The organism is Cohnella abietis (genome assembly GCF_004295585.1).
Classification (GTDB): domain Bacteria; phylum Bacillota; class Bacilli; order Paenibacillales; family Paenibacillaceae; genus Cohnella; species Cohnella abietis.
Map to the genome: position 1 here is coordinate 5,291,477 of NZ_AP019400.1, position 230,686 is coordinate 5,522,162.

Annotated in this window: 190 protein-coding genes and 1 riboswitch (2 of these 191 cut by a window edge); of the genes, 36 read left to right on the forward strand and 154 right to left on the reverse strand. The window is 44.0% G+C overall.

Features of this window, described 5'->3' with window-relative positions:
- The 9 genes from KCTCHS21_RS23470 to KCTCHS21_RS23510 all read right to left on the reverse strand — a co-directional run.
- Positions 1-1,002, reverse strand: partial view of an ATP-binding protein gene (locus tag KCTCHS21_RS23470; protein WP_130613934.1) — the beginning only. 2,274 nt of this gene lie to the left of the window's left edge; 1,002 of the gene's 3,276 nt are visible here — the first part of the coding sequence; it begins with the start codon at positions 1,000-1,002; the stop codon falls past the left edge of the window.
- Positions 983-1,360 carry a response regulator transcription factor gene (locus tag KCTCHS21_RS23475; RefSeq protein ID WP_130613936.1) on the reverse strand — a complete coding sequence of 126 codons (378 nt, stop codon included), beginning with the start codon at positions 1,358-1,360 and terminating at the stop codon, positions 983-985. Before KCTCHS21_RS23475 ends, KCTCHS21_RS23470 begins: the two co-directional genes overlap by 20 nt.
- A 33-nt stretch (positions 1,361-1,393) precedes the next feature.
- Positions 1,394-3,034 carry a GGDEF domain-containing response regulator gene (locus KCTCHS21_RS23480; RefSeq protein ID WP_130613938.1) on the reverse strand — a complete coding sequence of 547 codons (1,641 nt, stop codon included), beginning with the start codon at positions 3,032-3,034 and terminating at the stop codon, positions 1,394-1,396.
- A gap of 179 nt (positions 3,035-3,213) precedes the next feature.
- The gene (locus KCTCHS21_RS23485; protein WP_130613940.1) at positions 3,214-5,283 is read right to left on the reverse strand and encodes an Ig-like domain-containing domain; all 2,070 of its coding nucleotides are present in this window, start codon (positions 5,281-5,283) and stop codon (positions 3,214-3,216) included.
- A 172-nt stretch (positions 5,284-5,455) separates the two neighbouring features.
- The gene (locus KCTCHS21_RS23490; protein WP_130613943.1) at positions 5,456-6,394 is read right to left on the reverse strand and encodes a metallophosphoesterase family protein; all 939 of its coding nucleotides are present in this window, start codon (positions 6,392-6,394) and stop codon (positions 5,456-5,458) included.
- Positions 6,395-6,424: 30 nt separating this feature from the next.
- Positions 6,425-6,910 carry a DUF1904 family protein gene (locus tag KCTCHS21_RS23495; RefSeq protein WP_130613945.1) on the reverse strand — a complete coding sequence of 162 codons (486 nt, stop codon included), beginning with the start codon at positions 6,908-6,910 and terminating at the stop codon, positions 6,425-6,427.
- 39 nt (positions 6,911-6,949) lie between these two features.
- Positions 6,950-8,257 carry a D-arabinono-1,4-lactone oxidase gene (locus KCTCHS21_RS23500; protein WP_179952635.1) on the reverse strand — a complete coding sequence of 436 codons (1,308 nt, stop codon included), beginning with the start codon at positions 8,255-8,257 and terminating at the stop codon, positions 6,950-6,952.
- Complete coding sequence (locus KCTCHS21_RS23505; protein WP_130613947.1) at positions 8,254-9,447, reverse strand: amino acid deaminase/aldolase; 1,194 nt, start codon at positions 9,445-9,447, stop codon at positions 8,254-8,256. Before KCTCHS21_RS23505 ends, KCTCHS21_RS23500 begins: the two co-directional genes overlap by 4 nt.
- A 30-nt stretch (positions 9,448-9,477) precedes the next feature.
- On the reverse strand, positions 9,478-10,872 hold the full coding sequence (locus KCTCHS21_RS23510; RefSeq protein WP_130613949.1) for an aldehyde dehydrogenase: 1,395 nt from the start codon (positions 10,870-10,872) through the stop codon (positions 9,478-9,480).
- Positions 10,873-11,019: 147 nt separating this feature from the next.
- Between KCTCHS21_RS23510 and KCTCHS21_RS23515 the strand changes: the two genes are divergently transcribed.
- Positions 11,020-11,232 (forward strand): hypothetical protein, encoded by a 213-nt coding sequence (locus KCTCHS21_RS23515; protein ID WP_232057937.1) that lies wholly within the window; start codon positions 11,020-11,022, stop codon positions 11,230-11,232.
- Here KCTCHS21_RS23515 and KCTCHS21_RS23520 read toward each other — a convergent pair.
- The 10 genes from KCTCHS21_RS23520 to KCTCHS21_RS23565 form a co-directional block, all read right to left on the reverse strand.
- On the reverse strand, positions 11,201-12,022 hold the full coding sequence (locus tag KCTCHS21_RS23520) for an ABC transporter permease (RefSeq protein WP_232057938.1): 822 nt from the start codon (positions 12,020-12,022) through the stop codon (positions 11,201-11,203). The two genes, KCTCHS21_RS23515 and KCTCHS21_RS23520, sit on opposite strands and share 32 nt — an antisense overlap.
- On the reverse strand, positions 11,985-12,743 hold the full coding sequence (locus KCTCHS21_RS23525; protein ID WP_130613953.1) for an ABC transporter ATP-binding protein: 759 nt from the start codon (positions 12,741-12,743) through the stop codon (positions 11,985-11,987). The genes KCTCHS21_RS23520 and KCTCHS21_RS23525 overlap by 38 nt, the downstream gene beginning before the upstream one ends.
- A gap of 7 nt (positions 12,744-12,750) precedes the next feature.
- Complete coding sequence (locus tag KCTCHS21_RS23530) at positions 12,751-13,764, reverse strand: ABC transporter substrate-binding protein (RefSeq protein ID WP_130613955.1); 1,014 nt, start codon at positions 13,762-13,764, stop codon at positions 12,751-12,753.
- A 139-nt stretch (positions 13,765-13,903) separates the two neighbouring features.
- On the reverse strand, positions 13,904-14,560 hold the full coding sequence (locus KCTCHS21_RS23535; RefSeq protein ID WP_157994110.1) for a pentapeptide repeat-containing protein: 657 nt from the start codon (positions 14,558-14,560) through the stop codon (positions 13,904-13,906).
- 15 nt (positions 14,561-14,575) lie between these two features.
- Positions 14,576-14,983, reverse strand: coding sequence for a hypothetical protein (locus tag KCTCHS21_RS23540; protein WP_130613959.1), 408 nt, complete (start codon positions 14,981-14,983; stop codon positions 14,576-14,578).
- 902 nt (positions 14,984-15,885) lie between these two features.
- Positions 15,886-16,524, reverse strand: coding sequence for a PAQR family membrane homeostasis protein TrhA (trhA, locus tag KCTCHS21_RS23545; RefSeq protein WP_130613961.1), 639 nt, complete (start codon positions 16,522-16,524; stop codon positions 15,886-15,888).
- Positions 16,525-16,645: 121 nt separating this feature from the next.
- Positions 16,646-18,043, reverse strand: coding sequence for a sialate O-acetylesterase (locus KCTCHS21_RS23550; RefSeq protein ID WP_130613964.1), 1,398 nt, complete (start codon positions 18,041-18,043; stop codon positions 16,646-16,648).
- 70 nt (positions 18,044-18,113) lie between these two features.
- Positions 18,114-18,632, reverse strand: a complete 519-nt coding sequence (locus tag KCTCHS21_RS31260; protein ID WP_130613966.1) for a hypothetical protein — start codon at positions 18,630-18,632, stop codon at positions 18,114-18,116.
- A gap of 152 nt (positions 18,633-18,784) precedes the next feature.
- A complete protein-coding gene (locus KCTCHS21_RS23560) occupies positions 18,785-19,780 on the reverse strand; it encodes a Gfo/Idh/MocA family protein (protein ID WP_130613968.1) in 996 nt (331 codons plus the stop codon).
- A 19-nt stretch (positions 19,781-19,799) separates the two neighbouring features.
- Positions 19,800-20,648 (reverse strand): DUF72 domain-containing protein, encoded by an 849-nt coding sequence (locus KCTCHS21_RS23565; RefSeq protein ID WP_130613970.1) that lies wholly within the window; start codon positions 20,646-20,648, stop codon positions 19,800-19,802.
- A gap of 260 nt (positions 20,649-20,908) precedes the next feature.
- On the opposite strand from KCTCHS21_RS23565, the gene KCTCHS21_RS23570 reads away from it, so the two are divergent.
- From KCTCHS21_RS23570 to KCTCHS21_RS23580, 3 genes are all read left to right on the forward strand, one after another.
- A complete protein-coding gene (locus KCTCHS21_RS23570) occupies positions 20,909-21,349 on the forward strand; it encodes a hypothetical protein (protein WP_130613973.1) in 441 nt (146 codons plus the stop codon).
- Entirely contained in the window at positions 21,346-22,422 is a 1,077-nt protein-coding gene (locus KCTCHS21_RS23575) for a phosphodiester glycosidase family protein (protein WP_130613975.1), read from the forward strand. Before KCTCHS21_RS23570 ends, KCTCHS21_RS23575 begins: the two co-directional genes overlap by 4 nt.
- Positions 22,423-22,603: 181 nt before the next feature.
- Positions 22,604-23,869 (forward strand): EAL domain-containing protein, encoded by a 1,266-nt coding sequence (locus tag KCTCHS21_RS23580; RefSeq protein ID WP_130613977.1) that lies wholly within the window; start codon positions 22,604-22,606, stop codon positions 23,867-23,869.
- A 209-nt stretch (positions 23,870-24,078) separates the two neighbouring features.
- Here the strand turns inward: KCTCHS21_RS23580 and KCTCHS21_RS23585 are convergent, their stop codons facing one another.
- From KCTCHS21_RS23585 to KCTCHS21_RS23620, 8 genes are all read right to left on the reverse strand, one after another.
- Positions 24,079-25,116 (reverse strand): TraB/GumN family protein, encoded by a 1,038-nt coding sequence (locus KCTCHS21_RS23585; protein WP_130613979.1) that lies wholly within the window; start codon positions 25,114-25,116, stop codon positions 24,079-24,081.
- A 57-nt stretch (positions 25,117-25,173) separates the two neighbouring features.
- On the reverse strand, positions 25,174-26,565 hold the full coding sequence (locus tag KCTCHS21_RS23590; protein WP_130613981.1) for an MDR family MFS transporter: 1,392 nt from the start codon (positions 26,563-26,565) through the stop codon (positions 25,174-25,176).
- Positions 26,566-26,665: 100 nt separating this feature from the next.
- Positions 26,666-26,950: a late competence development ComFB family protein gene (locus KCTCHS21_RS23595; RefSeq protein WP_130613983.1), complete on the reverse strand. Its 285-nt coding sequence runs from the start codon at positions 26,948-26,950 to the stop codon at positions 26,666-26,668.
- Between the two features lie 89 nt (positions 26,951-27,039).
- Complete coding sequence (locus KCTCHS21_RS23600) at positions 27,040-28,491, reverse strand: RtcB family protein (RefSeq protein WP_130616672.1); 1,452 nt, start codon at positions 28,489-28,491, stop codon at positions 27,040-27,042.
- Positions 28,492-28,812: 321 nt separating this feature from the next.
- Positions 28,813-29,064, reverse strand: coding sequence for a cysteine-rich CWC family protein (locus KCTCHS21_RS23605; protein WP_331871371.1), 252 nt, complete (start codon positions 29,062-29,064; stop codon positions 28,813-28,815).
- A gap of 61 nt (positions 29,065-29,125) precedes the next feature.
- Positions 29,126-30,013, reverse strand: a complete 888-nt coding sequence (locus tag KCTCHS21_RS23610; protein WP_130613987.1) for a sugar phosphate isomerase/epimerase family protein — start codon at positions 30,011-30,013, stop codon at positions 29,126-29,128.
- Positions 30,014-30,036: 23 nt separating this feature from the next.
- Positions 30,037-30,894 (reverse strand): sugar phosphate isomerase/epimerase family protein, encoded by an 858-nt coding sequence (locus KCTCHS21_RS23615; RefSeq protein ID WP_130613989.1) that lies wholly within the window; start codon positions 30,892-30,894, stop codon positions 30,037-30,039.
- On the reverse strand, positions 30,891-31,952 hold the full coding sequence (locus KCTCHS21_RS23620) for a Gfo/Idh/MocA family protein (protein WP_130613991.1): 1,062 nt from the start codon (positions 31,950-31,952) through the stop codon (positions 30,891-30,893). The genes KCTCHS21_RS23615 and KCTCHS21_RS23620 overlap by 4 nt, the downstream gene beginning before the upstream one ends.
- 123 nt (positions 31,953-32,075) lie before the next feature.
- Here KCTCHS21_RS23620 and KCTCHS21_RS23625 point away from each other — a divergent pair, with 123 nt between their 5' ends.
- On the forward strand, positions 32,076-32,984 hold the full coding sequence (locus KCTCHS21_RS23625) for an AraC family transcriptional regulator (protein ID WP_130613993.1): 909 nt from the start codon (positions 32,076-32,078) through the stop codon (positions 32,982-32,984).
- Between the two features lie 21 nt (positions 32,985-33,005).
- Here the strand turns inward: KCTCHS21_RS23625 and KCTCHS21_RS23630 are convergent, their stop codons facing one another.
- Entirely contained in the window at positions 33,006-33,593 is a 588-nt protein-coding gene (locus KCTCHS21_RS23630; RefSeq protein WP_232057939.1) for a ribonuclease H-like YkuK family protein, read from the reverse strand.
- A gap of 186 nt (positions 33,594-33,779) precedes the next feature.
- Here KCTCHS21_RS23630 and KCTCHS21_RS23635 point away from each other — a divergent pair, with 186 nt between their 5' ends.
- Positions 33,780-34,454: a futalosine hydrolase gene (locus KCTCHS21_RS23635; RefSeq protein WP_232057940.1), complete on the forward strand. Its 675-nt coding sequence runs from the start codon at positions 33,780-33,782 to the stop codon at positions 34,452-34,454.
- The gene (locus KCTCHS21_RS23640) at positions 34,454-35,362 is read left to right on the forward strand and encodes a 1,4-dihydroxy-6-naphtoate synthase (RefSeq protein WP_130613997.1); all 909 of its coding nucleotides are present in this window, start codon (positions 34,454-34,456) and stop codon (positions 35,360-35,362) included. Before KCTCHS21_RS23635 ends, KCTCHS21_RS23640 begins: the two co-directional genes overlap by 1 nt.
- Positions 35,363-36,418: 1,056 nt before the next feature.
- Here the strand turns inward: KCTCHS21_RS23640 and KCTCHS21_RS23645 are convergent.
- The 6 genes from KCTCHS21_RS23645 to KCTCHS21_RS23670 all read right to left on the reverse strand — a co-directional run bounded on the left by KCTCHS21_RS23645 (position 36,419) and on the right by KCTCHS21_RS23670 (position 44,620).
- Positions 36,419-37,423 carry an ABC transporter substrate-binding protein gene (locus tag KCTCHS21_RS23645; protein WP_130613999.1) on the reverse strand — a complete coding sequence of 335 codons (1,005 nt, stop codon included), beginning with the start codon at positions 37,421-37,423 and terminating at the stop codon, positions 36,419-36,421.
- Between the two features lie 70 nt (positions 37,424-37,493).
- The gene (locus KCTCHS21_RS23650; protein ID WP_130614001.1) at positions 37,494-38,489 is read right to left on the reverse strand and encodes an ABC transporter permease; all 996 of its coding nucleotides are present in this window, start codon (positions 38,487-38,489) and stop codon (positions 37,494-37,496) included.
- A gap of 24 nt (positions 38,490-38,513) precedes the next feature.
- Positions 38,514-40,022: a sugar ABC transporter ATP-binding protein gene (locus KCTCHS21_RS23655; protein ID WP_130614003.1), complete on the reverse strand. Its 1,509-nt coding sequence runs from the start codon at positions 40,020-40,022 to the stop codon at positions 38,514-38,516.
- Positions 40,023-40,228: 206 nt separating this feature from the next.
- On the reverse strand, positions 40,229-41,212 hold the full coding sequence (locus KCTCHS21_RS23660) for a substrate-binding domain-containing protein (protein ID WP_130614005.1): 984 nt from the start codon (positions 41,210-41,212) through the stop codon (positions 40,229-40,231).
- Positions 41,212-42,993 (reverse strand): cache domain-containing sensor histidine kinase, encoded by a 1,782-nt coding sequence (locus KCTCHS21_RS23665; RefSeq protein ID WP_130614007.1) that lies wholly within the window; start codon positions 42,991-42,993, stop codon positions 41,212-41,214. Before KCTCHS21_RS23665 ends, KCTCHS21_RS23660 begins: the two co-directional genes overlap by 1 nt.
- 7 nt (positions 42,994-43,000) lie before the next feature.
- The gene (locus KCTCHS21_RS23670; RefSeq protein WP_130614009.1) at positions 43,001-44,620 is read right to left on the reverse strand and encodes a response regulator; all 1,620 of its coding nucleotides are present in this window, start codon (positions 44,618-44,620) and stop codon (positions 43,001-43,003) included.
- A 366-nt stretch (positions 44,621-44,986) separates the two neighbouring features.
- On the opposite strand from KCTCHS21_RS23670, the gene KCTCHS21_RS23675 reads away from it, so the two are divergent.
- Both KCTCHS21_RS23675 and odhB read left to right on the forward strand, forming a co-directional pair.
- On the forward strand, positions 44,987-47,887 hold the full coding sequence (locus KCTCHS21_RS23675; RefSeq protein ID WP_130616674.1) for a 2-oxoglutarate dehydrogenase E1 component: 2,901 nt from the start codon (positions 44,987-44,989) through the stop codon (positions 47,885-47,887).
- Positions 47,888-47,892: 5 nt separating this feature from the next.
- Positions 47,893-49,140, forward strand: coding sequence for a 2-oxoglutarate dehydrogenase complex dihydrolipoyllysine-residue succinyltransferase (gene odhB, locus KCTCHS21_RS23680; protein WP_130614011.1), 1,248 nt, complete (start codon positions 47,893-47,895; stop codon positions 49,138-49,140).
- Positions 49,141-49,179: 39 nt separating this feature from the next.
- Here the strand turns inward: odhB and KCTCHS21_RS31265 are convergent, their stop codons facing one another.
- Together KCTCHS21_RS31265 and KCTCHS21_RS23685 are read right to left on the reverse strand one after the other, a co-directional pair.
- On the reverse strand, positions 49,180-49,353 hold the full coding sequence (locus tag KCTCHS21_RS31265) for a hypothetical protein (protein WP_162309363.1): 174 nt from the start codon (positions 49,351-49,353) through the stop codon (positions 49,180-49,182).
- Between the two features lie 267 nt (positions 49,354-49,620).
- Positions 49,621-52,800: an alpha-mannosidase gene (locus tag KCTCHS21_RS23685; RefSeq protein WP_130614014.1), complete on the reverse strand. Its 3,180-nt coding sequence runs from the start codon at positions 52,798-52,800 to the stop codon at positions 49,621-49,623.
- Positions 52,801-53,155: 355 nt separating this feature from the next.
- On the opposite strand from KCTCHS21_RS23685, the gene KCTCHS21_RS23690 reads away from it, so the two are divergent.
- Positions 53,156-54,349 carry an ROK family transcriptional regulator gene (locus KCTCHS21_RS23690; protein WP_157994111.1) on the forward strand — a complete coding sequence of 398 codons (1,194 nt, stop codon included), beginning with the start codon at positions 53,156-53,158 and terminating at the stop codon, positions 54,347-54,349.
- Here the strand turns inward: KCTCHS21_RS23690 and KCTCHS21_RS23695 are convergent.
- The 7 genes from KCTCHS21_RS23695 to KCTCHS21_RS23725 are packed head-to-tail and all read right to left on the reverse strand — an operon-like array spanning position 54,336 to position 61,384.
- The gene (locus KCTCHS21_RS23695; RefSeq protein WP_130614018.1) at positions 54,336-55,349 is read right to left on the reverse strand and encodes a HoxN/HupN/NixA family nickel/cobalt transporter; all 1,014 of its coding nucleotides are present in this window, start codon (positions 55,347-55,349) and stop codon (positions 54,336-54,338) included. The two genes, KCTCHS21_RS23690 and KCTCHS21_RS23695, sit on opposite strands and share 14 nt — an antisense overlap.
- The gene (larC2, locus tag KCTCHS21_RS23700) at positions 55,330-55,839 is read right to left on the reverse strand and encodes a nickel pincer cofactor biosynthesis protein LarC2 (protein ID WP_130614020.1); all 510 of its coding nucleotides are present in this window, start codon (positions 55,837-55,839) and stop codon (positions 55,330-55,332) included. The genes KCTCHS21_RS23695 and larC2 overlap by 20 nt, the downstream gene beginning before the upstream one ends.
- On the reverse strand, positions 55,832-56,578 hold the full coding sequence (locus tag KCTCHS21_RS23705) for a D-sedoheptulose-7-phosphate isomerase (RefSeq protein ID WP_232057941.1): 747 nt from the start codon (positions 56,576-56,578) through the stop codon (positions 55,832-55,834). The genes larC2 and KCTCHS21_RS23705 overlap by 8 nt, the downstream gene beginning before the upstream one ends.
- Positions 56,568-57,623, reverse strand: a complete 1,056-nt coding sequence (locus KCTCHS21_RS23710) for a bifunctional heptose 7-phosphate kinase/heptose 1-phosphate adenyltransferase (RefSeq protein ID WP_162309364.1) — start codon at positions 57,621-57,623, stop codon at positions 56,568-56,570. The genes KCTCHS21_RS23705 and KCTCHS21_RS23710 overlap by 11 nt, the downstream gene beginning before the upstream one ends.
- Positions 57,607-59,613 (reverse strand): GSU2086 family protein, encoded by a 2,007-nt coding sequence (locus KCTCHS21_RS31515; RefSeq protein WP_179952636.1) that lies wholly within the window; start codon positions 59,611-59,613, stop codon positions 57,607-57,609. The genes KCTCHS21_RS23710 and KCTCHS21_RS31515 overlap by 17 nt, the downstream gene beginning before the upstream one ends.
- Positions 59,610-60,599 (reverse strand): DUF4432 family protein, encoded by a 990-nt coding sequence (locus tag KCTCHS21_RS23720; RefSeq protein ID WP_130614024.1) that lies wholly within the window; start codon positions 60,597-60,599, stop codon positions 59,610-59,612. Before KCTCHS21_RS23720 ends, KCTCHS21_RS31515 begins: the two co-directional genes overlap by 4 nt.
- Before the next feature lie 2 nt (positions 60,600-60,601).
- The gene (locus KCTCHS21_RS23725) at positions 60,602-61,384 is read right to left on the reverse strand and encodes an HAD family hydrolase (protein ID WP_130614026.1); all 783 of its coding nucleotides are present in this window, start codon (positions 61,382-61,384) and stop codon (positions 60,602-60,604) included.
- A 258-nt stretch (positions 61,385-61,642) separates the two neighbouring features.
- Here KCTCHS21_RS23725 and larE point away from each other — a divergent pair, with 258 nt between their 5' ends.
- From larE to larC, 3 genes are read left to right on the forward strand one after another with little or no spacing between them, the layout of a single operon-like run.
- The gene (gene larE, locus KCTCHS21_RS23730) at positions 61,643-62,476 is read left to right on the forward strand and encodes an ATP-dependent sacrificial sulfur transferase LarE (protein WP_130614028.1); all 834 of its coding nucleotides are present in this window, start codon (positions 61,643-61,645) and stop codon (positions 62,474-62,476) included.
- Positions 62,473-63,171 carry a nickel pincer cofactor biosynthesis protein LarB gene (larB, locus tag KCTCHS21_RS23735; RefSeq protein ID WP_130614030.1) on the forward strand — a complete coding sequence of 233 codons (699 nt, stop codon included), beginning with the start codon at positions 62,473-62,475 and terminating at the stop codon, positions 63,169-63,171. The genes larE and larB overlap by 4 nt, the downstream gene beginning before the upstream one ends.
- A 4-nt stretch (positions 63,172-63,175) precedes the next feature.
- A complete protein-coding gene (gene larC, locus KCTCHS21_RS23740) occupies positions 63,176-64,069 on the forward strand; it encodes a nickel pincer cofactor biosynthesis protein LarC (protein ID WP_130614032.1) in 894 nt (297 codons plus the stop codon).
- A gap of 100 nt (positions 64,070-64,169) precedes the next feature.
- On the opposite strand, the gene KCTCHS21_RS23745 is transcribed toward larC, so the two are convergent.
- The 18 genes from KCTCHS21_RS23745 to KCTCHS21_RS23830 form a co-directional block, all read right to left on the reverse strand.
- Positions 64,170-65,015 (reverse strand): carbohydrate ABC transporter permease, encoded by an 846-nt coding sequence (locus KCTCHS21_RS23745; RefSeq protein ID WP_130614034.1) that lies wholly within the window; start codon positions 65,013-65,015, stop codon positions 64,170-64,172.
- A gap of 14 nt (positions 65,016-65,029) precedes the next feature.
- Positions 65,030-65,923: a carbohydrate ABC transporter permease gene (locus tag KCTCHS21_RS23750; RefSeq protein WP_130614036.1), complete on the reverse strand. Its 894-nt coding sequence runs from the start codon at positions 65,921-65,923 to the stop codon at positions 65,030-65,032.
- A 79-nt stretch (positions 65,924-66,002) separates the two neighbouring features.
- Entirely contained in the window at positions 66,003-67,361 is a 1,359-nt protein-coding gene (locus tag KCTCHS21_RS23755; protein WP_232057942.1) for an ABC transporter substrate-binding protein, read from the reverse strand.
- Between the two features lie 394 nt (positions 67,362-67,755).
- On the reverse strand, positions 67,756-72,234 hold the full coding sequence (locus tag KCTCHS21_RS23760; protein WP_130614040.1) for an S-layer homology domain-containing protein: 4,479 nt from the start codon (positions 72,232-72,234) through the stop codon (positions 67,756-67,758).
- A gap of 466 nt (positions 72,235-72,700) precedes the next feature.
- The gene (locus tag KCTCHS21_RS23765; protein WP_130614042.1) at positions 72,701-73,837 is read right to left on the reverse strand and encodes a phosphodiester glycosidase family protein; all 1,137 of its coding nucleotides are present in this window, start codon (positions 73,835-73,837) and stop codon (positions 72,701-72,703) included.
- Positions 73,838-73,905: 68 nt separating this feature from the next.
- Positions 73,906-75,543 carry a cellulase family glycosylhydrolase gene (locus KCTCHS21_RS23770; RefSeq protein ID WP_130614044.1) on the reverse strand — a complete coding sequence of 546 codons (1,638 nt, stop codon included), beginning with the start codon at positions 75,541-75,543 and terminating at the stop codon, positions 73,906-73,908.
- 39 nt (positions 75,544-75,582) lie between these two features.
- Positions 75,583-76,440: a carbohydrate ABC transporter permease gene (locus tag KCTCHS21_RS23775; RefSeq protein WP_130614046.1), complete on the reverse strand. Its 858-nt coding sequence runs from the start codon at positions 76,438-76,440 to the stop codon at positions 75,583-75,585.
- Positions 76,440-77,327, reverse strand: coding sequence for a carbohydrate ABC transporter permease (locus KCTCHS21_RS23780; RefSeq protein WP_130614048.1), 888 nt, complete (start codon positions 77,325-77,327; stop codon positions 76,440-76,442). The genes KCTCHS21_RS23775 and KCTCHS21_RS23780 overlap by 1 nt, the downstream gene beginning before the upstream one ends.
- A 38-nt stretch (positions 77,328-77,365) precedes the next feature.
- On the reverse strand, positions 77,366-78,679 hold the full coding sequence (locus KCTCHS21_RS23785; protein WP_130614050.1) for an ABC transporter substrate-binding protein: 1,314 nt from the start codon (positions 78,677-78,679) through the stop codon (positions 77,366-77,368).
- Positions 78,680-78,802: 123 nt separating this feature from the next.
- Entirely contained in the window at positions 78,803-79,897 is a 1,095-nt protein-coding gene (locus KCTCHS21_RS23790; RefSeq protein WP_130614052.1) for a response regulator, read from the reverse strand.
- Positions 79,890-81,668: a sensor histidine kinase gene (locus tag KCTCHS21_RS23795; protein WP_130614054.1), complete on the reverse strand. Its 1,779-nt coding sequence runs from the start codon at positions 81,666-81,668 to the stop codon at positions 79,890-79,892. Before KCTCHS21_RS23795 ends, KCTCHS21_RS23790 begins: the two co-directional genes overlap by 8 nt.
- Before the next feature lie 88 nt (positions 81,669-81,756).
- A complete protein-coding gene (locus KCTCHS21_RS23800; protein ID WP_130614056.1) occupies positions 81,757-82,914 on the reverse strand; it encodes an ROK family transcriptional regulator in 1,158 nt (385 codons plus the stop codon).
- Between the two features lie 45 nt (positions 82,915-82,959).
- Positions 82,960-84,510, reverse strand: coding sequence for a hypothetical protein (locus tag KCTCHS21_RS23805; RefSeq protein ID WP_130614059.1), 1,551 nt, complete (start codon positions 84,508-84,510; stop codon positions 82,960-82,962).
- Positions 84,507-85,244 (reverse strand): ABC transporter ATP-binding protein, encoded by a 738-nt coding sequence (locus KCTCHS21_RS23810; protein WP_130614061.1) that lies wholly within the window; start codon positions 85,242-85,244, stop codon positions 84,507-84,509. The genes KCTCHS21_RS23805 and KCTCHS21_RS23810 overlap by 4 nt, the downstream gene beginning before the upstream one ends.
- Positions 85,244-85,630: a GntR family transcriptional regulator gene (locus KCTCHS21_RS23815; RefSeq protein WP_130614064.1), complete on the reverse strand. Its 387-nt coding sequence runs from the start codon at positions 85,628-85,630 to the stop codon at positions 85,244-85,246. Before KCTCHS21_RS23815 ends, KCTCHS21_RS23810 begins: the two co-directional genes overlap by 1 nt.
- Positions 85,631-86,549: 919 nt before the next feature.
- Complete coding sequence (locus KCTCHS21_RS23820) at positions 86,550-87,503, reverse strand: ROK family protein (protein ID WP_130614066.1); 954 nt, start codon at positions 87,501-87,503, stop codon at positions 86,550-86,552.
- Positions 87,504-87,645: 142 nt separating this feature from the next.
- Entirely contained in the window at positions 87,646-89,232 is a 1,587-nt protein-coding gene (locus KCTCHS21_RS23825; RefSeq protein WP_162309365.1) for a putative bifunctional diguanylate cyclase/phosphodiesterase, read from the reverse strand.
- A gap of 134 nt (positions 89,233-89,366) precedes the next feature.
- Positions 89,367-90,257, reverse strand: a complete 891-nt coding sequence (locus tag KCTCHS21_RS23830) for a DMT family transporter (protein ID WP_179952707.1) — start codon at positions 90,255-90,257, stop codon at positions 89,367-89,369.
- Positions 90,258-90,377: 120 nt separating this feature from the next.
- Between KCTCHS21_RS23830 and KCTCHS21_RS23835 the strand changes: the two genes are divergently transcribed.
- Positions 90,378-91,256, forward strand: coding sequence for a LysR family transcriptional regulator (locus KCTCHS21_RS23835; RefSeq protein WP_130614070.1), 879 nt, complete (start codon positions 90,378-90,380; stop codon positions 91,254-91,256).
- A gap of 381 nt (positions 91,257-91,637) precedes the next feature.
- On the opposite strand, the gene KCTCHS21_RS23840 is transcribed toward KCTCHS21_RS23835, so the two are convergent.
- A complete protein-coding gene (locus tag KCTCHS21_RS23840; RefSeq protein WP_130614072.1) occupies positions 91,638-92,996 on the reverse strand; it encodes a M14 family metallopeptidase in 1,359 nt (452 codons plus the stop codon).
- Positions 92,997-93,296: 300 nt separating this feature from the next.
- Here KCTCHS21_RS23840 and KCTCHS21_RS23845 point away from each other — a divergent pair, with 300 nt between their 5' ends.
- Entirely contained in the window at positions 93,297-94,637 is a 1,341-nt protein-coding gene (locus tag KCTCHS21_RS23845; RefSeq protein ID WP_130614074.1) for an FAD-dependent oxidoreductase, read from the forward strand.
- A 68-nt stretch (positions 94,638-94,705) separates the two neighbouring features.
- On the opposite strand, the gene rnz is transcribed toward KCTCHS21_RS23845, so the two are convergent.
- Together rnz and KCTCHS21_RS23855 are read right to left on the reverse strand one after the other, a co-directional pair.
- Positions 94,706-95,647, reverse strand: coding sequence for a ribonuclease Z (gene rnz / locus KCTCHS21_RS23850; RefSeq protein WP_130614076.1), 942 nt, complete (start codon positions 95,645-95,647; stop codon positions 94,706-94,708).
- A 124-nt stretch (positions 95,648-95,771) separates the two neighbouring features.
- Complete coding sequence (locus KCTCHS21_RS23855; RefSeq protein WP_130614078.1) at positions 95,772-95,984, reverse strand: hypothetical protein; 213 nt, start codon at positions 95,982-95,984, stop codon at positions 95,772-95,774.
- Positions 95,985-96,301: 317 nt separating this feature from the next.
- On the opposite strand from KCTCHS21_RS23855, the gene KCTCHS21_RS23860 reads away from it, so the two are divergent.
- The 3 genes from KCTCHS21_RS23860 to KCTCHS21_RS23870 all read left to right on the forward strand — a co-directional run bounded on the left by KCTCHS21_RS23860 (position 96,302) and on the right by KCTCHS21_RS23870 (position 99,664).
- A complete protein-coding gene (locus KCTCHS21_RS23860; RefSeq protein WP_162309366.1) occupies positions 96,302-96,574 on the forward strand; it encodes a hypothetical protein in 273 nt (90 codons plus the stop codon).
- 89 nt (positions 96,575-96,663) lie between these two features.
- The gene (locus KCTCHS21_RS23865) at positions 96,664-98,100 is read left to right on the forward strand and encodes a HAMP domain-containing sensor histidine kinase (RefSeq protein WP_130614083.1); all 1,437 of its coding nucleotides are present in this window, start codon (positions 96,664-96,666) and stop codon (positions 98,098-98,100) included.
- Between the two features lie 4 nt (positions 98,101-98,104).
- Positions 98,105-99,664, forward strand: a complete 1,560-nt coding sequence (locus KCTCHS21_RS23870; RefSeq protein WP_130614085.1) for a DUF3369 domain-containing protein — start codon at positions 98,105-98,107, stop codon at positions 99,662-99,664.
- Between the two features lie 73 nt (positions 99,665-99,737).
- Here KCTCHS21_RS23870 and clpP read toward each other — a convergent pair whose 3' ends face one another.
- The 5 genes from clpP to KCTCHS21_RS23895 all read right to left on the reverse strand — a co-directional run bounded on the left by clpP (position 99,738) and on the right by KCTCHS21_RS23895 (position 103,332).
- The gene (clpP, locus tag KCTCHS21_RS23875; RefSeq protein WP_130614087.1) at positions 99,738-100,322 is read right to left on the reverse strand and encodes an ATP-dependent Clp endopeptidase proteolytic subunit ClpP; all 585 of its coding nucleotides are present in this window, start codon (positions 100,320-100,322) and stop codon (positions 99,738-99,740) included.
- Positions 100,323-100,335: 13 nt separating this feature from the next.
- The gene (locus tag KCTCHS21_RS23880) at positions 100,336-100,854 is read right to left on the reverse strand and encodes a hypothetical protein (RefSeq protein WP_130614090.1); all 519 of its coding nucleotides are present in this window, start codon (positions 100,852-100,854) and stop codon (positions 100,336-100,338) included.
- Complete coding sequence (locus KCTCHS21_RS23885; protein ID WP_179952637.1) at positions 100,851-101,270, reverse strand: MerR family transcriptional regulator; 420 nt, start codon at positions 101,268-101,270, stop codon at positions 100,851-100,853. Before KCTCHS21_RS23885 ends, KCTCHS21_RS23880 begins: the two co-directional genes overlap by 4 nt.
- Positions 101,271-101,440: 170 nt before the next feature.
- On the reverse strand, positions 101,441-103,069 hold the full coding sequence (locus tag KCTCHS21_RS23890) for a stalk domain-containing protein (RefSeq protein WP_130614092.1): 1,629 nt from the start codon (positions 103,067-103,069) through the stop codon (positions 101,441-101,443).
- A gap of 32 nt (positions 103,070-103,101) precedes the next feature.
- Positions 103,102-103,332 carry a hypothetical protein gene (locus tag KCTCHS21_RS23895; RefSeq protein ID WP_130614094.1) on the reverse strand — a complete coding sequence of 77 codons (231 nt, stop codon included), beginning with the start codon at positions 103,330-103,332 and terminating at the stop codon, positions 103,102-103,104.
- 234 nt (positions 103,333-103,566) lie between these two features.
- Here KCTCHS21_RS23895 and katA point away from each other — a divergent pair, with 234 nt between their 5' ends.
- A complete protein-coding gene (gene katA / locus KCTCHS21_RS23900) occupies positions 103,567-105,024 on the forward strand; it encodes a catalase KatA (RefSeq protein ID WP_130614096.1) in 1,458 nt (485 codons plus the stop codon).
- 573 nt (positions 105,025-105,597) lie between these two features.
- Here the strand turns inward: katA and KCTCHS21_RS23905 are convergent.
- The 12 genes from KCTCHS21_RS23905 to KCTCHS21_RS23960 form a co-directional block, all read right to left on the reverse strand.
- Positions 105,598-106,050: a signal peptidase II gene (locus tag KCTCHS21_RS23905; RefSeq protein WP_130614098.1), complete on the reverse strand. Its 453-nt coding sequence runs from the start codon at positions 106,048-106,050 to the stop codon at positions 105,598-105,600.
- A gap of 131 nt (positions 106,051-106,181) precedes the next feature.
- On the reverse strand, positions 106,182-107,057 hold the full coding sequence (locus KCTCHS21_RS23910) for a carbohydrate ABC transporter permease (protein WP_130614100.1): 876 nt from the start codon (positions 107,055-107,057) through the stop codon (positions 106,182-106,184).
- Positions 107,054-107,920: a carbohydrate ABC transporter permease gene (locus KCTCHS21_RS23915; protein ID WP_232057943.1), complete on the reverse strand. Its 867-nt coding sequence runs from the start codon at positions 107,918-107,920 to the stop codon at positions 107,054-107,056. Before KCTCHS21_RS23915 ends, KCTCHS21_RS23910 begins: the two co-directional genes overlap by 4 nt.
- A gap of 156 nt (positions 107,921-108,076) precedes the next feature.
- Complete coding sequence (locus KCTCHS21_RS23920; protein ID WP_130614104.1) at positions 108,077-109,522, reverse strand: ABC transporter substrate-binding protein; 1,446 nt, start codon at positions 109,520-109,522, stop codon at positions 108,077-108,079.
- Positions 109,523-109,654: 132 nt separating this feature from the next.
- The gene (locus KCTCHS21_RS23925; protein WP_130614106.1) at positions 109,655-110,983 is read right to left on the reverse strand and encodes a response regulator; all 1,329 of its coding nucleotides are present in this window, start codon (positions 110,981-110,983) and stop codon (positions 109,655-109,657) included.
- A 24-nt stretch (positions 110,984-111,007) separates the two neighbouring features.
- Complete coding sequence (locus KCTCHS21_RS23930) at positions 111,008-112,759, reverse strand: cache domain-containing sensor histidine kinase (protein WP_157994112.1); 1,752 nt, start codon at positions 112,757-112,759, stop codon at positions 111,008-111,010.
- 313 nt (positions 112,760-113,072) lie between these two features.
- Positions 113,073-113,630, reverse strand: a complete 558-nt coding sequence (locus KCTCHS21_RS23935; RefSeq protein WP_130614110.1) for an SLOG family protein — start codon at positions 113,628-113,630, stop codon at positions 113,073-113,075.
- A gap of 166 nt (positions 113,631-113,796) precedes the next feature.
- Positions 113,797-114,222, reverse strand: a complete 426-nt coding sequence (locus KCTCHS21_RS23940) for a hypothetical protein (protein ID WP_130614112.1) — start codon at positions 114,220-114,222, stop codon at positions 113,797-113,799.
- A 347-nt stretch (positions 114,223-114,569) separates the two neighbouring features.
- Positions 114,570-116,597, reverse strand: coding sequence for a DUF5107 domain-containing protein (locus KCTCHS21_RS23945; protein WP_130614114.1), 2,028 nt, complete (start codon positions 116,595-116,597; stop codon positions 114,570-114,572).
- A 23-nt stretch (positions 116,598-116,620) separates the two neighbouring features.
- A complete protein-coding gene (locus KCTCHS21_RS23950; protein WP_130614116.1) occupies positions 116,621-117,463 on the reverse strand; it encodes a carbohydrate ABC transporter permease in 843 nt (280 codons plus the stop codon).
- A 15-nt stretch (positions 117,464-117,478) separates the two neighbouring features.
- Positions 117,479-118,387 (reverse strand): carbohydrate ABC transporter permease, encoded by a 909-nt coding sequence (locus KCTCHS21_RS23955; RefSeq protein ID WP_130614118.1) that lies wholly within the window; start codon positions 118,385-118,387, stop codon positions 117,479-117,481.
- Between the two features lie 114 nt (positions 118,388-118,501).
- Positions 118,502-119,899: an ABC transporter substrate-binding protein gene (locus KCTCHS21_RS23960; protein WP_130614120.1), complete on the reverse strand. Its 1,398-nt coding sequence runs from the start codon at positions 119,897-119,899 to the stop codon at positions 118,502-118,504.
- Positions 119,900-120,166: 267 nt separating this feature from the next.
- Here KCTCHS21_RS23960 and KCTCHS21_RS23965 point away from each other — a divergent pair, with 267 nt between their 5' ends.
- The 4 genes from KCTCHS21_RS23965 (at position 120,167) to KCTCHS21_RS23980 (ending at position 126,266) form a co-directional block, all read left to right on the forward strand.
- Positions 120,167-122,050: a sensor histidine kinase gene (locus KCTCHS21_RS23965; RefSeq protein ID WP_130614122.1), complete on the forward strand. Its 1,884-nt coding sequence runs from the start codon at positions 120,167-120,169 to the stop codon at positions 122,048-122,050.
- Entirely contained in the window at positions 122,043-123,518 is a 1,476-nt protein-coding gene (locus KCTCHS21_RS23970) for a response regulator transcription factor (RefSeq protein WP_130614124.1), read from the forward strand. The genes KCTCHS21_RS23965 and KCTCHS21_RS23970 overlap by 8 nt, the downstream gene beginning before the upstream one ends.
- Positions 123,515-125,137 carry an extracellular solute-binding protein gene (locus KCTCHS21_RS23975; protein ID WP_130614127.1) on the forward strand — a complete coding sequence of 541 codons (1,623 nt, stop codon included), beginning with the start codon at positions 123,515-123,517 and terminating at the stop codon, positions 125,135-125,137. The genes KCTCHS21_RS23970 and KCTCHS21_RS23975 overlap by 4 nt, the downstream gene beginning before the upstream one ends.
- A 136-nt stretch (positions 125,138-125,273) precedes the next feature.
- A complete protein-coding gene (locus tag KCTCHS21_RS23980; protein ID WP_130614129.1) occupies positions 125,274-126,266 on the forward strand; it encodes a lipoate--protein ligase in 993 nt (330 codons plus the stop codon).
- Between the two features lie 1,443 nt (positions 126,267-127,709).
- Here KCTCHS21_RS23980 and KCTCHS21_RS23985 read toward each other — a convergent pair.
- The 25 genes from KCTCHS21_RS23985 to KCTCHS21_RS24105 form a co-directional block, all read right to left on the reverse strand.
- Complete coding sequence (locus KCTCHS21_RS23985; RefSeq protein ID WP_130614131.1) at positions 127,710-128,501, reverse strand: TatD family hydrolase; 792 nt, start codon at positions 128,499-128,501, stop codon at positions 127,710-127,712.
- A 339-nt stretch (positions 128,502-128,840) separates the two neighbouring features.
- Positions 128,841-129,248, reverse strand: a complete 408-nt coding sequence (locus KCTCHS21_RS23990; protein ID WP_130614133.1) for a DUF6855 family protein — start codon at positions 129,246-129,248, stop codon at positions 128,841-128,843.
- Between the two features lie 26 nt (positions 129,249-129,274).
- Entirely contained in the window at positions 129,275-130,222 is a 948-nt protein-coding gene (locus tag KCTCHS21_RS23995; RefSeq protein WP_130614135.1) for a hypothetical protein, read from the reverse strand.
- Between the two features lie 156 nt (positions 130,223-130,378).
- Positions 130,379-132,259 (reverse strand): molecular chaperone HtpG, encoded by a 1,881-nt coding sequence (gene htpG, locus KCTCHS21_RS24000; protein WP_130614137.1) that lies wholly within the window; start codon positions 132,257-132,259, stop codon positions 130,379-130,381.
- 230 nt (positions 132,260-132,489) lie between these two features.
- Entirely contained in the window at positions 132,490-132,759 is a 270-nt protein-coding gene (locus KCTCHS21_RS24005; protein WP_130614139.1) for a NifU N-terminal domain-containing protein, read from the reverse strand.
- A gap of 42 nt (positions 132,760-132,801) precedes the next feature.
- The gene (locus KCTCHS21_RS24010) at positions 132,802-133,242 is read right to left on the reverse strand and encodes a HEAT repeat domain-containing protein (protein ID WP_130614141.1); all 441 of its coding nucleotides are present in this window, start codon (positions 133,240-133,242) and stop codon (positions 132,802-132,804) included.
- Between the two features lie 95 nt (positions 133,243-133,337).
- The gene (locus tag KCTCHS21_RS24015; RefSeq protein WP_130614144.1) at positions 133,338-134,066 is read right to left on the reverse strand and encodes an ECF transporter S component; all 729 of its coding nucleotides are present in this window, start codon (positions 134,064-134,066) and stop codon (positions 133,338-133,340) included.
- On the reverse strand, positions 134,048-135,742 hold the full coding sequence (locus KCTCHS21_RS24020) for an ABC transporter ATP-binding protein (RefSeq protein ID WP_130614146.1): 1,695 nt from the start codon (positions 135,740-135,742) through the stop codon (positions 134,048-134,050). The genes KCTCHS21_RS24015 and KCTCHS21_RS24020 overlap by 19 nt, the downstream gene beginning before the upstream one ends.
- Positions 135,715-136,605 carry an energy-coupling factor transporter transmembrane component T gene (locus KCTCHS21_RS24025; protein WP_130614148.1) on the reverse strand — a complete coding sequence of 297 codons (891 nt, stop codon included), beginning with the start codon at positions 136,603-136,605 and terminating at the stop codon, positions 135,715-135,717. The genes KCTCHS21_RS24020 and KCTCHS21_RS24025 overlap by 28 nt, the downstream gene beginning before the upstream one ends.
- Positions 136,605-137,531: a DUF4430 domain-containing protein gene (locus KCTCHS21_RS24030; RefSeq protein WP_130614150.1), complete on the reverse strand. Its 927-nt coding sequence runs from the start codon at positions 137,529-137,531 to the stop codon at positions 136,605-136,607. Before KCTCHS21_RS24030 ends, KCTCHS21_RS24025 begins: the two co-directional genes overlap by 1 nt.
- A 70-nt stretch (positions 137,532-137,601) precedes the next feature.
- Positions 137,602-139,212 (reverse strand): S-layer homology domain-containing protein, encoded by a 1,611-nt coding sequence (locus KCTCHS21_RS24035; RefSeq protein ID WP_232057944.1) that lies wholly within the window; start codon positions 139,210-139,212, stop codon positions 137,602-137,604.
- A gap of 232 nt (positions 139,213-139,444) precedes the next feature.
- On the reverse strand, positions 139,445-140,380 hold the full coding sequence (locus tag KCTCHS21_RS24040; protein WP_130614154.1) for a hypothetical protein: 936 nt from the start codon (positions 140,378-140,380) through the stop codon (positions 139,445-139,447).
- Between the two features lie 6 nt (positions 140,381-140,386).
- On the reverse strand, positions 140,387-141,418 hold the full coding sequence (locus tag KCTCHS21_RS24045; RefSeq protein WP_232057945.1) for a zinc-dependent alcohol dehydrogenase: 1,032 nt from the start codon (positions 141,416-141,418) through the stop codon (positions 140,387-140,389).
- Positions 141,419-141,457: 39 nt separating this feature from the next.
- The gene (locus tag KCTCHS21_RS24050) at positions 141,458-142,231 is read right to left on the reverse strand and encodes an SDR family NAD(P)-dependent oxidoreductase (RefSeq protein WP_130614156.1); all 774 of its coding nucleotides are present in this window, start codon (positions 142,229-142,231) and stop codon (positions 141,458-141,460) included.
- Entirely contained in the window at positions 142,215-143,210 is a 996-nt protein-coding gene (locus tag KCTCHS21_RS24055; protein ID WP_130614158.1) for a C-terminal binding protein, read from the reverse strand. The genes KCTCHS21_RS24050 and KCTCHS21_RS24055 overlap by 17 nt, the downstream gene beginning before the upstream one ends.
- Positions 143,211-143,285: 75 nt before the next feature.
- Positions 143,286-143,945, reverse strand: a complete 660-nt coding sequence (locus KCTCHS21_RS24060; RefSeq protein WP_130614161.1) for a GntR family transcriptional regulator — start codon at positions 143,943-143,945, stop codon at positions 143,286-143,288.
- Positions 143,946-144,011: 66 nt separating this feature from the next.
- The gene (locus KCTCHS21_RS24065) at positions 144,012-144,413 is read right to left on the reverse strand and encodes a hypothetical protein (protein ID WP_130614163.1); all 402 of its coding nucleotides are present in this window, start codon (positions 144,411-144,413) and stop codon (positions 144,012-144,014) included.
- Between the two features lie 110 nt (positions 144,414-144,523).
- Positions 144,524-145,372, reverse strand: a complete 849-nt coding sequence (locus KCTCHS21_RS24070) for a class I SAM-dependent methyltransferase (protein ID WP_130614165.1) — start codon at positions 145,370-145,372, stop codon at positions 144,524-144,526.
- 76 nt (positions 145,373-145,448) lie between these two features.
- Positions 145,449-145,715: a hypothetical protein gene (locus KCTCHS21_RS24075; protein ID WP_130614167.1), complete on the reverse strand. Its 267-nt coding sequence runs from the start codon at positions 145,713-145,715 to the stop codon at positions 145,449-145,451.
- 146 nt (positions 145,716-145,861) lie between these two features.
- Positions 145,862-146,761: a metallophosphoesterase family protein gene (locus KCTCHS21_RS24080; protein WP_130614169.1), complete on the reverse strand. Its 900-nt coding sequence runs from the start codon at positions 146,759-146,761 to the stop codon at positions 145,862-145,864.
- Between the two features lie 44 nt (positions 146,762-146,805).
- Complete coding sequence (locus KCTCHS21_RS24085) at positions 146,806-147,150, reverse strand: DMT family transporter (RefSeq protein WP_130614171.1); 345 nt, start codon at positions 147,148-147,150, stop codon at positions 146,806-146,808.
- Entirely contained in the window at positions 147,147-147,932 is a 786-nt protein-coding gene (locus KCTCHS21_RS24090; protein WP_130614173.1) for an HAD family hydrolase, read from the reverse strand. The genes KCTCHS21_RS24085 and KCTCHS21_RS24090 overlap by 4 nt, the downstream gene beginning before the upstream one ends.
- A 16-nt stretch (positions 147,933-147,948) precedes the next feature.
- Complete coding sequence (locus KCTCHS21_RS24095; protein ID WP_130614175.1) at positions 147,949-149,295, reverse strand: ABC transporter substrate-binding protein; 1,347 nt, start codon at positions 149,293-149,295, stop codon at positions 147,949-147,951.
- Between the two features lie 42 nt (positions 149,296-149,337).
- Complete coding sequence (locus tag KCTCHS21_RS24100) at positions 149,338-150,180, reverse strand: carbohydrate ABC transporter permease (RefSeq protein WP_130614177.1); 843 nt, start codon at positions 150,178-150,180, stop codon at positions 149,338-149,340.
- A gap of 28 nt (positions 150,181-150,208) precedes the next feature.
- Positions 150,209-151,033, reverse strand: a complete 825-nt coding sequence (locus KCTCHS21_RS24105) for a carbohydrate ABC transporter permease (protein ID WP_130616679.1) — start codon at positions 151,031-151,033, stop codon at positions 150,209-150,211.
- 313 nt (positions 151,034-151,346) lie between these two features.
- Between KCTCHS21_RS24105 and KCTCHS21_RS24110 the strand changes: the two genes are divergently transcribed.
- Positions 151,347-151,886 (forward strand): GbsR/MarR family transcriptional regulator, encoded by a 540-nt coding sequence (locus KCTCHS21_RS24110; RefSeq protein WP_130614179.1) that lies wholly within the window; start codon positions 151,347-151,349, stop codon positions 151,884-151,886.
- A 1,410-nt stretch (positions 151,887-153,296) separates the two neighbouring features.
- Here the strand turns inward: KCTCHS21_RS24110 and KCTCHS21_RS24115 are convergent.
- From KCTCHS21_RS24115 to KCTCHS21_RS32130, 10 genes are all read right to left on the reverse strand, one after another.
- Positions 153,297-153,821, reverse strand: a complete 525-nt coding sequence (locus KCTCHS21_RS24115; protein WP_130614181.1) for a GNAT family N-acetyltransferase — start codon at positions 153,819-153,821, stop codon at positions 153,297-153,299.
- Entirely contained in the window at positions 153,818-155,020 is a 1,203-nt protein-coding gene (locus tag KCTCHS21_RS24120; RefSeq protein WP_130614183.1) for a Gfo/Idh/MocA family protein, read from the reverse strand. The genes KCTCHS21_RS24115 and KCTCHS21_RS24120 overlap by 4 nt, the downstream gene beginning before the upstream one ends.
- On the reverse strand, positions 155,017-155,877 hold the full coding sequence (locus tag KCTCHS21_RS24125) for a metallophosphoesterase family protein (protein ID WP_130614185.1): 861 nt from the start codon (positions 155,875-155,877) through the stop codon (positions 155,017-155,019). Before KCTCHS21_RS24125 ends, KCTCHS21_RS24120 begins: the two co-directional genes overlap by 4 nt.
- A gap of 10 nt (positions 155,878-155,887) precedes the next feature.
- Positions 155,888-156,793: a carbohydrate ABC transporter permease gene (locus tag KCTCHS21_RS24130; protein ID WP_130614187.1), complete on the reverse strand. Its 906-nt coding sequence runs from the start codon at positions 156,791-156,793 to the stop codon at positions 155,888-155,890.
- A gap of 10 nt (positions 156,794-156,803) precedes the next feature.
- On the reverse strand, positions 156,804-157,694 hold the full coding sequence (locus KCTCHS21_RS24135; protein WP_130616680.1) for a carbohydrate ABC transporter permease: 891 nt from the start codon (positions 157,692-157,694) through the stop codon (positions 156,804-156,806).
- 96 nt (positions 157,695-157,790) lie between these two features.
- Positions 157,791-159,149 carry an ABC transporter substrate-binding protein gene (locus KCTCHS21_RS24140; protein ID WP_130614189.1) on the reverse strand — a complete coding sequence of 453 codons (1,359 nt, stop codon included), beginning with the start codon at positions 159,147-159,149 and terminating at the stop codon, positions 157,791-157,793.
- 212 nt (positions 159,150-159,361) lie between these two features.
- A complete protein-coding gene (locus tag KCTCHS21_RS24145; protein WP_157994113.1) occupies positions 159,362-160,216 on the reverse strand; it encodes a helix-turn-helix domain-containing protein in 855 nt (284 codons plus the stop codon).
- Between the two features lie 233 nt (positions 160,217-160,449).
- Positions 160,450-162,864, reverse strand: a complete 2,415-nt coding sequence (locus KCTCHS21_RS24150; RefSeq protein ID WP_130614194.1) for an alpha-L-rhamnosidase-related protein — start codon at positions 162,862-162,864, stop codon at positions 160,450-160,452.
- 71 nt (positions 162,865-162,935) lie between these two features.
- The gene (locus tag KCTCHS21_RS24155; RefSeq protein WP_162309367.1) at positions 162,936-164,657 is read right to left on the reverse strand and encodes a sensor histidine kinase; all 1,722 of its coding nucleotides are present in this window, start codon (positions 164,655-164,657) and stop codon (positions 162,936-162,938) included.
- Positions 164,635-164,772 carry a helix-turn-helix domain-containing protein gene (locus KCTCHS21_RS32130; protein ID WP_130616681.1) on the reverse strand — a complete coding sequence of 46 codons (138 nt, stop codon included), beginning with the start codon at positions 164,770-164,772 and terminating at the stop codon, positions 164,635-164,637. The genes KCTCHS21_RS24155 and KCTCHS21_RS32130 overlap by 23 nt, the downstream gene beginning before the upstream one ends.
- Before the next feature lie 106 nt (positions 164,773-164,878).
- Between KCTCHS21_RS32130 and KCTCHS21_RS24165 the strand changes: the two genes are divergently transcribed.
- Positions 164,879-167,083 carry a glycoside hydrolase family 36 protein gene (locus KCTCHS21_RS24165; RefSeq protein WP_130614199.1) on the forward strand — a complete coding sequence of 735 codons (2,205 nt, stop codon included), beginning with the start codon at positions 164,879-164,881 and terminating at the stop codon, positions 167,081-167,083.
- A gap of 45 nt (positions 167,084-167,128) precedes the next feature.
- Here the strand turns inward: KCTCHS21_RS24165 and KCTCHS21_RS24170 are convergent, their stop codons facing one another.
- The 9 genes from KCTCHS21_RS24170 to KCTCHS21_RS24210 form a co-directional block, all read right to left on the reverse strand.
- Positions 167,129-171,142 (reverse strand): RICIN domain-containing protein, encoded by a 4,014-nt coding sequence (locus KCTCHS21_RS24170; RefSeq protein ID WP_130614201.1) that lies wholly within the window; start codon positions 171,140-171,142, stop codon positions 167,129-167,131.
- On the reverse strand, positions 171,054-172,703 hold the full coding sequence (locus KCTCHS21_RS24175; RefSeq protein ID WP_130614203.1) for an RICIN domain-containing protein: 1,650 nt from the start codon (positions 172,701-172,703) through the stop codon (positions 171,054-171,056). The genes KCTCHS21_RS24170 and KCTCHS21_RS24175 overlap by 89 nt, the downstream gene beginning before the upstream one ends.
- A 441-nt stretch (positions 172,704-173,144) precedes the next feature.
- Positions 173,145-173,537: an iron chaperone gene (locus KCTCHS21_RS24180; RefSeq protein WP_130614205.1), complete on the reverse strand. Its 393-nt coding sequence runs from the start codon at positions 173,535-173,537 to the stop codon at positions 173,145-173,147.
- Between the two features lie 13 nt (positions 173,538-173,550).
- The gene (locus tag KCTCHS21_RS24185; RefSeq protein WP_130614207.1) at positions 173,551-174,132 is read right to left on the reverse strand and encodes a GNAT family N-acetyltransferase; all 582 of its coding nucleotides are present in this window, start codon (positions 174,130-174,132) and stop codon (positions 173,551-173,553) included.
- 361 nt (positions 174,133-174,493) lie between these two features.
- Positions 174,494-176,317 carry a cyclic nucleotide-binding domain-containing protein gene (locus KCTCHS21_RS24190; RefSeq protein WP_130614210.1) on the reverse strand — a complete coding sequence of 608 codons (1,824 nt, stop codon included), beginning with the start codon at positions 176,315-176,317 and terminating at the stop codon, positions 174,494-174,496.
- A gap of 14 nt (positions 176,318-176,331) precedes the next feature.
- The gene (locus KCTCHS21_RS24195; RefSeq protein WP_130614212.1) at positions 176,332-176,943 is read right to left on the reverse strand and encodes a hypothetical protein; all 612 of its coding nucleotides are present in this window, start codon (positions 176,941-176,943) and stop codon (positions 176,332-176,334) included.
- Between the two features lie 127 nt (positions 176,944-177,070).
- On the reverse strand, positions 177,071-177,580 hold the full coding sequence (locus KCTCHS21_RS24200) for a DUF6141 family protein (protein WP_130614214.1): 510 nt from the start codon (positions 177,578-177,580) through the stop codon (positions 177,071-177,073).
- Positions 177,581-177,744: 164 nt separating this feature from the next.
- Positions 177,745-178,560, reverse strand: coding sequence for an ABC transporter permease (locus KCTCHS21_RS24205; protein ID WP_130614216.1), 816 nt, complete (start codon positions 178,558-178,560; stop codon positions 177,745-177,747).
- Positions 178,557-179,579, reverse strand: coding sequence for an ATP-binding cassette domain-containing protein (locus tag KCTCHS21_RS24210; RefSeq protein WP_130614218.1), 1,023 nt, complete (start codon positions 179,577-179,579; stop codon positions 178,557-178,559). Before KCTCHS21_RS24210 ends, KCTCHS21_RS24205 begins: the two co-directional genes overlap by 4 nt.
- 540 nt (positions 179,580-180,119) lie before the next feature.
- Here KCTCHS21_RS24210 and KCTCHS21_RS24215 point away from each other — a divergent pair.
- On the forward strand, positions 180,120-180,773 hold the full coding sequence (locus tag KCTCHS21_RS24215) for a hypothetical protein (protein ID WP_130614220.1): 654 nt from the start codon (positions 180,120-180,122) through the stop codon (positions 180,771-180,773).
- 323 nt (positions 180,774-181,096) lie between these two features.
- Here KCTCHS21_RS24215 and KCTCHS21_RS24220 read toward each other — a convergent pair whose 3' ends face one another.
- Together KCTCHS21_RS24220 and KCTCHS21_RS24225 are read right to left on the reverse strand one after the other, a co-directional pair.
- Entirely contained in the window at positions 181,097-183,304 is a 2,208-nt protein-coding gene (locus KCTCHS21_RS24220; protein WP_130614222.1) for an asparaginase domain-containing protein, read from the reverse strand.
- 18 nt (positions 183,305-183,322) lie between these two features.
- On the reverse strand, positions 183,323-184,741 hold the full coding sequence (locus KCTCHS21_RS24225; protein ID WP_130614224.1) for an asparaginase: 1,419 nt from the start codon (positions 184,739-184,741) through the stop codon (positions 183,323-183,325).
- A 424-nt stretch (positions 184,742-185,165) separates the two neighbouring features.
- Here KCTCHS21_RS24225 and KCTCHS21_RS24230 point away from each other — a divergent pair, with 424 nt between their 5' ends.
- From KCTCHS21_RS24230 to KCTCHS21_RS24245, 4 genes are all read left to right on the forward strand, one after another.
- Positions 185,166-185,543, forward strand: a complete 378-nt coding sequence (locus KCTCHS21_RS24230) for a GntR family transcriptional regulator (protein ID WP_170211442.1) — start codon at positions 185,166-185,168, stop codon at positions 185,541-185,543.
- A 68-nt stretch (positions 185,544-185,611) separates the two neighbouring features.
- Complete coding sequence (locus KCTCHS21_RS24235; RefSeq protein WP_130614228.1) at positions 185,612-186,385, forward strand: hypothetical protein; 774 nt, start codon at positions 185,612-185,614, stop codon at positions 186,383-186,385.
- A gap of 17 nt (positions 186,386-186,402) precedes the next feature.
- The gene (locus KCTCHS21_RS24240; RefSeq protein WP_130614230.1) at positions 186,403-187,698 is read left to right on the forward strand and encodes a hypothetical protein; all 1,296 of its coding nucleotides are present in this window, start codon (positions 186,403-186,405) and stop codon (positions 187,696-187,698) included.
- Positions 187,699-187,722: 24 nt separating this feature from the next.
- Positions 187,723-188,439: an ATP-binding cassette domain-containing protein gene (locus KCTCHS21_RS24245; RefSeq protein WP_130614232.1), complete on the forward strand. Its 717-nt coding sequence runs from the start codon at positions 187,723-187,725 to the stop codon at positions 188,437-188,439.
- Between the two features lie 483 nt (positions 188,440-188,922).
- On the opposite strand, the gene KCTCHS21_RS24250 is transcribed toward KCTCHS21_RS24245, so the two are convergent.
- Positions 188,923-189,576 (reverse strand): M48 family metallopeptidase, encoded by a 654-nt coding sequence (locus tag KCTCHS21_RS24250; protein ID WP_130614234.1) that lies wholly within the window; start codon positions 189,574-189,576, stop codon positions 188,923-188,925.
- 151 nt (positions 189,577-189,727) lie between these two features.
- On the opposite strand from KCTCHS21_RS24250, the gene KCTCHS21_RS31270 reads away from it, so the two are divergent.
- Positions 189,728-189,868, forward strand: coding sequence for a hypothetical protein (locus KCTCHS21_RS31270; protein WP_162309368.1), 141 nt, complete (start codon positions 189,728-189,730; stop codon positions 189,866-189,868).
- A gap of 480 nt (positions 189,869-190,348) precedes the next feature.
- On the opposite strand, the gene KCTCHS21_RS24255 is transcribed toward KCTCHS21_RS31270, so the two are convergent.
- Genes KCTCHS21_RS24255 through KCTCHS21_RS24265 form a run of 3 tightly spaced genes read right to left on the reverse strand, consistent with a single transcriptional unit; the run spans position 190,349 to position 192,981 of the window.
- Positions 190,349-190,774: a chemotaxis protein CheW gene (locus KCTCHS21_RS24255; RefSeq protein WP_130614236.1), complete on the reverse strand. Its 426-nt coding sequence runs from the start codon at positions 190,772-190,774 to the stop codon at positions 190,349-190,351.
- Between the two features lie 12 nt (positions 190,775-190,786).
- Entirely contained in the window at positions 190,787-192,379 is a 1,593-nt protein-coding gene (locus KCTCHS21_RS24260) for a methyl-accepting chemotaxis protein (protein WP_130614238.1), read from the reverse strand.
- Between the two features lie 11 nt (positions 192,380-192,390).
- Positions 192,391-192,981 (reverse strand): HD-GYP domain-containing protein, encoded by a 591-nt coding sequence (locus tag KCTCHS21_RS24265; protein ID WP_130614241.1) that lies wholly within the window; start codon positions 192,979-192,981, stop codon positions 192,391-192,393.
- 91 nt (positions 192,982-193,072) lie between these two features.
- Positions 193,073-193,168: riboswitch (cyclic di-GMP riboswitch) on the reverse strand.
- Between the two features lie 116 nt (positions 193,169-193,284).
- Between KCTCHS21_RS24265 and KCTCHS21_RS24270 the strand changes: the two genes are divergently transcribed.
- Positions 193,285-194,226, forward strand: a complete 942-nt coding sequence (locus KCTCHS21_RS24270) for a tyrosine-type recombinase/integrase (RefSeq protein ID WP_130614243.1) — start codon at positions 193,285-193,287, stop codon at positions 194,224-194,226.
- 365 nt (positions 194,227-194,591) lie between these two features.
- On the opposite strand, the gene KCTCHS21_RS24275 is transcribed toward KCTCHS21_RS24270, so the two are convergent.
- Genes KCTCHS21_RS24275 through KCTCHS21_RS24285 form a run of 3 tightly spaced genes read right to left on the reverse strand, consistent with a single transcriptional unit; the run spans position 194,592 to position 198,599 of the window.
- The gene (locus KCTCHS21_RS24275) at positions 194,592-195,944 is read right to left on the reverse strand and encodes a HAMP domain-containing sensor histidine kinase (protein ID WP_130614245.1); all 1,353 of its coding nucleotides are present in this window, start codon (positions 195,942-195,944) and stop codon (positions 194,592-194,594) included.
- The gene (locus tag KCTCHS21_RS24280) at positions 195,941-196,615 is read right to left on the reverse strand and encodes a response regulator transcription factor (RefSeq protein WP_130614247.1); all 675 of its coding nucleotides are present in this window, start codon (positions 196,613-196,615) and stop codon (positions 195,941-195,943) included. Before KCTCHS21_RS24280 ends, KCTCHS21_RS24275 begins: the two co-directional genes overlap by 4 nt.
- 55 nt (positions 196,616-196,670) lie before the next feature.
- The gene (locus KCTCHS21_RS24285; RefSeq protein ID WP_232057946.1) at positions 196,671-198,599 is read right to left on the reverse strand and encodes a serine hydrolase domain-containing protein; all 1,929 of its coding nucleotides are present in this window, start codon (positions 198,597-198,599) and stop codon (positions 196,671-196,673) included.
- A 109-nt stretch (positions 198,600-198,708) separates the two neighbouring features.
- On the opposite strand from KCTCHS21_RS24285, the gene KCTCHS21_RS24290 reads away from it, so the two are divergent.
- Positions 198,709-199,056: a hypothetical protein gene (locus KCTCHS21_RS24290; protein WP_130614251.1), complete on the forward strand. Its 348-nt coding sequence runs from the start codon at positions 198,709-198,711 to the stop codon at positions 199,054-199,056.
- A gap of 294 nt (positions 199,057-199,350) precedes the next feature.
- On the opposite strand, the gene KCTCHS21_RS24295 is transcribed toward KCTCHS21_RS24290, so the two are convergent.
- From KCTCHS21_RS24295 to KCTCHS21_RS24315, 5 genes are all read right to left on the reverse strand, one after another.
- The gene (locus KCTCHS21_RS24295) at positions 199,351-200,280 is read right to left on the reverse strand and encodes an IS3 family transposase (RefSeq protein ID WP_331872307.1); all 930 of its coding nucleotides are present in this window, start codon (positions 200,278-200,280) and stop codon (positions 199,351-199,353) included.
- 17 nt (positions 200,281-200,297) lie between these two features.
- Positions 200,298-200,618, reverse strand: coding sequence for a transposase (locus KCTCHS21_RS24300; RefSeq protein ID WP_130605895.1), 321 nt, complete (start codon positions 200,616-200,618; stop codon positions 200,298-200,300).
- Positions 200,619-201,031: 413 nt separating this feature from the next.
- Entirely contained in the window at positions 201,032-202,225 is a 1,194-nt protein-coding gene (locus tag KCTCHS21_RS24305) for an acyl-CoA dehydrogenase family protein (RefSeq protein ID WP_130614253.1), read from the reverse strand.
- A 15-nt stretch (positions 202,226-202,240) separates the two neighbouring features.
- Positions 202,241-203,422 carry an LLM class flavin-dependent oxidoreductase gene (locus tag KCTCHS21_RS24310; protein ID WP_130614256.1) on the reverse strand — a complete coding sequence of 394 codons (1,182 nt, stop codon included), beginning with the start codon at positions 203,420-203,422 and terminating at the stop codon, positions 202,241-202,243.
- Between the two features lie 156 nt (positions 203,423-203,578).
- A complete protein-coding gene (locus KCTCHS21_RS24315) occupies positions 203,579-204,544 on the reverse strand; it encodes a GntR family transcriptional regulator (RefSeq protein ID WP_130614258.1) in 966 nt (321 codons plus the stop codon).
- 161 nt (positions 204,545-204,705) lie between these two features.
- On the opposite strand from KCTCHS21_RS24315, the gene KCTCHS21_RS24320 reads away from it, so the two are divergent.
- Together KCTCHS21_RS24320 and KCTCHS21_RS24325 are read left to right on the forward strand one after the other, a co-directional pair.
- Entirely contained in the window at positions 204,706-205,356 is a 651-nt protein-coding gene (locus KCTCHS21_RS24320) for a GntR family transcriptional regulator (protein ID WP_130614260.1), read from the forward strand.
- An 11-nt stretch (positions 205,357-205,367) separates the two neighbouring features.
- On the forward strand, positions 205,368-206,129 hold the full coding sequence (locus KCTCHS21_RS24325) for an SDR family NAD(P)-dependent oxidoreductase (RefSeq protein ID WP_130614262.1): 762 nt from the start codon (positions 205,368-205,370) through the stop codon (positions 206,127-206,129).
- A 569-nt stretch (positions 206,130-206,698) separates the two neighbouring features.
- Here the strand turns inward: KCTCHS21_RS24325 and pyrE are convergent.
- Positions 206,699-207,232, reverse strand: a complete 534-nt coding sequence (gene pyrE, locus KCTCHS21_RS24330) for an orotate phosphoribosyltransferase (protein ID WP_130616682.1) — start codon at positions 207,230-207,232, stop codon at positions 206,699-206,701.
- Between the two features lie 180 nt (positions 207,233-207,412).
- Between pyrE and KCTCHS21_RS24335 the strand changes: the two genes are divergently transcribed.
- Positions 207,413-208,153, forward strand: coding sequence for a GNAT family N-acetyltransferase (locus KCTCHS21_RS24335; RefSeq protein WP_130614264.1), 741 nt, complete (start codon positions 207,413-207,415; stop codon positions 208,151-208,153).
- Positions 208,154-208,233: 80 nt separating this feature from the next.
- On the opposite strand, the gene KCTCHS21_RS24340 is transcribed toward KCTCHS21_RS24335, so the two are convergent.
- The 14 genes from KCTCHS21_RS24340 to KCTCHS21_RS24405 all read right to left on the reverse strand — a co-directional run.
- Positions 208,234-209,310 carry an ABC transporter substrate-binding protein gene (locus tag KCTCHS21_RS24340; protein ID WP_130614266.1) on the reverse strand — a complete coding sequence of 359 codons (1,077 nt, stop codon included), beginning with the start codon at positions 209,308-209,310 and terminating at the stop codon, positions 208,234-208,236.
- 1,027 nt (positions 209,311-210,337) lie between these two features.
- The gene (locus KCTCHS21_RS24345) at positions 210,338-211,654 is read right to left on the reverse strand and encodes an alpha-L-fucosidase (RefSeq protein WP_130614269.1); all 1,317 of its coding nucleotides are present in this window, start codon (positions 211,652-211,654) and stop codon (positions 210,338-210,340) included.
- Between the two features lie 71 nt (positions 211,655-211,725).
- The gene (locus KCTCHS21_RS24350; protein WP_130614271.1) at positions 211,726-212,547 is read right to left on the reverse strand and encodes a carbohydrate ABC transporter permease; all 822 of its coding nucleotides are present in this window, start codon (positions 212,545-212,547) and stop codon (positions 211,726-211,728) included.
- On the reverse strand, positions 212,547-213,422 hold the full coding sequence (locus tag KCTCHS21_RS24355) for a carbohydrate ABC transporter permease (RefSeq protein ID WP_130614273.1): 876 nt from the start codon (positions 213,420-213,422) through the stop codon (positions 212,547-212,549). The genes KCTCHS21_RS24350 and KCTCHS21_RS24355 overlap by 1 nt, the downstream gene beginning before the upstream one ends.
- Positions 213,423-213,491: 69 nt before the next feature.
- Positions 213,492-214,844: an ABC transporter substrate-binding protein gene (locus KCTCHS21_RS24360; protein ID WP_157994114.1), complete on the reverse strand. Its 1,353-nt coding sequence runs from the start codon at positions 214,842-214,844 to the stop codon at positions 213,492-213,494.
- Between the two features lie 121 nt (positions 214,845-214,965).
- Positions 214,966-216,477 carry a response regulator gene (locus tag KCTCHS21_RS24365; protein WP_130614277.1) on the reverse strand — a complete coding sequence of 504 codons (1,512 nt, stop codon included), beginning with the start codon at positions 216,475-216,477 and terminating at the stop codon, positions 214,966-214,968.
- The gene (locus KCTCHS21_RS24370) at positions 216,474-218,267 is read right to left on the reverse strand and encodes a sensor histidine kinase (RefSeq protein WP_130614279.1); all 1,794 of its coding nucleotides are present in this window, start codon (positions 218,265-218,267) and stop codon (positions 216,474-216,476) included. Before KCTCHS21_RS24370 ends, KCTCHS21_RS24365 begins: the two co-directional genes overlap by 4 nt.
- Before the next feature lie 493 nt (positions 218,268-218,760).
- Positions 218,761-221,991 (reverse strand): S-layer homology domain-containing protein, encoded by a 3,231-nt coding sequence (locus KCTCHS21_RS24375; RefSeq protein ID WP_130614281.1) that lies wholly within the window; start codon positions 221,989-221,991, stop codon positions 218,761-218,763.
- Between the two features lie 228 nt (positions 221,992-222,219).
- Positions 222,220-223,725 carry an ABC transporter substrate-binding protein gene (locus KCTCHS21_RS24380; RefSeq protein ID WP_130614283.1) on the reverse strand — a complete coding sequence of 502 codons (1,506 nt, stop codon included), beginning with the start codon at positions 223,723-223,725 and terminating at the stop codon, positions 222,220-222,222.
- A gap of 87 nt (positions 223,726-223,812) precedes the next feature.
- Complete coding sequence (locus tag KCTCHS21_RS24385; RefSeq protein WP_130614285.1) at positions 223,813-224,697, reverse strand: carbohydrate ABC transporter permease; 885 nt, start codon at positions 224,695-224,697, stop codon at positions 223,813-223,815.
- Between the two features lie 19 nt (positions 224,698-224,716).
- Complete coding sequence (locus KCTCHS21_RS24390; protein ID WP_232057947.1) at positions 224,717-225,655, reverse strand: ABC transporter permease; 939 nt, start codon at positions 225,653-225,655, stop codon at positions 224,717-224,719.
- Between the two features lie 238 nt (positions 225,656-225,893).
- Positions 225,894-228,224 carry a helix-turn-helix domain-containing protein gene (locus tag KCTCHS21_RS24395; protein WP_130614289.1) on the reverse strand — a complete coding sequence of 777 codons (2,331 nt, stop codon included), beginning with the start codon at positions 228,222-228,224 and terminating at the stop codon, positions 225,894-225,896.
- An 89-nt stretch (positions 228,225-228,313) separates the two neighbouring features.
- Positions 228,314-229,714: a glycoside hydrolase family 30 protein gene (locus KCTCHS21_RS24400; RefSeq protein ID WP_232057948.1), complete on the reverse strand. Its 1,401-nt coding sequence runs from the start codon at positions 229,712-229,714 to the stop codon at positions 228,314-228,316.
- 636 nt (positions 229,715-230,350) lie between these two features.
- Positions 230,351-230,686, reverse strand: partial view of a DNA alkylation repair protein gene (locus tag KCTCHS21_RS24405; RefSeq protein ID WP_130614294.1) — the final stretch only. Its footprint extends 372 nt past the window's final position; only the last 336 of its 708 coding nucleotides appear in the window; its start codon lies off the right edge, out of view; the stop codon is at positions 230,351-230,353.

Here is a 230,686-nt window from a genome sequence, read left to right on the forward strand (position 1 = left end):
AAGCTCTGAAGCTTGAAATTGAGTGAGATCCGTAAGCCGTTCATTCGTATAGGTAAATACGCCGTATTCATTCAGAATAGCAACAGCGGAAGATTGATCCAATGCCTTCATAATACTTTCTATCTCATTGAGAGAGTGCTGTAGCTGGGTTTGCTGAGCTTGAAGCTCCTCCTGCTGCGCTTGAAGCTCCTCGTTCTGAACCATAAGCTCTTCTTCATTATCCTGAATACTGCGAGTCATAGCGATAAAGGAGTCGTGTAATCTACCGAGCTCATCACGCCGGTTGGATTGCATTAACGGCAATTCCCGTCCTGCCGCCAAAGATTTAGTTGCCGCTTCCAGCGTAACGATAGGTGTAATAAGACTCCTTAGTAGGTTCCAGAATAATAGCCCCAAAACTAATAAAATTGTTAATCCAAATAAAATCGAAACGATTGTAAATTCATTAGCCTGCTTTATCGTTTTGCTAATAAGCTCATCGAAGTTTTTATCTGACTTCTTCTTGAGCTTCTGAGTGAAATCAAGGAAATCAAAAACAATTTGATTAGAATCGCTCTCCAATAACGCACGCAGGCCATCGAAATCTTTCGACTTTACAAGCCCAATGGCTTTAGGCAGAAGGTTAGTCGTATAGTCGTCATAGAAGGTTCTTAAATCTTCACTTGCTTTTTTCTCGTCGCTAGTAAGATTTAATGTAGAGAAATTTTTAAGTTGCTCATCGAACAGCTTTAATTCAATCTCCAATTGCTTAAGCTCTTTGGTGCTTTGAAAAGCATAATACCCTCTGGCCCTGAATAAAAAGCTATATAGAGTATCCGATAGGCTCTCTATTGTACGCGTCTTTAATGCCATCTCTTCCCGCTGCTCATCCAGAACACGCTGCTCATCACTCGCATAGAAATAGAAGGCAATTCCCACCAAAAGAACCAAGGAAATAACGCCAAGCAGCGTACGCATATATTTCGTTCTAATGCGGGTAGGTTTAATTTTCCTCGCCTCCACTATATAGGATCCCTTCTACAACTTGCAGAAGCTCTAGCGGACTAAACGGCTTCGGAATAAAATAGCTAGCCCCTGCTTCTAGCGCCTTCATTCGATCCGCATCCTGAGCTTTAGCTGTAAGCATAAGAATAGGAACTCTCTCTTTCTTTTCTTGAGGCAGTCTCTCAAGCACTTCCATACCCGTAAGCTCAGGCATCATATAATCTAGAATAATGAGATCGTAATCCGCTTGCTGAAGCTTATCCAAGGCTACCTTTCCATCGTTAGCTAAATCGATATGAACATCTAAATCCTCCAATGTATCTGAAATTAGCATACGAAGTATTTCTTCATCATCCACAATTAATATTTTCTTCATAAAAGCCTCCTGCTTAATCTTTCTTGATGACGGTTAATGAGTAATTCTCTGTGCTAAGCGTTCGATTCTAGAAATCAATTCCTGCATATGGAAAGGTTTAACGATATAATCGTCCGCACCGTTCTGAAGAGCTTGAACAATATCTGCTTGATTATTTCTTGCTGTAAGCATAGCAACGATAATATTGTGCTCGGGATAATTGGCTCGAATTCTATTCAGAACCTCTACCCCGTCAATAGTTGGCATGGAGCCATCTAGCAAAATGATATATTTTTCTTTGTCGGAGTACCAATCTGAATCCAAAAAAGAAATTCCATCTGCGTACTCCCTCACGTTAACAGGTATGCCTCTGTTCATCTGCCATTGCGATAATTGTGTAACAACGACATCTCTAATGAGAGGATCATCATCCACAATAAGAATATTTAGCTTCTGTTCCTTACTTCTGACTACCATATGAGGAGAATAAACAACCGTCTGGTTTCTACCAGATTGTTTGCCTAAATACAAAGCTTGGTCAGCTTCGTTCACTAGCATATCGGATTGTGCATTATCCTCCGACACATCCGTTACTCCAGCCGAGAAGGTCACATGAAAGGACAGGCTGTCCGAGAAAAAAACACGCAATGCAAAATTCTCGCGTATGCGATGCAGAAGCTCTGTTGCTTGGATTTTATCCGTATTGGGAAGCAGTAGCGCAAACTCCTCTCCTCCATAACGGCATAACACATCCTCATCCCGTTTCGTCTCATTGACGACTTGCACAAAGCTTTGCAGAACTTCGTCACCCATAAGGTGACCATAAGTATCGTTAACCTTCTTAAAGCAGTCCAAATCCAATAGAGCCACTGAGAAAATGTTACTAGAACGTTGATAGTGGGACAGTAGCTGCGTCATAGTCTTATTGAAATGCTTACGATTATACGCTCCCGTTAGCTCGTCCACAACAACAGAATGGTCCCAATGCCGCTTCATTCTAAATCGATTTTCTATTAAAGCCTCGAGCAGCTCCGGATCGATAGGCTTGGCGAAAAAGTCCATAGCACCTAATCGATAGGCATGAATTTTGTTCGCAATACTATCCTCAATGCTGATTACTATAATAGGAATGTTTGCCTGATTGAATTTTTCAACAATTTGCTTAAGAACCTGTAGCCCATTCGTATCCGGGAGAAACAGGTCGAGGATCAGCATATCAGGCTTCCATTCGTAATAAAGCTTCAGCCCTCGCTCAGCTGTCAAAGCAATATTCACGGAATATGATTTTTCCTCTAATATACCTTTCAAATAAGCAGCTAGCTCGACATCATCATCTATAATGAGTATTTTACTCTCTGTTATATGTGAATCTACATCGTCAGAATTATTGAATAAGGCAGTGCTCTCTACTGGTCCACCACATTCGGCTCCATCAGAAACAAAGCCTAATAGAGAGTTTAATTGCTCATGCCAATCCGAGAACACAAATTGTCGGTTGCCATCGTCGGAATAGAGATTCAATTTCCTCTCCGCATCCTTCTCAATATCAACCAATCCTATCGTTCCAGCCGTTCCCTTCAGATTGTGCAGAAATCGGTAGATGTCCTTTTCCTCTACCAAATCCATGCTTGACCAACCCGTTAAGGTTTCCTTAATTCTCTTCTCAAGTAGTTCCTTATATTTATGAACTGACATTTTACTCACCTATGTTTATGGGTATTTGGAACCACTGACCATCTAATATCTTACATGAAAATCTAGAAGAAACAAGTGTTTTCCCGTTATTGGAGCCATTATTGCATCAAATCCGAAAAAATACCCCTTGACCCGTCATTTAACGGTTCAAAGGGCATTTGAACGACGATTAAGTTAAATTAATTTCCGTTAAAATAAACGGTATATTGCCCTGAACCATCCGTTGTTTGGAGTCCATTCCATTTAGGCACATCGGTAATGTAGTTAGGCTGGAATGTCATTGCATAAACTTTATTAGCTTGCAGCTCATCCTTAAGTCTCAGCACAACCTCAGTTACTACTTTATTGGAATCATTAAGCTCATCGGAATCTATATTTATTGAGCCTGCGTCCTTCTCGCGAATGCGGAAGGCTGCTTTGTTAACGCCAGTTACGGGCTCGCTAAATACTACCTTAACAGATTTACTACCAAGAACAATAACTTTTGTCACAATTGGATTAGGGTTGCGATTTTCTGTTCCAGCAAATTGCAGCTTATCCGCATCATTAATTGTCACCAAAGCGGCTACTCCCGTAACTCCAGCAACATATACATGACCTGGCAGGAATAACTCCTGATTGTTGTTCCTAGCACGATATTGGAAAATAAAAGTCCTATCGCTTCCTTCTTTCTGTTGAACGTAAGGTGTCCAGTCATTCGTATTGATGTTAGCCCCGTTATCCTTTAACACCGTTAGCTTCAGATTTTTAAGATCATTACCTGTGATAGCTCGATCAAAAACAACTTCAAGCGTATTCTGATCCTTCGCTACTATAGACTGCAGCTTGACTTGCTTATCCGGGTTTGCAACCCCACCAAATAGATGCGTTGAGGGATCCATTACATTACCAGACAAATCAGAAATATAGGCAATCGTTAGCGTGTATACCGTAGCATCCAACTGCTGGGATGTTAGTAAGGTTACCGTTTGTCCATCATTCTCTAGCTTAGCTTGAAGAACGATAAGACCCTTATCAATCGTGTAGCGATTTGTTTGTATGGCTTGCTGTGCGTCTATTTTTTTATTGAACTTAACGCTGATAACTGCCGTATTAGGATTGATTTTTACTTCAGCTATCTTAGGTTTGTCAGTATCGTTGCTACCAGTAAAATATAAATCACTGCGTGTGTCCATAACGTTACCTGCGAGATCCTTCACATTACGAACGGTAAGCTGATATTTTCTATCGTTCACCTGCTCCGACGTAGTGAAGGTTACCTTCTTGCCGTCCGAAGAGAGCTGAATCGTATTTAATTTCAACCCATTATTGAATATATAGTTAGATGAATTAGTAGCCGAGCTTGATTCTACTGGCTCCGAGAACGTGAGCTCAATAATCTTGTTAGGCAATCTGACTGGCTGGGACACAATTTGGGGCTTTGTTGTATCATCCTGCTGAGAAATATAATTCCAAGTGTTCCCGTCAACGGATAACGTATGAACAACACCTGCAATCTGACGATCCGTCCACAGCTGGATGGACATTCCGTCTTGGCTTAGGACAGCCTGCTGAATATTTCTGTTGTTGCCATTCGTATCTTTTAGTGAGAATCGGATCTTATCTGTTTTGTCGGCACGCTGAAGTAGATTTACTCTCAATGATTGGTTCGAGAGAACATCGACTGACCGGATACGATAAGGCTCCAGATGAGATTCCTCATACACGGCATATGCGGCATCCACTAGTAATCCACGCGTCGCATCTACAGTGTAATCGCTCAGTTGGGGAATGAGCTTGCGATCCAATGCTAGACTGACAGCTCCTCTTGCCCACTTAGACACTTTTCCAGTAACTGGAGTTTGACCTCCCCCAGTTAAACCATAGCTTCTTACGAAAACTGCAGCGAGCTGCTCCACCGTCATATTCAGTGCGGGAGAAAATATTTTTCCGCCCGTTCCGCCCATGAGCTCAGCACGTTTAACGGATTCAATTTCCTTGAAGGACCAACGAGTTTTCAGAACATCGTCATAGCTCCGCGTTGTTCCTCCTGCTGGAAGCTCCAACAAGCGATATAAGACCACAGCAAGCTGTTCCCTAGACATAGATTCATTTAATCGAGAGCTGCCATCTGCCAAGCCTGTAAAAATATTTTTCTCTTTAAGCACATTGAACTTCTGCTCAGTTGTTAAATTCGATGCTCCTGCTGCAGTAAATGGCAAACTGATAAGCAGTAACAGGGATAACATGCTAATAATTGTTTTTCTCATCTAGCTACCTCCTTATGTCCGCCCTAAACTTAGTCAGCTCAGTTGCGTGGCGATCCATTAAGTTTGACGTAGGGTGGATACGTTTTGTTTCGATAATTAAAAAATTTTTAATAAAAGCCAACCCAACGTCTTTGTAGACAAGTGGATTGGCTTAAAATTAACAATCAATTAGTTACCCTCTGGATAACCAATTAGGATGATGCTTGTGGAAGTGTGTCACCTTATGTCCGTTAGCAAGGCGAATCCAGCTTGTATACGGTTGCCCGAGCCTGAGCTTAATGACTCGTGCCCCACGCTGATACAGCCATTTTCCATAAGTATTGTAGCCTGTAGCTCTTCCATAGCTTAATTGAATGCCACGCAGCATACCTGTGTAATCGTTAGTATGATCATGACCGCAGAAGGTGCCCATCACTCCACCAGCTTCCACCATCGCAGCGAAAAAGCCAGAGTTAACCTTCGGACAGTTTACCTTCTCGTGTCTATGTCCATAACAAACGTTGTAGTTCCAAATCTCTCGATATTCTGGAAGAGGAATATGGAAAAAAACCAAAGCGGGTACCGGCACACCCCCGTTGCTCGTCTGGAGCGTCAGGGCTTGCTTTTGAAACCATTCTATTTGACTCTGGCGAATCCAATCATACCCTGGGACAGAGGGGATGTCTGAATACCCGCCGCTATCGAGAAAATAAAGCGCAGCTCCCGTTTCGCCGTTCGAATCTGCGACCTTAGCAACAAAATTACCTACTCCATCTACTTCCAATGGACCTGCTTCGGTAATTGTGCCTACATGCTCCAGCTGTACATTAATGAGCTGCTCTCTGGTTGTTTTCCCCTCACAGTCGTGGTTCCCGAATACTGCGGCCCACGGAATACCACTCTGCTCTACAACGGACAGTGCTTCCCTGTAGGAACGAATAGGATCCTTACAGCTTAGGCTCTCGATTACATCTCCCGTTAGTACGATTAGATCCGGCTGTTCCTCAGCCAGAACTCGCTCCATAAGCGCTTTGGTACGCTTATCTTCGGAGTCGCCATTTTTCCAATGTAAGTCGGTAAATTGTACAATCGTAAATGTCCCATCTGAACGGAAGCGCAAATTATTGTTCATAGCCTATCCTCGCCGCCTACTATTCGATAATTATTCTCTTAACGCATCGTAGAGCTTGCTGGACATCTGTGAGCTTGTTTGATTGTTCAGCAATGCTTTTCTAGCTTTCTGAAGCTCATCCTTTAGTCGCTCATTTTCAGATAGAACAGCCTGGATTGCTCCACTTTCATCCTCATTAGGTAATGGCTCAGACAGCTTCCGACCATTCGAATAATAGTTGGACGATTCATAGATTCTGAAGGCAACCTCAGCTTCTGGAATGCCGAGTGACCTTATATGACGGTCAATACATTCGGCTGCTTGGTCTTGAACTAACGTTCCTCGGTCGAACCAATTCACTTCAATGAATGGATATGAGGGAACAAATTCTCCGTCAAAGCATGCAGTCGTATTTAAGCATTCCAGCATAATATAATCGCTCGGGCATTGGCACAAGCTTGCTAGCTCAGCCACAAGTGACTGACTGATCGTGCGAATTTGCTCTGGGGCAACCCCTCGAATAAGCAGGTGGGGCATAATTTAGACACTCCTCTATGGAATTAAACCATTTTTTACTTATGAAACAGCAAATACTCTTCTTAAATAATCATTAAGAAATATGCCATCTGGATCTAGCTTAGCCCTAAATTGTTGAAAGCTATCCCACATCGGATAAGATCTGCTTAGCTGCTCAGCATTAAGCGTATGTAGCTTTCCCCAGTGCGGCCGGCCGCCGTAGCTTAGAAAAATTTGTTCCATATCTGCGAAAAAAATCTCATGAGGCATGCCTTTGTACATATGGACGGCAATATAAGCGGAATCCCTCTCATACGCCGGACTGAGCCATATATGATCGCCTTTGGCGAAACGGCATTCGATAGGAAAATGGACGTTATATTTGTTCAGCGCCATTTTCTCTCGCATTTCCCTAATAACAGGCTCCATAGCCTCAACCGGAAGATTGTACTCCATTTCATTAAAGCGTACAAGTCGCTGAGTGGCAAAAAGCCGATGGCTGTACTCGACTTTGCCATTTGTTGGAACAGTCGCCGCACAGATTCGACTAACGGTAGCACTAAGCTTCGGAGCCCTCCTGCATATGCCGGACAGAGCGCCGAATGCCGCATTCTCTAGAATTACATCACTTATGTAGCTGCTGATTTTCCGAGATGTGACTGGTTGATCCGTTTCATTCATGAACTTAAGCTGGCAGGGCTCTGCGTAGGGAAACCAGTAAAGCTCAAAATGACGATGCATAGCGGACAAGGAATCTAGCCGCTGAAGGCATGCCGAGAGGGAATCTCTTGTGCTTTCATAGCTTAGCTTATAAGCTGGTCGCAGGCGAAGAGTAACCTGAACGATAACGGCTAGCGCTCCTAACGAAATCTGAAGCGATTTAAATAGCTCGGGATGAGACTGCTCCGTACAGGTTAGTACCTCAGCTGTCCCGGTAACAATAGTCATTCCGACTACTTGTGTCGCTATATTACCGAACTGCAAGCCGGTTCCATGTGTACCTGTACTAATCGCGCCAGCGATGGATTGAACGTCAATGTCACCTAAATTTTCTTGGGCGAGTCCTTCAGCATGCAGTAGCTCACCTAAAGCTTTCAGCTTCGTTCCCGCCCATACTATAGCCGTACAGCTCTCAGCATCGACACTTACAATCCCTTGCATCCGATCAAGAGACAGAAGTACGTCGTCCGAAGCGGCCACTGCTGTGAAAGAATGACCAGAACCAACTACCCTAAGTGTCCTAGACTCTCTGCGGCACAGACGAACAGCATCGACAATCTCTTCCGTGCTGCCAGGATATATTACCTGTTGCGGTGTCGCTTGCACGATACCCGACCAGTTTCTCCATCTCTGACCGCTTTTGATCATAAAAAGCTTTCCCCCATGCCCCTGTAGGTTGAGAACTCTCCAACAATAGCTCCATTAGAAACTGCATGAAGCTGGTCGAATCTTTCGCATAGCTCTCCCGCCTTCGCATGCCGGAAGAAAACAGGATCACCGAGCTTAAGCGCAGTCTGAGATGGGTTCCGATTTAAGAGCGGTGTCTGAACCTCTCCTGCGCCCTCTAGAGGCATCAGCTCTAATCCTTGGGGCAAATATGGCTTGGGCAGCTTGTTCTTATCCGCAGCACCTGATGCAGTGTACCCACCACCCATGCAGGTATATATATTTTCTCTTGGCTGTCGCACAACCTCCACTGCAAATCCTGCCGCAGGCTGGTATTGAAAGGAACGATAGTGATCGAATAAGGCGGGACTATAGAATCCTGATCCTGCCGTAAGCTCTGTAACGACCTTCTCTTCCCGAGAGCTGGATAGGCTTCCGGTACCGCCTGCATTAACGAATCGAACGTTAGCGCCGAGCTCTCTTATTCCATGAATGACTTCCTGCCTTCTGGTAGCCACTTCCCGAATCGATCTACTTTTCAAGAGCCTTACAATACTATTCTTAAATGAGGCTCCCGGAGCTTGATCTCCTAACCCAGCAATTTGCGCCTCATAACCCATAACACCATCCAAATACACCCAAGCTGATGACATTATTTTTTCTACAACAGGACGTGCTTTCTCCCAATCGCTCAACGGAGAACGCCACACGCCGAAACGTAAGCCTGGATAGCTTGTAGACATATCAATATCGAGACATAACGGAATTCGAATACCGCGTTCTTGTGCTAGCGCTTCCAAATGAACAATGTGCTCCAAGCAATCCACCATGAATGTAATGCTATGACCTTCGCCTATAAGATCAATTAATACCTGAATTCCCGTAGGCTCCCACGTTGGGTAACCGAGCAATAAATCCTCAAACCCTAACTTTGCTAAAAATGCTGCCTCCGATGCCGTAAAGCACATGACGCCTTCAAAAGTATCATCAGAGCGAAGAATATGGCGAAGCACTTCAACAGAGCGAATGGATTTGCTTGCCACACGAACCTTCTTATTTCCTGCTGCTCGGGCAATATCACGAATATTTTTATCAAGCAAATCTAAGTCCAAGTAAGCAAAAGGCATCGGAATTCCGGCAAATACATGCTTATACGTTTCATAGTCTGGAATCAGGATGATACCACCCTTTCAACGTCGGATTTATCGTAGCAGCTTGCGAATTAAGGACATTCCCCACTTAGAATTCGGATAGCGAAAGGGCATGTCAATTAAAGTCGTCTGTCTCAGCAGTCCTTTGTAATGAGTGAAAGCTCTAAATCCATGCTCTCCGTGATAGCTGCCTATCCCGCTTGATCCAACGCCCCCAAAGGGTAAATAAGGATTACCCAAATGAATGATTGTATCATTAATGCAGCCTCCGCCGAATGCAATACCCTCAGTAATTATTTTCTGGAATTCAGGACACTGTGCGAACAGATAAAGCGCTAGAGGCTTCGGATTTGCTTGGATCGTATAAAATATTTCTTCACTATTTTCATAATCCAATAAGGGGAGAATAGGACCGAAAATTTCTCCTTGCATGATTTTTGAATCTAAGGCGACTCCCTCAATTAGTGTCGGGGCTATTTTGTATGCGGCTTCATCTGTTTGTCCACCGAAGAGAATTCGACCTTCTGTTAAATATTCAGATAATCTGCTGAAATGACGTTCATTCACGATTCGTCCGTAAGTGGGATTATCAATTGGACTACTTCCATAGAATGTCTCAATGACCTTAACCATCTCACTTATTAGCTCCTGCTTCACATCCTTATGAACGAGCAAATAGTCGGGTGCGACGCAGGTCTGACCTACATTTGTATATTTCCCGAATACAATACGCTTGGCCGCCAGCTTAATATTCGCATCCTTGTGTACGATGCATGGGCTTTTCCCGCCTAATTCAAGGGTGACTGGAATGAGCTTCTTAGCAGCAGCTTCCATCACAATTTTGCCAACGGAGGAGCTTCCTGTAAAAAAAATATGGTCGAATGGCTGCTCAAGAAGCTGAGTATTCAAGCTTGCTCCACCCTCAACGACCGTTATGTATTCCGGTAGGAACGTCTCTCTTATAAGCGATTCCAGCACACTGGAGGTTGCAGGTGCAATCTCTGAAGGCTTCATAATGATTGTATTTCCTGCTGCAATAGCAGCAATGACCGGCGCCAGCATCAAATTCACAGGGTAATTCCAAGGCCCAATAATTAATGTGGTCCCTAGGGGCTCAGGAATAATTGTGCTGCTTGCACCTAAATGAGATAACGGCGTACACACACGCCGTGGCTTTGACCACCTCCGAACGAAGCGGATGGCGATACGAATTTCCCTAAGCACAATACCTATTTCCGTTGAATATGCTTCTAGCTCAGACTTGTTCAAATCCTGCTTGAGTGCTGCTAGTAGCTTTAATTCGAATTTATGTATGGCATCCCTTAGATGACTTAATTGTTCTCTGCGAAATGCAACAGTTCTCGTTGCACCGCTTCGGTAATAATCCTGCTGACGCTTAACAAGGATAGTCAGCTGCTCTGAATGCTGTAATGGAATGTCGCTCATATTTCTACTCCTTCATTGTCCTTCAGCGCTATAGTTGAATTATCCTAGTTTACGCCCCTTTGTGTAAAGAGTTTTCTGAAAATTGTGTCATTGCTAAAATAGGATCTTATAAGGTATGATCAAATGAAATACGGAGGTGTTCATTCAATGGGAATGTCCAAATCAAAGCAGCATAGACACAAAACAGAACGAGCGGGCCTTAACAATCCCGAAATGAGCCGAATTCAATGGCATCGCAAGCCCCACACTCAAGTCGTCCAGAACAAGAAAGCCGAGCAGCGCCGTACGCTATGCCGCCATAAAGGCAGCCGCGATGGCGCTGATTTTTTTATTTTCTGGCGTAACGCTCTAATAAATTAACGAATCCATACAGAATAACGGATAGAAGAGCAAGCATGCTAATGCTAACCATAACTAGATTCATCTGAAATACTTGCCCGCCATAAATAATCAAGTAACCAAGACCTGCCTTGGAGGATAAAAACTCCCCCATTACAACCCCCACGAGAGTCAGTCCTACATTTACCTTTAACGCAGCTATAAAATGAGGGATACTTGCAGGCAGCAGCACCATCCGAAGCATCTGAAATTTTGTAGCTCCGAAGGATTCCATGAGCTTCAGCTTTGTTTGGCTTATTTCCTTGAACCCACTCTCAATCATAATAATCGTTACGATAACGGAGATTGCAACTGCCATGCCATAGATGGAGTAGCGATCACCGAGCCAAATATAGAAAATAGGACCGAGAGCGACCTTAGGCAAAGCATTAAGCACAACAATATAAGGCTCAAGCACCTTCGATGCAAAGGTTGACCACCAGAAGAGAACTGCAATAGTCGTACCTAGCAGCATGGAGATGACGATTCCGACCAGAGTTTCCCATCCGGAAATCCAAGTATGTCTGAGCAGGCTTCCCTCTACAACAAGCTCGCGAAAGGAGGTTAGAAGCATTGACGGCTTACTCGTCAGCATCGGATCGATCCACTTCCATCTCGCTGCCAGCTCCCACAATGCAAGGAACACGATGAGCACAGACAAACGTGACAAACCGATCAGCCATAGCTTGCGCTTCTGGGCTTTGAGGTAGCTTTCATATAGAGGGGAAGTCATGCTACTCCAGCTCCTTCCAGATTGCGTTAAAGTATTCATTGTAACGGCCTGCCTCCCGCTTCTTCCACGGAGACAGATCATCACCCTCATCGAATTGAATCGAATATACGGTACTTATCGTGCTTGGTCGCTTGGACATGACCATCACTCGATCGGCCATACTTATCGCTTCTGAGAGATCATGTGTTACGAGAACGGCTGTTTTTCCTTGGTCCTTAATAATTTGGAGCACTTCCTCTGACAGAGTTAGACGGGTCTGATAATCCAAAGCTGAGAAAGGTTCATCCAGCAGTAATATATCGGGTTCTGCCACGAGAGTCCGAATCAGAGCAACTCGTTGCCGCATTCCGCCTGATAGCTGCGCGGGATTATGATGGGCAAATTCGCCTAATCCGTAACGTTGAAGAAGCTCCAATGCCTTGTGTTTTGCTTTACCCCGATCCATTCTACGAATTTCCGCTCCGACCATTAGATTACTAAGAACATCCCGCCATTCGAACAAATGGTCATGCTGCAGCATGTAACCAACCTTAGGAGAGGTGCTCGTCACTTCGTTGCCATCTATTTTAACCGTCCCGACTGTAGGTTTAAGCATCCCAGAAACGAGGGAAAGCAGCGTGCTTTTTCCGCAGCCGCTTGGCCCTACAATGCTAATAAACTCTCCTCGATCAATTGAAAGGTTAATATCGCGTAACGCCTCTGTTTCTTGCTTAAGCGTGAAATAGCTCAACCCGACACCTGTTAATTCAATTTGCCCCATAAGCTCATCAATCCGATTTTCCGATATTTTTCACGAAGCTCATGTCCACAACATCATCCATGCTTGCTATCTTCTCATCTGCCTTAAGCACACCATTCTCGACAAGTACATTTTGCAAAATATCGAATTGCTCCTTAGTCAGCTGTGGATCAGTCGACCAAGTCCCCTGGCTTTTGTAGCGTTCTACAGATTGAATGATAATATCTTCCGGTGTCCCCTCAAAAAAGGGCTTGAGAGCTTGCGTAATTTCATCCTTAGACGCAGTGCTGAGCCATCTAGCTCCTTCTGCTACAGCGGTCGTGAATTTCTGAATGGTTTGCGGATTTTTCCTAATGAAATCAGAAGTGGCGACGTAGGATGTTTCCGGGAAAGGTCCGAACGCTTCTCCTAATGAGGCTGCGAAATAAGCTTTGCCTTCCTTAACTAACGTGGAAGCGACTGGCTCAAACAGCTGGATGAAATCGCCCTGACCGCTAGCAAAGGCGCCTGCCATAGCTGGGGCTGCGATGTTCGTGACAACCTTGACGTCTTTGGCTTGCTCCTTAAGCAACGTTGAATTCAAAACCATTTGAGGAGCGCTGCCAGGCCTCCAACCAATGATCGTTTTACCTTGTAGGTCACTCCATTTGAAGTTATCTAGCTTCTCGCGGGAGAGCAGGAACGACCCATCCTTAGAAGTAAGCTGGTGGAAAACCTTAAGCGTCTTATCCCCTTTTTGATTGTAAATGTAAATACTCGTTTCCGGTCCGACCAAGGAGATATCCGCCGTCCCAGCGATTAAAGCAGCAGCCCCTTTATCTGAGCCTTGCGCGGTATTCATATCTACATCAAGCCCTTGTTCCTTGAAAAAGCCCTTCGACATCGCAATATAATGGGGGGCATAGAAGATGGAGCGGATGACCTCTGAAAATTTGACCTTTGTTAAAGGTACTGATTCTTTGTTGCTATTCTTACCGCAGGCAGCTACAACAATCACAAGCATGGTCGCGAGGAGCACTAGGGATATTTTTCTCACATTCATGTTAGTTCTCTCCCTCTCTTTCAGACGTTATTACTTGTATGTGAACGACTCGACAGGAGCCGGTATGGTGCTTTTAAATGCCAAAAAGACTTTGAATAGGTTAATATCCTATTCAAAGCCTAGGCTACGTGTTCATATGCTAATCGTTAACGACTACGCCTAACAAGTAGGCAAAGCCACGAACCTGATCGGAGCTCACGATGCAGCCCTGCAAGCCTTCCAACGTGACTCCAATAGATTGAAATTCACATGTACTTAAATTCATACCCGATAGTTTAGCACCCGAAAATTGTGCTTGATCGATGCCCGTTTCCGTGATTTCTACCTTGGAAAAAGCAGCCTCATAAAAATCAGCCTTGTCGAAATTGCTCCGCTTCACGCTTACATACTTCATATCTGTGAATCGATAAACCGAATACTGCCCATAACACTCATCGAATTTGACGTTTCTAATCGTGGAGCTCGATAGATCAAAGCCAAGCATTTTACAATGGTTGAATTCAACACGGTGTAAGATTGAATCCCGAAAGTTCACGTTCGATAGATCACAGCGATTAAACACGACGTCTGTAAGCTCAGCTCTCTCTAACGCTATTTCATCAAACACGACATTGTCGAAAACAATCCGATCAAAGATTACTTTATCTGCGGTTTGATTGGCTATCTTATCCTGGGTGAATCGGCCGTTCTCGAACACTTGCTTATCTTGCATTTCATAATCGGAAACGGTTAGCTGATCAAGTTCTTTAGGTATTCTCGGAGCATCCAGAATGCTCTTTTCTTTCTTCACTGCCATATTAGTATGCATCTCCTAGCTAAGTAGATTATTAAGTAATACGGTGGCGTGTTGTGGGGGCGGACTATTAGGCGCAATTTCGCTGCTTCTGTTAGCGATAGCGAACCGGGAGTTCACTATTGGGCGTAAATCTGCTGCTTCTTCCTCATTAACGTACTGTGCGTTCACTATGGGGCGTAAATCTGCTACTTCTTCCTCATTAACGAACTTTCCGTTCACTATGGTGAGGAAATCTGATACTTCTTCCTCATTAACGTACTGTCCGTTCACTATGGGGCGTAAATCTGCTGCTTCTTCCTCATTAACGTACTGTGCGTTCACTATGGGGCGTAAATCTGCTGCTTCTTCCTCATTAACGTACTGTGCGTTCACTATGGGGCGTAAATCTGCTGCTTCTTCCTCATTAACGTACTGTGCGTTCACTATGGGGCGTAAATCTACTGCTTCTTCCTCATTAACGTACTATGCGTTCACTATGGGACGTAATTCTGCTGGATTTTCCTCAATAATGAACTGTGCGTTCACTATGCGGCGTAAATCTGCTGCTTCTTCCTCATTAACGCACCGGGGGGCGCTAAAAGTCCGCTATTGCAGACAAGTCACGTTTATATCTAGCTAGCTAACATGTCCTTCTATTATGGACTTTCAGAGTAATAATGGGAAGCCGATTCTTGTCCGTTATTAATGGTAATGACTGAATTCCTATAACTGTAAATTTACGTAAGATATGAAGTTTATTATAGAGAGGAGTAGTTGATCGGCGTAGCTATTGGTTGGTTATATAAGGAGCTTTCTAGATACCGGGGGCGTATGAGAGGCTTCTTCAGAGTATTGGCTATGTGGGATAGCGAGAGCTATTTGTTATGTAGGGTTTCGAGAGTTATTTGGTTATGTGGGCAGCAAGGACTAATTGGTTGTATGTTTGGTTGTGTGGGGTAGCGAGGAGTTATTTAGGTATATAGGGTGGCGAGGAATTAGATACATCTGAGCTATTGAGAGCTTCGGGCAGTTTCTATGTTTCTATGAGAACATCAGACAGCTATGTGTCCATGTTATTGAGCTATTTTATTGCCTTATCCGCGCAAGCAGGAAGCATTAGCACCTCCTGCTCTGGTCGAGCGACTAATCCCTTCCGAGATCAACCTGCTCATACTCAATTGTGGGGGAGCTTCGAATGTGCTTATCCCCAAGAAAATTGCCCCTAACAGAAGGCTAAATCAAAATCTATCTCTCAAAATTTAAGGAAATCGGCGTCTCATCAAGGACACAAGCGCTGGCATCTGTTAGTAACTAGGAATTTCATGGTTGCTGGCGCGGCTTCAGCATTAAAGCACATATAACAGAATCGCGAAAAAGTGCATCACCGAGCCCGCTACGACAAACAGATGCCACACGGCATGATGATAAGGAAAGCCCCTCCAAATATAAAATATGGAGCCAACTGTATAGAGTAAACCACCAATAATGAGCAGTCGAATACCGCCGGGCATAAGCAAAGCTTGAAGCGGATGCCAAGCAAACACAATTAGCCAGCCCATCATGACGTAAAATAAAGTCGATAGCACTAGGAATTTTTTTGTGAAGAAAGCCTTAAATACGACACCACCGATCGCTAATCCCCAGACAATGCCGAACAATGTCCACCCGAGCGGACTGCGCAAGGTGACAAGCAGCAATGGCGTATAGGTGCCTGCAATAAATAAGTAAATGCACGAATGATCAAACGTTTCGAACAAATCCTTAACCTTACCCTCCGGAAAAGAATGAACTAGCGTTGACGCCGTATAAAGCATAAGCATCGTTACCCCGAATATTGTAAAGCTGACAACATGCCATGCCGTACCCTCTAAGCTAGCGAATACTATGAGTATCACAAGTCCCGCAATACTCAGCAAAGTCGCAAGACCATGCGTGATCGCATTCGCTACCTCTTCTCTTTTTGTATATACGTGTGTATCTGCCATTCTTATGTGCCGCCTTTCCTCTTGCTGTATTAAGACCAATCTATTACTTATATCTATAGTGGGGCTACCCCTTAGCTAACTTAATAGCTTCTGAGACAGCCCCAACTTATTCCGAACTATTTTACTCAATGGATACTTTATAAAAGGAAAGAAGGGGCAGGTAGGTCAATGAATCCAACGGATAATGCTTAGCTGGATCTCTTTCGTAACCACCGTGAACGTAAGCTTGTCCTTTAATCGCTCGACCAAGTGTTAGTTGTATCGTATTTCTTCCAGAAATGCGCCAATGTAGAGGCTCCACAAAACCATCCTCATCTTCAATCGTAAACACCTGCTCATTCGGACCTATGCTGACCAAGTACCCGCCTACATTGTTGAACTCCAATTCAACTGTTAGTTCGCCTTCAGCCTTAACGATGACTTGAGCACGGCTAATTTCCGGAGCCTGATAATGAACATTCCGTCCATATATTGTCGCAAGAGCAGCGCGGGCCATTCTTTCACCAATGAGCAGATTCCCCGCCGGACTATTATGTATTTCATCGGATAAAGGACAATCGATAGCTGGAACAACAGTAACATGAGGAATCTCCTTCGCTACCGCTCGTTGCGCTTCTCTTACGGTTCCCCAAGATTTATTTTCTTCAAGCGTTGGGTTGACACCAGTGTGACGGTTTAATTGGACGGTTATGAACGGTAGATCAGCTACTCCAAGATCTTGTCTCCAATGGCTAACCATAGTACCGAACCTCTTTGCATAGGTAACACTCTCGTCCGGATTCGCATCGCTGCACCCTTGATACCAAACGACACCTCTCACTGAACCACCGGCAGACTGAACGATACTTAGCATATTGCGATAAAGCGTGCCTTCTTCCTCTGGATTCCAAGCCTTCAGCGGAGAGCCACCTAAAGCCGTTTGGATGAGGCCGACCGGATAACCGGTTTCTCGTTTGAGTATTCGTGCAAAAGCTAGGAATGGGGAGTGACCAGGGTTGGCCGTCTCACGATTTTCGATATGAATTGTTTGCGTTGATTCGTTAAAAGGATGGGTAGCCAAGTCCCATTTTCCGCTATTTCGCAATAGGTGAATGCCCATTTCTGGTGCATCGTTAACTGGTCCTTTACCATAGCCGGCTGCATTGCTCTGCCCTGCAATTACCCAAAGATCACCGACTCCCACATGATGGATCATATCTCCACGCAAAGCCCATTCCAGCTCTTGATTTCCATTGATTTGCAAACATGTCTCGATACGATACAAGCCTCCGGCCGGCACGCGTTCTAACCGGACTTTCCAAGCTTGATTGTCTTCCATCACAGCTATCGTCCAACCAACAACCGTCTCAGAGGAATCTTCCCTAACTACCCGGGAATACACTTGAGCTCCAGTTAGCGTTTCCTCGTTTGTTGCCCAAGAGCCTGAAAGCTCAATCGAAGCTACTCCCTCGTGCTGCTGCAAGATGGACCAAGATTGTGGGCCATGCTCAATTACGACACCGATCTGCTTATTGCTCATCTGCTACACCTCATCTTAATAAGTTTTATGAAAAGATTGCTTGTTTAATTGAGCATATGGGTGGAGTTCCTCAGCCATTGTCGCGTTTTGCGACTATGAGGGGCGGCTCGCCTTGGTTTACTCCGCCATTGTCGCATTTTGCGACTATGAGGGGCGGCTCGCCTTGGTTTTCTCCTCCATTGTCGCGTTTTGCGACTATGGAGGGCGGCTCGCCCTGGTTTACTCCGTCATTGTCGCGTTTTGCGACTATGAGGGGCGGCTCGCCTTGGTTTTCTCCTCCATTGTCGCATTTTGCGACTATGGAGGGCGGCTCGCCCTGGTTTACTTCGCCATTGTCGCATTTTGAGACTATGAGGGGCGGCTCGCCTTGGTTTTCTCCTCCATTGTCGCATTTTGCGACTATGGAGGGCGGATCGCCCTGGTTTACTCCGCCATTGTCGCGTTTTGCGACTATGAGGGGCGGCTCGCCTTGGTTTTCTCCGCCATTGTCGCGTTTTGCGACTATGAGGGGCGGCTCGCCCAGGTTTACTACTCCATTGTTGCGTTTTGCGACTATGAGGGGGCGGCTCGCCTTGGTTTTCTCCGCCATTGTCGCATTTTGCGACTATGGAGGGCGGCTCGCCTCATTCTTCCCCATCATTGTCGCGTTTTGCGACTATGAGGGGCGGCTCGCCCTGGTTTTCTCCACCTTTGTCGCGGTTTGCGACTATGGAGGGCGGCTCGCCTCAATTATGTGCTATGTTATTGTTTATCCGCAGGATAGACGAGCCCGACCTGCTTACGAGCCTCGTCCATGACCTCTACAACTAAGAGGGAGTTGGCGTGAGAATTCAAATTAGATTGGCTAGCTCCACTTTGGATCAATTTAATAAACTCCTGAGCTTCGTAGAACATGGCATTGTCTACTTGCGGCCTTGTAATATCCTCGACAGTTCCATCTCGGTAACGAATTTTCACCTCGTCTGGCCTGCTTATTTTATCGAAGATGATCGTACCCTTCTCCCCTTGGATCTCGGCGCTTGCATAGGAATCTACGATTTTGGAATATTGAATGACCGCATCCATTCCCTTGCCTTCATAGGAGAGCAGGATGCTACCCGCGCCATCGACTCCGGAATCAAGCAGCATCGCACTTGCCTGGATTCGGTCTGGCTTGCCGAACAGCACCACTAACGGATAAATACAATAAACCCCCAAATCCATTAACGCCCCATTCGAAAATACAGGGTTAAAAGCATTAGGAATTTCCTCACCTTTTTTGTAAATATCATATCTGGACGAATACTGGCAATAGCTTGCAAAGTAACGCCGAATAGGTCCAATCTTATGTAAGTTTTCTTGAATGGCACCGAAATTCGGTGTAAATGTTGACTTCATCGCTTCCATAAGTACAACGCCTTTATTCGCAGCAACTTCTATCATACGCTGCACCTCGTGGGCATTAGAGGCAAGCGGCTTCTCACACAACACATGCTTTCCATGATTCATGCACAAAATCGCTTGATCAATATGATAGGAATTGGGACTAGCAATATAGACAGCATCCCATTCGGGGCTGGAAGCAAATTGCTCCAGATCTGTGTAAACGTGCGAAATACCGTGCTTGTCCGCAAATTTACGGCCTTGAGCTTCGGTCCTAGAATATACAGAGGTTAGTGTAAAATCCCCGAGCTGGCTAGCTGCATTAATGAATTCTTCTGTGATCCAGTTTGTTCCGATAATACCGAATTTGATCATGATGACAATTCCTTCTCTCTTAGAGGTTAAATAAATCGATTTGCTCTGGCTTTTCTACAACGGGAATGTCCAGCAAACGCATAAACTGCTTAGCATTGCCGGCTGCATGTCCTCCAGAGTTATTGTTAAAAATAACTCCAATCGTCGAAGATTGACCGCACAGCAGCCTAATACGATCCTTCCATTCTTTCAGCTCTTCCTCATTATAGTCGTACAAATATCGTACCTCTCTCCAATTTGGAGCTCCACTTTGGTTCCAGCCGCTAATGTTTCGTCCATGCATCCGAACGAGTGTAAATTCCGAATGACTAGCTTCGAGGACAGTGGGAATCGATCCAAGCCCAGCTTGCGGCTCGTCACAAATGCTATGTATCCAGCCTTCCTCTTTCATAAAGGCAAGCGTCTTCTCTCTATAATTCGGCGCAAACCAGCTCTGATGACGAAATTCAAGCGCGCACGGAAAACCCTCCATACGCTTCTTCGTCTCCCTTAATAAACGTACATTATCCTTCGTACAATCGAACCACGGAGGATATTGAAATAACCCCGCTGCTAATTTACCAGCTTCCATCACAGGCTCTAAGCTCTCACGGAATGCCGCATACATCTCGTTATCCGTTTCATAGTAAGGCTTCCCGCGGAGATGACCCGTCATTCCTTGATAAGCTTTTACTAGAAACTGAAATCCATCAGGCGTTTCCTCTGCATAGCGTGCCATCCGTTCCTTAGGCTGAACCGCATAGAACGAGCTGTCCAGTTCAACAATTGAGAAATACTTGCTATAGCTTTTGAGCTTATCCTTCGCTGTAGTGCCGAGAGGATACAAAGCATCGTGGTCTCCCCAACCCGTCAAGCCGACGAGAATCATTTGTGGCACCTCCACTTTTCTTAATCCATAGTCGATTAAGCATTACCCTGATACTAAAACTTTATCAGACAATCATCAAGTGCTCTCAGCAGATTAAATTCCACTATTAAAACCCATTATTACGAGAAGCAACCTCCGACAATGTATATTACAATCCCATGACAACCGCAACTTTTCGACATTAATTTCGTTCATTATACGTCAAGTCATTCTGAGTTACGTTAAGCAACGACAACAAGAGAGGTGTAAGAAACAGAGAAATGAGAGAATTAAATGTAGAAAATAAGCAAGCTACACTAACCGACACTTACCGAGAGACATCGCCTAGGAAGAAGCGCGGAGGCTCCTTTTTCTTTTATGCCATTGTATGGCTTATTTTAATTTCTTGCGGTGTTTTCGGGGCCAAGCTCTATTCCGACCACATTCAGCAGCAAGTCTCCTCAGATTTAGAGAAGCAAACAGCTAGTCAATTATCCGCTATGCAGCGAGATTACGACGTTCGCTTAACCAAGCTCGAAGATGGCTATAAGGAGCAGCTCTCTCAGATGGATGGCAAGATCCAAGCACTTAACGAGCTGCTTACGTTTACGAAAGACAATGCGGACTCCAAGACCGACAACAGTAACAAGCTCTATTCGCAATTAGCCGAAGTGAAGAAGCAGCTGAGTGAGCTCAAAAAGAGTCTGGATGTTCTCAAATGAGCGGATTATCGATACGGTATATTAATCGAACGATTCTTCTTGCCTGCACACCTTTCATTGGAATGATAATATGGATGCTAATAGCGAACATTGGAGTTGTAATGACAGAGGATTCATTTCCACAGCATGTGAGTGAAGCTACGGATCCAAGTCGCTCTTCCTCCAAAACAATAGAAGCGCTTGGACAAGCAGAGACTATTGCCAATGGAACAGGAAAGTCTATTAAAAAGCAATTGACCTTATACAACAAGACGAATGCAGACATGAAACAAATTGCTACCCTAGCGAAAAGCCAAGCCTCGAGGCCCTATCAAATTTATGATCGACGGATTACTGGCAAGCTAGGAAAACCTGCCTCTACTATTCAGTCAGACAAGCTTCAAGCTCAGCTATTTTACTTGGGAACGGACAACTTTCAAGCCTATGCTCTGAAAATAAAGCTTAAGCACAAGGATGCAATGAAGCTAGTGCTTGGAAATGACAAGCAGGGTGGAGCGGAAACAACATTGTCTGCGGTTAATCGGTATAAAGCCGCTGTCGGCGTTAATGCTGGGGGCTTTGCAGATAGTGGAGGTAAACGTTATCCGCTTAGCACCACGGTCGTTGACGGACAATATGTGGGTGACTTTCAAGCGTCCTTTAAAGACTTGTTCTTCGTTGGACTAGACGACAACAACAAGCTTGTTGGAGGGAAATTTTCTAGCAAGGAGCAGTTAGACGCTCTCGGCCCTAAATTCGGAGCATCCTTCGTGCCAGTCCTACTGCAAAATGGCCGTAAGACAGAGATTCCTTCTAAATGGCAAACGAGTCCGAAACGTGCGCCGCGCACAGTCATTGCAAGCTATAAAGATGACCAACTGCTTTTCCTTATCGCTGATGGCTATAACGAGAAGGGAAGCTCTGGCGCGACATTGGAAGAGATGCAAATTTTGTTGCAGCGTTTCGGAGCCTTAGACGGCTACAACCTTGATGGAGGCGGCTCGACCTCGCTTGTGTTTAACGGGAGAGTTATTAACACCCCATCCGACGGAAATCTGCGCAAGCTTCCTACTAACTTCTTGTTTTTTAAGTAAATGTACATATGCGAATGAATAAGCAAACTAACATGTCTTCTCACATCGAGGGGGCATGTTAGTTTTTTTAAACATATTTTTGTGCGCATTGCCAGTTTCCTTTCTCTCATTCTTCCATTACAATCAAATCAGATATTCATGTCATTTTTTATAACATCATTGTTATGCAGAGGGGATAGCTATGAGCATTGAAGCAGACAACAGCGCGATTTCCCCTTCCATTCCACAAGGGATGCTTCTCGCCTATTTTCAGCCGATTATCGCACTAGAGACCGGCAATATTGTTGGATACGAAGCACTTGGCAGACAGCTTAAAGATGGAATTATTAGTAGCTTGGGACCCTTCTTCTCCGATTCGAGCGTACCTGTCGAGCAGCATGTATGTGTCGACCGCTTACTTCGCGAGCAGGCAATCTCCAAGCTTAGCACGTTGATAGACCCTCCAACCATATACATCAATTTAAAGCCTTCGTGGATTTATCAGCACTACAAAAGCTCAGGAGAGCTGCACACGTTGCAATTACTCGACAAGTATGGGATTAATCCTAACAAGGTTTGCATTGAGATTACGGAGGAAGAATTTTGCGGCTCGATGGCAGAGCTTAATGAAATCATTAACCTTTACCGTGCTCACGGCTGTCAAATTGCCATTGATGACATTGGCACAGGCTTCAGTAATTTCGATCGAATCGCTCAAATACAGCCTAATCTATTAAAGGTCGATATTCATTTGATGAAAAAAAGTGCAAGCCATAGCGGTTATTTGGGAGTTCTGCGTTCGTTCTCCACTTTGGCAGAGCAAATTGGGGCCTCCCTTCTAGTAGAAGGTGTGGAGACGAGTCAGGATCTTAAACGCGCCATTCAAATCGGGGCTAGATATGTTCAAGGCTTTTTGTTCTCTCAGGCTGAGCCTGAATTTCGATCTAAAGAAACTTTCGCTACATTAATAGAGACCGCGCTAGATGAGCACCGACAGCAGCTTCAAGCGTCTAGGCAATTGTGGGAGCAGTTAGGAAAAGATCTCGTCAGCACCATACAAACGTCCGGAATCCACACTTTTCTAGAGCAAGCCCAGAAATTATCACCCGGAGGTTCGGATGCCTACATGGATTCAGAACTGGCCGATGAAGTCGTTGCACATCTATTGCCTCACTTGGATATATCCTGTATGCGCGTGTATCTTTGCCGCAGTAACGGCATTCAAATATCAGCAAACCATTATCGTAATCATACAGAAACCTGGCAAATAAACTTAGATTACCGTAAGGCGGATTGGAGCTGGAGACCTTATTTCATCCCTCATCTCTCGCATGATGATTCACGAATTGAAGCTAAAGTTTCAACCAAATATGCAGATCTGGATACACATGCGTGGATCAGAACCCTTTCCATTCCCATCAGCAAGGAGCTCGTGCTCCTCATCGATATTGCGGATAATACTGATTAGGCTTATTTAGGTCATGTTGGGGATTTGAGAGCATTAGACATACAAAGTATGGTTAATCGTCAGATGGACGAGGTTTGGGGAGCATTAGACATACTATGTATGGTTAATCGTCGGATAGACGAAAATGTAGCCGTCAGGGAAATTCGCCCTGACGGTCCTTTCGAGTTTGGTGGGTGTGTAAGGGAACACCCACCCGAATACCCCTCTGCCTACTTTACAAACTCTACCGTATAGCCCTTTTTCTCCAGTAAAGAAACTAGTCCCTGTTTACCGACCATGTGCAAGGAGCCGACTGCTACTAAGTATGTTCCGTCTTCCCCATCTGCTAGGTGATGATCAATTTTTTTAACCATCTCAATGTTCCGATTAACGAGGAAATTGTTGTTATACTCATCGAATAGCTTCCCCATCGACTTTTTACCTTCTTTTTCATATTGGACATGCATGTTTTTCAGCAAATCTAGATTGCCCAGTGTCCACATGTCCATTAGCTGCTTAAGTCCAATAGCCCCTAACTTAGAGTTAGCTACAGTTTGATGAAAATAAAGCTTTTGCAATTCATCCGAAAACCCATCAAACAGCCCAATTTGCGACTCCATGCTTTCCAGCTCTATGACTGTTTTGCCACTATTATGGGCTTTCTTAGCAATATACTTGTCGATTCCATCGGAGCTCATGTACTTCATTGCCGGTAAGCCTTCCAAAGTCATAGCTGCATACCACGGCTCATACGTATCGAATATCTTAACACCGACACCCAATGACTTCTTCATAACCTTTTCAAATTGCGTATAATCCTCTTCCGACACATGATCCTTTAAGCTAGTTCCATCCGTCAAAAGTGCCTTCTCATTAACAAGCTTCAACGTCTCCATCTGATCTACTTTGGTCAAATCCAGCTCAAGAGCAATGAAATCTGACTCGTCTATGGCCTGCTCCAATTCTGGAACAAGCGGATACATCGCTTCCCTTGTCACATGAATGGTACCGACCAAGTAGCCTTGATTTTTTCCTCCGGAAATTTTCCAAAGAAAGCCTTTGGAGCCTGAACCTTGATCGGATGAATCCTCTGTGGATGGCGTAGTTGACGGCTCAGTTGATGATACAGATACAGCTGCAGATTCCGAAGGTACGGGCGTTGTAACCACTGCTAACTCTTTGTTATTTCCCTTAGAGCCCGAGCTACAAGAAGCCAGTACCAGTGCAACCAATAATACTGCGAAAATTGTATAAATCCTCTTAATCATTTTATCTCTCCCCCCCCCCCTTCAGAGCTTTCGCGTTTTTATTATCCTCATATGTCTCTATACAGTCTGACTCTCCTGGCCCTTCCGCTCCGAAGGCAGCAAGTTGACAACAATAAGGTTTACTATAGCAATCGCCAGAATAAGGGTAAATATGAGATGCATTCCGTCTGCCATCTTCACAGGCGTTTCTACTGTCACCACGTGATTAAACAGCATCCCGAATACGGCAACCGCGACCGTCTGGCCTAATGCACCCATTAATGAGTTCGTTGACGTTGCTACCCCCCGGTTATTTCCCGCAGCTGCGTTCTGAATAGTTACGATAGCCGTAGTGCTAAGAAATCCCATACCGAACCCAATAACAATTACAATTCCGATAATTTGAAGATAGGAGGAGGTCATATCAAAAGTATAAAGCCAGATCGCTCCTCCCATTACAAAAATCGTCCCTAACGTCATGAACCTTTTCGCACCAAAACGGAACATATATCTTCCAGATAGATTAGCAGCGATAGGCCAAGCAATTGACATAGGCATGAGCATCAAGCCTGACTTAGTAGCGCTGTACCCCATAACATTCTGTATCCAGAGTGGAATATATATCGTAACCCCAGCAACAACGCAAAATCCAAAAAAACCTAGCACATAGGGAATTGCCATCCGTCTTTCGCGAAATAACAGCAATGGCAGCATGGGCTCCTTCGCCTTTGTCTCCACGCGTAGGAACAGTAGCAGAAAAACAGCAGCTAATAGGAAAAGAACCAATATGATCGAAGAGTCCCAAGCATAGGTCTCGCCACCAGTCAGCAATGCAAGAAGTAAGCTAGAGATACATATGGTAAAGGTTAATGCCCCGAGATAGTCAATGCTCTTGGATACCTTAGAGAAGCGTTCATGTAGGAACCCAAACACGAGGATAAAAGATATAATGCTAACCGGAATATTCATATAGAAAATCCAGCGCCAAGAGATCGTATCGACGAAGTAGCCGCCAACGAACGGTCCAATTAAGCCAGCGATCGACCATACGGAAGCAAGAATACCTTGAACCTTACCCCGCTGCTCACCTGTGTATAAATCTCCTATAATGGTAAACGTGACGGGTGTCAGTGCGCCAGCACCTATTCCTTGAATAGCCCGAAACCAAATCAGCTCAGGCATGGATTGGGCAGCACCACATAGTATTGAGCCAATCAAGAATAAGGCTAACCCTACTGTAAAAATAGACTTTCTTCCATAGAGATCCGCCAGCTTCCCGAATATGGGAGTTGTGACGCAAGTCGTCAGTGTATAGATTGAAAATATCCAGCTAAGCAGACTTAACCCATTTAAGTCCTTAGCAATGCTTGTCGTTGCCGTCGTAACAACGGTAGAATCGAGTGCACCGATGAATAGCGCGGCCAGGAGTCCTATGGTTACGACAGTACGATTTGTTCTCTTTTGAGACATTATTAAGTCCTACTTCCTTTGGTTTATCGCAATCCATTCCTATTAAAAAGAAAGAGGCCCTGCACGAATGAAAGGCCTCTTACTAGTTAAGCTTCTTATTCTAATGATTCGGATGTTCTTCAATCACTTTAACGGCATTTGTAATTTCTCTTAATACATCAGATTGCAGCTGCGGCTCCAAGTAATGCGCTTTAATGTAGGCTTCGCCGGCCTGGCTTGACGTATAGTGAGGAGTAAGATGATTGAGTGTCAGCAAAATAATATCTAGCTGGCATTTATCACAAGCACATTTCAATGCCCCGGTCTTTACGTAATTATCTTCGAATAAATGACTAACAATAGGCTCCATCACATTAAGAATGGACAAGTCCCGAGATGAAATCAATATTAACACTCCTTTTGGAAATCCAATTTCATTATACTAAAAAACAGAATCCTAAACATTAACAATTTTTTAGTTATGAGCTTATCTTTCTATACCCCTTTAATAACTGCGATGGGGTGGCATTTGGCAACAACAGAAGCCAGTTGGGCACCAACAACGCTATCAATAATTTGATCAATGCTTTTGTAGGCTTGGGGACTTTCATCTAGAATTGATTCCAACGACTTGTGATTCACAATAATTTCATCCTCTTGCCCAATACGCATAGATGAAGCGAATTCCTCTACTGTTACTAGCTGTTTCGAAGCATTCCTAGAGCGAATGCGCCCTGCACCATGACAAATGGAATAATGATTGCTTTCACCCTCCGGACGACCAACCATTAGATATGAAGCTGAACCCATTGAGCCTGGAATGAGCGCTGGATGACCCGTATTCAAAAAAGGCAATGGATTATCCGGATGACCCGGAGGCAATGCACGAGTCGCTCCTTTGCGATGTACGAAAAAGGATTTACCTCTCTGCTCTTCTTCCCAAGCATAATTGTGCATTAAATCATACAACGTGCTCATTTCGAATTTGGGGCCTAGCACTTCTCTACACGCTTCTCGAATGCTATTAGCAATGAGATGGCGATTAACGACTGCATAGTTAAGTGCCGAGTACATCAGATTCAAGTAAGCTTGACCTGCATCGCTGTGAAGCGGCGCAAAGGCAAGCTTGGGATCAGCCGTGCCTAAGCCGTTCATGCGCATGAACTTGGCAACCTCCGATCCACAGTGTTGATTAACAGAACCACCCCATGCACGCGAGCCAGAATGAATCATAATGACAATTTGACCATCCACCAATCCCCACTGCTCCGCAACTTCTCGATTATCCTCATGAATTTCGATCGTTTGGATTTCTGCAAAATGATTCCCCCGACCAAGCGTCCCTAACTGGCGATGCGCTCTATGCCATACCTGCTCTGGAATTCGCTCTAAATAGCTTTCATCGAATTGAAATCGGCTATGCTCGACATGGGTCAGTGAGGTTGCTTTACGAGGGGTATAGGCATCTGGTACATATTTTTTAGGAAGCCCATGCAGCCCCTTTACTACAATTTGCTCTAAGCGAAAGTCCGAATAATGACCGCGGGCTTGCTCTTCAACCGGAAGCATACGCTCGATTGCCTTTACAAGCCTTCGCCGCAGCTTCACATCCTTCAAATCATGAGCTGATAAATTCGTTAGGTGCACGCGCATCCCACAGCCAATATCGCTCCCTACAATGGAAGGCGATACGAATGCATTTTCTGTGTCCCATACTGCTGTTGTCCCGATGCATGTACCTATGCCAACATGAACGTCCGGGGTATAGCCCATATAGCGGATGTTCGGAATTTGTAGGTTGTTGTTGGCCATCTCGAACACCTTTCCGTCCAACGCATTGTATAATTCGTTGCTGGCATACACATGAACATCTCCTGCAGTGAGCTTCATTTGCCTATAATAAGTGTTTGTATTTCCGTTTGGTTGTTCTGTTAACATATTGTTCATCATTTCCTTTATCTTTTTTTTATTTGGTTGGAACGCTTGAAATAACACAAAAAGACCGCAAGCCATAGCTCGCGGTCTTCTTGTGCAAAGAAAATACTAAAGGAATACGATCGGTTACGGCATCCGCCGTCCGTCGCTAAACCTTCTTCTTCCTTGCCAATTCCCGTAGAGGCCAATGGACATGTCTCTTCATATTCAGTTTCTGTGCTGCTGCGATGGAACTCATTGCTGGTGTAGGGTTAAATAGGGTCATGTTCATTGGCCTCCTTTCATAATTTGATAACGCTAATCATAAGCGGGGTGGGAAGTTCTGTCAATCCTTTATTTATCCTTTTTTATTTCAAAATTCTCGAGACAAGACTTACATATACAGGTCTTGTTTATCAGCTCGGGAGGGACGCTTTTGAAAATATCAGGCGGAAATGTGGCTTTGCTGCACCAACAGGAGCCTTGCGGCAGTCCTGACAAATTACCACAATTGTTGCCCTTGCCACACAAGGGACAATGATTGGCGTTATTCGCTTGCATCAGGTTAATTCCCCCTTCCCTTGTGTGCAGCCGCTTTGAATACATGAGAAAGGCGAGAGCTTCATAACGAGCTCTCGCCTTTCTCACAGCTATTTCGACTGTTAGATTACCAGTTTCTAGCTTTCAAGAATTGAACTGCTGCAGCAATATCTGCCTCAGGATTTGTTCCGACTTCGCGTTCGATCGTAAGATATCCATTATAACCGATGTCTCTTAGGGCTTTCAAATAAAGCTCCCAATTCACACCACCCTGTCCTAGTGGAACCTCCCTGAACGCATCTCCCGATTCGGCATCCTCAGCTATTTTGTCATGATCAAGTCCCTCGTAGCCAAGGAAGCCATAAATTTGACGAGGATCAACCTCACGAAGCCTAATCCCATCCTTAGCATGCGTATGGACGATATAGTCCTTCAGATTATGGACTCCTTGAGCCGGATCATCACCAGTTACCATGACCATATTAGCAGGGTCAAAATTTACAGAGAGTCCATTCGAGCTTAGACCATCTAGAAAGCTCTTCAAATGCGCTGACGTCTCCGGTCCCGTCTCAATCGCAAAATACGCATTCATGCTCGTTGCATAACGACTCAATTCATCGCAAGCATTGTGCAACGATTCATAGATTTCGCTGTTACGGTCATCCGGAACAATTCCGATATGGGTAGTTACGACGTTCGTGCCCAATTCGACAGCCAAGTCCAATATACGTTTAGATTTTTCTATTTTCTCTGCATTAACCGTCTTATCTTGAAAGCCATGTCCGCCAAGATCACCAACTAATGCCGATATTTGCAGACCTAACGATTCAATATAGGACTTATATTCCTTGCGTGCTGAGGACGACAAATTTGCCGGATCCATTTCTCCCGATACCGCATAAATTTGAACGCCATCTGCCCCTACTTCGCGTGCTTTAATAAGTCCTTCACGAACACCTACTCTAAAGCTATCCACGATGACTCCAATTTTCCAAGGTTGCAAAATTTCTGTCATATTAATCATGCTCCTTTAGCCTATTAGACTTCTTCCCATAATCTTTTGACATTATTAAGCGCTACCTCAGTAGCCATTACGCATGGCTCCATGCCTTCGAATTCAATAGAAAGGTACCCGTCATAGCCGGAATTTTTTACGATCCGTAGCACGGAACGAATGTCGAGGTCCCCCTGTCCAACAATAGCACCACGCAAGAAATTACCCCCAGAAGAACGGAACCAGCCCGCTCCTGGATCTTGATATTCTGGTCTCAGATAGAAATCCTTCACGTGAACGATAGATGCATAAGGAATGTTATTGCGCACTGCAGTTACTGGATTCTCATCAACGCATACAAAATTACCAATATCTAATGTCGTGCGGAAGTTATCCCGATTTACTTCATTTATTAAAGCTTGAACTCTATCACTTGCCTGAATGTAATAGCCGTGATTTTCAACGCTTGTTGTAATTCCAAAGGCTGCGGCATAATCCGCAATGGCACGACAAGCATCAGCTAGCTTAGGCAAATCCTTCATAAATTGCTTGATAGATTTATCTTCGGAATTTGCAACGTCATGTCGCATAAGCTTTACGCCTAAGGCAGCCGCGACATCGACCTCTCTTTTTACCCGTTCAATCTCTGCTTCATAAGCTTGCTCATCTAGACCAGCAAAATTAGCACCAATGGCATAATTAGAAATATCAATACCAACCTCAGCCGCTTTACTCTTAATGGCTTGAATCAGCTCAGGGTTATCCACTAGATCCAATCCAAGCGAAACAACCTCAACATGCTCCCCACCCATATCTGCTATACGACCGATGACTTGAAGGATGTCCATTGATCCAGCCTGAACCTCTTGCCAGAAGCAGTAAGTACTTATACCGAATTTCATAAGTGAACTTCCTCTCCTTTAGCAGCAGATTCATAGATTGCACATAGAATCTTCATCATTTCTACTCCATCCTCAACAGGGCTCAGAGGCTGTTCGCCTTTGACGATACAATCAATGAAATGATTGATTTCGTTCTGGAATGCAGGCTCCCCTTGGAATCCCGCCTCGCTGTTCGTTTGCGGCTGGATATTAAGGATAGTGTTGTACTTCTCAGTCACGATGGCAATCTCAGGATCGATCTCGAAGCCACCCTTGTCCCCATATAGCTTCACAGAGCCTTCATCTTGCTTGGCATGAAGAGAGTAGCTCACATCAACTAGAATAGACGCGCCATTTTCGAAACGAATTAGAGCATTAGCCATATCCTCTACCGTATTTTTCGAGGCATCATAATCTGCCGCTTTGTAGAAGCTCAAATGCTCAATATGTGAACGATTGCCTAGCTTCTTGTACGTATTGGCGCTTACTGTTTTAACCTTTGGTCTGCCCATCAAGTACCAGCAAAGATCAATAACGTGAACGCCGATATCGATAAGCGGGCCTCCACCAGAGCGTTCAACATCAGCGAACCAGCCACCAGGATTGCCAAGACGGCGAATCGTCGAAGCTTTAGCATAATACAGGTCTCCGAATTCCCCTTGGTCAGCGAATTCGCGGAGCATAACTACGTTTGGATCAAATCTGCGAACATAACCAATTTGTAGCAGCTTGCCTGATTCACGAACTGCTTCCTGAACTTCAAGCGCTTCTGCAACCGTGCGGCATAGTGGTTTTTCAACAAGCACATGCTTGCCGGCTTTAAGCGCAGCTATACTGATCGAAGCGTGGGTATTGTTCCAAGTACAGATGCTTACTGCATCAATATCTGGATCAGCCAGTAAAGCATTATAATCTGTATACGTTTTGCTAGCTCCATATTTCGTTGCAACTTGACGCGCCCTGTCCTCGTTCAAATCACAAATTGCACTAATAGTTGCGTTGGGGTTCTGTGAATACGCATTCAAATGCGTTTCTGAAATAGATCCAGTTCCGATGACACCAATTCTAATTTGGCTCACTTTGCTCAACTCTCCCTATGAATAACATTTATTCTTAATTCGTATTATAATGGGATTAGGTTTAGTTGCCATGAATAAGCATGCTATTTGTTTGTACAATCGTGCTATGCAGGAGTGAGGAACATGGAGAGAGTAGCTTCATTACGCGAACCGATGGACATGCCTGACCCGACATTTCCTATTAAGATTAACCCTCGCCAGACCTATACTATGGTTGTAGGGGAAACTCTATTTGTTCATCATTGGCACGAGCATATGGAATTTTTATTTTTTGTAGCTGGAAAAGCAACAATTGAGTGCGGATCTGTTCCCATTTCGTTCGAAGCAGGCGAGCTATGCGTTGTTAATAGCAACGAGCTGCATTATGGAATTGCGGCTTCAGAGGATTTATCCTATTATGCGATGATTGTTGATGTCTCTTTACTTCACAGTCATTCCATTGATGCTATAGAAACTAAGTTTATTACACCGATTATCCAAAACCGAATTTTATTTCAAAATTACATTTCTAAAGACGAAGAAGTAACTCAATGTATGCATGCCATCATTAGAGAGTTAGACAATAAAGAGCTAGGCTATGAGCTATCTGTTAAATCCTACCTCTATCAACTACTGTCCATTCTCGTTCGTAAGTATCTTGCAACACTAACCGAGCTTGACCAATATCGTCTCAGACTTAAGGAGCTAGAACGGCTCTCTCCTGTCTTTGCCTATATTGACGAGAACTATCAGGACAAGCTTACCGTGCAGTTGCTTGCCGATCATATTGGTTTGAGTCGGTTTCATTTCAGCCGATTGTTCAAACAGGTGACCGATAAATCGTTAGTTGAATTCATTAATCTAGTCCGCATTAACAAATCCGAAAGCTTGCTTCGTAACACACGCATGAATATATCAGAAATCGCTCTCGCAACCGGATTTAGTGATATTTACTATTTTAGCCGGACGTTCAAAAGAATGAAGAAGGTGTCTCCCACGAACTGGAGAAACAATGACACTGAGGGCATAGAAGAAAGTGCACCGGCTGATTGATCGCCCGTGCACTTTGTTTGTTTACAGAATCATGCGATTTTTGGTATATCGATTTGCGTAAGAGGAGGCGCCGTAGGCATCGGGCTTTACTCGCGGGGCATACATTCCCATCGCTTCCACGCGATCGACCATTTCTTGAACATAGAGGGCTGTTTGATTTACAACTAGTTCGGTGCCTGCATCAATGTCAATGTAGGCTTCAAGCATAGCCCCTTGACAGATGTTCGGAAGGAGTAGTTCCTCCATCTTCATGACCGCAATTTCATCGAAGTAACTTGCTACCCTTTGCGAAAAAGAGGTTTCCAGCATTAGCTTCTCCCTAATCGAGGTGAGCTGTCTTGGAACCGCTAGCTCACGATAACACGCCCATGCTCCTTTCCCTCTTCGATGAATGACGATACCTGTCACAAACTTTGTTTGCCCACGGTGAACCTGACTATCGGTACCGATAACAAAATGATAAGAGCTTCGCGGATCTTGGGTAATAAAGCTCAAAATCCGTTCGAGCACATGATCAAGGCTTAACTCACTCTCCGAAACATTCTGAAAGCTCAAATCGTCCCAAGTTGAAATTGTACTCATCATCGTCAATACATTCACCTCTGCCATGCATGCTGTCTTATTATCTATTGTATGGCGTCAATGACCGGACTCGAACCAAAGCACCTCAGTAAACCTCCTTTTCTTATAGCTGGCTTGTTTATCGCATGAGTTTACTCGCAAGGGAAAGGACACTATAATTAATAAAGTAACTCCATTAACAAAATGAAAACCCAGACAAAGGGGATTTTTTATATGCTGAGCAAAGTACTTATAGTAACCGCCGTCGAAGCTGAAAAAGAGGCGGTTTTACGAGGTTTATCAGGAGACAGCCGCTTCGAGGTGCTAGTTGGGGGAGTCGGGCCTGTAGCTGCGGCGGTTAGCACTGCTACTAAATTAGCTTGGGCTTCGATTGCGGATTCGAGAGCTGTAACACCGCGTTACGATTTAGTTGTTAGTGCTGGTATCGGTGGAGGGTTCGAGGAACAAGCAGCTATCGGCTCTATCGTCATTGCAAATGAGGTTATATCCGCAGATCTTGGGGCGGAAACCCCCGAGGGCTTCGCAAGTGTGGACAAGCTGGGATTCGGGAGCAGTCGTTTGCAGGTAGATTTAGAATTGTCGTCCCGATTGGCGGAAGCCATACTCGCCGGGGGACATTCGGTATGTGTTGGTCCTATTCTTACGCTGTCTACGGTTACAGGTACAGCCTTGACTGCTTCGGAGCTAGCTGAGCGAATTCCGGGAGCAGCAGCCGAAGCGATGGAAGGGTATGGTGTTGCCGCTGCGGCTCATAATAGCGGGATTCCTTTCATAGAAATACGCACAATTTCCAACAAAGTCGGTCCCCGTGATAGAGCAGCATGGCGTATCGGAGATGCCCTCGCCGCACTTGAAATAGCAAGCACTCGCTTATCGGAGGTAATCTAATGAAAATCGCATTTTCACCTTGTCCGAATGACACCTTTGTTTTCCATGCTTTAGTACACGGACTTATTCCGGGCACACCGGAGTTCGATGTCACTTATGCAGATATTCATATTACTAACAATCTAGCTGCCAATTCTGATGAGCTGGATATTATGAAAATTTCCTTTGCCGCCATGCCATGGATTTCCCCCGAGTATAAGCTCATTCCTTGCGGTGGTGCTCTTGGCCGGGGATGTGGACCTTTGGTTTTGACGGCTGGGGGGAGTATTGATGGTGGGGCTGATGGTGGGGCTGCGGGAAGTAGTGATGGTGGCGTTGCTGGAAGTACTGATGAAATCGCGGCGAAGGGTGCTTCTCTTCTTTCTGGCAAAAGAGTCGCCGTACCAAGCGAGCGTTCTACTGCTTATTTGCTATTCCGACTTTGGGCAGCGCAGAACGTCCCCGGCGGTATCGGTGAAATTGTGGTAATGCCTTTTCACGAAATTATGCCAGCAATTCGAGATGGTCTCATCGACGCTGGTCTCGTTATCCACGAGGCTCGCTTTACTTACCAGAATTACGGCCTCTCCAAAGTCGTAGATTTGGGAAGCTGGTGGGAATCCGACACAGGGTTGCCTATTCCACTAGGGGCGATTATTGCTCGTCGTTCTCTAGATCTTGCCACGATCAGCACATGGATTCGCAAGTCAGTAGAATATGCTTGGCAGCATCCAGATGCTTCTAAGGAATATGTACTTCACCACGCTCAAGAAATGGACCCAAGTGTCGCTCAATCTCACATCGACCTGTATGTCAACGAATTTACAGCTGATTTAGGAGACGAAGGCTTTGCCGCAATAACCAATCTGCTACAACGTGCCATGGACGAGGGGCTAGTCCCCCAAATGGATTTAGCAGCTCTGAGATAGCAAAGACATTAGCTTCACAAAGCCATCACTTTAGTACAACTACACACCAACATTCCCGAAACATAAGACACAATTAGCAACAACGATCCAAAACATCTCTAATGACTCACTCAAGCTACCTTGTAAGATCAATAACGATTAAAAACATTCTACTTGAGCCAATATGACTCACCCAAACGCCAAAAAGTCAGCAACGACGATACAAAACATCTTTAATGGCAACTCAGGCTACCTCGGGAGAGCAATAACGATTAATAACATTCTACTTGAGCCAATATGACTCATCCAAACGCCAAAAAGTCAGCAACAACGATACAAAACATTGCTCTTCCACCGTTCCACCCAGGGTTCGAGACCAATAAGGATGAATTACATCCTACTTCTTTAAATGCAGAGTACTAGAACGCAAAAAAGTCCTAGTACTCTGCTCACTAGGTCCGGAAGAGGCTCGATTGGTGCGCGTTGTACGATTATTTCGAGCAACGTGTCTCGGAAGCGGCACGATTGGGGCGAGTTGTACGATTATTTCGAGTAACGAGGCTCGGAAGAGACAGGTTTGATGGGCGTTGTACGATTATTTCGAGCAACAAGGCCCGGGAGAGGCACGATTCGTGGGCGTTGTACGATGTTTTCGAGTAACGGGGCTTGAAAGAGGCACGTTTGGTGGGCGTTGTATGATTATTTCGAGCAACAAGGTCCGTAAGCGGCTCGATTGGTGCGCGTAGTACGATTATTTCGAGTAACGAGGTCCGGGAGAGGCACGATTGGTGCACGTTGTACGATTATTTCGAGCAACGGGGTCCGGAAGAGGCACGTTTGGTGCACGTTGTACGATTATTTCGAGCAACGAGACTCAAAAGAGTCATGTTTGTTAAGAGATGTGCGATTATTTCGAGCAACGATAATCGGAAGCGGCGAAAGTGGCCGGGAACGCCCCGTTCACTTAAGCTCAATGCAAAAGGCGTTGGTACAGATAGGTTAAACCTACTATACCAACGCCTTTTGGCTTTTCAGACTATCCCATGCTCTTGATTACGACAAAGCGTATTGTTCTACTTATTCGTAGAGAACAGCTTTAACATCATCGTTGTCGATATTAGTTTTGTCATACCATACGAAGCCGCTGTCGATGATTGGATCAACCTTTTCACCTTTTACTGCAGCTACTGCCGCTTTAACGGTTTCGTAACCAATACCAACTGGGTTTTGGGAAACTGCGCCCGCCATCAAACCATTTTTGATTGCATCGATTTGTGCTTTACCGGAATCGAAGCCGACAACTGTAATTTTACCAGTCATTTTCGTTTCGGATACTGCGTTAATAACACCGATAGCAGAGCCTTCATTAGTACCGAAGAAGCCTTTGATATTCGGATGTGCTTGCATAATAGCTTTTGCAAGGTCGGTAGATTTCAAGTGATCTCCACCGCCGTATTGAATGTCAACGATTTTGATATTCGGATATTTTTCCTTTATTCTGTTAGCAAATCCATCACGACGATCTATCCCTGTACGGCTCGTTTGGTCATGTGCAATGACTGCAACTTCGCCTTCGCCACCAATTAGCTCAGCCATCTTATCAGCTGCAATACCTGCAGCAACGGAGTTGTTCGTCGCTACTGTAGTAACTGGAATAGTGCTTTCAACACCGGAGTCAAATGCAACAATCGGGATACCGGCATCTTGTGCTTTCTTCAAATACGGAATGGAAGCCTGGCTATCAAGCGCTGCAAAACCAATCGCACTTGGTTTCTTGTCCAAAGCAACCTGAAGCATTTCAAGCTGCTTATCTACTTGGGATTCAGTCTCAGGACCTTCGAATGTAATTTCAACATTTAACTCTGCAGCTGCTTTCTCAGCACCGGCTTTAACTGCTTGCCAGAACTGATGCTGGAACCCTTTAGAAATAATCGGGATGTACATTTTTTGATCCGTTGATCCAGCTTTCTTAGAAGGTGCTGCGGCAGCTGGTGATGAATTGTTGTTCTTACTGTTATTGGAACCACAAGCACTGATCACCAATACTAGCGCCAAAACTGATAATAACCATACCTTCTTCATCGTCACGTCCCCTTTGTATTAAATAATTATTGCAAATCTATATCATCTCCAAATGGAGACCATACCGTAGTTAAGCCTTACGACGTCGTAAAATGTCAGCATATACGGCCAGAAGAATAACAAAGCCGACTACTACCGTCTGCCACTCCTGCGGCACCGACAAAATGCGAAGTCCATTCGTTAGCACGCTCATAATTAGCGCACCGATAACCGTACCAACAATCGTGCCTTTCCCACCGCTTAGCGAGGTGCCACCAATAACGACAGCAGCTATAGCTTCCAGCTCATATCCCATACCAAGTGAGGGCTGGGCTGAGTTAAGGCGAGATGCCATCAGAATTCCGGCAAGACCTGTGAACAAGCCAGCAATCATGTAAATGAGGATCTTCCATCTTCCAACGTTAACCCCCGAAAGGCGGGTTGCTTCTTCGTTGCTACCTATTGCAAAGTTGTAACGGCCGACAATTGTCCGAGACAATAAGACGCTGCCGATAATAGCTGCTATGAAGAAAATAACGACGGCGTTCGGAATATCAAAGCCGGGAATGAGATCATTTAATACTGAGCCTAATGAAATTTTCATAAACACTTCACTCTGGGTAAAATAAACCGGCTTCGTGCCAGAGATAATGAGGGCAAGACCTTTGGCAATCATCATCATCGCTAACGTGGCAATGAACGGCGGGATTCCTAATTTTGAAATAGTGAACCCTGATATGAGTCCGCATACCGCCCCTGTCATTAAACCGCCGATAACTCCAACCCAAACCGGAAGTCCCCACATTGTAATGAATACACCCGTCATTACAGCGCTTAATGTCATTACCGTTCCCACCGACAGATCAATACCTCCGGTAACGATAACGAACGTTGCACCTAGCGCCAGTACCCCAATAACTGCAGTCGAGAGCAATATCCCAACAATATTAGAAAAGTGAAAGAAATTACTTGAAGCTATTGAGAAAAAGATAACGAGAAAGATCAAGCTTCCAAAAGCTAAAAACTGCTGTAGCCCTGCATTAAACTTAAAACGCTGTGTCGGCAACTTCTCTGTTTCTACCTTCATTGGGTCCACTCCTTATAAACCGTCTTAGCTGATCCGGTTCGTTGCATAAGTCATAATCTGCTCCTGGGTAGCGCTTTCATCATTGATGAGCTCACCTGTAATTCTGCCTTCACACATTACGATAATCCGATGACTAAGCCGTAAAATCTCAGGTAGCTCCGAGCTGATCATAATAATTGATTTTCCTGATGCAGCCAGACTTTCAAGCAGCTTATATATTTCGCTCTTCGCTCCGACATCAATTCCACGAGTCGGCTCATCGAAAATGAGAATGTCACAATCCCGTGTCAACCATTTGCCGATAATGACCTTCTGTTGATTGCCACCGGACAGATTTTTTAGCTTCTGCTCAATACTTGGCGTCTTAACCTTTAGATCCTCGACTACCTTTTTGGACACATGCGACATACGATTGTCATGCATCCAGGCGCCACCTTTCGTGAATCGGCTTAACGTTGCCAAGGTAACATTTGTTCTGACGTCCATTTCGAGTAAACAACCAAAGTGCTTTCTATCCTCAGATAAATATCCAACGCCATGCTGGACGGCTTGATGAGGTCCCGTAATTCTAGTTTTCTTGCCGTGAATGTATATCTCTCCGGAATCAATTGGATCAGCTCCAAAGATGGCCCGAGCCGCTTCCGTTCTACCTGCACCAACTAAGCCTGCCACACCGAGAATTTCTCCTTTATGGAGCGTGAAGCTAACATCTCGGAGCACGTTGCCCCTACTAATATTACGTACCTCAAGCACCTGCTCACTATCATTCCCTTCCTGACGGGAAGGCTTAGCAGGCTGATAGATTTCCCTTCCGACCATCATTGCAATTATTCGATCGATGCTAACCTCAGGCGTTGCAACTGTATCAATATAGCTGCCATCACGCATAACCGTAATGCGATCAGAAATTCGCTTCAGTTCAGCCATTCGGTGGGAAATGTATACGATAGCAACTCCCTTCGCTCGTAGCTTATGAATCATCTTGAACAGCTCTTCGATCTCAGCATCACTCAGCGCTGCCGTCGGCTCATCCATGATCATGACCTGTGAGTCATAGGAAATAGCTTTTATAATTTCAACCATTTGCTGCTTGGCCACCGTTAGCTCCGAAACGAGAACCGTTGGTTCAATATCCAAATTCAATTGTTTTAATAGAATTGCGGTTTGCCGATTCATTTCTTTGTCATTGAGAAACAATCGAATGGCTCTGCGAGGTTCTTTGCCCATGAAAATGTTCTGAGCGACTGTAAGATCAGGAGCAAGATTCAGCTCTTGATGAATCATGCTAATCCCTAATTTCTGCGCCGTACGCGTATCGGGAATGTTAACTTCCTTCCCTTTATAGAGAATGCGTCCCTCATCCTTCTGATAGACGCCCGTAAGCACCTTCATCATGGTCGATTTGCCGGCACCGTTCTCCCCGACTAACGCATGCACCTCACCAGATCGCAATTCAAACTCACACTGCTTTAAGGCATGAACACCAGCAAAATGCTTTTCGATTCCATCCATTTTTACGACAATTTCACTCATTGCTTCACCCCTCCCCCAGCTCCTTGTTCTTGTTGTTGATGTTAACTTTACACGCTCTACTCCATCACTTAAATGTGATTTCTTCCTGTTAAAGTCGAATAATTTTGGGAGTTACATAAAATAGTCTTTTTTCCAACCTAGTCCAAAACAAAAAACCGAAGCAGGCAAAATGCCCGTTTCGGTTTTAAGAAAATACTATAGCTGCATCACTTTCCGACGAATGGAAATAGAAGCTTCTGATTTTCCTCTTCGTACATGTTTTCCTTAGTGATAACCAATGAACCCGTATCTATCTGCTTCTGAATCTTTTTTCCTCTGACAGCCTCCACAGCCGTCTTAACGCTTAAATATCCCATCTGAAATGGCCTCTGAATAACCGTTGCCTTCATAACGCCTTCATCCAGCAATTTAATTTCATTAACCGAGCTATCAAAGCCGATTAGCTTTACCTTGTCTTTCATTCCCAGCTCTCGAATGGCTCTACCCGCACCTACGGATGTCGGCTCGTTAAGGCCAATGATCCCAAGCACTTCCGTATTGGACTGCAAAATCTCCTTCGCTTTTAAGTAAGCCTTCTGCTCTGACCCCTCTACAAAGTAAGTATCCAGCATCTCAATATAGGGAAGACCGCTCAATACGTCTCGCGCGCCCTTTTCTCTATCAATATGAGAAGCAGCATTTTTAACATAACTGAGAATGCCTATTTTCGCTGGGCCCTTAATTTCCTGCAGCATAGCTTGACCCGCCTCCTGCCCAGCTTTGAAATTGTCGGTCGAGACTATGCTTTGAGCAATGTTGGAGTTAATTCCGGAATCTAAAATAATGAGCTTGATTCCTTTGGCTACCACTTTATTGCAAATGGGAATTAACCGATCAAAGTCAGTAGCTGCAAGCACAATTGCATCAGGCCGATTAACGATTGCTTTCTCAACTAGAGCAATCTGACCTTCAACATCCGTTTCATCCCTAGCTCCCCAAACCTCAACCTTCGTGTCAAACTCCTGAGCCGCCTCATGAACACCATCAACGAGTACCTGCCAAAATTCAATAGATGCATCATGGGATTTAATAATAACGGTAACGTTCAGCGGCTTTTTGTTTGAAAATCCTTCTGACCAATAAACTAATCCAGCAACAACGACAAGAAGAACGATAATCGCTCCAATAAACCACTTGTGTCTCCAAGGCATTATTTTTCACCCTCCGATGACTGCAGCGATTTCGGAAAACGAATATACACTGTCGTCCCTACACCCAATGTGCTTTTATAAGTTAATCCGTATTGGGGGCCAAAATATAGTTTGAGTCGCTCATGAACATTTTGTACGCCTACCCCTCGTCCCGCCTCTGATCTTGAAATTGGCAAAAGAAGTGTTCGTAGCTTTTCTTCGTCCATCCCGTTACCATTGTCTTCAATAAATAAATGAATATCCGTTTCCGTTTCTTCAGATGCAATTCTAATTAAGCCCGGACCGTGCTTCATCTTGATGCCATGGTAAATTGCATTCTCAACTATGGGCTGTAAAATAACTTTTATCGTCTTGTAATCCCATACTGAATCACTGATTTCAATTTGATAATCCAATTTGTTTTTGTAACGCATTTTTTGAATCATAAGATAATTCGTAATATGCTCGATTTCAGTTCTAATCGATACTAGCTCTTCCCCCTTACTGATGGAGGCTCGGAACAATTTAGCAAGCGCTGAAGTCATCAAAACAACCTCCTTAGACTTGTTGCTCTCCGCCATCCAAACGATCGAATCTAAAGTGTTATAAAGAAAATGCGGATTAATTTGCGCCTGTAGCGCGTTCATCTCACTCTTCCGCTTCTGCTCTTGGTCCGATACGACTTGATTCATCAATTCTTTAATTTTTCCTACCATAATATTAAAGGCACGAGCAAGTCTGCCGACTTCAGTCGTCTTCGGAACCGGCACATGAATATCAAAGTTACCCTTTTCCACTTCTTTCATATAGCTTTGCAATTGTTTAATGGGCTGGCTCACTCTCTGCGACAGGAAGAACGAGATGATAATTGCAATAACAATACAGATGAACCCTAACCCAACATAGGACAATCTCATTTCGTTCTGATTGCTAACAAGCTCATTCACATAGGAGACGCCAACAATTTTCCAACCGAAATCGGATTCCTGCACCGTATACATCCGACTGTTGCTGCCTTCATTGCTCGTGAATGTACCGTTCTTGATTTCCAGTACCCGGTCGATCATCTCGTACTTCAGCTTGCTATAAATCAATTGCTGCTGCGGATGATACACAATTTTGCCACTGGAATCGACTATAAATAAATAACCTCTCTGGCCGAGACGGACATCCTTGAACATATCATTCATCACGCTAAAATTAAGATCAACAAGAAATACGCCAAGCTTCTTACTTCCGTCTCGACTGCTCAGCTCGCGGCTTAACGACACTACCCAAGGGTAACGATCCTTGAAAACAGGCTGTATGTGAGATGGAGAAATTACACTTTGTCCATGCGCTTCCTGCGCATTGCGATACCAATTCAAGCTAGTTAGATCGATGTAAGGATTGAGCTCCAGCTCTTTCCGTCCGGAGACAAACTGTCCATTATAACCAAATACGTTAACCGAGGTGATGTCCGTTCGAGAAACGAGCATAGACTCCAGCAAGGTAGAAATCGATTCCTTCGACTCCTTCTCTTGCTTTAAGCTGGCGAATGTTTCTTTAGATAAATAATCCTGCACAAACGGGTTGCCTGCGACAAGATCAGACATGTAGTTCATTCCGTTTACATAAGATTTAATATTATTGTTGATCTGCTTCACGAGCTCTGTCGTATATTCCTGGGCTTTCGATTGCACCGCATCTTTCGTCAAATAGTAGGAAATGACACTCACAATCATGATTGTCATTAGAATCAGCAACACTGAGGATAGCACCATATTCGTCTGAATGCTGCGTAATCGCGAAAAGATACTCATCCCGTCATCACACTTTCTTTATATTCATTTTATTGCGGAATTCTGTCGGTGTATCCCCCGTATGCTTCTTGAACGCTCCACTGAAATAATGCGGGTCACTGTACCCAACTGCATAGGCGATCTCATAGCTCTTCATTGAAGTTAAATACAAAAACTCCCGAGCCTTCTCCATTCGTTCATCCGTTACAAATTCAACGAACGATCGTCCGTTATGCTGCTTAAAAATGCTGCTGAAATAGCTTGAACTCATCGCTACATGCTTACAAACAGACTTTAAGGATAATTCCGGATCCATATAATGCTGTCTCACATAATCCATGGCCATAGCTATTTGACGAACACTTTGATCCTCGCGCATGCCTTGAATAACGGATACAGCTTTTCCGCATAGCTCCTTCATCCAAGCTTCAGTTTCATCCAGATTGGAGAAGCGATTAATATCTGAAATAAGAGTTTTTGCCTCACCGAAAACATGAGAGCTATTACTGTTTATTTCGTAAAGAGTATGAATCATCGTTAATACAATTCTCTGGAGGTAAATGTAGCAAATATCAATGGGAAATATATGATCACGAAAGGCAGCAAACAGCCTCATGATCCATTCATCCATTTCTTGCTGCGTTCCGGTCTTCAGCTTTGTAATGAGCTCGCTTTCCCATGTAACAACGGATAAAATTTCAGGACGCTGGCGCTGCTCCATATCCGAGATCCGAATGATTTCATTCGTACCGATTACGAATCGATAATCCAACGCTGATAAAGCAGAGCGATGAACAAGTAAAATATTGTCCTCCCATTTGGATGTATGGCCGATGCCTATTGAAATTTTTATGGGTAAAAAAGAATTAACCGCACTATGAATTTCCTCTGCAACAAGCATAGCTAATTCCTGAATTTGATCGCTATCCTCACCTGATAGTAGGACGAGCACACGATTTTCCCGATCCCTGAATATAACCGTCCCTGAGTATTTAGCTGTAATTTCTTGCGCAATATTGTATACGGCAAATCGAATAAGGTCCTGGTCGAATAAAGTCGATGGCAAGCTTAGCTCAAATTCGTCCACATCTATAGCTAGCTCGATTAATGAAGGGCCGTTCCATTGAATTTGAAAATAACTGAGTCTCTCCTGCAGTTGCTTAAGGGGCATCGGTACAGATACAAGACGCTCCAAAAAGCGCTCTTTCAGCTGCGGCAGACTTTCCATCAGTTGACGCTTCAGCAGCTCAAGATCTTGGCTCTGCCTTCTTTCGGCATCTAGCTCTGACCCCACTCTACGAATGACCGTCTCAAGCTCAGCCGCTGTAATCGGTTTCAAAATATAGTCTGTGGCTTGCAATTTCAAAGCCTGCTGTGCAAACTCGAAATCATCGTACCCCGTTAGAATAATGACCTTCACAGTCGGATCATTTTCCGCCAACTCACGTGTTAGCTCGATACCATTCATGAACGGCATTCCAATATCAGTTAGGACGACATCAGGTCTCTCACGCTTAATAAATGCAAGAGCTTCCACACCATCCTCACAATCCCCTATACATATAAATCCTAGCTGCTCCCAATCCATCTGTTCCTTGATCGCTTCCCTAACTAATGCTTCATCATCCACGATCAGCAGCTTGTACATGGAATCCCCCTCTTGTCGTTCCTATGCTACCTATATGAAGATCATATATAATAATTGGATGTTAATCCATTATTTAATCGTAAAGAATAGAACATAATAATGAAATGAGAAAATGAACTGAAATAGTCGAAAATTTTATGCTATTGACTTGGAAAATCAATTTCATTCCTTAAGAGTCATTTGGGCTTTAATAGAGCAATCTAATCTTATATGGGGACTATCCACAATGATCTATTAAATAGATCATTCCGATGCTAAATCATCACTATTTTTGAACAAAGAAATACATTAGAATAAAGAAGGGTGCTTCTGGCTTCATAGGAATTGTGCCCGAGTATGACTAACATGAATGCAGAGGGATGCACAATGTCAGATAATAATGAATTGATGCAAGGACAGTGGCAACAATTTTTCGGGCCCAATCTAGGCTACATCCAAGAACAATACGACATTTACTTACAAAATGCGGAAGCTGTTAGTCCGCAATATCGAGAGCTATTTGCTCAGTATGGTGCTCCTCCCCGCGGCGATTCGCCGGTAACGAGACCTCAAACTGCTTCAACGGAGCCTTCGTCAGCTCGCAATGGGTCGACATCCGTGGATACAGTTCTACTTAAGAAAGCGATTGCAGCTGGTCAATTAGCTTGGAATATACGTTCATTCGGTCATCTTGCGGCCGATATTGATCCACTTGATCTCAGCATTAAAGCTAGCTCGAAGATGATTGAGCCAAGCACATACGGACTGACAGAAGACGATTTGTTGAAGCTTCCTCCTGAATGCGTATGGGAAGATGCACCTTATCCGATGAAAACTGCTTTGGAAGCCGTTCAGAAGCTCCGCGAAGTGTATACCGGATCGATTGCTTTCGAATTCGGACACGTTCACGACGAGCACGAACGCAAATGGCTGAATGACCGAGCAGAAGTCGTCATTCCTTCTACAAAGCTCCTTAACTCAGAAAAAGAAACATTACTTAGAAAATTACTCGAGGCTGAACAGTTCGAGGATTTTCTGCAGCGTACATTTGTAGGTCAGAAGCGTTTTTCCGCAGAAGGTGTAGAAGCGCTTATTCCACTTACAGATGAAATCGTGCATGAGCTCACAAATGACGGCGCTCGTCATATTGTCATGGGTATGGCTCACCGCGGACGCTTGAATGTGCTCGCCCACGTTCTGGGCAAGCCTTACGGCAACATTTTCTCGGAGTTCCAAAACTCCGCTAACAAAAAAATTCTACCGTCTGAAGGCTCTCTCAGCATTAACTACGGTTGGACTGGCGACGTTAAATACCATTTAGGTGCTAATCGTTCCATCCACTCTGGCGAAACGGCTGAAACTCGGATCACACTTGCTAATAACCCAAGCCATCTTGAATATGTAAACCCTGTCGTTGGCGGCTTTGCACGTGCAGCACAGGAAGATAGAAGCAAGCCAGGATATCCGGTTCAGAATTTGGATCTAGCTGCTTCCATCATCATACACGGAGATGCAGCCTTCTCAGGAGAAGGTATTGTTGCCGAAACGCTCAACTTCAACAATCTAAAGGGCTACACTAGCGGTGGAACCATTCATATTATCGCTAACAACCGAATCGGCTTTACAACGGAAAGCCATGATTCCCGTTCAACTCATTATGCCAGCGACTTAGCTAAAGGCTTCGAAATCCCGATTGTTCACGTTAATGCTGACGATCCAGAAGCCTGCTTGGCTGCTGCTCGGATGGCTAGTGAGTATCGTACGCTATTCAAGAAGGATTTCTTAGTCGACCTTATTGGGTATCGTCGATATGGTCATAATGAAACTGATGATCCAGAAACGACTCAGCCTCTTATTTATAAGAAGGTTAAGTCTCATAAGACTGTTAGTCAGCTTTATGCGGACAAATTGGTTCGTGAAGGCTTCCTGTCTGCCGAAGGTGCAGAACAGATTAAGCGCGACGTACAGAATAAGCTGAAGACGGCTTATGATGAGGTCAAAGGACAGGATCACAAAAATCCTATTCAACAAACGCAGCCTAAGCCTTACAATCTTGAAGCTTCTAAGTCGGTTACTGCTGTCTCAATCGATAAGCTTCGCGATATCAATAAAGGGCTGCTTAGCTGGCCAAAATCCTTCAGCGTTTATGGGAAGCTTCAACGCATTCTTGAGCGCCGGTCGGACGCATTGAATGAGGGTGAGAAGGTTGATTGGGGACATGCTGAAACGCTTGCGTTTGCTTCCATCCTTGCAGACGGAAGACCACTTAGATTAAGCGGTCAAGACGTCGAGCGTGCAACCTTCGCTCATCGGAACCTTGTACTCCATGATTCCGTAACTGGCGATACCTTCTGCCCGCTTCACAGCCTGCCAGAAGCAAAGGCTTCCTTCGCCATCCATAATAGCCCGCTATCAGAAGCTGGTGTTCTTGGCTTGGAATATGGCTACAATGTATATGCACCGGAAACAATGGTTATTTGGGAAGCTCAATACGGAGACTTCGTGAATGCCGCTCAGGTTCTAATTGATCAATTCATATCTGCAGGTCAATCAAAATGGACACAGCGCTCTGGTTTGGTTATGCTGCTTCCACACGGCTATGAAGGTCAAGGACCGGAGCATTCCAGTGCTAGAATGGAACGCTTCCTGCAATTATCAGGTGAAGGAAACTGGACTGTCGCTTACTTATCGAGTGCGGCGCAATATTTCCACTTACTCCGCCGTCAAGCAGCTGAGATCAATACAGACGCTGCTCGTCCGCTTATTGTTATGGCGCCTAAGAGTATGATTCGTAATCCTTATGTTGCGTCCTCCGCGTCTCTGCTTAGCGAAGGCACATTCCAGACGGTTGTGGAACAATCCGGACTTGGAGAGCACCCTGCTCGTATCGAACGACTCGTCCTATGTACGGGTAAAGTTTCTGTTGATCTGGCAGAAGAGCTCGATAAATCAGCCGATGTTAACCGGGATTGGTTGCATATCGTCCGTGTTGAACAGCTCTATCCGTTCCCACGTCAAGAAATTCAAGCAATTATTGACCGTTTCCCGAACCTTACCGAAGTGGTATGGGTTCAAGAGGAGCCTAAAAATATGGGCGCTTGGAGCTATATAGAGCCACGCATCCGCGATCTTATTGGATCAAAATCGGTTACAGTTAGCTACAACGGTCGTCCGAAGCGCTCAAGCCCGGCGAGCGGATACCAGCAGATCCATGTTTTCGAGCAACAATTTATTATTAATCAAGCATTAGTTCAGAAAAAGAAAACGGCTATTAAAACCGGGAGGTAACAGCAATGCATGACATAATAGTACCAGCAATGGGTGAATCCATTACGGAAGGAACGATTTCCAAGTGGATCGTCAAAGTAGGAGATTCCGTTCAACAAGGCGACCTCTTGCTAGAGCTGGAAACAGACAAAGTAAACTTGGAAATTAGCGCCGATCAGGATGGTGTTATTGCAGCTATTCTCATGAATGAAGGGGATACTGTTAAAATCGGAGAATCTGTTGGTAAAATTGGTGCGGCTGGTCAAGCAGTTGCAGCTCCTACGGCTCCAGCAGCAGTAGCTGCGGCTCCAGCTCCACAGGAAAGCACTCCAGCTCCTGTAAAAGCTGCTGCTCCTGCCGTCAGCGTGGATAACAGCTCTACTCTTGCTACTCCTGCTGCTAGAAAGCTTGCTCGTGAGAAGGGAATCGATCTCAGCACACTTACAACGCGCGACCCAATTGGACGTGTTCATTCTAGCGATGTTGCATCTGCAGGTGCTGCTGCAAGCGTGCCTGCGCAACAAGCTGCACCTAAAGCGGCTGCGGCGGACAAACCGACTACAAACTCGAACAAGCCGGAAGAGCGCAAGCGTATGTCTCGCCGTCGCTTAACGATTGCGAAACGCCTAGTTGAAGCGCAACAAACTGCTGCGATGCTCACGACTTTCAATGAAGTTGATATGTCAGCTATTCTCGAAATTCGTAAACGTCGTAAAGATTCCTTCAAAGAGAAGCATGAAGTTGGATTAGGCTTTATGTCCTTCTTCACGAAAGCTGTCGTTGGCGCATTGAAGGCATTCCCTCATCTGAATGCAGAAATTAACGGTGAGGACATCATCGTTAAGAAATATTACGATATCGGTATTGCCGTCTCCGCTAAAGAAGGATTAGTTGTTCCTGTCTTGCGCGAGGCAGACCGTCTCGGATTTGCTGAAATTGAGCGTACTATCGGTCAATTGGCTGGCAAAGCTCGTAATAACACGTTAGAATTGTCCGAGCTTCAAGGCGGAACATTCACGATTACTAATGGCGGTGTATTCGGCTCCTTGCTATCCACGCCTATCTTGAATGCACCTCAAGTCGGAATTCTAGGTATGCACAAGATCCAGCTTCGTCCGATCGCTATCGACGCGACACGCATGGAGAACCGCCCAATGATGTACATTGCATTGTCCTATGATCACAGAATTGTTGATGGTGCAGAGGCTGTACAATTCCTTGTCAAAATCAAGGATATGCTCGAAGATCCGGAAACATTGCTGCTCGAAGGCTAATAGAATAGTTGCTTTGACGTTCAAACGAAAGGTGTTGGTTCAGGAGGTTACTCCTGCGCCAACACCTTTTGTTTTTGATCCAACTGTTGCTTGCTTAAGCAGATTATGCTCAAGCGCAAGCCAACCATAATCCATTGGCAGATAAAGTTGGTCCAAGGTATATTGAATGTAAAAAGAAACCTCATCTCTTAAATGGTTGCTCGCCAATTCCATTTTGACTAAAGAGAGGTTTCTTTGTATTTGTACTTTCAGTAATCGATAAGAAAAGAGGGGAAGTATCTCCTGTAGGAGCGAAGCGTTTGTCTTTGAGATCGTGAAATCTCCTTGTTATCTTTTACCCATTCAGATTTCACGATCTCAACCAACAACCGGAAGGAGATACTTCCCCGCAAAAACTATAATCGATAGACATAGCGAGAGGCTGCCCTATAAGTTATCTTACGGGACAGCCACTCTTGTTTTGGATCAATTATAAGTTAATTATTCAAGCTCAATTCGATAAGTCTTTATTTCATAAGGCATGACCATGGCCCGAACGGTAGCACCGAGAGTGATTTCCCCAATAGGACGCTCTAACAGATCGCATTCCTGCCAGCTTGCAATTTTCAATCCACTCGTGAGCTCTATATGACCACGGGCACCTGCAAATTCATGATAACGGACAATGATAGCTTCGCTATCCTCCGCTTTCTTAACGGCATCAATGAGAAGGTTATCCGCAGATAATTGAAATAAAGACGCTTCAACCTGAATAGGACTGTCCTTCCGAACACTAATCGGATTATTGAGGCACCAAGCTTCTTGGACAGTAGCACCTTCATACCAAGAGTGCTCATGAGGATAGAGAGAATAGGTGAACTCATGTTTTCCTTTGTCCGCAGAGCTATCTGGATATAGCCCCGATTTCAGAAGCGACAGCCTCATGAGATTCCCCTTAATGTCGTAGCCGTATTTGCAATCATTAAGCAAGCTAACGCCATAGCCCTGCTCCGATAGATCCGCCCATTGATGTCCGACCGTTTCAAAGCGTGCATAATCCCAACTCGTATTCCAATGCGTCGGGCGTTTAACATTGCCGAACTGAATGTCATAAGTCGCTTCCGTCGACTTAATGTCGACCGCAAAGGCAGACTTGAGTAATTGCTGCGTCTCTTGCCAATCTACACGAGTAGCAAAATCAATCCGGCGAGAGTGCGCGTATATGATTAAATCTTGTTCAATCGTGGAATCCATATAGCCCCACTCAAACCTAACCACCGCTCTTAAAGCTCCGAGCTCAATGACACTCACTTTACGCAATTCGGATATTTCCCGCATTTTCTCCTTATAGAAAATATCAATGTCCCAAGCATCAGAATACAATGGCTTGTCCTCGAATACTTGAAAAACATTTCCCCGAGCTCCCTTGAGGAGAACCTCGCGCTCTGTAGAACGGTCAAATATTCGAATCAGTTGCCCCTGCTCGTTCCATTCCAACTCATAGAATGGCGTCACAATTCCGGATTCAGTGCTTGCAAATGGGACCAACCTTTCTGCCTCAGAAGGCGTGTCCTCCCATTGAATCTTCGAATATCCGAGTGAAGGAATAGCCTCGGCATAAATCAGCCAACCACTCTCCGTCCATTGCGCTTCAAGCAAGCGCCCTTGTCCATCCTTCCAAGTCCCTGTGGAATGCGAGTTCACACTTAATGGTACTGCAGCAAGATCACTCCGTGTCCATGATGCCCCATTATAAACAGCTAAAGCATTTCTTTCATTAGAAGAATGAAAATTGGCTTCCGCTTGATTTGTAGCTTGAAGAATAAGGTTCTCGGCTTCTGCGTATTCCACCCTGCAATCGTCATACACTTCTTGGATGGATGAGCCAGGTAGAATATCATGGAACTGATTTCGCAGAACAATTTTCCAAGCTTCATGGAGCGTACCTGCCGGATAGTTCGACCAATCTCTCTGCACCGCACATGAAAGGACGTTTTGCCACTCCGCTTCACGGAGCCCGAGCTCACAACGGCGATTCATTAGCTTCACGAAAGCTTGGCTTGTATAGGTGCCGCGATGGTTCTCGAAGTACAATTCGCCTTCCCATGTATGCACATATTGGTCGCTTGTTCGAACCGTTTCTTGAAGACGATCAAAATATTCATCTACTCTTCCCGTTTCTACATTAGGCATACCCGGCATTTTATCGAGTCTTCTGCGGAACTCTAACATTTCCCGATTGACGCCTCCGCCACCATCGCCATAACCGTAAGCGAATAGCAGGTTGCGATTTAGCTCCTTGTTTCTGTAACGATCCCATAGGTCATGAATCGAGCTGGCGTTGATAACGCCGTTGTAGTTATGTCCTGGAAAATGGGTCAATACCTCCGATCCATCTATACCACGCCATTGGAAAGTATGATGAGGCATCTCGTTGTATTGATTGGCCATGTTAATTTTACAAGTCATGAAGCTGTCGATGCCTGACTTTTTCAAAATCTGAGGCAACGCCCAGCTATAACCGAATACGTCTGGCAGCCACAAGTACTTGCATGTAACACCAAATTCATCCTGAATGAATCGAGTTCCTAATAGTAATTGACGAACAAGAGCTTCCCCGGAAGTGATGTTGCAATCCGCCTCCAGCCACATACCTCCGTCAACTTCCCAACGACCTTCTTTTACTCTCTCCTTAATAAGAGAATAGATCTCCGGGTAATCAGACTTAATATAATCGTAGAGCTGGGGCTGCGTCTGAAGAAAAGCAAACTCCGGAAACTGTTCCATCAAACGCATTACGGTAGAAAAAGAGCGAGCTGACTTCTCCCGCGTATGCTTTAATTGCCATAGCCAAGCAACATCGATGTGCGTATGGCCGATACAAGTGACTGTTACAGGGCTATTCTTAGGAATAGCATCGATCTCATCTTGCAGAATACCTTGAGCTATAGCAACTGACTCGTAGAAGCCCAGAGAGCCAGGACGCGACCAATCGATGCGCTCGAACGCTCGATTAAGCGAAGCAAGTAAGGATTGTCGCGTTGGATCATTCTGAGGGAGCAATTCAATCGTTTCAGTCGCCGCTCGACCTAGATAGTACAGATCATCTGTAGCCTCATCCAGACAACATAATTCCGCTCGACTCAACGTATGCTCTTGGATTCCATGATAAACGGGGCGTTCAGGCATCGTATGCAATTGCTTACGAATGGGCCCCAATACGGACCAATCCTGAAGTAGTATAGGTTCATGATTTTCTAAGCCAGACCATAACCGAAAGCATAAGGATATCGTTTGCCCCGCCGCTGTTTCCGGGAAAAATACTTCTTCATGATTCGTATCAACACCCTGATACGGGGAACCATTCAAATAGAGCAGAGATTCGAATCCACCTATATTAGCGACGAAAGAACGCCCAAAGTTAAATCTTCCAACGATGCGCCGCCCTGCCCAGGAAAGCGGAATTTCAACATCCGACTTTAACCACACATAGACGTCATATCCCGACCAACGACTTCCCACCGGAATTTTCTCCCACTCACCGGATTGTGGAGGGGCCTCGCCTACTTTACCTTCGGGATCAGGCTGCATAAGAAATGATGGGATATGGAAGGAATCGCGATAGCGATACTCCGCCAATTCTTGGATACGTGAAGTGATTTTCTCGAGTGTCTTAAACACAGAAATATCCCCTTTTATACTTCATTTATTTTTTCTTCCAATGAGTCAATCTGTCTCTGCAAATAAGTTTATATTTAATCATTAAGTTATGTCAATGATTTAATTGCCATGGGCCTCGTTTATTATATAATTATTATGTTTTATAGATCTCTTTAATTAATTTAATAAATAAGATATACACGATGCACCAACTTTATCTTTACTTCATAATTATTAATCCCCGACGTTCCTCAACCCCTTTGTTCTATCCTTTGTAGTTATACGGAATAACACATCATCCTAAATTCATTTTCTTTGCACAATAAGCAATATTATTTTATAATAAATTTAATAATAAAGTAAAAAGGATATGACTATGACAATTGAGAAGCCGATTTATCTGCAGAAAATCAAGCAAGATAATATGTCCGTGATTTTACAGCAAATTTGGGAGCATGAAGGCATCTCTAGAGTTGAGCTAGTCACCTTGACTAAGTTAACATCTGGAACCGTAACCAATCTCACTCAAGAGCTTATTCAGCTGGGTTTGATCCGAGAGTTCGCCACTTCTTCTAGTGCTATTGGACGCAAACGTGTCAAGCTGAAGTACAATACCGACCAATTCATGATCATCGGTATTGATATCAGTAGAACTTCATACGAGCTTATTCTCACTGACTTAGCTGGACAAGTCATTAATTCCGTGGAAGGTAACACGATTGGGATCCATCAACCGGAAAAAATTCTGGACTTGATTGCTCCGCTTATCCAAAATATGATCACTTACGCCTCTAGTAAGGGAATGCCGGTCATCGGATTAGGAGTCAGCATTCCGGGACCAATAGATCGTAAAAGCGGCCAATTGCTCACTCCACCTAATTTTCCCGGATGGGAGAATTTCCCGATCACCTCTACTTTAGAAAAAAGATTTGGTCTGCGTGTCTTCATCGAAGATGATGCTCGAGCATCCGCTTTGGCAGAAAGATGGTACGGTCTTGGCCGTAATGTGCAAAATTCTCTGTTTATTACAATGGGAATGGGAATCGGCGGCGGTGTCATTTCCAGAGGAGAGCTGGTGGAGGGGGCGAATGGACTCTACGGTCAGGTTGGGCATATTACGCTAATTCCTAATGGCTTGTTATGTGCTTGTGGCAACCGTGGCTGTTGGGAGACTGTCGGATCGATTCCAGGCATCTTGCGTCGTTGGTCCGTCGGAGACTCTATCGATGATTTCTTTCATGCTGTTCACCAGGAAGATCCTCATGCTGTGCAATGTCTTAAGGATACGCTCAGCGACCTAGAATCCGCATTGACAACTTTGTTCAATACCTATGATCCTGAGATCATCGTTCTTGGTGGAAGGCTATATCCTTATCTTGCAATGTACATGGATGACATAAGATCTCATGTTAAGGATCGCATTTACTCCTTCGTTAGAGATCGACTAAGAATTGAAAATGCAACATTCGGCTCATCCCAAAATGCAAAAGGTGCAGTCGCCCTTGTATTCGAACGCCTTCTAACTGCACCCCTGCAAATGTTAACAACGGATAATGCTAAAGAGAAGTAAGCTTGCTCTCTTTTTTCGAGAGCAAATAGTAAATTAACCAAACAGCCACAAAGAAAATGACAAGTCCGTAGCCTAACCAATCAAGGTTAATTCTCTCAATCCATCGTTGCACTGTTCCGTTGCCGTCCAGACTAGTGGAGAGTGTCTCTATTAACCCAAATGTTCCAATCGATAGAGCCGCGGCAACCGCGATGAAAGTAACGACAAGATTATAATGAAGCTTTTTGAGCGGATCTTCTAGCGCCCAGCGATAGGCTTTAACGACAATAAAGCCGTTAGCTGTATCCATAAGTGTCATACCGGATGCGAATAGAAGCGGCAAGGCGAGAATGCCCGATATCGGCAATACTTGGCTTGCTGCTGCACCGGAAATTGCAAGAAGGGCAACCTCGCTAGCCGTATCGAACCCAAGACCAAAGAGGAAGCCTAGTGGGTAGACATGCCAGCTTCTCCCAATCAACTTGATCAGCGGTTTAGTCAGCCTCGATAAAATCCCCCTTCCTGACAATGAATTCACCAGTTCAGCATCGTTGATTCGACCTGCCCGATAATTCCGACGTACCTTTATTAGATTGAGCAATACCGCACAATTTACGATACCAACAACGACTAAGAAAAGTCCCGATACCGATGCCCCTATAACACCTCCAACCTCTTGAAAGATCGGAAGCTGGCGTTGTGCCCAATGCACGGATAACGCTGTTGCTAATACCATCAAAAAGACAACGGAGGAATGTCCGGCGGAGAAATAGAAGCCTACTCCTAGCGGGTTCCGATTTTGTTGCATAAGCTTTCTAACCGTATTATCGATAGCCGCAATGTGATCAGCATCAAAGGCATGTCTTAACCCTAGCGTATAAGCTATGAGACCTAGTCCCCAAAATGTTGGGTGCAGACTAACAGACGAAGCAAGCATTGCAATCGCAACGATATGCAGGATCAGTACCGCTATTGCATACTTCCACATACTTTTTATTTCTCTATTTGATCTGATTTTCATTTCTATCCTTCCCTTCTACTGGCTGTAGATCATGATAACCTCTTCTAGCTGCCTCATACACCGTCTTCAAAGGAATGCCGTTTGCTTTTGCCACAGCTTCGCAATGTGCATATTCCGGTGCGAATTGCACCGTTTTTCCACCCATGACGCCAACCTTGACACCGATTGTTCCCCAAGCCGTCTCGACATCCACCCAATGTCGTTCAAGACGCTTGCATTCTGTCCACACATACCTCATGCCCAGCGTAGTTGTCTCTTCGAAGACAATCGTCTCCATAGCTTCAATAAGATTGGAATGGGTTAATACATTCAGTAAGAAGCCAGGTCGACCCTTTTTCATTAGAATAGGAATCCAGAAAACATCATGGGCACCCGCCAAAAGCAAACGTTCACTCACATAAGGACAGAATTCGGGGTTCATATCGTCAATATTTGTCTGAAGCATAACCATTCCGCCTTCTTTATGCTCCTGCTTATGCTCGTCAAACATAGCCTTCCCCCTCGTTTACTCTCGCTAGCAGCCCTTCATCCTCACCTTCGAAAAACTCCTGTTCAACCATCATGCACAAGGTGTGATAGATCGGAAGATGACGCTCTTGAATGTCAGGTGTTTTATCCCATGGTACCCGGATTGCAACCGTACATAGCTCTGCCAGCTTTCCTCCATCGCTTCCTGTCAACCCAATCGTCGATACTCCGAGTGCACGGGCTACTTGAACTGCTCGAACGACATTACCAGAATTCCCGGACGTGCTAATCGCCAGAAGGACATCCTCCGTCTTGGCAAGTCCATAAACCTGCTGAGCAAACACCATATCTGCTGCAACATCATTAGAATAAGCTGTCAGGAAAGCGGAGTGACTGACGAGTGAAATCGCTGGCAGCCCGCCCTGAAGATGATCTGCAAGATACAGACCCTCTTCCTTAAATACAGATTCTAGTAAGCTTCGCCGATTCGAAGGTAGTGGTCGTTTCGACATAAATCCCTTCATTAATTCTCCTACTATATGTTCGCTATCAGCGGCACTTCCACCGTTCCCACATACCAACAGCTTGCCACTGGCGCGAAAAGACTGCGAAAGGCACTGGTAAGCTGCCACGATATCATTTCTACACAAGGACAAATCTGGGTATTTAGAAACTAGCTCCTTCAACCAACGATTTATTGATTGATCGGTAAGCATATCGAATGCCCCTCTCTTTGAATGATTTGTTATATTAATCAGCATTGACCTCTATGATTTCTTCAGGAGAAGCCGTGCCGGTCGTTCCGATCTTACGAATAACGACTGAAGATGCATAATTCGCAAGAGCAGCCGCCTCGTGCCCCTCCCCGCCAACACCGAGCGCGCATAATGAAGCAGCTGCAAACGCATCTCCTGCCCCAACGATATCAAGTGGCGGCTCAACCGGTCGAGTGGGAACGAAGGTGTATTTTTCCCTATCCGCCCAGATCGCCCCCTTCGAGCCAAGAGTCATACAGCACACGCCCTGCACTTCATTGGACAAACGCCGAGCCATCTCCGCCCATTCTTCGGACGTTTTTTCAGTCGGCTCTTCATTAAACCAAAGACTCAACTCGACTTCATTCGGCTTCACGATAACTCCTCGATACTTCCCGATTCGATCACGGCTATCCACCATGATGATCTTGCCTTTCGCTGCCCAGCTTGTCAGCTTTAAGCGAATCTCATCCCCAATAACACCGAATGGCAATTGATCAGTAACAGCAATGATATCGCACTGTTCAGCCATTAAGTCCAGCTCCTTAGCGAGCTTCTCGGCCAGTGTTTCCGGCAACGGCTTGAAGTTCTGAAAGTCAAGTCTCGCGTCCTCTTGTTGCACACGTTGAATACCGGTTCGAATCGTTTTGCAATAAGCTGGTGTATTCCAGTTAAAATCCGATAGCAAATAAGACGTATCGATACCTTGAGCTGATAAAAGCTGCTCCAGTAATTCACCACGCCAGTCTTTACCCACTACCGAGCAAATCATCACCTTACTACAGCCCAAAGCAACGAGATTAGCTGCTACATTTCCTGCCGCACCTGGTGTGTATCGTTCTTCAACGATTGGCATCGTATAATGTGGAGTTTCTCTCGACAACGTGCTTCGAGTGAGGTCCGCAACCCAGTAAGCGTCGAGACAAACATCACCTATAACACCTGCACGCAGGGAACCAAATCCGCTTAACAGCTGCTCAAGCCGGGAGGCAGTCATATTTGCTGCATGATGCTTCACTAACTGTTCCGGATGATTATCTAGTAATTCCATTATTATGATCTCCTCCAGTCTCACCATTTGTTAATGCTTGCCGAATAGCCGGAATGGTCTGCTGATGCAAACCTTCAAAATGAAATCCATCTCCGCCCAGACTTGTTGGTCGATGAATGATATTTTTGCGTGGGCGATAATAATAATCCCAGTCCTCATAACCTACCTTGCGATGATAATCTCCAAGCTTGACTATATCGAAGTTAGCCGTTGTGATCCGGCTTACCGTGTGTCCCAAGTTACGAGCAATAGACAATGCTTTGAGCAGTACTTCCGGCCCCGTGACTGTTGAGCCGAAGTTCGCATATACGCCTCCATCTAGATGGGTAACTGTGTTAGCGTATATTTGGAAGTCGCGGCCGCTCGCGCCGCCCTGCACGGAGAAATTAACATCTGGATGCTGATGTATGCTGTCTGTCCCCAGCGTAATGTGAACAGTACATGGAATTCCTTTACGACCACAGGCACTTAGTAAACTGAATTGGGAGTATGGATATTGCCCGGGATTTCGTTTCATATGATCGATCAAGCTTTCCCCATAACCTAGTCCCTTGTCATACCCTTCTTTCAACGCTTGATGAAGCAGCTTGCCAGGCTCTTTCCACATTCCGAGCCTACCGCTTGCCAGTGCCCCAGTATCAATCTCTTCTGTATGAGCGAATGCAGCCAGCTCCAAATCCTGAAAAGCTCCAGCACCATTAAGCGCCAAATGAGTAATAAAGCCCTGCTCTATCAATTCAATAAGCTCAGTCGATACGCCGCTACCGATAACATTGCCACCAAGCGATACGATAACTTGGCCTCCATTGTCGCGTGCTGCATGTATACGATCGATGAACGTATGGAATGAATCATCCCTACTTCCAGCCCAATCCACCTGTTTGTATGGAGTTTTCCTCTCCAGCATCTCTGTAGTAAGGGCTCCACGTCTCTCCGCTATCGGATACAATACTCGGTTATCGTGCGATAATCGTTCTTTGCGCTCATATGGAGGAAATTGGACCCCCAGCTCCCGTTTGCGTTGAACAATACGGTGAAATAATTGCGGAATCGTAACCTGATGCAGCCCATGGAACAGATATCCCTCTCCACCGATCTGACCAAGACGATCGATGAAATTACGACGTGGCCGGTAATAATATTCAGAAGCTGTCGTCGGTGGTACATGATCCGCATAAACCGGAACAATATCAAAGTTCGCTGCTACGATCGATGTCATAGGCAGTCCTTCATTCCGGCATATACTAGTCGCCTTCAGGAAAATCTCTGGTCCCGATATCGCCGAACCAAAGTTCAAGAAGACACCTCCATCCACCATTTCCGCCACCGATTGGCACATTGTATTAAAGTCCTTACCACTGGTTTGACCTAGTGCTTCAAAGTCCACGATGGGATGCTGATGGATAATATCCGTACCGATAGAGATGTGGCATGTATAAGGAACACCGAAACGTTGGCATTGAGCAAATACGCAATCGTCATAGTGAGGAAATCGCTCTGGATAGCGATTCAAGTAATGGTACAAGCTCTCTCCGTAACCCAAATTATCGGAAGCCCCTTGTTGGATCGCTTCATTCATATACCGGCCGGTCTCTTCCCACATTCCGAAAGATCCGTCTTCTATAGCACTAGCTACATTCTCAGAAGTCTCCCCCAAGAAAGCCAATTCAAAGTCATGAATACTCGTCGCTCCATTGCCTGAAACATGAGTTACAATACCGTGACGCACCATTTCAATCACATAGCGGGACATACCATTTTTAATAACATGCGCGCCCATGGACCATATGACTGGCTTGCCCGCCACCCTTGCATCAATAATGCTATCGATTAACCGATCGAACGCTTCCCGTTCTGCTGGCATCCGTGGCCATTCCTCTGGAGAGTCTTCATAAGGCTGCGCCATATTGCGAATCGTGACCAAATTCTCCCGATCATGGACAGAACATGTCTTTATCGCATCAAAAGAAAGTAGCTCATGGCGTTTCATTGTACTCCACCTTTCATCACTTCAATCTCGAGCCAAGCAGACAATCTGCCGTATGGTTCAAGCTTCAAAGCTGCCCCTCGAGCAACCGCTTCAGCCAAAGTCCACTTTGGCGGTATATTAAAAGGCTCTAGCCCGATATTGTACTCGCAGCCAAAAAATGGAGCGTTGGGATCACTCGCGAAGTTTTGCCAATACCAAGTGTATGGCCATATCGCTGCATCCCAGCTTACAGCTAGCGACATTCCTTCCGGATTTCCATGTAAGCGGTAATTCCCCTTCGTGTTTTCAATAGCTAGCAAAGGTCTTATGGTGCCGGGATCTGCCAAGGAAGAGAGATCTACCTTGTCATGTGACCCAGGCATTCCAGGCCATGAACATCTCTCCCCCGTCTCCATATTGACAACGGTTGAGCCCTGTTCGAACTCCACCCTCGAATGCTCATTCAAGAAAGGTGCGCCAAAAGCCAAGTGATGTCCCCAATTAAATTCCATCTGTACCGGCGATTCATTGAACACAGTTTCTTCTAAACGCACGACCGTATCGCCACGCCCCAAAATGAAGGTTTTTTCAACCCTAAGCGGCAAAGACCGGAGACGATTGCTCAGACGGACGCGAATCTCATCCTCATCGTCCCTAATCAATTCGTAATCCCACGGTGTGATAGCCGATTCCCCTCGATGCACCATCGCACCCCGATAGACATGTGTCTCGCTCACTTCCGGCAGCATTTCCTGCCAACCACCCATATAAGTCATTTGATAGTCTTGGTAAAGAGAAGTCGGGGGAAGCAGTCCCATTCGTGTATGCCAAATGAAATCAGTATCCGTGGGCTTATGCAGCCAACGAACCGGTTCTCCGCCTCGATCCAGCAATAAAATGATCTGCAACAGGTCGTTTTCTAACAAAATGCTACGATATCCCTTGTATTGCATATCTTCCATAACACGGCAGCCATAATTGCGATATCGCTTGTAATAAGAGGACATTGTTATAGCCCCAATCGTGCTAGCCACTCGTCAATATTATTAAAGTCCCCAGAGATCCAATCCGCTCCAGCTACTTCGAGCCGCTTTTGTTTGACCACGTTCAGCCCTTCTCTTTTCTCCTCGTCACTCGCCAATCCAAGGGAAATACCTCCCGCTTCCTTTCCAAGACGAATCTCTACCTTCCCATCTCCGATAACCGCCAATTCACGTCCGGAAAGCCCTTTGTCCCGAATCAGATCCTGTATTACCTTCTCTTTAGAGCATTCCGCTTTTCCTACAGGAGCTCCGGCTATCTCGGTGATATACGGGGCGATGCCGAGCACCTCAACTTCGCGCACCACATCTGGATGATCCGTTCCGCTCGCGATGTACATTTCAACACCACGACTATGAAGCTCTCGAATTAAAGCCACTGCACCTTTGATCAGATAATCTTCAGCATTCAATTTCCCTTCTCTTAAATTTTTGATTCGCACCTCAACTTGTTCCAGTAATCGATCGTTGTAGATCGCCTTATATTCCCACTCACCCAAAATAGGAGTATTCCACCCTTTTTTCTCGACCGTATCTGCAAGCCAACGCATCTGATAGATCGTTTGAATACCTGTCGACTGATCAATATACTCATCAATCTCCTGAAACAAGGCATCCTCTTGCGCTTCACTGAGCTCTCTATCTCCAACAATCGACTCATACATGAAAGGTCGCATAATCTCTTCCCAGCCAGCACGCAGGGTGGATATCGTCCCGTCGAAATCGAACACTATTGCTTTAACTGCTGCCATATAATTACCACCTTTTACTTAATCAATAATTTTATTACAAAAGCATAGACTTTACATGATTATATTATCAGCACATAACTTAAAATAAAAGCATTTTCTTATTAAATAAATTATTTACTTAAAACACTGTGTAATCTATAATTTAAATAAGCCCAGTAGCGCCGCCTATATAAGGCACTCAAGACAAATCAACATTATCTTAATGAATGACATGATTCAAAAACGATTTATTAACACCTTATGAATGGGAGGATCGTTATGACCAATAACACCATTTCGTTAACCTTGGAAGAAAAGAACGCAGCACTAGGTTTATCACTTCGTTCACTAGGAAGCGCCTTGATTGCCTTCTCCGGCGGGGTTGACAGTACTTTTCTATTAAAACGGGCACAACAGGAGCTAGGCGTTCACGCAACCGCCGTCACAGCTGCATCTGAAACTTTCCCAAGTCGTGAATTCGACGCTGCCGTGAAATTGGCGTCTGATATGAATGTTCCTCATCTGTTGACTGAAATTTCCGAGCTCGATAACGAGCAGTTTGTCGCAAACGCACCCGACCGGTGCTACCATTGCAAAAAAGGCTTATATGCGCACCTAAAACGGCTAGCCTCCGAGCATGATCTCCCCTATATTCTCGATGGGACCAACTTGGACGATCTTGGTGACTACCGTCCGGGATTAGCCGCCAAATCAGAAGAAGGCGTACGTAGTCTCCTCGTGGAAGCCGGTATGACCAAAGACGACATTCGCGTTTTGTCCAAGGACTTGAATTTACCTACCTGGAACAAACCCTCTTTCGCCTGTCTATCTTCTCGCATTCCGTACGGAACACCCATCGATCTCGAGAAGATTGATCAATTGGACAAGTCGGAGCAATACTTGCTTGATCTTGGCTTTTACCAGGTACGGGTCAGGCATCACGGGGAAATTGCTCGCCTGGAACTGATGCCCCAAGACTTGATAAAAGCTATAGAATACAGAAATTCAATCACCGATGCTTTGCGCAGCTATGGGTTCAAGCATGTAACCTTGGATCTGCATGGCTATCGAACAGGGAGCATGAATGAAGCCCTCCCTCAGAAGGTTATATGATGGCCAACAAAGGATACACCGACGATTCAGTTGCCAAATATGCCAATCTCGATATAGACAGGGAGAGACGTCTAGGCTTCCCTGAAGTTATTTACGGAGAGAACAAAACCGCCGAACAATTGATCGGGATTGCTGAAAAGATGAGGGAACACGCTTCAAGGCTACTCATAACACGAGTAGACTCCGAGAAGGCGAAGCTGGTCTCCTCCCGCGTCCCGGGCCTTATTATCCATGAGGATGCTCATGCACTAACTGGATTTGGAGCTGTTCCGCCAGCAGATCGAGAGGGTTACATCGCTGTGGTTTGCGCAGGCACGTCCGATTTGCGCGTAGCTGAAGAAGCAGCTGTTACTCTCGAGATGATGGGCAGCCGCGTTGAGCGAATTACCGATGTTGGAGTCACTGGCATACACCGTCTCTTCGCCCGGCTTGATACCATTCGGGAAGCGGATGCCATCATCGCAATTGCTGGAATGGAAGGAGCGCTACCAAGCGTACTCGGCGGACTAGTAGCTAAACCGTTGATCGCCGTCCCTACTAGTGTAGGGTATGGCACCGGTCTGAATGGCTTGATCGCAATGGGCGCTATGTTGAACGGCTGCGCTCCTGGTGTCACTGTTGTAAATATCGATAATGGCTTTGGTGCAGCTTATGCAGCCGCATCGATTCACAAACAAATACGAAGGGGGAACTAACCTCATGAAAATCATATATTTAGACTGCATAGCTGGAATCAGTGGTGATATGATGCTAGGCGCACTCGTAGACGCTGGGGCTGATTCCAATTACATTGAAACTGAGCTTCTTAAGCTCCCTGTCTCACCCTACTCTTTGACATGGAATCGGGTTAATAAACTAGGCATCTCATCCATCAAGGCTGACGTTCTAGTTGATCCCGACTCACCTCCCGCTCATCATACACATTACAGCGATATCGTACGAATGATTCGAGACGCCAACCTTCCTGAGCGGGTCACAACCAGAAGCCTCGCTATATTCGAAAGAATCGGCATCGCAGAAGGAAAAATTCATGGTCTTCCATTAGAGAAAGTCCATTTTCATGAGGTAGGCGCAGTCGATTCCATAGTAGATACTGTCGGCGTCGCATTGGCACTGGAGTCACTGCAAATCGATTCCATTTGGTGCTCCCCAGTGCCTCTCGGCTACGGGACTATCCATTGTGCACACGGTATCTATCCAGTCCCAGCACCTGCTACATTGGAGATATTAAAAGGCATTCCACTAGCATCAGTACCTATTCCAAAAGAACTAACGACGCCTACTGGAGCTGGAATTGTCAGTGCACTAGTGGATCAATTCCACATCTCACTTCCCAGTATGACGATCACATCCATTGGTTATGGTGCTGGCACCAGAGACTTAAAGGAGCGCCCTAATGTGCTTCGTGTCGTTGTCGGGAATCCAGAACAAGCTTCAGAGACTATTCATGATCCTCATGCGCACTCTCATAGTCATGATCACAATCACGGCCATTCACATTCCCATTCTCATGATCACGATCACAGCCATTCACATTCGCATTCACATTCGCATTCCCATTCTCACGATCACGATCATCAAGAGGATTCCTAAATTTTCAACATTATCACTTCATATTAAAGCAAGTTTTTATACAACAAGGGGGCTATTAGACGAATCATTCCGTCTAATAGCCCCCTTCTTAAATGAAGCTTTATTTAACCGCTCCAGCCACAATTCCATCGTTGATTTGTTTCTGGAAAAGAACATAGATGATAAGAACAGGAACCGTCGAAATCAATAAACCTGCAAAGAGTGGACCAAACTCAATCCGATATTGCATCTCACCTTGCATCACGCCAAGGCCTATCGGGAGAGTATATTTGATTGCATCGCTCAGAAGTACAAGCGCATATTGATACTCATTCCAAAATTGCAGTACATTAACGATACTTATCGTAACTAAACCCGGAGTAGCTAATGGAAGCATGATTTTGAAAAACACTCCATACAACGAAGCACCATCTATGACTGCTGATTCTTCTAACTCATGTGGCAGCGACTTGAAGAATCCCATTAGAATGAACATCCCCATAGGCACTGCAGTGATGGAATACAACAGAATAATCCCCGTGAATGAATTACTAACATGCAAGGCGCTAAATAGAAAGAACATCGGAACGATGAGCATTAGCGACGGGATTGTCAACGATGAAATATATAAATAATAGAGAATACCGCTTCCTTTGAAAGTATACCTAGCCAAAACATAGGCGGTCGTTGCCGTCAAAAAAAGTGCAAGTAGCATGCTCCCACCAGTAACAACAATCGAATTCAGGAAATAGGTGCCAAAATGGTATTTATCCCATGTATATGAGAAGTTGGACCATAAGAGTGGTAAATTAGGAAGATCCCATGCTTTGCCTGAATACACTTGCTGATTGTCCTTCAAGGACTGAAATACCGAGAATAATAAGGGATAAACGGAGCAGACAGTCCAAAACAACAATAATATTGAAGCTCCCCACCGAACTAGCGGGTTTATTTTCTTATAGTCCAATCGTATCTCCCCCTTTATGAAACCTCGACCACTTCTCGTTTCATCAACCTCTGTAAAATAACGGTGGTCAAGAGAGAAACAATGAGGATTAATACTCCTATCGCAGATGCATAACCCATATGATACTGTTTAAACCCCATTTGATATAAGTAATAGCCAAGCACTTGGGTAGAGTTATCCGGTCCGCCCTCCGTCATAACATTGACGATCGCGAATGATCCATTCAAAGATGAAATAACAATTAACACAACAGATACTCTGACTTGTTCCCAGATCAATGGAAGCGTAATATGAACGAACTGTTTCCACTGTGTGGCCCCATCTATCTCAGCTGATTCATACAGAGGTAGGGGAATGCTCTTAATAGCGGCTATTAATAAAATCATGAAGAAGCCGATACCCGCCCAGATCGCTGGAGGCAATAGCGCCCAAATCGAATAATCAGAATCTCCCAGCCACGGGATCTCCACCTTACGTTGTAGAACAAAAGAGAGAATACCGTTCAATAATCCGAATGAGGGATTGTAAATAAACCGCCAAAGCACTGCGATTACAACAATTGAAAGGACATTCGGAAAAAAGAAAACGACTCTATAAAATTGAGCCCCCCGCATTTTGAACCGAGTAAGAGCAACGGCAAAAAATGTAGCCAGTAGCATAATCCCGATGACCTTCCAGAACACAAGGAAATAATCGTTTCCTATCGCTTTATAAATAATAGGATCCGCGAACATTTCACGAAAGTTACCTAATCCGACGTAGTCCATGTTTTCCGAGGAGCCGGACCAATCGAATAAACTAATATACAACGCCCTTAATATCGGATATAGCGTGAAGATGCAATAAAGAATGAGAGTTGGCAAAATAAAAGAGGCAATAAATAAGGTGCGCGTGCGTTTTGCTGTCATATGCTACCCCTTCTTATTCATTTAGGATGAGGATAAGGATAAGGGGAGCCCCACCCTTATCCTCATTACAGTCAATTCCTTATTTTTTGGAGCTCGCTTTCACTGAAGCTTTCTCCACCCGATCAACCCATTGTTCTGGCGTTATCTTGTTGTCTGTTAAAGCTAGGGTTGCGTTATCTATTTCCTTCTGCAAATCTGCATTAAAGGAAACAGCAGGAAGAACGACGAGATCAGGACTACTATAGTATTTACTTGCACTAACGGAAAGCGAGCTTGCTTTCGTTCCATCAAGATCAGCCTTCACGTTTAAGATGGCACCTGTTAGCTCAGCCCACTCAACTGCCGATTTTTTGGTATACATAAATTGAATGAATGCTTTAGCTGCCTCAGGGTTTTTCGCTTTTTGAGCAATTGCAACCGGGCTGGAATATGGATTGGCAACATACTTCCCACCAGGCTGCTGAGTGATTGAAGGAATCATCCCAAATTCAAATCCAGCTGGCGTATCATTCTTCATTTCATTCTCAACCCATAATCCGTTTGGAACAAAAGCAGCTTTGTGTTGAACAAACTGTATTTGTGAATCCGTGTGATTCAAGGCTATTGCCGCTTTATCAATGAAGCCTCTATCACGCATGATCACAACCTGCTGCAACGCCTTCATAACAGCTTCACTCTTGAATACGTCCGGCTTCATTGCCGCCATGTCCTGTAGGATAGATGGATCGTTTCCATTGTTCGACACGATTGCCGGGAATAGCAATCCACCTTCCAAATAACCTGGATATGCACCAGCATGGATATAAGGCGAGATTCCAGATGCCTTGATTTTCTCACTCACCGCTAGAAAACTTTCGAAATCAGTCGGTACCTCCCAATTATTTTGCTTAAAGAGTGCCTGATCGTAGAACGTTCCCCATGAGCCAAATACATAAGGAATGGAATAAATCTTCCCATCATAAACTTGTGGCTGTGCAATTAGACTAGCCTTGATGGATTCCCCATCCGCATTGGTGGCAGTTGAAAACCATTCAGTAAGATCCATCAGTTGATTATCTTTAATTGCCTGCAGCACATCGAGACCGCCAGCACAATCGATAAACACGAGATCAGGCGGATCACCTTGGATCCAACGGGGTTTCATTTGGTCATTAATTTTAGGTCCTGCCGACTCTTTAATATTAACGTCAGGATATTTCTCTTTGAATTGCGCTATTATTGACTTCTGCCACGCATCACCATAACCACCAACGCAATATTGAACTTCGAAATCACCTGCGATATTAGGTCCGGAATCCGAATCAGGACTGGCAGCAGTTTCTGATGGCTTTCCAGTTTCCGTTGCACCGTTGTTTTTGGAGCCTCCGCAGCCTGCCAAAGCAGTCGACATAATAAGTAATGAAGCAAAGCCTACTAGGAATGATTTTTTTATTTTCACTTGTGCAACTCCCCTCATATTCTACATTGCATAAATTTTAGAACCCCTCAAATAATCGTCCAAGCATTCCAACCTCAACCACAGACTTCCCGATCCACCTCCTTAAGACAACTTACTGATTTTTGCAATAAAACGCTTCCAACAAATCAAAGTAATATCATCTCAATCATGAATCGCGTATCCCGACCCCTTAAACAACTATGTTCACTACTAAAATTCATTATAAAACCACAATTTTACTTTGTCAATAAGTTAATTGAATACGTATTGATACCCACCCATTTACACCTTATAAATAAACATATAAATGGAAATAAGCAGTCCAACCAAAATTAAATGCCCTTTAAATATTTAGTTAACTTACTTATAAAATTATTATAAATAGAAGATTTGTCTATTTACTCTTTTGTTCCAACATTTTCAGCAGAACCATTACAGCCTCCGCTCTTGTTGTTTTGACTTCAGGAGCGAATTCATTTGATCCTCTACCTGCCATAATACCCAAACTCTTCAAAGCCGCCACCGCACCTTTCGCCCACCCCGCAATGCCTTTATCATCAGCAAAGTCTGTTACAGCATTTGACTCTGTCTTTAAGCGGAGTGCATTCGCAATCATTACCGCCATCTCTGTGCGTGTAATTGCTGCATCTGGTCTGAAGCTACCATCTTTATACCCTTTAATAATGCCCTCTCGTACTGCTTGCGAGACAGCCTTTAATGCCCAGTCTCCTATCTTCACGGTATCAACGAAAGACAGCTTAACTTCTTCTCCTTCAGGCTTCAATGCGTTCATCATCATGACCATAAATTGTGCACGCGTCACGAAAGCGTCCGGCTTAAATGTTCCATTGGGATATCCACTAACGATCTTACTACTAACAGCTTGCTTGATGCTTGCCTCCGCCCAGTGTCCAGAGATATCACTGAAATGAATATCTTTTACTGGGACAGTGCCATCTTTGTCTATAGCGAAGACGGCGTACTTCGTAAAGTGATCTACATTTACAGTTATACGGCTTCCATTTATGTTGCCGCCTTCAACTTCCACCCATACCTTCTTCACTTCATCATAATAGAAGACGGCAACAGTTTGATTATCCTTCAAGCTTGTCGGATCGAATGTTAAAGTCAACGTTACCGCTTTACGAAAATTCTCCGCGAAGTTTTTCAAGATCTCATAGATTGGGCTGACTAGAACCTCTTTATTCAGTAGTAGATTTTGAGTATTTGCCACTTTTTCTATCGTTAATTTCAATTCTTTGTCTGTAGCACCCATCGGTATGGTGATCACAATCGTATCACTTAAACTAACTTCCCCCACTTTACCTGCAGGAAGCGTTAATTTACCATCCGTTGCGATAACCTTGCTATCACTTGGAGATGATGGTGGGTTCGTTGGTGGCGAAACCTGCTCATTGACAACAAGAGCTGCTGCAATACTCTCCGCATGACCTGCCTCATTACTCACTACAACGGTGTAGTCGCCCGCATCGCTAACCTGCGAATTGGAGATATTCAAGGTAGCCGTCATTGCTCCACTAATACTTCCAACATCCGTTAACACATTACCGTCTTTCTTCCACTGATAACTGAGCGGTGTGTCGCCGCTGGCTGCAACACTAAACGTTACGTCCGCTCCCACCGTCACCGTCTGATTAGTCGGCTGCGTCGTGATCGAAGGAGTAACCGGTTGAACAGCCTTACGTTCAAACAAATACGTGTGACTTCGTTCAACAGGAATTACGTGCTCGGTGCTCGCAGCATAAACCTGGCCGCTAAACAAATCTGTTAGAGTCTCCGCGGTTGGAAATTTGAGTTTAATTGTTTCCGTCTTATTGGCATGAACACCCACATAAGTTTTGTTCATCATGAATAGCGCTGTTGAATCGGTATATTGAAACACATTCGATTTTTTTAATGCTAATTCAAACAATGGAAGCGTAAGGTTTCCAGATGCCGAATAAATAACCTGATAGTCAGGGCCTTCATTAAGTCCAGCTGTTATTTGTCCATTTTTTTGAGCCAGAGGAATCAAGTTACTAGTTTGATTAATCGTATAGGATGGCCCGAATTCATAGGATTGCATATTTTTAATCCCATTATCTATATCCATATTTTCTCTAGGTATCAATCCGACTTCTTGGTCTTTCTGCGCAGTTGTCAGATTTGCAAGCTCCTGGGTCGCACTCATCGCCCAAGTACGTTCGACATTAGACAATTGAATGTCCATGCCTGTCAAATCGCTTATCGTCTGAGCATCATAGGCTCCGTCTTCTGATAAAACACCGTCGGCCCAAAGAAAAATGGCAGTCTGTCCATTTTTCAAAACCTTATTGCGAATCATTTCACGTTGCTCCGCTGTATAGCTCCAGGTATTCGCGAAAACGTATACCTTATAAGGATCTAGCTCATTAATCTGATCAAGAAAGATCATATCGAATGGCACGCCAGCTCTCTGCCACAAATGCTTTGCAGTATCAAATAAGGCAAAGTACCTGGTGGGTGCCGTATATTTGTTATCATCGCCTAAATAGTAACGCATATCGGGATCGAAGACGAAAGCAACCTCAGCCACAGAAGAGCGATCCTTCTGGAGAGCTTCTCTCATTATCGCTTCTTGACGCTTAAATTCAGCAATTAGATCTGGATGATCATAACCGAAGCTCAGTTGAAAAAGAGTGTGATTCGTGCCATTCGTTAAAGCATTAGAGAATATTTGTCTTTGCTTCTGAATGGTTGTCGGCAGATCAGGCGTTCGTCCGAAGCCGTCGTCCTCAGCTGCCGTATATGTCCGAACATCATTCTCTATAAAAATAGCCTTCCCGTATAGGTTGACAGCTTTAACAGGAATAACAGGAACATTTGCACCATCCCCTAGCATCCTACCCACATAAGGCTCTTGGACATCGAAGTAATCAAAGTTCGGATCTTGGAGCAGAGGCATCAACCAACCAGAATCTTCGCCGACTCTGTTCGTAGTGTTATTCCATCCGAATTGTCCGTAAAAGTCACCTGTTCTAGCACCAACCAAGGCATGGTTCTGAGTCGCTTCTTTAATTACCCGGGCGAAATCCGAGAAAACCTCACGCCACTGGCCCAACAACAACGAACGGGTATCCAGAAAATGCTGGTTTACAGACGGTTGCAAGATAAGACCTGGTGGCACTGCATTAATTGTTGAGCTTGCTGATACCGGCATTGCTGTAGCTAAGGTTGCACTAGGATCCTTCCATGCCAGCTGTAAAGCAGCGTCGGTCTTATATTTCTCTGTCAGGTAAGTGCGGAAATCTGTAATCACCCGTGCATTATCATGAGGAATCAAGAAGTTAGCATCCATCGAGAAGCCGTTAAACAGCTCATAGCCAATAACTGCATGGCCCCAATCACTGGTTTGAATATGAGCGATCAGCTGGCGCAGCACCTCACGCGAAGTAGCCTTCCATTTGGGACTTAGATAATCAGGTATCCCCAACGGTCCTGGCATTTGAGAACCAACGAGAGCTCTTTCTCTATCATCTGGATCGGGATTAGCTGCATCCGGGTTTTTATCCGTCCACCACACAGCCCCATCGAAGGCAAGATCCAAAACTAATTTCGCGTCAGGACGCACATTCAAAATTCGTCTTGCCTGTTCATCAACGGATGACCAATCATATACATCGTCATCCAGCCATGTAGTTCGAAACATATTATTTAATGTGTTTTCTCCAACTGCAAAAGGTAGAGCAACAATCGGGTAGTCTATACCCCCTACTACATTTCGAAGGTAGTCATCACTCACATTAAACGGGAGAATTGACGTCCATAGCTGTCCACTGATCGGATTGCCATCCAAAAACATAGTCATAGCCCCATTGTTCATGCGCATCTGCACATCATGAGCCGGAGGCGTTAACAGAATTTGGTCGGCATCAAGCTTGTTGGTTGGCAGTGTAGCACTCACTAACGGCTGCCACACCCTCAGACTGTTTATCTTCATTGAAGCCGGATCAGCCCCATTTCCAACAAAACGAGTGCGCAGCGTAGAAATAACAAAATCTTCAGGCTGGTTAACGATCCAAGTCACTTTCACCGAATCTCCATTAACAGCAAGTGTCGGGTCAGGCAGCACAATAAAGCCCGGCTTAAACAGTGCAACATCCGCAAATTGACCATTTTTTAATGTGACATCCATCTCAATCCGGGTATTCGCCTGTCCGTGAACACTAATTTGTCCGGCATCCCAGAAGAGCGGGCCACTATCCGCCGCAGGGCCATCAACAGTAATCGTTTGATCCGCATAGGTCGTATTTGATCTAGGGACTACAGGATCAACCGGATATTGCGTTACATCCATTCCACCTACGAATCGTTCTGTCGTTTTCCAGATTTTCAAGCTGACAATTTTCAGAACAGTGGGAGCATTCATATCCGTTCTACTACCGTGCATACCCAATGCCGATAAAATGAAGTTGCCGCGTTCGTTGACATACCATACATAAGTAACACGGTTTCCGTTCTTAATTGTAAGATCAGGTGCAGACATTCCCTGTCCACCAAACTTTTGGAGTCCAGGCCCGTAGGTACCGTTTATTACTTCTGTCTCAAGAACAATTTTCGCCTTATTTGGAACATATAGCTGATTGACTCCCCACACAAAGGGACTAGGATTGGCAGCTCCGGTGATCGTGACCTCAGTGCCATTATACGTTACCCCATCACCGACAGGCGGATGGTAGGGAGTAATATGAGTATCCATTTCATTAATAAATTGATCTGAGGGAGACACTGGAACCACTGGTTCGTCAATACTAGCATAGGTTGGCGTAGCACTATTCAAAAACATCGCGCTAACTAGTGTAATTAGACATAAATAGATAATCGCTTTTTTCATTCGTTCCACTCCCTGATTTAGGATACACCCTCATAATTGAAGCGCTTACAATATACCGATTGAAGTTTGCCCGTCGCTTCTAAATGACAACAGCCCCCAAAACCTAAATCACAACAAAGACGCTTTGAATACAGTCTGAATCTTTTGCCTCCCCTCAAACGATATGCGCATCGTTCAGACTGATTATAGAATCCTCATTTTACTTTGTCAATAAATTAATTAAATGTAATCACTGTTTTAAAATGATGTCCGTTCAATTAAAAACCTTTAAAATGCTCATAATTTAGGAGTTATATTATATATTCATTATATTTTAATCATTAATTTATATCATTAAAACACTAATTTATCCCTTAAGAAAATTCATCACTTCCTGTTACAAAGGATAATCAAACTTTCTGATCGACCTAAAAAGGACCTTGCTCCGCAAGGTCCTTAGTTTAGGATTTGACACTGCTTTTCTCGCTTACTTCTCGTATTTCACAATAATTGCGTTGCTAATTTGGCGGCCTGGTGTCGTTAAATATTTGCCGTCTACATATAACCCGCTTGATGCGCCCCCGTCTAAATTCATGGCTTGGTAAGCTCCCACCTGTTTCATCATTTCCGCCAGCTGCGGGATCGTTGCTCCGCCTGTCGTGAGAAGTATGAGCTTATGGTCACGGGTTATACCGAGCGCACTTCGAGCGCCACCGCCCGTCAATATTTTCGGATCCTTGAAGCCTTCCGCAACAACGTTCAGTTCGACTTTCCCATTCTTAACTAAACGCGGACCTACCTGTACGCCACCTTCAATTGTAATGTTCTTAAACTGTTCCTTGTAATACGTACCTGATATAAGCTTAACAAGGTTATTCTTATCGAAGGTAAAGATCGTTCGGCGATCACTTAAGTCTTTTTTCCGCTGTTCACCACCGCTAACGATGTTCCCATACGGAATCTTAATATCCGATTTTGTGTAAGCATCGAAGAAAGATCCGTTGATCGCTACAGTGGCTCCATTCTTCTTAGCAATATTGTTCAAATCGTCTACTCGGCCAATCTCATTATGTGCCAGAGCAACACCTAATCTAATTTTGGGGTGCATAAGAGAGATCGTCACGACTTGAGTTTTAAAGCTTTTGCTTCCGACCTTAAGGGTCTTACTCTCACTTATAATCGGTTTACTATTGCTAGGATTAAGAGTTTGGTTAATAACGGGCAGCTCTGCGGTTTGTTGATCTAAAGTAATACTTACGGATGACGTGTCGTTTCTCCACTCCTGCTTGATGTTCAGAGCATTGGTAATAAAGCTAAGCGGCACGTATTTAATCCCTTGAGCAATGTAGGGAAGGTTTTTTAGTTCAATCTGCTCCTCATCGACGAATGCTTGTTTCTTTCCTATATACATGGAAATCTTGGTTTGCTCATAGGTCATATCAATCCGTTGTTCTTTCGAATCCCATTTCACATCGACTCCGACCTTACTTAAGAATTGAATGGGAACAAAGGTCGTTGATTTCGCAGAATCTAGGTAACCAAAGCTTTTAGGCTCTGTTGAAGCCCAACTGGTAGGTACGAAACATAAGCATAAGAGAAGTAGCAGCAAGATGATTTTTTTCATAGACGAAAGCTCCTTGTAATCTAGTTGTTATCACACCTTTCTTTTATCGGATAAGTAGGGCACCTCAATTAGGCTGGGATAACCTCAAGCCATTGGATACCGATCGAATTGCTCGTCGCCTTTAGCTCGATTCGATGTAAGCCCGCAGCAAGTTTAACTGGGTCATGCACTCGTTTCGTTTCCCATATGTTGTCGGCTAGCTCGATACTTCCAATCGTTTCACCATCTAATGAGACAGCAATCGCCGCACTATCGTTAGGAGTGGAGATACACAAATCAATAAAATATAGTGAAGCCTCTGAATTATTCGCAACTGTGAATTCATAAGAAGCCCAATCTTCAACAGCTAATTGCACATACATCCGCTCGTCTGCCTTCCACGGCTCCCCTTTGCTATGCTCAAAGCTGGCGATCTCCCTCGAGCTTTCAACAAATCGGATATCAACGCCATCTTGAACCCGGAAGCCAACAGAGCTACGACTCCGTCCCTGTACCTGATAGCTTAAGCCTTCTCCCTTATAACCATAGAAAATGGCCGGGATTCGTGCCGTAGGTCTCCGGAAAAGAGACAAGGTAACCTCTGGATGATAGACACATTCTGCGAATGAAATATTATGCAAATATTCCCACAAAATGCGCTCTGCAGTTGCCTCATCCGGTTTACTTCCTCCCTCCAAATAATCAATCAATAGCTGCCAACCAGACGGTATATTGACCGAGCAAGGGGAATTGTCCTTCCCCATCTTCTTCCACGTCCAAAAATTCCATGAGATATCATGATCCTCGAATAAACGAAATGCTCCCGCGTACCATTCCTTGTTATTCTCGCCACCCTCACCCATGTAGATCGGTACGTTCCACTCTGCTCTTTTGTCCAAATATACTTGAATACTCTCTGTATCTGGATTGTTCCAATACTTATGGAATTGAAGCATCACATTGTCATCGAATTTATGATCGAAGATCGACCAATCCGTGGCCCAATGCGCTCCCTCCAGAATAATCATATGGCGATCGTCTACTTCACGTATTGCTTTCGTAATGTCACGATAGAGAGGCATAATTTGATCATTATAAGCAGAAAACCAATTCGGTAGAGGCTCATTCAACAAGTCGTAGCCTGCGACAATCCACTCGTCCTTATATCGTTTAGCGAGCATTTGCCATAACTCAATCGTAATCTGTTTATTACGCTCACTAATGAACAATTCCGGTTGGTCATTCTCTGAATCATCAATGTTCGTGCCTGTTTGACCACCAGGAGCACCATGTAAATCCAGAATGGCATATAACCGATGCTCACGACACCATTCAATAGCCTTATCAATCATTAGCAAGTGCTGCTCATGATACTGGATAGCTTCCGTATCGCCTTCAATGATTAGAAATCTTGAATTTATAGGTATGCGTACGGAGTTGTAGCCATCTGCAGCAATTTGCTTAATATCGTCTTCAGAGGTATAACGCTCATAGTAGATTTGCCAGAATTGCTCGGCCTTCTCCTCCCCAACTAAATCCGTAACCATTCGCTCGATTCGCCTTGGACGGTCCCCTTCATTAGGGAACATCCACATATATCCTTCAGGGAGCATCCAGCTACCAAATCCGACTCCGCGAAGAAGAATTTCTTTTCCTTCACCATTGATTAGCTTCTGCCCGACCGCTTTAAGAAACCCAGTAACCTCATGCTCTTGTGCTATTGTCAAAGTCGTTCTCTCCTTCGTTAAGCTTAAAATCAGCTTGCTCTAGCCTTTGATAGCACCTTCAGCAATTCCATTGAGAATATATTTTTGTAGGATGAGATAAAAAATAACGACAGGAAGCATCGCCAGTATTAAAGCAGATAAAATGTTAGACCAGTCATTGCTATACTGGCCGAACAGCATATTCGTAGATAAAAGTAACGTATAGCCGTCTGAATTGGTCAGTATCAATAAAGGCAGTAGGAAATCATTCCACATCCACAGCAGATTTAGAATGGCAATTGTAGCCGTTACTGGCATCAGCAGCGGAAAAATGACCGCATAGAACAGCTTAAATTCCCCACATCCATCTATAATGGCGGCTTCATCTAAGTCTCGCGGGATAGACTTCACAAAACCATGGTATAAAAAGATAGCCATAGAAACGCCCAGTCCGATATAAATCATTCCCAATCCATATATCGAGCCCTGTATGGACAATTTGTTCGATATTTTTACGAGCGTAATCATAATGGAATGAAAAGGGATTAACATAGATAGGATGAATAGTCCAAACAGCGCAGAGCTTAATCCGCCCTTCGTACGCGATAGCTTATAGCCAGCTAAGGAAGCACACACAATAATACCGATTAAGCCAACTCCTGCAATCTGTATCGTATTCCATAAGCTCCGAAAAAAGTGGATTTTCTCAAAGGCACTCGCATAATTTTTGAATTGAAACTTGGTCGGTAAGGATAAAATGTTGGTCAGCATCTCGCTTTGTGTTTTCACTGAATTTAGAAGACCCATATAGATCGGAAATAACATGACAACGGCTCCGAGAATGAGGAAGAGAAAAATGAGAGCTGAGCCCACTCGGCGACTTAATCGATCACCTTTAGCATTAGCGCTTAGATGCATCAGACTTCCACCTCTCTTCTCTTCATGATCCATAATTGAACTATCGTGATGATAAATACAATCATAAATAAGATCATCGCTTTAGCACTCGCATAGCCATAACGATTACTCATACTAAACGCCTCTTCAAAAATGTTAAGCGCAATAACCTGTGTAGCCCTGCCCGGCCCACCACCAGTAAGCGCGAACACCGCCTCGAATACTTTGAACGAGTTATTCAAGGTCACGAATAGACCGATAGTAAGTGCAGGATAAATCATAGGCAGGGTGACGTTCCGAAACGTCTGAAATGCATTCGCCCCATCAATTGACGCTGCTTCTTTAAGCTGTTGAGGAACACCTTGAAGCGCCGCGATATAGATGACCATTAAATAGCCAACCCCACTCCAGAGGGAAAGAATAATAATGGCAAAGAACGAGAGCTTTGGATCGCCAATCCACGATTGGTCCAAAAATTTGAATGCCGTATGCTCCGCTATATACGGCAAAACTTTAGTGAAAATAAACATCCACATAAACCCGCCGATAATTAAGCTAATCATATTCGGCATAAAGAAGATTGTCCGAAACCAAACCTTGCTGCGCTTACGCGATTCGATCAATACAGCCAATAAGATAGCGAAAAAATTCGAAAGGATGACCATAAAAACAACATATTTTAACGTAAACCATATTGAGTCTAGGAAGAAACGATCATCTGTTAGCGCTTCGATGTAATTGCCAAAGCCCACCATTTTATAGGTGGGATTCAGTCCGTTCCAATCCGTTAAGCTGTACCAGCCCCCCCCGATAGAGGGGGCGAGTACAAATACGGAATAGAATAGGAGGGCTGGAAAAACGAAGGCTAACAGGGTGAGAGTTTTTTTCCTATTTCTTAAGAAACTCATATCCTATCACTCCTATACGATTAGCCTAGCCTCGAATTTTACTTCGTTGCTGCTTTAACGGCTGCTGCCCACGTTTTATCCATCGTTGCAATAAAGCCCTCTTTGGTCACCGACTTGGCATAATAGCTTTGAAGCAGCTTAGCTTGCTCATCTGTAACACCATTAGGAAGAGACAAATCCTGATACGCCTGCCCCTTCGCCACATAAGCCGAGGATTCATCTACCCATGGGCTCACCTTGAATTGGTGAACGGTTGAAATCGGGTTAAATTTCAATTGCTCGAACAAAGCGGAGGAGTCCTTCTCGTCAAGAATATAGTTCAACAAATCAAGAGCTACTTCTTTATTCTTACTTGTCGGTGACAATGCTAGAGAAGTAGATGTAGACAGGTTAATCTTCGTGTCTTTAGCATCATTACTTACTGGAAGTGCTGCAACGCCAATTTCAAACTCTGGATTTACTTTCAGAATCGCATCTGCATTCCAAGGTCCTTGAACCCACATCGCGGATTTGCCATTCGCGAAATCTGCTGCTCCCGCTTCATTGCCTACTTCGAAAGGCTTTTTGGTCCCATTCGCATTAATCAGATCAATGATGTCGAAGATAGCCGCAACATCCTTATATGATGCTTGACCTGCGTTCATTTTCTCAATCCAATCTGGGTGCTGAGAGGATACGATTCCGCCAAGCGATTGTGCAGTCATCAGCTGTGGTACCCAAGACTCTTGAAAAGCCAGCTGGAAAGGTGCAACGTTTGCCGCTTTCAGCTTCTCAATAACTGCTTTCATTTCATCCAAGGTGTTAGGTGGCGTTAACCCTAAATCCTTAAACATTTTTTTATTGTACAAGTATCCCCATGTCGAGCTTTCTAATGGAAGGACAACAACTTTACCATCGTAAGTTACCGTTTTCTTAATCGGCTCGTACAAGCTTTGAATAGCAGGTTGATCGGTTAGATCACTTAGGTAACCCGCATTATAGTAAGTCGGAATATCGTTCGCATGAAGCGTGAACAAATCCGGTGCATCGTTCGATGCGAGACGTGTTTGTAAGATTTGCTTTGCTTGATCAGAATTCGGCATTTCTGCCTTGATCGTTACTTCGATATTTTTGGTAGCTAATTCTTTAGCCTTAAATTGCTCGAAGTAAGCTTCGAACTGATCCTTATACTGTGGGTAGCTCATAAATACATTTAGCTCTACCTTTGTTGGCTTGGCTGGTTGTGATTCCGGAGTGCCTGTTGTCGTGCTAGCTGGTGCTGAAGGCTCAGCCTTGTTATTCCCGTTTCCACAACCTGCAATGACCGTTAACAGAACTACAGCAATCAGACTTAAATGGATGATTTTCTTCATGATTGATTTTTCCCCCTCTTGTTTAACTTCATCCCTAGTATGCTGGAAGCGCTTACGATTTTCATTGCAGGATATTAACGTCTTCTATTGCACAATATTGAGGTAGGCTTTGCCTCAATCGTATCACTCTTTTCCATTACGCAATTCTCCTGGAGCAAATCCATAATACTTCTTAAATACTCGGTAAAAATAAGAAACGTCTATATACCCAGTCATTTCAGCTGCATGCTTAATGGACAGCTTATGCTCGACGATCAGCTCTTTGGCCTTTTCCATTCTTTTATAGATAATGTAATCGTTCACGGTTTCCCCGCTGAATGCTTTGAAGGTTCGGCTTAGATGCTCTTTGCTAATATAGAAATGATCAGCTAGAGACTCTAGTGATATTGTTTCCTTATAATGATGATTAATGTAAGTGAGAACTTCATTCATATCTAATTTATTTCTTTTTTTGCGTATTTCTTGTACATCCTCTACCACCTGATTGTATATTCGTTCGACTCTTCCGATCATTTCGTTCACGGATGTCGGTAGGTTTTCCTCAGGAAGCCCCAGCTTATGCGCAACAATCCACTGATCCCATTCTTGCTCTAGCTCGCTTGCTGCTACAAAATCCTTGAGCATCTGCATTAAATCATCGTCAATTTCCATCAGGCTATTGCCCTCGAAGTGTTCAGTAGACAATAAATGCTGCAAAGTATTTAACGTATGCGAGATACCGGTAGCATTCAAATCCATTAAATATCCGTAAACCAGGTGACGGTATTCTAGATATTGATCCAAAATCGTCGAATCGGCCAGTAGAAGTGGCACGCTCTTAGTTAAGATCGAGATTTGCTTGGTCTGCTCCAATTCCTTCACACATTGTGCAAGTGCGGCGTTAAGCTCATCTGGATCGACTGGCTTAAGTAAGTAATCTTTGGCTTGGGAATGGATGGCCTGCTTAAGATAGACAAAATCATCATACCCGCTCATCACAATGATTTTGAGTAGCGGGTGTCGCTCCTTCAGAGCTTTCAGAAGATCCACACCATCTATGCCTGGCATTCTCATATCGGTTACGATAATGTCTGGCTGCAGCTCATCGATCAATCGTAAGCCTTCGGAACCATCCTCCGCTTCTCCAACGATCGTCAATTGTAAGGAGTCCCATTCACCTAGCTGCTTAATTACTTTTCTGGACCACGGCTCATCATCAACAATCATCACTTTATACATCTTCAAATCCACCCTTTACTTTCATAGGAAGCTTAAATAAGACGATCGTTCCCATGCCTTTCCTGCTATATATCCGTATGCCTGAACGTTCACCGAAATGGAGCTTTAATCGGGAATCCACATTTTTCAACCCAATCCCTTTCCTTCTTCCACTCGGCTCTTTATCAGGGAGGTTAATGTTACTTTCATTCCCAGATTGCATGTCATGACGAATTTCACGAAGCTTATCCTCATCTAAGCCGACACCACTATCCATAACGGCAATGAGAATGCGATTACGAATTTGCTTTATTCTTACTTCGACAGACCAGCTACCAGCCTTGCTTTGCAGGCCATGCTCGAACGCATTTTCCACAATGGGCTGTAATGTGAATTTAGGAAGTCGATACTCTAGAGAGGTCTCGTCATTGTTAACGATAACTTGGCATCGTCCGGTGAATCTTTGCTCTTGGATAAAAATATAGTTCTGCATATGCTTTAGCTCATCGCCAAATAAAACGAGATCGCTTCCGGTGCTTATCGAATACCTCAATAAATCTCCGATTACCCTAGTGACTCGGTAGATTTCCGGTGCATCCTTTTCTAATGCCATACCCCCAATTAAGTGCAGCGTATTATTCAGAAAATGGGGATTAATTTGCGCTTGTAATGTTCTCAGCTGCGAGGTCTTCATATCAATCTCTCTCTGGTATTCGACCTCAATTAGCTCTTTCATCCGCTGCATCATCGAATTATAACCATGCTCTAGCAAGCCGATCTCATCGGTATTTTTAACAGATTTCAATTCAAAGCTTTGAATTTCCGCCTTCCTCATCGTCCGAGCAAGACTAACTATCGGTTTACTGATTCGAAGTGAGATTAGAATGGAAAGGAGCACGGAAGCCACTACAAACAATATCCCAATGAGTATACCCGCTTTAATCGTAGCTTGTGCGCTCTGATTAATCGTTTCCACAGGGATCGCTTTAATAATGGTCATTTTCCCCTTGCTAACCTTCTGCATGAAAAAATGATATTTATTCGTTTTCTGAAAGCCCAGTCCCGTCTCCGGCACATCCAGACTGCTAATTAGAGCATAAGTTTCTTCTGAATCTTTGCCATTAGTCGAACCAGACAACAATTCACCTTCATCGTTGAGCAAGAAAACAGAGCTATCCTGCTCTGACTTAAGAATGCTGCCTATTTCATCCCAAACCTTACGGTTTATTCTAGCGGAGAGACCCCCGATTAGCTTGCGATCCTCGAACCGATTCATGCTATGAAAGGCATATATCCCATTAATCTCCTGCTTGAAATACATGTTAATAGGGGTATTCAGCATTCGGCTCCATGGCCCATTTTGAATATCCAGATAAGTACTATTTCCACTACTGGTAAAGTTCACAGATATCGCTTTTTTATACTCATGAATGTATAAGGTGAAATCATCGATTTTATTGGAGTTGGCATAGAATACTTGCTTGAGGGTATCACTGATGTATTTCTGCGTTGTAAATTGATCGCTTAGAATAGGAGTATCTACCGTGGCCAAGCTGCTCATTAACTGTGTATTAATCTGAACCGTATAAAATAAAGTGTCGATCTGCTGAATGAGCTCATTAAGATACTGATTCACCCATTCCATCCGCGAAACGTTCGCATTGATGATTTCCTGTTCAACCGAATGACGAGTGTTATTAGAAGCAAGCCATGTTACGGTTGCCACCGGTAAAGTCGTTAGGCATATCATCAGCACCATCAGCTTAAATCGAATCCCTATTGTTCTCTTCACAGCATGTCCTCATCTCGCTTATCAGTCTATCCTCTACTGAACTTCTTTATAATCCTACTGTAGAGATAGCCTGATAAGCTGTCAACGCTTACTCGAGAATGGATGCTCTGAATATTCTATGAAGCATTAAAGTGGCCGCGCCATAAAGAGCCCCCTTCTCGCCATAAGAAGCTGGTAGTAACCGATCCCTCGTAAATTCGAACGGGAAAGGAAATTTCTCCAGAGCAACTCTCAGCTTCTCCGAGAACTTAGCTGATCGGTTCATCCAGCCTTCAATAATGACTGCCTCAGGACTAATAAAGTTTACCGTACTAGTAATTAACAGCGTTGTTGTGCTCAATACCTGATTGAAGATCGGCTCCAACCAATCCTCATCTGCTTCGTAAAGAGCTATTATTTCCTCAAAGGTCTGTGGTATTGCTCGACCAAGCTCTGCCGAGCGTTGTTGGCATTTCTTGAGGATAAAAGGACTAGTAAGGATGGTTTCCACACAGCCCCTCTCGCCGCAATTGCATATCTCCCCATCAGGATCAACGGGAAGATGGCCAATTTCACCTGCGCCTCCTTTATATCCCGAATGAATGTGTGAATTAAGGATAATCCCCGCGCCTATTCCTTCGTTAATCGTCATATAGAGCAGGCTATTCTTATCCTTACCTGCCCCTGAATAATGCTCCGCAAAGGCTGCCGCATTGGAGTCGTTCACGATTTTAATAGGAACTTGCGGGAAAAAGACCTCGAGTTGTTTTCTCAGATTAAAATGAGATAGCTTCAGGAAGCTGGAATAGACAACTGTCTCCTCCAGCTCATCAATAATACCTGGTGTAGATATCCCGATCCCCTTGATAAGCTTCATATTTAAGCCTTCAACCTGATTCATACAGCTAATTAGCGCTGCATTAATCTGTTCACCTAAAGAATCGTTTCCGGTAGCTATCTTCGTTTGATATTCCGAAATGCATTCGCCATGCAAATTCATAAAGGCACATATGAGAAAGTTATTGCCGAGAGAAATTCCAATCACATATCCACTGTCTTTATTGATTTGCAAGGAAATCGCTTTTCTTCCTGCTCCTGAGGAAATTTGCTCACCTATTTCTTCGACGTAATTTTTCGTTATCAGCTCTTCAATAAGCACAGAAACAGTCGTTGCGCTAAGCTGAGTAATGACTGAGAGCTCCTTTCTTGTTAGTCTCCCTTCCTTATGAAGCAGATTCATGATCATTGCGGTATTCATTTCTTTCATTAGCTGCAGATTACCCTTAATACGTACAATGACTCATTCCTCCTGTTAGCTCTTTTTCAACGCGGATCTGGCTTGGATATCTAATAATAGATGGACATATTTAGCTCCAATTGAAATGCAAAACAGAGCAAGCGGCAAACCAACCGCTAATAAAATACCTATATTGTCCCAATGGGGAACTAGGTCAGACGAATAAAATCCTTCTGGATAGAAAAGCTTTTTTACAATCCAATTCTGGAAAGCGACGGTAAGGTAAATGGGAAACAGTATGGCGACCGACATTACTGTGGATCTCATCAGATAATAGGTGAATTGCATTACACCTAAAATAACAGTAAGAATGGATACATAAAGCACAAGAGTATACGCAAACCATTCCATACATGACGATAATTGCTCCATTTCCATTCGCCCCATACTTATGCTAAGCGCAATTCCAAGTACAAAAGCCACCAACAGCGCCCCAATAATTCGAATAACGGTAATTCCCATCCCTGCTATTTGCGAGAGTATTAATGAGCGACGGGAAAGCGGAAAGCTCAACCACCATTGCATATGCTTCCGGTCTATATTTGCCTTATTCATCATTAAGATTGAAGCTAACAATACAGGAAGCATTAATAATACTTGCAGCATTTCTATTAGGTCCTTAGAATCCTCAGAAGATAAAAATGCACCCAGCACAACGACTGCCAACAAGCTATATTTAATAATCTGAACGAGCTTAATAGAACCATAATACCGATAACGTTCCCGTTCCAAAGCATACAGGGCAGCAAATCCACTTGATCTGCTCTTTTGATGAGTTAACTTACTGCTGCTCTTGCCTAACGAATTAGAGGAAGCCGTAGATTTCATAACTAAGCGAATATCCGCCATATTTTTCAATCCTGTCGTTGAAATCAATCTCATTAGCAAAAAGGCGATAGGCCATCCAATGATGACGATACCCGCTGAATAGAGCAACAAATAACTGGGTGAATTTGCTTTGAAATCTGAGCTGTCCATAGAGAAAATGACTCCGAATAGGGCGTAAGAGCTCTGTGTCAGCAATAGATAGGGAATCAATAGCCATCTGGTCCAGCCTTTGTACATCGTACACACTGCCATTCCTATTAGTACCGTAACAGGAATACTCACTAAAGCTAATAACAGATTTGCTCCAACCATGGCTGCCAGCTGTCCTATAGGCATTAACTTCATCTGCCCTAAAGCCAGTGCAACCCCATAGTAGAATAGACATGCAAGCTGAATAAGAATAACAATTCTAAAGCCTACTTTCATAAAGCTCAAAGATTTGGCCTTTGCCAAGACAGATCGGGGGTGTGGTAGCATCAGCCACCACTCTCTATACGGTTGCGCCCAAATCATCGCGATATGCACCATAGATAACGTCATTATTATTAACCATGACATAGCCAATCCGACAGTAAATACAATGGCTGGGGAATCATAATTCCTAAAGCAATATAATCCTAACACTACTAATAAAGCGATATAAGATATCGTTATCCCTAAGCCTCTTCTTGTTAGGCTAGGCAACGATGAGCTGAATTGACTAAATTCTAACTTCGTTAAGCTTCTTAATGTTGTCATGCAAACACTTCCCTATAATGGGATTCTACCGATTTTCCAGCACGCCGCAGCTGCTCTACGTCGGCAACACTCTGAACCTGACCATCCTTAATCAAAACTAAGCGATCGAACAGCAGCTCCATTTCTCGAATATCATGTGTTGCAATTAGGAAAGTTCTCTCTCCATCCGCTAACTCACTAACAACAGTCGAAGAAATTTGCTCACGGGAAATCATATCTACTCCAGTAAAAGGCTCATCCAGAATAACAAGCGGCGCGCTGCGAGCCAAGCATGTCAACAGCTGCAGTCTTGCTTCCTCTCCCCTAGACATGACCGATATCCGAGATTCTAAATTGATCTTAAGGCTAACAATTAACTGCTCCGCCCTCGTATCATTCCAATCGGGATATAAGCTTTGAGCAAAGGAAAGCCACTTCCCTGCTGTTAACCATCCTGGAAGATTTCCACGGTCCGGTAATAGTGACAATTTCCCGAGTACAGCTTCTCCCGCAGGCTCTCCAAGCACATGTATAGATCCGGAGTCAGGCGTGGACAAACCTGCAATCATGCGCAGCAGCGAAGACTTTCCTGCTCCATTAGGTCCAAGCAGTCCAGTAATACTTCCCCTTGGAACCCCAAAGCTTACTTGGTCCAGTATTTTTTTCTTCTTTGCTTTCAGACATACATCACGGCAATCAATGGCATTGTCTTTTCCAGATGAGAAGGTTTCATTACTGTAATTGGAATTGTCCATTATGCTTCCTCCTGATCGGCTAATTGGATCATCTCGTTAACGGTTAGCCCAAGGGACTGAGCAATGTCCTTGAACTGACGAACAGCCTCTACCGCCATCTCTTTACGCGCCTCTTGAATAGTATCCGCCGAATTTGTCACGAACGTCCCTTGGCCTCTATAAGTCACAATTAATTTCTTCCTCTCTAGCTCTTGATAAGTCCTAGCTGCCGTAGTCGGATTAACACGCCTATCTGCTGCAAGATCTCTGACAGAAGGAAGCCGTGAACCAGCCGGAATAAGACCACTGACAATACGAGCACGGATCTGCTCAACAAACTGCTCATAGATCGGACGTGAAGGATCAGTCTGAAAATGATCGGGCAGCAACTCAGTTTCTTCTTTCATGAATTCAACCCCACTATATAGCTCATTTAGAGCTATTATTGTAACGCTTGTTGTAACGGGTGTATGGATACATGCCATACAATATGCAGTTAGTGTACCATGGGGGACCATACAACCGCAAGACCAGAAATTGCTCGTTCGGCCGCTTCTCCCCGATTAACGCACTGACGGCTACTTAGATTTGCTCGTTCAGACACTTTTCCTCGATTAACGCACTGACGGCTACTTAGATCTTCTCGCTCGGACACTTTTCCCCTAATAACGCACTGACGGCTACTTAGATTTGCTCGTTCGGACGTTTTTCACCAATTAACGCACTGACGGCTACTTAGATCTTCTCGCTCGGACACTTTTCACCGATTAACGCACTGACGGCTACTTAGATTTGCTCGTTCGGACGCTTTTCACCGATTAACGCACTGACGGCTACTTAGATTTGCTCATTCGGATTCTTTTCCTCGATTAACGCACTGAGGGCTACTAACAACCTCCGCAACAGTCGATCATATCGCTTAACTCTGCTACAAATCGGGTTGGTGGTAGGACTCATATGTTGGCGCTTGTATTTGAGTGCTGGTATGTTGGGGCTACTATGTTGGGGCTACTATGTTGGGGCTACTATGTTTGGGGCTACTATGTTGGGGCTACTATGTTTGGGCTACTATGTTGGGGCTACTATGTTGGGCTACTATGTTGGGGCTACTATGTTGGGGCTACTATGTTGGGGCTACTATGTTGGGGCTACTATGTTGGGGCTACTATGTTGGGGCTACTATGTTGGGGCTACTATGTTGGGGCTACTATGTTGGGGCTACTATGTTGGGGCTACTATGTTGGGGCTAGTACGAGCTCAACTCAAACAAAAAAAGCCATCCCTCAGCCAATTTCATAGCTGGAGATAGCCCCATTTACAATTACCTTAAGATGCGTCTGCAGCGACCAGTAATGCTGCACCGATGGCACCCGCTTCTTTACCTAGCAGAGGTGTAACAATTCGCAGACCTGCAGCCATGGATTTAATGGCACGATCAGCAATGACTTGATGCATCGGATCTAGTAAAAGGGGGCCAATGCTTGCCGCCCCGCCGCCAATAATGATTACTTCCGGGTTTATCGCATGTATAGCACTAATAAGTCCCGCACCAAGCGCCTGTCCAGCCTCTTGAAGAACTCGCACAGACAGCTCCTCGCCCTCGGATGCTGCTTCTGCTACATGACGAGAAGTAATTGGATTTCCTCCCGCTTTCTCCAATAACAATGCAGCCTTCTCTGGAAGCTCTGCCGCCTCCTGCTGAGCTCTTCTAGCAATTGCAGTGCCAGATGCATACAGCTCCAGACAGCCGACATTTCCACAAAGACATCTCGGGCCATTCCAATCAATCGTGATATGGCCTAGCTCTCCCGCACTCGAATCTCTACCTCGAATTAACTGACCGGAGCTAACAATTCCAGCCCCAATTCCCGTCGACACGGTAATAAAGACACAATTTTTCGTTCCTTTGCCAGCACCTACCGCCCATTCCCCGTAGGCTGCCGCATTTGCATCATTTTCTATATTCACACGCACACCGAAAGCCTGCTCCAATTGTTTGCCTAGAGGAATATTAATCCACCCTAAGTTGGATGCTTGCGCAACAATACCTTCTTCGGCAATCAATGTACCAGCAGTAGCTACTCCAATGCTAGCCAAGGAATAACTAGGCTCCATGCAATTTTGCAGCAATTCAATCATTCGCTTAATAACAGCTTCGGGGCCTTCTTGAGCATTCGTGCTCGTCTCCGATTTTTTCAGGACTTCTCCCGCTTCATTCAGGAGAACGACCAACAGTTTAGTCCCACCTAGATCAATACCTGCGTATACTTTATTATGCATGTGGTCCTCCAATTAAGTTCTATACTTCTCCAAGCACACGAGTCTCGGAATCATCTATTTGATAGTTTAGCATAATTAATACGGAGAGGAAAATAAATACCATTTTACACCCAATTAAATAATAATCCCGCTAGATTCGTATTCATCTAATAGGTAAACTAAACGCTTTAATCCAATCTCTGGCTATTAAAGCCGGGAGAGGCTTGCTAAACAAAAATCCCTGAATACAATTACATTCATATTTTTTAAGATAGTCTAATTGAACATATTTCTCTACACCCTCCGCCACGACTTTCATCCCCATCCCCTTAGCCAATTGAATAATGAGTCCCGTTAATGGCTGATCTTCCTGGTTTTCCGGAATGTGCTCAATGAAGCTCTTGTCAATCTTAAGCGTTGTTATCGGCAGCCTCATTAAGTGACTTAGTGACGAGAACCCCCTCCCGAAATCATCAAGAGCAATATTAATACCATACTCTTTTAACCGAGTCAGCTTATCCGCAACTAAATCCATAGATTCAATCATCATTGACTCTGTAACCTCAAGCTCCAAGTAACAAGGGTCTAGACCTGTTTCCCGCAAAATATCTAGTACCCGTTCCTCAAAACGATGCCCAATCAGCTGAACAACCGAAACGTTAACTGAGACAATCGGTTTATTTTCCTCACTCTCATGAATACCACGAATGAATTTGCAGGCTGTCCGCAGTACCCATTCTCCCATAGGAATAATCAAATGCGACTCTTCTGCAAGCCGTATAAATTGATCTGGTGGAATTCTACCTAACTCCGAGCTGTTCCAACGAATTAACGCCTCGAAGCCCTCAATACGTGAATTTTCTAAATTGATTTGTGGCTGATAATGAAGCTCAAATTCTTCATTTTCTAACCCGTATCTTAGAAGCCGTATCATATCTGCCCGCTGTTGTAACGGCATACTAAAAGAAGCATCATAGAATGCAAGCCCATTTCCACCCTGCTTCTTAGTATGGTATAGAGCAATTTCAGCATTTTTCATCAGCTGCTCAAGTGTCCGACCATGGATTGGAAAATGGGAGATTCCGATGCTTCCAGTCATATGCATGCGATGCTCGTCAACAACACAAGGCTTCTCAAACAAGCTAAGTAACTGCTCGACCCTTAATGGCAACCTATCGAGAGGCTCATGGGAAACAATAATCCAATCATCTCCACCCAATCGGTACAGCTGCTCCGAGGCTAGTAGCTCATTGACCAATCTTTTGGAAAACTCCTGAACTAATCGATCTCCAAACGCATGTCCAAGCGTATCGTTAACGTATTTAAATTCATCTAGATCCAAGTGAAGCAACGAGGTGTTTTTGTGCAAAATTACAATCTCATTCAGCGCCAGCCTATTCGGCAATCCGGTTAGCTGGTCTCGAAAGGCAATATGGCGCAGCTCCTCCCGGCTATTAAGAAGCTCCATATATTGATTGTGAAGCTTGCGCTCTGCCACCCTCATTCGAAGAGTTGCTTTATAGATTAAATAGAACAATAAAATGGCCGTCATCACGATATACGACCAGCCCTTAATCAGACTCATTTGCTCAAACATCTCTTTGTCTTGTACGAGAGAGCTTAACGCCTTATCCGAGAACAAAATCCATAATGCGCCGCAAATCAAATAAATGATAGAAATTCGCAAAGAGGCTGCGAACGGCATTTGTACTTTATAAGCTTTGATTTGCTCATGGCCCTGTTTCGACACGGATTGTCCTCCCTGCATTCTATGTTCACTCAAATGCATAAATACGACCTTATCTTAGTCTATTCTCCAAAAAATAATAGATTCCTCCGTTTATATCGGAAGTTAGGATGATATCAATAAGGATGATGGGGACTTCATTGTAAAATTCTGTTGTTTTTAGTGCTAAGTGATTTCTTTCGTTTTCCTCGCCACTCCGATACGACAACTCCTACCAACACAAGAGCCGCACCGAAATAACCTTTAAGTGACAATGTTTCATGGGCGAACAAGAATCCAAACAAAGCAGCAAACACAGGTTCAAGCGCAAATATTAGTCCTGTTCGGGTAGGAGTCGTGTACTTTTGTGCCAATGGCTGGACAATAAATCCGAAAGCACTGCAGACGATGCTTAGTGCGAGTACCGCTATCCATCCATTTGAAGAATTAGGGTACGTGGGCGTTTCAAAAATAATGGAAAAGATCAATCCAAAACCACCCGCGAACCCCAATTGTATAATCCCCAAGTTTAATGCATCCGTTACTTTCGCTGCATATCCGGTAATCAAAATATGTATTGCATATAACAACGCAGCCAAAATACATAAGAAATCTCCTGGATGAATACTTAACTTGCTATTTAGCGTCATCAGTCCAATACCTAGGATTGCAAGACAAACGCCAATGATAAGGCTTAACTGAAGTTTTCTCTTGTACACAATGACATAAATTAAGGGCAAAAATATTACCGTTAGGCTAACCAAAAATCCAGCATTTGATATAGTGGTCGTTTTTAAGCCAAACATAATTGATGTAAATACACCGAACAATACGAATCCTAGCAAAGCGCCATATTTTATAGTTATCGAATTGGTGTGACGTAAGCGTTTAAAGAAAATAATTGCTGCTACAACGAATGCAAGTCCGAAGCGGAGAGCGATCAAGTTAAATTCTTCTATAGAATTTAGTCCAAGCTTCATAAATATATATGATGATCCCCAACATATTGTGACCAGTAAAATAAGCAAATCAGCTTTTTGCGATTTCAACATCATCATCCTTTATTCAGCAAAGTTTAACAAAAGTATACTACGACCTTATACACAAGAATATTGAATCTTTGTTAAACTATACATGAACAAATCTCATGTTAAGGGATGGGCTTATCATTGAGTATTACGAAATACGAAGTTTTTATAAAAGTAGTCGAACAGGGGAGTCTGACAAAGGCTTCTGATTTGCTTGGATTGACCCAATCGGGAGTGAGTCATGCGATTAATAGTCTAGAAACGGAAATAGGATTTTCCCTGCTGCTCCGCGGTCGGTCAGGCATAAAATTAACTGCGAATGGAGAAAAACTATTAAAACCGATTCGTGAGATGCTGAACTGGAACGAACAAATAAAGCAGATTGTGACGTCTATTAATGGATTGGAAGCTGGCACAATCCGTATTGGCACCTTCACCAGCGTATCTGTTCACTGGCTTCCAGGTATATTGAAGCAATATCTGAATGAATATCCAAATATTGAAATCAAGCTGATTGAAGGCGATTATGAAGAGATAGAAAACTGGATTTCGAATGGTGAAATTGATTGCGGATTTATAACCATTCCTGCTCAAGGGCAATTTGAAGTTATTCCTCTCAAAAAGGATAGGATGTTGGCCATCCTACCATTGGATCATCCGTTGAGCCAACTCCCATATCTTCCTTTTTCCCAAATTGAAAAGGAGCCGTTCATCATTCCGAGTGAAGGATCTGATTATGATGTCAGACGAATATTAAATATAGCGTCGATTAAACCCAATATTAAATTCTCGTCAGATGATGATTATGCGATCATTGCAATGGTAGAGAACGGTCTAGGAATTAGTATACTTCCTGAGCTTGTTCTTCAGGGACGTGATCACAACGTCTGTTTACTAGAGCTAGAGGATCATAGCTTCCGGTCACTAGGCATTGCCATCCATTCTATGAAAGACGCATCACCTGCCGCAAGACGGTTCGTTAATTGTGTCCAACAATGGTTGGTCAGTTGGGAGAAGTGACAATAAGTAATAGCCTCCGTAGGTTAGAAGTCTAAAGCTCATTTGTTCCAAAGCGGAACTCTTATTTGAACAAAATAGGATGGTTTTATGTTGCAACGAACTCCAGACACCTTATATCCAGCAAAGTAGCTCTATTCCTCCTGCATATGACTCAATAACACCACTGGAGTTTAGAACAAAAAAGAAGTCATTTTTCTCGGCAATAAGCTCGATACGGTTCGTTAGCCAAGACACGGTTTGTTAGGACACACACTTCCCTCTTGGGGCGGGGGTGATAGCGATTTTATCCATTCTAATCGTCAAGAAAGCCATCAAAACCACGGTTCTCACGTGGAGTTGAAGGCTTCCTTAACTAAACTATTCAGCATTTAGTTATGCTTTTTATTCTGAAACTGGCTCGGTAACTGACTCAGTTCCCGGGTTAGTCACTGAGTTAGTTACCGGCTCAGTCCCCGGTTCAGTCACTTGCTCATCCGGCTCTTTCTCTATTTCCTTTTCTTCTTCCTTGTCTACCTCTTTTGACACCTTATGCGTCAAGCCCTTGGCCAACCATCTGTTGCCCTGCTCCGTTCGGATCTCGATCCATGAACCTTTTTCACGAATCGCCTCATAAATTCCAGCCGCCAGCCGCACTCTTGTATCCAAGTTCAAACTTGGCTTTGAATACGTATAGCTGGCTGCAACAAGCTCTACTTTGCTTGCTACAGCAACTGTCTGAACATTATTGATCCATAGCTCCGCGATTCTAGAGCCAAGCAGCCAAGGTGTATTTTGATGCTGCTCCCAAATGCGATCCCACTGGGAAAGTGCTACATTCGTTTCTCCTGAAGGCCTTCCTAGCTCTGGTGTGAGTGCAGGCTTACCAAACTCAATAATAAACCAGTCTGTAAACCCGCCGCCAGATGGATTGGACTCTGGATTCACAACCCGATACCCCGTCATAGCTGCGTACTCATTCACTATCATACGATCCCTTTGAAGATTAGCCGAGGGTGTCTTATAGTTCCAAAATACAATCTCTCCAGAAGAGTGGTAAGAAACCGCTAGCTCAGGCTTTAACTTCCTAGTCAGCTCTGCCATTGCCCTTGCTTCCTTTGCTTCAAGCGGCTTTTGCCCTTTATAGTTCATATAGGATGGCTCAGAAGCCGCATTTCTAATCGTTCCCCAGCCTGCCGGATACTGACGATTGAGATCGATTCCTTTTGCATTAGCCTTCCAACGCTTAAAGTTAAGGCTCCCTTTATTCATACGAATTAATGCGGCCTGATCCTTCTGTAGAAACGCCTTTGGTCCCGACTGCTGCAAAGTAACGCCGTCTGGATTCACCATTGGTACAATGCTATAGGTAACATGCTGCAACAGATCAGTCGTGCTCAACTTTTTCCAGTTGGAACCGGCATCAGCCTTAATAGCTATCGATTCCGACATTTCCATTAGGGTTGTTGTTGTAATCCATTCTCTAGCATGATGTGAACCATTTAATAGAATATTAACCGGTCCATTACCTATCTCGATCAGCCATAAGTCACGTCCATACTCGCTCTTTCCTATGGAACGATATCGAACGAGCTCAGGGTATTTCGCAGCTAATTTTTTAATATCCTTTACCATGGTTTCATACGTGTAAACCTGCTTAGGTTGTACGATTTTGGAGGATGTGCTGCTTCCGCCTGTCAAAAAAAATAGAGCTGATAGTAGAATAAGTAGTAGAGTGATTTTGCGGCGATAAGCATAAAACAAAATGGAAAAAGCCTCCTGTCGTTTCTTGTCGAATTTTACCTTTTCGACATCGGAGGCTCATATTCCTACTCTATTAACGTTAAAAATATTAAAAAATCTATCTCTGCGCCCTCTATCCTTTTCATATGTTTTTCTTGAAATCATGTTAACATTGTGACAAATCAGCATCCCTATTGTAATTGTCCAGCAATCGGTTTATGATAAACAAATCACCCATTGTGAAATAAATCACATATCATTAGCGTTGTATGTGAAAATAATCACAATGACACAAATAAACATCTCGAGGAGGACTACTTTATGAAAATCATCGTTATTGGTTGTACCCATGCCGGAACCGCTGCTGTTACGCAAATGGCCAAATTGTATCCTGAAGCTCAGATTACCGTCTACGAGCGAAATGATACGATCTCGTTTCTCTCTTGCGGCATCGCACTACATGTCGGAGGAGTTGTACACAACGCAGACGAGCTCTTCTACTCGAATCCTACTGTACTAAAGGAGCTAGGCATACTTACCAAGATGCGTCATGACGTCCTCTCGATTGATACAATTAATAAAACCGTACAAGTCCACAATCTCGCAAACGGGCAAACTAGCGTCGATACTTTTGATAAGCTGGTCTTAACGACAGGCTCGTGGCCAATTATTCCGAAGATGGATGGCATAAGCCTTGAAAATATACAGCTCTGCAAAAATTACGCTCACGCTCGCACTCTCATTGAGAAAGCAGATACAGCCCAAAAAATCGTAGTCGTCGGTGCAGGGTATATCGGTATCGAGCTCGTTGAGGCTTTCGAGCAGCTCGGCAAAGAGGTTACCTTAATCGACAATACACCACGTGTGCTGTTTAAGTACCTTGATGAGCCCTTCACCCAGCTTGTGGAAGATGAGCTGACTACTCGCGGAGTACAATTAGCGCTGGAGCAAAGTGTTACCTCGTTCACTGGAGACAACAACGGCCGTGTCAATAAAGTCATTACTACTGCAGGAGAATATGAAGCTGATCTCGTTATTCTGTGCATAGGATTTAGACCGAATACTGGATTACTTGAAAATCAAGTTGAGATGCTGCCTAATGGAGCTATTATCGTTGATGAATATATGCAAACAAGCTGCCCCGATGTTTATGCAGCCGGAGATAGCTGTGCTATCCGATTTAATCCAACTGGCAAGCAGGCTTATATTCCACTCGCCACCAACGCCATTCGGATGGGTACGCTCGTAGCCCGTAATTTAGTCAAACCAACAATTAAATATATGGGCACACAAGGAACGTCGGGCATTAAAATTTTCGATTACAATATTGCCTCGACCGGCTTAACTGAACAAGCGGCTATTGACGCGGGAATGAATGTGAAAGAAATCACAATCAATGACGACTATCGCCCTGAGTTCATGCCCACTCATGAAAAAGCTTTGTTAAAGGTCGTCTATGAAGAAGGCAGTGGGATAATTGTCGGAGCTCAGGTACTCTCGAAGGTGGATCTCACTCAATCCATTAATACGTTATCGGTATGCATCCAGAACAAAATGACGATGGACGAGCTAGGCTTCATCGACTTCTTCTTCCAGCCTCATTACAATAAACCTTGGAACCTACTGAATCAGGCCGGTCTTCAAGCTTATGCTATGAGCTAATGATACTAAACAACAGACAGGAGCTTTCTCTCAGGATCTGGTACACCTGTAGAGATAGCTCCTATCTGTTAATCGCTATTGCGCGCTGTCGTACGAGGGATGGCATAGGGCTTCAACTCCACTGCCGCATCCGTATGACTGAACACTATCCTCGATTCAGCCTCCAGACTCGCTAAATCCTCTGAGCTATATCTGGAGCTAAAATGAGTAATCAACAGCCACTTCACACCTGCTGCCTGTGCAGTTTCCGCTGCCTGAAGGGTTGTGGAATGACCATACTCTCCTGCTTTGTCCACCAAATCATTAGCGAACGTGGCTTCATGAACGAGTAAGTCTGCACCCCTTGCAAGCTCTATTGCACTATCACAAGGCTTAGTATCCCCCAGAACGACAATAATTCTGCCTGGCAGTGGATTTCCGACTACTTCAGCAGAGCGAATTATTCGCCCATCTTCCAGCGTAATGTCTCTGCCAGATTTTAAGCTACCGTATAAGGGACCTGATGGAACACCCAGCTTAGCAAGCAGCTCCGTATTAAGAACGCCGGTACGGGGAAGCTCAGTTATTCGGTAGCCGAAGCTATCGATCCGATGATCGAGCTTAGCTGCTTCTACTGTAAAGAAGTCATCCTCACATACTGTTCCTTCTTCTATCTCATGAATCCGAAGCGGATAACCCAGATGAGTTTCACTGATCCTTAAAGTAGCCTCAATAAATTCGCGCAACCCAGGGGGACCATACAAATCCAATGGCTCGGTTCCACCAAGCGATGATCTGCTGCTTAATAAACCAGGAAGTCCAAAAAGATGATCCCCATGCAAATGGGTAATGAACAGCTTCTCCAGCCGGCTTAATCGGAAGGGAGAACGAAGCAGCTGATGCTGCGTACCTTCCCCACAATCGAACATCCAGAACGTTCCTCTGTTTTGCGGCATTTGCAGAGCAATAGCTGTTACATTCCTGTTCGCAATTGGCATGCCTGCGCTCGTTCCCAAAAACCAAAGCTCCATGCCAACACCTCCTCCGATAGCTTGTACCGCTAACAGGCACAATAAACTAATCAGAGTTATCAATAAAGGAAAAAACCTAGAATGCTAAGAACATACCCATCTAACTTAGGCATAGTGTTAGTCTTTAAACACCCGTCCGTCTCTTCTGGTTATTTTGCACCTTATGGATTTGTGTCTTCATAGCCTTAACTCCGCCAGAAGCGTTGCCTTGTTGTCCATTAGCTGAACGTTGAGCCTGTTTTTTCTTTTCCAATATACGTTTGATCGCATCCGTCTGGTTCGATTTCTTCGTTTCTTCCACTGAAGCCTCGTTAGGCGTCGTATTATTATCGCTCATTTTTATCACCCCATGTAAGATTACCCTTCTTATTTTACATCATCGGAGCGCTTATTAACTGTTTTTCTGTAAAAAAATTCGATAGTTTCAGCTTACCCCTCTTGTCTTTGTCTAATTCAGGCTAGGACCTTCGTAGTGGGAAAGAAATCCCAACAAAATGAGATAAAAAACCTTATAATAGAATCATTAACTTACATAAATGAGGTGAGAAAATGAGATTTTTATGTTTATTGCTCATATGTTGTCTGATTTTGACAGCCTGCAGTAGCACCTCGAATTCAAGCAGTGTAAACGAGCATGCAAAACATACACCTTCATTGGATGTCAAATTAGATATTGAAGACAATCAGGTTACGGTAAAAGTGAATACGGACATGACTATATCCCCGGAGCATTATGGGAAGGCTCGCCAGGATGGTGAAGGCCATATCCATATGTATTTGGATAACGGTGCTAAAGTAGCAGTCAAGCAAGGTCAGCAGGTTTTCCCAAACCTATCTCAAGGTAAGCATACTCTTAAAGTTTCCTTACATAACAACGATCATACCCCCTATGACGTCACCAAAACATACGATTTTGAAATCAAATAATATTCCCTTTACAGGAGAACCTCGTGCTCAATAAATTAAGCCTACAAACTCGGATAGTAACTCTTTTCACTACCGTAACTGTGCTATTAATGTCAGTCATAGTCTGGTTTGATTCCTACACTCTTCAGAAGGCTGTTGAGGAAACCTACGTCAGCCAACTGGACGGGATGACAACTGCAATCAACGGCAGGTACGAAGAATCCCACTCCATACATGACGTTCAGCAAATCTTTGATTACATACAATACAAGAATGAGAATGTTCTGCAATTAACACTGTATGGACAAGATAAGGTACTTGCTTCAACAGACCGGGAGCTTATCGGAAACCCCTCCCCACCGGATTTATTAAACGCAATTCAGGTTTCCAAAAATGAGACTCTGATATCGCATATCCGTAATGATGCTGATGGTATTCCTAAAGATCGTTTAACAGCTCCTCTTAAAGAAGATGGGGTTACAGTTGGTGCTATTGAACTACTGGTAGATACATCAGAAAGCTCAGATTTAATCTCAAATCGGATTCTATTCATTATTGTTGTTGGTCTTGCCATTGCCGTGCTTTTACTTGTCGTATTATCGATTATTATTCGCAAATTACTTATTCGTCCGTTACTTAAAATTAGAGATGCCGCAGTTACTATGAAGATGGGCTCTGCGTACAAAGAGATTGTCCTTGACTCTAGCCAAGAAATAAATGAGGTTGCCTCTGCCTTCAACGATATGGTTATCGACCTAGAAGGCCGTTACAAGGAATTACAGCAAGCTCAGAAGCAGCTAGTAGAATCAGAGAAGATGGTAGCCTTGGGAAACCTAGTTGCTGGCGTCTCGCATGAGATTAATACTCCCATTGGCATTGGCGTAACTGCTGCCTCATACATGGATGAGAAGACAAAAGCCTTTCAGCTCCTGTTCCAGGACAGCAAGATGAAGCGGTCAGACTTGGAAGAGTATCTCAACACGGTGAGTGAAACGACTGGCATGCTTCAAACAAATCTATATCGTGCATCAGAGCTGATTAGAAGCTTCAAACAGGTAGCCGTAGACCGATCTATCGACATGAAGAGAAGGTTCAAAATTAAAGAATATATTAAAGAAGTGCTAATAAGCCTACAGCCTAATCTTAAGAAGACGAAGCATCAGGTTCAAGTAACAGGTAATGATGGCATTGTACTTTTTAATGATCCCGGTGCCATTTCACAAATCGTAACTAATTTGATAATGAATTCTCTTATACATGCCTTTAACCCAGACGATGAGGGTCAGATCTCTATTACTGTCTCCTCCCACTTCACCGATTTTACCCTGCATTATTCGGATAATGGTAAAGGAATGCCTCCTGAAGTCGTTCAGCAAATCTTTAATCCCTTCTTCACTACCAATCGGAGTAACGGGGGAACCGGACTTGGGATGCATATTGTATATAATCTAGTCACACAATCACTTCGCGGTACGATCAGATGCGAGAGCAAAGTAGGCTCAGGCACCAACTTTATTATTCAAATTCCAATGATGAACGAGGGATGACATAGTGGTAAGCAATCAACAAGAAGATTTCCTTATATTCGCAGAAGATGATCAGGTAGAGCCACCAGTGTCAAGCTTGGAGAAAGAAAAGTGGAAAATAATTATCGTAGACGACGAGCAGGAGGTTCATAACGTTACCCGTTTGGTGTTGAGCGATTTCGAATTCGATGGCAGGCGACTAGATCTCATAAGCGCTCACTCTGAGAAGGAAGCGCTCCAAGTCATCAGCGATCATTCCGACATTGCTATCATTCTACTAGACGTCGTTATGGAGCAAGACGATTCGGGATTGAGAATTGTGAAATACATACGTGAGCAATTAAAGTACCAGGCGGTCCGGATCATCCTGCGAACTGGGCAGCCCGGCCAAGCACCTGAGAAAACCGTAATCATGAACTACGACATTAACGATTATAAGGAAAAAACGGAATTAACATCTCAGAAGCTATTTACTACTGTTATGTCGGCCTTGCGTTCATACCGGGATATTATGATCATTGAGAATAACAAGATTGGCTTAGAGAAAATCATTAATTCCTCGGCAGATTTGTTCGAACTGAAGTCTATGAGAAAATTCGCCTCTGGTGTTCTTACCCAGCTGACCTCGATTATGAATTTGAATAGAAACGCGCTTCATTGCAACAGCTTCGCTGTCTCCAAAGGGCAGGAGGAAATATATATTCTCGCAGCAACCGGGGATTTCTCTCCCGATGAAAGCAAGAAAATCGAGGAAGTCGTTCCTGAACATGTTCTCAGAAGGATTGAGAGTACATTTCGCGATAAGAAGGGCTCTTTCTTTGATGACCATTTCACGTGCTACTTCCGGAGCAAAGCAGGCAGTGAGAATGTTATCTATTTCGAAGGCTCCAACCCCTTAAACGAATGGAATCGGTATCTTATTGAAGTATATAGCTCCAACGTTTCTGTAGCATTCGAGAACATATACTTGAATGAGGAAGTCGAAAATACACAGAAGGAAATTATTTTCACCTTAGGAGAAATAGCCGAGACGCGTTCTAAGGAAACGGGGAATCACGTCAAAAGAGTAGCTGAATATTCTAAGCTTCTAGCTCTTAAATACGGCATTCCCGAGGAAGAGGCCGAGATCGTCAGACTTGCATCATCGATGCATGACGTAGGTAAGGTTGCCGTACCTGATGCCATTCTGAATAAGCCAGGCAAGCTCACGCCAGAAGAATTCGATACGATAAAAATGCATACCAATCACGGCTACGCCATGCTAAATCATTCTAACCGCCATATTATCAAAACCGCTGCCATTATAGCTCATCAGCATCATGAGAAATATAACGGTCAAGGCTATCCGAACGGTTTGGCCGGGGAAGACATTCATATCTATGGCAGAATCGCTGCACTTGCTGACGTATTCGATGCGCTTGGAAGCGAAAGAGTGTACAAGAAAGCATGGCCGCTTGAAGAGATACTAGATTACTTCCGACAAGAGAGCGGGCAGCATTTTGACCCTCAGCTAGTTACCCTTTTCTTCGATAACTTGCCGAGCATATTAAATATAAGAGACCAATTTACGGATCTGAAAAGCTAATCAACAAAGGAGAGCTCCCGCAAGAGGGGCTCTCCTTTGTTGATTACTATGTTGCGCGCCGACTAGAGCATCGTTATTGCTGACTAGTAAGAACCGCATCAATTAGACCGTAGCTAACTGCCTCTTGCGCAGACATGAAGTAATCTCGATCTGTATCCTTGGCGATCTGCTCAATAGACTGACCGGTTTGCTTGGCCAGAAGCTCGTTTAATTTGTGCCGTAATTGAATAATTCTTTTTGCCCGGATTTGTATATCTGATGCCTGCCCTTGCACCCCACCGAGCGGTTGATGAATCATGATTTCACTATTCAACAATCCGAAGCGTTTCCCTCTAGTCCCGCTGGACAGAAGGAAAGCCCCCATCGATGCGGCCATCCCCATACAAAGCGTACTGACATCTGCTTTAACATATTGCATGGCATCATAGATTCCCATTCCAGCAGATATTGATCCCCCAGGGCTGTTAATATACAGCTTGATGTCCTTGTCAGAATCATCAGCATCTAAATAAAGAATCTGGGCAATTACCGTATTGGCTACTGCATCAGAAATTTCTCCAGATAGAAAAATGATCCGATCCTGCAGCATCCGAGAGTATATATCGTAGGCACGCTCGCCCTTAGCGGTATTCTCCACGACATAAGGCACTAGATTCATCAAGTCTCACTCCTTATCCCTCTATCCGGTACTTTTTCTCCAAATCTGATGATGGGCTAGCATTGATTTTCCATACTTTTGGCTTTAAAGAATCACTGAGCCTCTGTTGCTCGCTTTCGTCATCAAGCAATGGAAGCTCTTTGATTCGGGTTACGACTTCTTCATCCACGACCACATTATTCATCTCGTTCTCATCCACTACGTCGAGTGTTACACATTGCTGGACTTGGTTGGGAGCCCCATTTTCCGTATAAAATAACGTGAGCTCTATGGTCGTCCTCTCACATTTAATCGCCTCGCTAGTAAAAATCTCCATGTAAATATCATCTGGAGTGGACGGCTCATAAATGATAATTTCTCCGGAGTCATCCTCATGAAAGTGACTGAGATTTCGGCGGCGATAAATCCCTTGAGGAAGATTAATACGTATTCGCGCATTCTCAACCTGACCAATTGCCTCTAAGTGGATCCAAAGATGATTCATACCCTCTTCATTCTCAAGCTGAGATTTGGCCAGCCTAACCGATATCATTGGTTTCCCCCTCCCGCCATAAGCTGGGTAACGGTGTCGATCACTCTGGTCCTCAGCTCAGGAGCAATTCGAGAGCTTATGGAAATAATGACATCCTCATTGATAACATGCGTTTCATGCTGGAGTAGTTGGTCTGATTGATACAAGGGGAGCTTCTCACCAATGCTGATGATTTCCTCCATGGGCCGTCCTTGAAGCTTCTCTTGGATAGTCGCCAAGGTTTCTCCACTTCTAGACAAAGTAAGTATGGCGCGAAAATAATGAAGGTGATTATCGGTATAAACCCTTTTATTCCCGACAAGCTCCAGCGCTGGGATAACACCAATTTGTGTGTAGTATCTGACCGTCCTTAGATTCATTTGTGAATCTTCGTTTTGCAGCATTTCAGCGATTTGCTTCGCGGTGTAATGATTCACTTCTTCTCACCCTTCCTGAGTGCATGATGGATATTTATTAGAATGATGTTTTTATTATTTCACACGTTACAGTAAAGTGTAATAGTTACAGTATACTGTAACTATTATTGAATTGCAAAGAAAGCCCTTTGGAGTATTCCTCAAAGGGCTTTTCTTCACATAGCATATGCTTATTTCAATAAAGCTTCCCAGTTTAATTGGGCTTTAAGACGAAGCTGCTTGAGCTCATCCTTGGTAGGTGGCTCTTGTTTCTTAGTATTAATGAGTAAGAGTTTTGATTCTGCATTCCATGTCACTGTAGCTCCTAGTGCTTCCGCTAAAAATCGAGCGGGAACGACGGTACTTTTATTAATCATCCGAGCAGGTACTGTAAGCTTTGCCGATTTTCCATTAATATAGGCTGTTTTGCTACCGATTGTCAGTTGCACCTTCTTGGTCACAGTCGTTGCAGTCACAAGCTTTTTACCTGAATTCCAAGTCACATTGGCTTGCATTGCTTTAAGTAGCTCACGAAACGGAATAAGCACTTCATTTTTCTCAATAATAGGTTCTGCCTTCAACGGAATCAGCTGTCCATCTAGCACAACAGCGGCAGCATATTTGATTCGCTTAGGCGAAGCTACAAGATCATAAACCCAGCCGTTATTTGCCGGAACCGGATCTGCTACAGTGTCTCCCGCCAAATTCAGCCACTTTCCTGTGTTGGAATCGAGAAAAGGAGCCGATCCCGTATAGAAAAGGGGAACTGATGGCTTAACAATTAGATGATAAAATAACTCAGCCTTGTTATTCCCCGTTGGGAAATATTGAAGCTCAACATCGTACATCGATAGCAGCAGTCGTTTGGCTTGTTCCTGCTTCAGCTTTGGTTTGAATCCAGTTGGTATTGTTGACACAGGCTCGTTGTTATAATTCTTAGGGAATTTACCTGTTTTCGCATCCAAGACTCGGTCATTTATTGAATACAATAACGGAAACTCCTTCTCCTCATCCAACCTAAAGAGGAAGGGTAAGGAGTTATCTAAAATAATACTTTGAGCAGTCTCCTTAGAGATAATACCTTTGGGATCGGCAAAATCTAGCGCATGCCAGTTGACTTGATAGGAGGTTACTTCACCACTTGTACGATCAACAAATATAGAAAATTCATTGAATCCATATGGACCAGTGCGGATTCCGTTCACTAGTCTATTAAACCTAAATTTATATTGTGATTTGTCATTCGTTCTTGTGCTGTACTCTGATTCCCTTGCAGGATTGATGACCCACTGGGCATCAAGCTTCCAAGGCTGGTTCTCAGCAAAATTCTTCGCGATGGTTGCGGCAGTTTCTATATCAATTTTGCTAGGAGTGCTGAAATCCCATTCTTTAGTATCTGTAATTCCGGACCATTTGGAAGCTTGAAATTCCATAAGCTTACCATCCGACTCTCTCAGCTCAATGTTAACAGAGTGTAGCCTTCTCCCATTATCGTCTGTTTCCGGTGTGACAAACCCTATATTCCACGACTTGTAATTAGCGATTCCTTTTGTAACATTGTCAACCTCTGCTCCCTCCGGTATGAGCGGCAGCAGCAGCTTTGCACGAGCAATTGCATCCTCACGGTTCAGGATGGGGCCGCCAGTTAATCGTGTGGACGATGAGGTTGAGCTTGCCTCCTCCTTCTTAACGTTAGCAGCAAGAGATTGGGCTTGCGTTTGAGTGGACGTATACAAGGTGCTTCCTAACGCTAGGGAGCAAAGGATAACAATTTTTACCAGTTTAGTGGATTGGTACATTACAAGCCTACTGATCGACATAATTTCTTTTGCCCCTCCCCCTACTTATACTCCTATTCCTTCTTTCCTGGGAACCCATATACGAAAAGGATAATGCCAACAAGACTGAACACAGGAACGAATAGATTATCAAAGAAGCCAGTATGGACTGGAGAAGCAACTCCGTTGCCACTGTTAGCTTCAATAGCGAAAGCTATTCGCCAGCCAACCCGCTCAAATGCATATATGATAGCTGCAATAACTAGAAATGTAGCACCTAATTTCCTATAAAAATCGTTGCCCAACTATAATACCTCCTTATTGTGCGTTCCAATATGCTCATCTAATTAACGTTCTTCCCCTCCATAAGGTTACATTAAATTCCAAGTCAATGTTAATCATTTATTATTAAGCTATTCTACCGTTTGTTCTATACATTACAGCAGGCTGCTATATATTGGACAGCATATTTTAATGGTTTTTAGAATAATTCTAAATAGGTGATGTTTTCAAAACTTTCATTAAGGAGTGTTTCTGTTATGAGTGACGAGAACAAAAAATTGACGACTAGCTGGGGGGCTCCTGTCGGGGACAACCAAAATTCAATAACAGCTGGCTCACGAGGACCGACACTGATCCAGGATGTTCATCTACTAGAGAAATTAGCTCATTTTAACAGAGAACGTGTTCCAGAACGTGTTGTTCATGCGAAGGGTGCAGGAGCTCACGGTTACTTTGAAGTTACCCAAGATCTATCAAACTATTCGAAGGCCAGCTTCCTTTCTGAAATAGGCAAACGCACCCCTTTGTTCATCCGTTTCTCGACTGTTGCGGGAGAGCTTGGTTCGGCAGATACCGTTCGTGATCCTCGCGGATTTGCTGTGAAATTCTACACTGAGGAAGGAAACTATGATTTAGTCGGCAATAATACACCTGTATTCTTCATTCGTGATGCCATTAAGTTTCCCGACTTTATCCATACACAGAAGCGCCATCCTCAAACCCATTTGAAAAACCCTAATGCCGTTTGGGATTTCTGGTCCCTCTCCCCTGAATCCTTGCACCAAGTTACGATATTGATGTCAGATCGAGGGATTCCGGCTACTCTCAGGCATATGCATGGCTTTGGTAGCCATACCTTTAAGTGGGTTAATGCCGAAGGAGAAGCTGTTTGGGTAAAATATCACTTCAAAACAGAGCAGGGCGTTAAGAATCTAGATGTCGAGCTTGCGGCTAAGCTTGCGGGCGAAAATCCGGATTATCATACAGAGGATTTGTTCAATGCTATTGCGAATGGCGACTTTCCAGCATGGAAGCTTTCCGTGCAAATTATGCCGTTAGAGGATGCAAATACTTATCGCTTTGACCCCTTCGATGTCTCAAAGGTATGGTCACAGAAAGACTACCCATTAATCGAAGTCGGTCGCATGGTGCTGAACAGAAATCCGGAAAACTATTTTGCGGAGGTTGAGCAAGCTACTTTCTCTCCTGGAGCATTCGTGCCTGGCATTGAAGCTTCACCGGATAAAATGCTGCAAGGTCGTCTGTTCGCCTACTCCGATGCACATCGTTATCGGGTTGGCGCTAACCACAATTCTCTGCCAATCAACCGACCGCAAGCCGAAGTAAACAATTATCAGCGCGATGGGCAAATGCGTTCCGACAGCAATGGGGGAAGCTCTGTCTATTACGAGCCTAATAGCTTCAGCGGCCCGACCGAATCTGCACAGAATAAGCCTGCAGCCTACGCTGTATCCGGTGAAGCGGATAGTGTAGCTTACGATCATCATGATCACTATACGCAAGCGGGCGATTTATACCGTCTACTTAGCGAGGATGAACGTACCCGTCTAGTTGAAGCCATTGTCGGAGCAATCAAACCCGTAGAAAAAGACGAAATCAAACTCCGTCAAATTGGTCACTTCTATAAAGCCGATCCAGAGTACGGCACACGTATCGCGGAAGGGCTTGGATTAACCGTTCCTCAGGTCGTGTAACTAGATTCCCATAGCTAAATAGGGGGCAGTTCCTCAAGGTCTATGACCCACGGGACTGCCCCCTACCAACTACTTATCACCAATCGTACCTATCCCCTCCACATAACCAGCTCTGTTGCTCGAAAATTTCTTATTCATTTCTAGTATCTCAAGCAATTGTGCCTAATTAGCCTCTTACAGCTTCGTTGCTCAAAAATTCCGTATCCCTTCGACTAATCAATCTCTTCCAGCCCTCATACCTATCCCCCGCCCCGTTGCTCGAAAATTTAGTATACCCGCTCCAATCTTCCTAGTATAGACACCACTTTGGTATCGCCCGTCATTGTCGTGTTTTGCTACTATGAGTGAGGTTGGCTTCGGTTCGGCTCGTCATCGTCGCATTTTGCTACTATGGGCGGGGGTTGGTTTCGGTTCCGCACGTCATTGTCGCATTTTGCTACTATGGGCGTGACTCAGCTCCTGTTTCGCCCGTCATTGTCGCATTTTGCTACTATAGGCGCGACCCGGCTTCCGGTTGGCTCGTCATCGTCGCATTTTGCTACCATAGACGCGACCCGGCTTCCGTTCGGCCCATCACACCCGTAACCTAGCGAATATTCTCCTGCCAAACTGAACCGCACCATGGCAAATGAGCAATACCACACCGATCTCAATAGCATGATCGGCAAAGTTTAGAATACCGCCAGCGCGGATGATAAAATCTGTCACTTGTCCAAACAACAGGCGATCAATCCCATTCCCAATCGCTCCTCCGACTAAAAACCCCATGCTGCTACTAAGGATTGCTCCCCCCAGTTCTCCTTTTCTGCGATAATAAAGCACCCCAATAACGAATAGAACGGCTATAACCCCAAAAAGTCTTCCATAGCCTTGAAATGAGCTTCCTGCCATACCGCTATTCTCATAGTGAGTAAGCCGCACTCCCCATAATAAGAAATCATCGCCAATATTAATGTAGAGACGTATTAGAATTTTAGAAATTTGGTCAGCCAAAACAACGATTATCGCAATTGCATAGAACAGCATAATTATCCCTTCTTCCTAGCAGCTTCGTCTGTATCCCTCGTTATCAGTATATAGGAATACTTAGAATCATCAAAAAAACACCCCCACTATCAGGATGTTTTTCTTCAAACTATTCTCTCAGCCAATCAAACTTACCCTTTAACCGCGCCAACACTTAAACCGCTAATAATATACTTCTGGAAAAATAAGAAAAGAACGGCAGGTGGTATTAACGTCATCGTCAGAATGGCAAACCGAATGTTCCAGTTGATCGTCGAGCCCGTATACATAACTTTCGTATAGATGGCGGCCGCCAAAGGCAACTTGTCTTCATTCATGACCAAGCTTGACCAGTAAAAATCGTTCCAGGTCGTCGAAAATCCGAGCAAAATTAATGTAATTAGAATAGGAACGGATAGAGGAATAGCAATGTTCGCGAAACTCCTAAACTCCGATGCACCATCTATCCTTGCAGACTCCAACAGCTCCTTATGGATACCGTCAAAGAAATTTTTCAGCAACAGTAGGAAAAATGCGTTCGCACCCGCAGGCAACCAGTAAGCCCAATAACTATTCAATAACCCTAAGCCCTTCAGGTTTAGAAAATTAGGAATTAAATAAGAATTCGCAGGAATTAATAGAGTAGATAAAAAATATAACGTAATCCACTTCTTCATCGGAACTCTCAGATGCGACAGACTGAAAGCCGCCATCCCAATGAAGGTTAAGGAGAATAATGAATTTCCGAGAAAAATAAATAAAGTATTCTTAAAATATAACGCAATATTTAGAACCGACAATGATTCCTTATAGTTGGCCCATAAAAATTTACTTGGAAAGAACGGTGCAGGGAACGTGAAAAACTCTTTAGTCGACTTCAGGGAATTTAGAAATGTATTGACAAACGGATATAGCATAGAAAGAGAAATAAGGAAGATGCACAATACCATAAAGCCATATGTGATTTTTATTCCTGGTTTTCTAAAGTCATATCGGGACATAATTGCGCGATCTCGGGTCGTCTTCATGCCTCGTCGCCTCCACGTCTGATTTTGATCGTGATAATGGAGAAGACAAGTAAGAAGGCGAACATGATCACTCCCATAGCACTAGCCTTACCGAAGTTCATGAAAGTGAATGCCTCCCTAGTCGTAAGCAGAAGATACGTTAGTGTGGCATTATCCGGGCCTCCTCCAAACATTAGCAATTGAGATTGGAAGGCTTGAGATGTTGCAATCAGTTGCAGCACGAGAAGAAGTAAGATCAGATTTTTTATACTAGGAAGCGTAATATATCGAATCCGCGCCCATACGCCGGCCCCATCCAATTCCGATGCTTCATATAGATCCTTGGGTATAGCTGCAAGTCCCGCGATATAGATCAGGGTCGCACTACCGAAATTTTGCCACGTTTCCAAAATAATAAGAGAAAATACCGCATGCTCCTTGCTATAGAAATCAAAATCCGGTAAACCCAAATAATTGAAGAATGAGTTAATCGGACCCACTGCATCGAAAAACCACTGCCACATTCCATATAATACGATTGCGGGTATTATACTCGGAAGATAGCCCACGATGCGTGCAGAGCCTTGAAACCATTTCAGCTCAGACACCGCGATGGCCATAGCTATAGGAACCCAAAACCCGATCAGCGCCGCAAGCCCCATGTACACCAAGGTATTTTTGATGGCTGTATAATAATCTGGATTGCTCAGCACCTCTTTGAAATTTTGCCAACCAACAAAGGAGTTTCCGCTTACAAAATCCACGTTATAGAAGCTATACATAATTCCTTTAAATATCGGCATCCATAGAAATATGAAAAAGATGATGATTTCCGGAAGCAAAAATAGTAATCCCCAAAAATACCACCGCGTTTTCCTGCTCAATCCCGATCTAACAACTGGAGGTTCTAGTTCTAGCTCCATCATTCTCACTCCCGATCCTATGTGTCAAGCTTAAAGCTTCATCAGCTAGCAAGAAGGAAAAGGGGTCTAATACTGGTATCAGCATAGACCCCTTTCACTATCCCGCTTGAGATACGATTACAATATTTTCACTTTATCGAAAGTCGCCTTTTGAAGTTTCTCAGCCGCATCATCTAGCAGTTTCTTAAGATCGATATCGCCTTTGCTAGTGAATACTTTTTGAATAACGTTTGACATTTCTAGATAAAAGGCTTGTGTCTCGTAGCTCGCTTCTAATTTGGGCACAAGCAATGTGCTTAATTCAGGAGAGAATTTGTAAACATTTTCATGCTTAGCAAGGATCTCTTCATATTTCTTGCCATATTCGGAGCTGTCATTCCAGTAGTTAATGAGCTGCGGAACATAGATTTTATTTTCTGTTTTTTGTGATGTAATTTGTGCATCAACAGCATCCAGATAAGCGTCTGTAAAGTATTCATCTACTACAAAATCAAATGCGGCTTGCTGCTGCTCCGGCTTTGCCAAAGCATTGATAACCTTATAGTTACCACCGGCTACACCGATGTGCTTCCCACCCTTGGTTAAGGAAGGAATCGGATACAATACGACGTCATCTTTATCAATTCCACCTTGATTAATTGCTCCGTCAAGAGCATTAGCAGCTCCGCACATGACCATTGCGCCACGTCCTTGGTTAAATAAAGCTAGTGCTTCTCCATAGCCTAATGCCCAGTTTTTCGGTATGACATTAGCATCCTTCAAATCCTTGTAGAATTTCAAAGCCGTTAATCCTGCTTCGGAGTTAAAGGCAGCGGTAACCTTTCCGTCTGCTACAGTCTCAATATCACCGCCTGCCGAGTATAAGAAGTTAGTCCAGTTCCAGCCGCCTTCCGTGTTTACCCCCATAGGGACGAATCCCGCAATTCCTTTTGCCGGATCATTAACAGCTTTGGCTGCAGATAGAAGATCATCCCAAGTCCAATCAAGAGGTGGCAATGGAACTCCTTTATCCCTAAATATCTTTTTGTTAATCGTGATAGTCATCGAGTAAGCATCAATTGGAATACCATAAGTCTTGCCTTCTATTAAGAACGGAGCCAATGCGACACTATTCAGGTCCTTAGCGTACGGCCATTTGGCTAGCTGTTCGGTCAAGTCCGCAATCCACTTCTTACCTGATAGAAGCTTGCCTTCTGTTGCCCAGGTAGTAAATTCGGTCTGTGCACTGTTGGATGCCATCTTAATTGCAATCCCTGTGTTCTCATATTTCCATAGCTTCTGTGTAACTGATATGTTGGGATATTTTGCTGTAAAGCGTTTAATTTTTTCGTCCAAGGCTTTAATTTCTTGTGTCTTATCCGCTGCGGGTGCATAGACTTCTATACTGATAGGATCTTTGTTAGTTGGCGCTGGTTCCGTTGTAGCTCCCTCCGATGGATTAGAAGCTTGTGCTGATGGAGATGAGTCGCTCGGTTGAACATTGTTAGTTGAATTCTTGTTACTTCCGCAGCCTGCCAGAACAATAACTAGTGCTAGCATGCTAATCAGAAAGCTTTTTTTCATTTTTTTATATCCCCTCTCACGGTATCGTTTTTTTCTTACAGCTTTATTATAAAGCCCCAATAAGTTCCATTTCGATGTGTGATATATGGATAACAAAGGGATAAATTATGATTACCAGGTCAAATCGTATGCTTAATTTTTCACTTCGGAAGGATTGATTCCATAATGCTTTTTGAAAATTTTACTGAAGTGCTCAGGTGTTTCGTATCCAATCTCATCCGCAATTTCGTATCTGCGCATATCAGTCGTGAGGATTAATCTCTTGCCTTCCTCCATTCTTAGCTTGGTTACGTAATCCCAAAGATTAATGCCCACGATTTTCTTAAATAAGTAGCTCAAGTAATTAGGGCTTAAACATACAAACTCGGCAATCTCTTGCAGCTTTAAGCCTTTCTGGCGAAAATGACCATCAATAAACTGCTTGGCGCTTAGAATAAAGGAATTGTTATCCTCCATCACTCGGCTCGTAACAGATGCTCCTACATCTGTTAACGGACCTTCACGCTTGCCGAAATCCTCAATGTAAAACACGTGGTAATCCTTGTGAACCTCGCCCCACTTAATTGCTTCGTTGGCCTCTCGGGAAATGTCCACCCAGCTCTTAACTCCTTGTTTAATGCGGCTGATCCCGATAACGCTTTTGGTATTAATGAATTGGAGAAGATTGTTGTGGAGTAGTTGGGCAATCATAGTCTGTTCATTAAACGGGGTCGGATTATTCATCTCTTCCTGCGTGAACTGAAGAACAACCGAGATGGCATTGCTGCCGCTATAGAAAACGATGCTCTCCCATTTTTCTAACGTTTCCTCAATTACATTTAACGAGGCATATCTTAGTAAATTACGGTCGCGAAAAGAATTGATATCATTTTCCAGCAAACCCGCCTTGATTAAATTAAGCTTGATGACCAGCATGCAGTAGTATGGTCCATTGAACTCATACCCCAAATATTGGAATACCTCATCTACTTCAGCTTCGTTAAACCCTTCAGAGATAAGCTCGTTCAAAATATGGTTTCGGTTCGTGCTCATGTCCTCGAAGGAAAACTTCTGATTAAAGGACGCATCCGTTAAGGAGCGCATTTGAGTGTCTCTCTCCAGCAAGAGAGTCCTGGTCACTCTAAGTAGCTCTCCAGGGATGACCGGCTTCACAATGTATTCTTTTACACCAAATCGTAATGCTTTCTGTGCGTATTCAAATTCTCCATGAGCCGACAAGACAACTACGGGAATCATGGGGTTTTCAGTAAACAATGTTTCTATTAATTCAATTCCGCTCATTAAATCCATCTGGATATCTGTAATCATTAAATCAATTTTCTCCAAACGGATATAATCTAGCGCCTCGAATCCGTTGCTAGCTACGAACACTTCCCCTATATTCATATCGGCGTTCATTAATAATGTAGCTACGCCTGTACAGATCATTAATTCATCATCCACGACCAGAACGTTATACATAGTGTCGCCCCCTGGTTCCTATTGTTAGATTTCATCTGAAGATGTTGCTGCAATAATCAGAATGACCCTTGTTCCACCTTCTGACCGGTGCTCGAAGCTTAATCCATAATGTTCTCCAAAATGAAGCTTGATTCTTTTGTTAACATTGATCATGCCATAGCCTTCATCAGGTAACGTCCCCTTCAGAATGTCGTTCAATTTACTCAAATTTACTGCCTTGTACCCGTTATCCTCAATCAATATCATAATTTTATTTTCAACCATATTAATCTTAATCCATAGCTGTCCGTCCTTCTCCATCTTGCGAATGCCATGAATGATAGAGTTTTCTACTAGGGGCTGAAGAACGACTTTAGGAATAAGATATGATTTGGTTTCTTCCTCGATTTCCCAGTGAATGGCGAAGGAATAGTTGTTTCTTTTTAACTGTAGTCTCAAATAGGCTTCAATGTGATTCAGCTCTTCCGAAATAGGGATTAAGGTTTTTCCCCGACTTAAGCCGATGCGCATAAGCAACGAGAGATCGCGGATCATTTCGGCTGATTCCGTATTTCCTTCAATTGATGTTCGCCAGAAAATAGATTCAAGCGTGTTGTAAAGCAAATGGGGATTAATCTGAGAATGTAGAATAGTCAGCTCTGCTTCTTTATGCTTGAGCTCAAGCTCATACTTGTCATGAATCGTTTGGTTAAGTCGCTTCGTCATATCAAAGAATGCATTATTTAAAAGGCCAATTTCGTCCTTACGATTCACCATGTATTCATTCGTTAGTGGCCTTCCAGGCTCGAACGAACGGCTTAATCTGGCTAATCGAGATAGAGGGCTTAGAATGTGTCTGAGAAAATAAAGGATCGCTATTAATAAAATACAGAAATATACGATCATAAGGTAATTAACCAGCTCTCTCATAGCCTCATGCTCGCCAATAATAGAGCTTATCGGAATTTTGAATAATAGCTTAGTCCCACTATTAGTGCTTGAATTAATCGCGTATAACCAAGATTTCCCTTCCTCTCGGTCTATAAATACCCCTTCCGTTGACCGGAATATCGTTTGAGGCAGCTTAAATGTTGAACCAATTTCAATGTTTGAAGTATTGGCTAGCACAATATTACCTTTGTTCAATAGAACAATTTGTCCATCCTTCGGAATCTTAAGCGTTTCTAGGTCCTTCCGCATCAATTCATCTAGACCCGTCATAACCAGAACACCTTTCGGTGAGTTATCGTCCAGGTAATTGTTCATAGACCTTATGTATGCTGCCGTCTTAATCCCAGCACGGTTGTCGCCCGTCCGATTCATAATTCTGATTATGCCAGTTCCTTTCGCATTAAGAGCATCCTGAAACCAGCTCGATGATGAGATGTCACATGAAAAAAACACCCCGTTCGCCTTCACGTCCGAAGGAGGTGCGAATGGAAACTCATTTGTAATCTGGGGAATGAATACTGAATAATTAACCAAGTTCTTGGAGTAGTTAGTTAACAGCTTATCCAGCACAAGGTACTTCTGAAGATGATCGTACTCTGACATCGGAGTCATATCGAACATTTGCCGAGTCTCAGGAGAGATCATGAGCCTCTCAGTAGCCCCGTCTACAGACACAATATCGCGATCCAACGTATGATGGCTTGTTTTGACAAGCTGAAACAACGTATCTCCCATCTGACCCTCGGTAATCTTCGCAACCTTGACGGAGACAATCCAATAGGCGAGCAAGACAGGAATAACGATCAGCAGAATAAAAAAAACAATTAATTTTTGAATTAAATTCATCTTATTAAGCCTCTTGAGCATGAATTAATCAGCCGCCTCGACTACCATTTTTGTTAAATTAATTCATTATTATGATAACCCTTTCACTATATCATATGACTGCTCTGATCTCGCGACTATGTTCAATATTATGAAAAGCCAGTGTTATATTACTGTTGCTTTCGAAGGCAGACACTGTCGCTTCTACAGGAGATACTTCACCTCTTTATTTCATCGATTGAGGAAAGAAAAAGTCCACAAAAAAACCTACCCTTTGCAAAATGGAGGTGTTGAGCAACCATTCATAAGGATAAGTTTCTTTGTCTGCTTCAGATTAATCAAAACCACTAAATTCCTCTTCATTAGCTGTGCTTTGGATATCCTCAGCACTAATGCTTATAAAACGATAGCCATCCGCCGAATGCTTCTTAAGAGCCTTCTCCTTCATGAATCTGGGGCTTCCCTCGCCCGCATCCTCATCATAGATCAAGAGAATACCTTCTGTTTTTCTCAGCAACAGATCGTCCCTCGAAGTAAATTGCCATGCGCCGCTATAAGGCTGTTTACTGACGGAGCCATAATAATCAACACCTTTTAAGATCTCTTCATAGTAGATCTTTTTATCGTCCTTCCACTTCTCTTCCTGGTTAAGAAACGCAGTAATAATGGATAATTTCAAATGCGGATATTGCTCCTTTAATGCGATGACGGCCTCACACGCCCATAAGTCCACGCCATACTGTCCCGGAGTAATAACCCACTCTAGTCCTTCTTCAACGAGGGGAATGAGCTTTGAAGTAATCGCTTTTTTAATATATGTAATCCCTTTATGCTTCTGATCGAAAATACTAAGCTCGTGGGCACGATAGCCGGTAATCAGAAGGTTTTTCATTAATTTCGCTCACCCCTTAACGGCCTTAGCGGTTAGTCCCTTTACGATATAGGTAATGCAATCTAAGTATACTTCGTTATAGTTACACACTCCACATCTTCCTTTATTCGTGCCTCTTCATAGGTGCTTCTTCCTATTCACCTGCTTCCAGCGCGCTAAATTCCCACTACTCGTCCACCAATACCTCACCATCGTCGCAAATTGCTACTTTGACGGCTCCTCCTCCGAGTAATACCTCGCCATCGTCGCAATTTGCTACTTTGGTGGCATCATCTCCGAGAAATACCTCGCCATCGTCGCAAATTGCTACTTTGATCGCTCCATATCCGAGAAACTCGTCTCCATCGTCGCAAAACGCTACTTTGATGGCATCATTTCCGAGAAACTCCTCGCCATCGTCGCAAATTGCTACTTTGATGGCACCATATCCGAGAAACTCCTCGCCATCGTCGCAAAATGCTACTTTGATCGCTCCGTCTCGGAGAAACACCCCGCCATTGTCGCAAATTGCTACTTTGACGGCTTCTTCTCCGTGAATCTCCTCACCATCGTCGCAATTTGCTACTTTGACGGCAACATTTCCGAGAAACACCTCGCCATCGTCGCAAATTGCTACTTTGATGCCTCCTTATCCGAGCACCCCTCGCCATCGTCGCATTTTGCTACTTTGATGGCTTCATTCCCCTGAAACTCCTCACCATCGTTGCAATTTGCTACTTTGACGACTCCATTCCCAAGAAACTCCTCGTCATCGTCGCATTTTGCTACTTTAATCGCTCCACCATCTGGAAACTCCCCGCCATCGTCGCAAATTGCTATTTTTGCACTCGTTGGCAGGTCTTAAAACTAGCCATAACAAAAAAAGCTGAGTGAACGAGAGCAAGATGCGACATTCCACACCCTGCGCTTCGTTCACCCAGCCAATCCGCACATCCTACATTAAGAGCCAATCATCCTAAAGTCGATATTGTTCGGAGGAGGGAATCTCACTGTAGCTTCGTCAATAAGCTCCTGAGTTAGCGGTACATTCCTCTCATTAGCGATCTTCATGGCATGATACTTATACCATAGCTCAATGATTAACACTTCCCCTTCGCGTATAACCGCGAATTCGGAGGTAAACAGCTTGTTCATGAATTCTTCATTACCCAGATGAAGCGCCGCTGCCCCTACGATAATCTGAATGCGCTCTCCCTTAGCGAACTCAGCAGGCAAGTACTCGTAGATGCTCCAAGCCTTCTCATACTCTTTATTTTGAATCAATAAATTGAGATACTCTTCTGCAAAAGCTCTATCCGGGAAGCTGTTCGATACGAGGTAAGCTTGCTCCAATAGGCTCAGCGCACTTTCCGTATCTCCTTTGTGCTTCTTCACCTCGGCTAGATTACGATAAACCCAAGCAGATGGTGCTTTTCTCAGAGAAGCTTCCCACGCCTCTATTGCTTGCTCCTCTAGCCCCTTCTCATACAGCATAACACCGTAATAATTAAGGGCAGACCAAGAACTGTTGCTCTCAAGCTCAAGACTTTTCTCCACCAATTGCTTCCACTCGTCCTGAACCATCCAGGATTGCGGAATATCATTAATATCACTTTCCGGAATGTGTCCTTCGCGTAGAAGCACTAACCATGGATGCTGAGGTGCACCAAGACTCGAATCTGTAAATTCGAAGCCTAATGGTACTGATCTTCCTTCCTCTTTCTCCCTCCGAATTCTTTCTAGCGCTCCCCAACCTGATCCCGTATGCAACAAATCGGTTGGCGTGCGTTCCGCAAGGGACTGTAATCTCTCATGAATCGCATAAACCTCATCTTCATTAAGGGTACTATCGATATGCTTCTCAATATAATCGTTGGCGGAATCCCAGTTACTTTCATAAGCTAAGTCCGTATCCACTTGGGTTACACCAATCATTTGCGTAAAATCCCACACTGTATTTGCTGGCATCTCAAGACCATGAATCTGTGTCGGAGCAAACCCACCCTGCACTTCTACATAGTTTCCTTCGCCAGGCTTAGCTAGGAAGTCGCACCAACGTCTCCCACCGGCATGATTGCCCCAGCAGAACATTTTCCGATATCGCAATAATGAAGTAGAACGCTCGAAAAACATTCTCCCATCCTCATAGGCCACAGCCTCCCAAGGAGCTTTGTAAGAAGCGGCAGTTTGGAAAAAGTATTCGCTCGAGAAAGGGAAATTCATTGTATAAGAAGCATCGGCATTCGGTACTGAAGGCAAATAAGGCAATTGGCCGACGCCATAGCCATTAAGCCCATTCTCAATATAGATAGCTTCGTTAGTTGAGGAGAAAACCCGTGACTTCGCCGTTTCCTCTACTGCAATATTCGTCCACCAATACATCGGAACTGGACTGCTATTATCATTAATTATGCGGACGTAAATTTGAAGTTGCTCTGCTCCCGTAGGTAGATGGAAATCAATGTGCCAGAAAATATTTTTACAGCGTTCATATTCGTATATTCGTATATACTCATTTCCATTATCATCAAGAAGCTTGGCCGTATGAACGGAAGAGCTAGTCGTATACGTATGTCCAACATGCCCGATATTCCACTCAATCCCTCCAGAAAACCAAGCATTGAGGATAGCAAGATTGGCAGGCTGAAGCACAGGGTTCTTGTACAAGATTTCCCTGTCTGTTTTCTTATCCTTAAGCGAATACAATCTTCCGCCGTATTCCGGCAGAAATACCGCTATTAAGTTTTCATTTTCAAGGACAACGGTTTCTAATTCGATGTTTTTACGTTCTCTAGTATATCGATCCTGAATCCGATAGGGTAAATATCTCTCGCCCGTATTTTCACCGAGACCCTTCTTAAGCTCTGGAGTAAAGCTCCCATTCTCCACTACCTCTCTATGGTAGTTTCTGTTCCGAAACATCGGAAGAGGGTTTTCCCCTTCTAATTTGGTGCCTTCTATCGTTAGTATTGACCTATATACGCTCATCTGTCACTTCAACTCCTTGTTAGTTATCCTTTAACTGAGCCAACCGTTATCCCGGACATAATCTTCTTCGATACGAATAAATAAACGATGAAGCTTGGTAGGAAAACGACCATACAAGCTGCAAAAATCCCTCCGTAATTGCCCGTATTGGAATAGCCATACACGATAGATTGAAGAGATAAGGCTAATGTACGCGTGCCTGGATCGTTCGCAAAAATGAGAGCATAGAAATATTCATTCCACACTCCCAAGAAATTAAAGATCGATAAAGTAATTAGACCTGGCTGCGCAACAGGTAATATGATCTTAATGAATGTCTTAATTGGCCCACAGCCGTCCATCGCAGCAGACTCCTCGAATTCCTTAGGAATGGAGGAAAAGAAGCTCGTTAGAAAAAACACACCAAAAGGTACGTTCGTAAAAATGTAAATGAGAACTAGAGTCGATATTGAGCCTGTAAGCTTCAACTCTACGAAAAGTGAAAACAAGGGTATAGAAATCAACACTCCCGGTATAGCAAGCGCTGATACGAACATCGCACTTACCAGAAACCTACCTCTGAATGGCACCCGTCCTAGAATGTACGCTGCAGGTGCAGCAACAACAACGATTCCTATGCAGGAAGCAACGGTATAAATTACGCTATTCATGAAGTAGCGTCCCATAGCCTGGTTCTTAAATAAATCAATATAGTTAGAAAATTTGGGGCCGCTAGCGAGCAGCGAATTTGTAAATATTTCTCTAGTTGTACTTAAAGATGCTAGAATAACCCACCCAAATAGAATAATGGAAAATATTAACCATGCATATAGAGGAATGTACGCTGGCCATTTATTTTTTCGTTTTTTTACACTATAATTCCGCATGATTTCCCCTCCAACTTAATATTCTAAACGGTCTTTCGAGAACACCCGATTGATAAGCATAGTTACAAGCAGAATAGCTACCGTAATAATAATACCTACGCTTGCTCCAGATCCAACGTTAAGGACTTCCCCCGAGTAGATACTAGTCCCTTTACCGAATACCTTCTGATACATATAAAACCCAGGTGTAACTGTGTGAGGATCATCCAGCCCGAAGGTCGCCGACCATACAAAGAAATTAAATGCAGTAATCGTCCATAAGACAAGAGTCGTCCGGAAAACATCACGTAAGAGCGGCATCGTAATTTTGAAAAATTTAATCCACACACTCGCTCCGTCAAGCGTAGCCGCTTCGTAATAATCACTTGGAATTCTATCAATTCCCGCATTCAGAATAAGCATGAAATATCCGATTGAACCGAAGCTAAACGCAATGATCATCGAGAAATAGATATGCTCATTGTCAGTCCACTGTATATTGGCGAGCGCCGTAAGACCTAGGCGATTAAATACGGTAGTTAGTAAGCCATAATTAGAATTAAAAATGTACTGCAGCCAAACGGTCGATAGCACGACTACCGAAACGGTATTCGGCAGGAAGATAAGCGATCTCCAGAAATTTTTTCCACGGACACCCGAGGTTAGAATAATAGCAAATAGAAAAGCAATACCAAATATTAATGCCCCTCCAATCGCCCATATCCCTAGTACATTCCATACCGATTTAACAAAGTAAGAATTATGGATCAGATCAGCATAATTCTGAATGCCTTTGAACTCCCATTCTTTAAACTTGCTTGATAATGAAGGAATATTATAAAAACTCATCGCAAACGTCCGTAGGGTCGGATAGAGAAATATACAGAGGTAGATCAGAACAGCGGGTAATAAAAATAACGCAATAACAGATTTTTTGAACCTCATGACGACACCTCCGAATCATTCATCAACATACTGACGGTAGCTCCAATAATAAAATTTGAGTGCAGCGATTCACTTATCCGCCGCACTCCTTTTGTGAGTTAACCTACAAATCGTTTATTTACCTGAATAGAACTTTTTAGCTTCCGTAACCATTTTAGCTACATACTGATCAGCATTGATTTTACCGGTTGCCAATTCCATGAACACAGGGAATACCGTTCCTGATGAGAAATCACCTGCATTTTCCATACCGAAGCCCCAAGGTAAATTAACCTTCGCGTTATTGAATGCAATTGCCGCTTCCTCTAATGGTGCTGGCCATTTCGTATCAACAGTAGCCGGAATAGCAACGGCTTGCGTACCCATAGCTGCTTGTGTTTTCTTACTTACCAAGTATTTAACAAGCTCGAATGCTGCCGGAACATTTTTGCTTTTCTTGTTTAAGAGAAGTCCCTGTGCACCAAAAGTAAGTCCTTGCTGGCCGCCTTTATCATTGCCATTCGGAACAGTCGGGAACTGGAATGAGCCCCATTGGAAGTTCGGTCCAGCAGTTTCGGCAACCTCATTAGGCAACCAGCTACCGTTCAAATACATAGCGACCTTACCTATAGCCAAATCCTGTTGTCCAGCTGGATATTTATTTCCTGCGATTTTTTTGGAGAAATAACCTTTTTCGTGCAGGTTCTGAATATCTTTAGCGAACTGGAGCACGATCGGATCCTTCCACATTTCACCTGTTTTATCTTTGACTAGGCTATCTGTCCAGTCGCTTCCCATTGCACTTGCCAAATATCCGCCTGAAAATAAACTGCGGTAAGCATCATCGAATGTAATAGGCTCAATACCTGCTTGCTTAAGCGACTCACAAGCAGCTAGGAATTGTTCCCATGATGTAGGCACTTCCGTAATGCCCGCTTTATTGAATAACTCTTTGTTATAGAAGAATAGAACGGCGTAAGGCTGCTGTGGAATAGCATAGTATCCTTCTTCCAGACCCGCTGGTCCAGAAAGAGATTTGACCCATTCAATGAGAGAAGGAATAATAGAGTCTTTAACTGACTTACCGTCATCCCCAATTGCCTGCTCAGCAAGCAAATCATCTAGCTTAAGCACATGATCCTTAAGATTAGCAAGTGCAGCCGAAGGATCTTGTTCGAAAATATCAATCTGCTGTCCGCTTTCCAATGCTGGTTTAATAAGCTTGTTAATATCGCGTCCGTTATACTTAATCTCTACTTCTACTGCAGGATTGGCAGCCTTAAAGTCAGCAATAGCTTCGTCGATGACTTTAGCCTGAGGCTCCGCATTGCTCCACATGGACCAGAAAACAACCTTGCCACTAAGCGTGGAAGCTTCAGTTGAAGCGCTTTCGGTTGCAGGAGCCGATGCTTTCTCGGAAGGTGAAGCAGAAGACGGTTCTGCCGTATTTGATTTTCCGCAACCCGACAACATTGAAAGCGTTAACATAGAAGCAAGTAATAAAGATCCGAATGCTTTTCTTTTTTTGTTCACGATTAAATTCCCCCTATGAATTGTTTGGTTACAAGAGCCAGTATAGATAATTTATTTGGCATAAAGTATGTTCCTTAGTTAGGTAGAAATGGATAGATGTTAGGTGTATCGCATCCCCCTTCTCCCAGCCTCATCCCTATACGTGGGGAAAATTCAGCCAGGCATAATCTATTTATCTGTCGTTAAGTATGTCTTCTAGTTATATAAAAATGGATTAAAGTTAGTAATGTGCATTTGAACGCTTATGTTAAAAAAGATGATGATATAATGAAAGCTCATCACATTGCGAATGACGCAGCATCATCGCTTAACTACGTAGAAGGTGGTTCTATTATGGGATTTCTTAAGCGACTACGCATAAGAACGCAAATTATGATAGCGGTTACATGTATTCTGGTCATTATGCTAGCGATTATTTTCTCCCTTTATACCCAGACCTCTAAAATTGTTATTAAAAACAATAATCAATATTCGGAAGATACGATTCGCAAGTTTAAGCTTGGAATTGCGCAAAAATACGATGAGATTAGTCAAATCATGCTTAATCTCGGCTTTGACCCTACCGTGCAGAAATTCATGGTACAGAACGATCAAAGCATTTCCTATGAAATGGGCAAAGAATTAGATAGGAAAATTATTTCGCTTAAAGCAGGCAGGAAGGGTTTCGAGGATATCGTCCTTATCGGAACGAACGGCACGAGGTATAGTCTCAACGGCGGTGTCGGGTATGTGCAGCAATTGGAGTCAGAAATAAAGAATAGTAATTCGGTTTATGTCAGCGGATTTGAAAAATTTAGCTATAGCAACAACCTGCTAACCAGCATGGTATTTGCCCAGAATATGTTCTCGAACAATATGAATGATGGAACCGACGGAGTTAAGATTGGTTATATCGCCGTAATCGTAAATGTTGCTTCTATGTATTTCGATAACGACGCCTCCAATTCTCAGCCTGGCATTGGCTTCTACATGATAGACCGATTCGGAGAAGTGTTCCCAGATACCCATTCTCCGGATATTGCAAGAAATATTAGTGCTTTAAGCCATGAACCGAATTATAAGCAGCAAACGACCGATTATATCGGAGGAATTAAAGGTGCTATCCAGATTCAAAATCTAGATCAGATTCAAGCTTCCATCCTTAGCTTCGTTCCTGAAGAGGCACTTCTAGAAGAGCTGACGTCCGTGCGTACTAGAAGTATTTTAATCGTAATCTTGGCCCTCATTCTTATGGCATTACCCTTTGCGATGATTATCAACAATATTCTCCACCCGATACAGATTCTCGTAAAATTCATCAACAGCATTAAATCAGGTGATATTAGAGATTTAAAAATGAACCTGCGGCTTGAAGGAAACATCGAAATGACCGTTGTAGCCGAGAAGCTAAATGGAATGCTTGGTGAAATCAACAATCTTACCCATAAGCTTGTGGAGACAACGACCGACCTTCTAGAAGCAGAGATCGAGAAGGAGAAGGCAGCAACAGCTTACTTACGGAGTCAGATCAATCCTCACTTCTTGTACAATACTTTGGAATCGATTAAGGGAGTTGCGCTTGACGTCGAGGCTCATAAAATCGTGGATATGACAAAAGCACTTGGGAAGCTTTTTCATTACAGTATCAAGGGTTCAGGTTATGTCTCTCTCGAGCAAGAGCTCAATGCGGTCAAATCCTATGTTTTTCTTCAGCTTATACGCTTTGAAGGACGGTTTGATGTAACCTATGACTTCACCGAGGAATCACTAAACGTTCCGGTAATGAAGATGATCCTTCAGCCTATCGTTGAGAATGCCATTTTCCATGGGCTTGAGCCTAAAGAGACTTATGGAATGTTAACGATTAGTGGAACAATCAACGAGAATAACACTCTTGTCATTAAGATAGCAGACGATGGGACTGGAGTCGAAGAAGACAAACTACTCGAGATTCAAAATAAGCTTTATGATAATTCGGCCTCAACAAGCCTTGATCGCAGCTATTACACTGAAAGTGGAAGTATCGGGATAATAAACGTTCACAATAGACTTCGATTGGCCTTTGGACCTGCCTATGGCCTAAAGTTTGAAAGTGTATTAGGCAAAGGAACCTGTATAACCTTGTCAATGCCCAGCGCCTTCAATCCACCAGGAGGTAACCAACATGTATAAAGTGCTGCTTGTGGATGATGAAAGTCTTGTTTTAAAAAGTCTCGAAGCCGGTATTGATTGGAAGAAGTCGGGCTTCTACGTAGCTGGGAAAGCGAACAACGGCGTTAAAGCCCTTCAACTGGTCAAAGAATTAAAGCCTCATGTTGTATTCACAGATATTCGGATGCCTGGTATTTCCGGCTTAGAGCTTATTAAGAAAATTAAGGAGCTAGACAGTACCATTCAGATCATTGTCATTAGCGGTTATGCCGAATTTGCGTATGTACAGAAATCTTTGAATTACGGCGTGTTAGGCTATTGCCTTAAACCGTTTGACGATTATGAAATTGATATGCTGCTCAATACCGCCTCCAAAGCGGTTGAAGAGATCAAACAAAAGCGAGAGAGCTATTTACTTGAGCTATTCGAAGAATACACAACCGATAATTCCCAGTCGACATTCCTTACTATTTTATCCGAAGAAGGATTAACGGCCGAAGCTCTTCATGTCGTTGTCTCTATTGGAAAAGGAAAATTGTGCTTTAATGAGAACGCGAAATATATAGCGATTAATATCGGGAGCGCAAGAAGCGGCTATATTGTTCAATGCCCCAACCTAGACTCTATGCTAAGCACGGATGCTTCTCTTATTCCCGAAGGCATTCAAGGGATCGGTATTGCTCAAGCTGCACGAAATATGAACAGCATAATGAAAAGCATGGAGAAAGCTACAATTAAAGCTTGGGATTTCTTCATCCACGGTCGTAAGAATGTATTTATAGATCATGACGACATAAAAGACGATAAAGCCCATCAAATGATGAAGCAGCTAGAAAAAGCCATTTCCAATAAAGACTCTGCCCTATTACAGGCTAAGCTCGACGAAATGCTGATTGTGGAAAATAAACAAAGTCTGAGCATTCTAGACGCTCTTAAAATTCATAACATTGTAACCTTCTATGCCTCTACTGATCATTCGAGCTCTCCGAAGGAGGAGTATATTTTCAGCAAGGAGCAGCTTAATACTCTCTTTCATAGCTTCGAATCCATGATTGAGAGCTTGAAGAAGCTTATTAAAGACCTCGAAAAGTCAGATAGCTTACAAAACGAAAGTAAAACGTATAACGCAAGCTTAAGAGAGGTCATCAAATATATTAATGAGCATTACCGAAATGATATTTCCATTCAAAGCATTTCAAAAAACTTTTATTTGAATCCAAACTATTTAAGCCAGCTGTTCAAAAGAGAATTAGATGTTACATTCACCGAGTATCTCACTACAGTACGCCTGCAGGAAGCCAAAGGTCTACTTCGGTCCACGGGTCTAACCATTGGTGAAATTGCAGATCAAATTGGGTTCAGAGATTATTTCTACTTTATAAGATTATTCAAGAAGCACGTGCAGCTAACTCCTAAACAATATAGAAACCAAGATAAGCCAGAAGCGCGCAAGGTACATTCCAAGCCACATTCGGAGGATCGCTCATGATAAGAATAAAGGCACTATTTGCCCCTCCCCTAGCTGTAATCTTGTTACTTACATCCATAACAGTTAGCTGCAGCAAGCCCGTTATTACGAATGAACTACCGAGTGAATCAATTATCAAAGAAGAACCTTCACCTTATTCGGAGCATATGGAGATTTCTGTCGCGCTATGGGATCTTGCTGAAAACATGACTAAAGAGGACCCGTTAATTGATCAACTGGAAAATAAACTTAACATTACAATCAAACCGATCACCATTACGGGAGCGAATTATGTTCAACAAATTCAGATGTGGGCTTCTTCTGGCCAGCTACCCGATATATTTTCTGTTGATGCGGTCAACTCTCAGTATTATAGAAATTGGAGAGATCGTGGCGTGATCAAATCACTCCCGAATGACTTGTCGGCATACCCTTATCTTCAACAGTATTTGTCTACTCCTGAATATCAAGATCTTAAGGACGATGATCAGCTTTATTTTATCCCACGGCAAACCTATGACAGCACTGACTATAATCTATTCGACAGGATGGTATTCTATAGATGGGATCTTGCTCAGAAAGCAGGCATTACTAAAGAGCCTGAGACCTGGGAAGAGTTCAGAGCTATGCTTAAAGCCATTGTTGACCAAGACCCTGAAAACAAAAATATAACCGGCATTACGAGCGTAGGAAATTTACTGCTTGGTGGACTATTCTGGCTGTACAGCTCTCCCGCTGCAACAAGCGATGGGAGTGGGAACGATTTTAAATGGATTAAGGAAGATGGAAAGTATATCCCAGCGGTTTTCTCCAAAAATTCTATTGAGTCCTTGAAATTGCTTAGAGATTTCTATACTTCTGGTTTAATAGATCCTGATCTTCCGATTACTCGAGGGGATATGGGAAGAGATAAATTCGCTCAGGGCGAGGCTGCGGCATTGATTACCGCGGGTGGTTCGTTTCAGGCTATCGACATTAACATTTACAAAGAGAGATGGCTCAAGATTCATCCTGACGAGAATGCATTTTACGATAAAATTAAAATACTAAAGCCTTTAAAATCTATGGACGGCAACCGTTACCACGCTATTTTTAGAACCTTCTGGTCCGAAAGCTATATATCAGCGAAAGTCGACGATAAGAAAATGAACCGTATTTTGCAGCTATTCGACTACATGAACTCGCCAGAGTTTCTGGAAATGAGACGATTTGGTATGAAGGATGTTGATTACACTAAAAGTAACAATAAGATAACTGTTATTGACCCTACAGATAGCGTACTAACGAAGTATAAACCCTTCTCATCGCTTGCTAATTTGCTGCATTGGGATGGCATGTTTAAGCTTAGTGAGGATTTCGCCGGTATTTCTGCGGAAGCTCATGAAGCGCAGCAGGAGTTTATTAATTATTCCATGAGCATGACAAGCAAACAGGAATACGATAATCGTTTAACGCAGATGTCGACTCCGACAAAGGACGGTTTCACACTCTTCGACAGTGAAGATATGATCAGGGTTATGATCAGTAAGCTTCCAGTCGAGGTCATTTGGAATGATATCATTAACAGCTATAAGGCTAAGGGTCTAGATAAGATGATCCGAGAAGTGAATGCTAAAGCTAAGGAAATGGGCATTAATTAGCTAGGCTTGAGAACAAGGGGGAATTAGTTAAAAGGCCTTTTTTCAGCAAAGTGACAGCTCATTATTTGAGATGTAAAATAGGAGGATGTCCGGTTATTAACCGATCAGAACCCTATTACATCGGAGGAGTGACACTATGCGTTTCATTAGCAACAATAACATAACAGATCCGTCGCTTAATTTGGCGTTAGAAGAATATATATTGCGTTCTCTTCCTGATACTGACGACTACCTATTGTTCTATATCAATGAGCCGTCGATTATCATCGGTAAAAATCAGAACACTGTTGAGGAGATTAACGCCGAATATGTAGAGGAAAATGGAATTCACGTCGTTCGTAGGCTTTCGGGAGGCGGCGCAGTATACCACGATCATGGTAATTTAAATTTCAGCTTTATTATGAAGGACGACGGCCAATCGTTCCATAATTTCAAGAAGTTTACCCAGCCTGTTGTTCAAGCACTGCGCGAGCTGGGAGTAGAGGCGGAATTGACTGGGCGTAATGATCTTCAGGTTGGCGAACGTAAAATATCCGGAAACGCACAATTCTCGACTAGAGGTAAAATGTTCAGCCATGGGACACTTCTGTTCGATTCGGAAATCGAGAATGTCGTCTCCGCGCTGAAAGCGAATGCCGAAAAATACGTCTCTAAAGCAACCAAATCCATTCGCAGTAGAGTCGCCAACATTTCAGAATTTCTGGATGAGCCAATGACCGTCGAGCAATTCAAGCAAAGCCTCCTGACCTCCCTATTCGAAGGGGAGAAGGAAATTCCTTATTATGAGTTAAGTGAGCAGGACTGGGCGAATGTTCGTAAGCTTGCGGATGAGCGTTATCGGAGCTGGGAGTGGAACTATGGACGTTCGCCGGCCTTTAATGTACGGCAGACCAAACGTATCGAAGGTGCGGGAACGTTCGATGTTCGATTGCAGGTTGAAGATGGCGTCATAGCAGATGCAACGATCTATGGTGACTTCTTCGGCCGAGGCGACAGCAGCGAGCTAGCCGCTAAGTTTGTAGGAACCCGCTACGATGCCTCTGCTCTAAGTACGCTACTCGATGACATCGACCTGTCCTATTACTGCGGACCAGTAACGAAGGAGCAATGGCTAGAATTGATGCTATAGCTGATCGCGCTTTTCGAGGGAGTTACGCCGGGGGGAGCGAGTTATGCGAGTTATCGACTAACTCCCTTGGCGTAATTCCCTCCACCAATGCCACCATGTGACCGAGTTACGCTACCTCGCCGACTAATTCCCTCCAACACCGCCACCTTGTGACCGAATTACGTTGCCTTGCCGACTAATTACCTCCACTATTGCCACCTTGTGACCGAGTTACGCTGTACCTCCGCTTAATTCCCTCCTCCTCTGCCACCTTGTGACCGAGTTACGCTGTACCTCCGACTAATTCCCTCCACCATTGCCGCTTTGTGACCGAGTTACACTGCCTCGCCTACTAACTCCCTCCAACACTACCACCTTGTGACCGAGTTACGCTGTACCTCCGACTAATTCTCTCCAACACTGGTACCTTGTGACCGAGATGCGCTGCCTCGCCTACTAATTACCTCCAACACTGCCACCTTGTGTCCGAGTTGCGCTGTATCGCCTACTAATTACCTCCACCACTGCCATTTTGTGACCGAGTTACGCTGTACCTCCGACTAATTCCCTCCACCTCTGCCACCTTGTGACCGAGTTACGCTGTACCTCCGCTTAATTCCCTCCACCACTGGCACCTTGTGACCGAGTTACGCTGTACCTCCGCTTAATTCCCTCCACCACTGGCACCTTGTGACCGAGTTACGCTGTACCTCCGCTTAATTCCCTCCAACACTTCCACCTTGTAACTGAGTTACGCTGTACCTCCGCTTAATTCCCTCCAACACTTCCACCTTGTGACCGAGTTACGCTGTACCTCCGCTTAACTCCCTCCACCAATGCCGCTTTGTGACCGAGTTACGCTGTCCCGCAGACTAACTCCCTCCACCAATGGCACCTTGTGACCGAGTTACGCTGTACCTCCGCTTAACTCCCTCCAACACTCCCGCTTTGTGTCCGAGTTACACTGCCTCGCCTACTAATTTCCTCCACCAATACCACTTTGACACCGAGTTACCCTGTACCTCCGCTTTATTCCCTCCAACACTGCCACCTTGTGACCGAGTTACGCTGCCTCGCCGCCTAATTCTCTCCACCTCTGCCACCTTGTGACCGAGTTACGCTGCCTCGCCGACTAATTCTCTCCACCTCTGCCACCTTGTGACCGAGTTACGCTGCCTCGCCGACTAATTCTCTCCACCTCTGCCACCTAGTGACCGAGTTACGCTGTACCTCCGCTTAATTCCCTCCACCACTCCCGCTTTGTGACCGAGTTACGCTGCTCCTCCGACTAACTCCCTCCACCAATACCACTTTGCGACCTAGTTACGCTGCCCAGCCGACTAATTCTCTCCACCAATGCCACCTTGTGACCGAGTTACGCTGCCTTGCAGACTAATTCTCTCCACCACTAGCACCTTGTGACCGAATTACACTGCCTCGCCGCTTAATTCTCTCCACTGGGAACTACTCTATGCCGAAAAAAGCCTTAGCGTTGGATGTCGTAGCCGCTGCAATCTCCTCAGAATCCCGGTCGAGACATTTCGCAACTGAACGAAGGATGTGTGGCAAATACATCGGCTCATTGCGGCCATCTGCAGGTTTAACACTCAGATCCCGCGGAGTTAAGAACGGGGCATCTGTCTCGACCATTAGCCGATTCAGAGGAATTCTCTTAACTAGCTCCCTTAGGTGTTTTCCGCGACGCTCGTCACAGATCCATCCGGTTATCCCGATGTAAAACCCCATCTCCAAGTACACCTGAAGCTCTTGCGCCGTCCCGGTAAAACAATGAACGATCGTCCGTGGAAGCCGCCCCTGATACGATCTCAATAGCCGAGTAAAATCATAGAAAGCCTCTCGCTCATGCAAAAACAACGGCAATTTCATTTCGCAAGCTAGCTCAACCTGCTCCTGAAACCACTTTTTCTGAATTTCACGAGGAGAAAAATCCCGGTTATAATCCAGCCCACACTCCCCAATTGCTACCACGTGTGGAAATGCCGCTAGCTCTCTAAGCTTCTTAATCGTTGATGCATCGCAATTACGGGCATCATGCGGATGCACGCCTGCTGTCGAATACAATTTCCCTGGATATTTGGCAGCGTAGTCTGCTGCTTCCTTGCTGCTCCTTACACTCGTTCCTGTTAATATTAAAGGGAAAACGCCTTCCGCTTCCGCCCTAAGCAAGACGTCCTCACGGTCTTGTTGAAATGAACGATGTAGTAAATTAACTCCAATATCGATAATCTGATTCATATAAATACGAGCTCCTCTATTAGTTAGTCTTTGGATCTACAGCCTCCATGACGGCACCACCGAGGGACAACGACAACAAAGCCACGAGCTCATCGCTCGTGGCTTCTTGATTATAATAGATTATGACTCTAGAGCCATCTAAATTCCACTATACGCAATATGTCCCGGTGAGGCCGATGAAAGATTTTCGAATGATTTTTTTATTAACTATTGCTTTAATCATTGCAGCCATCTTCATCACCCACCCTTCCAAAATTTACACATAGTATAACTAAAATATCCTTAAACTGTCAATTCATTTTCGAGTTGTACAGTTTCTTACTCAATCCTCACGGAAGGTTAAAGAGCCCGCATCCGATTGTTCCTGGCATTGTGCTCCAGCTCCGCAAGCCCTAGCTCTTCCATTAATGGAGGGACGTACATTCCGAATCTTCCCCGGAGTCCCTTCTTTAAGCCGTACCAGCCCCCAACTGGATTGTCGGGTGACCTTCCCCATGCTTCAACAGTACCTTCCTTAGCGGGCTTCTGCTCGTCCGCACTGCCAAGCTCGATCCAGTCTCCATGCTCTTTAAGCATGCTATGTAGATCCGATATACAACGGTAATCATAGTGCAGAACCGTTTTACCTACAGTGCACACTATAATTTCCTTTCCGTCCTTCTCGTCCTTATACATCTCGTACTCAGAGGTTTGAGGCGGAGTTTTCAGTTTCCACGGATTTTCTTTTGTACCATACACTGTTGTCATCTGGTTACTCCTCTTAAATGTAATGCTTATTCATCCGTATAGACCTTCAGGTCGGAAAGAGTAAAGCCGTTTTTTCCATCCGCGCTTTTAGTAGTATCGTACAGCTTGTCGAAAGTTATGATAAGAAGACCAGGATCATTAGGATCAACGTCAATTGTAATGACTTTAGATTTACTGGCATTCACTCTAATCTCGGCAGTTCCTGATCCTTGGGCTTTCACATTCATATCCGTTGTTCCTGTATTCTTGAAAGTGAAGCTTACCTTATTTGCTTTAGAATCAGATAATACGATTTGTGAGAAGAAGTTATTATTATTAACGAATTTATTGTTGCTGTACTTCAATTCCTCATAGCTCAATATAGAACTATCTATTAATTCCTTTGCCGTATAATAGTCACCATCAGTCGTATCTGTGCTGGCATCGCCATCAGAGCTTTCCAAATAATCTTGGCCATAATAACCCTTCAATAGAGAATAAACCTTATCTTTTACTTTCTGTGGAAGTTTATCCGTATCCGCAAAAGGAGTATTCTTGCCTGCCTTCTCTGTTACGAATTTTGGAGTACCCTTGGAATCAAGCAAATAAACATTTACTGTATAATCGGCCACCTGAAAACCTTCAGATGAAGCCGTGAGCAAGTATCCTTTCAGCTTAAAAGCTTGTCCTAAAGCTTTCGTTGCAGCGCCTTCCTTCGTAATGTCCATATTAAAATGTTTAATATAACCATTATTATCGGCTATAAAGCTCCGAATATTCTTAAAGGTATTTGTAGATGTAGACGTAATTTTAATAGAAGGGTGTAAAATACTTTTAATTAAATTGATATCCCCTTTTTCTACTGCGGTCATATATTTTGTAATGACTGCAAGCTGTGCCTTACTAGGCGCTTTAGAAGTGGTGGCAGCGAAAACAGAGCTACCGTTTGCTAATAACAATACGAGCATTAATAATACCGAAATCCCTTTTTTCATTTTTCGCATCTCCTCTAATGTTGATTCACTGCTGTTAATCTGTAGTCAATAGACCTATGACAGCCTTTGACATTCCCAATATTATACTTCAATATACCCATTATAAAAAGCCGATCATAAGATCGGCTTGGGAAAAACATAAATAAGCAGCTTATATTAGACCATAACCTTACAAATATCGTTAGTAAACTCTACCGGATCCTCAATCGGCAATCCTTCAATTAACAGAGCTTGATTGTACAACAGCATCGTATACAGATTTAGCTTCTCCTGATCCTTCTCAAAAGCATCCTTCAAGGATTGGAACACCGCATGGTTAACATTAATCTCAAGCACCTTTTCCGCTTTTACATTCGGATTATTCGGCATGGCGTTCAATATTTTTTCCATCTCGATTGTGACTTCGCCTTCCGTGGAAAGACATACAGGGTGACTTCTTAATCTCTTAGACGCCCTAACGTTTTTCACTTTACCGGACAGCAGGCCTGCCATCGATTCAAACAGATCCTTATTGTCTTTCTCCTCGGATTCTGTTTCTTTATCCTTCTCATCTGCTTCAATTCCCAGGTCGCCGCTGGAGACAGATTTGAATTCTTTTTCCTTATAAGACGTTAGCATCTTAATCGCGAATTCGTCAATATCGTCTGTAAAATAGAGAATTTCGTAGCCTTTGTCAGATACGAGCTCCGTTTGTGGAAGCTTCTCGATTCTTTCGTTTGTTGCCCCAGTAGCGTAGTAAATGTATTTCTGATCCTCTGGCATTCTTAAAACGTATTCCTCGAGAGTAACCTGCTTCTTCTCCGTTGAAGAGTAGAACATCAGCAAGTCCTGCAATACGTCCTTGTGAGTACCGTAATCGTTGTAAATACCGAACTTCAATTGTCTACCGAAGGATTTGTAGAATTCATCGTACTTGTCTCTCTCATCCTTCAATAGGCTTAGCAGCTGGCCTTTAATTTTGCTTTGTATGTTCTTGGCGATTAGCTTCAGCTGACGATCATGCTGCAGCAATTCACGCGAAATATTGAGGGATAAATCTTCGGAATCTACCATCCCTTTCACGAAGCTGAAGAAGTCAGGCAGCAAATCCGCGCATTTGTCCATAATGAGCACGCCATTGGAATACAGTTCTAAACCCTTCTCAAATTCCTTGGAGTAAAAATCGAACGGAATACTTCCCGGAATATATAGGATCGCATTGTATCTCACAGCACCATCCGCACTGAGATGGATATGCTTAATCGGCTTATCAAAGCCATAACGCTTCTCGGAATAAAATTGAGCGTAATCTTCCGCAGTAAGCTCGCTTTTATTTTTCTTCCAGATCGGAATTAAGCTGTTAACCGTTTGCTCTTCTTGATAATCCTCGAATTCATTGTCGCTGCCTTCTTTAGGCCTTTTGCCAACTACGTCCATCTTAATCGGATATCTGATGAAATCGGAGTATTTCTTAATGATCGCCTTTAAACGATATTCCTCCAAATACTCATCGTAGCTGTCGTCTTCGGTATTGTCTTTAATTTTCAGAACAACTTCTGAACCTACCGTATCCAACTCAGCTGGCTCAATCGTATATCCGTCTGCCCCAGTGGATTCCCACTTATAAGCGCCGTCTCCATCCAATGCTTTACTTGTGACAGTAACCACATCCGCTACCATGAAAGCAGAATAGAAGCCAACGCCGAATTGACCGATAATATCGTGTCCGTCTTTGGATTCATTATCTTTCTTGAACGCTAATGAGCCGCTCTTCGCAATAACACCTAGGTTGTTCTCCAGGTCTTCCTTAGTCATACCAATTCCGGTATCACGGATAGTTAATGTTCTATTTGCCTTATCGGCAACCACTTTAATATAGTAATTGTCTTTGTCGAAAACCAATTTATCATCAGTCAACGCCTTATAGTAGATCTTGTCAATCGCATCACTGGCATTGGAAACCAGCTCTCTGAGGAAAATCTCCTTTTGCGTATAAATGGAGTTGATCATCATCTCCAATAATCTCTTGGACTCCGCCTTAAACTGTTGCTTAGCCATGAATTGTTCTCCCTTCAATGTTAGAACTAATACTGATAAGATTGAAACAAGTGGTTTAGCACTCCTATTCGGCGAGTGCCAACACTTATTTTTTTAACATTATGGCACACTAAAGTCAAGCAAATTCAAATCAGAAATTCAAATATTAGCTAAAAGGGCTGTCCTCTGATCTTCGCAGACCTTAAAGGACAGCCCTTATATTAAATCACTCTGATGCCGCTTCTACGCGATCAACCATATACGACTTTGAAAGCCTCTTTTATTTTTGGTGAAATTTCATCCCAGTCAGCTTCTGCTGTCTTGGTCACTGTGACAAAATTATTGATTCCAAAAATATTATCCACACCTTCTATGCTTAGTAAAGCTTGAGCTAGAGGATGGTCTGTTTCTGCACCACTTTTCAGAGAAGTACTCTTGGGACCTTCAAATACCCGTTCACTCGTATTAATCTTAATAGCATTCGGATTCGGTGTTTCTTGAATATTGATTTCTACAGCCATATGATCACTCCTACTTAATCTATCGGATGCCTTGAATTTATTCTAATGTCTTAACGAGGCCCACTTACTCTCGAGATAAGTATCAAACTCATCGCCCTTGTCGCCTTCGTAAGTATCATATACGTCCATTCTCATCTTTTTCAGCTTCTCTTTGAACTCTTCATAAGTATGACCTTCTGGCAGGCTCTTCTTAATTCTGACTAAAATTTTAGTCGTTCCCTTAATCAAGTCCCCAGTATTCCTTGGTGGTAGTTGAACATCCTCGCCCAACGCCTTGAGCCCGCGGTACGCAGCCTCTTGAATTCTATACACAGTATCGCTATTCATTCTGTGAGTTAGCGTAGCAATGCTTTGTTTGTTATTCCACTGACCTAACTGTTCAACAGCAGCTAGACGCTCTCTCCAGTTAGACATTCGGTTAGCAGCTGTTTTTATTTCCTCATAATTTACAGTTAATTCACCTTTGACTTCTTCATTATCCAAGCTTCCCAATCTCCTTCTATTCCAACTCTTCTTATTGTCTCCTCACCATCATACCCCATTTGTGCAGACAAAAGCTCAAGTATATGTTCAAGTAGCTAGTATTTAATAAGCCCATACTTGGTTTTTATACGATCCAGCTTTTCTAGCATAGGCTTCGAAATGAAAAACAGGAACACAACAGTCGCTATCGCATGCACCATATCAAACCAAAAGCCTGAAATATAAATGGCTTGTAATGCCTTCCATGAAAAATGTGACGTGAACATCATAAGGGAGCTTACATTAATAATTCCCCCGTAAATAACAAGCGTCGATATTCCACCAAATACACATAGAGACAGCTTAGTCCTCTTGAGCAGCCCCTTCTGAGATAAAATACCTGCTAGAAAACCAATTATGCCAAAGCAGAACATTTGCCATGGTGTCCACGGTCCTTGTCCAAAGAAAAAATTGGACACAAATCCCGCTGTCGCTCCTACAAGAAAGCCTGCCTCTGCTCCAAAGCTAACACCTGCAATAATGACGATCGCAACAACCGGCTTAAATTGCGGCAGCATAAAAAAAGCAGCCCGCCCAGCTACCGCAATAGCGGATAACACAGCTATAACAATTAATTCCCGGGCCTGCGGCTTTCGTTTTTCGAAAACCAATGCAAATGGTATCATTGTATACAGGATGATCAATAAGCTTATAAAGTAATACTTCCGGTCATTTAACACATAAACCCCGAGCAAGATCGTAGCCGGTATGACAAAGAGAATAAGTACAGCCGATAATAAGGTTCGGCGACTCAATCGATCATCTGCTAGCTGCTGTTCCGACATCGTTCAATCACATCCTCAACCGTTACTCCATCGCTCCATATGTGGCGTACCATGCGATTGGCCGCAGTCGTATAAAAGCTGTTTCCGGAGAAAAACTTTTTCGTTGTATTCGAGGTAATAATGCTTCCATCGAAGAACATCGCACAAACCTCTCCATACATCGCACAAAATTCAATATCATGTGAAACCATAACAATTGTAACACCATCTGCATTCAGCTTCTTCAGAAAATCAGCCAGCTTTTTCTTAAAAAAACCATCAAGACCTTTGGTTGGCTCATCGAGTAGTAATATCCTCGGCTCTAGTAACAATACCTTAGCAAGTGCAGCCCGTTGCTGCTCTCCCCCGCTCAAGTCATAAGGATGCATGGAAAGTAAATGCTCAAGCTCTGCAAACTTAACGATGGCTTCGATCTTTTCCGCTTTTTCTTCCTTCGTTAGGCTTGTATGAGATAGCATTTCATATAAATCCAGTTCTACTGTTTTTTTCACAAATAAGGTTTGCGGGTTTTGCGGGAGTATTCCTAGGTTATTAGTGAACAGCTCTTTCGAGCTCATCTTAGCCGGATTTTTCCCACCTATTAGAACCTTCCCTCTGTAGGGCTGAAGGATACCGCTAATAAGCGATAAGGTCGATGTCTTACCTGTCCCATTGCCCCCAACGATACAATAAAATTGTCCCTCTCTCACTTCAAAAGACAAATCTTTAATGATATCGGGCCCGTTCTTTTCGTACTTAAACCATACTTCTTTAAACTTAAGCGCAATTGGGCTCGTTGAATCTCGACTTGAAGAATCAGAGCTTATCTTAACCTCTGGAGAAGCTGTAGCTGCTGCAGCCTTTCTTTGACTAAGAAAGGCATTAAGCCATTGTCGTCCTTCTTTCACCGTTAGAGGAGAGGGCAGATCAGTGTCTACTCCTGCATGTATCTGCATCGGCGAAGGCATCGAATAAAACATCGGATGGTTTAACCTGCCTAAGGATTGTCCAACCTTGTCCGGGGAATCATCAGCAATAATAGCTCCTTCATCCATGACAACCAATCGATCAGAAATCGGGAGTACATCCTCCAAACGATGCTCCGTCATAATAATGGTTGTGCCCAGCTCTTGATTTATCTTTTTTATTGTCTCTAGGAAGTCGGTAGCAGCTATGGGATCAAGCTGGGAGGTGGGCTCATCAAGTATTAATACCGAGGGATGCATAGCCATAATAGAAGCCAAATTCAGAAGCTGCTTCTGACCTCCAGACAGCTCAGTCACCTTTTTGTGGAACCAGGCTTGGATACCAAAGAAGCTAGCCATTTCTGCCACTCGAAGGCGAATGCTAGATTGGTCATAGCCTAAGCTCTCCAGTCCGAATGCCAGCTCATGCCACACCTTGTCTGTCACGATTTGATTATCAGGACTTTGAAGCACGTATCCAATTTCCGATGCCTGCGTACGTTGATCTATATCAGCTATAGGCTGACCACAGAAAAAAATATTTCCGGCGCTTTTGCCATGAGGAGTTAGAATTGTCTTGAGCTGTCTAAGCAATGTGCTTTTTCCACAGCCTGACTTCCCGCATATCGTTACAAACTCTCCACTCTTTATCGTAAGGTTAATATGAGATAAGGTTTCTCTTTCCTTCTCAGGGAAGGTAAAGACTAAATCCTCGATTCGATATATTTCCACTTTATGGCCTCCACCCTATTGATGATCACTGGTATCATGCATAGAACAAAATAGGCAATATACACAGCCACGCTGAATGGTGTAATTTCTATCATTTTAATCGACGGGAAAAATCTTATCGTATTCTCCCCCCATGCTGCCCCTAATAGAACTATTACCATCAGCCCGATCATAATGGTGAGTACGATCTTATCCCGACTATCCAGCCGAAATATGGAGAAGCTCGTGCGTTTAGGCAGCCCGTATCCCCTTGATTTCATGGAATCAGCGGTTTCGATCGCATTTTCTAATGCCCAGGTGGTCATAATGGACAGAATAGTAATTCCGTTTCGTGCCCTCTTGAGAATATTTCCTTGTGAAACATCCCTTCCGATACACTTCTGAGCATTGGAAATGACCTTAATCTGCGCAATATAGCGGGGTACAAAACGAAGCACCATTGAGAAAATTAAGGATAGCGCGGGGAGTATTTTGCCAAAAATATATATAAACTTGTCCGAGGTCATTACGACGTTATAACAGGAGAACCAGATGATTATGGTCACAAACATAAAAGCTGCCGCCACTCCGTACAAAATGGATTCTAGAGTAATCGGATTCCCGCTTTTCAAGTAAAACAAGATCGTAACCCCAGCATGATTAAAAGCAGGGTTCATCGCAGCCATTAACAATAATAGCGGCACCATGTAGAGCAAATTAAATTTAATAGCCCTTTTCCCTTTAAGCATAACAGAATAGGCTACAGCACTAATGAGAGCAATAGCCTGAAAAGCAGGATGCATAAATATCATACTGAACAGCAGTACCGCAACAAAATAAACAAAATTAACGATAGGATGAAAGGTCGAGAAGCTATCCCTCATTATTTCTTGTCTCCCCCTGCTGTCGCGTCGCCACCTATGTCACGACCTAGATCGCAAGTGTATACCCAGTCCACGACATCGCCATCCTCAAGTATATATCGGCTACTGCCGTAGTTTGGAAACCAACCATTCACCTTAAACATCCATCCACTTAGCTCGCCACAGTCGAACTCATATATATTGTTAATACCCTCAATATAATTACTGTTGTATATGGGAGTCATTTCGAATTCCATATGTATTTTATTACTTTTCATTTCTCTGAGCAGTACATCAAACACGGATTCACCCTTGTAGAAGGTCACTTTCCGGGCTTTATAAATAACACCATCCTCTGGCAGCACCTCTAGCTTATCCTTATTGAATATATTCAGATTGTCTAAAATCGTTTTACACGTTACAGACAATGTAACAGTCAATTTTTCTTTTTTGTCTACCTTAACATCCTGCCATTCAACAGGTTTAGGTTTTCCAGCAGGTACGGGATCGGTAAGATATTTATCCTTTTTAGGTTCAGGACTTGGTTCTTTAATCTCCGGCTTAGTTTGAGGTGGCTTACTCGCCTCTGGACTTTTATCTATTTTATCTGGTGCTTTACCTGTTTCTGCTGGCGTGTTTGTTGGGGCTGACTCTTTAGCTGCTTCGGTTTCTTTAGCTTCTTGAGGTTCTTGCGCTTCTTTGGTTTGTTGAGGCTCTACCGTCTCTTGAGAACTGCCTATCTCTGGAGAGTCTTTTGTTCCTATCTCTGTTGTGCCTTCGTCTGAATTCGTTGCCGTCTGAGAAGGAACGGTCTCATTAATACTTGGTGATCCAGTACTGCTCTCCGCAACCTTTACAGGGTTTTTCTGATAATCCCCGCCCCAGAAAAATGCGATCACCAGCACAGTAACTATGAGTATAGCTGTTAGCCATTTTTTGTTATTCATTGCTTGCTCCCACCTTAAATAACTAAGCAAGGGCACTAGAACTACCCTTGCTTAGCTCTGTAGATTAATGCTACTTGACGTCCGTCATGTCATAAAGACGAGTCTTTCCATTAATAAGTCTATCATACGCCACTAGTGCATACATAGCCTGATCTGAAGCCATAAGATCAACATCTCCCGGCTTTGCACCACCATTGTCTGCTCCACCTTGCTTAATATGATAGAATCCTCCACCAGGTGTAGTAAAGCCTAGTAAAGCATCAACAGCAGAATGCCCGTTTTTAATAAATCTAGGGTCACGGTGCGGATCTATGCCAAGGCTGGTTAGAGCTACAATAACCTGAGCGACACTTTCAGAGTTCATGGAGTCCATGCTTGAATAACCGCCATCTGCTTTCTGTGCCTTTGACAACCAAGCAATGCCCCGATCCACAGCCGCTTTGACATTAGCATTAGATTCGTAATATGGCGTGAGGCTTTGAATAACCATTCCCGTTATATCCGGATCAGATTGTGTAGCATTACTACCTAATGTCCATCCTCCCCCATTGATCTCTCTTTTCAGAATAAAATCAATGAGCAGCTCTCTTGTCGTTTGCGTTTTTACTTCTTTTACAAGAGGGATCTCGTATTGATTACTGTCCAATGCAATAAGGGCAAAGATCGGTCCATTAATCCCTTGTTTAATGACAGTGTCGAAATCAGCCAAAGGCTCTGCTAAGTGATAGCCCGCCACATTATCGATTTTTTTACCAATCGAGGTTAACGCCAAAATAACTCTATCATATTCCGTGTATTTCACATTATGCAGCTTACCTGACTTTTCCTTAAGCGTCTTTTCTAAGTTAGCGTAGTATTTAGCATAGTACTCATTAGGAATTTTCACATCAGAGCGTGCTAAACCTAATACTGTCCACTCTCCGCCTACACTAGCTACAACCGGATCAGTAACAGCCTTCTGCAAAAAAGCAGCTGTGGCTTGAATGTATTTCTTAACCTCATTATTGACTTCTTTAGCTGGGTTTTCTTCAGATGCCTTTGTTTCATTCTTAAAGTCATAAGCTCTAGTGGCAACTACTGCCGCCATTTCTCTTGTGACCATATCCTTCGGATTAAACAGTTGATTATCGCCTAGCATAAGCTCAAAAGAAACAATGAGCTCCACATCAGCTTTAGCCCAAGCAGAAACCGATTTAATGTCTTTAATTACAGGAGCTTGCTTAGATGACTTAATTCCAAGTGCTCTAATGATCGTTACTGCCATCTGCTCTCTAGTAATCTTGTCATTAGGATTAAATTTATTATTAAAGCCTGTCATGATACCTTCTTTAGAAGCCACATTTACATAAGGATAGTACCAGTCTTTTTCCGCAACATCCGTAAAGCTAATAACTTTATCTGCGCTAATATTAAGTCTTAGCATGGAGACTAGAATTTTAGTAAATTCTGCTCGCGTTATTGTACTTTTAGGATTAAACTTGTTGTTGCTTCCTTGAATAAAGCCATTCTGCGTTGACTTACTAATAGCTGTATAAGCCCAAGATGAGATGGCATCTGCATCGCTGTACAGCTTAGTCAGATCAAATTCCTTTACTGGGGCAACTTCTGCTGCATGTGACACCGACAATTGAGTTGGAAACAGCGATAAAAACACACTTACTGCAAGAAGCCACGTTATCATTCTATTATTTTTCATAGTATATACTACCTTTCGCTTCTCTTAGATTTTATCTGGAAAATGCAGAAAAACCCTCTCAACTCTAATAGTTAAGAGGGTTTTAGATTAAACAGCTAAAAGTAGCATGCACTAATAAGCACCTTCCTACCCTACTTAGAGTCATGGCATTGAATTTTCTAGCTCATCATATCTAATTAAGTAAGGATGGTCAATTATATTCTGCAATGCTTCCCATTTATGTGATTGAGCAAGCTAGTTCCCATGATCGACCTTCTCCAGCTTCAATGCTTGCGCATCTTCCGGTTGCAAAAGCCTCTCCTAAGTGGTCCAGATATCCCGTAGACGGCTCCAGTGCAACTTGATATTCTCCTGCCCACCCTCCTGCATTCATCCAAATTCCCGTATAAGGTAGCTGTGACGGATCATAATCGAACCTGAATGCTTCACCGGTAGACGGATCCAGCACCATACACCAGCTGCAATGAAGGTCCGGGTTCACATAAAGCTTCTGAAAACGGTTCGTGCTCAGCGCAGGCATACTATCAAGGCTGTTAAGTTTCCCTTGCACCTCAGCTACCGGCCAATTCCAGCTGCTATCCCGCTCCCCTAGCCAGCCGGTCGACGCTACAGCTACGACAACATTATCGACGGAATCTGGCAGGATAATTTGCATTCCTTCCCGCGCCTTTAATATGGGATGTGGTGCCCAGATAAAGGGTAGAGCAAGCTTACTCTTATTCAACAATCGATAGGAGAACTGAATAGTGCTCCCGTTCAGTGAAATTCTTTTTTCCAAACTGTAAGGCCAAATGGGACCCTCGACGGACAACACTGTCGTTTGATAATCTTCACGATATATGGACCAAGGCAGCGACCATACCTCCCCGTGATCCGGGGCATAGAGGACGCTCCCATCATGAAGCGTTACCGTACAAGGATCAATGGTCGGAATCATTTCATCCCAACCGCAGCGATCCCAGTCTCCCCAAAAGGAGCCGTTGGTCGGACGCTGAAAGGGCCTTCCCGATGGACGATCCAGCCACTCGCGTCCAGTTTGTTTATTGATAAGCGAAATTGCTTTGCCCCCCAAAGACGGGAGAAGGGTTAGTCGAAGCCTTTCGTTCTCGATCACGTAGGTTTCAAAACCATCGAAGCAAGATGTCGTTGGCAACAGCGCTCAGTCCTCCTTATGCCCCATTGAGAGCATGAATTTCAATACACCACCGCCGGAATTGCTCAATAGCTTATCGAAACAGGCCTTTCCTTCGGACAGCGAGGCTGTTTCCGTCCATGATGAAATTGCAATTTTTCCCTCTGTAATCCATCTTAAAGCCGTTTCGAAATCGAGTGGCGTGTAGGCGAATGTACCGATCAGCTGGATTTCATTGCGTACAATTTCATTTATCGGCAATAAACTTTCCGCTTCATGTAGACCGATAAACGAGACTTTACCCCCTACTCTCGTGTTTTTAACGCATAACGAACGGGTTGCTTGGACTCCTACTGCATCGATGGAAGCATCAAATCCGCCCACAGGCATTAGATTGATAAGCTCCTCATTCGTACGAACAGCAATTGCTCCCAATTCACGAGCAATGGCTAAACGGCTTTCATTGAGATCGTAAATGACTACTTGATCTACTCCGAATTGCTTTGCTGCTAGATAGGCCAATAATCCAATCGGGCCCCCACCGCAAATCAATAGCCGATCCGTTGGTTGCAGCTTTAGCTGTCGACAGGCATGTACTCCGCATGCCAATGGTTCGGCAATTGCGCCTTCTTCATAACTAACCTTATCTTCTAGTATGTAAAGATTGCTCTCAGGTACAGCTACGTATTCTGCGAAAGCTCCTGCAATATGCGCTCCGAGCAAAAGTCGATCTGGACATAATTGCGCATAACCAGATAAACAGTACCGGCAGCTACGGCAGGAAATCAAAGGGTTTGGAGCAACCCGGTCACCGATGGAGAAGCCTTTCACTTCCTCTCCTACACTCACGATCCGTCCAGAAAATTCATGACCCATCACAAGTGGCGCTGTTCGGATCGAGCTTTCTCCCAAATATCCGCTTAGCTCGGAGCCGCATATTCCTACTCTCTCCACCTGAACCAACACCTCGTTTTTGCGAGGCGTTGGCACAGCTATATTTCTTAAATTCAATTGTTTAGGACCCTCATATACTAAAGCCTGCATCATAGATAAACTCATAATTCCCCTTCTTTCCCTTAGTCGGTCCGCTCACTAAAATCAAAGCTGTGCTAGCATGCCACCGTCGATAACAAAGCCGGAGCCGATTATGAATTTGGCTTCATCACTGGCCAGGAAACAGATTAATGCCGCAATCTCTTCCGGCTCACCAATACGTCCCAGTGGCTGAGCATCCTTCCAAGCCAATTTGGGTTCCGAATCCGTCTGTCCATCAAGCTTGGCCCAACGATTGAGCATCCCCGTATCCGTTGCGCCAGGAAGAACAGCATTAACTCGCACACCGTGTTCTGCAAAATCAATAGCCATGCTTTTAGTCAATGCAAGCATTCCGCCCTTGGACGCCGAATAGGCAGCATGATTGCGAATCGTAGCGTGGGCGTGCACGGAGGCAACATTAATAAAGGCTCCGCCATTGCTTTTAATAAGATGGGGGATCGCGTACTTGCCCAAATAAAATGCACTAGACAGATTAACTCGAATCGTGTCCTCCCATTCGTCCTCCGTTAATTCCACGACGTTCTTCAACGACTCAATTGCAGCGCTATGAACGATAATATCTAACCGGCCATATTGTCGAACAGCTTCATCAATTAGATTTCTGACACTCGCATTGCTACCGACATCAGTCTTAATATAGCGACAGCTGCCTCCAGTCTGTGCTACTCTCTCCAAAGTGCCTGCTGCTTGGGTTTCCGAACGATTGGCGATAATGACATGTGCTCCTTCTGAAGCAAGGCGCACAGCCGTTTCACGACCTATACCGCTTCCCCCGCCCGTTACGATCGCAACCTTACCTTCAAATCGATGAGTCATCCGCTGCTCTCTCCTTTTTCTTCATATATGAAGCATTCACCGGGGAATTAGGCAATGCGCCGCTTATAACGCGTGCTGCTTCCTCACCTGCCAAACGTTGAAGACGGGGAAGCGATTCTTCAGAGTAATAGGCACTATGGGGAGTAAGAATGACATTAGAATGACCGATTAATGGGTTGTCTACAGACGGTGGCTCCTGCTCAAGTACATCTAGGCATAACACTCCAATTTTCCCTTCCACAACCGCTGCGGCAGCATCCTCTATATTTACGAGAGCCCCACGTGCTGTATTGACGATCACGACTCCCTCTTTCATCTGGTTCAATGTATCGGCACTTACAAAATAACGTGTATCTTCGTTTAATGGCATATGAAGAGACAAATAATCGCTAGTAGCGAACAATTCATCGCGTGTAACAGCTCGAACGTCATAATGAGCAAGAGCTTCGGGTGAAGCCCAAGGATCATGGGTTATGATCTTCATATCGAATGCTTTCGCCCGTTTGGCAACCATCTGCGCAATCTGTCCAAAGCCAGCGAGACCAAGTGTCTTTCCAGCAAGACATTGAATAGGGCGATGCTGTAAGAAATCCCATTCCCCTTTATGTACACTTTCGTTGCAGACGGTCAGCTTACGAGAGGCGCCAAGCAGAAGAGCAAAGGTGTGATCGGCAACCTCGTCCATGCAATAATGCGGGATATTACATACCCAGATCCCTCGTTTTGCCGCTGCCAACAAATCTACATTATCGAACCCAATTCCATAGCGGATAATAACTTGGCAATGCTGCAAACCTTCAATAATTTCAGCAGTGATAGGCGTATATTGGACGAAGAGTGCCACGCCATCGGCTGCCTCCCTAATAATCTCGTCAGACTTATTTACGGTGAGCTCAATTAGTTCCACGCCGATTTCCTTAAGGATTTGGCGTTCCTGATGAAGATCTGAAAATTCGTGAGGCAATGCATAAGCTTTCATAGTTGATTCCTTCCCTTCTTGTTACCTTTATGTATATCGTATAACTGTTAACACTTTACGTTTAAAGAAAGCTGATTATGTAGCTAGCAGCTCTTTCAAGTTAGTGATCATCACTTGCTCCGCCTCATCAAGATGCATCTTGATCAATGCACAGGCTTTATCTGCATTATGCTCTTGAATAGCCGTAAGAATCGATTGATGGTGGTCTATGATTTGATCAGATCGAGGATTTCCTTTATTCGTGATTTCAAGAATAGACATAATAACATCCTCAAGACCGTTCCAAGACTGAATGAGTGACTTATTCGCAGACAAGCTCACGATGCTCCGATGGAACAGCATATCCCATTGGGAGAATTCATCAGTAGAAATTGTGAGGTCTCTCATATTAGCCAGTATCATCATAAATTCGTTCATAGCAAATAGCTCTGAGGGATTTGCTATCCATCTGATAACAGAAAAGCTCTCTAGCATATACCGAAATTCAAAGAGATTACGGATATCCTGCTCGTCGAATTTCCGAACACACACCCGACCGTTGGATAACCGCTCCGCGAATCCTTCTCTTACTAGAAGCTGCAACGCATCTCTAATGGGCCCTCTGCTCATGCCCCATTCTTCCGCGAGTACAGGCTCCGCTAGATGGTAACGATCGGGATATTTCCCCGTTATAATCGCTTTGCGAAGCTTACGGGATACCGTATCACCCATTATATTTCTTTTTATGATACTCATTACTTCTCACCTCATGATATCTCAAAACAGTTAACAGTTTTAAGATATCATGACCCTCTTAGAAAGTCAAAGTAACTTCTTAATAAGCAAGCCCACACCCGGTCTATCATAATGAATAGTAGAAATATTCCCTTCTATTGTTACATTGGCTGGATAAAAAATCAGACTAATACGTTTATTTTCTTTTTCATAAATATAAGTAAAGGGAACAAAATCGTTAGAAGCGCCACCTTCCCACCCTGAAGTGGAAAGCTTATTTTCATGCCAACGTATAGCTTCAGAATAATTCAAGTTGGGGATAAAATAACATTCATCCCCCTCCTCCATAGCTACTTCAGGACATTGAGATACAGATTTGCTGGCTTTGGGATGAATAAACTCATATTGAGGCGTTGAATAAGCCATCCAAACTATTACCACAGTTACTATAACCGACATAGCTAATCCATAAATCAACCATTTCCTCAAGAGAACCCCACCTATTCCCTTATACTCCTTACTATTCAATTAACGGAATCAACTTGGAAAATGTTTCTATAAAACGGGGTGAGCATTGGGTTGAGAATTGCTCTGACAACTTACTCCGCAATGAATGTGTAGGTGGATAAAGATTGAATGCTACTGCAATTAGCAGATGCATCCTTCAATAGCTTCACTTCGGATTGGATATAAGCTTTAAGCTTTTCCGGTGCATGGGGTAATTCATTTAATTCAGATACATATTCCGATAAAGTAAAATCGACCTCCCACCCGCCATCTTGTAAATCTGTTGAGTTAATCGATTGCTCTTTTACAATTTTCCAGCCCGCATTCACAGCTAGCTCTTTCAGATCCTCCGGGGTAAATAACGTACGAATATTGGAAAAGCTACTCTCCTTAAAACACTCGTATTGCGCTTGAATAGACACAGCCAAGAAATGTGGGAACTGCTCCATAGTCTTAATTCGGGTGTCCCATTCCGCTAAACATAAGGATTTTCCCCATCTCTTAACCTTCTCCAGTATTCGGGAGAGCTCTTCGAAGGATTTCAAGTACCAGGAGCAGTGGGACAGCACGATCGTATCAAAATAATGGTCTGGAAAATCAACATCCGGAGAAAGCACATCAACTTCAAAACGGATATCGATTTGTTTACCTAGTTTGGACTGCTTTAAGTGGGATATCGCATCACCAAGTGTAATTGGACTGCCGTAGTCAGGCGAAGCAATATCAATTCCATGTACTAACCCATTATCGCCAACTAAATAAGCCAACACAGCTGTCGTATCTCCCTGACCGCAGCCTATTTCCAGCACTCTGCTTCCTGCTTTTATGTCCCATAACTCAGCCAGTTTTATTCGATGCTCGGTTTGTACTCTTTGAATGTTGGAAGCTCCATCGCTCAACAGCATACAACTAAGTACATTTTCTAAAATATCATTGTTCATACGCACTACTCCTTCATATAGAAGAGCTCATTAAGCTCAATCCGGCATAATCCTTCTATCGTTTCCATGTGTGAGTTTATTTCTTCCTTCTCAGAAGCCTTCCTACATAAAAAACAGCTACCCCTAATAGCATCAATCCAAGGCTTTCAATTACTCTCCACATTGGGCTTGATATAGATCCATATTTGGTTTCTTGCTGTAAATAATCAACTGATGCATAAGAGCTTATAATATCTGGAACATCATTAGGACTAAAATATTCCCTTCGTATCATCTGAAAAGCATAAAAAACAAATACAAACATTATTCCTGTAATGAGAGCTTTAATAAATGTTTTATTCATTGTTACCACCCTATCTTCATTTCTATGTCCTCATATTACCATTAGTAGGAGATAGGTGTCTCAGTTCATCCGGTTTCCAAATAGCAAAAAAGGGCAGGAAATAGACATTCTGTCCATCTTCTACCCTTTTTAAGGCTTTGAAGCTTTCACTTTGTAGATGAGTCATTAAGCGGTATAGGAGGATAATTAACCTGGAATTGCGCGGATTCCACCCAACTGCTCGTTGTAAAATCTCGGCCTTTTACGAGAACCTTATCCGCATAAATTTCCACATAATAGCCTTGGCTACCCGTAAGATGAGCATCCGCATCCGTCCAAAGATAAGCAACCGATGCTGCGTTAAACATAGTCGCTGTCTCTCCACGACCGTCGAACATCGTATGTCCAGCTTCCAGCTGCCAATGCGTATGCCCACTGAACATAATCGCTTGCGGGTGTTTCTTTAGGACAAGCTTTAGCTCAGTATCCTGCACAACACCGAACCAGTCCTGTGCCTTCAATGAACCTGCTACTGTATCGAGAAGGGGCTGATGCAAGAAAACAAATACCGGTCTGTCCTCAGAAGCATCCTCGCCCAATTTCTTATCCAGCCAATCCAGCTGCTCCTTAGACAAGTGACAGAACTTCTCAAGTCCCTTCTCCGTGCCGAGAAAGATAAAATGATACCCCTCAATCCAGTGATCGTGATACGCACCTGTCATACCTGAATAGTTTGTGTAATTTCCCAGTCTTGATTCCCAGATTCCGAAAGCAATATCATGATTACCAACAGCATAACGAATAACAGGAAGCCCATCTTTATTCGCTTCTACAATGCTATTCAAATGCTCATATTCTTCAATAAAACCATGGTCCGTCAAGTCTCCGACATGCATAATTCCAATGCTTCCGTTAGTATGGGCAACAATATCCTTCAAAGCTCTATCGAAGTTATGATTATATTCATGATCCGGATCGGTCGTCACATGCGTGTCAGTAATAACCTGAAAGACAGCCAGAGGCTGCTCATTAGATTCGGCGAAATTGCTATGGTTTGTTGTTGACATGCATACACCCCTTTTCCACTAGCCACTATCTCTTCACTGGAAAATCACTGATGAACCTTGGAGCTTATATTTAATCCGATTACACCAATTACGATAACGACAATCCACATCATGGAGGTTAGCGGAAGCTGCTCATTGAACAGCTTCACACCTACCAACGAAATCAGAACGATACCGACGCCGGACCAGATTGCATAAGCAATACTCATATCCATATAATTCAGAGCAAAATTAAGAAATGTGAAGCTCGCCCCGTAGAAAAGGAACATGAGAAGAGATGGCCACAGCTTTGTAAAACCTTCGGACATCTTCATCGAAATCGTGCCCGACAGTTCAAGTACAATAGCTAAAGCTAGAAACAACCAGCCTATTCCGCCCGAAGCTTTCATTTGGGCCTCCCTCCTGGCTGAAGCTCCTCATAAGCACCAATAATAATGTCCGCATCCTGAAAAGTTCCCTCTCCAGCTGCTTCGGCGTCGGATCGGTCAAGACCAATGCAGAGTCTTGCACCTGCAGACTTCCCCATTCTCATATCTCCATTCGTATCGCCGACCACGACAGCTCCTTGAACATCGATGGAAAGCTTGCGACAAGCAAGCTCCATCATATCGGGGAACGGCTTTCCTCGCTCCACTTGGTCAGTTCCAACAACAACACTAAAATAATGCCTAATACCTAGCCATTCCAGATGCTTCTCCGCTGCTCCTGTTTCGTCAGCCGTTACTACACCTAACGGAATCCCTTGTTCGTGACATGCTGCGAGTAGCTCCTTGATACCGCTGATCGGCCGAGCGGGACGAACCCGCTCTAGCTCCTCATCAGCTGCTAATCGGCATAGCTGCACCAGCACCTTGGATTTATCCCAAGACAGACCTAGCTGATATCCCTGCCATATCAGGAGGGCAAAAAGCTCCTCCATTGTTCCCATCGCAAGCGGTCCATTCCGGTCGTAATCATTGATCGTTCCATCCGACCCGTGGATTGTCCCCCAAAATGAGGACTCCATCTTGGGCAGCTCCAAGCCAAGCTCCGCCAATCGGCTCCTGAAGCTTTTAATCATATACTCGCTCCAGTTACCCCACATGGATACAAAATCTAGAAGTGTGCCATCCTTATCGAATAGAATGCCTGTTATTTCATAGCTGACTTTATTGATATTGAGTTCAGGCATTGCTTTCGTCACACTCCTATTTGTTCATTTTATCCAGTGCCTTCTGGGCCGTTTCCTGTGCTTCTTTAAGCGCCTTCTCTGCTGGGATTTTCTCGATTTGTACTTTATCCGCCGCAATCTTCAGAGCATCGGTAATTTTTCCGCCAGTTGGATCTTGGAACGGAGCAGAACCGTGTGCTGCCTGCATAAGCGGGATTTTGCTTTGTGGATTTTTCTCACTGTAAGCTGCAAAATCAGGATCATTAAGTGCAGATTGACGAACTGCAATATAACCAGTATTCATCGACCAGAATGCCGTGTTCTTTGCATTGTTGAAGAACGCAAACCATTTGAACGCTGCTTGCTGCTCCTCGGGGCTTGCTTTTGCCGGGATACCGGCCATAATTCCATTTGCTACTGGCTTACCCTCGCCCACTCCAGCCCATCCTGGCTGCTCCATAGCTCCAAGCTGTGTAAAATCAAGATCACCTTGGTCACCGCTTGAACCGGTATAGCCTGCAGCTTGACCCTTCATTACGTCATCAATCGTCTTGTACCAATATTCCCAGCCTTGTCCACCAGAGTGAATGCCCATAATGCCATCTTCATGAATCCATTTGCTGAACAGTGACCATGTCTCTACCCATTCAGGAGTATTGATCAAAACAGTCTTGCCATCTTCACTAAGAACACGGCCGCCTTTGCTTAATACGGCATCAACCATATTCTCATAGCCCCACATTGGTTCCCATCCGTACACGGTTGTTTTTCCATTTGCCTTCACTGTCATTTTTGCAGCAGCTGCAGCGAGATCTTCCCAAGTCTTTACCTCTTCAGCTTTAATGCCTGCCTTCTCAAACAAATCCTTACGATAATACATAACCTGAGTCGTACCATACATAGGAACGAAATATTGCTTGCCGTCCACCTGTCCCTGTGTCATGAAGGTTTGCACGAAATCTTCTTTGTTATAATCCGGATACTCCGCCATCAACTCGTCCAATGGGGCAAAATAACCTTTGCGCGCCCAATCCACATTTGAAGCTAGTACAGCAGCTGGAACCTTACCCGCAGCGATGGCAGCTTGAAGCTTCTGCTCAGTCTCCGTGTAGTCGGCTTGCACAATCCCCTTAACGATAACTTCTTGCTGTGAGGCATTAAACTCATTAATAAGAGTCTTCATATGGTCGCCCAGCTTGCCGCCCAATCCATACCAGAATTCGATTGTTACCGGCTTCTTAACCTCAGGCGCAGAATTCGTTGGTGTACTCGACTCATTCCCACCAGTAGCACCAGCCGTTTTATCGTTATTTGTACCACAAGCCGTTAACAGAACAAAACTCAATACCATCGTAAATAGTAAACCTTTTCTCAATGAAATCATTTTCCTATCCCTCGCTTCATTTGTTTTGATAGTGATATATTTTCAACCTTTGTTAACACCCGCTGATAAATTCACGCTTTGCATAATCGTCTTTTGTGTAAGCAAAAATAGTAAAATTAATGGTGCAATTGTGAATGAGCTGCCAGCCATGATAAGAGGCCACTTAAGCCCATAAGCACCTCCCTCCACGAAGAAACTGCGTAGACCCGCCGATACTAATTGCAAATCAGGGTTCTTGGTAATTAACATAGGCCAGAAATAGTTGTTGTATTGTTCAATGAAAGTGATGAGGACCAATACCGCAAATGAAGAACGCGTTAGGGGCAGAAGAATGGTCCATAAAATACGCCCATGCGACGCTCCATCGATTTGCCCAGCCTCCACCATTTCATGAGATACCTGCAGAAAAGCTTGTCTAATTAGAAAGATCGAGAAAACACTAACTGAGTTGGACAATATTAATCCTGTGTAGGTATCAAGCAGATTAAGATTTGCGAGTATGATGTAGCTTGGCAAATAAACAGCGATGTTCGGTACCATGAAACCAACCATGATAATGGCTGTTAAGAGGCCCTTTAACCTAAATTTCATATGGGTCAGCGCATAAGCAATCATCGCAGAATTGATAACCTGAATGAATGCAATCGCACTAGCCACACCAATACTATTGGTCATATAACGCCAGAAGGGCGCTGCCTTCCAAGCCTCTAAATAATTCCCCCATTTGGGTGCCTCCGGCCAGAAGGATGGTGGAAACTGCCATATCTCGTCATTGGTTTTCAAGCCGCTTGTAGCCATCCAATAAAACGGGAAAGCCATTAAAGCGCCGATTAGCAACAGAAGTAGATGTCTTGTAAGATTGGGTAGTACTCTTCTCGCAATCATGGGTGTGCTCTCCTTTTCCAATCAATATTTAATGGTAGTGGACGTTTCGCCGACTAAACATGAATGACACCACTGAGAGAAGCACACAGCCAATGACCAACACGATAGCGACAGCGGAACCTTCGCCAATGTTATAGGACTCAAATGCAGACTGATAATACATGTACAATAATGTTCTCGTTGATCCTGAAGGTCCGCCCTGTGTCATTACATTAATCTGATCGTAAGCCTGTACAGACTGTCTAATCAGGATAATCAATAAGAAGAAGGTTGTTGGCGATATAAGCGGTACAGTCACATTGATGAATTTGCGCCAGCTTCCTGCTCCATCAAGAGAGGCGGCCTCTAGCAAATCCTGTGGTAAGTTACGTAAGGCCACTAGGTAGAAGATCATCGCCCACCCGACCGATTTCCATACTGTAACAATCAAGACACCGACAAGAGCCCATTGGGGATCATTTAGCCAGCCGACACCATTAGAACCAAAAAATCTAAGTACGCTATTTGCAAGTCCTACCTCTGGCTCGAAGATCCATGACCAAACAATTGAAACTGCAACTGTCGGTGTCACCCATGGGGAGAAGATGAGCAAGCGATACAGACCAGAAAATCTCAGCTTACTATTGAGCAGTATTGCGAATGCCAGACCACCGATCATAATCGGAAGCACGCTTCCTACTACAAACAACAATGTTACCCAGAGCGATTTGTAGAAAGCAGGATTTTCGAATAGCTCCGTATAATTACTAATGCCGACGAACAGCTTGTTCGGGCTCATAAAATCCCACTCAGTAAAGCTAAGATAAAGTGCATATACAAGCGGAGCTAGCCAGAAGACGGTGAGCGGAACCATCGCCGGTAAGGTGAATAAGAGCGCCTTCCCATCCGCTAGTAGTTTTGATTGTTTCAAATTTCCCTCTCCTTTTTATCATTCAATATATTTTTAACTAACTATCGAATATTGCTTTTTATTGTCGTTATACTTGCTTTAATTCGTTCTGTACAAAAATTATTGTACATTAGATTTTTGGGCGTTTGGTTTTCCCAGTGTAAAATTTAGTATAAAATCGTGTAAAAGAGATAAAAGATTGCTGTTCAATGACACGCTTTAACGTATAATGAAATCATAAAAGCTCGTATAAATTGATTTGATTGCAGGTGATTCTTTGAAACAATTAGCTTTGGAAGAGGATAATTCCTTACCAGTACAGCGTGAAGAGCTTCGTCGCAAAGTAATTAATGCAATTGCAGATACAATGGATTTGTATGGCGCGACCCATTCATTTGGTGAGCTATACGGCATTATGTATTTCGAGGACAAGCCCATGACACTCGAAGATATGAAAACTCATATGAACATGAGTAAAAGCAACATGAGCTATGCGGTTCGCTCGCTGATGGCTTCCAAGATGGTTAACAAGCTTGAAGAGAAGGACGAACGCAAGGACCTTTATCTTGCGGAAACTGATTTTTTTCAGGCGTTTCAAAATTTCTTTACTACCAAGCTTCAACGAGAAGTTGATGTCATGACCCAGGCCATCAATGACGTCATACCTCATCTAACTGAGATCATTCTAGCGATAGACACCACGGAGGATGAGCGCCAGCTCTGTCTGAAGGATCTACACAAGCTTCGGAATGCACTCAGCTACTACACATGGCTACAGGAGTTCGTTCAGAACCTCAAGGATGGCCGATATTTTTAGCTGTCTGTCTGGTTGAGTACCTCTTAGAAGCTCATACAAACGCAAAAAAGCGTTGGTACAGGTAAAAAACCTGTATCAACGCTTTTTTGGGCTGACTGACCATCATCGTTGCTGACCCCGTTACTCGAAATTGTCGTACATCCCTCTCCATTCACGCCTCATCCAGACCCCGTTGCTCGATTATTTCGTACATCTCCCTACATTCATGCCTCATCCATACCTCGTTACTCGAAATTATCATACATCTCACTCCATTCATGCCTCATCCAGACCTCGTTGCTCGAAAATATCGTACATCTCTCTCCATTCACACCTCATCCAGACCTCGTTGCTCGAAAATATCGTACAGCTACCTCCATTCGGCCCTCATCCTGACCTCATTGCTCGAAAATATCGTACAGCTCCCTACATTCATGCTTCATCCAGACCCCGTTGCTCGAAATTATCGTACCTCTCTCTCCATTCACGCCTCATCCTGACCCCGTTGCTCGAAAATATCGTACATCTCTCTCCTTTCACGCCTCATCCTGACCCCGTTGCTCGAAATTATCGTACCTCTCTCTCCATTCAGGCCTCATCCTGACCACGTTACTCGAAAATATCGTACATCTCTCTCCTTTCACACCTCATCCTGACCCCGTTGCTCGAAAATATCGTACATCTCCCTCCATTCACGCCTCATCCAGACCCCGTTGCTCGAAAATATCGTACATCTCCCTCCATTCATGCCTCATCCTGACCTCGTTGCTCGAAAATATCGTATATCTCCCTCCATTCAGGCCCTATCCAGACCCCGTTGCTCGATTATTTCGTACATCTCTCTCCATTCACGCTCATCCAGATCCCGTTACTCGAAAATATCGTACATCTACCTCCATTCATGCCTCATCCAGACCCCATTGCTCGATTATTTCGTACATCTCCCTCCATTCATGCCTCATCCATACCTCGTTACTCGAAAATATCGTATATCTCCCTCCATTCATGCCTCATCCATACCTCGTTACTCGAAAATATCGTACATCTCACTTCATTGACGCCTCATCCATACCTCGTTACTCGAAAATATCGTATATCTACCTACATTCATGCCTCATCCTGACCCCGTTGCTCGAAATTATCGTACCTCTCTCTCCATTCACGCCTCATCCTGACCACGTTACTCGAAAATATCGTACATCTCTCTCCTTTCACGCCTCATCCTGACCCCGTTGCTCGAAATTATCGTACATCTCACTCCATTCATGCCTCATCCAGACCCCGTTACTCGAAAATATCGTACAGCTCTCATCCCACGGGGCGGCCGGCTCCGCCTACCCCAATAGCGATATGCCAAAAAACAGGGAATTCGATAAAATCTCGAACTTCCCTGCTTCATTTTTGAAACAATCCTGCACCAATCCGCCCTTATTACCTCGATTGATTAACCAATTGAAGGATCCGGTCCCACCGTGCCGGATGACTCTCGTCTTTGTACACGGGCTGGAATCCTAATTTCATATAAATTCGGATTGCAGGCAGCCGGAAATCGTCAGTTTCCAATAATGCCGCTTTGCCGCCCTCTTCCTTCATCTTCTGCAGTGCCGCAAGACTCGCAGCAAAACCAAGACCTTTGCCCGAATAATCGGGCAGCACGCCTACCATATGCAAGTACCATTCTCCATTGCCCGTTTCCCAAGCCGTAGCCGTCGCGACAGGCTGGTCCCCTTTGCAGATGAACAGCACACGATCGGAATAGGAAGGGACATGATCTCCAATTTTATGAGCAAACTTCACTTCTCTTGTAAAAGAATGCCGGATAAGGTCCTCCCAATTCCGTTCGTCTCCCGGTTGAAAATGACGAATCCGATACCCAGGCGGACATTGAAACACAGGTAAGTCTGACAGTATTTCCTTCTTCATGATCAGCTTAGATAAAGCCTGTTCCATCATCATTTCCTCGCTCTCGCTTTAAAGTCAGGAAATAATATAGCTTTACCGCCTGCCTCAACCGATTCCATCGACAAGGAAAAAACAGAGCTCCAAGTTACTGCATCGTACACGTCCACCGATGGCGTCCGATCTTCCTGAATGGCTGAAATAAACTCCTCCAGCACAAGGAAATCACCTCCGCCATGCTTCGTCTCAGCAGCGTATTTCCCCCACTGCTTCCATGTTGGATGGTCATGCGTAGGCTGATAGCTATGCAAAGGCTCCCACATTTCCGAGCCGTCTTCTACATTTTTAGGTGAACGATTCTTAAACCAGATCAAATCATCCTCGTGCTGATGGCGTCCCGTAAGGAATGCCCCCTCAGTTCCCTGTAGTAAATAATGCGTTTTATTGTGCGGGCGTACAGAAGTCCAATCCACACGTAGCTCAATAAGCACACCGTTCTCCGTTTCTAAGACAGCTACCGCACTATCGCCCTGCTGCCAAAATCCCTTACGTGCCGCCGGGTGATCTTTGCCGAAATGCTCACCGAAATAATACTGCAACGATCTAGATTTAGAAACAAAGGTAGACACGCTTTTCAGTCGGTCTCCGTTAGGCTTATTCAGATTAATCCATTGTGCAACTGGACCTATAGAGTGCGTGGGATAATTGATCCCATTATATTGTTGATGCAATTGCCCTCTCCAGGTGAGTGAGCCGTCTGGATGATGGATTAAGTGGCGCAAATCGTGGATATATCCACCTTCCAAATAAGTAATTTCGCCAAACATCCCTTGATCAGCCATATTCTTAATCGTGAGATTTGAACGCGAAAAGCAGTAATTTTCAGACATCATATATTTCAATCCCGTACGTTCTACTGTCTCGACAAGCTCCCAAGCTTCCTCTAACGAACGGGTCGCAATAACCTCGCTCAGTACATGCTTACCCGCTTCCAATGCATCGATAGATTGCCTTGCATGCAGATGCATAGGGCTCAAAATAAATACCGCGTCAATGGACGGATCCTTCAGCATTTCATGATAATCGCGGTACGTTCGAATTTCCGGAAATTTTTCCTTCCACTGACTAAGCACCCACTCGTTCAAATCACAGGTAGCAGTCAAATGAATCCGATCCGATAGAGAGTAAAGAGCATTCATGAAGCTTGCTCCCCGATTCCCGCCAACGATAGCTAATCTTACAGGCTTACGATTCACTTATGATCCACCCGCTTTCTTCCCGTGTGAAGGCTGCTGACGATTAACTCAGCTGCTTTTGAATCTCCTTCTGCATTCGGGTAAATGTCATAATCAAACATGCTAGCAGTAAAGAGTGATGCCCATTCGGTCAATTCCTCACTTGCTATACTGACAGTTTCCAGCTTAACTTCATCCTCAAGGACAGTAACGATCCGAACAGCAGGAACATCTGGCACGGATGCCGTTTGAATGAAATGCCAATTGTCCTTGCTGACAATCGAATGAATGTGATTATGGCCGTTGAAATAAAACCCATTCCCCTTCCACTGCTCGAGCACAGGCCAGATGTCCAAATTAGGATCAAGAGACATCATCTCTTCAGTCGATCTCTCGGTTGTCCCATACAGGGGGTGATGACCGAAAACGAGTAGTGGACGATCCGTTGGTCGACTCATTTGCTGCTTAAGCCAGTCCAATTGCTCTTCATCAATCGTTCCGCTCCAATCGTCACGGGTTTCTCGAGCAGTATCCAGAAGAAGAATGGTCGCATCTGGCCCCTCGATAAATCCGTAGCGTTGCTGCTTTGTTACAGCAAGAATGTCCTTCTTCGGATAAGTGTACGTATCGTGATTGCCTAGAATATGAAGGAACTGACCGCTAAACTTACTATCAGCGATTTTATTCATAATATAATTGAACTCTGAATACTCCCCTGCATGAGTCAAATCTCCCACAGAAATATGATAGTCAGCGTCAATAGCTAGGAACTTATCCATAAAGTGCTCATAGTAAGCATCACGGGCTTGTTCGATTTGTGGATTAGGATTTGTCAATTCGATAGGGTAGTGTAAATCTCCGATAATAGCTAGTTTCATAATAATCCTCCTACCCTTTAATCCCAGAATTCATAAAGCTACTAATAACCTGCCGCTGGAACATTAAGAATCCTAACATAAGCGGAGCTGAAACAATTAAAGTTGCTGCGCTCACATCAGACCATTGTGCTCCAGACTCGGTGGACTTAGCGAACATAGCCAGACCTACGGTCAATAGACGATTTTCATCCGAATTAGTAACAATGAGTGGCCATAAAAAATCATTCCAATGAAAGCTGACCGAAACAATAGCAAATGTTATATAAATCGGGCGAGATAGTGGAACGAAAATACGTGTCAGAATATGCAGACGCGAAGCTCCTTCTACACGTGCAGCTTCCTCCAGCTCATTGGGCAGCTGCTTGAAGGCTTGCCTAAGCAGAAATACGCCGAATGAGGAAGCAAAGTAAGGGAGCATGATTCCAAACTTGGTATCCAGTAAGCCAAATTCACTCAACACTTGGTAGTTAGAAAAAATCAAAACATCAGGCGGCACCATAATTTGCACCAAGAACAGCATGAATACTACATCTCTTCCTACAAAGCGAACTCTGGCGAATGCATAAGCAGCCATCGTAAGAGTGACGAGTTGGACTGCAAGAACCCCACTACAAACAAGTAAAGTATTAAAGAAAAATTGCCCGAAAGGCGCTCCATGCCACACATGGATAAAATTATCGAAGGTCCAACCCCATGACCAGCCTGAACTAATGGCAGTTCCCTTTGGAAGTAGGGCTGTTCTCGTGACCCAAACTAAGGGAATGATCCATAGGGCTGCAAAGCAAAAGCCGATTATATGCCATAATACCTTCACGATTCGACGTCTCAGCCTTTCTGAGCGCAGAGCACGATTTTCTTCTAAAGGGTTTTGTTTATTTTGTTGCAAGAGCAGTGGCACCTTTAATTGATTGTCCATGAGCTCCGTCCTATTCGTAATGGATTTTACGATCCCAGCCAAAAAACTGTAAGGATGAAATAACTAACAGCAACGCGATCATCACAACGGTCATCGTAGCTGCCATCCCCTGATCGTAGAAATTGAAGGTCGTGTCGTAGATGTAATACAGCAATAGGTTGCTCGAATTGTTAGGCCCGCCTTTAGTCATAATCCAGAGATGATCGACTAGCTTAAAGGCATTCGTAATGGCCACAACCGCTACGAACAATGTAGTCGGCATCGTGAGTGGAATGGTAATGCGTCGTATTGCGGCGAGCGCCCCTACGCCGTTAACCGAAGCAGCTTCATATAAGTCCTTCGGAATTTGCTGCATGCCTGCCAAATAAAAAATCATGAAATAGCCGGCTTCCTTCCACACCATCATGAAGATTAATGCACCCATTACCGTACTCGGATTTCCAAGTAAATTGACCGGCTGATCCGCAATCCAAGAGGCTAGCTTTGCGAACAGACCGAAATGCGGTGTATACAGAAACAACCAGATGTTCGCCACTGCGATCATTGGTATCATATTCGGATAGAAAAAGGCGAGACGTGAAAGCCCACGACCTTTCATTGCCTTGTCCGCAAATAGTGCCATCAAGAAGGCAAGGACTAATGAGACCGGAACTGTTCCAATTGCAAACCATATATTGTTGAAAAATACTTTCTTAAAAACTTGATCATTCAGCAGGTTTACGTAATTGTCGAATCCAACGAATAACGGTTCAGGCGTCGCTAAATTTTTCTCATACATGCTAAGCCAAACGGACTTCAACATAGGGTAGAAGGTAAATAGGCAGAGAAATAGGAGCGATGGTAATACAAGCCCCCAGCCGAATCCGTTTCGTCTGAGCTTCTCACTCCATCCGGGAACCATGTTCATTCAGTCCTTCCTTAAGGAATGCGCCAGGACAAGCGTGCTTGCTGTCCTGGCGCATTAAGATTGTTAATCCCTTACCGCTGTAGCAACTAATTACTTATTAAATGGGGCAAGCGCTTGATCTGCTTCTTCTTGCGCTTTTTTAAGTGCGCCAGCCGCATCGATCTGACCAGCTAAAGCAGCTTGAATCTGATTTGTAATCGCGGTAGACACCTTACCATGGTTATGAGTCGACAACTCTCTGAACGCATATTCCAGTTGATCACGTGCAACTAGAGCTTGCGGGAAATCTGCCGTATACTTCTTCATTGCATCCGTATCGTAAGCGGATTTACGTACACCTACATAACCAGATGAGCTACTGAATAAAGCAGCTTGCTCAGGAGCTGTCATGTATTTCGCGAATTCAAAAGCTGCTGCTTGCTTCTCAGGAGATCTATCCTTGAAAATGTACAAGTTACCGCCACCCGTTGGGGATCCGAATTGCTTATCTGCAGGAGGGAACGCCACGCCGAATTCGAACTTGGCGTTATTTCTTACGTTCGTCAAGTTACCACTCGTATGCATCATCATCGCTGTTTTACCTTCGATGAAGTCAGTCGGTACTGTTGCCCAATCAATTACACCCTCTGGCATAGCCTTGTTTTTACGAGAAAGGTCTAACCAGAATTGCAATGCTTCAACGTTCTCAGGAGTATCGAACATAGCCTTCTTACCGTCGGAGGACATTATGTTTTGCTTTGGATCAGCAGCATGCTGACGAGCAAGCATTTGGAACATCCAGTAGGAATCGTCGTTCCCTGGAATTTCTAAGCCAGCATGACCATCTTTGTTCAATTGCTTAGCATAAGTTACAAGCTCATCCCATGTTGTAGGCGGCTTTTCCGGATCCAAGCCTGCAGCCTTAAACATTTCTTTGTTGTAGTACATAACAATCGTACTCCGTTGGAATGGAAGGCTGTATGTTTTGCCTTCCGACTGTGTATCTTCAATAAAGGCAGGATAGAAATCATCCATCTTAATATCTGCGTCTTTCGCAATGAAATCATCAAGTGGAATAATCGCGTTCATATCCAGCATGCTGTATAATTCCGTCGACATCATAACAGCTACATCAGGTGGCTGCTTAGCTTGAACACCCGCTTGGATTTTTACCGTATTATCGCCATAGTTACCTGTATAAACCGGTTTAACCTTAATATCAGGATGCTGATCCATAAATGTGCTAGCCATAGAATCAATCACTTTAGTTAGTGGACCGCCAACGTTAACGGGATAATAGAATGTGATTTCTACTGGTTCTTTAACCTCTGGGGAAGCGCTAGTGCTTGCAGAAGGCTGAGAGGCATTGCCGCCCGTTTCAGTTGAAGTATTATTTGATTGGCCACATCCTGCTATTGCCGCCGTTGCACAAAGCGATAACAATAATATTAACTTTGATTGCTTTAACATTTTATTGGTAGCCCCTTTCAAGTTTTGTTCAAATTAGTTGCCTACTTGCCTAAGCTCGTTGCGTTGTGAATCGTACCCTTCTCTCCTCCTAATAAGGTTGCAGCCGGCATCTTGGCGCCTTAGCTTTAATCTTATTGTAGGGCTTGCCACTTACCCTCCTATTGAATAAAACACTTCATTTCTTGAACAAAACTCTCATTCACCAAAATAAATCAATAAATGGTGTGATGCGATTTCGCTGAAATTTGATTAGCGTAAAGCTTAGGGGTAACTCCTGTTTCACGCTTAAATAGTCGAGTAAAATGTCCTTGATCGGCAAAGCCAACCTGTGTGGCAATTTCCTTCAAGCCGATCTTCCCAGAGCGAATAAGCAATTTCGAACGTTCGATTCTCAAACGAATTAAATAGTGATGCGGCGTAAACCCGGTCTGCTGTTTGAAAATACGGATAAAATGGGACTGGCTCATACTTGCCATTGAGGCTAGCTCAGTCAGTTGAATTTCCTCTTCCAGGCTCTCACGCATATATTGAATAACTTGAAAGATTTCTTGGTTTGCTGGTGTTTTACTATTTGAATGTTGGGGAATAACCGAAGAATAGTGCTGTAGCAAATGAATGATCAACATATTAGATAATGAATCACTATATATTTTTCCTTTAGCTCCATCATTCTGTAATTCCTCAAGCATCCAAAGCCCTAGCTGTAGCAGCTTGGAATCCTTAACGTGAAATTTGCGATCCAATTGAATATGGCCTTCTGTCAGAAAACCAGATTCACGAGCAATCTCCTCGAGGATTGAAGGCTTAATCTCAATTTTCAGAAAATAGAGGGAGGTTTTTCCCCAAGGACATAGGATACTTTCGTTACACGGGGTAATATGAATCGTATAGTAATTTTCATAGTAGGCTGTGCAATGAATGCCAATCAAATACTTAGACTCCGACGAAGGGACGAATGCCTGCTGCGGGCTATACCATTGAGAAACCTCAAGCTTATCCCATCCAAATCTATCGCTTGCAAGAACAGGCTGTGACGCCGTAAAGGACGAATGCTCTAATTGTTCCATCTTCATCACCCCTTGTTACCCCAATCTATCAGTCTTGTATGCTCCCCACGTTAATAAGCTGTTAAGGCTATGTTAATTCCCCCATTTCGTAAAATAAAAAGTAGATTTCGTGAAGCAGCATTCCGAGATGAACTGGAAGGATATTTCCATACGCGCCAAAAAGAAGCTGCCCCAAGTTACTAATGGGATAGCCCCTTTGTATGGTTATCTTATAAATTCATTACGAAAATTGATTATTCATGAGTAATAAGGTCATGAAAGAGCTCCACGCCATTCTCACCCGCAATCTGGTAGATACAGCCATCCGGCATAACAACTTTAGTCGGACAGCCTCCAAGCCCAGCTACTCTGATTCGGAATTGTCCGCTATTAGTAAATTCCCAATCCACTTCCACAGCTCCAGCAGCAGTTATTACTTTCCCTTTGGCCCAGCTTAGTGGACCGGGCTTAGGTGCGATCTTGAATGACCGATAGCCGTATCCCTCCTGTTGAATCCCCAGCACTTCCACCGGAAATTCATAGAGCGGAATCGCACCCCAAGCATGGCAATCGCTGCGCTCAAATACCGGATCCTCCAGCCATGTTGTCAGGTTCAGCTTGACCTGTTCCTTCCACATCTCCCATTTCGGATATACATCGTCATAGGCATCCGCAGCGGACAATGCCCGAAAGAGGAAAAAGGACGTCGCATAGGAAACCTTATATAGGGAGGAATCCACCACTAATGCACGAGCCAGACTTTTGGCTTCTTCTCCATTGACCGTGCCCGAGAGAATCGCCCAGATTTGGGCATGCTGGCTATACTCTTCAACCCCGGGTGCGTCCTGAATCAACTGTTTCCCTGCAGCACGGCAATTGCTGACAACAGCAGCCTGAATGGAGCCGGCACGCTCCCGATAGTCTCGAGCAGTGTCTAGTCTACCTGTGAGTTCATTCAACAGGGCTGCCTTCTCTAGCGCATAGACATACATGAGATTATAGACTGTGATGGGCCCTCGCTGTCCGGAAGCCGGCACGCCCCGTGACTCTTCCCACTCCTGAACCCAATCCACATAAGGCCAATAGCTACTGGGAGCAGGTCCGACGAGGCCATCTGCACCGATTTGTCGATCGACCCAATCCAATACCGCATCCATCGTCGGCCTGTAACGCTTTACCAGCTCTACATTCTCAAAATATTCATAATGATCGAATACCATCATGATCCAATAGAGTGCGAAGCCGGGTATGATCTGAAGATTGGTTGCGGGATACCGGCTCTGGAGAATTCCGCTAGGCATTAGTGAGCTGTGAAAATCATGAATAGCCTTACGGGCCAGGCGATCATCCCCACTAATCTGATAAGTGAATAAAATTTGCAGACGCGTATCCATACTATATTGAAGCTGTTCATAATAAGGGCAGTCTACATAGGTCTCATGCATGCAGCGCTGTAGTGTACGAATGCTGATGTCCCACAACGGCTGGAGTGATACATCCGAGGAGGCAAATTCGGCCTGAAGATCAAGCGGATACCCTGTTTCCCTATAGCTAACTCGCTTTAATGTTAACGGCGCATGAAGCACAGTTATTTGCAAATGGACAAACCTGAATGTGCGGTAGAGGAACCTCTCGTAAGTTTCATCCCCATATTCCCCGCTGCCTTTCACGAGATAGGACTCTTCATAACCCTTCAGTGACTTGCCCATATAGTCATCGCGTATGCCTTTACGTCCCTCTTCATCCTGATAGGCTTCCGAACAGATAAAGTCAATTCGGCTGCCTTCGCCGCCGCTAACGGCTAGCTCCAAGAATGCCGTTGTTAATTCCCCGGCATCCAACTCCACCCAAAATGTCGAATGGGGCTTCAATACGATGGCCTCTCGTTGCAAGAGGCAACGGGTAATAGAAGCGGCCTGTTCCCCCGCCCACTCTCCTTCTCCGGATATACCACAATCACCACGCATCACTCTACTGAATGCACGCTCCACCTCCCACATGAACGGAATAGGCCGAGGGGCAAGCAGAGATAAAGAAGGAACTGGGCCACCGTGATCAGGTGCTGTCGAATTGTGACGTTCAACTGCCCCCAGCCAAGAGGAGTCTTCCAAGTAAGCAGCAAGTGTCCATCCATGGGGAAGACGAGTACCATCAATATTCTCTCCTCCCCCTACGCAAGTATTATGCTCGTCCATGAAATGCACGGCACTGTCCCTCAAGCATTTCCATGTGGCATTCGATGAGATATCTTCCATTAATGTCCCATTGTCGTCGAATAGCATACCCTGAAGCAGTAATGCACCATCCCTTGAACTAAATACAGACATCGGCCTTGGGCTGTTCTCATTGTAGTGTACGACTGCAATGGCAATTACATTAATTCCAGACTGCAACCGATCGGATAAATCGAGGGTATCATAATACAGTGTCCAGGGACCGCCTCTACTAGGACCACTTGTTACATATTGCCCGTTAATATACAATTTGTAGCGACTATCCGCTGCCAGATCCACGATCAGACTCAAGCCAGCGGGATCAGCAATACTGAATAGCTTGCGGAAATAGATGATTTCCGGCTGTGGCCCTTTCCTTCTATCATTGTCCGTGTCCTTATCCATCCAGATCCGCGACGCATGCCATTCTTTGTTGACAACCAAATCATTAAACAAGATTATTCCTCCCGCTTGCCTATAATGCTCTCATTATAAGTGAGAAGGAATCGTATCCATTGTCTCAATTCTTATGCCATTATCTCATTCTTCATATCGGTATTCTCTTTGTAAGCGAGAACGCTCAGCTTGACCTTCGTGCCTTTACCAGGTTCGCTGGACAGTGAAAGGCCATACTGAGGGCCAAAGAATAGCTTGATTCGCTCATCCACATTGCGAATGCCATAACCCTTCGATTCGAATCGGTTCAGCTCCTCCAATCGCTCGGGTGTAATACCCGGTCCATTATCTTCTATCAGAAAAATAATCATCTGTTCCTCAATGACTGCAGATACACGAATAATGCCAGCTGTTCCTGCAAGATCCTCAAGACCGTGCTTAATAGAATTCTCTACCACCGGCTGAAGAATCAAGTGCAGCGTATCATAGTCGAACACTGCGGGATCAAGCCTATATTCCACCCTAAATCGATGGTCGTGCATCATCAGTTGAATATCCAGATATGCCTGAACATTAGATATCTCATCACGAACTGAAATAATTTCACGGCCGTGATTTAGAGTTGTCCTATAATAAGTGGACCGATTGGTAGTCATCTCACTAATATCCTCCACTCCCGAACGGATCGCCTTCCAATTAATTGTGGACAGGCTATTGTAGAGAAAATGAGAGTTAATACTATTATATAAAGCCCTTAGCTTAAGCTCCTTCTGCACAATATTATTCTGATATTCACTGATCAGCATTTGGTTTAAGCGCTTTAGCATCTTACGGAACTTATTGGTGATGGCACTTATCTCATCTTGCCCTCGAGTCAGTACCTTTACGTTCAGATTGCCCGCTTCTACTTCTTCCATCGCTTTATTCAGCGTCTCAATGCGCCGGGTCAAGGAGTGCGAGAAGATTGCCATGAGAATCAGAAGAATAGCAGTACAACCAAGTATAATGAAGAGGGCAGCCTGCAGAATATGACTTGAAGGCTCATATATATCGTTCAGCTCCACAAGTAGCTTAAGGGTCCAGTCTGTCCCGGTAATCTGTTGTGAGACGGAAAGCCATTTTCTAGAGTCAACTTTAAACACCTGCTCCCCGCTGGATGCTGCTGTAATGAGCAATTCCATCGTATTCACAGGAAGATTACTGTCTGTCGTAATGATCCGCTGATCGGACCCCGACATAGTCCACAAATAGCTCCTGGATGCCAGATTCCCGAGTTCCCCGAAGACTAGGCTCTTGTCTAGCTTAAATACAAGCGTTCCTAACGAGGAGGTATTATACATATCAATGATCGTGCGTACCGCATACAGATATCTCTCATCCGCAATCCATCGGGTTTCTAAATCAGGCTTCTCTTTCTTGTACCAGACTTCTTCGGCCAATCGCTCCTCGGACAGCAGATAGGTTCCTACTTCCGGCAGACCATTACGGGTATAGAGTGTAAGCTGGACAGCTTCATCCGTGAAGTTGAGCAGATTAGACATCAGTGGCTCCAAAAAATCCTTAATATCACCAATCATCATGGCAGGACTAGTGTAATGATTACTCAACAATTGCTGGATCTTCGTATTGAATGACATAATATCCATAATATTGTTGTAATTCTTGAGACGGTATTGGAGATTGTTGTGCATAGTCTCACTGGAATTCTTACTATTTCCCACGGCCTGATTTTTCAGTGCAGCAGTTGATTGGTTAAAAGCAAATACACCCAGCACTGCCAACGGAATGATAGCTATCGAGAAATACGACAGAATCAGCTTTTGCCTAAAGCTAAGATTTTTTCTCATCATCATAATCCGCTGCTCCGCTTTCCCTGTATTGGGATGGTGTACTGCCATATACGCTTTTGAAGATTGAACTGAAATACGAGAAGCTGATATATCCCACCTTCTTGCCGATATCGCTAATTTCTCCTCTTTTTCAGACCCAGGTCGTTGTATTATATCTGTAATCAATATATTATATAACTGTTAACAGTTATATAATATAGCACAAAAGAAAGTGGGCTGCCAAATTGAAATCTTATTCCGACGTAACTTCGTTAACATTAACTCATGAGCAACTGGCGCTTGGTTTCGAGCAAACTGATAAGGGCTTATGGCAAAGCGAGCTCAATACCGCAAGCAATCTCAAGGGGATAGTGCCGCCCCGTCCAGCTCCCCCCTTTCAATTAAGTATTGCAGGCAAGCCTTATGGGACACTCTCCTCCATGGTCAGTGGGATGACAGGATTGCCTGACGAAATGAAGATGACAACGCAAGAAATTCAGGGAGATACGCTGCTGCTTGGGTATGTACATGAGAAGCTTAACCTTACAGTAGAAGTCCACATGCAATTTATACCCGGAGTATCCGTAATCCGGCAGCGAACCATTGTGCGCAATTTATCTGAGCAGCCGATTACAATCACACATTTGTCTTCAGCCAGCCCACAGGGGATTGCCGGAGATGGGATAAGGCCTTGGAGCCATTCGAAAAAAATAAAAGTACACTATTGCCGGCAGACATGGAATGGAGAAGGGCAATGGCGAAGCGGCAGCCTGGAGGAATTGGGACTCTATCCAACTTCAACCCACCCAACAGCCTCCTCCATTCATTGGTCATCGGTAGGCAGCCAAAGCACGAGTAGATATTTGCCCATGTTGATTATTGAAGATTTGGAGACTAGCAAAGTGTGGTTCACCCAGATTGAGACAACGTCGAATTGGCATCTGGAACTGGGATACCGCGGCAGTACGATCAACAAAGGCGGCCTGTTCCTTCATGCTGATGGCGCAGATGAGAGATATGGCGGCTGGTATCACGTACTCGGCGAAGGAGAATCCTACGAGTCCGTGCCTGTTGCTTACGGCTGCTGCACAGGGGGATTCAACCAGGCAATTCGGCAATTGACCAAATACAGGCGGGATACTTTGAAGCCCGCTCTTCCTACCGGTATGTCAGTTTATCCCCTCGTATTTAATGATTATATGAACTGTCTGTGGGCTGATCCTACTGAGGAGAAGCTACGTAGACAGATTGATGCTGCAGCCGATTGCGGCGCCGATTTTTACTGCATTGATGCAGGCTGGTTCGCTAGTTTAAAGCAGAACTGGGGGCAAGGACTAGGCGACTGGATTCCGAGCAAGGATCGATTCGGAAAGCAGGGACTGAAAGGAATATTCGACTATATCCGCAGCAAAAATCTCGGGATCGGTATATGGATCGAGATGGAAGTATGCGGGGAAGAAGCCGCATTGGCGCATAAGCCCGATTCATGGTTTCTTGTGCGTCACGGGGAGCGGGTCGGAGGCGGTCCTCGATGGTTCCTGAACTTCTCCAACCCCGAGGTGAGGCAATATATCGACCAAGTCATTACATCCCTGATTGATCTAGGAGCGACCCTGATCCGCAACGACTGCAACGACTGCATAGGCAGCGGAGACAACAGAGACGGACAATCCGCAGCAAGCGGGCTTTTGCAGAATATGAGAGACTTCTACTCGTTCATCGATGAAGTAAGGATGAAACACCCCCATATACTCTTAGAAAATTGCAGTTCGGGCGGCATGCGCTCGGATTACGGCATGCTGTCGCACTTCCATCTGCATAGCACATCCGATCAGGAGCATTATGCCGACAACCCGTCCATCATCTCAGGGCTGCTGGCAGCCGTACTGCCAGAGCAGGCGGAATTCTGGGCTTATCCCTATCCTTTGGTATATGATCAAATGGGAAATCCGGGACTCGTCCACACGCCAAGTTATATTGAATCCATGAGCAGCGGCGAACAGACTATTTTTAACATGGTCAACGGTCTCTGCGGCAACATGTATCTATCGGGTCGGATAGATGCCGCTGACAGCCTTAACAAGCAGTTGATTCAGGAAGGAACCCATCTCTATAAGCAATACCGTTCATACCTGCATCAATCCTATCCGGTATGGCCATTGGGGTTCGTGCAGATCGGAAATAAGCAGGCCTGGAACTGTGTGGGCTTCGCTGATGAAGAGGATGGCCGGCTGCTGCTGGCAGTGTGGAGACTCGGGAGCGCAGAGCCTTACCAGGAGATTACAATCCCGGGATGGAACGGAGCTGAAGCAACTTTAACCCAGATTTATCCGGTAAGCGAACAATTCGCCGTTCCAGCTTCCTATAATTCGTATCTTGGGAGCTTAACCGTACATTTCCCGTTAACCAATCAAGCAAGGTACTTCGAGCTACGGAAGATCGATCGTTAGTAAAAAGCACAACACTCCCACAAGATACGGGAGTGTTGTGTTTTTTTATATTGAAAGTAAATTGTACAATACCTGTGCGGCCTGTGCTCTTGTAGCGGTGGCCTTAGGAAACAAATTAATTCCAAATCCGGTTAGAATTCCGGCCTCTGTAAACAGCTTCATAGGAGCCTTAGCATATCCGGCAACGTCATTTGCATCCTTGAAGCTTCCCATTGCCTTACCTGACGTATTCATCGGTAATTCACTGAGATTGTCCAATACACGGTGCAATATGACAACCATGTCCTGTCTACTAATGAGCGCTTCAGGTTCATACTTGTTATCGGCCAGGCCAGACACCAGACCAAGGTATTTAGCCGTTCCCAGGTAATTGCTGTAGTACTTACTCCCTGCATCTGAGAAATTATCCGTCACACTGGTATCAAGCTTTATTCCATAGGAATTCATTACCATAATGAGAAAATCAGCACGTGTTATGTTGTTATCAGGAACAAATTTACGGTCGCCCACACCATTAACGATGCCTCTTGCCGAAATAAAATCAATCGCTTCACTATACCAGGAATTGACTGCAACGTCGCTAAAGATCATCTCGTTATAGCCCACTACATATTCGGAGAAATGACTAGCATTAAATGTCACATTGCCTGTTGCCGGATCATATTTACTCCTGATTGTTTTAAGCGCTCCGATATTGTCTATATAGTAGACCACTATGGCATTGTTCTTTTCTCCTGCTTTGGGCGCATATGGAATATCGATTAAGATATTATTATTATTTCCAAATTCGGAAACTTCGGTGCTTCCCATTTTGATTAAGAAATCATACACAGGTCTATCACCCACTTTTGCCTGTATATTCTCAGATAAGGAAGATTTATCGACTTTCCTAATGCTAATGATGATATTTTCTACCGACGATGAATTGTTGATGGACGCAACTGCATTTGGGTTAAAAAGAATGGTTGCAAAGCTGGTAGCCACCTTCAAATCAGCCTTAGTGGTTTCCATCATCTGCCTGAGGGCCTCCCTCGGGATTTCAATTGCAATATTCTTGCCATCTGTGTTTGCTTCGACTTTTATTTCAACGACTATTTTTTGTCCGTAGGCTTCGGCCTCTTTTGCCTGATTAACTATGATCTTAAATGTACTTGCCTCAACAACGGCAGTAACCGCGCCTGTTATCGGGTCAGTTGTTGATTGTGCCACAATAGATATAGTTCTGATATTTCCTGCTATACTGGTGTTAGTCTTGCTAGTTACACTAGTCGTTGGATTGCTATAAGAATTCGTATTTGTATTCGTATGGCTTCCACTATCATCTTTAAGTAATGTAATTATCTTCTCACTTTTAATTTCATGGTTTGTATTTGAACTAACTTTAATCTTGTAATCACCCGTTTCTGCAGTGCTATCGACAGTCAATAGACCAGCTCCGTTAATGCTTAAAGTGCTTATGCTCTGATCCTCTTCATTGTAAATCGCCCAAGTTACAGAATGCCCATCCATCGAATGGCCATTCTGATCTTTTACTACAGCTGTATATGGACTTGTCAATGATCCGCTTTCCGGTATTGATAGGCTACCTCCCCCACTGATGTCGATGCTCGTCACTTCAGATGTTATTTCATCTTCAGGCACAGCTACCACGCTGAAATCGTCCACATACAATGTCGTTAGGGCTTTGTCATTCCATATCCACACATTAATTTTCGCAGTATTTTCAGGTGCTGCTCCCAATTCTATTATTTGTTCTGTGTAGTGACTATCACTAGGATATATAACATTGAGTCCAAGGTCATTGCCATGGATATCTATATACTGAAAACCAACAGGAATTCCTTCGTTTCCTCCGACTGCTTTTTCCCAGAATGTCATTCGATTTTTGGTTCCTGGAACGATTCCACCGGTGATAAGCTGCTTGGTTCCGGTACCCGGTTCAACCATCAATGCCTTCGTGCCGCTATGTCCGTCAGCGATTAACTTCCCGCCCTCCCAACCGCTTAATCCGGACTCAAATCCTCCATTGGTAATCATATTCCCATCAACGTGAATTTCAGGCAGTATGGGAATCACACTGACATCATCCAAGTACAGGGACCTTGAAGCTTGGTCATTCCATACCCATACTTTGATTTTTTTGGTACCTTCCGGGGCAGGATCTGACAGTATCATCTGCTGTGTGTAGCTAGTACTGCCCGTAATTAAATCAAAAGAACCCAAGTCTTCATCACTTGCACTGAGAAATTGGAGTGCTGCTTCTATTCCTTCTCCATCCCCTGTTGCCTTTTCCCAGAGTGTTAATTTATATTGCACCCCAGGAGTGATTCCTTCAGTTATGATTTGATTAACTCCGCTATTCGGCCCCACCAGCAATGCGTTTATCCCGGTATGTGCGATGGTAGTTAACTCACCGCCTTGCCAGCTATTCGTGCCTGATTCGAATCCACCATTTTTAATCATATTTCTTTCATCGATAATTTCCGGCACTATGGGTCCTACGTAAACATCGTCTAGATATAATGTTTTTGCAGGCTTGTCATTCCAAACCCATACAGATATCTTGGCAGTTCCTTCCGGTGCCGCATCTGTTTCAATGATTTGCTGTGTGTAGTTGCTGCTACCGACATATTTCTGCTGAAAACCAAGGCTCTCATCATTTGCACTGAAGAATTGAATCCCGACAGCGATTCCTCCACCGTCCCCTACGGCCTTCTCCCAGAATGTTAATTTATATTTGGTCCCTGGAACAATTCCATTAGTTATAACCTGACCAGCTCCGCTACCGCCTGGGCCCGGTTCAATCATCAACGCTTTTGAACCGGTGTGAGTATCAGTCATTATAGCTCCACCATTCCAACCGAGCGTCCCCCACTCGAACCCGCCATTTACGATCAGGTTCCCATCTTCTGCTACAACTTGTACAAGACTAACATCGTCTATATATAATGATTCTGTAGCTTTATCATTCCATACCCATATTTTAATCTTGCTGGTTCCTTCGGGCGCTGGATCAGATTCAACTACGTGTTTTGAGTAGCTGTTGCTACCTACATACACCGTTTTGATGCCAAGACTTTCATCACTCGCACTGAAAAATTGTAATCCTACAGCGATTCCTTCAGTACCTCCTGCTGCCTTTTCCGAGAACGTGAGTCTATACTTCATCCCGGGAGTAATTCCTCCGATTATTTCCTGGTTGATTCCATTACCGCCTGGACTTGGTCCCACCAATATTGCTTTCGATCCGGTATTGGCATCAGTTGTGATAACTCCGCCATTCCAGCCGGTGGAACCCTCTTCGAACCCTCCATTGGCAACCTTATTTCCAGGCACAAATTCCGCATCGTTAGTTGGATCCTCAATAATCTCCCATTCTTGCGCATCATCATCCGTATCGACAGTTGTCTGTATAACTGTCCCGGCATCTGTACTTCCCCCCGCTGGCTGCATTACGAAACCCGTTCCAGCTTTGGCATATTTCAATTTATAGTTGCCATTCGCATTACGTTCCAGTGTCCATTGCTGCTTGGATGTATCCCACCAGAACGGAGATTGTGCGACTCCGCCACCGACTAAATCACTGCTTTCTAGAATTTTTCCGCTATGCTTGTTTTCAATGACGTAGCCGTTGCTGTACCAGAATATTCTCCATTTTTGACTGGCATATGCCTGATAACCCTCTTGTTTAGCAACCGCACCTGAAATGAGACTCGAGTCAGCTACCTGAAGTGCTCTACCACTCTTCTTATTAATTATTTTATAATAATGGCCTTCGACGATGTCCGTCCTTGGCCCAGTATATTCAACCGACCACCTTTGCGAATCGAGGCTGCCGTCGGTTTTTACGTCTACATTTGCGCCATTTTCAATACTTGAACCTGCCACACTAAGAGACAACGAATATTGCTTTGAGGAAACCTGATAATATCCGCCTCCCTTATCTTCCAGCATCCATAATTGACTATCATCACCTGCTGAATAAACCTGCTGAATAAACCTGCTGAACCACATTCTGCCCGGAAGCATCGACACTAAGATACTTACCGCTATTAGCATTGATGATTTTATAGGAATCGTCTCCTGCGTCTTCGATAAACCATTTCTGCGCAGCAGCAGAATTAAATGCATCTTGACTTACATTCGCTCCGTCAGCAGTACTTGCCCCATCAATACTTAGAGCCTTCCCACTTATCTTTGCAGTAAGCTTATACTTTATCCCGGATATCATATTGGGTGATGAACCAGCCGTCAATATCGTAACCGAGTTATCAGGTACAGTAATACCAGCAGCACTAACTGATGCCCAATTAATGAAGGTCGGGCCAGTACTTCCGCTACCTGCGAATTGATACATATCCAGATTATCAGGTGCCCATCCTGTCAGATTGGGTTTAACGGTTTGCTCTGATGCTGTACGATTAATGATCAGCAATGATTTACGGTTTGTATCTTTTGTTGCATAAGCAACAATCTTGGTGTCATCTGCCGATTGTGCAGATACAACCTGTCCTTCAAAGTATCTGTTGAAAAGATAGTGCATACTGGAATTGGAGTATAGTTGATTTTGATCGTTCATTAATCCCATGTATGAACCTTCGGCATGCCAGAAATTTACGATATCCGCGCTTCCGCCAATCAAACCAGCGACGATTAACGCATCATAAACATTTTCTTTGTTGCCATGCATTCTTTCATCATGATCCCAACTGATATTATACTCATCCAAATAGATCGGAATATACTTACCCAAATTTAATGCATCAAGATCTTCTCTAAATTGTTTTGTAGCTTGCCCTTGTCTCATTGCATGGTCATACGCGCCTGAATCCGTCTGCATCCTACTCGGATCTATTCCACTGCCTGAATAAGTATGGAATGACAGAAAATCAATATCATTATAGGAATTCCTGACTGTATCCAAAAGGAGATTATAGTTCTGTTCTATATCAGCCGTAGCCGGGCCGCCAAATTTAATTGTTGGATCTATTGCTTTCATCGCACGTGAAGCCGCTGTAAGAAGTTGAGCCATTTGACTTGAATTCAGACCGGTATTATTGAATGTGATTTCCTGCTCGTTCGGGACCTCCCAATACTTGACTCCAAAATGGTTATTAATATTAACTATTTCCACCAACTCGGCAGCCCAATTTGCAAAATTGGTTTTCCATGCTTCAAAGTTGCTCGAACCTAGTGCTCCGTCTGGTCCCAAAGGAATGTTAATCATGATATTATACCTGCCGGATACCGGTGCAAGTGTAGTTGCAATTTTGGCAGCATTCCATGACATATCACTGTTCACCCAACTGGCAACGCTTAAGCCATTGTCAACCATGCTCCAGCTGTGCATTCTTATAAGACCATTCCCGCCTAAATATTTTACATTTTCCAGATAGTCCTCATTTGCAGTAAAACTCGGAATGAATAACCCTGTTGCATTCAAACCATATGCCATAGGATCGATATCCTTTATCACATTACCCATATCTATGTTTACATTTATCGCATTATTGGCAGAAGCAATATTCTTACTACCTACAGGTAAAAGAACAGCGGACAGAATAATGACCATACTAAAGATTAAAGTCAGAAGTTTTTTTAAAGATTGTTTTTTTTTCATTGAATATCCTCCTTGTTTATGATTACATTTGGGCTGCAAAATCCTATGCCTACTTCAATAAACTATATATTTTGCGATTCCATCGCTCCTTTCACTTATCCGATTCAACCAAGATGAACCAGAAGTATTAAGCCTTGCCCAACAATGTAGCAGTAATGAAAACGCTTGCAAAAATGACTTTGATGTTTCAGGTTCAGTTCATTGAGCAACAGGGCGAAAAAATATGAGACTACAAACTAAAAACATTCAAGCAGATGAATAGTAATGATCACTCCGCTCGTTGTTTTCTAAACTCATTATACGAGGGACCAATATCGTTCCTATTATCAAATATTCATGATAATTGTTTCATTTTTAATTTCCGTGTGCACCAAAAAATCCACAACCTCAGTTGTGGATTTTTATTGTTATTTTATAGATCCTCAGCTTACTCTAAATCAATCATTGTTGCTTTTTCAATTTTCCTTTTGATTCTGCTTTTGCCTTTGCTTTCTCAATATTTTCAGCAACTCTAACCTTAACTATCTTTCTTACTAATTCATAAGGTAATGGCTCTGTCAGAGGAAATTGTACAGACCCCTTAGCCGCTTTGTATTTTGCTAATTCCCGTTGAAACGCATGAATTCCACTTGGAGCTGGATAAAATCCGATGTGGTTTTTGTAAGCAGCATAATGCACCAGGTTGCCGTGAAGCACGAAAGTAGGCATTTGATAGCTTATTTTCTCCTGTGCATCTGGTGCCGATTCTTGTATTACTTTTCTTAACGTTTGCAGCAATTCTTGAACCTCCGGAGGAAATTGCGATATATATTCATCAATTGATTCAGAAGCCATATGGTTTCCTCCGTTATTTGTCGTATTTTTTTATATAATCCTCTTTCAAAATACTATATATTTCTAAATCGACAACGCCTTTGCCAGACCATAATGCGGCTTGTCTTAACATCCCTTCCTTAATGAAGCTATTCTTCAATAATACCCTCTTAGAAGCCTCGTTTAAAGGCATGACTTCAGCCTGAATTCTGTTTACATTAACATCCATAAACAAGAAATCCAACATTATTTTCACCGCTTCAGTCGCTATTCCTTTGCCCCAATACGATTCCTCCAGAAAATAGCCCACTGTCACCATATTCACCTTCTGATTAAAATCGAAGGCTTCAATAATTCCCACTAATCTATCACTTTCATTATTGGCGAAAATCCCCCACTTTACTTTCGTTCTTTTGTTAAAATCCCGCTCAAAATGACCAATCATATTCTTCACAGTATCTTTATTATGCTTGGGTGTAATGCCACAATATTCAAATACGCGATTATTACTATAAATCTCAAAAAGCTCTTCAAAGTGACTCGCTTCGATCTTCTTCAATACCCAATTATCAGATGCTAGAAGGGGAAGCCTCTCAAATACAGCTTCAATATTCATACCGTCACCGTCCCCATGAAAGTTCTTCCTTACATATTGTTTTCATAGTGATTTGAATGCTACCAGTTTGGTATACTCATGCTTCTCAAAACCGTTAGGCAATGTAACCAGGCAGTATGTTATGAAGCTCTCCAGTTCCCCGTTGGATTAGACTACCAAAACTATACACCATAATTGGAAAATTTTAAAAGATATGTTGTTCAGATAGACAATAGACGCTGGACTTCGGGTAAAAAATAAAGGTTACCCTGTCAGCGACGTGGAACGCGGCTTGAAGGATAACCCTTATGGTCTAACTTATGGTCTAACTCATGATGTAATTATATCAGTTCAGACTTCTGCAGAAGCTTTAACTACCTATTTACTTCATTCGCAAAGCGTGACCACATCGGGCGCAATAGCGCGTTTCCTTGGGAGACACAGTGCCGCAGCTATCGCAGCGCAGCTCGTCTGCGGCCTTCTCTTCCGGATCGATAAAACGCAGAGACTCTTGGACGTAAGGATTCAAGGTCGTAAGTGCGTGAAGCTCCTCCCGTCTTCCAGCCCGAATGAGGAAGTACAACAAGGTTAACCCGACAATACCGACGGATACCATCATCCCCATTTTCGCCAACCCGTTCGTAAATCGGAAATCCCACATCGCATGTAGCAGGATAACAAGGGTAAGTAACGCAGCCGCACGCCATACTTTCGACCAGGAGCTCGCCTTATTCAAGCCCTTCGACCTACTCGCCGAGGTTCCGAACCAAATAGCCGCCGCCGCGATGGCCGTCCAAGTACCGTGACCAAAAGGCGACAACAAAGCTCTTATCCATAGCACTGAAAACATGCCCACTGATGATGCCCCTTCGAGATGCGACCATCCGTAGATGACGCTCTCTATAGCAGCGAACCCCATGCCAGCCGCCGCACCGAACACGACCGCATCCATAAGAAAATGCATTTGCTTCGTACGGACTAAAGCGATGCAAACGAGCAGCTTGGCACTTTCCTCAATAACCGATACGGACAATGGCAACCGGAAATGCGCAAAGTCAAAGTGGCTGACTCCAACATCAAAAAGCCATATTCGCTCCAAGAACCAAGCCAAAGGGACTGCAATGATTGCTGATAACAGGAAGACTAAGCCTAGCCGGGCTTGGCTAAAGCCCAACAGCTGATGGCTTCTTATGAAGGAGACGAATGTGACCGGACCTACGATGCCTCCGACAATCAGAGCGGCGATGTTCAGCCAATTGCTCTGCAGGAACAGAGCAATTATAGACAGCACAACGAAGCCTCCCCCAAGCCAAAGGAGAATATCAACCCAACGTTCCTTGGCCTTTGGCGGGACAGGCTTCTGTTCTTCTTCAATAATCTCATCTCGATACTCTAGCGCCACCTTAGATAAAAGGTGAGGTGTTCGAATACGAACGATTTCCAAAAACTGCTTCCGAACCGGAGCATAGTAATTCAGAACATATTGGAATTCACTCTTGCCCATGACGAGTAACTCGCTGTCCTCCGAAGCAACAATTTCAACCTCGGAGCTCGTATCTGTTAGTAGCCCCGTCTCCCCAAAAAAGTCTCCCTCACGAAGAAACGATTTCTGCTTTTTACTGCCATGGATTTCTACTCTCCCCTTGGTAATCATGAAAAATTGATCCACAAGGGAGCCCTTTGCGACTAATAAATCGCTTTTTGTGACTTTTCGGATCAGCGTGATCTCCGCAAGTCCTCGAAGCTCAGCGTCTGGAATAGCAGACCATATGGAAGCACTTCGAAGCATCCTATGGATCATGCGAATACGGACTGTCAGCAGTATGCTTTCATAAAATAGTGGGCTGCGATCTGCTAAAAGCTCGAAAGCTTCGCGCTCCATGCGAAGAGCCACTACATCCCCGATTGCCGTTACTCGCGCCGTCCTTCGTTCGTTATGCAGCAATCCCATTTCTCCGACAAGGGACCCCGAGCCCAACTCCGCCAGCAAGAGAGTCTTACCGACCAAATTTCGCGAAGACACCTGTACCTTACCGCTCATAATAAAGAAACAGTCATCGGAGGTGTCTCCTTCAATTAGAAGTGGCTCTCCATCCGCGAAACTGACCGTTTCAATCGAGCTTGCTGCAATCTGCAGCTCATTTTCAGGTATCCCATGTAGTAGAGAATGATCACGCAAAAAATCGATAGCGACTTCGAAGGACATGTATTCAACTTCCTTTATCTCATGTTGCCTATAATGCTGTTTCTAGAATCCTGCATCTTCTTCACGAAGTTTGTCATGACATCAAATGCTTCATTTCTTTTGTTTGATAAGCTTTGTATCCGCAGCATGTCCATTTGCTGACTATTGCTACTTGCACTGATTTGGCCTGCAATCTGTTGCTGAAGCCTTTCTAAATCCTCTTTGGTTTGCGGCACCGCTGAAATTCCTGCGTCGGCCAAAGCAGTCTTCAATTCTGTGGATACCGTAATCACCTTACCTGCTGGCGAATCTGACGGAATCTGCCCCAATTGATTTCTGACTGCTTCCAAAGCGCTATTTAGCTTGGCGATCTGATCGTTTTTTTGCTGCACTGATGCAATTTGATCCTTTAATTGTGCCTCCAACAGCTTCGCCCGCTCCGACTGCACCGCCATCAGAGCCGTTTCAATATCCATACTACTGATGTCGATCGACGTAACACCACCTACCGCATTCTGCGTCGCGCCTTTGCCCAACGCGTCATTGACTGAGTGATAGATCGAATCGTTGTACATCAGAACCGAACCACCAAGAACACCTAATATAAATACGCCCCCTAGTGTCAAAACCTTTTTCTTCGTGCTCATCTGACATCTCCCTCTCATTTTTCATTTAATTTCAGCATATATTTCCATTTCATAATCGTCAATGATAGTTTTATAAGAGAGCAGATTTTTATTTTATATTAATCAAACTAGTTCTCTCATATAACTACTAGGACTTATCTAAAGAATCCATTGCCCTTTGTAGCTCTTTTGGTTTTTGAGTACCAATCACCACAGTTTGGTTTCTTAATTTAAACTCCAATCCTTGTTTACCATTCATATTATAAGCCGTTTCTCCCTTTAGGTTTGTACGAATCCCCCAACCACCAAAGCGTTCGAATGAACTGTAAATGATAGATTCATAGTGTTCTATATCCTTATGTAAAAACTGCTTATATCGAATGTGAAAAGGCATAAATCGAATATAAAGACCATCATCACGAACTTCTATTATCAGTTTTATCTTAAGCATAAAAATCGGAAAAACAATTCCAAAAACAAACCAAAGAGCAACAAAAACCGCATCTGGAGCAGGTTTATCCCCGAATGGAACCCCGATAATAATTTGTTGAATAAAGCCATACCACATCAAAATAGTAATCAGTAAGATCAACAGCCACAACCAAAGCTGTCGTGGTCTTTGAATTTCTCTATAAATCACTTTATTTTGATTTATGATTTCTGCAGCTCCTCATCATCCAATTTATTACACGCTCTATTACTTTACTATACTATTTCTTTTCTTTACAATGAACACAAAAAATCCCGCCTCCAGGACTAAGTCTTTGGACGAGATTTGATTTTATATTTGCGTAGTACAGTTAATCCCGGTGGTTAGATGCACTATGTGCGGCGCATATAAGCACGTACTGTGATAGGTGCAAAGATTGCTACAATGACAGCAGCGCCAATGAGGGTTATCCCGAGATCCCAGCCTACAGTTCCATTGTTGGCTAGCTCTCGCACGGCAGTAACGAGATGCGATACCGGATTTATTTTAACAAACCATTGAAGCCAATTAGGCATTGTATCGACCGGCACGAAAGCGTTAGAAAGAAACGTAAGAGGAAATAATACAAGCATCGATATCCCCTGTACACTTGAAGCCGTACGAGCAATGACGCCGAAGAAGGCGAAAATCCAACTGATAGCCCAAGCACAACAAATAACGAGAACAGCAGCGATAGCGACGTTACCCAAGCCTCCGTCAGGCCGGTAACCCATAATATATCCCATCGTAAAAGTAAGCGTGGTTGCAATGGAATACCTAACTGTATCAGCCAGCAGCGCTCCAGCCAAAGGAGCTATTCGTGCGATAGGCAGTGACTTGAATCGGTCAAATACACCTTTATCCATATCCTCACGCAACTGAACTCCAGTTACCATTGAGGCCGTGATTACGGTTTGCACGAGTATGCCGGGAATGATGACAGGTAAATAGCTTGCTATGTCACCGGAAATAGCACCACCGAAAATGTAGGTAAACATAAGTGTAAAAATGATCGGCTGGAGTGTTACGTCAAACAATTGCTCGGGCGTACGCCGAATTTTCAGCAAACCACGATAAGCCATCGTCAATGAGTTGCGTAGGGTCTGACCGAAGCTCGTATGATTTTTTAATTGACGATTAGCTCTCGCCTTAATTGAAGCGTTACTCATAAACTTGCCACCTCCACTTTATTTGATTCATCGGACGCATCCTCTTTAACGCCGTGACCAGTAATCGTTAAAAACACCTCATCGAGAGTCGGTTTTTGCACGCTTATCTCGGATAATTGAATGCCTGCATCGCGGAGAGCGATAAGCAGATCGGTAACCCTGTCAGCGTTCTCCATAGGCGCAGTTATTTTTCCGGCTTCCGCAGACACATTTGCCTGGACTCTAAGCACCTGCTCAACAGTTTTACGTGCTTTCTCGATGGCCAATGTATTTTTGACTTTCAAATGCAAAGATGAGGTTCCGACTGATGCCTTTAACTCATCTACGGTACCTTCTGCGACTACTCGGCCACGATCGATAACCGCGATCCGGTCAGCTAATTGATCTGCCTCATCAAGATATTGCGTTGTTAGCAAAACGGTTGACCCTGTCTTAACCAACCGACGAATCGTATCCCACATTTGTGCGCGTGTACGTGGATCTAATCCGGTAGTCGGTTCGTCAAGGAAGATCAGCGGGGGCTGTGCAATGAGACTAGCAGCCAGATCCAGCCGGCGGCGCATGCCTCCGGAGAAATTTTTGAGCGGCCGCTTTGCAGCCTCCGTCAAACCAAATTCTTCAAGCAGGTCCTCTGACTTACGTCGCGCCTCAGTGCGCCCCAGCCCCAGTAACCGTGAGAAAATGATCAGGTTCTCAGTAGCGCTAAGTGACTCGTCAACTGATGCATACTGACCAGTCACTCCGATCAATTGACGGACAATTTGCGCCTCCTTCGACACATCGTGTCCGAAGATTCGAGCCGAACCTGCATCCGGTCGAAGTAAGGTTGCTAACATTCTAATTGCAGTAGTCTTACCTGCACCATTCGGACCAAGCACGCCATAGATCGTACCTGCTTTCACGTTCAAATCTACGCCATCCACTGCACGATTGTCGCCAAAAACCTTAACGAGTCCGCGTGCCTCGACAGCCAAATCTCCATTGTTTGGTTCTATCTTCTTTCCATATGCATATTGCATTACAATTCCTCCTAAATCACTGATTACTTAAGATGTTAATTCATATTTATGAACTGAATATGAACAGTCAATGAGCTTAGATTGATGGGTCTTGGGATTGCTTCTGATAAATATGGATCACATCATCGTAAGTCGTATCATCACCTATCTCCCCAATATCCACTTAATCTCCGGAGTCGTTCAAAAATAAAGTCAAATCTCCATTTTGCTCATAATGAGGCTTCTCCCGGTCTGTTAATACTATTGTTTTCTCATCTTTTGGGACATCTATGGTTCCTATTGGGCGTTGTACGATATTTTCGAGCAACGTGGTATGGATGTGGCGTGTTTGGAGGGTGATGTTCGATATTTTCGTGCAACGCGGTCTGGATGCCGCACGTTTGGAGGGCGTTGTACGATATTTTCGAGTAACGTGGTCTGGAGGCGGTATGTTTGGAGGGCGTTGTTCGATTTTTTCGAACAACGAGGCTGGAGAGAGGCATGTTTGGAGGAGCAGTACGATATTTTCGAACAACGCAGTCTAGTGGAGGTACGAATAGAATGAGTTACTCGAAAATTTCGAGCAACGAGTCCCAGCGGAGGCGCGATTGGAGAGAGTTACTCGAAAATTTCGAGCAACAGGTCCCAGCAGAGGTCCATTTGGAGAGAGTTACTCGAAATTATCGAACAACAGGTCTCAGTGGAGGTACGATTGGAGTGAGATACACGAAATTTTCGAGCAACGAGTCCCAGAGAAGGTACGATTGGAGAGAGTTACTCGAAATTATCGAACAACAGGTCCCAGATGCGGCATTTTTGGAGGAGAAGTACGATATTTTCGAGCAACGTGGTCTGGAGGCGGTATGTTTGGAGGGCGTTGTACGATATTTTCGAGTAACGCGGTCTGGAGGCGGTATGTTTGGAGGACGTTGTACGATATTTTCGAGTAACGTGGTCTGGACGAGGCACGTTTGGAGGGCGTTGTACGATATTTTCGAGCAACGCGGTCTGGATGCGGTATGTTTGGAGGGCGTTGTACGATATTTTCGAGTAACGCGGTCTGGATGCGGTATGTTTGGAGGGCGTTGTACGATATTTTCGAGCATCGTGGTCTGGATGAGGCACGTTTGGAGGGCGTTGTACGATATTTTCGAGCAATGTGGTCTGGATGAGGCACGTTCAGAGGGAGATGTTCGATATTTTCGAGTAACGTGATCTGGATGAGGCACGTTTGGAGGGAGATGTTCGATATTTTCGAGTAACGTGATCTGGATGAGGCACGTTTGGAGGGCGTTGTACGATATTTTCGAGCAATGTGGTCTGGATGAGGAGCACTTGGAGGAAGATGTACGATATTTTCGAGCAACGTGATCTGGATGAGGCACGTTTGAAGGGCGATGTAAGATATTTTCGAGCAACGAGGCTGGGGAGAGGCATGTTTGTTTGGAGGGGGATGTACGATAAAACCTAAAAAAGAAGCCACGAGGCGGGTTTATGGTCCCGTTAGCCTCGTGGCTTTTAACATAGCTTCTATTAAATTACTTCTTGCTTGCTTCTAAAAGCTTAAGGATTACAGTCAACGACTCCGCACGAGTAGCTGTTTCAAGAGGTGCGAACAAATTGTTTCCGCGCCCTTGTGTAATTTGTTTGTCTTTTACAAGCTTGACTGCGCCTTTAGCCCATTTTGGAATGTCTTTATCATCCTTAAATCCGGTGGATTCGACGTCATTTATCGTAACACCTAATGCTTTGGCGATCATATACACCATTTCTGCGCGGTTTATCGTTGCATTCGGTCGGAATGTGCCATCCGAGTATCCATTTATAATACCCGCCTTTAATGCCTTGGATATCGAATCTTTAGACCACCCAGCAATCTTGTCGACATCCTTAAACACAAGATCCGATCCATTACCTTGCGGTTTGAGTCCGTTCATTAATATCACGGTGAACTCAGCTCGAGTGATGGGCTGATTCGGTCTGAACGTGCTGTCTGGGTACCCGCTGACTATACCTGCTGCAATGACCTTTTTAATGATGTCTTCAGCCCAATGTCCTGAAATATCTTTTAATTTTATATCAGGTTCCTTTGGTGGAATAGTTGGTTCCGGACTTGGGCTCGGTTTTGGACTTGGTGTCGGTTCAGGACTTGAAATAGGTCCTGGACTTGGTGTCGGCTCTGGACTTGAAGTCGGTTCAGGACTTGAAGTCGGTTCGGGACTCGGACTTGGGCTTGGACTAGGTTCAGGACTTGGAATACCCGTGTCAACAGCTCGCGTCTGTATTGCCGTTATAAGCCCTTCACTCTCATTTCCATTGCTATCCAATGCTGTTAGTCTAAATTTGTAATGGGTATCTGCAGTCAAGCCACTTAGTGAAGCTGTGCCGACCTTACCTGTCAGAGTCTTCAATGGAAGTGGTGAGTCACCCTCATAAAGCCGATAATAGGAAGCCGAATTCAGATCGGTAAGAACTGGCCACTGCAAAACAACATCACTAGACGTATCCTGACTTGCAACTAGCGCTGCATCAGAAGACCATACCGGCGCTTCATTATCTAAATCAATATCCTGAGTACCAAAGGTTTCAAACCAGCTTTTTAGCGTAGTAAAATCATTGGTGAAAGCCATCGATACGAGCAGCAGTACCCGCGCATGCTGTGGATTAAGATTATCTCCAGCGATAATACCATTACTGCTCGTTGGATACATCGTTCCTGAGCCTGTCCTTGTTGTCGTGACGAATACGACTCCCTGACGGATCGCTTCGCTACGCGCTGCGCTCATCTGAGATGAAATCCCACCGGCGCCCGTTCCAGCAGTTACGATTCCTTTCGCACCATCTGCAACTAATCCTTTGATTGCTCCTCCACTCGCAGCTTGGTAGCTATAAGCGATTTCTACGATAGGTAGAGCACTCTTTGGAATCAGTCGCAAATTAAAAGGTGTCGCCCAGCCCGGTTTTCCGGCTTTTAATGCTCGTGCCGTAAGCCGGTAAATGCGGATGTTAGCTTGATCGATATACCCGAGTGCACCAAGCATTGGTGTCTCGAAAGTATCCGTGCGATGAGCATTCGCTTTGGTAACTTCTCTTGCAGCTTGTATCACGTCATTAAGCATGATTACAGTGCCATACCACTTGGTCTTACCGCTACCTGCTAACTTGATTGCGTTGTAAAGGTTGGCTGGCGCATCAGTACCGATAACATCCCATGGACGCATCGATCCTGTAACGATAACCGGCTTCTCACTTCTGACCGTCAGGTCAAGGAAATAAGCAATCTCCTCCATCGTATCTGTTCCTGTTGTAACAACAGCACCGTCATATTGCTCCAATGCCTGGTCGACAGCGAGGGAAAGATCGTATAAATCAGCCATCGAGTACCCTGTTGACCCTTTATTACCAAATTGGAATGTCGAAACATCCGCTATCTTATCTTTTCTAGGAAGCTGGTTAACCAAATCTGCTATCGGATAAGTGCCTGCTGCATAGGATTGAAAATTAGTCGGGTCATTGTTGCTAGCTTTTCCTGCAAGCGTACCACCCGTGCCAATAACAATGACGTTGGGTAAAGACGATGCTTGTTGCTCAGGAGTAATGTCAGGTATTGCAAATTTGGTAGCTTCCTCCGCCTTAACCGACGAAACGTTTCCTGTAATACCAGTAATGGTCGTCAGCGCTAGCATCAATACCAATAACGGAATGAGAAGCCTTTTGCCGATGATGCCGTGGTGTGGATGTATCATAAGGCTTACCTCCTGTTGTTATGGATTGACCTGACCAGCCGATGGCACAGGAGTTTCACTCTCTTCTTTGCTCTGATCCGGATCGATCGATGGTGAAGGTGATTCAGTTACTACTTCGCTAGGATTCGGATCAATTGATGGTGTAGCTGATTCTGTTGCCTCTGGCTCAATGGATTTGGCTGCATCTAAACCAGTTAAGCCCACAACCGGTTCAGGAATACTTACGTCCTGAGTACCGAATGTCGCAAACCAGCTCTTAATCTGCGTTTTATCTGAAGCTGTTAATGTATCATTAGAGAAAGCGATGGAAAGCAAGAGTAAAATCCGTGCATGCTGTGCATTCAAGTTATCACCAGCAATAATGTTCGCGCTAGCTCCGCTGTTGCCACCGGGATACATCGTACCTGATCCGGTTCTTGTCGTAGTGACAAACAAAACATTATTTTCCGAAATGGCCTTAGAACGTTCTGCCGACATTTTCGAAGATATACCGCCCGCACCTGTTCCTGAAGTAACGATCCCCTTCGCACCATCTGCTACAAACCCTTTAATCGCGCCGCCCCCTGCTTCCTGATAGGAGAATGCAATATCAACAATTGGCAGCTTCGACTTTGGAATAGTGTTTAAATCAAATGGTGTTGACCAATCGCTAGCCCCTGCTTTAATCGCTCTAGCTGGTGCTCTGTAGATACGAATGTTAGCTTGATCGATATACCCGAGTGCACCAAGCATCGGTGTATCAAAAGTATCCGTGCGATGTGCATTTGCTTTGGTAACTTCTCTTGCAGCTTGTATGGTGTCATTGAGCATAATCACAGTGCCGAACCACTTGGTCTTACCACTACCTGCCAGCTTGATTGCGTTGTACAGGTTGGCTGGCGCGTCAGTCCCGATAACATCCCATGGACGCATCGATCCAGTAACGATTACTGGCTTCTCGCTTCGAACGGTCAAATCGAGGAAGTAAGCAATCTCTTCCATCGTATCTGTTCCCGTTGTGACAACAGCACCGTCATATTGCTCCAATGCCTGGTCGACAGCGAGGGAAAGATCGTATAGATCAGCCATCGAGTATCCTGTTGATCCTTTATTTCCGAATTGGAATGTCGAAACATCCGCAATCTTATCTTTTCTAGGTAGCTGGTTAACCAAATCTGCTATAGGATAAGTACCTGCTGCGTAGGATTGAAAATTAGTCGGGTCATTGTTGCTAGCTTTTCCTGCAAGAGTACCACCAGTGCCGATGACAATGACGTTAGGCAGAGCCGATGCTTGTTGCTCTGGAGTGATGTCAGGTATTGCGAATGCCGCCTTCGCCACAACGACTTGTGCGTCATCATTAGCGAATACCAATGCTGCAGTTGAACATAAAACCGAGATAGCGACAATTGGAATAAGAATCTTTTTTAGAAACTTGTGTTTGAAATCATACTTCATGTTAGTTTTCCTCCCAAGGTGTTTATATAATTGTGATTTCCTACGTCATTATATAGTTATGTAAGAATATATTACAAGTATATAGAAGTATTGAAAAAGCGCATACATATCGTAATATCGGTGATATTCTCGCTATTAATAGATTTTAATAGCAATTGTCATTTATTTTTATGTTAGCTTTACTCAAGAAAAATATTAATAAAATTACTCCGATATCACATTAATGTTAGTTTATATTACATAAATACAGAATTTAATTGCCTTATGAACGAATTCATACCATGCCCCCACCCTTGTCTGCTTCAAAAACAAAAACACGCCGAATTCAGCGTGTTTTTGTTTTGAGTGAAGGCTAATGGGATCACCCATTGACACCAATATTGTATTACTGCAATAATACAACCATGCGAGAAAGTGGGTGAGTATGCACGTGCTGAATTTTTATGAGCTTAAGCTGAACAATCGGGAACCCGTCTATTTGCAAACGGTTATGTACGTCAAACGGCAAATTTTACTTCGCAAAGCAGTGTCCGGTGACAAATTGCCGTCTAGGCGAGAAATTGCTGCCCAACTTAACATTAACCCAAATACGGTCCAGAAGGCGTTCAAACTCATGGAAGAAGAAGGCTTCGTTCATACGAGCAGCACTCAAGGAAGCGTCATCTTTGTTAATGAAGCGATATTCAGCCAGATCGAAGAGGAACTAACCCGCGAGCTAGTCAAATCGTTCGTCGATTCGGCCAAGGAAATTCAATTATCATTCAAGTCGGTTGTCGAGCTCATTAGCGAGCATTGGAAATAAATGATTGGATCGAGCGTTTTTTTGTACCACCGTTGTACTACTCCACTAATACAATTGAGGTGATTTATTTGAAAGGTCTGTACCGTCTAGTCAATATTGAATTTATGAGGTGGCTGCTGTTCCTAATGCTATTGTGTATCGCTGCCCTCGTAATTCCAATCCTCATCATGAATTCGGCAGTTAATAATTACGCTATGCTTCACAATCATTCACGGTTTGAGGATTTGTATATTGCATCAGGCAGCGCTTTCCTGTTCCCCATTTTTCTAGCGCTGGTATGTCTCTATTTCTTGAAGACATTTTATGCAGGCTATTGGGGTAGCAAAAGCGTGTACACCTATTTGACATTACCCATCAGGCGAGAATCACTGTATTTGAGTAAGCTTATTGTATTCATGATATCTCTCCTCCTGTTAATCTTGGTGCAGTTTGTAAGCATTCGACTCGGGTATGCGCTCTTTGTAAACAAGGCGGGCGACTACATCGATGGCAAATTTATAATGAACAACGGATTGTACTTGGCCTTTGTGCGATCAGATTTTTTTCACCTGCTGCTACCGTTCAGCTTCAGCCGCATTTTATCCTCCTGTAGTATGCTTCTCGTCATCACTACTGGCATCTATTACGCAGCCCTATGTGAGCGAAGCAAAAAATATTGGGGAGTCATTGCGTTAGGTGCCGCTGCGCTGCTCTTGTACAGAGTTCTCACTTATCGCCTGAATGAGTCTAGTCACTATTTCGAGCCTACAAGCTTATATCCGAGTAGCTTGATGCTCCTCTTGCTCAGTGGATTTTTCCTATGGCACGGTCTCAGAATGATAAAAAGAGGTACCATCGCTTAAAGAAAGGAGACACTAATATGACCAAATGGAAAAAACATGCCGCCATTCCCGTACTTGCGGCTACTATTGCCCTCATAATTTGTATCGCTTTAAGCACTTACTCAAAAAGTAACAATGGCACTTTCGAGATAAAAGATTTAATCGGCAGCCGTGAAGCTATAGGCGATGTTGCGATTAGCGGCGAATTGCGCGACGGGTATCATCAGGCTCATTTTCTTCTTCAAAAGGGGCTATTAAATACAAGTACAGAAGTTTTCGAGCAGCCGAGGCTGACCGATTGGTATCACTACAATCCTGGCAGCCCCAAACAATTAGATGACACACAATACTACATTACTGGAACTAGAAGCTTTGAGATAACATCGCAAAAAAGGAATAAAACCAATGGATACTTCATTCCTTACGGCACAGCGCTCGTCTCGCCTCCCATTTCTTACAACCTGAACGAAAACAATTCAGTTACCTACACCTACGCCAATCCTCTGTTATACGGCTTGGCCGCAGTCAAAGATAAGGTGTTTTTTACGGTACCGGTATCTGCCCAAGCCTCAGGAGAAAGTGGCATTTACGAGCTACATTTTTATGAATGGGGTTTATCCTCGGTTATAGATCGCGAAGCTTATGCCGCCCAGAAAATCGCAGATATTAGCCTCGAAGCCAACGCATCTGGTAAATCCCCTGGCATCGAGGTTCTCGGCTTAGAGGCCATCGGCAACAAACTGGCTTTGTTATCCGTAGAAAATAACTCACTCCGAATAAGAAGCTATGCCAGCGACAGCGGCAAGCTACTCGGGGAGGCATTCGTTCGTGATTTTTACTTACCAGGACGAACAGGTGAGGCTCAGTCTGAGCATACCATTTCTTATAACGAAGGCTATGAGGCCTATAGCGACAGTGTGCAAGACATTCTAAATCTAAGCTTCAGGGAAAGCGCTACACCTCAACAACTTTTGCTAAGCTTAGACTTCTCTAATGGTGTAAAGGTCGTTCATTCGGTCAAGACGAATTTCACAGATGGTGAAATCGATCCTATTAGAAGCCTTTCCTATATGAACTATCGTAACAACAAGCTCTATGTCTTCAAAACATTTCGAGATCAAAGGACCATCGAGAACGATCCCTCTTTCGATCTCGCTCTCTCTTTACATTTCTACATTTACGTATATGAGCAATCGAAGTTAGTTTACAAAGGTGAAATCATGACAGATATGAACGATGACAGCTTTAAGTCGCTCAATCAGGTCGCTATGAGAGGCAGCTTCAATTATGACCAACAAAACTTCAGGTACTTTACGAACGTGGCCGTCAAATAAATATGCTTAATGGGAGGAAAGTCAGTGATTGAGCTAAAATACGTAGATAAGCGCTATCCCTCTAGCAACGCTTTGCTGTACGTGAACAATTTGACGATTCATACTGGCGAAGTCGTTGGCATTCTCGGGGACAACGGCAGCGGCAAAACGACGCTTCTTAAAGCAATAATGGGCATAGGCGAAATTCAAAGCGGCGAGGTTAAAATAGATGGTAAGCCCGTAACAGAGCAATACGAGCGGATGGCGTTCATTACAGAGGAAGGCAGCTTTCTTCCGGACATGACGCCAAGGAAGTACGGGCAGTTTCTGGCAGATTTTTTTCCACGGTTTGATCAGACTCATTATACCGAGCTGATCGAAGCTTACGAGCTCCCGTCTGATCGCCGGATCAAAACCTTTTCCAAAGGGCAAAAGATCAAGCTGGAAATATGCGCTGGCTTAGCCAAAAAAGCAGACTACCTCATTATGGATGAGCCCTTTGTCGGAAAAGATATTTTCTCGCGTCGCGATTCGTTGAAACGAATGATCTCTGGGCTGACTGGCGATGAAACGGTGCTACTTACAACCCATCTAATCGATGAAATCGAGAATGTTATCGATCGTGCGATTATCGTTCATAAAGGCCTCATTCGAACAGACATCTACGTCGATGACATGAGAGAGCAAGGCTTAAGCTTGGCCGATGTGATGCTAGAAGCAAGGAAAAAAAGCCCCTCCCCTTCGATCCATTGGCCAAATTGACACCGAACCAAATCCCGCTCCCCGAGCTCTAGCATGCAAAGTTTGATAGCTGCTATCCTGGAGCTCGGAGCACCGCATTAGCACACTCTCGGCATCTTAGATCCGCGGATTCAGCGGCTTGCAGCCAACCACACCTCGGGTTTCCACCAATTAGTACGCTGGTAGCGGCTTACAGCTCACCAACATACGCTTTTCCACCAATTAGTCCGCTCTCAACGGCTTGCAGCTCACCAACATACGCTTTTCCACCAATTAGTCCGCTCTCAACGGCTTGCAGCTCACCAACATACGCTTTTCCACTAATTAGTCCGCTCTCAACGGCTTGCAGCTCACCAACATACGTATTCCCACCATTTAGTCCGCTCTCAGCGGCTTATAGCACATCAACCCAAGGTTTTCCACCATTTAGTCCGCTCTCAGCGGCTTATAGCACATCAACCCAAGGTTTTCCACCATTTAGTACGCTGGCAGCGGCAGCTCATTTTACAGTGTCATAGAATGCCCATGCCTTGTTAAAAACTCTTCCTTTTCTTTATAATCCGGCATAATACTTCCGACCCGTCTCCAAAATGATCGATCGTGATTCATATGAATGAGATGACATAGCTCATGAATAATTACATAATCTATAACTTCAATTGGGGCCATGGCTAGACGATAATTAAAAGTTATCTTTTTATCTGAGCTGCAGCTCCCCCACTTGGTTTTTGATTCTACTATTTCGATGGATTTGGGCTTTACTTTCAGCTGCTGTTGATACATATTTATTCGCTCTCCGATTGTCTTCTTACAGCTTGAGAAATAGAACTTTTTGAGGTTTCTTTTAAGCTCCTCTTCATTTAACTCATTAGTCTCTATTAACTCATGCAGAAAATACTCTCTCCCCAGATGAAGAAACTTTCCTTCCTCCTGATACTCCCTTCTCTTTGGGGTCTTCCGAGCCTCCGCAAAGCTGTGTAATTTCTCGAGTATCCATTTTCCATGAAGCTCAACCGATCTTTTTACCATTTCTTCATTTGTATTTTTAGGAGCTTTAACGGTTATGTGACCTAATGAGTCTATATGTATTGAAATCTTCTTTCTAATTCCATATTGAATATTAAATTCAATTGTATGATTATCAAACTCGATTTTCATAACCACCATCGATTCTGTAAGGTTGATTTCATTAACGCCTCTATCTTCCGCTCCTTATCTTATCACGTAGAGGCTATTTTTGAGCAATTGGTCTAGTGAGAGGCACAGTTGGAGCGAGATGCTCGAATATTTCTAGTAACTGGTCTCGGAAGTGGCACGTTTAGAGGGAGATGCTCGAATATTTCTAGTAACTGGTCTCGGAAGTGGCACGGTTGGTGGGAAATGCTCGAATATTTCTAGTAACTGGTCTCGGATGCGGTACGTCTGGCGGGAGATGCTCGAATATTTCTAGTAACTGGTCTCGGATGCGGTACGTCTGGCGGGAGATGCTCGAATATTTCTAGTAACTGGTCTCGGGCGTGGCACGTTTAGAGGGAGATACTCGAATATTTCTAGCAACTGGTCTTGGATGTGGCACCTTTGGTGGAGATACTAGAATATTTCTAATAACTGGTTTCGGATGTGGCACGGTTGGTGGGAAATGCTCGAATATTTCTAGTAACTGATCCCGGATGTGGCACGTTTAGAGGGAGATACTCGAATATTTCTAGTAACTGGTCTCGGATGCGGTACGTCTGGAGGGAGATGCTCGATATCTTCGTACAACTAGTCTGGTGAAAGACTTGTGTGTTAGGAGATGTACGATTTTTTCGAGCACTTTAGCTGTGAAGCGACTAAGCAGATACAATGACCTTCCCTCAAGAATGTCCAAAAGGCGTTAGCAAAGGCAAGACACACCTGAACTAACGCCTTTTGATTTACTTGAACTCCCTTACTCCCAAAAAATCCGCTGAGACTTTAAGATACAGACGAGCCCAGTTGCTGTATGCCCGTAGCCAGCGATCCATGAGCTTTTACCTCTACTACCTGATTCTACGTGAGGCTGTATATCCGTGAGCGTGACGACTTGGATAACCCGATCCACGATCATTCCTACCCGCTCATCATCAAAATTAAAAATGACTATTCGCGTTGACTTCGTACAAGGCCCCTCTGCTATACCGAGAAACAGGGACAAGCTCATAATCGGAACAATCTTGCCCCTTAAGTTAATTACACCCTTAATATACGAATTGTTGCCTGGGAGCCTCGTAGGATCCTGCCATCTAATTACCTCTTGAATTTCATTAATTCTAACCGCATATCTTTCCTGTTCTATGCCAATCTCAATGTATTGTTCATGCTTAACTGCACCCATCTATACACCTACTTAAATTTTAAAAATAACTACATTATTATTTAATTCCTCCGACAATTGAGCGAGCGATTGAGCAGTCATTGCCGTTTCTTCACTGCTTGCTGCAGATTGCTCCGTTGCCGCGGAAATACTTTCGATAGAGACGAGGAACTCCGACGTTTGAGCGGCTTGCTCTTCGCTAGCTGCAGCAATCTCCGCAGCCTTCGTCGCTGTTTCATGGATCATACTTACAATATTCTTAAACGCTTCGCCTGTTTTACGAGAGGAGACAACACCTTCATTAACCGACTTGGCGCTCAGCCTAGTATTCTGCTGCATGCCTTTAATAATAGTCGTAATTAGCTTAGTCGCTTCACTGCTTCGCTCAGCAAGCTTGCGTACCTCATCGGCTACTACAGCAAAGCCCCTGCCCTGCTCCCCAGCTCTAGCCGCCTCAATTGCCGCATTCAAGGCAAGAAGGTTAGTTTGATCGGCAATATCGTCAATAACTTCAATAATCTCTCCGATCTTCTCGGAATCCTGTTCCAATTGAGCCATCTGCTCATTTACCTGACTCATTCCCTCAATCGAGGTTTCAACAACGAGGCCTCCATCTTGAGCGGTTTGCATCGTTTCGTTGGCTAGCTCGGACGCCTGCTCGGCATTCTGAGCTACCGAGCTTATGGCCATAGATAATTCTTTGAACAATTCATTCATGGTCACTGCAATCTGCGCTTGATTTGTGCTACCACTGGCAATTTCCTCTGTTGAGGCTGATATTTGCTGAGCGGATGCGGACACGTTCTCTGCAGATGATAAAACAGAGCCGATGATTTTGCGCAAATTCAACACCATCGTATTCATAGACTGACCTAAACGGCCTACTTCATCTTTCGTTTGGATATCAGACGTTTGCGTCAAATCTCCTTCAGCCACTCGAGCTACAAGCCCGACAATTCGATTCAACGGGCGTGCAATAATTTGTGCTATATAGTAACCGAAGCCAATGCTAAGCAACAAAGAAAGAATAATAATCGATAGGGTAACAGTCCGAGATGAACGATACAAAGAGTCTGCATCTTCACTCGCCTTTGCTGCGTTTTTCATATTGATATCAATAATTTGCTGCAAGCTGTTGTTTAATTCATCACCTATTGTTCTAATATCTCCTTTTTTGAATGAGGCTCTGAACTCTTCCTTCTTACCAGCATATATATTTTGGATCGCCTCATCGGCTGCTTTCTGATAATTGTTCCATGCATTCTCGACAGCCTTAAGCACGTCCATTTCATTTTCCGCTAATTTAGTATTCTTACGGTAATCGGTCAGCTTAGATTGAATTGATCCTCTGAGTTCCTTTACCTTTTCCGCATACTGATCTCGTTCGGTATTATTATCTGAATCGCTAATTTCACGAAAATTTATCCTTAGTCTTTGATAAAGAATTTGGGTCTCAGAGAGCTGATTCATCGGCAATAAATTATCAATATACATATTGGTTAAGCCATCGTTTACCTTGCTCATATTATTCAAACCATATAACCCTACAACAACCAACACCATCGAAACGACGAAAAAAGAAGCTACTAATTTTACAGATGTTTTCAAATTATAAAACCATTTCATGCTGAGGCACCTCATTTATGTATTTTTTGCGGGAGATATACTTCCTCGAAGGAAGCTGACCAACGTATGAAAATATCGACGTATTCTTTGTCAAATTGTGTTCCGCTGCATAGCACTAGTTCTTCCTTCGCCTCTGCGAACGTCTTCGATTGACAGTAAGGGCGAATGGAGACCATGCTGTCAAATGAATCGAGTATTCCACATATACGCGCCAGCTTAGGAATTTCGTTCTGGCTTAGCCCGCATGGATACCCTTTGCCATTCCAACGTTCATGATGAAACTGAATAACTTCCAAAATTTCTTGATCGATGCTCACATACTTGCACATCATTTCACTGCCGAGCAACGCATGAGTCTGCATCATTTTCCATTCTTCTTTGGTTAGTGTAGAATCCTTCTTCAGAATGTCTTCAGGGATATGAATTTTCCCAATATCGTGAAGATAGCCTCCATGAATCAAATGCTTAGCTTCCTTCTCGTCCAAATTCAAATGACCTGCCATAATTTCGCATAATTTGCCTACCCTCAAGCTGTGCTCGTATGTCGTTGCATCCTTTTTCAACAATTGAAGTAATAGCTCCAAATACCATTCGTCCTTCATGCTACCCCACCTTTAGGCCTCCCTGGATTTAAACACATCAATCAGCAATCCTGAACAAAAAGAAACCTCCCACGTATAGGGAGGCCAATGATTCGGGAACTGGCTGGCTTAACATTTCATAATTGAAATTGTTGTAGCCCCTATAGTTTTGCGACCCCATCTTTCAATGAGTGTGCCTTTAACATTATAATTAGTTTGGTGATTCCAATTTGTATAAAGATACCAATTACATAGGAATTCCCTTCGAACCGTTGTTCGCACAATTACCGTTGTTCGAATACTACAAGGAGGAAAAAAGCAACAATGCCATCCCAGACCCAACAGACAAATTTTCCAATCCGAGTCGTAAGCCAACAAGCCTATTCTGATGATCAGATCGTCAATATGTTCTTCGCTACGTACCAAAGATCCAAGTACACGGTCAGAAATTATTTAAGTGCAATAAACAAATTCCGTGATTTTATAGGAACAAAAACATTAAATGATGTCACTTGGAAAGAGATCGAGGTATACAAAATCGGTTTAGTTGATGGGCTTCTCGCCAAGGATGACAAACCCAAAGCACCTGCAACCGTAGCCATACACATCGCTCCTCTGCGTTCTCTCTATAGATGGGGAAGCGATTCTAATATTGGCATTTTCGATAATAATCCAATGACTGCCGTCCGTACGCCAAAGATAACAGTAACCAGCAAAAATAATTACTTAACCAAACGCGAAGTGGTACTACTAATTGAACAGCTCAAAACACAAGGAATTCGGGAATATTTAATTGGAATGACATTGATCTTATTAGGATTACGTGTCTCAGAGCTCATTGCTATTGAAAGCGGACATTTCCATACAGATCCTGAAGAAAGCTCGATTTGGTTGACTGTACATGGGAAAGGAGGAAAGGATCGCGAAGTAAAGGTTCCTCAAATGCTGTGGCAATTAATTAATGAACACTTCTCTAACGAGCTGCTTTCTGCAAACAGGAGAATTTTCCCCATTTCCGTGCGGCTTGTCGAGAAAATAATCAAAAAAGCCCGCGAACAATGCGGACTTCAGAAAAAAGCGACGCCTCACTGGTTAAGGCATACGAATGCGACATTAGCTTTACTTCGAGGTGCTTCCCTGCAGCAGGTGCAAGAATCATTAGGCCACACTCATATTAATACGACCCAACGCTATCTTCATACAGTACAACAAATTCAAAAAGCAGCCCCGGATTTTGTCGAAGACAGCCTCAAAGGAAGTATATAGTCGTTCATATAGTCAAATATGACTAGTACTATTGTATTATTCTGTAGCATTTACTATAATGCTAATAATGTTGTTTTTTGTAGAATTAAGAAGAATTTTCTCTATTAATGACGAACAACGGTAATTGTGCGAACAACGGTTTTTTTACTCATTCAGTCTATCAAATGCGAAAAAAGAGATGAAGAGCTGAAATTATTATACTGACGATATGATCACAATAATGCAACCCTTCATCCTTCCACGCTTAACTCCTATCATTAACATTCCCTGAAAGAACCCCTATTAACATCCCTACAAAGCAAAGAAAAAATCTCCCCATAACTCCGGGGAGATCTCGTACGTAACAACACATATTATTTTCACCGTTACCGAATAGGCAAGCGCACTATAACTGTCGTACCTTTTCCTACCTGACTTTTCATTTCGATGCTTCCACGATGGAGGGTTACGATTTTTTTAGCGATAGCAAGCCCAAGTCCATTACCGCCATTGCTGCGATTTCTTGACGGGTCTGTTTTATAAAACCGTTCAAATACATACTCGAGCTGCTCCTGAGCAATTCCTATTCCCGAATCGGTTATCGAGAACATAATTTCATTCGCTGAATGGCTAATGTGTATTTCAATATGACCACCCGCAGGAGTAAACTTAATACTGTTGCCGAATAAATTCATCCATACTTGGTTGAGCTGGTCACGATCTGCCGTTATTTTGACTGCTTCATCCAATTCTAGATCGATGTGTATCCCCTTAGCCGACCATTGAGGCTCACAAGTAACGATAATTTCTCTGATTTGTTCATCTAGATTGTACGTAATTGCTTCGAATGGATGATGCTCGGAATCTAGGGAAGCCAGCTTCAACAAATTATCACTTAGTCTGGATAGTCGGCCACTCTCCGAAATAATAATATCTAGGTAATAATTCCTATCTCTCTCCGCTACTAAATTGCTATTCTTCATAGCTACCGCAAATCCGGAAATAGACGTTAGTGGCGTTTGAATTTCGTGAGAGACATTCGAAACAAAATCCTGCCTCATTTGCTCCAGCTGTTTAAGCTCGCTTGCCATCTCATTGAAGCTTTGAGTCAAGGCTCCCATTTCGTCAGCGCGTTTCGTTTTTATCTCTATGTCGAAATCACCCTTTGCAAGTTGCTTGGTCGCCTTCGTCAAGGCTTGCAATGGCTTAACCAAATAGCGCGCTGCAACGAGGATGCATAAGCTTCCAATCAACAAGCCAAGCAGCAATATGAGCAGCATCAGCCGATTTGTAATATTTTCATTCTGTGGTGAAAACTGCATAAACATGGCGTGATGTTCATCTTCGAATAGGAACGGAAGACCAACAAACATTTGCTCTGCACTGTCAGGAGAACGATAATAATGCCCCCGTTGTACCTCTTGAACGACCTCTGGTGCGATATTTATGTTAGTCGTATTTTCTAATCCATAAAAAGTAACCCTGCCAGTAGAGTCATAAATATGAATGGGATGAGAGGATACCTTCACCATATGCTTTATGAACGCATCGCGATCTCCGGGTTTTGTTTGCTCATAAAGACTAACAATCTCCTCTCCTACTGCAATCAAGTCATTCTGTCCTAAATGGTTTATTTTTTTCTGGAATACAAAGACCCCAATAAAGAAAGAGGACAGCAAGCTGAACATAATGACGGCCAGAAACGTGATAATAATACGGACGTATAAAGTTTTGATCATGTGATGACTAGCCGATACCCTAGACTACGGGCCGTTTCAATTTGAAAATGCTGCGAGTCGCCGGCAAACCTTTCCCTTAGCCGCTTGATGTGGACATCAACAGTTCGGTCATCGCCTTCGTAGTTCATCCCCCAGATATGGGTAATCAACTGCTCCCGTGTAAAAATTTGTCCCGGATGGTTGGCTAGCTTGAACAGGAGCTCAAATTCTTTTAACGGCAAATTTAACGTTTCATCTCCCCGAACAACTTGAAAGTTACGGCGATTTAGCACAATGCCGTTCAGTTGGATGGTTTGTGAGGAGACAATCATATATCGCTTAAGTAACGCTTTTACTCTCATCACAAGCTCTAATGGATCGAATGGCTTGGTCAAGTAATCGTCGGCCCCAAGCTGGAACCCCTTCACCTTTTGAGCCGATTCTCCCTTAACCGTGACCATTAAGAGAGGGATATTGGAATCGATGCGCCTGATCTCCTTACACAATTCCCAGCCATCTAAGTGAGGCATCATAATGTCGAGAATAACCAGATCTATTTGAGTATTTTCCACAATTGTGAGTGCTTCTGCACCGTCTTTTGCCTCCAACAGCTCGAACCCTTCATTCCGTAAAAATAAGGTGATCAGCTCTCGGATGTGTACATCGTCATCTGCGATCAGTATTCTGGCCATAAGAATACATTCCTCCAATGTCTATCGAGTTCCCCCCGAATGGTCTTACTGTTGCTTAACCAAAATGCCAGCCCAATAAGTTCCAGTAGTAGAAGAATACACACAATACCACTGCCGATAGCGTTACTAGCGTGAAATGCACACGCTTCAGCACCGTCCAATATTTATCTTTCCATGCGAGCACGCTAAAAGTTAGCATCCCCAAAGTCAATAACACAAGTATTATCGGCATAAAAAGATATAGATTTAACGATTGCGTAATGCGGCTAAGTCGATCTAACAAATCCATATTCAATACGACGAAAAACGTCGCCGCAACGGTCGCAAGCGCCCACGCTGCGGTCACCACAGACAACCGCACTGCCCACTTCTGAGCTTTCGGCATTGCTTTAATTTCACGCCTGCGGTAAGCGAACCCCGTCAATACGGTGATAAACATAACTAGCGAAAATCCGAGTAAAGGATACCAGAACGTAGTTTTGTCGAGCAACGGTGGACGTTCTAGCGGTATGGCTGTAAGGAAATCTAGAAACATATGAGTTACCTTGCCTGATTCATCCGTACGGAATCCAATCTGATGCGAGCTTCCAACTTCTTGAAATAAATCAGGTCCGACTTGAGCGTATACTTGCTGCTCCGCCCCGCTCCCCATTGATAGTCGGTTTCCAGAAACCTCAACGTTCATCTTGACCAAAAAGCTGAAAAACTTATCTATATCAGAATGGTTACGGCGTGTAAATTGATAAGCACCTGCATATTTCAGCAATGATTTGTCCGTTTCAATGGACATAGGAGGCAGCTTAATTTCTGGCGCTGGAAAGTAACGATCGAAGAAAGCTCTCGCTAACCCATCTGCCGCTACTCCACCTTCACCACCACTATAGGATACGAAAATACCGATTTGCTTCTCAGGTACAAGATAGAGCTCTGTACTGAATAACGTGTCGGCACCCCCATGAGCAATGATGCGCAACCCATTCATCCGCTGCTCGTAAAAGCCAAGGTCCATTGCCGGTAGGCCTTTGATGAATACGAAGGCTGGTGCATGCATTAATTGGACGGTTTCCGGTTTAAGAATTTGTTTGTCTCCGTAACGGCCGTCTTGAAGATGAGCAATCATGAAACGGGACATATCTAGCGCCGAGACAGACCCCGATCCTGCTGGACGGAAGCCGCCCTCGAACGTAGGGGGCTTTCTTACGAATACGCCATTCTCTCTCGCATAGCCATGTATCGTATAAGGCTCCAAGGATGCTGGAATTGGTTCTTGAACAGAAGCGTATTTCATTCCAAGCGGATCAAAGATGTTTTTCTGAATATAGTCGTCATACGGTATGCCGCTAACTTCCTCGACGATTAGTCCCGCCAAAGATGCGCCATAGTTGGAATAAGACGCCATCTCACCGGCAGGCCTTACTCGTGCCGGCATATGCTTGGCAAGTGTTTCTGAAATGGATACCGGAAGCTTCTTAGGGTCGGTGGTGATTTGATAACCAACGCCCCCTTCTTCAAAACCGGCGGTATGAGTCATGAGATGACGCATAGTAATGGGATCTGAATAGGTTTTCGGTATTTTTACTGTTTTTAAGTAGGTATTGATGTCGGTATCGAGATCTATTTTGCCCTGCTCGACCAATTGCATCACGGCCGTCCAAGTAAACAGCTTTGTTGTCGATGCAATTCGGAACAGGCTGGTCTCGGGATCGACTAGCTTGCCTGCTTCTATGTCGGAATGACCATAACCCTTAGCTAGGAGGATTTTATCGCCCTTAACGATCGTGACGACTGCCCCTGGAATTTTGAAATTGTCTATATGCCCTTTCATAATACCATCAATAAATGCCGTTAGCCCAACAGTGTCGGTCAAGTCCGGCTTCCCCTCGTGCTGAACAGTTGTAGAATCAGGAAGCGCTGCAGATACAGGTGCCTGAGCTGCGAACAACCCTGCTCCCATACTAACGATCAACAACACCAGTAACATCATTTTGCAAGATATCTTTCTCATAGATGATGACATAATAAACCTCCACATATTTTTTGATAACTACCTCTCGAATACAATTGAGAGCATATCAAAAAAGTATGAACGGAGAGTGAACACAGCAATTGGGTTGATTGGTGACGTGGCTCACTGGGGAGCTTACGTAGCTTGGGATTGGCGGATTGGCCTGATTACTCGGTGGCTTGGGGTGCGCGGGTTGGCTGGTTACTTGGTGGTTGGGGTGCGGATTGGCCTGGTTACTTGGTGGCTTGGGATGCGCGGGTTGACTGGTTACTTGGTGGCTTGGGATGCGGATTTAGTCGGTCTCTCCTCTTATATCTGCGCCACGGCTCGGGAGTTAGTCAGTCTCTTCTCTTATCTCTCTCCATTTCTGCGCCGCGGTTCAGGGTTAGTCGGTCTCTCCTCTTATTTCTCTCCATATCTGCGCCGCTTCTCATGAGTTAGTCGGTCTCTCCTCTTATTTCTCTCTATTTCTGCGCCGTGGCTCTGAAGTTAGTCGGTCTCTCCTCTTATTTCTCTCCATATCTGCGCCGATGCTCGGAGTTAGTCGGTACCTCCCCTTATCTCTCTTCATATCTGCGCCGATGCTCGGGATTTAGTCGGTCTCTCCTCTTATCTCTCTCCATATCTGCGCCGCTTCTCATGAGCGGTTCGGTCCCCTAATTCCGGAGAGTCTCCAAGTAAAACTGTTGTTATTATAGAATCCCATTCTTTTTCGCCGTTTTGCTCAAAATTACAGCACGCGATCGAATTTTTTGAGGTCTTCTTTGGTACCTTTTAACCAGTTCATGAATGCTGCTGGTGAACGCTTCCCTAAGCTGCCGTGCATCCGACGTGCGTTGTAAAATTCGATGTAGTCCCGCACTGCCTGGTACGCTGCTTCGAATGTTTCAAACGACGTCTTGTCCAATACGTCGCGTTCCAATGTGGCATGAAACGATTCGATGTAAGCATTCATATTTGGTGATTTTGGCGGGATACGCTCGTGAATAAAGGGCTCATTCTCATCTGCACTGAGCGCACCAAACGCCTTGCTTATAAACTGCGGGCCGTTGTCGGTCCGGATAATTGGCCTAGCTTCGCCCTGCGACAAGCGGGCTTTGAATGCAGCTTTCACTGTTTGACAGATATGGATAGCACTGCACGACGAGCCTAAGTGGTAACCGACAATGGTTCGGTCGTAGACATCGATCATGTCTGCCAGATAGAAGAACTGATCGTAACCCTCGACGTACCCATACTTAATGTCGAGCTGCCACAGCTGATTTGAAGCAGTGATGGTATGGTTGCGGGCTAATCGCCTTGGATAGTGAACAATTTTCCTACGCTGAGGCTTCAAAATGCCTAGCTCCTTGCAAAAACGGTATACCTTCTTATCATTAATCAAAGCCTGGTACTGGACACGTAAGCATTCTGCGAGCATGCGGTAGCCGTAGATATATTCTTCACCTGAAATGAGTTCCGTCAGCCATTCCTGCACCTGTGAATTGCTGACCTTATCGCCATTTTGCAGCAGGGTATGGGTGGACAGAGGTCTACCACGGGCAGGCGGACTCGAGGCAACGACTTCCAAATGGTTCTTCCTAAGACGGCGCTCATAGTACGTGGAAGAAGCCACTGCAACCATCTGTAATACGATTACGACTGCGTTTCCCCGCTCAATGAAGGTTGTGGCAACCTCTAGTTTGTCATCGAGAGAGGGTTCTTCTTTTTTATAAGTTCACGCAAAATCTCGAGTTCAAGTTCTTTCTCGCCCAAGACCTTCATAGCACGGGCATGTTTTTCCTCGAGTTCAAGATAGCGTTGTTCATCTGCTGCGCGTTCACTGAATGTAGGTATGCTATCATCGCCATGGGTTTCTTGAAACTCCTTCACCCAAGAGCGTATGGTCTCAGATGTAACCTCGTACTTACGTGCAACAATAGCTGGCTTTATACCAGATAAAGCTTCCCTAGCTGCTTGATGTCTTATAGCTTCAAAAGTGCGATTACGTCTCCTCATATATCCTCATCCCCCTATCTTAGTGTACCTTAACTTTGCAGGCACTCTCCAATCTATTTAGGGGGCTTAATAGTGAGTTTGTCGGTCTCTCCTCTTATTTCTCTTCATTTCTGCGCGGCTTCTCATGAGTTAGTCGGTCTCTCCTCTTATCTAACTCCATGTCTGCGCCGTGGCTCGGAGTTAGTCGGAGTTAGTCGGAGTTAGTCGGAGTTAGTCAGAGTCAGTAGGCACCACTTATCTCCCGCAACAATATAACTCCCGTTAACGGGAGTTATATTGTTCATCTCACATCGTCATCCTTCCCGAACCCCGATTATTATTCCAATAGATTTAGTTGGTTTAGAACCCTTATAAAAAGCAAACTAGATCGCAGAGCAATCCTTGTTCGCCAGGTTATCCGTACAAATCATCCATCAAGTATGCAGTCCACCAATCGGTGTAGGCGGCTGCTTACCGTTCAATGCCCAATTCCCGATATTTTTCAGCTTGTAATCCACTGAATTGTGCAGCGTATGAATTCGTACATTGCGCCAATAACGATCAAAGCCATTGCGAACCGTTGCCGATCGCGTTCCCATAAGCTCAAAAATTCTGCTGGTCACGTCTAGTGCTGTCCTGCCTGCAATGACATTAGCTGCAGTGACGATAGCCGCCGCTTCTCCCCGCTCTTGAGCGGATAATGCATACCTATTGGAATCGGCTAGATCCACATGTTTCGACGCGAGATCTACTAAGCTTTCGGCCGACTTCAGCTCGGCCCATAGTTCGCCATACTTGAGAATAATATAGGGGTCCTCCGCTGCAGTATCCGCATCCGATAACGCATAAGGTCGTGCCTCTGTTACAATATAGCGCTTAGCCTCATCAAGTGCACCCAGTGCATTCCCTAAATAAATGTTGGTGAGAACCGCTTGTGTAAGAGGAGGATTATAAGAATCCTTTATTTCATTGGGATGCTCTTCTAAAACTTCGCTCAATTCCACAATTACGTTTTCAAAGGTCACAGTTCCGCTACCGGTTTGGCGCTGGCCGATTCCGTCCCAGTCATCATGAATTTTCAGACCTTCACGTCCGCCAGGAATGACCCCAATTACTGTATTTGCGCTTTTCTCGTCTTCCCACGAAATCAAAACATAATCCGCGTCAGGTGTACCTGTGGTGAATTTTTTGCTGCCATTAAGCACAATATGATTGTCAACTCGATTACCTACAACACGGCTGACGCCTTTACGGACATTGGATGTATTGCCCCAGAACCAGTTCTTGTTGACTGTTCCCTCCAGGTAAAATGCGACTTGCTCCGGGGTTCCGAGTCGCTGGAAGTTAGCCAGCACTGCGTGATGATAGCCAAATAAATGCGCCACCGATCCGTCAGCCTTAGCTAGCTCCCTTGTAACTGCCAGTGCCACAGACCAAGGTTGACCGTATCCGCCATATTGCTCAGAAATTGTCAGCTTCAACAACCCACTTTGGCGAATGAGATCTCTCTCGTGCTTAGGAGTGCCGCCATCTCTATCCCTCTGAGCCGCATTCTTTGCGAACTCCTGAGCCAGCTCTGTCGCTATCTCCACGTAATAACTGGGCCTTCTCTCTTGTACCACTCCCATTTCAATCCTCACCTCTCATAAAGTGGTATACTGCTCTTGCTTCAGCTTCTCTTTAATCAAGGGCAGCAGCAGCTCGCCTGCGATATCCGCTTCTTCCAGATGCGGGAATCCCGACAAGATAAAAGATGAAACGCCTATCCGGATATACTCGATAATTCGGTCCGATACCTGATCTGGCGTACCGACAAGCATTAGCGAGCCACCTGATCTCACGGTGCTGAGACCTGACCACAAATTGGGCCCCAGTAAATATTGATTTTCTTTGGAATAAGTCCTGAGCTTGTTCTGGCGGATTTGATTCACAGCATCGGATTTCGTAAACCGTTCCTCAGCCTGTTCAATCGCAACATTGTTCACCTTACTAATAATTTCCCAAGCGTCTCTCCAAGCTTCCTCTTCTGTCTGCCTAACTAGAATTTGCACCCTTAAACCGTATTTTAATGGTCTTCGAATGCCTGTAGCCTCCTGCTGTTCATTGCGCAATGCTTCCATCTCACCAATCTGCTCTTGAATCCAATTAAGCGGCTCCGCCCACATCAGATACACGTCTGCAAGCTCGGCAGCCACTCGTTTCCCTGAAGCCGAGCTTCCACCAAAATAAAGAGGTGGATGAGGCCGCTGCTGCGTTGCAGGGTAGCTAGCAACCGCTTCAAGATTATAATGATTGCCTGTAAACTGCAGGGGTTCGATATCCTGATAAGGTTCATTAACCGCAAAAAAATCATTTTCATTGTTCACACTGCTGTTCGCCCATAATCCCTTGACGATCTGCAAAAATTCCCGCGTACGTTCATAGCGCTCGTCATGACTGTCCGCAAGGGGATCGCCCATCATGCGTAAATCCTTAGCAGAGCTGCCCGTAACAACATTGATTAGAAGTCTGCCTTGAGACAAATAATCGAAGGACGCGGCCATTCTAGCCGCAAGCACAGGCGAAACCAATCCAGGTCGCATCGCAATAAGAGGCCTAAAAGTCGTGGTGCTAGAAATAATTGCTGAACCGACAACCCAAGCGTCCAAACAGGTGCCACCCGTAGGTATAAGTGCAAATGTAAATCCCGCTTTCTCTGCATGCTGGGCCAGTTGAATAATATAACTCAGATCGGTTTCACGCTCTGGTCTTACACCCACATGATTTCCATCACCATAAGTTGGGATATACCAACCAAACTCCACTTCATTCCGCTCTACAGTCAATAGACACTCTCCTTCCGTTAAAATCAAATAAAAAGAGGCGCTCTTCACAAAGTAAGAGGGCCTCCAGATATCCGGTGGGCAAAGCGCCTATCAGTTTTTTCCATAATACTATTCGAATAGATTATTGTCAAACATATTATCAACTAATTCACATAGTTAACTAGTCAGATAGTTATATCGGTCACCTGAAAAACTTTTAAGCTGGAACTCACTGCTTTTCTCCAATTGAAGATTCAATCGTTTCACCTTATCAGGAGCGAGTCTCCTTACCGAATCGTAGACAGACGGGGCCGCATATACCTGTTCAACGACACCTAGCATCTCCACTATTTTATCCTGTTCGTTAATCGTTAGAGAAATATAGTCAGCGCTTGATGCAGCGATCTGGCTATTGATCCAATCCACGCCCCTTTTCCCTCCGCTCACAAAGCCTGTTCGGCTAGTCTTGATTGTATGTGCAATCTCGAAAAAAGTGAACTGATCAATAACGGGTTCGACGATAATGATGGAATCCGCAGCATTCGGATAGAGGCGCCTCACTTCCTCTACGCAAGACAAGGTAGTGACCATTACATCGCCAGAGGACTGAGAAGATTGCGAACTATTTTCCATATCTGCAAGACCTTCGACAAACAGCGGTTCTGCTTCCCTCCCTGTCAATCGGACGATTTCTTCATGAAGAAATCTGTATTCCTCCTCCTTGCTTACAATAAACATGAACTGCTCAGTGTTGTATTTCAGTTGAAGCTGGACAGAAGCAGCGCTCAAATTGACAAAACGGGAGCGATCAAGCCCTGACTTGAGTGCCTCCTCAAATGTTTGCTCCATGAACTGCCCTAGCGGCTTCCTCTCTTCAATTAGCTTATGTGTTTGTTCGCTGTCTGCGACCCAAGTTCCGTAGCCTTTGCGGGTATCCAAAATCCCCTCTTCTCGAAGCTGAGCGTACACGGCCTGAACCGTATTCCTGTTCACCTGCAGCAGATCTGCCAATTGGGCAGCTGGTATCAGAACTTCGCCCGGCTTCATGAAGCCAAGAACGATAAACCACTTGATCTGCTCCATCACCTGAACATGAATCGGCAGCGGAACCTCCGGGTTTACGACAAGACCGTAGTTCATCATGAGAAGAACACACCTTTCCTATTTATATAGACATATGTCATTGACAATTAAATATTTTTTATTAATACTCATATAAGAAGCTTAGTGAGATAGAAAACTATTGTGGGCATGCTAGAATCATAAACGCTTACATACTTACTGTCAAAGGAGGGACTTCGGAAATGAACTCTATATCAAAATTGCCTTTGAACATAACTCCGCTATCCCCCATTCCAATTAATGTTCAACTCAAGGAGCAGCTTCTGTGCCTGATCGGTTCAGGTGCTATAAAACCCGGAGATTTTCTGCCTTCAGCTAATGAGTTGGCCGATCAGGTTTCCTTAAATCGCAATACCATTAATGCTATCTATAATCAGTTGGCCAAGGAAGGCGTCGTAGTTGTCAAAAAGGGGAGTGGCACCCAAGTTCTTGATACCGGACGGATCGCTAATGACCGCGAAACCCTTTCTTTTATCGATAGCAAAATGAAAGAAGCAGTTCAATTGCAAATAAATTTGCAGGAGCTGCCTGTCGCCTATCTGATTTTCGAACAAATATACGAGGCCGTCTCGGAAAAAAGCAAGCATCTTCTATTCGTATCTTTCCGCACTGACGATTTCGCAACCTACAGCGATGAAATTAAGAGTGTTAAGACATCGAGCATTACCCAGATCACTTTCCACCAGTTAAAGCAGCTTGAGCGTCCAGCATTAGAGCAGTTGCTGCATGATATAGACATTGTTGTTACACCATACTCTGGATTAAAGGAAATTCATAATTTGGAGCTTCCCGCTTCCAAACGCATTATTGCCGTTGGAGACATCCCTTATTAAGGAGATTAGTCATGAAATTTGATGGAATGAACGTTATTGTGACGGGTTCTACTTCGGGAATTGGGAGGGAAATCGCGTACCGTTTTGCCTTGGAAGGCGCCAATGTCGCTATTATTGGACGCAATTTTCATAAAGGGGTAGAAGCCTCAGAGCATATCGTTAGCTTGGGGAGAAAAAGTTTGTTCGTGCCTACAGAGCTGACGGATGAGCAATCTGTGCAAGCTATGACCGAGCAAGTGCTTCAACACCTCGGTCATATTGATATTATAGTCAACAATGCCGGATATCTAGTTTCAGGTGCTGTAACCGATATTAGCCTAGAGGATTGGACTAACACCTGGCAGTCTAATGTCACCTCTGTCTACCTTACAAGCCATGCCATTCTGCCTCATATGCTGGTGAGAGGCTCTGGAACAATTATTAATATCGCTTCTGAAACGGCACTCAAAGGGTATAAGAACAGAGCAGCCTACAGCGCCGCCAAAGCTGCAGTCATCGCGTTAACCAAATCGATGGCTGTTGATCATGCCGAAAGCGGCATAAGAGTCAACTGTCTTTGTCCCGGAACGGTTGAAACTGAAATGTTCAACAATCTACTTCGTTATAATCTTGATCCAGACAAGCACAAAAAGTTCATGCTGGATCGCCGCCTTACTTCCTATCTGGGCACTGTCGAACAAATTGCCAATGCCATTCTCTTCCTCGCCGATCCGAATATGAAATATATGGTCGGCACCGTGCTAACTCTGGATGGAGGCTCCAGCGTTAAGTGACCTGCCCTGTTGCTTCTATTGAAGCTATGCTGAACGCAGCTCCTAAGAGAATAGCTGAATCAATATATTAAGGCGGTTGATGCCGGTAGGTTATACCATCATCAGTTGCCTTCTTGGGAATCTCTGTATCTGCTTCAATTAACTATTCCCTTGGATAGTTACTCGAAATTTTCGAACACCTCTCTACATTCACACCATGCGGGGGCCCGTTGCTCGAAAATATCGAACACTACCTCCAAACGCGCCTCTTCCCAGCCTCGTTGCTCGAATATTTCGTACATCCACCTTCAAACGTTCCTCATCTAGACCACGTTGCCCGAAAATATCGAACACCTACCTCCGAACTTGCCTCATCTAGACCACGTTGCTCGAAAATATCGAACACTACCTCCAAACGCGCCTCTTCCCAGCCCCGTTACTCGAAAATTTCGTGCATCTACCTCCGAACATGACTCTTCCCTGCCTCGTTACTCGAAAATTTCGTACATCTACCTTCAATGGTAGGACAGTAATGTTTAAGAGAGGTGACCACAGCTGACACACAGCTTAGCGTTTGGCGTTCTTAATATCTAAGCCTCACTAACCGCTGATAAAAGCTCTTCCATAGTAAACAATGAATGAAATACTAGGTCAGCACTTTCCAGGTTATTTCTTCCCGCTTCTTCTCTTTCAATAACACAAACTACATCCTTAACCTTCGCACCGTACTTTTTCAAATCCTCAGCACTTAGTAAGATTTGCCCGCCAGTTGTGACAACATCCTCGATAATGCATACCTTCTTGCCATCAATATCTTTACCTTCTGCAAGTTTGCACGTTCCGTATTCCTTAGCTTTTTTCCTTACAAAAACAACAGGTATTCCAGTCTTTAACGATAATGCAGTTGCTATTGGGATCCCACCCATTTCCAGACCGGCTAAAATTTCAGTATCAAGCGGAATGAGGGGAGCGAGCTTATCAGCAACTTCGGCCAACAGCTTGGGATTGGATTCGAACAAGTATTTATCGAAATATTTATCAGATTCTTTTCCTGATCGTAGTTTAAATACTCCAGTAAGATGCGATGTATTAAATATCTCTCTTGCAAGTTCCTTTTTATTCATGTAGAACCCCCACTCCAGAGAATTTTTCCCACAAAATGTATCTCTTTTCAGAATATCAAAACCCATCGTTTACGTCTATTTATAATCACTTTAGAGAATAGCAATGTCCCCCTACACATATCTATTGAGTTTTTATTCATTAATATGTATTATTACACAAAAATAACATGGAGGTTAACTATGGATAATAAATTTATTGAAGAATTATCACTGAACAACTGGCAGCCTTTATCCACTTTACTTTACGATGGTTGGGTATTGCGCTTCGCTAACGGTTATACGAAACGTGCTAACTCTATTAACTCTATTCATTACTCAACCTACGATTTGAATCTTAAAATCAAACAATGCGAGAAAATTTATTCAAACAATAACCTGCCTACTACTTACAAAATCACTCCTTTTGTTCACCCTGAAAATTTAGATGAAATTCTGGAGGAGAATGGCTACTCCTTAATTGATTCTACAAGTGTCCAAACCTTAGAGTTAGAGAACATAAATGAACCTAAGCTAAAATCTATACAAATAGTTGAAAATAGTAATGCTGAGTGGTTAGATAATTTTTTTAGACTCAATAATGTCGAAGCCAATAGTAAAGACACTATGGAACGAATATTGTCCAACATTAAGACGAAAAAAGGTTTTATATCTCTTTATTATGAAGGGCAAGTTGTTGCTTGCGGTCTTGGAATTATAGAGAGAGAATACATCGGGCTATATGATATCGTCACGGATATTAATTATAGAAATAAAGGCTTTGGGGAGCAAATCATATTGAATTTGTTACACTGGGGTAAAGTAAACGGGGCGAAACACAGCTATTTAGCGGTAGTTTTGAATAATAAGCCTGCTCTTCGACTCTATTCAAAAATTGGTTACTCGGAAATTTATAAGTATTGGTATAGGGTTAAAAAATCTTAGAATAACATTAGCCCCTAACTTGACGAAAAAAACAAAAACCGCGTAGCATCATGCCTTTCGCGGTTTTTGTCTACCTTCTATTACTTGCCGGTGACCGAAGACACCACATCCTCTATTACTCTGCTGTTGGCAATGGGACCGGACGACATCCAGTGTCTGGAGGAAACTTTAAACACATGGTTTTGCTTCACAGCAGGAATCGCCTTCCAAACCTTCAGCTTTTCGACTTCCGTCGAGGCAGCATTTTCTAATAAGTAGTCTTCCGCTGAACTGATAGAGCCTCCATAGATAGCGAACACGTAATCCGCAGTAATCAAAGGAAGGCTTTCTAAAGATGTAGTGATTCCCCAATCCTCGGGAGATTGCTTCTGAAATGTAGCAATGCTCGTATCAGGCTTCAGCCCCAGTTGATCGTAAACGAGACTATTAAAGCTTGGAAAAAACACTTGAAGATCCTTGTCAGAAGGGCGTATAAATGCAACCGTTTTACCTGGTACCTCCGCCTCGATCGTTTCCTTGGCCTGCTTAATCTTGTCGTCATAAGTCTGAATAACCGATTGAGCCTTCTCCTCTATGCCAAGAATTTTACCAATCTCGATAATGCTCGACTTCCAGTCGTCCGGAGGATAGGCTACCGTTGGAGCGATTTTATTAAGCTGGTCATATCCGCCCTGATCGGTAAAGTATTGCTGGAGAATAATAATATCCGGCTTCGAAGCCAAAATTGCCTCCAAGTTCGGATTCACATCCGAGCTGCCAGATACTTGAATATGCAATGCCTGCAATTGGTCATGCAAGTAATAACCATCAAAATCATACGCGTACACCAATGGAGCTTCCAAAGTTAGCGCAATATCCTCAAGGCCGATAACCGCAACACGCTTCGGATGCAATGGAACCTGCTTCTCCCCGTAAGCGTCCTTCACTGTTATCATTTGTGGTTCTTCTGACTGCGCAGTTGGTTGCGCGCTGCTTGTTTGTTCGGGCTTTTGAGTCTCAACCGTGTTAGCTCCCGTATTGGTGTTCGTGTTATTCCCGCAAGCACTTACGAATACCGTAAATACAAATAGGATTAACAGTAAAGCAACCCCCTGAAGTTTTCTTTGACCCTGTTTCGCTCTCCGGCTCACGTGAGCCGCTCTCTCTGATTGATACATGTCTTCCCTCCGTTATTGATACTGATAATCATTTTCAGTAATGATTATATCATTATTATCGCAAATAGGAATATATAAAATTGTCCACTTTATTGCGATATTGAGCACGAAATAGTTGTTCTAGTTCTTGCAGCATATGATCTTGTCGATGGGCTGTATACTCTTCTCATTGTAAGCATAAACAGCTCTCGCTGTCTTTTGGATAGCGAAAGATCGCTCCTTCGTGAAATTGCTGACTGACCAAAATGTAGTAAGGACCCTTAGCCGCCAATAGCTGCTCGTGGGTATCTATATCTGGCTCTGAATAACCCCATGATCCAGCACGAGAAATGCTATAAAGAGGCTCGCTTGGGGACGATGTTCGTTTTTTTCGAGCAACGTGGTTAGACAGAGGCTAGTTTTTTGGGGGGCACGATTTGGGAGAGCACTTTTGAAGGGCGTTGTACGATTTTTTCTAGCAATTCGGCTTTGGGAGTGCACTTTTGAAGGGCGTTATACGATTTTTTCTAGCAATTCGGCTTTGGGAGTGCACTTTTGAAGGGCGTTGTACGATTTTTTCTATTAACTGGGCTATGGGAGATCACTTTTGAAGGGCGTTGTACGATTTTTTTGAGCAATTCGGCTTTGGGGGAGCACTTTTGAAGGGTGTTGTACGATTTTTTCTAGCAACTCGGCTTTGGGGGAGCACTTTTGAGGGACGTTGTACGATTTTTTCTAGCAACTCGGCTTTGGGGGAGCACTTTTGAGGGACGTTGTACGATTTTTTCTAGCAACTCGGCTTTGGGAGTGCACTTTTGAGGGACGTTGTACGATTTTTTCTAGCAACTCGGCTTTGGGAGTGCACTCTTGAGGGGCGGTGTAAGATTATTTCGAGCAACTCGGTCTGACAGAGGCTAGTTTATTGGGAGATGTTCGTTTTTGCGAATAATGCGGCTGGGAGCTCACTCAGTAACTGCCAAAAGGCGTTGTTGCAGGTAGGTTGTACCTGCAACAACGCCTTCAGCTATTAATCACTCACCAGTAGCGTCTAATCAATCAAAGTCAGCTCAACGACAGTGTCGCGCTCATCCGCTAGCGGGTAGGTCAATTGCTCCGGTCGCGCAAAGTTGAAGAAAGCATTATCCGGGAACATCACGGTGTTCCACGGACGAGATACGAACACCTCGGAGCCGTCTGCCAGCATTCTCGCTTTCTTGATCCGTCCGGCGAGACCCGCCAGATTAATGGGGCCTACTGGTTCCTCGAATATATGAGCATAGAGCTTGTTGCCCTTTTGCGTGTAACGCCCCCATTCAGGCTTAGGAAAATCCGCTTGCCCGCTACCATAAATACTATCTCCGTTGCGCCGGATCCACTGCCCAACCTCTTCAAGAATCTTGAGAGACTCATCGGGAATTTCTCCTTGTGCATCCGGTCCAACGTTCAGAAGCAAATTACCGTTCTTGCTTACGCACTCAACCAGTCTGCGAATGACGGTCTTCGCCGTCTTATATCTAAAGTCCGTCGCCCCGTAGCCCCAGTTATTATTCAGCGTAATACATGCTTCCCACGGAATCGATACACCATCCTCGTCGGTTACTCCGGTTGGAGGAATGATCTGCTCCGGCGAAGCGAAATCTCCGGCATAGAAGCTCGGGTTTTTCGTATAGATGCTGCCTCCTCCTTCGCCGCTCGCCTCCAGCCGATTGTCCACGATAATATGAGGCTGAATGGAACGGATCATTTCCATCAGCTCTGCCGCGCGCCATTTTTCCCGAATCATGTCCCCATAGGAGAAATCGAACCACATAATATCCAGCTTACCGTAATTCGTCAACAGCTCGCGCACTTGTCCATGCATGTAGTCCAAGTATACGTCGAACCGGCTTGGGTCACGCTTATAAGCTTCATTGTTCCGCATCGGATGGTACTGGTCTCCATAAGCAGGATAATCCGGGTGATGCCAGTCGATAATGGAATAGTAAATTCCTACTTTAAGTCCTTCCTCGCGAAAAGCTTCCAGAAACTCGCTAACGAGATCGCGGCCTGCCTTAGTATTCGTTGCTTTATAATCGGTTAGCTTACTATCGAATAAACAGAAGCCATCATGATGCTTGGCCGTTAATACAGCATATTTCATGCCTGCTGCTTTAGCCGCTTTAGCCCATGCCCGAGGATCGTATCTTTGCGGATTGAACTCATCGAAATAGACCTGGTAATCCTCCACACTAATCTGCTCGTCACTTCTTACCCATTCGCCCCTTGCAGGAATTGCATACAAACCCCAGTGGATAAACATTCCGAAACGGTCCTCCAGAAACCATTCCGTTCTTTCCGTTCTTTGCTCGATATAAGACTTTTCCATTGTTCAAGCCCTCCATAAATACGGATATTGTTATTAGTTTCAGATGAATTCATTGATAGGTTTATCATCATTTATCCCTTGAGCGCTCCTGACATCATACCTGAAACGATGTATTTCTGAGCAACTAGGAAAAGAACGACAACCGGAACGGCGGAAATAACGATGTCCGCGAACACATAATTCCAACTACTGAAATATTGACCGAAAAATTGATACACGGACAAAGGTAGCGTCCATTTCTCACCATTTAAGAAGTAGATCGGAAGCATAATGTCGTTCCAAATCCCGAGAGACAAGAAGATAATGTTGGACGAGATTACGGGCTTCAGCAATGGCAAAATAATAATCCCGAACAAGCGATACGTTCCACAGCCATCAATGGCTGCCGCTTCGTCGATCTCACGTGGAATACCTTTAACAAACCCGGAGAACATAACGATACTAAGTGGAATATTCATCGCCGCATTGATAAGAATGACACCCGTAAAGCTCCCCGTCAGATGAAGAATTTTCAGTACGGCGTACGTGGTAATAATCTGCATAGGCGCAATCATACCGATCAGAAAGAAAATGTACATTCCTTCGGAACGTTTCGACCTTCTGCGGGAGATGATGAAAGCCGCCGCACTGGAGACAACAACCGTCAGCAGTAGCGAGAAAACCGTAATGATGGTGCTATTCCCGAAGGAGCGAATTATCCCCCCTGATTGAATAACGAAGCTGTAGTTATCCCAATGCCATTCCGAAGGAGGTTTAATGCTGAACTGAGCAGCTTCTGCGGGAGATTTCAAGGAACCAAAGATCATAATCAACAAAGGCACGATTATAACGAGGCTCATAATCAGCAATCCCGCCTCGAGAAGCCATAGTTTGTAATTTTTACGTAAAGCCATCACATTTCAAGCTCCTTTCGGCGAAGATAGCCGTTCAGCAATAGCGTCAAGAGCGTAACTAAGATAGTAAGGACCAGCCCCATCGCGCTAGACAGACCGAGCAAACCAGATCCGAAGGCCTGATAAATATAAGTCGACAAAACCTGTGTTGAGAAGCCGGGGCCTCCGTTCGTCAAGACATAAACGTTAGCGAAAACCTTCAACCCGCCGATCAGGCTTAGAGTGAATACGATAGTAAAAGAAGAAGCAAGAAGCGGAAGAGTAATTAACCTGAATTGTTGAAAGGCCGAAGCCCCGTCAATCCTCGAAGCTTCATAATAGTCGTTGGGAATACCTTGCAAGCCTGCAAGGAAAATAATCATCGTAAGACCCGTCCACTGCCACACATCGGTCAACATAACGACCGCCATTGCTGTATCGCCCTGTCCTAGCCAGTTGACTCCCGTATGAATTCCAAAAAATTGAAGAAACTGATCGACTACGCTATCCATCTGAAATAATGATGAGAACATAATTCCGATAATTACGGCGCTGAGGACTGCTGGGAAGAAGAAAATCGTTCTCAGGTATCCTCTCGTTATCAACGGCTTAACTAACGCCAATGCTAGCGGAAGGCCAAACACGACTTTCAAAATCATCGTAATGGAAGCGAACCAGAGCGTGTTCGTTAACGACTTAATAAATCGTTCGTCATGAAAGATAATCCTGAAATTCTCTAGTCCGTTAAAGGACGGATTTAGAATCTGACTCGACTGCCAATCCGTGAAAGCCATAAAGATCCCCGCTACTACCGGAAGAACAAAAAAGACGCTATATATCGCTAAGGCTGGATAGGTTAACGTGTAGCTATACAAGCTTGAAGTCTTTTTACTCATATTTTGAACTCCATTCTGCGCCAGACTTAGGGAAAGGGACGGCTTCCCGATTGAAACCGTCCCTTTCGATTATTCAAAGCCAGGAATTTTTTTAATTTTGCCGAATTGTTGAAGTTCCTTGTCGATATCTTTAATAGCAGAATCCACGGATTTGCCCATAGCGACCTCTACATAAATCGGCCAAAGCTTGCTGTCCAGGAAGCCTCCTGCAGGAGCGAAAAAGTCGTTCAACTGGTAGATTACTTTACCGGTTTTTAGGTACTTATCGTACGCTGCTTGAATTTCAGGGTGCAGCTCGCCGCCGTCCACATCTTTCATTGCCGGCAAACCCGGATTGATCTTGAAGTTTATGTCCTGATATTTCGGCTGTGTCCAGAGATTCAACCATTTTTTCGCCTTTTCTACCTGCTTGCCGTTCTTCATAACAGCAATACCTGTAAAGATACTGGCTGAAATGACTTTGTCCGTGTCGTTATAGGGAATGGCGAAAAATCCAATATCCGCTTGCGGCCACTTATTCATGATGTCTGTAAGCAAGAAGTTACCACTAACGACCATCGCTGCTTTGCCTTCTACGAGCATTTGTTGACTCATATCATACGTTGCCGTGACATGATCCTTGTTGACGTAGCCATTTTTCACAAGAAGCTGGAAATCAGTAAGTGCCTGTTTAAACTCAGGAACGTCAGCGAACTTTTTCTTATTCTGAATCAGATCCGTATAGGTTTCATTGGCGTTATCGCCTAATGCCGCACCGAAATTAACGAGCATTGGGATTTGAGTCGTCCAAGTATCCTTGTTGCTCATATAGATCGGCGTAATTCCAGCTCCTTTGATTTTATCGAGCACGGCCATGTACTCTGCATAGGTATTCGGAACGGCCAAGCCGAGCGAAGAAAAGACTTGCTTGTTGTAGTAAGCTCCGGCAACTAGTCCCGGTGCGGTAGTCGGATAGGCATAATATTTGTCATCCGTGTACTTGTACTGATCAGAATTATTTAGTCTTGCCACCCAAGGCTCAGCACTTAAATCCTCGAAATTTTCCAAAGCGTTATATACTGGGAACGTTTCAGGAGCATTGATGTCAACTACGTCTGGCACTTCTCCAGAAGCGATTTTCGTTAATAGTAAGGTCTGAAATTGATTGTCGGGTACAACTTCGAAATTGACGGTAATATTCTCATCTTTCTTAAGCGCCTCTGCCATATCTTTCATCGCATTCTGCATTCGGGATTGTGACGTCAAATAAGTGATCGTATAAGGTGCCTTATCCGTTGTACCTGCGGTACTGCCCGGGCTCGGTTGTGCACTGCCATTCCCGTTGCTGCTGTTGTTGTTCCCGCCGCATGCGCTTACAATCAACAGAGCAGATAACATTGAAACCGTTGTCAACCATTTGAAGCCCTTGTTCTTGCTCGACATATATCCCGCCCCTTTGTATGTTTGCGATGCATGTCTCTCATCGCTTGTCTTAAGTATAGTTACGGAGCCACTCTCCATAAATGGATCAAATGAAACTGCACATGGACAAACGCAAACGCTTTCATCCCTGCTTGTATTCACTAGGCCACACACCGACCTCTTTATGGAAAACACGGCTGAAATAGAGCGGGTCGTTATAGCCCACCATTTCAGCAATTTCCTTGAGCATTAATCGTGGCTGGCTTCGGATGATTTCCTTTGCCTTTTCCAGCCGAATTCGAGTCATGTACTGCGAGGGTGACATTCCTCTGTGTGCACGAAACAGCTTTGTAATGTAGGATGGAACGAAACCAAAACGTTTGGATAAATCAATATTCGTTATCGATTCCGCGTAATGCTCCTGTATATATTGCTCGACGTCGAGAACGATTGGTGGTATATCCTCAGCTTTATATTGTTTGCCTACTTTCTCGAATAGATCTATGGCATCCTTCAAGAGGCTCTCATATGAAACGGCCTGCATTATCGTCTCCCCGATCTCGATTTCCACTTCGATTAGATTGACATCCTGTCCCGCGGAAAATCTGGCGACCCGATGAACAATTTGCAGCAGCAATGACTCCAACTCAGCCTGGGGCACTTTCTTCTCCGAGCATCGGTCGAACAAATCTCGTAAGGTTTGTTCCGCAGCATCGAGCTGGGCACGATTCAAATTAAGAACCAATGACTCTATCTCAGAGGAATCGAGCATTAGTCTTTGCTCTTGCATGCTTCGATCTTTCAGCTCCGATGCCTCTACGAAACAGATTTGAGATTGGCCGATAGAAACGGTCCGATAAAGAATTGATCTAAGAGCATCATTCATCTCAGCTATCTCTTCTTTCTGCGCCATTGCAGGACCGATAACCATAGTGACAAAGAGGTCTTCGGGTAGCTTGGCATACAGTTGTTCTAGCAACAATCTATCCTCCATCCTCATGAACGCACCGACAATAACTTTCTCCGCTGCCGTTCTTCCGTCCAGAACCCAGAAATGATGAGCTTCGTTGCCCAGAGACAAAACATCATTCCATTCGATATTCGACCAATACTCTCTTGCCGGAATTTTGCTATCAGAATACACATTAGGCAGTGTTCCCGCACAGACAACGGCAACCGTGTACCAGGGCAGGCTCGGCAAAGCGTCATGGAAAGGTATCGCCCGTGGTGTCCGGTTCAACAGGCCAAGAAGCTGCCGCTTCTGTATTGCTTTTTTGCTAATGCGGATCGTTTGCCCAATCTTGTCCAGCAATTGATGTAGGTCAGGCTTGAACACAGGCTTCAGCATATAATCAAATGCTTTGTACTGAAGTGCGCTCCTTACATATTCGAACTCCTGATACCCACTGACAACAACGGTAACGATATCGGGATACTGGTCATGAATTTTCGACATAAGCTCGATCCCACCCATGACAGGCATGCTAATATCGGTAAAAACGATATCAATTTCCTCCCGCTCCAGCCATTTCAGAGCCTCTACGCCTTGTGCGGCGCAAGCGACGACCTTCATGTTCGGAAATTGTTCGATCATAATTTTAAGACTTCTCGCAATCGGCGGTTCATCTTCTACGATGAGAATGTTGAGGTTCATCTAGTTGCCACTCCTATGGTTACACGGGTCCCTGTGGATCCATTTTTTTCTATTCGATAATAAAAATCTCCTCGATAAAGCATCTTTAATCTAACAATCGTATTGACCAATCCCAATCCTCCTATACGCCACCCATTGATGTTAAGAGAATTCGAATTGACAATGGCATCTGCTATTTTTTTCTCTAGGTTAGCGAGCGCACCTTCATCAAACCCTGTTCCCCGATCCGACACCGTAATCGACCAACCATTTTCTTCTGCCTTAACTATTATTCCTATAAACCAAGGCGATTCAACCGTATTGAAAGCGTGTTGAAAACAATTTTCTACAAGGGGTTGCAAAATAAGCTTCGGAATTCTCACGCTCGATAATTGATTTCCCACCGCTTGAATATCGTATTCCAGACCTTCCTCATACCGGTCTTTCATAAGGTCGAGGTAGTTGTGGGTATGAGTCATTTCATCCTCCAGCGTGACTTCCTGCTCGTCCAATGTGGATACGTAACGCAGCATCTTGGAAAGCTTATAACACATCGTCGAAATTGCATCATTGCCCGATTCTACCGCGGAAGCACTTATTACTGCTAACATATTATAGAGAAAATGGGGATTCATTTGTGACTGCATAGCGAGCAAATGAGCTTTAATTTCTTGAGATACGGATTCGTTCAATCTTCTGAACATCGCCTCGAAGGCTCGGTTAAGCAATATAAATTCATTCACCTGTTTCGGCTGATCTAGCTCGATAGATAACCTGTTTAAGCTGACATTATTGAGGGACACTCTTAATTGCTTAAGTGGCTTGGTTAAGGATTGAGACAATAAATACAGCACAAGAGCCGTAAGCAGAATCAGACTTAATGCGCTGAAAAATAATATTTTCACGGTTGCGTCCTTCGTAATGAACAGATCGTCCCTCGTTTGCACTAAAGCAAGCGTATAGCCTGAAAATGCGGACTTGGTAAGAATGACGACCTCTTGCTTGCCGTGGACGTTAACCATACGATGTTGAAGGATTCCAGCCTCGGTAGGAGAAAAATAGAGGTTTGCGTTGCTTAATACCCCAGGCTCATCCGTAGCTGTAGCAATCGCTTTCCCCTCCTCCGAAAACAGGTATGCTTGTACGTTGGACAGATTGGGGAAATCTAGATGATCCTTCAGCATGCTGTAAGACTGCTGAACTTCCACGATCCCGTACGCCTTTCCTGTTCCAATATCCTTAATCATCCGGAATACGGAAATTACACTTCTATCCTTCTCATCCGACCAGAAGTCGGGATGCGGCTCAAGGATCAACTCTTTGCCCTTTCGCGCAGTGACCTTATCGTACAGCGTGACGATCTCCTTGCCATGGAGGAAACGTTCGATATCTGAAGGCGTTTCCTCTAGCGTTCCCATGCTGACGTAATCTCCCTGCAAATTATATACGCTGATCCGGGAGGCCGACACTTTGGGTCCTAAAATGGCCGTTAGATTTCTTCCGACCTCGAATGCGACGCGAGAGTTCATGTTGAAATAGTTGCCCGAGCTGTAGCTTTCCTGTGCCTGCTCCATAACTTCCACAATTCTAGGATTGCCCATGACCTGCAACGCTGTATGGTCCATTCCCTGCAGGAAAGTATCGACTTGCTGCGAAGCTTGGGCGGTCAGCTGCTTTAAGTTTTTCATCGCTTCTTCTTCGGTTGTTTTCACAATGTATCGATAAAAGACGAACACCGACAGAGCGATGATCACAAAGACAACGATAGAATATTGAATAAACAGCTTCTTCTGAAAGCTAAGATTTCTCATGTCCCGCTCCTTCCCCGTGCAAAAACTACATATCCATTTCTAACACACCGGGGCTAAAGAAGAAAGGTTTGTGAGTAAAGTTCGTGGCTGGAAAAAGGCTACATTTGGTGGGAGATGTGCTGTTTTCGATTATTTCGAGCAACTGGGCTGAGATGGGGCACGTTTGAGCGGCGTTGTACGATTATTTCGAGCACTCGGCTGGGATCGAGCACGTTTGAGGGGCGTTGTTCGATTATTTCGAGCAACTGGGCTGAGTTGGGGCATGTTTGAGGGGCGTTGTTCGATTATTTCGAGCAACTGGGCTTTGGGGGAGCACTTTTGGAGCACGTTGTACGATTATTTCGAGCAACTGGGCTGGGAAGGAGCTCTTTTGATAGGCGTTGTTCGATTTTTTCTATTAACTCGGCTTTGGGTGAGCACTAGGAGAGTAGGTCATTATATCAGAAAGAACCCGCCCCCTTACGGAGACAGGTCCCTTCAATTATTGACTATATTACTTAGATTGTTCTAGCATGTTCAGTAAAATGATAACTACCTCTGCTCTTGTTGCTTGGGCACTAGGATTGAATTTGTTACCCGTACCTTTGACTATACCAAGCTTCTTCAATGCTTCCACTGAACCCTTTGCCCAGACTGGGATAGCCTTGTCATCTGCGAAAGAGGTTGCGACGTCACTTTCGATTGATAATTTGAGCGCATTCGCAATCATCACTGCCATTTCGGTGCGTGTTACGAATGTATTAGGACGGAAGGTACCATCCGTATAGCCTTTAATAATGCCTGTTTGTACCGCTTGAGCAACAGATTTCTGCGCCCAGGCTCCGATCTTCGCCGAATCCGTGAATGTCAGCTCAGCACCTGCTTCTTGCGGCTTCAGTGCATTCATCAGCATAACCGAGAATTCTGCACGAGTTACAGTAGCATTGGGCTTAAATGTGCCATCTGCGTAACCCTTGACGATGCCGCCGTATACCGCTTGATTGACGCTTGCTTCCGCCCAATGTCCAGCGATATCGCTAAACTTCACATCAACTGTTGGGATATCCACGGGTTGATCTACTGATTGATCAACGTTTTGATCCACAGCGAGTACAGCAAACTTTGTAAAATGATTCACGGATACGGTAATACGATTTCCGCTTACTTTACCATTAGCAATTTCTATCCATTTCTTATTCACTTCATCATAATAGAATACAACTGGTCTTTGGTTAGTACCTACTTTTGTCGTATCAAACACAAAGGTCAGTGTAACCAATTTACTAAAATTCTCTGGGACATTTTTTAGAATTTCAAATACTTTACTAGCTAGTATTTCATTGTTAGCCAGAAGTTTATTTGTTTCTAGCACTTTATCAATTGTGATCGTTAAGTCTTTATTAGCAGCATTTACTGGAATCTCAACCGTCACTTCATTATCTAAACTAACTTTTCCTGTATTATCTGTCGGAATCGTTATTTTACCATTTGTTGAGGTAACATCTTTGTTACTGTTTGGTATTGGACCATTTGAATCTGTATTAGTAGGCGCCGCCTTACGATTCACGACAATGGTATAGACCTTTGAAGGCTCATTACCAACAGTTACCGTTATCGTAATTGTGTTATCTCCCACTTTAAGTGGAAGCGCAGCACTTGCTTCACCACTAGTAACGATCTCGCTATCTGCATCATTCACAGCTACTTTCACAACTGCTGTTGGCTCTACTGCTGTAGGGGTTACCGTTAGATTCGCTACTGCATTCTCTACACTTTGCGTATAACTCGTCTCTGAAGGAGTAAATGTCTTATTTAACCCACCACTATTTAGTACTAAATGACTTAAATCAAGACTTGCTGCTTTACGAGTCACGATAATTGTATACGTCTTGGTAAACTCATCTTCATCATCTTCCGCAGTTACCGTTATCGTAATCGTGTTATCTCCCACTTTAAGTGGTAACGCAGCACTTACTTCTCCACTATTAACGATCTCGCTATCTGCATCATTCACAGCTACTTCCACAATGGCTGACGGATCTGCTACTGTAGGCGTAACTGTTAGACTAGTCACAGCATAATCAACATTTTGCGTATAGCTTGTCACTTTAGCCGTAAATGTCTCATTTAATGGACCATTACTTAGGATTAAGCTGTTTAAACTAGTGCTTGGTGTAATGGTTTGTACCACCGTTGCGTCCGCATACCCTTCGGCAGCTACTGCGATCGTATAGGTACCAGCTGATAATACGTTTGCTTCTATCGTAATCTTGCCTTCATCAATAGAGTAATCATCTTCATCGAGTTCCTCTCCATCATAGCTAATTTCTATAATGGCATCACTCCATGTTGAATCATCATTAAATGTGATTTCTATAGGGCTAACAATATCATTATCTGTCGTATCTGCTGTTAGGACAGGTGGAGTAAGCAACCAATGTGCATAAAAAGTTGTGTCAGCATCTACAGGAAATAATTGTCCTGGTTGATACCGAAACCCACTACCGTCTGCTTTCGTAGTCCATCCAACGAAAGTGGAGCCTGTCTTAACTAAGCTTCCTGTATTGCCTGCAACACTTATAACTTGACCTTTCGGATAAAGCTTGCTGATTGGAGGCGTTCCACTCGTATTCCCATTTCCTGAATAGATGACATGCTCAGGACTAAGTAATTCACTCAAGTAAGGATAGCCGTTGTTATGTGAAGGGTCTATCGTCCAAACATTAGCATCGAAAGTCCAGTTCATGTATGTTGCTTTTAGCTGCATTTCTGCTGTTAATTTTGGCATGCCTTTACCACTGTCAGATTGGCCAGTTGTCTCCTTATTGTAGAAAACATTGCTCATTGTTTGATCGTAAGTTACGACCCCAATTAATCCACCTGTGTTAGTAACACCCGTTACTTTACCACTCGCGTAACTATTGCTTACTGGTCCTTGATTGTTTCCAATTAAACCACCTATTTTATCGGTACCAGTAACATTTCCTAGTGCGAAGCTATTCTGAATGGAAGAACTGTTATGACCAACTAAGCCACCTATTTCACTGCTCCCGCTCACGTCGCCGATAGCGTAGCTCTTATTAATACCAGCATCAGAATACCCTATCAAACCGCCTACATACATAGTACCAATTACATTTACATTAGAGTTAATATTAACAGTAGAACCTCCGTAGTTTCTGCCTATCAATCCACCGACAAAATAAGTACCACTAACCTCTCCTGAAGCGGAAGCAAAACTGACCGTACCATTATTCTGTCCAACTAGGCTACCTGAATTTTGGCCTCCATTAACATTTACACCAATAAGTTTAATATTCTTTATCGTTGTTGAATAATTTGTATATGCGAATAAGGCTTGATAATGAGATTGGGGTCTATTAATATACAGGTTACTGATCTTATAGCCAGCACCATCAAAGACCCCCTTAAATTGCACCGGATCACTAGGAGTAGTTCCTATTGGCTCCCATCCTTTTCCTGAATCGTTCGTTTTATAACTACTTAAATCAATATCATTGATCAATTTGAAGTAAATATCAGCACCTAAATAATTACGAACAGCATTCAATTGACCAGCAGTTGAAATTTGATACGGGTCACCTTGAGCTCCCGTTCCACCAGCAAAATCTGAATTAGCAGCTGATGCCTTATGCTCTCCAAATATACCTATTTGCTGCGTAGTACTTAATAACAACATTATCGCCAATAGTACAGCCGTCACTTTTCTTCCTAATTTTCTCATATTATCTCCTTAAATATTCTTTATTTTTATTCCTTTTACACAACTCTACTAACCTTAAGTTGCTTTCGACAAAATTACTATCCCCCAAACGGGGGAGAACGTTGAGTAAATATCTACTTTTTAATAGCGTTAATACAACAAAAAGAGCTATCCCTCAAGCCACAATCTTACCGGCTTAAGGGATAACTCTTTTTTATTGAACCAATATTATACCGCGAATATATACCACTATTTCCCAGTAGCTTGCTTCCAAGCATCCAACTGTTTTTGGACTTCAGTAACTACCTTGTCAATGCCCGCTTTTTTGCGCTTTTCAATGTATTCAGCTAGCTTTTGATCGGCACTCACTGCTCCAGTATTCAATGGTGGTCCGTACTCATCATTGACGGCTTGAAGATTGGCTATTTCCGTTTGAACAGGCTCCGGGTCGAAGGTAAAGCCAAGGATCGGTGAAGATTGGGCCTCTTTATTTTCATTCAAAGTCTGATCTAACGTTTCCTTGCTCTGACCTTCCTGCAAGTAAGCTAAAAACCCATTTCCGAATACCCAGGTTTGATTTGGATTGTAGCCGCCATTCTCAATCGGTTTGATCGTATCTTCTGTTACTTTGGTGTAATGCTTGCCTTCGATTCCATAGCTTACTAGATTCAATAGCTCCTTATTCGTGTTAAGCAAATTCAGGAACATTATTGCACGCTCAGGATTTTTTGATGTTTTGCTAATAACCTGCATCGATTGGATAATCGTATTTGTCCCCACAAAAGGCTTAGAAGTCGGAGCGAGAACGATGTCCTGTCCACCTGAAGCATTTTTCTCCTCTGCTTCCTTTCCAGGCTTCAAAACATTTTCAAAGCTAACAGCAATCTGTCCTGTTTTCTTGCGCTCATCAAGAGCTTTTACAGTAGGTGCATCTTTGTTAATAAGTCCCTTTGTATACCATGAGTGAATAAGCTCTAAATATTGTTTGTACTCTGGAGATTGAACAACGTCGATAACCTTAGTTTCATTATCCCCCCGGTAAATTCCAACAATCGCTTCATTAGAAATATACTCCAAATTGTTGTAGGTGGTTTTCATGTTCTCAAAATTACCGTTGCGAGTCAGAGCGAAAGGAATGACGTCCGGTTCGTTCTCTTTGATCTTCAGCAGGAAGGGCTCCATGTCCTTCACCGTCTTAATTGTGCTAGGATCAAGTCCGTACTTGTCAGCAAAACGTTTCTGAATGAGGAAGCCCTCTTTGTTCGTGATCGTCTGATAATTCAATATCGCATACGTTTTTCCGTCTACCTTCAACGCTTCCCAGATTAAGTCAGGCATGCTTTTCTTTAACTCTGCAGCTTTTGTATTTAATAGATCATCGATTTGTACAAAAGCACCCCGGCGAGCATTCTGAGCGTAATTAAACATCCAGAATGAAGACCATGCGATGTCAAAATTTTCGCTTGCTCCTACCATAGTATTCATTTTTTGCTCGTAGCTGCCTCCATCAGTAGGCATCAGCTTGATCGTTGCATTTATTTTCTCCGTCGTAATTTTATTGATAGCTTCCTCAACAGCAGCCATATCCGGCTGTGTGCTCCATTGAGGGTAATACCAGGTCAGCTCTACCTTATCCTCTTTCTTATCAGACCCCTTGTTCTTGCTTTCTGCATCTTTCAAACCGCATGCGGATAATACGAGGGACGTGCTAAGCATAAGCGCAAGCCCTACCTTAATAATCTTTCCGTTTAACATTTAATAACCTCCCGTTTTTTTATATGGAAAGCGGTTATCCATTGGTAGACTCTTAATGTACCCCGCCCGTTCCAAAATTGATACTTCCTACTCCTTTAATGAGCCCATCGTGAGGCCTTTTACGAAATATTTCTGGAAGAACGGAAATACAAACATCATCGGTCCTGCTCCAAGTACAGCCAGCGCCATTCTAGTGGTTATACTAGGAAATTGAGAAATGTCGACATTACCGCTTAAATATTGTGCATTTGCAGCATAGAACTCTATGGAATTCATCGTGCGATATAGCATCAATTGCAGCGATACGAGATTCTCTTGATTAACAAACAACAGTCCCAGCCACCAGTCATTCCAATATACGAATGAGATGAATAAACCTACGGTGGCCAGTGCCGGGGTTGAAAGAGGTAATACGATTCTGAAAAAGGTTCGATATTCTCCTGCGCCATCCATTTTGGCTGATTCAATAATCTCCGTTGGCAATCGGTCCAAGAAGCCCTTCATAATCAAGACGTAAAATGGATTCAATAAATAAGGAATAAACAAAACCCACATCGTATCCTTCAGGTGCAAATATTTAACGATTAGTATATAGAACGGAACTAATCCGCCGTTAAATAGCATAGTGAATACCACATAGAAAGTAGTCGCGCGCCTATAGCGATAATCTTTGCGAGACATTACATAAGCAATCATCGCTGTAAACATTAAACTGATTACGGTGCCTATCAGAGTAATGCATATTGTGACTCCGTATGCGTTTAAAAGCATAGTCGGATTTTGAAATACGACCTGATACCCTTTGAGGCTGAACTCCGAAGGTATAAATTGATAGCCATTTCTAATGACCGTATTCTCATCAGAGAATGAAACGGCCACAACCAGCACTAACGGCAATATCATAGCCACAGCTACAAGTCCAAGTATAGAATGAGTGACCACACGGAATATGGAACCCTTCTCTGTTCTCATAAGAACGCTCCTTACCCAATTACCAAAGTGCATTATCAGAATTTATTTTTTTAATAATCCAGTTCGATGCGACGACAAGGACAAAGCCAACAACTGACTGATACAATCCAACTGCTGCTGACATCCCTACATCCCCAACTGAACGCAATGCCCGAAATACATACGTATCAATGACATCGGTTGACGAATATAAAAAGCTAGAGTTGTTTGGTATGAAGTAAAATAGACCAAAATCTGCACGGAACATACCGCCGATGGAAATGATCAGCAAAACAATAATGAGCGGCGTGAGCAAGGGCAGCGTAATTTTTCTTATCATCTGAAGCCTATTGGCTCCATCAATTTTGGCTGCCTCGTAGTAGGACGGGCTAATTCCAATAATGCCTGCATAATAGATGAGTGTAGAGAACCCCACCGTTTTCCAGAGATTCACGGCATTCAAGATATAAGGCCATCGATTGGACTCCTGATACCAATTAACAGGCTCTAGCCCAAAAAACGTCCAAAGCTGATGTAGCAAACCCCGATCCTGCTCCAGAAACGAAAGGGCTATATATCCAACGACAACCCAGGATAGAAAATAAGGCAGAAATAGCGCAGTCTGATATACCTTCACCGCTCTACTGGATACTTCATTTAAAAGAACGGCAAGAGCCAAGGCACAAATCAACGTAATAACAATAAATCCGACATTGTACAGTACCGTGTTTCGTGTAATACGCCATGCATTGTCCGATACAAAGAAGAAACGGAAATTATCAAATCCATTCCACGCGCTTCCGAAAATTCCAAGATCATAACGGAATTTCTTAAAAGCAATGATCAATCCGATTAAGGGCAAATAATTAAACACCAGCTTAAACAATAAGGCCGGAAGACTGAGGATAAATAATTGTCTATTTTTCTGAAAATGGCCCCACCTGGTTGTTCCCCTCTCAGCACTCACTTGGGCTCTCATTACGTATTCACCTCCTTCTGTTCTCATGTTTGAGCTCGCTTTCTTCTTCCAATATTGCAGTCTTCTCAACACTTTCTCTACTGCATAAATTGCACTTTACTCTTCTTCAATGTGCTCAAAACTGATATTACTCCTCTCACCTTCTACCTCATCAGAAAAACCCTCCAAATTGCGGAGGGCTTTTCATTCATCGACCATATTAGGCACTGATAAGCTATTTTTCATAGTTGAGAGCTTATTAGCCATCCCCACTAATCGCTTTCTTTAGCCTGTATTCCTTTGGTGTTGTTCCATACTTAGTCTTGAATAATTTGAAAAAGTGGCTTTGGGAACGATAACCAACACGCTCCATAATTTCATTAATCGTCATATTGTCGGCTTCCAGCAGGATAAGAGCCTTTTCCAGCCGGATATCATTGATATACTCAGTAATCGCCATTCCCGTCCCCTGCTTAAACACTCTACCTATATAGGCAGAAGACATTTTTAACAATTGGGCAATTGTCTGCTGATAAAACTCTACATCTGTACAGTTTTCTTCAATAATTTCTTTAATCGTTTGGCATAGTACGTCTATTTTAGTATGCTGTCCCGGGTCGGTTTTATCCGAAATCTGCGAGGCAAGCGAGCGGAAAAGACTTTCAATATCTTCAGACGTTTCTTTCTCCAGAACCTTCTTATGAAGGTCGACCAAATCGATGTTAATGACCCTTAGCCGAATCTCATTCACTTCACTAACTGCTTTTGACACCGTGATCGTTAATTGCAGGACAGCATGCATAAATGGCGTATAGGTCAAAGAGGTCGCCCATTCGAAGAAAGCGGTAATGTTTCTCTCCATCTCTGCGCTATTACCTCTGCGTAATTCATCGACGATTTTCTTCTCTAGCTCTGCCCCCTGATTAAGCTCATCTAATCGCTCACTAGTATTCACAAGATCAGCTGTAAGGATCGTTCCTGTACCATAGAACATGCGATAGAGAATAAGATCACGCGCTTCAACATGGGCATCCGCGATATGTGTGTAATCACTGAAAGGTGATGTATAGGAAACTGTAATAGATAAGCGGTAAAACGCATGAATAACCTGCTGTAGCTCCTTAATGGCGCTTCGGAAAGCTGAAAGATCGAACGAAGATTGAGCTGTCCGTGGCGTTGCTAAGAAAACAATAAGATCATTGCCTGCATAGTTCCATATAAAGCTGCTGCATCCGGACAACAATTCCTCTGTGATATTGCCAATGGCGAAACGATATATCTCTTGCTCGGATGCGCTTGCTCGCTCCACTTTGTTCCTATAATCATCAATCTTCATTACCCCGACTAGAAAAGGACCCTCAGGATGAATTTGCAGATCCAGCTCGTTCATCATTAGATTGAATTGGTTTTTGGAGAGACTTGCACTCTCCGTTAATAAGCTGCGAATATGAAAGTCCTCGACGATTTTTTTGTTTCTAGAATGATGCTGCTTAACATTATTCATTTTGTGAACTAGATTCGTATAGACATTAGAGAGATAGGACCACTCATCCTTGTCTACGGTTGATTCTGCTTCCGAGTACGAAGACCCTTTTAACTGACTAATAATTCGTTCAACCGGTCTGTACAATCTTTGGGATATGATAAAAGCAATAACAGCAGACAGAGCAAGAAACAACAAAGTGGAGATAATCAAAATATTACGAATTTTAATTAACTGACTAAACGCAAAGTCATAGGATTGTATACTAATAACCTTCCACTGATATACGCCAAGAGACATAATAGTAACAATAGATTTATGATGGCCTTTGCCGAAGGTAAAAGATTCAAATTCAGCATTGCTGGAATTAATCCTTTCCTTAAGTTCAGCTGGCACCAATTCAGCCAAATGATTTTCTTCGGAATAAATATTGCCTTGGCTATCTAACAGCAGTATCGAGTTGTTCCTGTCATAAGCCAAATCATTAATGCTTTTTATATTATTAAATAGCCACTCAGGCTTTACATTCAGAATCAGTTTACTCTTATTTGCTGGGTCTCCATCGGAATTCTCATAGATGATATAGGAGAAAAAATCGACAGCCGTTTGCGGATTGCCAAATAATTTAATAGGAATCATCTTCAGCTTTGGCAAATCTGGCAGTAAGGCAAGCTGCTGCTCATACCGCTGAATTTCTCCATTCAAATTATCTTGAAAGCTCCGATTTGTTGATAAATACTTCTTTGTAAATGAATTGTACAACGTAATGGAATGCAGATACGTCGAAGAATCAGCTACTTTATCCAGCTTGGCAAGCTTGTTCGCAATCTCCTCATAGCGAAAGGTCTGTCCATACAAAATAGGAATAACCTCATTGTCGAAATATAAAGACATAATCAAATTTTTCACGATTTCATCCATATACTCCACATTGTATTTCACTTGAGCAAGCACTTTGCGATTGGCCTCGGTTTGAATCTGTAAGGTCGTATTTTTCATATTCCAATACATAGTAAAGGCGAATACACCGATTACCAAAATAATAAAAAACACGAGAGTGAGTATTATTCGCTGCAAATATTTACGGGATCGAAATCTAGTTAACATATTCCTCTCGACTCCTTATGACTCGTGAAGATAGGGCCGCCCCTTCATAGGGACAGCCCTCAATTGTATATAGCATGTCAGTCTAGAGCCTAATTTACAGAGCTCCACCGATAAGTAGCTACGGATTTAGCAGGCAAATCGGCGATAATCTGTTGTCCTTCTATTAGGATACGGAATTGCTGTTCATTATCTGTCTGATTAACGACAACGACGACCAAGGAGCCATCCGGATTTAGAAAAGCTACGTTCGTAACCGTATCTATAGAGCCATAGTTACTTTCCACTCTTCGAGCACCGTATTGAATAAATTTGGATAACTGTCCCGTTAGATAAAATTCGGGAGTCTTCCAATGTTCATCCGTGCTCGCCGCATTTTGCACGATTAAGGTTGGGTCTGGAATGCCTACCCATTGATGCTTGCCAATCGTACTATCTAGCATAGTCACCCAAGCATTATAGCTCGAGGCCCAATTGCGGAAGTACTGTACAAACCTATCAGCAGCTTCAACGCCCCATAGGGATCGCTCAGTCATATGAATGGTCTTGTTCGGATACGCACTCTTGACCTCTCTCATAACGCTAGGCTCCCCTTCATAATCATGAAAGGCTATACCATCTGTCGCCGCATTTCCTTCCTTGTCATTGAGAATAGGACTAACATACATCCACCCATCACTGAAATTATGATCAAATATCCAGATTTGAGTGTCCAAGCTGTGCAAGACGAGCTCCTTTTTCAATGCAATTGCTAGCTCGTTATGACGCTCTGGACTCATATAGCAGCTTGGATAATCAATTTCGAGTAAAGGCTCATTCTGGAGCGTGATTGCATACAAGGGAATTCCTTGCTCTTGGTAAGCTTGTATAGCTTTACGAAGGTATTTGGCCAGCGCGTCCGTATATTGTTTACCTTCCTTTAATTGCCCTCTTCTTATATCCTCATTCGTTTTCATCCAAGCTGGAGGAGACCAGGGCGATGCAAAAATTTTCATATCAGGAGAAATCTCTAATAGCCTTTGCACCGTTTGAACAATTCCTAGATCAATATCCTTCTGGATAGAAAATCGCTCCAAATCAAAGTCACTTTCTCCCACTTCTAGATCATTATACGTATAAAAGGGCTGAGCCGTAAAATCTGACGTTCCCAACGTAATACGCATAAGATTAAAGCCGACTCCGCTGTCCCGATCTACGAGCTGAGTATAAATTTCTTCTCTCTTCTCATGCGACATTTTCGCTAAATTGTATATCGTGCTTTCTTCCAGTGAAGTGCCGATTCCGAGTATTTCTTGATAAGTAATCTTAGGAAAAATCGCAATAGTCGGAATAGGTGTCACGTCAGGAGCAGTAGCGAGTAAATTTTCTCTTTGTTCCAATTCATATGAAATTGGACTTGGACTGTAAAACCAGGCTCGGTCCCTTGGATTTTTTTCTGAGCTCCACCAAACCTCTACTTCGTCTTTCATCTGTTTGTTTAAGAATAGGCTCATGTTCATTTCTCCTCTTTCATGTAGTCATCTATTACTATGGCAGAACCTCGCCTCTTCTCTCTACTTAACTAATCGTACTTTTCTGCTCTCAAGCGTTATGTACAGGTGCAATAAATGAAACTTACAGCTTATTGCCTAATAAATGATGGGATTAACAAAAGAAACTACAAAAAACGGGGCTGTCCATAAGGTAACTTATATGGCCCATTGCTATATCAATCGATTATAGTTTTTGCGGGGAAGTATCTCCTTCCGGTTGTTGGTTGAGATCGTGAAATCTGAATGGGTAAACTCTTAAAAGGAGATTTCACGATCTCAAAGACAAACGCTTCGCTCCTACAGGAGATACTTCCCCTCTTTTTCAAATCGATTAAGGGTGGTGAAAATACAAAAACCAGCTAGTACTGCCCGCCACAGGTAAGCCTAGAGGTTAGTTGGATTTCGCTTGCGCATAATCTTCTCTAGCAAGCAGCAGTTGATAAATAACGAAAGGTGTTGGCACAGGAATCACCTCCTGTACCAACACCTTTTCGTTTGAACGTCATTTTTAATGAAAGTGAAACTATTCCTTAGGTGATCTTAAAATTCACTTTTGGGACAGCCCCGTTTTAAGTGATGTTAAGCTTTATTCAATATCTAACACCTTACATACTTGCGTTTGAAACCAAGCTGCCCTTTATCTATTGCCTTTTGAAGATTTTCGGAGGCGTGTAGGAATTTGCTTTTTGCCTTATCCTTTTTGACTTCTACTGGGCCTACTGTCTTTGCAGTCTCAACCGCTTTATCATGGAGCGGCGAATAGGATACTCCTACTGTGTATATAAAATTATTCATAGCGTATTTCGTTCTTTCGGGACAATCGCGAATCGTATTTGCCACAATTTCAAGCATATTGACTATTTTACTTTCAGAAAATTCATTGTCCTTTCTACTACCCAAAAGCCAGCAGTAACAGCTCCAGCCCGCTGACAT

Excerpts from the sequence above, each read along its gene's own strand:
- KCTCHS21_RS23475 (WP_130613936.1), bottom strand. The coding sequence starts at position 1,360 with ATGAAGAAAATATTAATTGTGGATGATGAAGAAATACTTCGTATGCTA.
- KCTCHS21_RS23480 (WP_130613938.1), bottom strand. The coding sequence starts at position 3,034 with ATGTCAGTTCATAAATATAAGGAACTACTTGAGAAGAGAATTAAGGAA.
- KCTCHS21_RS23485 (WP_130613940.1), bottom strand. The coding sequence starts at position 5,283 with ATGAGAAAAACAATTATTAGCATGTTATCCCTGTTACTGCTTATCAGT.
- KCTCHS21_RS23490 (WP_130613943.1), bottom strand. The coding sequence starts at position 6,394 with ATGAACAATAATTTGCGCTTCCGTTCAGATGGGACATTTACGATTGTA.
- KCTCHS21_RS23495 (WP_130613945.1), bottom strand. The coding sequence starts at position 6,910 with ATGCCCCACCTGCTTATTCGAGGGGTTGCCCCAGAGCAAATTCGCACG.
- KCTCHS21_RS23500 (WP_179952635.1), bottom strand. The coding sequence starts at position 8,257 with ATGATCAAAAGCGGTCAGAGATGGAGAAACTGGTCGGGTATCGTGCAA.
- KCTCHS21_RS23510 (WP_130613949.1), bottom strand. The coding sequence starts at position 10,872 with ATGAGCGACATTCCATTACAGCATTCAGAGCAGCTGACTATCCTTGTT.
- KCTCHS21_RS23515 (WP_232057937.1), top strand. The coding sequence starts at position 11,020 with ATGGGAATGTCCAAATCAAAGCAGCATAGACACAAAACAGAACGAGCG.
- KCTCHS21_RS23520 (WP_232057938.1), bottom strand. The coding sequence starts at position 12,022 with ATGAATACTTTAACGCAATCTGGAAGGAGCTGGAGTAGCATGACTTCC.
- KCTCHS21_RS23525 (WP_130613953.1), bottom strand. The coding sequence starts at position 12,743 with ATGGGGCAAATTGAATTAACAGGTGTCGGGTTGAGCTATTTCACGCTT.
- KCTCHS21_RS23530 (WP_130613955.1), bottom strand. The coding sequence starts at position 13,764 with ATGAATGTGAGAAAAATATCCCTAGTGCTCCTCGCGACCATGCTTGTG.
- KCTCHS21_RS23535 (WP_157994110.1), bottom strand. The coding sequence starts at position 14,560 with ATGGCAGTGAAGAAAGAAAAGAGCATTCTGGATGCTCCGAGAATACCT.
- trhA (WP_130613961.1), bottom strand. The coding sequence starts at position 16,524 with ATGGCAGATACACACGTATATACAAAAAGAGAAGAGGTAGCGAATGCG.
- KCTCHS21_RS23550 (WP_130613964.1), bottom strand. The coding sequence starts at position 18,043 with ATGAGCAATAAGCAGATCGGTGTCGTAATTGAGCATGGCCCACAATCT.
- KCTCHS21_RS31260 (WP_130613966.1), bottom strand. The coding sequence starts at position 18,632 with ATGGCGGAGAAAACCAAGGCGAGCCGCCCCCTCATAGTCGCAAAACGC.
- KCTCHS21_RS23560 (WP_130613968.1), bottom strand. The coding sequence starts at position 19,780 with ATGATCAAATTCGGTATTATCGGAACAAACTGGATCACAGAAGAATTC.
- KCTCHS21_RS23565 (WP_130613970.1), bottom strand. The coding sequence starts at position 20,648 with ATGATTCTCGTCGGCTTGACGGGTTGGGGAGACCACGATGCTTTGTAT.
- KCTCHS21_RS23570 (WP_130613973.1), top strand. The coding sequence starts at position 20,909 with ATGAGAGAATTAAATGTAGAAAATAAGCAAGCTACACTAACCGACACT.
- KCTCHS21_RS23575 (WP_130613975.1), top strand. The coding sequence starts at position 21,346 with ATGAGCGGATTATCGATACGGTATATTAATCGAACGATTCTTCTTGCC.
- KCTCHS21_RS23580 (WP_130613977.1), top strand. The coding sequence starts at position 22,604 with ATGAGCATTGAAGCAGACAACAGCGCGATTTCCCCTTCCATTCCACAA.
- KCTCHS21_RS23585 (WP_130613979.1), bottom strand. The coding sequence starts at position 25,116 with ATGATTAAGAGGATTTATACAATTTTCGCAGTATTATTGGTTGCACTG.
- KCTCHS21_RS23590 (WP_130613981.1), bottom strand. The coding sequence starts at position 26,565 with ATGTCTCAAAAGAGAACAAATCGTACTGTCGTAACCATAGGACTCCTG.
- KCTCHS21_RS23600 (WP_130616672.1), bottom strand. The coding sequence starts at position 28,491 with ATGAACAATATGTTAACAGAACAACCAAACGGAAATACAAACACTTAT.
- KCTCHS21_RS23605 (WP_331871371.1), bottom strand. The coding sequence starts at position 29,064 with ATGTATTCAAAGCGGCTGCACACAAGGGAAGGGGGAATTAACCTGATG.
- KCTCHS21_RS23610 (WP_130613987.1), bottom strand. The coding sequence starts at position 30,013 with ATGACAGAAATTTTGCAACCTTGGAAAATTGGAGTCATCGTGGATAGC.
- KCTCHS21_RS23615 (WP_130613989.1), bottom strand. The coding sequence starts at position 30,894 with ATGAAATTCGGTATAAGTACTTACTGCTTCTGGCAAGAGGTTCAGGCT.
- KCTCHS21_RS23625 (WP_130613993.1), top strand. The coding sequence starts at position 32,076 with ATGGAGAGAGTAGCTTCATTACGCGAACCGATGGACATGCCTGACCCG.
- KCTCHS21_RS23630 (WP_232057939.1), bottom strand. The coding sequence starts at position 33,593 with ATGGCAGAGGTGAATGTATTGACGATGATGAGTACAATTTCAACTTGG.
- KCTCHS21_RS23635 (WP_232057940.1), top strand. The coding sequence starts at position 33,780 with ATGCTGAGCAAAGTACTTATAGTAACCGCCGTCGAAGCTGAAAAAGAG.
- KCTCHS21_RS23640 (WP_130613997.1), top strand. The coding sequence starts at position 34,454 with ATGAAAATCGCATTTTCACCTTGTCCGAATGACACCTTTGTTTTCCAT.
- KCTCHS21_RS23645 (WP_130613999.1), bottom strand. The coding sequence starts at position 37,423 with ATGAAGAAGGTATGGTTATTATCAGTTTTGGCGCTAGTATTGGTGATC.
- KCTCHS21_RS23650 (WP_130614001.1), bottom strand. The coding sequence starts at position 38,489 with ATGAAGGTAGAAACAGAGAAGTTGCCGACACAGCGTTTTAAGTTTAAT.
- KCTCHS21_RS23655 (WP_130614003.1), bottom strand. The coding sequence starts at position 40,022 with ATGAGTGAAATTGTCGTAAAAATGGATGGAATCGAAAAGCATTTTGCT.
- KCTCHS21_RS23660 (WP_130614005.1), bottom strand. The coding sequence starts at position 41,212 with ATGCCTTGGAGACACAAGTGGTTTATTGGAGCGATTATCGTTCTTCTT.
- KCTCHS21_RS23665 (WP_130614007.1), bottom strand. The coding sequence starts at position 42,993 with ATGAGTATCTTTTCGCGATTACGCAGCATTCAGACGAATATGGTGCTA.
- KCTCHS21_RS23670 (WP_130614009.1), bottom strand. The coding sequence starts at position 44,620 with ATGTACAAGCTGCTGATCGTGGATGATGAAGCATTAGTTAGGGAAGCG.
- KCTCHS21_RS23675 (WP_130616674.1), top strand. The coding sequence starts at position 44,987 with ATGTCAGATAATAATGAATTGATGCAAGGACAGTGGCAACAATTTTTC.
- odhB (WP_130614011.1), top strand. The coding sequence starts at position 47,893 with ATGCATGACATAATAGTACCAGCAATGGGTGAATCCATTACGGAAGGA.
- KCTCHS21_RS31265 (WP_162309363.1), bottom strand. The coding sequence starts at position 49,353 with ATGGAATTGGCGAGCAACCATTTAAGAGATGAGGTTTCTTTTTACATT.
- KCTCHS21_RS23690 (WP_157994111.1), top strand. The coding sequence starts at position 53,156 with ATGACAATTGAGAAGCCGATTTATCTGCAGAAAATCAAGCAAGATAAT.
- KCTCHS21_RS23695 (WP_130614018.1), bottom strand. The coding sequence starts at position 55,349 with ATGAAAATCAGATCAAATAGAGAAATAAAAAGTATGTGGAAGTATGCA.
- larC2 (WP_130614020.1), bottom strand. The coding sequence starts at position 55,839 with ATGTTTGACGAGCATAAGCAGGAGCATAAAGAAGGCGGAATGGTTATG.
- KCTCHS21_RS23705 (WP_232057941.1), bottom strand. The coding sequence starts at position 56,578 with ATGCTGATTAATATAACAAATCATTCAAAGAGAGGGGCATTCGATATG.
- KCTCHS21_RS23710 (WP_162309364.1), bottom strand. The coding sequence starts at position 57,623 with ATGGAATTACTAGATAATCATCCGGAACAGTTAGTGAAGCATCATGCA.
- KCTCHS21_RS31515 (WP_179952636.1), bottom strand. The coding sequence starts at position 59,613 with ATGAAACGCCATGAGCTACTTTCTTTTGATGCGATAAAGACATGTTCT.
- KCTCHS21_RS23720 (WP_130614024.1), bottom strand. The coding sequence starts at position 60,599 with ATGTCCTCTTATTACAAGCGATATCGCAATTATGGCTGCCGTGTTATG.
- KCTCHS21_RS23725 (WP_130614026.1), bottom strand. The coding sequence starts at position 61,384 with ATGGCAGCAGTTAAAGCAATAGTGTTCGATTTCGACGGGACGATATCC.
- larE (WP_130614028.1), top strand. The coding sequence starts at position 61,643 with ATGACCAATAACACCATTTCGTTAACCTTGGAAGAAAAGAACGCAGCA.
- larB (WP_130614030.1), top strand. The coding sequence starts at position 62,473 with ATGATGGCCAACAAAGGATACACCGACGATTCAGTTGCCAAATATGCC.
- larC (WP_130614032.1), top strand. The coding sequence starts at position 63,176 with ATGAAAATCATATATTTAGACTGCATAGCTGGAATCAGTGGTGATATG.
- KCTCHS21_RS23750 (WP_130614036.1), bottom strand. The coding sequence starts at position 65,923 with ATGACAGCAAAACGCACGCGCACCTTATTTATTGCCTCTTTTATTTTG.
- KCTCHS21_RS23760 (WP_130614040.1), bottom strand. The coding sequence starts at position 72,234 with ATGAAAAAAGCGATTATCTATTTATGTCTAATTACACTAGTTAGCGCG.
- KCTCHS21_RS23765 (WP_130614042.1), bottom strand. The coding sequence starts at position 73,837 with ATGAAAAAAATCATCTTGCTGCTACTTCTCTTATGCTTATGTTTCGTA.
- KCTCHS21_RS23775 (WP_130614046.1), bottom strand. The coding sequence starts at position 76,440 with ATGCATCTAAGCGCTAATGCTAAAGGTGATCGATTAAGTCGCCGAGTG.
- KCTCHS21_RS23780 (WP_130614048.1), bottom strand. The coding sequence starts at position 77,327 with ATGAGTTTCTTAAGAAATAGGAAAAAAACTCTCACCCTGTTAGCCTTC.
- KCTCHS21_RS23785 (WP_130614050.1), bottom strand. The coding sequence starts at position 78,679 with ATGAAGAAAATCATCCATTTAAGTCTGATTGCTGTAGTTCTGTTAACG.
- KCTCHS21_RS23790 (WP_130614052.1), bottom strand. The coding sequence starts at position 79,897 with ATGTATAAAGTGATGATTGTTGATGATGAGCCGTGGTCCAGAAAAGTA.
- KCTCHS21_RS23800 (WP_130614056.1), bottom strand. The coding sequence starts at position 82,914 with ATGAAAGAAATGAATACCGCAATGATCATGAATCTGCTTCATAAGGAA.
- KCTCHS21_RS23805 (WP_130614059.1), bottom strand. The coding sequence starts at position 84,510 with ATGACAACATTAAGAAGCTTAACGAAGTTAGAATTTAGTCAATTCAGC.
- KCTCHS21_RS23810 (WP_130614061.1), bottom strand. The coding sequence starts at position 85,244 with ATGGACAATTCCAATTACAGTAATGAAACCTTCTCATCTGGAAAAGAC.
- KCTCHS21_RS23815 (WP_130614064.1), bottom strand. The coding sequence starts at position 85,630 with ATGAAAGAAGAAACTGAGTTGCTGCCCGATCATTTTCAGACTGATCCT.
- KCTCHS21_RS23820 (WP_130614066.1), bottom strand. The coding sequence starts at position 87,503 with ATGCATAATAAAGTATACGCAGGTATTGATCTAGGTGGGACTAAACTG.
- KCTCHS21_RS23845 (WP_130614074.1), top strand. The coding sequence starts at position 93,297 with ATGAAAATCATCGTTATTGGTTGTACCCATGCCGGAACCGCTGCTGTT.
- rnz (WP_130614076.1), bottom strand. The coding sequence starts at position 95,647 with ATGGAGCTTTGGTTTTTGGGAACGAGCGCAGGCATGCCAATTGCGAAC.
- KCTCHS21_RS23855 (WP_130614078.1), bottom strand. The coding sequence starts at position 95,984 with ATGAGCGATAATAATACGACGCCTAACGAGGCTTCAGTGGAAGAAACG.
- KCTCHS21_RS23865 (WP_130614083.1), top strand. The coding sequence starts at position 96,664 with ATGTCAGTCATAGTCTGGTTTGATTCCTACACTCTTCAGAAGGCTGTT.
- clpP (WP_130614087.1), bottom strand. The coding sequence starts at position 100,322 with ATGAATCTAGTGCCTTATGTCGTGGAGAATACCGCTAAGGGCGAGCGT.
- KCTCHS21_RS23880 (WP_130614090.1), bottom strand. The coding sequence starts at position 100,854 with ATGATATCGGTTAGGCTGGCCAAATCTCAGCTTGAGAATGAAGAGGGT.
- KCTCHS21_RS23890 (WP_130614092.1), bottom strand. The coding sequence starts at position 103,069 with ATGTCGATCAGTAGGCTTGTAATGTACCAATCCACTAAACTGGTAAAA.
- katA (WP_130614096.1), top strand. The coding sequence starts at position 103,567 with ATGAGTGACGAGAACAAAAAATTGACGACTAGCTGGGGGGCTCCTGTC.
- KCTCHS21_RS23905 (WP_130614098.1), bottom strand. The coding sequence starts at position 106,050 with ATGCTGTTCTATGCAATTGCGATAATCGTTGTTTTGGCTGACCAAATT.
- KCTCHS21_RS23910 (WP_130614100.1), bottom strand. The coding sequence starts at position 107,057 with ATGAAGACGACCCGAGATCGCGCAATTATGTCCCGATATGACTTTAGA.
- KCTCHS21_RS23920 (WP_130614104.1), bottom strand. The coding sequence starts at position 109,522 with ATGAAAAAAAGCTTTCTGATTAGCATGCTAGCACTAGTTATTGTTCTG.
- KCTCHS21_RS23925 (WP_130614106.1), bottom strand. The coding sequence starts at position 110,983 with ATGTATAACGTTCTGGTCGTGGATGATGAATTAATGATCTGTACAGGC.
- KCTCHS21_RS23930 (WP_157994112.1), bottom strand. The coding sequence starts at position 112,759 with ATGAATTTAATTCAAAAATTAATTGTTTTTTTTATTCTGCTGATCGTT.
- KCTCHS21_RS23935 (WP_130614110.1), bottom strand. The coding sequence starts at position 113,630 with ATGAAAAACCTTCTGATTACCGGCTATCGTGCCCACGAGCTTAGTATT.
- KCTCHS21_RS23945 (WP_130614114.1), bottom strand. The coding sequence starts at position 116,597 with ATGAGCGTATATAGGTCAATACTAACGATAGAAGGCACCAAATTAGAA.
- KCTCHS21_RS23950 (WP_130614116.1), bottom strand. The coding sequence starts at position 117,463 with ATGCGGAATTATAGTGTAAAAAAACGAAAAAATAAATGGCCAGCGTAC.
- KCTCHS21_RS23955 (WP_130614118.1), bottom strand. The coding sequence starts at position 118,387 with ATGAGGTTCAAAAAATCTGTTATTGCGTTATTTTTATTACCCGCTGTT.
- KCTCHS21_RS23965 (WP_130614122.1), top strand. The coding sequence starts at position 120,167 with ATGAAAGCTCATCACATTGCGAATGACGCAGCATCATCGCTTAACTAC.
- KCTCHS21_RS23970 (WP_130614124.1), top strand. The coding sequence starts at position 122,043 with ATGTATAAAGTGCTGCTTGTGGATGATGAAAGTCTTGTTTTAAAAAGT.
- KCTCHS21_RS23975 (WP_130614127.1), top strand. The coding sequence starts at position 123,515 with ATGATAAGAATAAAGGCACTATTTGCCCCTCCCCTAGCTGTAATCTTG.
- KCTCHS21_RS23980 (WP_130614129.1), top strand. The coding sequence starts at position 125,274 with ATGCGTTTCATTAGCAACAATAACATAACAGATCCGTCGCTTAATTTG.
- KCTCHS21_RS23985 (WP_130614131.1), bottom strand. The coding sequence starts at position 128,501 with ATGAATCAGATTATCGATATTGGAGTTAATTTACTACATCGTTCATTT.
- KCTCHS21_RS23990 (WP_130614133.1), bottom strand. The coding sequence starts at position 129,248 with ATGACAACAGTGTATGGTACAAAAGAAAATCCGTGGAAACTGAAAACT.
- KCTCHS21_RS23995 (WP_130614135.1), bottom strand. The coding sequence starts at position 130,222 with ATGAAAAAAGGGATTTCGGTATTATTAATGCTCGTATTGTTATTAGCA.
- htpG (WP_130614137.1), bottom strand. The coding sequence starts at position 132,259 with ATGGCTAAGCAACAGTTTAAGGCGGAGTCCAAGAGATTATTGGAGATG.
- KCTCHS21_RS24005 (WP_130614139.1), bottom strand. The coding sequence starts at position 132,759 with ATGGCTGTAGAAATCAATATTCAAGAAACACCGAATCCGAATGCTATT.
- KCTCHS21_RS24015 (WP_130614144.1), bottom strand. The coding sequence starts at position 134,066 with ATGTCGGAACAGCAGCTAGCAGATGATCGATTGAGTCGCCGAACCTTA.
- KCTCHS21_RS24025 (WP_130614148.1), bottom strand. The coding sequence starts at position 136,605 with ATGAGGGATAGCTTCTCGACCTTTCATCCTATCGTTAATTTTGTTTAT.
- KCTCHS21_RS24030 (WP_130614150.1), bottom strand. The coding sequence starts at position 137,531 with ATGAATAACAAAAAATGGCTAACAGCTATACTCATAGTTACTGTGCTG.
- KCTCHS21_RS24035 (WP_232057944.1), bottom strand. The coding sequence starts at position 139,212 with ATGATAACGTGGCTTCTTGCAGTAAGTGTGTTTTTATCGCTGTTTCCA.
- KCTCHS21_RS24045 (WP_232057945.1), bottom strand. The coding sequence starts at position 141,418 with ATGAGTTTATCTATGATGCAGGCTTTAGTATATGAGGGTCCTAAACAA.
- KCTCHS21_RS24050 (WP_130614156.1), bottom strand. The coding sequence starts at position 142,231 with ATGACTCATCGATTTGAAGGTAAGGTTGCGATCGTAACGGGCGGGGGA.
- KCTCHS21_RS24055 (WP_130614158.1), bottom strand. The coding sequence starts at position 143,210 with ATGAAAGCTTATGCATTGCCTCACGAATTTTCAGATCTTCATCAGGAA.
- KCTCHS21_RS24060 (WP_130614161.1), bottom strand. The coding sequence starts at position 143,945 with ATGAGTATCATAAAAAGAAATATAATGGGTGATACGGTATCCCGTAAG.
- KCTCHS21_RS24070 (WP_130614165.1), bottom strand. The coding sequence starts at position 145,372 with ATGAACAATGATATTTTAGAAAATGTACTTAGTTGTATGCTGTTGAGC.
- KCTCHS21_RS24075 (WP_130614167.1), bottom strand. The coding sequence starts at position 145,715 with ATGAATAAAACATTTATTAAAGCTCTCATTACAGGAATAATGTTTGTA.
- KCTCHS21_RS24080 (WP_130614169.1), bottom strand. The coding sequence starts at position 146,761 with ATGTCAACAACAAACCATAGCAATTTCGCCGAATCTAATGAGCAGCCT.
- KCTCHS21_RS24085 (WP_130614171.1), bottom strand. The coding sequence starts at position 147,150 with ATGAAAGCTTCGGGCGGAATAGGCTGGTTGTTTCTAGCTTTAGCTATT.
- KCTCHS21_RS24090 (WP_130614173.1), bottom strand. The coding sequence starts at position 147,932 with ATGCCTGAACTCAATATCAATAAAGTCAGCTATGAAATAACAGGCATT.
- KCTCHS21_RS24095 (WP_130614175.1), bottom strand. The coding sequence starts at position 149,295 with ATGATTTCATTGAGAAAAGGTTTACTATTTACGATGGTATTGAGTTTT.
- KCTCHS21_RS24100 (WP_130614177.1), bottom strand. The coding sequence starts at position 150,180 with ATGATTGCGAGAAGAGTACTACCCAATCTTACAAGACATCTACTTCTG.
- KCTCHS21_RS24105 (WP_130616679.1), bottom strand. The coding sequence starts at position 151,033 with ATGGTTCCGCTCACCGTCTTCTGGCTAGCTCCGCTTGTATATGCACTT.
- KCTCHS21_RS24115 (WP_130614181.1), bottom strand. The coding sequence starts at position 153,821 with ATGATGATGGAACAGGCTTTATCTAAGCTGATCATGAAGAAGGAAATA.
- KCTCHS21_RS24125 (WP_130614185.1), bottom strand. The coding sequence starts at position 155,877 with ATGAAACTAGCTATTATCGGAGATTTACACTACCCTATCGAATTGACA.
- KCTCHS21_RS24130 (WP_130614187.1), bottom strand. The coding sequence starts at position 156,793 with ATGGACAATCAATTAAAGGTGCCACTGCTCTTGCAACAAAATAAACAA.
- KCTCHS21_RS24135 (WP_130616680.1), bottom strand. The coding sequence starts at position 157,694 with ATGGTTCCCGGATGGAGTGAGAAGCTCAGACGAAACGGATTCGGCTGG.
- KCTCHS21_RS24140 (WP_130614189.1), bottom strand. The coding sequence starts at position 159,149 with ATGTTAAAGCAATCAAAGTTAATATTATTGTTATCGCTTTGTGCAACG.
- KCTCHS21_RS24145 (WP_157994113.1), bottom strand. The coding sequence starts at position 160,216 with ATGGAACAATTAGAGCATTCGTCCTTTACGGCGTCACAGCCTGTTCTT.
- KCTCHS21_RS24155 (WP_162309367.1), bottom strand. The coding sequence starts at position 164,657 with ATGATGATGAGAAAAAATCTTAGCTTTAGGCAAAAGCTGATTCTGTCG.
- KCTCHS21_RS24170 (WP_130614201.1), bottom strand. The coding sequence starts at position 171,142 with ATGCTAATAGCGGTAAGTATCTTAGTGTCGATGCTTCCGGGCAGAATG.
- KCTCHS21_RS24175 (WP_130614203.1), bottom strand. The coding sequence starts at position 172,703 with ATGAAAAAAAAACAATCTTTAAAAAAACTTCTGACTTTAATCTTTAGT.
- KCTCHS21_RS24180 (WP_130614205.1), bottom strand. The coding sequence starts at position 173,537 with ATGGCTTCTGAATCAATTGATGAATATATATCGCAATTTCCTCCGGAG.
- KCTCHS21_RS24185 (WP_130614207.1), bottom strand. The coding sequence starts at position 174,132 with ATGAATATTGAAGCTGTATTTGAGAGGCTTCCCCTTCTAGCATCTGAT.
- KCTCHS21_RS24190 (WP_130614210.1), bottom strand. The coding sequence starts at position 176,317 with ATGTCCTTCGAAGTCGCTATCGATTTTTTGCGTGATCATTCTCTACTA.
- KCTCHS21_RS24195 (WP_130614212.1), bottom strand. The coding sequence starts at position 176,943 with ATGAGCACGAAGAAAAAGGTTTTGACACTAGGGGGCGTATTTATATTA.
- KCTCHS21_RS24205 (WP_130614216.1), bottom strand. The coding sequence starts at position 178,560 with ATGAGTAACGCTTCAATTAAGGCGAGAGCTAATCGTCAATTAAAAAAT.
- KCTCHS21_RS24210 (WP_130614218.1), bottom strand. The coding sequence starts at position 179,579 with ATGCAATATGCATATGGAAAGAAGATAGAACCAAACAATGGAGATTTG.
- KCTCHS21_RS24215 (WP_130614220.1), top strand. The coding sequence starts at position 180,120 with ATGAGTTACTCGAAAATTTCGAGCAACGAGTCCCAGCGGAGGCGCGAT.
- KCTCHS21_RS24220 (WP_130614222.1), bottom strand. The coding sequence starts at position 183,304 with ATGATACATCCACACCACGGCATCATCGGCAAAAGGCTTCTCATTCCG.
- KCTCHS21_RS24225 (WP_130614224.1), bottom strand. The coding sequence starts at position 184,741 with ATGAAGTATGATTTCAAACACAAGTTTCTAAAAAAGATTCTTATTCCA.
- KCTCHS21_RS24230 (WP_170211442.1), top strand. The coding sequence starts at position 185,166 with ATGCACGTGCTGAATTTTTATGAGCTTAAGCTGAACAATCGGGAACCC.
- KCTCHS21_RS24240 (WP_130614230.1), top strand. The coding sequence starts at position 186,403 with ATGACCAAATGGAAAAAACATGCCGCCATTCCCGTACTTGCGGCTACT.
- KCTCHS21_RS24250 (WP_130614234.1), bottom strand. The coding sequence starts at position 189,576 with ATGAAAATCGAGTTTGATAATCATACAATTGAATTTAATATTCAATAT.
- KCTCHS21_RS24255 (WP_130614236.1), bottom strand. The coding sequence starts at position 190,774 with ATGGGTGCAGTTAAGCATGAACAATACATTGAGATTGGCATAGAACAG.
- KCTCHS21_RS24260 (WP_130614238.1), bottom strand. The coding sequence starts at position 192,379 with ATGAAATGGTTTTATAATTTGAAAACATCTGTAAAATTAGTAGCTTCT.
- KCTCHS21_RS24265 (WP_130614241.1), bottom strand. The coding sequence starts at position 192,981 with ATGAAGGACGAATGGTATTTGGAGCTATTACTTCAATTGTTGAAAAAG.
- KCTCHS21_RS24270 (WP_130614243.1), top strand. The coding sequence starts at position 193,285 with ATGCCATCCCAGACCCAACAGACAAATTTTCCAATCCGAGTCGTAAGC.
- KCTCHS21_RS24275 (WP_130614245.1), bottom strand. The coding sequence starts at position 195,944 with ATGATCAAAACTTTATACGTCCGTATTATTATCACGTTTCTGGCCGTC.
- KCTCHS21_RS24280 (WP_130614247.1), bottom strand. The coding sequence starts at position 196,615 with ATGGCCAGAATACTGATCGCAGATGACGATGTACACATCCGAGAGCTG.
- KCTCHS21_RS24285 (WP_232057946.1), bottom strand. The coding sequence starts at position 198,599 with ATGATGTTACTGGTGTTGTTGATCGTTAGTATGGGAGCAGGGTTGTTC.
- KCTCHS21_RS24300 (WP_130605895.1), bottom strand. The coding sequence starts at position 200,618 with ATGAGGAGACGTAATCGCACTTTTGAAGCTATAAGACATCAAGCAGCT.
- KCTCHS21_RS24305 (WP_130614253.1), bottom strand. The coding sequence starts at position 202,225 with ATGGGAGTGGTACAAGAGAGAAGGCCCAGTTATTACGTGGAGATAGCG.
- KCTCHS21_RS24315 (WP_130614258.1), bottom strand. The coding sequence starts at position 204,544 with ATGATGAACTACGGTCTTGTCGTAAACCCGGAGGTTCCGCTGCCGATT.
- KCTCHS21_RS24320 (WP_130614260.1), top strand. The coding sequence starts at position 204,706 with ATGAACTCTATATCAAAATTGCCTTTGAACATAACTCCGCTATCCCCC.
- KCTCHS21_RS24325 (WP_130614262.1), top strand. The coding sequence starts at position 205,368 with ATGAAATTTGATGGAATGAACGTTATTGTGACGGGTTCTACTTCGGGA.
- pyrE (WP_130616682.1), bottom strand. The coding sequence starts at position 207,232 with ATGAATAAAAAGGAACTTGCAAGAGAGATATTTAATACATCGCATCTT.
- KCTCHS21_RS24335 (WP_130614264.1), top strand. The coding sequence starts at position 207,413 with ATGGATAATAAATTTATTGAAGAATTATCACTGAACAACTGGCAGCCT.
- KCTCHS21_RS24340 (WP_130614266.1), bottom strand. The coding sequence starts at position 209,310 with ATGTATCAATCAGAGAGAGCGGCTCACGTGAGCCGGAGAGCGAAACAG.
- KCTCHS21_RS24345 (WP_130614269.1), bottom strand. The coding sequence starts at position 211,654 with ATGGAAAAGTCTTATATCGAGCAAAGAACGGAAAGAACGGAATGGTTT.
- KCTCHS21_RS24350 (WP_130614271.1), bottom strand. The coding sequence starts at position 212,547 with ATGGCTTTACGTAAAAATTACAAACTATGGCTTCTCGAGGCGGGATTG.
- KCTCHS21_RS24355 (WP_130614273.1), bottom strand. The coding sequence starts at position 213,422 with ATGAGTAAAAAGACTTCAAGCTTGTATAGCTACACGTTAACCTATCCA.
- KCTCHS21_RS24360 (WP_157994114.1), bottom strand. The coding sequence starts at position 214,844 with ATGTCGAGCAAGAACAAGGGCTTCAAATGGTTGACAACGGTTTCAATG.
- KCTCHS21_RS24365 (WP_130614277.1), bottom strand. The coding sequence starts at position 216,477 with ATGAACCTCAACATTCTCATCGTAGAAGATGAACCGCCGATTGCGAGA.
- KCTCHS21_RS24370 (WP_130614279.1), bottom strand. The coding sequence starts at position 218,267 with ATGAGAAATCTTAGCTTTCAGAAGAAGCTGTTTATTCAATATTCTATC.
- KCTCHS21_RS24375 (WP_130614281.1), bottom strand. The coding sequence starts at position 221,991 with ATGAGAAAATTAGGAAGAAAAGTGACGGCTGTACTATTGGCGATAATG.
- KCTCHS21_RS24380 (WP_130614283.1), bottom strand. The coding sequence starts at position 223,725 with ATGTTAAACGGAAAGATTATTAAGGTAGGGCTTGCGCTTATGCTTAGC.
- KCTCHS21_RS24385 (WP_130614285.1), bottom strand. The coding sequence starts at position 224,697 with ATGAGAACAGAGAAGGGTTCCATATTCCGTGTGGTCACTCATTCTATA.
- KCTCHS21_RS24390 (WP_232057947.1), bottom strand. The coding sequence starts at position 225,655 with ATGAGAGCCCAAGTGAGTGCTGAGAGGGGAACAACCAGGTGGGGCCAT.
- KCTCHS21_RS24395 (WP_130614289.1), bottom strand. The coding sequence starts at position 228,224 with ATGTTAACTAGATTTCGATCCCGTAAATATTTGCAGCGAATAATACTC.
- KCTCHS21_RS24400 (WP_232057948.1), bottom strand. The coding sequence starts at position 229,714 with ATGAGCCTATTCTTAAACAAACAGATGAAAGACGAAGTAGAGGTTTGG.